The sequence below is a fragment of the Erysipelothrix tonsillarum DSM 14972 genome, from assembly GCF_000373785.1.
Taxonomy (GTDB): domain Bacteria; phylum Bacillota_I; class Bacilli_A; order Erysipelotrichales; family Erysipelotrichaceae; genus Erysipelothrix; species Erysipelothrix tonsillarum.
This window is the reverse complement of sequence record NZ_KB892377.1, coordinates 461,374-692,059: the sequence shown is the minus strand read 5'-3', so window position 1 is coordinate 692,059 and position 230,686 is coordinate 461,374. Positions and strand designations below refer to the sequence as shown.

The window sequence follows — 230,686 nt, the reverse complement described above, 5'->3', positions numbered from 1 at the left end:
TTTGTAAGCAGTCTGCACTTTCTCGGACTAATGCTGTTGACGCAAAATGATTCTCCGACAGAATCAATTGTGAAGGCAGTTTTGCTTGGTGTTTGGATGGACTTGTGTCATATCGGTTCCTTTCCTCTGTTTTTTGTAAGCTATTCTGTGACGATTGCAATTTTAAGGGTGTGGGATCGTTATATTGGAACATCAACATTAGAATTCTTAGTGTTAGCTGTAATCGGCCTTTTTATTAAAGAAATGTTAATTTTTGGAATGCTACCTTTAGTTAAAGGTGTGTCATATAGTTTAATTACTTTTATTAGTACCCGGACATTATGGGTCATTATTGGTAATTTGATTCTGCTACCAATCGCAATGACGCTTTATAAATGGATGCATCGCTTGATAATGCAACGCGTTCAGAATTTATATATGCGTTAATAAAGTAGAGGGAGATATTTAAATGAATATATTTCAACGCATTCAAAAATTTTTTGATGATCATTTTAGTTGGAAACAATTAGTACCTTTTCTATTGTTTTTATTAAGTGTGTTTTTATTGATGAAAACATGGACGGTTTGGCAACATGCGTTTGATCTGTTGAAACGGATACTCTTGCCATTCATTATTGGGTTTGCTCTGGCATATATTGTAAGACCCATCGCAGTTTTCTTTGAAAAATATAATATTAAGCGTGCAATAAGTGTACCGATTACGTTAGTCTTATTTGTAGTACTAATTGTATTGTTGTTTTCTTCGATAATTCCATCACTTTATACAGATATTTCACAATTGATTGGAAACAGTATGGATGGAATCCAACAGCTATATAATTACTATAAGGAAATCAATCATAATAATCCTGCACCATGGGCCGATGATATTTTCAAACAAATTATGGGGATGCTTAATGGTTTAGTTGGACAGATTCCAACCCTACCTGCAGCTGCATCTCAATTCGTGTCAAAGATTTTATCAACTGTAACTACGGGTATTTTCTCGTTTATTATTGGTATGTATTTTGTGTTTGATTACGAAAATTTCACAGGAAGTGTACTTCGAATTGCGAATAAAGTCTCACCTAAATTAGGAAATTCGTTAATTGTTATTGATAAGGCAGTGAGTCGTTACCTTGGAACACTTGTCGTTATTATGACCATTACATGTATTGAATACAGTTTGCTCTATTTAGCTGTTGGACATAATTATGCTTTTGTTCTTGGTGTGCTAACTGCACTCGGGTTGCTCATTCCTTACATTGGGCCGACTGTTGTCCACGTTTTAGGTATCTTAACGGCACTAACATTACCTTTACCACGTGTTATTATCTTAACTGTAGGATTGGTTATTCTTTCCAATGTGGATGGTTATGTTGTTTCACCGATGGTTTATTCAAAGCGTGATAAAATAGAGCCATTATGGTCTCTGTTTGCATTCTTTGCTTCAAGTGTTTTATTCGGTTTTGTAGGAATATTAATTTCGATGCCTTTATATTTCTCAATGCGAGCGTTATTTAATTTAAGAAAGAATAATTGGGTAATACCTGAAGAAAATTAGTGTATAATAATATGTGAAAAGAGGTTATGTATGAAACGATGGATGAGTAGAGTATTAGTTTTAGTTATCATACTGGGTACTTTGTCAGGCTGTGTTCCTAGAAGTAGGAATGTAATTGTGACGAACTATCCAATTCAATTTTTAGTTGAACGTCTTGCGGGTGAACGTGTAAATGTTCAACGCATTGATACAGGTGTGATTCCTCAACAAGCAACAGTGAAAGAAGACTTTCAAGAAATCATTAAAAAAGCTGATACAATTTTTTATATTAATGAATTGCAACCATACTGGCAGCTCTATCTTGATGACCTTCAAAATTCAAAATTACAGATGATTGATTTATCAGAGCGATCGATGCTTTATCCATTTAAACGATATACCAATGTCGTGGTAGACGGACAATCTCATGCGATTGAGTCTGAGTATTATGAATCGGATGCGTTTGCAGCTGTGGATCAATATGACAAGGATCCTTTCTTGTGGATGGATCCATTGGCTATGACATCAATGGCACGTACAATCAAAGATTGGTTGGTTCAAACTTATCCTGATGAAGAAGCATATTTTGATGAACAATTTGAGACGTTAGAGGTTGAGTTGACGGGACTCCAAGCACAATATCAACTTTTAAGAGATTCTGAAAAAGGGATTAAATTTGTTTCAATGACACCATCATTTGGTAACTGGCAAAAAAGTTATAATATTGGGGTTTATCCAGCAACTTTATCCAAGTATGGCGTGTTACCGGATGAAGAAATGCTGAACGCAATTCGCGCTCGAATTGCCAAAGATGGGGTTCAATACATCGTATATGAAGAGAATATGCCCGAAGAATACATAAAACTTTTTACCCAATTAAAAACAGAGTTTAATTTAACGCAAATTGAATTAAGCAATCTTTATAATCTAACGGATAAAGATATCGAAGCGAATTATGATTACATCGCGAAAATGAGACTTAATCTAGAAACCCTTGAGACGATTGCTAAGTAATCCCAAGGGTTTTACTTATTTAGAAAGTAGGAAGACATGAATAAATTATTATTAATAGATGGAAACTCAATGCTATTTAGAGCATATTACGGAACACTTTCCAGGGGTTATATGAAGTCCAATTCGGGCGTAGTGACGAATGCGGTCTATGGATTTTCAACAATGCTCAACAAAGCGATTGAAATTATTAATCCAACGCATATCTTGGTTGCGTTTGATACAAAAGATAAAACATTTAGACACAAAATGTTTGACGATTATAAGGGGACGCGAAAAGAGGTAGACGAGGAACTCATTTCTCAGTTTTCATTAGTTCGAGAGTTTCTTGACGCTTATCCAATTAAACGCTTTGAATTAAGTGGTTTTGAGGCTGATGATATAATTGGAACCATGTCACGAATGTATCCTGACTCCAAAATTGAAATTCTTACCAGCGATCGTGATATGTTACAACTAATTGATGACAATGTTGATGTTCTTCTCATGAAGAAAGGGCTGACGGATTTACGGCTCATGAATAAGGCGGGGCTTATGGAAGAAATGGGAATTGTTCCGAGTCAAATCGTTGATATGAAAGCTCTAATGGGTGATTCGAGTGATAATATACCGGGTGTCCCATCAATTGGCGAAAAAACGGCGCTTAAACTTCTAGGCCAATACAATACTTTTGATAATCTTTACGCACACAAAGATGAGATAAAAGGAAAGATGGGGGAGAAAATTCGTGAATTTGAAGATCAAGCACGAATGTCCTATCAACTTGCTGAGATTTACACCTCAGTTCCTTTAGATATCGAATTAGACTCAATAAAATATGAAATTCCAAATGATACACTTAATGCTTTTTATCGAAAATATGATATGAATTCTTTAATTACTGAGGATTATGATGTCGAATTTGTAGAGAAAAAAAATATTGTTTTTGTTGAACTAGATCGTTCATGGGTAGATCAAGAAGTTGCTTTTTCGCTTGATATTGATAAAAAGGGTACTCTTGTGGGATGTTATATTTCAAATGGAGTGGAAAACGTTTATTTAAGTTACGCTGAAATGCTAGTCAATCCGATCTTTAAGGATATGATGGCATCACCACAAGAAAAAGTAATTGATTCTTCAAAATCTTTATATCGTTTTTGTCTCGAAAATAATTTTAAAATCAATAAACCGTTTGATGATTTATTATTATTGGCTTTTATTGTTAATTCTTCGACTACGACAATGGAACGATTTAAAGATGAATTTGCACTGTGGTTTCACGAATATGAGGGACTAGAAAAAGGTGCAGCATTCGCTCAAAATATACTAACTCAATTCCGTTTGCTTAAAGAACAAGCACTAGCGTTGGATGTCGTATCTGTGTATGAGGATATTGAAAAACCTTTAGTTCCCATCCTTGCTAAGTGTGAATTTAAAGGGATTAACGTCGATCGTAGCGTGCTTGATGATATTGCTGAGTCAACACATCAAAAAATCGAGGTCTTGAGTAATCAAGTATATGAACTTGCAGGTATGTCCTTTAATCTAAATTCACCGAAGCAACTCGCTGAAGTCTTGTTTGACCATTTAAAATTACCCACGAAAAAGAAACGGTCGACAGCTGTAGATGTACTTGAGGGTTTAGTTGATGAGCATGAAATTATTGCTCCGATTTTAGAATATCGAAAATATCAAAAACTCTATAGTACCTATGCAGTTGGATTGACGAAACATATCCATGCAGATGGAAAGATTCATACTACCTTTAATCAACATGCAACTCAAACGGGACGTTTATCATCGAGCGATCCAAACTTACAAAATATATCAGTTCGTGATGAAGAAACGCGAATGATCCGTAAAGCTTTTGTAGCATCTGAAGGTTGTACCTTAATGTCAATTGATTATTCTCAAATTGAACTTCGAGTACTTTCTTATCTTGCAGATGAACAACGAATGATGGAAGCATTTAATGGTGGACATGATATTCACGCCGAAACGGCCAAAGCTATATTTGGGGTGGATGAAATTACCAGCACTATGCGACGTCAAGCCAAGAGTGTAAATTTTGGTATCGTTTATGGAATGTCAGAATATGGACTTTCTAAACAATTGGATATTACGATTCCTGAAGCACGTCATTTTATTAATCGATATAATGAAATTTATCCCAATATTACGAAATATATGGACTCTGTTGTTGAAGATTGTATACGAGATGGTTATGTTAAAACACTTTTTAATCGTCGCCGATATATTCCTGAAATTTATGATAAAAATAGAGCGGTTAAAGATTTTGGAAAACGTGCTGCTATGAATGCACCAATCCAGGGTACTGCAGCCGATATCATAAAAATTGCGATGCTTAAAGCAGATGAACTTCTAGAAGCAAATAATTTTAAATCTTCGATGATTTTACAAGTACATGATGAACTTGTGTTTGATGTTTATGATGATGAACTTGAAAAACTTCAAGAATTAATGGTTTCAGTTATGGAACATATTGTTTCGTGGCCTATAGATTTGAAGGTATCAGTAGATACAGGTAAGGATTGGTATTAAAGCATGCCGGAATTACCAGAAGTAGAAACGATTATACGCACTTTAGAAAAATCACTCATGGGTAAGATAATTACAAACATTAATTTTATTTATCCCATGTTGCTTGAAACACAGTCTGAATTTCCTTTAGAATCACTAGTTGGCCACCGATTCATAGGTTTTCACCGCCGTGGGAAGTATTTGTGGTTTGAAATGAGTGGTGGTTTGCATTGGATTATGCATTTACGCATGGAGGGGAAATTCTATCTCTATGATCATGAAGTTGAACCGACAAAACATACACATTGCGTGATCACCTATGATGGCGGCTGCATTCATTACTTGGATACACGAAAGTTTTCAAGAATGGCGATTGTTTCAAGTCCACTCGATTACCTTGAGACAAAAAAATTAGGACTCGAACCCTTTGATTCAAATTTGAATGGTGCGTACCTTTATTCGAAAATTCATCATTCCAAACGCGCGATAAAGAATATTTTGTTGGATCAGTCTCTGATAGCCGGTATTGGAAATATTTATGCTGATGAAATTTTATATGAAGCCCAGATTCATCCGTTAACAATAGGTTCCAAAATCACCAAGTTGCAAGCACAGAGTCTCGTTGATATTACTCGTTCTATTCTAAAGCATGCTATTGAGGCAGGGGGTACGACCATTCGTTCATACACCTCGTCATTAAATGTTACGGGACGTTTTCAAATCAATCTAAAAGCATACGGACAAGCAGGCAAGCCCTGTGAACGCTGCGGTACAGCAATGACGCGAATTAATGTTGGTGGACGTGGTACGGTTTTTTGTGAACAATGTCAGAAGGTGAAGCGATGAAAATAGGAATTACAGGAACCATAGGTGCAGGAAAATCGAGTTTCAGTAACTATCTTCGCAAATGTGGATATCAAGTTTACGATATGGATAAGGTGACACATTCTTTTTATGAACCTCAAGGCGTCCTTTATTCTTTTGTAATTGATTTATTGGGAGATGAAGTGCTGAATGCAGATACTACCCTAAATCGTCAAGTAATGTCTGATATTCTTTTTAGGAATCAAGAATTGCTTACTCATTTGGAAAAACGAGTATTCCCTGAAGTAGCCACTTATATTGAAAAAGTAGATACACGTCCAGATGAATTAGTTTTTTTTGAAGTTCCGCTTCTTTTTGAAGCAAAAATGGAATCACTTTTTGATGTAATTGTTATGGTAAGTGCAAATCTTGATATTCGTTTAAAACGCCTTCAGAATCGTGGCATGAACCCTGATGATGTAAAACGTCGAATCAAACGACAATATTCGGAACAGGTAAAAGAAGAAAAATCGGATTTTATCATATATAATAATGATACGTTAGATGCGTTATATAATAAGATGGATGGATTATTGATCCAAATTCAAAAAGGAGGATGTAGCCAATGCAAGAAGTAATATTGAAAACTGATGTGAATTTTCAAATGGCTCCAGATCAAATGGAGTCTTTGGTGCTTTTATATCAGCCACTCTTTTCATATCCTGCATTAAGTTTATATTTGACACTTTATGAATATGGTCGATATGAGACTGAAATTCAAGTAAGGGATTTGACCCATATGCTTCAAATTAACACAACCGATTTGAAACATTATCGTATTGAATTAGAACGATTTGCGCTTGTGCGCACATTTGACACGGGTGCATTGACACTTGTTTTGGTTCCGCCGCTTTGTCCGCATGATTTTTTACAACATCCAACATTTGGCCGTTTATTTGCAATTGTTAAAGGAAATGAGCAGTTTATTGGGCATTGTACACGTTATCGGAAAAATACTGTTACAACACCGGATAATGAAATCTCTGCAAGTTTTGATTTAAGTCGTTTATCGACATGGGATGAATCGCTTGAAGCAACCTATAATACCGAACGTGATGAGAGCACAAGTATAGACCGCAAACACAAATTTGATGTTGAGGCGTTCTTTAAGTCCATTAGTTATGTAATGTATCCTCATGAGTTTCGCACCGCAGATGTAAAAGAAAAAGTTGGTGTTTTTGGTTCGTTTTATAATTTGAACTACTCGGATATGAAATCAGTTTTGATGGCATCGACGAATTTTGATACAGGAGACTTTGATGCGAAAAAATTTCAATATTTAATTGAAAAAAATCATGGAACACAAACCGTTGAGAGTGTATCGGACCCTTATGAATTAGATCCAGTTAGCTTTTTGGCTTACAAACAAGAACATACTTATATCATTGACGCAGATCGTAAGCTTTTGAAATCATTGGAGCATAATTTTGGTTTCGATAATAAAGTGATAAACGTTCTTGTTGAATATATCCTGGAAACAAATGATAAGAATCTTAATCGGGGTTTTGTTGAAAAAATTGCATCATCTTGGAAACGCCGTGGTGTAAAATCGTTGGAAGATGCTCTTAAAGAACGTGATACTCCAATTAAGACTGCAAGCAAAAATTCGCCTAAACCGAGGGTTGAGGTTGCTGCTCCAACTTATTCGACAGATACTGCAATTGATAAAGATGTTGATGCTTTGAAATCTCGATTAAAAGGGATGCTAAGTAAAGGAGAGATTTAGATGAGTTTACGTAATCTTAAATTCGAACTAACGGAAGAACAAATTCAAAAGCGCTTAGAAACTTATGAACGCTTACGGACACTTCCAGAAATTATTGATTTTATTGAACGCTATCATTGTCCAGAATCAATCATAGAAGAGAATGCATTTCAGTTTAAAAATTGGGTAATTAATAAACGTAAGGCTGAATCGTACAGTGCTAAAGAGCTTGAACAAGATCCAACCTTGGGACAATATGTTGATTTGATGTACGATGACGCAACAGGAATATTATCAGAACAATTTTTTGAATTACCTATCGTTCGCGAAATTGCAGAAGAAAATGCATATTTAAATCAATATGTGATCTTTGATTTACCGTTGAGTCTACACAACGCTCTATTTTCAAAAATCTCAATTGAAAATGAGAACCCTAATTATTTAGGTGTGTTAGAAGATATGATTAATTTCGTAGAAAATGATAAACCTGGATACTATCTCTATGGTAATTTAGGGATCGGGAAGAGTTATTTGAGTGCCTGTGTTGCTAATGATTTTGCAAAAAGTGGAAGAAATGTCGCGTTCATTCATGTTCCTAAATTAATGAGTCATTTAAAGCAATTATTTACACATCCGTCAGAGATGGAATATACGTTAAGAAGGCTAAGAAATGTACCTTTGCTTGTTCTTGATGATCTTGGGGCAGAACCCATTACTTCATGGAGTCGGGATGAAATTTTGCTGTCAATTCTAAATGAGCGGTTAGAAAATAAGAAAAAGACAATTATTACAAGTAATTACAGTCCGGATATGCTCGTTGATCTCTATAAATTGGATAATAAAGGGACTTCAGATGAGATTCGGGCAAAAAGATTGGTAGATCGTATACACGCTTTAACAATCCCTTACGAAATGGTAGGACAAAATCGACGAAACAAGTAATTTAACAACATTTTGTAGAGAAATAGCAATAAAATAGTGGTATGATTACAAGAGAGGTGAATTATGAAGAAGATTGGCATATTAACTTCAGGAGGCGATGCTCCAGGCATGAACGCAGCAATTCGTGCAGTTGTACGTTCCGGTATTTCAGCCGGACTTGAAGTGTTTGGTGTTTTTGATGGATACGAGGGATTGGTTAACGATAATATTCGTAAATTAAGCCGTGGTGACGTTAGTGACATTATTATTCAGGGGGGTACAATTTTAGGGAGTGCACGTCTTGAAGACTTTAAACTTCTAGAAGTTCGTGAAAAAGCAGTTGCGAATTTAGAGAAGCATGGTATTGAAGGTTTGGTTGTCATAGGTGGAGATGGAAGTTACCGAGGTGCAATGGCACTTACAGAGATGGGGATTAACTGTATTGGTATTCCAGGAACCATTGACAATGATATTGCGTCAACTGATTACACGATTGGTTTTGACACTGCTTTGAATACAGTTATTCTAAACGTTGATAAACTTCGTGATACTTCGAGTTCACACCATCGATGTTCCGTCGTGGAAGTAATGGGTAATCGATGTGGTGATCTAGCGCTTTATGCAGGTTTAACTACAGGTGCAGAAGTAATTATTACAAAAGAGACTGGTTATGATGAATCTGAGGTTTTGGAACGCTTAAGAAAATTTGAAGAAGTTAAGAAAAAACGTCATGCTATTGTAATTATCAGTGAAAAAATCACTGATGTAGAACTTTTAGCTCAGAAGATTTCAAGACATACTGGTTTTTCCGGTCGTTCAACCGTATTGGGACATATTCAACGCGGAGGATCACCGACAGCTCGAGATCGTATTTTAGCAACACAGTTTGGCGATAAGGCAGTAAGACTGCTTATTGCAGGTGATGGCGGTAAATGCGTCAGCATCTTAAATGAGGAAATAGTAGCAATCGATATTGATGACGCATTAAAAATGCCGAAAAAATCAAGTAGAGCGCTGTTTGAATTACATGACAGATTGGTATAGGAGGATAAACAATATGCATGAAATGAAAAAAACAAAGATTATTTGTACTATCGGACCCGCTTCCGAATCACCTGAGATGATTGAAAAGCTCGCAAATGAGGGAATGAATATCGTTCGATTTAACTTCTCACATGATGTTCAAGAAAACCACTTACGTCGTATGAACGTTGTGCGCGAAGTAAGTGACCGTATCGGAATCAACCTTGGAATCTTATTAGATACAAAAGGTCCAGAAATTCGTTGTGGTGATATGGAAAATGGTGCTTTAGAATTTGCTGAAGGTGATATTGTTCGCGTTGGTTTTGACGCTGATTACTTAGGTAATAACGAACGCTTCACATTATTAGTTCCTGAAGTCTATGAAGATGTTAAAGTGAATGATTACCTACTTATTGATGATGGTAAAATGAAATTAACTGTTATTGATAAAAAAGACGGCGATTTAGTATGCCGTATTGAAAATCCAGGTCTTATCAAAACACGTAAAGGGGTTAACGTACCAAATGTTGTATTGAGTATGCCATTCCTTTCAGAAAAAGATGCAGCTGACATTACGTTTGGTGCAAATAACGGTATTGACTACATTGCTGCATCATTTGTAAGACGTCCACAAGATGTTTTAGATATTCGTAAAGTGATTGAAGCAGCCGGAAAACCAGATATTCAAATTATCGTTAAAATTGAAAATCAAGAAGGATTCGATAATATCGAAAGCATTCTTGAAGTTGCAGATGGTGTTATGGTCGCTCGTGGTGATTTAGGTGTTGAAGTAAGTACACACTTAGTACCAATTTATCAAAAGCAAATTATTAAAACTGCAAACAGAATGGGTAAACCAGTCGTTACAGCAACACATATGCTTGAATCAATGCAACAAAATCCACGTCCTACACGTGCAGAAGCAAGTGATGTTGCAAATGCAATTCTTGATGGAACAGACGCAATCATGCTTTCTGGAGAATCTGCTGTTGGAGCTTATCCAGTTGAAGCAGTTCGAACAATGGCTGAAATCGCAATCGCAATGGAAGAAATCATTCCTTACCGTGATCGTTTACGTCATTCAATTAAATCTTCAAAACGTACCATCCAAGATTCAATCGGGATTTCAATTGCTGAAACAGCATTGAACCTTGATGATGTTGCTGCTGTTATTGCATTTACACAAAGTGGTTCAACTGCAAAACGTATTTCAAAATATCGTCCTAATGTTCCAGTTATCGCAGTTACATTTACAAAAGAAGTACAAAACCGTCTTGAAATCGTTTGGGGTGTAAAACCAGTTGTTTCAGATATTCGAAATGAAATGACAAACGATGATGAAATTGCAAATACTATTGCCAAAAACTTTGGAATTGAAACAGGTAAAAAGGTAATTATTGCAGCTGGATACCCTACGGGTACAGGTAATACAAACACAATGAAAATTATTGAAATTAAATAAGGAGATTGTTATGAATAAATATATCGGAGTTGATTTAGGCGGTACAAATGTACGAGTAGCTGTTATTGATGAAGATGGAAAAATTCATGAGCAAGTAAAGAGTGAATCATACGCACTTGAGGGACCGGAAATTGTTTTAGATAATATTATCGAAATGATAAAAAGCTTAAAACAATATGACGAATGTGTTGGGATTGGACTGGGTTTACCCGGTCCTGTCAACACGGAACTTGGGTGCGTAACCTTATCTACAAATATGAAAGGGTTTACGAAGTATCCAGTTATTGATTATCTTAAAAAATCAATAGACTTACCAATATATATGGATAATGATGCTAATGTTGCAGGACTTGCTGAAGCCCTCGTCGGAGCGGGAAAAGGCAATAATGTTGTGTATTACCTTACTCACTCAACGGGAATAGGGGGAGCACTTGTTTTTAATGGACAAGTAGTTTCAGGTCATAAAGGATATGCTGGTGAAGTTGGAAATATTGTAATTGATCGTGAACGCGTCCGTCGTTCAGATATTAACACTCTAAATGCTGGAGCAGTTGAAAATGAAGCAAGTGGTTCAGCGATGATACGTAAAGCTCAAGAATTAATCGATCCGAAAATTGAATCGGCTGAAGAAATATTCTCACTCATGGCGGCAGGAAATGAACAAGCGATCCAACTCATTGATGAGATGTCTTATGATTTTGCAATGATGTTGTCTTCGATTGCACATGTCTGTGATCCTCATATTTTTGTTATTGGCGGCGGTGTTACGAAGTCAAAAGATTTGTATTGGGATCGTATGATTGGTTATTATCAAGATTTAGTGCACGAACAGATGAGAGATACTCAATTTGTTGAAGCACAACTTGATGAACCCGGTGTAATTGGTGCTGCTATGTTGTGTTACTCGAAAGAAGGTCACAAATAATGAATGATTTACTTAAAAAATATGCGAAATTAGCTGTTTGTTCGGGTGTCAATGTACAAAAAGGACAGACGGTTTTAGTGAATGTAAAGGCAGAACATTATGAGTTTGCACGCCTTATTGTTGAAGAAGCGTATGCCGCGGGTGCGAAAAAAGTTGTCGTTAAATTTGGCGACGACCATATTGCTAAAATGCACGTCGTAAACCAAGATATTGAAACACTAACCGATATCCCTCAATGGCTTGTCGATGAATATGACAGTTATTTAGATGAAGACTTATGTCGTTTATCTATTTACGCACCATCACCAGGACTAATGGCGGATGTTGACGGCGAAAAATTAGCTGCTCAAGCTAAAGCACAAGGACAAGCACTAAAACGCATGAGAGAATATACAATGGCAAATCGTGGTCAATGGTCTCTTGTTTCATTACCCACAAAAGAATGGGCACATGTAGTATTTCCAGATTTAGATGTTAATGAAGCATACGATAAATTACTCGAATCGATTCTATATGCCGTGCGTATTAATGAAAATGATGATCCTGTACTTGCATGGGAGCAACATAACGCTAAGTTGTCTCACCAAAACAAAGTTCTCAATGACTATAACTTCAAATCATTACACTTTAAAAACAATAAAGGTACTGATATCGTTGTTGGACTCGTTGACGATCATATTTGGGCAGGTGGCGAAGAAATCTCTGAACGTGGTTACACATTTAATCCAAATATGCCAACCGAAGAATCTTTTACAATGCCAGATCGTCTAAACGTTAATGGAATCGTCTATAGCACAAAACCTTTGAATTATAATGGTAAATTAATTGATGAATTTTGGTTGAAGTTTGTAGATGGAAAAGTTGTTGATTTTGATGCAAAACAGGAACGTGAAACATTAGAACAACTCTTAAATACAGATGAAGGAAGTCGTCATATCGGTGAAATTGCACTTATTTCACACGAGTCTCCTATATCTGATTTAAATATTCTATTTTACAATACATTATTCGATGAAAATGCTTCATGCCATATGGCATTAGGCCGTGCATATCCAATGAATGTTAAAGGTGGAACAGAAATGACCGAAGAAGAATTGCTTGCCCATAATGCAAACGACTCTCTCAATCATGAAGACTTTATGTTCGGAAGTGAAGATATGAGTGTTATCGGTTTGACACATGACAATGAATCAATTGTTGTATTTAAAGACGGTAATTTTGCAATTTAGTTGAAATTTCTGTTGTATTGATGTATAAATATAATATAAACAGTGAAGAGGACAAAAATACGTTGTTTTGAATAGAGAGTGAAGTGGTTGGTGAAAACTTCTCGTAGAATATGCGTATTTACCACCTCAGAGTTGGATTTTAGAAAAAATCCCGTATTCTGGCGTTAACAGTTTAAGAGCACAATTTTTTAATTGTGAATTAAAGGTGGTACCGCGTAAATTCGTCCTTTTGGATGGATTTACGTTTTTCTTTTATAGAGGAGGTTATTATGGTAAATATTAGAGAAGATGAAAAACTGAATGTATTAAATCACTCATCCGCCCATTTGTTGGCTCATGCAGTCAAAAGACTTTATCCTGAAGCAAAATTCTGGGTAGGACCGGTCATTGAGGATGGATTTTACTACGACATTGATTTGGGAGATCAAGTACTCACAGAAGAGGATCTACCTAAAATCGAATCGATGATGCGTAAGATTGCAAAAGAAGATAAGCGCATCACTCGAGAAGAGCTTACAAAAGCGGAAGCTTTAGAAATTTTTAAGGATGATCCTTACAAAATTGACATTATTAATAACCTAGAAGCGGATGCAACGATTTCTGCATATCGTCAAGCTGAATTTATTGATCTATGTCGTGGTCCGCACGTTGAAACAACTAAAAAAATGAAGTATTTCAAACTTTTAAAAGTTTCAGGAGCATATTGGAAAGGTGATTCCAAGAATAAAATGCTTCAACGCGTATACGGAATCACATTTGAAACTGAAGCAGATTTAAATCAATATCTTGAATGGCTTGAGGCAGCTAAAGCGCGGGATCATAAGAAACTTGGAAAAGAACTTGAACTCTTTATGATGAGTGAATATGGACCCGGATTTCCATTCTGGCTTCCAAATGGTATGACATTGCGTCACGCACTGGATGAATATTATTATAATGCTCATATTAAGCGTGGTTATGTCTTTACTCAAACTCCGACAATGTTAAATAAAGAACTTTGGGAAGTATCGGGTCACTGGGAAAATTATCGTGAAAATATGTATACATCTACAATTGATGATCGCGAATTTGCAATTAAACCGATGAACTGCCCAGGTGGGATGTTGGTTTATAAAAATGGACTCCATTCATACCGCGACCTTCCAATTCGCTTAGCCGAAATGGGACACGTTCATCGTCATGAAGCAAGTGGTGCCCTTAATGGACTCTTCCGTGTAAGATCATTTACACAAGATGATGCGCACTTGTTTATGCGAGAAGATCAGTTGCAGGCTGAAATTGTTGAAATTTTAGATTTTATTGATGAAATTTATTCTACTTTTGGACTTTCATATTCTATCGAATTATCGACACGACCAGAGGAAAAATATATTGGAGATATCGAAGTGTGGGACCGCTCTGAACAAGCGCTTAAAGAGGCTTGTGTGGCTGCTGGCGTTGATTTTAAGATTAATGAAGGTGACGGAGCATTCTATGGTCCTAAGCTAGACTTTAAAGTGCGTGATTCGCTGAATCGTGTATGGCAATGCGGTACAGTTCAATTAGATATGAACCTACCAGAACGCTTTGATCTTACCTATGTTGCGGAAGATGGTAAGAAAAAACGACCAATCATGCTTCATCGAGCAATTTTCGGTTCAATCGAACGTTTTATTGGAATATTAATTGAGCACTTTGCGGGTGGTTTCCCTATTTGGATGGCACCGAAGCAAGTTGAAATTATTCCTGTAAATACAGAATTCCATATGGATTATGCGAACGAAGTATGTGAGTTACTCTTGGATATGGGTGTACGTGCTCACGTTGATGGTCGTAATGAAAAACTCGGTTATCGTTTACGCGAAGCACAAAAAAACAAGATTCCACTTCAAATTATTATTGGAGACAAGGAAATTGAAGATCGTAGTGTGAACGTACGTCGATATGGCGAACGTGCTCAAAATCCTTTTGAATTGAATGCTTTCTTAGATTTAGTACAACATGAAATCAAATCTCGTTATATCCACAAAATTGAAAAATAAAGTTGGTTTTATAGCCGTTAAAAAGATGTAAATATTTTTATATTTAAGAAAAACTCTAGTATGAGCGATTTATACTAGAGTTTTTTTGTAGATAGACCCTTAAATATGTATAACTCATCGGGTAAATGAGGTGTCAATGATAACGGTTACATATATTTGTGACATTACTATTGATTATCAATATAAAATTAGATACGATATAGACACAAGGAAACTTGTATGGAGGAAACAGATGAAAAAACTATTTTCTAGTGTTTTAGTTGTCTTGTTAGCTCTTACTCTTACCGCTTGTTCAGGTGGAGAAAAAGCTCAAGATGGAAAAGGCGCAGAAATCGCTTTGATTACTGACGTTGGTACAATTGATGACCGCTCATTTAACCAAGGTTCTTATGAAGGCGTTAAACAGTATGGTGAGGAAAACAATATTACTCATACATACTATCGTCCAGTCGCAAAAGATGACGAGGCGTATTTTAACGAAATCGAAAAAGCGATCACTGAGGGGGGCGCAAAAGTTGTCGTTATGCCAGGATTTTTATTCGCTAACGCTGCTTTTAGAGCACAACAAGAATTTCCAGATGTAAACTTTATTTTTGTGGATGGAGCTCCTTCGGAGACACCTCAATCAGAACCTGTAATTGGTCCTAATATGTATTCAGTGGTTTGGGAAGAACAACAAGCTGGATTCTTAGCAGGATATGCTGCAGTTAAAGATGGATTTACAAAACTAGGTTATATCGGTGGTATGAAAGTTCCGGCAGTTGAGAAATTTGGACTAGGTTATGTATACGGTGCAAACCACGCAGCTGAAGAACTTGGTATTACAATCGACATGATGTACAAATACTCAGGTACATTTGAAGCTTCTCAAGAGGTTCAAATGTTGGCATCAGGCTGGTATGCTGGAGGAACAGAAGTAATCTTCGTTTCAGCAGGTGGTGCAGGACCTTCAGTATTTAAAGCCGCTGAAGATAAAGAAGCCAAGGTTATTGGTGTTGATGTTGACCAATCGGCTGAAAGTGAAACAATCATTACTTCAGCTTTAAAAGAACTACAATTAGCTGTTTATGAGGGACTTAAAGCGCATTATGATGGCAAATTCCCAGGTGGAACACAACATGCCTATAACATTAATGATAATGGGGTAGGACTTCCTAAAAACTTTGACCGTTTTAAAACTTTCAAACAAGAAGACTTGGATAAAGTTATTGAAGACATGAAAGCGGATAAAGATGGGGTTACATCAAGCATTAAGAAACAACATGCAGATGATTTTTCAGATGTAATTAGTGATCCAACACTTAAAAATATCAATATTACATTTGTTAAATAATTGATTAAATTATATACTTAAAAAACATGGCCAATAAAAGCCATGTTTTTTTTGTGTAAGTGGAAATATAAGTGTTTGAATTATGGTCATTCAATTGATAAAGTTAGAGTGTAAAGGGGGGAATTTATGAAATTCAAAAAATATGTTTTTGTTTTGATTTTATTTTTACTATTCGGTTGTTCCACTTCGACATCGAATAGCCAAGATAAAGCGGAAATCGCGCTTATAACGGATATTGGGACGATTGATGATCATTCGTTTAATCAAGAATCATGGGAAGGAATTGTTGATTTTGCGTCGCGTAACAATGTTACTTATAAGTATTACAGACCAGAGAATAAAGATGATAATGCATTCTATAACGAAATAGAGAAAGCAATCACAGAAGGTGGTGCACGCGTTGTCGTTTTACCTGGATTTTATTTCGAAGCTACGGCTGCGAAGGTGCAAGATGATTTTCCAGATGTCAATTTTATTCTCATAGATGCGATGCCAAAAAGGGCCGATACTGGAGATCAAACAATCAAAAAAAATCTTGTTCCCGTTCTCTTTAAAGAAGAACAGGCCTCTTATTTAGCTGGATACGTAGCTGCGTTAGAAGGATATACAAAAGTAGGATTTGTAGGTGGTGCCAAAATTCCTTCAGTTGAGCGATATGGAATGGGTTTTCTAAAAGGCTTGCAAGATGGTGCTGCAATGAAAAATCAAACCATTCATATTAAATATAAGTACACTGGAAGTTTTGAACCATCTACAGAAATACAAATGCTGGGTGCAAGTTGGTATAATGAGGGAACTGAAATTATTTTCGCATCAGCCGGTGGTGCAGGACAATCAATCATTAAAGCTGCAGAAGATACTCAAAAACAATTTATAGGGGTAGATGTCGATCAATCTTATATCAGCGAAACGGTTGTCTTTTCCGCTACTAAAGGGATTCGTAAAACCGTTACTGACCTACTTGAAGCTATTCAGAATAAAAGTTTTCCAGGTGGGGAGGTACTTACCGTTGATTTAAATCGCGATGGCGTTGGGGTTGAACTTAGTTACGAGCGCTTGAAGCATGTCACAAAAGAAGAATTTAATGAACTTGTAGAGACGACGCAAGAGCGATTGAACAAACAAACTTTAGAAATCGAAACTGAACATGACGAATTTGGCTTGGAATTTAAAGAATCAACCACATATCCGAACCTGAAAATTGATTTTTATCGCTGAGTACATATACTCAGCGATTTATGTCTAAACACACACTGAAAGCGCTTGCTAATATACTGTAAAAATGCTAATATTTATGTGAACATAAATCATATTCTAATTTAACAAATTGAAGTTAGAACCCATCACAAAGGGTTATTCTATCATTAACCGCACTTTAATTTAATAGAATATGAGGGTTTAAAGTATAAAAAAATATGGGGATGGTGCTTATCAAAGATAAACAATTCGATATCAAGAGTGCTTGATATTTTTATTATTCGATTTTTTACTGTTTTAAGAATACATTTTTGTGTATGATATGTTTAAGGAGTGTAAGGGCATATGAAAAATATTGTTGAAATGAATCATATCACCAAGACGTTTCCAGGTATAAAAGCCAATGATGACGTCACAATTTCACTTCGTGAAGGGGAAATTTTGGCACTGTTGGGTGAGAATGGTGCTGGAAAATCAACGTTGATGTCAGTGTTGTTTGGGATGTATCAACCAGATTCTGGAGAGATTGTCATTCGTGACAAAGTTACTAAAATTAATAACCCTCATGAAGCTACCTATCATAAAATAGGTATGGTACACCAGCATTTTAAATTAGTAGATAATTTTACAGTTACAGAAAATATTATTTTAGGTGTTGAAACGGTTGAACGCGGCATGGTTCGTCTTGGCGATGCACGTAAGGCAATCATTGAATTAAGCAATCGATACAATCTCAACGTTGATCCTGATGCTAGAATTTCTGATATTTCAGTAGGGATGCAACAGCGCGTTGAGATTTTAAAATTACTCTATCGTGAAAGCGATGTTATGATTTTTGATGAACCTACAGCTGTTTTAACACCGCAAGAGATTCATGAGTTAATGGCAATTATGAAACAGTTGCGTTCTGAAGGGAAATCGATTATTTTTATTACACATAAGTTAAATGAGATTAAAGAAGTTGCAGATCGGGTATCGGTCCTTCGAAAAGGAAAGTTTATTGCCACAGTTAACGTTAAAGATGTTTCAGTTGATGAAATGTCCGAAATGATGGTTGGTCGTAAAATTGATTTAAATATTGATATGAAACCGATTGAACGCGGCGAGGTTGTTCTAGAAGTTACGAATATTAACGTCGCTTCATCACATGGGAATCATGATGCGGTTAAAGCAGCCTCTTTTGCATTACATGAAGGGGAAATTGTAAGTATCGCTGGAATCGAAGGTAATGGGCAACACGAACTTGTTTATGCCATTGCGGGAATGCTTCCTATAACTCAGGGAGAAATCGTTCTTAAGGGTGAGAGTATTGAAGATAAGTCAATTCGATATCGCAATACGCACGGGATTTCGCATATCCCCGAAGATCGACATAAAGATGGACTCGTACTTGATTACAAATTAGATTACAATCTCGTTCTTAAGCAATACTTTACAGACCGCTTCCAAAAGCACGGAATGCTTCGCTTTGATAAGATTGAAACTTATGCAAGAAAAATGATTGAAAAATTCGATATTCGAAGCTCAAAAGGACCAAATTCAACTGTACGTAGTATGTCCGGAGGGAATCAACAAAAAGCGATTCTAGCTCGTGAAATTGACATGGGTTCAGAGGTGCTGATGGCTGTACAACCTACGCGTGGTTTGGACGTTGGTGCTATCGAATACATACACAATCAACTTGTAGCGCAGCGTGATGCCGGAAAATCTGTTCTTCTTGTCTCTTATGAATTATCAGAGATTATGAACATCAGTGATCGGATCCTTGTTATGTATAACGGTGAGTTTGTAGGTGAGTTCAAGCCTGAAAATATCACGCAACAAGAACTTGGGTTATATATGGCTGGAGCGAAGCGAGGTACTCAAAATGGCAAAAACTAATATAATTAGTAAAAAAATTAAAGACTTTTTTTCAAATGAGAGTAATCATGCCGTTATCGCATCATTCTTGGCGATAATTATTGGTTTACTCGTTGGATTTGTTGTTATTTTACTTACAACACCTCAGTATGCTCTTAGTGCATTCTGGATTATTTTAAAAGGTGGCTTCCATCATAATCTTCGTGGAATGGGAAATGTTTTATTTAGAGCAGCTCCAATCATTCTAACTGGATTATCTGTAGGTTTTGCTTTTAAAACAGGTTTATTCAATATTGGTGCTTCGGGACAATTTACTGTAGGTGCATTTACCGCTGTATACATCGGTGTAAACTGGACATGGATGCCCGCAGGGACCGGGTGGATTGTTGGTTTAATTGGTGGTGCACTTGCAGGTGCATTGTGGGGAGCCATTGTTGGGATTCTTAAGGCGTATCGAAATGTTAATGAGGTAATTGCTTCTATTATGTTAAATTATATCGGTATGTATGCAGTGAATTATCTTATTACAAATACCGCATTTGATTCAGTTCATTCACGTACCTTACCACCGGTAAATGCCTATTTACCAGTACTGGGTCTGAATAAATTATTTCCGAGATCTTCAGTCAATATTGGTATCGTTATTGCGATTCTTATGGCAGTTCTAATATATGTTATTTTAGAAAAAACAAAGTTTGGTTTTGAACTCAAAGCCGTTGGGTACAATCGTCATGCAAGTCGTTATGCTGGAATTAATGAAAAAAAATCGATTATTCTTTCCATGACAATAGCAGGTGCCCTTGCCGGATTAGGTGGTGCTGTGATGTACCTTGCGAATGTCGGAAAATATATGGACGTATTAAATGTACTCTTAACTGAAGGTTTTGACGGGATATCTGTTGCGCTCTTGGCTCAGAGTAATCCAATTGGTATTATTCTATCAGGACTCTTTATTGCTCATATTACGTATGGTGGAAACAACTTGCAATTATTTGGACTTGAGCCGGAAATTATTTCAGTTATAACTGCAACAATTATTTATGTAAGTGCACTTACGATACTTCTTAAAGGATTTATCGCAAAGGTCACTAAAAATTCCGGAGGTGATGCCTGATGAATACATTTGCATTTATTGTTCAACAGATGCTTTATGTAGCGATTCCGTTACTTGTTGTTTCGCTTGGTGGTCTATTCTCTGAACGCGGTGGTATCGTAAATATTGCTTTAGAGGGTATTATGGTTTTTGGTACATTTTTTGGAGTAATTACTTTATTTTTCCTTCAAAATTATATGTCGGGACAGTTACTATATATTGTTGCAATGCTTGCAGCAATTATTGCGGGAATCGTTATGGGTGCTGTCCATGCCTTTGCTGCCATAAATATGAATGCGGACCAAACAATTAGTGGGACAGCAATCAATATGTTTGCTCCTGCATTTACAGTTTATATTGCTCGTTTACTTTATTCTGTAAAAGAAATTCCATTTAGAAATGAATTCTTAATTCGAAAAGTTCCGTTTCTATCAGAAATTCCTATTATTGGACCGTTATTCTTTACCAATGCTTATATCTCAACTTATATCGGTCTTGCAATTTTATTTATTGCGACTTTTGTAATTTACAAAACACGTTTTGGATTGCGACTGCGTTCTGCAGGGGAAAATCCACACGCATTAGATGCCGCAGGAGGGAATGTAAAACGAATTCGCTGGGCAGGTGTACTAATTTCCGGGGCTCTAGCGGGTCTTGGTGGTTTAATTATTACAGTTCCAATTAGTACTTCATTTACTGGAACGGCAAATGGTTATGGTTTCCTTGCACTTGCGATTCTGATTTTTGGACAATGGAGACCAAAAACTATTTTCTTCTCTTCCTTGTTCTTTGCACTTGCATTGACCTTATCGAATGTATATTCTGGAATCCCATTCTTAAACGGCCTTGGCATTCCGGATCAAGTATTTAAGATGTTGCCATACATAGCTACATTAGTGGTATTAGTATTTACATCAAAAAAATCAGCTGCACCGAAAGCTGCGGGTCAGCCTTATGATGCAGGAAAACGTTAAAAAATTCAATATAAAATAGTCCCATTAAAACGGGATAGTAAAAAAACCTCTTGAATATATATCGTCGTAAAATGATATAAACAGGAGGTTTTTATTATGTTTTTTTGTAAGGTATTTCTAGAATCTATAATGAATGATGTGTTACTTTATCTTAATTTTTTAAAGAAACACGAACATAAGAAAAGTTAGCCTCTAGCTCACCCATGAAAAACGGGGGATATATATTGGCTAACTCATCTTTTTTATTATTTATTGTTGCTTATATTATGAAGTAATTCAAGTTTAAGATCGTATAATTTTTGGGAAAGGTCAACGTAATAACGGTGTGGATAATGCAACCGTTTCACTTCATCCCAAATTGTTTCAAGCTCTTTTTGAGAATATAAAGCAATTTCTTCAAGATTAGGCAGTTCGTAGACACAGTTTCCATTTTGATATATTGGAACTTGTAGTTCACGCACTTGGTATTCTTTGAGCGTTTTCTTTTTCCAAGGAGCAGATGGATCAAAAATCGTTATTTCATCTGTCGGAATTACTTCGTCAGCTAGTGCAATATAGTCAGCAAGTGCTTTATTTGTATGATTGTCATAAAAACGATAGAGTCGTTTATAGCTAGGGTTTGTAATTTTTTCGATATTTTCACTAACTTTGATTTTAGGCGTGAGTGAACCATCAGGGTGTTCTTGAGCAACAAGTTTATACACACCACCGAGAACGGGTTCAGATTTTGATGTGATTAAGTTTTCACCAACACCAAATGAATCAATCTGGGCCCCTTGATAAATTAAGTCGTCAATGAGATACTCATCCAATGAATTCGATGCCATAATCTTACAATCATGCAGGTTAGCTTCATCAAGCATCTTTCGTGCTTCTTTTGAGAGATAGGCAAGGTCACCCGAATCCAAACGAATTGCTTTTAGACGGTATCCTTTAGGAATTAGGTATTCCTTTGCGACACGGATCGCGTTTGGAATTCCAGAACCTAAAGTATCATAAGTATCAACTAAGAAAATAGCATTATCAGGATTAATTTCTGCAAACGCCATAAAAGCTTCAAATTCTGAATCGTGAAGTTGAATGTATGAATGTGCCATTGTTCCAGAAACGTTGGCTCCATATTGATAACCTGCGAGGGTATGTGATGTTCCAACGCAGCCAGCAATAATTGCGGCACGAGCACCGTCAACGGATGAATCATAACCGTGAGCGCGACGCGCTCCAAATTCCAACACTGCGCGTCCGCGAGCTGCATTAACGATGCGGCTTGCTTTCGTCGTTACGAGTGTTGAATAATTGATGGATAGTAAAAGAAGTGTTTCAATCAGTTGAGCTTCAATAACTGTTCCGCGTACCGTTACAAGGGGTTCATTTTGGAATACCACCGTGCCATCTTCCACAGCCCATATATCCAGATTAAGTTCTAAATTCAATAAATAATCTAAGAATGCTTGATCCGTAAAGCCTTGTTCATAAAGGTAATCGATATGGGATTGATTAAATTTAAAATTGTTTATAGTTTCAATAAGTTTGCTCAAACCATTAAAGATGAGATACCCACCTTGGTTCGGTATTTTTCGGGTAAACATATCGAAATAAACAATTTCTTCATGTCGATTTTGTTTGAAATATGTATACGCCATTGTGAATTCATAGAGATCAGTCAAGAAGACTGCATCATTAGGTTTAATCATTCTGCCACCGTTCTTTCTATTTACATCATATTGATGTACAATGCTATTATATTGTATCATTTTTTGGAGGATGTATCATGAATGAAGAATTAAAATTACAAAACGGCATACAGATTCATTTAATTAATGAAGAAAAATTTCATGAGGTGTATCTTTCGCTTAAAATTGTATTAAAACTTGAAAGAAAAACAAATACGATGGCGAATTTACTCACTCGCATGATGGGGGATCGCCTTATCGATAATCCCACGAAAACGTCACTAGCAAAACGACATGATATGCTTTATGGCGCGAAAACCAGTGCTTTAACTTATACACTTGGGACCTATCAAGTTATTGATTTAGGTATTAAAATGATTCATGAGCGCTTTACAAATGAACCGCTTCTCGACGAACAAATCAAACTTCTTGAAGATATGTACTTATACCCACTTCTAAACGAACAGACGCTCGAAGAAGCAAAGAAAAATTTAAGAATGAGCCATTTGCATGTGAAAGAAAATGCTTCTCAAAATGCATTAATCAAAGGTTTTAAAAATGCGGGAGCAGGTCAATTATTTGAACTCAATGCTTTAGGGGATTTGGATGATCTCGAATCAATCACCCTTGAAGATATCAAAGGACTACATCAAGCATGTATTCATGAATTCAATAAGCAAATCTATCTCGTAGGGGGAATTAATCGAACCTGTGATTTTAAAGCGTTTAATGTAGGAATGTCGAAACCAATTGCGGATGCACTTTTTAAAACGTCCATTGAGAACACATACAAAGAAGAACGTTATAGGGGAAGTCAAAGTGAACTTGTCTGTATATATCAAACAAGTATCACACCATATGATGATTTGTATTATGCTTATTTGGTATTTATCGCTTATTTAGGTCAGTTACCAACATCACTACTTTTCCAAAATATCCGTGAAAAACATAGTTTGTGTTATTCAATTTATGCTTCAAGACAAGTTTTTGATGGGATTTTTTATATCGCAACTGGGGTCAATGATAATAATGTAGATAAAACGTTGGCATTAATTGAAGAACAGTTTGAAATCATTCGCAATGAATCCTTGGATATTCAAGCTGCAATCAATTATCTTGATCTTTCGTTGGAAGGGAATTCAGAACGAATTAAAAGTATTGCGGACCATACTTTTAGAAATAATATGTTAGAGGTTGATGAGTCCATCGAATCCATGCAGGCGAAGATTCGTGATGTCACTGAAGCTGATGTGAAAGCAGTTTTAAACACGATTCGAAAACCGTATATATTCGCATATAGAGGTGAAAAAAATGATTAAAGTTAAGAATGATTTTAATGAAGAGGTTTATACGTTTACAACTCCCAGTGGGTTAGCGGTGACCATAGTTCATCGACCAGGTTTTAAACGTTCGAGCGCAGTTTACGGAACACCTTTTGGTGCCTTGAATCTCAAACAAAGTTTAGATGGTGTGCTCATCAATCATAAATCTGGCGTTGCCCATTTCCTTGAACATAAACTTTTCGAAGACGAAAGTAAAGATATTCTGAGTCAATTTGCTGAACTCGGAGCAAGTGGAAATGCCTTTACATCTTATGAGCAGACGATGTATTACTTCGGACATAATGGCGACCTCGAAGCACCACTTCGACTTTTGATTCAGTTTGTAAGCAAATTCAGTGTTACAGAAGAAAGCGTTGAAAAAGAAAAAGGCATCATTATCGAAGAAATAAAAATGTATGAACAAATGCCGGATATGCGTTTATTAAATGAAACATACATTAATTTATTCCACCATTATCCATTTATTTATGATATTGCGGGGACAGAAGCAAGTGTTACAGAAACGACATTAGCAGATTTACGTAGAGCTTATGAGATGAATTATGCAGATCATCGGATGTCATTGACCATAGTAACACCGAAAGACCCAAATGAAGTAGAACGCATTGTGCTTGAAGAGACGCTGAATCATCGCAAACAAGTGGAAACAGTTAAAGATGTTTTTGATGAAGAGCCGATGCATGTCGCAATCAAAGAACGGGAAATTTTGGGGGATGTAGAAGAACCTAAGATGACGTATTCATTCAAATTCCCCTATACCAACAACGATAAATTGAAAGATGAATTCTTGATTCGTATGCTTTTAGAAATGAATTTTTCAGAAATGTTACCCGAGTACCAAGATTGGTTGGATTCAGGGATTGTTTCCGACTCTTACGGTTACGACATTGATATTCGGGAATCGTTTGGAGTAGTTTATTTTGTAAATGAAGGGTCTAAACATGAAGCCTTTAAGACATTGATTAATTCAAAAATGCGTCATTTACAGTACGATGAATCTTCTTTCAATCAACTTACCAAGCGTTATTATGGTGAAATGATTATGTCTTTGAGCAAGACGGATGAACTTGCCATTACCTTGGGCCGGGCTCATTTTGATGGCGTGTCTTATTTTGAATATTTGGAAATGATTCGTGACCTACCTTTCGAAGCTCTAGAAAAGGTTGCTGCAATGATTGAGAACAGTGATGATTCATTCTTAATAATGAAAAAGGATTAGATTTTAATAAATCTAATCTTTTTTATTGTATTTATTAAAAAATATTGTAGGGATAATAAGATTTAAAGTACATTTAGAAATGTGGGTAACCACGAAAGATTTTTTATACAGGAGGAATTTATGAATTTTGTTCAACTTGTTGGGCATGTTGAAACGATGCCCGTACCAATCGAAAATCACACCAATGCGAGTTATGCTTTGATGCACGTTAGTGTTACATCGAATTTTCGTGATGCATGCGGAACCTTCCGTAAGGATACATTCCCGATTTTATTGTGGCGTGGAGCAAGCGAAACCACAACTGAGTCTTGCAAACCGGGGAGTTTAATCTCAGTTAAGGGACGATTAGAAATTAAAGGTGATAAATATATCTTAATTGCGGAACATCTTGAGTTCTTATACCCGAAATAGTACCAAAGACAACGAATTTTTTGTATAATAGTACATAGGTGATAAAATGAAAAATTATTTGGAAATGTGTCAGTTCGTATTAGATAACGGTACTTCAAGGGAGGACCGCACAGGAACAGGGACTAAAGGTGTTTTTGGATATCAAATGCGTTTTGATTTGAGTGAGGGTTTTCCTCTACTAACAACTAAAAAAGTTCATTTTCCTTCCCTTGCTAAAGAATTATTATGGTTTGTTAGCGGGGATACGAATATTAAGTGGCTTGTAGAAAACAAGGTTCGTATTTGGAATGAATGGCCTTATCAACTGTTTCAAGAATCGAAAGATTTCGCGGGGGAATCCATGGATGAATTTGTGGAACGCATTATCAATGACGATGCGTTTGCTCAAAAGTACGGAGAATTGGGACCAGTTTATGGAAAACAATGGCGCGACTTTGGAGGTGTCGATCAATTACAAAATGTAATCGATACAATCAAAACGAATCCGTTCTCAAGACGTATTATAATGAGCGCATGGAATCCTGCAGAAGTTGATCAAATGGCACTGCCACCTTGTCATGCATTCATGCAATTTTATGTAAGCAATGATAATAAGTTATCATTGCAATTATATCAACGCAGCGCGGATGTTTTTCTAGGTGTTCCATTTAATATTGCTTCATATGCACTGTTACTTCATATGGTTGCAAAGGTCTGTGATTTGGAGGTGGGTGAATTTATTCATACTTTTGGAGATTTACACATTTACAATGATCATTTTGATGCAATTCAAACCCAGTTGAGCAGAGAAGTACGCCCGCTACCACGCTTGGTAATTCATGGAGATCAAAAAGAAATAACGGACTTTAAGTTTGACGATTTTGAAGTCGTTGACTATAATCCTCATCCAAGAATCAAGGCTAAGGTAAGTGTTTAATGATTAAAATTATTGTAGCGATGAATCAACATCGAACGATTGGTCTTAATGGATCAATGCCATGGCATAATAAGGAAGATTTACAACACTTTAGGGCGACGACTTTGAACCAAAAAGTAGTGATGGGACGCAAAACGTTTGAAGGATTGCCAACCAAATTGGATCAAAGAGAAATATATGTTGTAACGCGCAGTAAATCATTTGAGAATGCAATTCCAGATCTTATGGCATTTTTAAAAGAAAACGAACATTCAAATGAAGATATTTTTATCGCAGGGGGTGGAGAAATCTACGCTCAAAGTTTGCCTTTTGCTCACGAACTAATCATTTCATACATACCGAATGATGTTGTTGGTGATACATTTTTTCCGGATTTTTCTGATTTAGAATTCAAGATCAAGAATCAGGTTGAATACAGTACTTTTAAACAAGTAACTTACGAAAGGATATAATTATGACAATTGTAGAGATTATTGAAAAGAAACGCGATGGTATTGAATTAACGAATGAAGAAATTAATTTTTGGATCAGTGGGGTTACAGATGGTTCTGTAAAAGATTATCAGACAAGTGCACTTTTAATGGCAATTGTATTAAAAGGTATGAGTTTAGATGAAACAACAGCACTTACTGATGCAATGATGCGTAGTGGGGATGTCATTGATTTATCCTCAATTGTTGGGAAGAAAGTTGATAAACACTCAACCGGAGGTGTTGGCGATAAAACGACCATCATCTTAAGTCCAATTGTTGCTGCCGCGGGTGCAAAAGTAGCCAAGATGAGCGGAAGAGGTTTGGGTCATACGGGAGGAACACTGGATAAGTTAGAATCGATTCCAGGTTTTAATATTGAAGTGTCGAGTCAAGATTTTATCGACCAAGTTAATAAAATCAATCTTGCGGTAATCGGTCAGACAGGAAACTTAGTCTATGCTGATAAGGTGTTATACGCACTTCGCGATGTTACGGGGACTGTCAATGCTATTCCATTGATTGCGTCTTCCATTATGTCAAAAAAACTTGCAGGCGGGGCTGATTGTATTCTGCTCGATGTGAAGTATGGCGAAGGTGCATTTATGAAAACAGTTGATGATGCACGCGAATTGGCTAATACAATGATTACAATTGGTCGAAATTTAGGTCGCGAAGTTAACGCAATGCTATCAAATATGAATCAACCATTAGGTCACTCGATAGGGAATGCATTAGAAGTTGAAGAAGCGATTATGACACTCAAAAATGAAGGTCCTAAAGATCTCGAAGAATTATGTCTTGTCGCATCGGGATATATGCTTTTCCAAGCTGATCTTGCTGAAACTCCTGAAAAAGGGTATGAATTAGCACTTGAAACACTTCGCAGTGGTGCTGCATACGAAACATTCTTGAAATGGATTGAAGCACAAGGTGGAGATATCTCACAATTTAATGATTTGGAAGCTTTTACCAAAGCACAATATCATGCAGAAGTTTATGCCGAGAATGAAGGCTTCCTTCATGACCTCAAAGCAATGGAACTTGGAATTGTCTCAATGCATCTTGGTGCTGGTCGCCAAACTAAAGAAGATATCATTGATTACAAAGCCGGGATTGTCCTACGCAAGGACATAGGTGAAGATATCCATACAGGTGATTTACTTGCAACCTTATACAGTGACACGCCAATTACGGATAAACACATCGAAGATACGGTGAAATGTTTTATTATTGATGATGAAACAATTGAAAAACCAAGTTTAATTGCAGCCGTGCTATAATAGTTTAGATTGGAGAACACATATGAATTTTGAAGTATCTATTGATCAATTTAGTGGTCCCTTGGATCTAATGCTTTTTCTAATTAAAGATAAAAAACTTGATCTTTTTGACTTGAATATTGTTGAATTGGCGGATCAATACATTGCATTTATAGATAGTGTTCGAGATCAAAAGCTTGAAGTAGCTGCTGAATACTTAAGTGAACTCGCAGGTCTTATTGAATATAAAAGTAAACGCCTGTTACCGCGAGATAAAAGCGAATTGGATGCAAAAGATGTTGAAGATGATGAAAATGACCTTGTAAGACGTTTAATTGAATATCAGCGATACAAAGAGGTAAGTATTGAACTTGCACAACGATATGAAGAACGGTCAAAGCAATTTGCAAAGCCTATTTCATCGGGCTTATTTAAAGAAATAAAAACTGAATTACAAGAATCGATTACATATGAACAAACACCTTATGATTTAATGAACGCGATGATGAAAGTGATGAGCCGATTTAAATTGGCTCATCCTCAAGATGTTTCAATCGAACGTGCAGAATTATCTGTAGACGAGGTTGTTGAAGATTTAAGAAAGGTTTTTGAAGGTGGTGTTGTCCTGACACTGGACCATGTTTTAGCACAGGCACCAACACTGCAATACCTTTTAGTTTCGTTTTTGGCAGTTTTAGATATGTTGAGAATGGGTGATTTAAAAGTAAGTTACCAAGGAGAAGAAGTCTATTTGAAGGGGGCAATTTAATGACGAATTTTGGAATTATAGAAGGCGTATTATTTGCCTTTGGAGAAGAAGGCGTTGAAAAAGAACAACTGATGCTTGCACTGGGGTTGGAATCTGTAGAATTCGATGCGTTGATTGAGAATTACAAGCGAAGTTTAACAGCTGCAGATAGAGGTTTGGAATTAGTTGAATTTGGATCAATTTATAAATTAATAACAAAATCTGAGTTACATGAAACGATTTCAGATATGCTTGAATTCAATAAAAACAGACAATTATCCCAAGCTGCTTTAGAAACGCTAGCGATTATTGCGTATAAGCAGCCAATCACACGCTTAGAAATCGAAGAAATTCGCGGTGTTAATAGTGATATGATGTGCCGTCGGTTAGAAGCACTGGATTTAATTAAAGAATGCGGCCGTGCTGATTCAGTGGGTCGTCCCATATTATATGAAGTTACAAATTCGTTTATGGATGTATTTAAACTAACGACTTTGAAGGAATTACCGGAAATTAAGATAGAAATGTTGGAAGAAAATAATGAGCTCTTTAAATAATATAAGATTACAAAAATTTATTGCGATGAGTGGTTACTGCTCTCGTCGTAAGGCTGAAGCATTGATTGCGGAAGGCAAAGTAAAAGTTAATGGTATTAAAGTTACTGAACAAGGAATCAAAGTTTCATCAGAAGATCGTGTCATGGTAAATGGCGTGATGATCAACGTCGAAGAAAAAAAAGTATATTATATTTTGAATAAGCCTAGAGGTGTTGTATCAAGTGTAAGTGATGATAAAGACCGTGAAAGCGTTGTAGATCTCGTTCCAAATGATATACGTGTATTTCCTGTAGGACGATTAGATCGAGAAACTACAGGCGCACTAATCCTGACAAATGATGGTGATTTTGCATACTATATGACACATCCGAAATTTGATATGTCAAAAGTTTATCGCGTGAGCGTGCAAGGAAGACTTTCTTATGAAGTAACGAATTCATTAAAAGAAGGTATTACCATTGAGGGTGTTGAGTATAAAGGTGTTGAGATCAGTCGTGTGAAATATGATGCAACAAAAGATCGAACTCAGTTTTCAATTACGCTTCATGAAGGGAAAAACCGTCAAATTCGTAAAATCTTTGCACACTTTGGACTTCCAGTCTTAAAACTGCATCGTTACCAAATTGGATATTTAGATATCAATGATTTAAAAATTGGTCAATTTAGAGAATTGAAACCATTTGAAGTCAAAAAACTATTACTAACCGCTAAGGGTGGTATCTAATGCAACAATTCTTCATTGAATCGATTGAAAATTTGCTGTTAAGTGATGAACAATTGCACCAGTGTCGAAAAGTTCTTCGGATGCAAGTGGGTGATAAGATTCGCCTTGTAGACCAATCGGGCAGAGGGGTAATCGCAAATTTTGTTGATGAATCATTAACAAAACTTGAAGCTGAAGAATCGATTGTGTGGCAACCGAAAAAATTTAAACTGCGAATTATCGCTTCGTTGATTCGTTCTGAGCGGTTAGAATGGATGATTCAAAAAGCATGTGAATGTGGTGTTGATGAAATTGTTTTATATCAAAGTCAACACGGCGTAGTTCGCGATTTTGGGAAGCGCTCCGAGCGAAAAATGGAACGTTTTAATTTGATTGCCAAAGAAGCATCAGAACAGTCTTATCGTCAATATGAGGTGCCGGTTTTAGGCATTGCGACGATGAACGACTTAGAACAGTTCAAATCAGAATTAAATCTTTATGCAGATATCGGTGACGAAGAACACCTTATTAATACTGTTACCAAAGAGGTATCTTCAATTAGTGTCTTGGTGGGTCCTGAAGGAGGCTTCAGTCCACTTGAACGTGAACAGTTTGAGGCTATGGGCTATCAACAAGTAAGCCTGGGTAATAACGTTCTTAGAGCTGAAACAGCAAGTATTTATATTTGTAATATGCTTTCAGCGTGTGAGGTGATTAAGTGAAAATACTAAATAAGTACCATAAGCAAGCACGATCTAAGAAGGAAATCTCGGAGCTAACGACTTTAAATAAGAACTATAATCTCGGTTTGAATCCTAAGAGCGACCAAGATTTATTTAAATTGGATGTCTTTAAGCACGGTTTAAATACAAAACAAATTTTTGAATCTGAATTTGAGAGAATACGCAATGAACATTATGATATGTGGGATAATCTATTATTTAATGAGCGTAACTTTATCATTCAATGTGATATAGCACCTATGAAAGCTAAACTAAAGGTTTTTGATGTTACTGAAGAGGACCGAGTATATATACCATTTTTTGATGTGCTCTTAAATACGTTGTATGACCGTGAAACAGCAATCCTTGAATTACCGCAGTATTTTAAACTATATCAAGAATTTCAAGATCGACTCATACCAGTAGATTTTTATGGATTAAAGCCTTTCATTGCGAATATGAGTAGTGGGCGTTATATTAACCAACGCGGTGATGTTATCATATTATATCGAAAAGATTTAAATATTTTATATCGCTATAGTTTGGCGATGTGTGAAGCTTATCCGCTAGAGGAAAAAATAGTACTTCAAGAAAATCAAATTCAACACCTAGCAAATTTGATTTTAGATATGGATGATGAAAAAATCTTGGATTATTGTATTGAAAATGAACTTATCAAACCGCGCTGCATTAAAAAAATTAATAAACAACGCGTTAAAGCAGAAAAGAAGAGTAGGAGATAAGTATGAAATTGAATAGACTTGTAAAAACAGATTCTGAATATATCATTGATCACTTAATGTTAGACTCGCGTGATCGCGTAAAAAATGGGATGTTTTTTTGTTTAAAAGGTTTAACGGTCGATGGACACCGTTTTGTTCACCAAGCAATTGAAAATGGTGCTATTGCGATTGTTCATTCGGACGATTTAGAACCGATTGATGGCATTGAGTTTATTCGGGTTGATGATGTTATGACTGAGTTGCATCGAATCACGGATCGATTCTATAACAGTCCATCAAAAGATATGTATGTTTACGGTATTACGGGAACAAATGGTAAAAGTACTACCATGATAACAGTGCGAAATATACTCAAACGATTTGGAGTCAATGCGGGTTATATTGGGACTATTTCGGTTGAATATAATGATCATAAGTTTGCCCCGTCACTAACAACGCCAGATATTGTAGAACTGCAAGAATATTTGCATGACATGCGATCAGAAGGGGTCGAGGAAGTATGTCTTGAAGTATCAAGCCAAGGGCTTGCCTTAAGACGTGTTGAATCTATCGATTTCGATAATGCATCCTTTACAAACCTTACACATGACCACCTTGATTATCATAAGACTATGGCGAACTACTTTGAGGCTAAAAAAATGCTTTTCGATGGTTTAAAGCCGACAGGATATATGGTAATCAACATCGATAATGAGTATGGTGAAATTTTAACAAAACAAGGCTATTCAAATGTTGTAACCTATGGTATTGAAAATGAACGTGCCGATTATCGTGCAAAAAATATTGTTTTAAATGAAGATTCAACAGAATTCACACTGGTATACCAAGAGAAATCGTATCCTGTTGTCACAAATTTTGTTGCGATTTTCAATGTATACAACACCTTAAATGTTATTGCAATTCTTCACGAGCGTGGCTATGCACTCGAACGTATTATCCCTGAATTAAAGGATATTGAGCACGTCGATGGTCGCCAGACAATGGTTAAACAAGGACAACCTTTTAGAGTTGTTGTGGATTTCGGACATGCACCAGATAGTATGAAAAACGTTTATGAGTTTGTACGTGAAACACAGTCAGATTCGGGGCGTATTATTACTGTATTTGGAGCGGCAGGTGGTCGCGATACTGCAAAACGTCCGATTATGGGGCATATTGCATCGACGTATTGTGATCATGTAATAATTACAGAACATGATAACCGCGATGAGCGCGTCGAAGATATCACGGAGGATATTATTTCAGGTATTGAGAAGGATAATTATGAATTTGTACCCAAGCGGGTTGATGCTATTGAAAAAGCATTGAAAATGGCTCAGCCGGATGATACAGTTGTATTAATTGGAAAAGGTGAAGAAAAATTCATTTATCGTGAACATGGTTCGAAAGAACCGTGGATGGGTGATGAAGTTTGCGCATCACAAATTTTAGAAAGACTATATGGAGGACAATAAAATGAAATTAAATAAATATATTGATCATACTTTATTAAAACAAGATGCTACAGAAGCACAAATTCGTGTTTTATGTGAGGAAGCAAAAGAATATGATTTTATGAGTGTTTGTATTAATCCTGGGTTTGTTTCACTCTGTAATGAATTACTTAAAGATTGTGACGTTAAAGTTTGTACGGTTATTGGTTTTCCATTAGGTGCTAATACAACTCAAACTAAAGTATGGGAAACAAAAGATGCACTCGAAAATGGGGCGGACGAAATCGATATGGTTATTAATGTGAGTGCATTAAAGGACAAAAAATATGATTTCATCGAAAAAGAAATCCGTGCGATTAAAGAAGTATGTGGCGATAAGGTCCTTAAGGTTATTATTGAAACATGTTTACTAACAGAGGATGAAATTATAAAAGTATGTGAACTTGCAGTTTCTGCAGGGGCTGATTTTGTTAAGACATCAACTGGATTCAGTACCGGTGGAGCAACACCAGCAGCCGTAAAACTGATGAAAGACACCGTGAAGGATGCAGCTAGCGTCAAAGCATCAGGTGGTGTTCGCAGTCAAGAAGATATGGAAGCGATGATACAAGCAGGTGCAACACGTATAGGAACTTCTTCAGGGGTTGCGTTAGTAAAAAACGAAGTAAGTCAATCCGACTATTAAAATAAAAAAAGGTATTTGAGCCGTATGCAAAGACAGCAGATGCTGTCTTTATAAATGCTCATAAATACCTTTTTTTATTGATACCAATTAATTTGTTGATGTTTATTAATTAAGGTTTTATACCCAAAATTTAACGTGGTGAATGTGGTAAGTGCGACGCCGGTTGTTATCGCAATCATAATTGCTGTCTGATACATAATTGCAGTCAGTGGTGCTGTACCTGAGAGAATCTGTCCAGTCATCATTCCAGGTAAAGATATAATTCCCATGTTTAGCATATTATTCAAGGTTGGTAATAGTGCCATCTCTAATGACTTATTAACAAAAGGAAGCAAGACATCTTTTGGAGAAACACCAAGATTGAGAAGTGTTTCAACTTTATTGCGTTCCAGATCGAGAGTGTCTGTAAGTGTCTTAATTCCAAGACTCAAACCATTCATTGCATTTCCGATAATCATACCACCAACAGGGATGGCATATTGCGGATTAAAAATACTTGTACGTACAATAACTCCTACAAAAAATGCTACAACGAACAATCCAGATCCGGTTAAACAAAAGAAGATAATTCGTTTAAATTGGTCATTCAAACGAGGGTTTTTCTTCAAAATTCGGTATGTAGAGAAAAGTACCATTGCCAGAAGATATAAAACAACAAAGAGGGGATGGGGATTCCCAAATATATAGGTCAGAATAAGACCTGATAAATAAAGCTGAACGGACATTTTAATACTTGCTGTAAGCAAAAGTCGTGTCTGCTCTATTTTGGCACGCTTCATAATCAATAAAACGACAACCAAGAGTAAATAAATCATACTAAATTGTATGATGCTAAGTTGAATGATACCGTTATCCATTGTGTGTCACCTCCTTAATATTTTCGATTTCTATTTGGTCGGAGCCATATTTTTTGCTGAGCGTTTCGTTGTGACTTACTATAATTAATGTGAAGTTATGTTTGACACAATATTGTGTAAGATTGTTTATGAGTTGATCAGCGGTCGTGTCATCAAGTGCAGAGGTTGGTTCATCCAACATTATTCCATGACGCACAAGAGCGAGGCAAAGAGCGATATAGATACGTTGACGTTCACCACCGGACATCGAAGTAACCAAGTCATCCAGTTTAGCATCAGAACAAGCGATAGTGAGAAACTCTTGCATTTGAATAGCGGTTAAAGGTTTATGTCCTCTTAATTTCGCAAATGATTGAAAGTTTTCACGAACGCTTTCCTCAAAAAGGAATACAGATTGTCCGCATAAGATATAGTCTTTGCGCAGTTCAAGGCGATCGTAATCATGAATTGACCGTCCATTAAATGTGATTGCGCCCTCCAGTGGATCAACTGTACCATTGATGATTTTAAGCAGTGTCGATTTACCAGATCCCGATGGTCCGGTAATAAATGTTGTTTTTCCCTCATGAATAAAAATGGGGGGATAGAATAGAATATTCTTATAGTTTATATTTTCAAGTTGAATCATAAAAGCCTCCATATGATTATCATAACTTAAACCTAAAAAATTTGAAGTAAAACTGCACTTTAATTTATTTTTGTTTACTTTGGTCCTGTAAAACTATAAGATTAAACGGTTGGAGTTCTTGCAAAAGACATAAAATGTATAAAAACAGATGAATTTAAGGAGTAAATATATGGAATTTAAAGATTTAGGTATTAATAATAAAATACTACAAGCACTTACAGAACAAGGTTATGAAAACCCTACACCCATTCAAGAACAGGCAATCCCGTCATTATTACAACATAATGATTTGATCGGCTTGGCACAAACGGGTACGGGAAAAACTGCGGCATTCGCAGTTCCTACGCTTCAAAATCTTGGTCAAAAACAATTTGACCGCAATGGAAAGCGTAAAATTAGAGCGTTAGTACTCACCCCAACACGTGAGCTTGCCATTCAAATACAAGAAAGTTTTGAAATGTATGGAAAATACATGGACTTGCGTTCTACCGTTGTTTTTGGTGGCGTTGCGCAACGTTATCAAGTTAAAGCATTACGGAATGGTATAGATACATTAATCGCGACACCAGGTCGTTTAGAAGATTTAATGAGTCAAGGATACATCGATTTGTCTCATATCGAAGTTTTTGTATTAGATGAAGCTGATCGTATGTTAGACATGGGATTTATTAATGATGTAAAACGGATAATTAAAAAACTACCTAAAAAGAAACAAACGCTCCTTTTCTCCGCGACGATGCCGGCAGAAATTTCAAATATTGCCGAGATGTTGTTAAATAACCCAACTACAGTTGCAGTTACACCAGTATCTTCGACAGTTGAGACGGTTGAACAAAGTGTATATTACGTTGACCAAAGAAATAAAACACAATTACTAATAGAAATCTTAGAGAATAAATCATTTGATTCTGTACTTGTCTTTACGAGAACGAAACGTGGTGCAGACCGTGTTGCCCGTGATTTAACACGAAGCAATATTAATGCTGTTGCGATTCATGGTGATAAGTCTCAAGGGGCAAGACAACGTGCATTGAGCGGTTTTAAAGATGGAACCATCAATGTGTTAGTTGCAACGGATATCGCTGCTCGAGGCATTGATATTAATGAACTAAAATATGTTGTGAATTATGAACTTCCTGAAGTTCCTGAAACGTATGTGCATCGTATTGGTCGTACCGGACGGGCTGGTTTCAGTGGTGCAGCGATATCATTTTGTAATTTTGAAGAAATTCCTTTGCTTAAAGATATTGAACATGTAATCCAAATGAAAGTACCAGTTGTGAAGAAACATAATTATCCATTACTTGATAAGACAATCAAAGATGGTAAAATCAGCAAAAAGAAGAAAGCCAAATTACAACGTATTAAAGCAGAAGAAAATAGTGATCGAAAACGTCCAGTAAAAAATAAAGATTCTAAATCAAAGGGTAAACCTAAGAAAAAAGAAAAAGAATTAAATGGACCTTATGATTGGAGTAATCATCCATCTAAGAAAAATAAAAAGCAGTCGAAAAAAACTAAAAATACAAGTGCTACCAAAAATAACGCGATTAAGGGCACAACCAAAACAACTAATCGTCGTAAAAAAACAGCGTAATTCCGTAGCAAAAAAAGCACGTTAGAACGAGATTAAGCCTGTTAGGACTCAGAAACGTGAGTGTGAGGGTGCTTATTGAGTAGGTTTTAAAAGTTTTAGCAATATATTAGCAATATATCGAAAAAATCCTAATTATATACTTGATTTTGATTGATGAAGTGTTATAATTAATTTGCTTGCATCAGAAGGGAGGTTAGTCATGTCGAGAATTGTAGTAAAAGAGAACGAAGGTTTGGATGACGCATTACGCAGATTCAAACGTCAAGTATCTCGTAATGGTACCCTTGCTGAGGCTCGCAAAAGAGAGTTTTATGTAAAACCTGGCGTACGACGTAAATTAAAGTCGGAAGCTGCTCAAAAAGCACGCCGTAAAAAACGTAGATAAAAAATGAGGAGCGCATTGCGCTTCTTTTTTATTGCATGTTTTTTATTTTGCGATATGATTAATATATAAGGAGGACTGCTCTTGATAACTCAATCGATCAATTTAAATGAACTTGAAATTTCGCTCCAACAGCTTGTTGGGGTTGAAAATAAAAATATAGCCTTAATTGAAGCAAAGTATGATGTACGCATTAAAGCGAACGATCAGCATGTTCTAATCTCAGGAATGGAACCCAATGTTTCTCTTGCACTTTCGTTTGTCCGCCTTGCTGCTTCGGTGGTTCAACAATACGACCGTTTAGATGCTCAAGAATTTGATTATTTGTTTGATGTCGTGGCGAAGGGAAAAACCGAACGATTTATAGAAATGATGGATGATGTTTTGACGCGATCTTTCACGGGGAAACCAATTCGTCCGAAAACACTTGGGCAAAAAGTGTTTATCGATGCTTTCAAACAACATGATCTTACATTTGCAATTGGTCCTGCGGGAACGGGTAAAACATTTTTAGCCGTTTGTTACGCTGTGGAACTTCTAAAAAAAGGTGAGATACAAAAAATTATTCTGACACGTCCTGCGGTAGAAGCGGGTGAAAATCTCGGTTTTCTTCCGGGAGATTTAAAAGAAAAGGTCGATCCCTATTTGCGTCCACTCTATGATGCATTGGATGATATGTTGTCACCTGAACGCGTTCAACGGTATATGGATAAAGGTGTTATTGAAATTGCACCGCTTGCTTATATGCGTGGACGGACTTTGGATGATGCAATGATTATCTTGGATGAGGCACAAAATACGACGAAGGCTCAAATGATGATGTTTTTATCGCGCTTGGGTCGGAATTCAAAAATGATTGTGACCGGTGATATTGATCAAATTGATTTACCACGTCATCAACAGTCAGGCTTACGCGTCGCACGTGATTATCTATCAGATATTTCGGAAATAAGTTTCGTCAACTTATCCCATAGTGATGTTGTACGACATCCGCTGGTTATTAAGATTCTCAAGAAGTTTGCGGAAGGAGAACGTCGTGAACAAGAAGATTCTAATTATCGAAGATGAGGAGGGCATACGCCGCCTTTTACGCTATGATTTAAAACAAATGGGTTTTGATGTTCAATCTGCAAAAGATGGCCGTGAAGGCCTTCAAATGGCTCAATCATCGCAATACGATGTTATTATTATTGATTGGATGCTTCCGTATTATGATGGGATTGAACTCGTTTCTCAATTTAGGGCATCCGGCATGGATTCGATTCTCATTATGTTAACTGCAAAAGATGAAGAAGCAGATATTCTTGAAGCGTTTGAGGCGGGTGTAGATGATTATCTTTCGAAGCCGTTTTCGCCTCGAGAGTTATCAGCGCGTATTACGGCACATCTTCGAAGAGTCGATTTGAATCATGAATTAAGACGGATTCAAGTCGGAGATATTGTGGTCAATTTAGATCAACATACGGTTGTCGTTAATGGGAATCTTGTGGAACTTACAAAAAAAGAATTTGATTTATTAATTTATTTATTGCAAAATGAGAACATCGTATTAACACGCGATCAAATATTGACTGAAATATGGCATTTTGATTATGATGGTGATACACGTATTGTGGATGTTCATGTGTTTAAATTACGAGCAAAATTAGAAGGCTCGAATGTTAAGATTAATTCGTTGAGAGGAGTGGGTTACGTTGCGAAAAGAGAATAAAATACAATTATTCGTGTTAATCATTCTTTCTGCGATTGCATTATGGAGTAAATCAACAATTTCAATTTTGTTGTTGAGTCTCGGAATGGGTGTCTTATTTATTTTGGACACTTTAAAAACAAAAAACAAAGTAGATACGATCAAAGAAGATGTAGAACTTGTTAAAAAGGAAGCGACAGACCAAGCAGACTATGCTTATGATCGGACAGTGCAATTGATTAATGCGATTCCATCGCCTTTAGTTTATATTAACCAAAGAGGCGATTTCGAGGTGAGTAATCAATATTTTGATCAACTCATTCATGTTGAGGCAAAGAGTGTCTATGATGTAAAGATTGACTCTCCTATTCGCCAGACATTATTGGATGCGTTTCTTAATGAAAAACAATTTGTACGTCAGGTAAATTACCGCGATGTCGATTTCCAGGTGTTATCGATTCCATTTTTAACCGAGAAACGAAGATACAATGGGTGCATGTTGATTTTTCAAGATGTGACACGGGTGTTAGAAGGCGAAAAAATGCAGAAACGCTTTATTGCCGATGCATCTCATGAGCTTCGAACGCCGATTGCATCAATTAAAGGGATGGTAGAAATCCTAAATCGGCCTGGATTTGAAGATCAAGAGACCTTACACGAGTTTTTAGAACAAATTGAGAAGGAAAATAATCGCCTTGATCATATCGTTGAAGACTTATTGCTTCAATCCCGTCTCAAATCGAATACGGTTTATTTAGAAAAGACAGTCTTCAACCTAAAACAATTCTTTGATGGTCTGATTTATGAACGACGGCAAGAATTGCACCAGGCAAATATCAAGGTGGTTTTAAATTGTCCCTCTAATATAACTGTGCACGCAGATCAATTCCGACTTTCTCAAGTATTCTTGAATTTATTTAATAATGCAATTAATTATGCCGAGAACGGACTTATAAATATTAGTTGTGACACGGATGATGAATTTGTAACGATTAAATTTTCAGATAATGGAAAAGGAATGGAACCGGAATTGATTCCACATATCTTTGAACGCTTCTATCGGGGTGAAAAAGATCGCAGTCGCGAACATGGTGGAAGCGGTTTGGGTCTTGCAATCTCTAAGTCAATCGTTGAAGCTCATGGTGGAACGATTGGCGTTACAAGTAAAATCGAAAAGGGTACTACCTTTACGGTTAAATTAACACAGAATTAACAATTAATTGATTTTCTTTTAATGTAACACATCTATACTTTCAGTAAAGCAAGTAGAAGAGGGGTTTACATTATGAGGAAATCTTTTATTTTGGTTTGGCTTTTTGCTTTATTATTAGCTGGTTGCTCGACGTCCACTGATGACAATCGCATCAAAGTATATACACGTGATGGCTCTTCCGGAACACGTGAAGCCTTTGAAACCATTGCGGGAATCTCGTCAATCACACATAACAGTGCGGAAACAACGGGCAATGGTGATATGGCAACCCAGGTTGGTCAAGCTAAGAATGCAATAGGATATGTTTCGCTTGCGACGGATTTTGAAGGTAGCGGGATTAAGCCTTTAAAATATTTAGGGGTAATGCCTTCAATTGACTCAGTTAATGATGATTCGTATCAATTAGCGCGGCCATTCAGTTTTGTGACGCGAGCAGAAGATGATTACGAGCATGATTTAAAACGTCAATTGGTTGAAGCGTTTTTAGATTATTTAACGAACTCAATTGAAGGAAAAGAAGTGTTGCTTGCTTCGGGAGGAATCGTTGATCCATCTCAAGGGGTATTATGGGACGAATTAAAAAAAGAACATCCAATTGTGTTGAGGGATAATTCGGATTTGGTGCTTAAAACGGGTGGTTCGACATCTGTTGAACCAACACTTAAAGCAGCGGTTGAGTCTTTTATTCCATTGGCTGGAAGTTTTGGATATGAACCCAACCATACTGGTTCAAGTGATGGATATAAACGAACATTAGGCGATGAAAAAGATGGACCGAATCGTATCGATATCGGATTTGCCTCTCGGTCATTTAAAAAAGAAGAATCAGTCAGTGCGAGCATGCATTCAGGGGTTTATTGCCTGGATGCGGTCATTGTGGTTGTGCATAAAGCCAATCCAGTTGATGATGTAAATCCGGAGTTACTACAAAAAATATTTGGTGGTGAAATCGCACAATGGAAGGATCTGTTATGAGATTAAAATCAAACCGTTTTAACTCTAATTCTTTGGCCAAGTACCAAAGGCGAAAGAAAATACTTGATCTTTTTGTACAACAATTATTGCGTTTTATGGGGATTCTCGCAGCATCAATGGTAATTATTATTTTTGTTTTTATTTTCAAACGAGGTATTTCTGTTTTTCTTCCCGACTACGGAACAAATCAAGTATCGATTGCACAGTTTTTAACCGGATTTGTATGGGATGCAAATAAACAGATATATGGGGTATTGTTTATCGTTATTAATACAATTATCACCGCTTTTTTTGCAATGATTCTTGCATTTCCTGTTTCGGTTCTAACAGCGCTTTTCATTGCTAAGATTGCACCCAAAAAGTTAGCGCAATTTCTTACAACTGTAATTGAACTGCTTGCGGCGATACCTTCCATTGTATATGGGGTATTTGCCTCGGGAGTGATTGTTCCTTTTATTGATCAATTTGCAGCCTCACTTGGATACGCCACTTTTGGGGGACGTTCGATGTTGGCAGTTGTTGTGTTGCTTGCGATGATGGTTCTTCCTACAATGACATCGCTTTCGATAGTAGCAATCAAGGCTGTTGACCAAAATCTTGAATTGGGGTCGTTAGCCTTAGGTGCGTCTCAAACACAGACGAATTTCAAAGTAGTTTTAACCTCCGCTAAATCGGGAATTACGACAGGGTTGATCTTAGGTCTTGCTCGAGCATTTGGCGAAGCAACAGCAGTATCGATGGTAGCGGGAAACAAGCCGATAGGCCCCACATGGAATCCATTTGATATTACACGTACATTAACATCAACCATGCTGTCAGGTATGAAAGAGACCTCAGGTGTGGATTACGATATTCGATTTAGTGTTGGGATTGTTTTGATGATTATCATCTTTGGGTCAAATTTACTGATTCATTATTTCAAGCGGAAAGTGGGGACTGATGCTCAATGACACGTTCTCGTAAAATAAAAGATTTTTTTCTTGACGGAGCAACCTATATTTCGGCCATGTTATCCGTTTTAGTGTTGATCAGTGTATTTGGATTTGTCATATTCCGGGGTAAAGACACGCTCAATTGGGATATGTTGCGGTCGAACTATTGGTCTGAAAATTATGTGCTGGGGTTTCGACGGGATGAGCCGAGTCATTATTCCAAACCTGACAACTTGGATAATCAAGATATTTTTAATCATACTTTCGGTATAGCATTTCGAGACGAAACCAATCATGAAGGCAAGAAAATGGTTGTTGTGACCTATGTGGACACAGATGGGCCATTTGGATCTACAGTTAACTTAACCGCAGGACCTCTTTTTGAAAAGGACCATATTATTAAAGAAGGAGACATAGTTGAAAAAATAACACTTACCGATATCAATGGGAAACGCGTTGTAGCGGGGCACATCGGTGGTGATGATGCCCTGTCGGTTCATAATAAACTTACGAAAGCTTCAAAACTAGACTCTATATATTATAAGACGCGAAGTGGTGGGATTTGGGGCTCTGTTATTGCAACGTTGCTGTTGATTGTGATTTCACTAGTATTTGCATTACCCTTAGGAATTGGCGCGGCACTCTATTTAACAGAAATTGCCGCAGATAATCGCGGCACCCACATGCTCGAAAGTAGTATAGAGATGCTTGCAGGTGTACCGAGTATTGTTTTTGGGTTGTTGGGAATCGCCGTTTTGTTTCCGATTACTGCGTTGTTTAATGTATCGGGGATGAGCATTATGCTCGGCGGAATGACAATGTCTATTATCTTATTGCCGGTCATTATTCGTTCGGTGAAAGAATCGTTGCTAGTGGTGCCTGATAGTTTGCGTTCTGCATCCTTATCCCTTGGGGCTACACAAACACAAACGATATTCAAAGTAGTCTTGCCTAGCGCATTACCAGGTATTTTATCAGCGGTGCTGCTATCGGTAAGCCGTATTATTGGAGAATCGGCAGCACTCATTTATACAATGGGAACTTTCGTGAATGACGTCCCAGCGTTAAATCAAGGTGCTACATCGCTCGCCGTACATATTTGGTCTGTGATGAGTCAAGAACAACCAAACTTTGAGTTGGCGAGTGCGATTTCACTTGTGATTCTCTTGTTAGTTTTAATCTTGAATTTATCGGTCAAACAAATTTCTAAGCAACTTAGAAAAAGGATGGGATACTAATTATGAATTGTTTTGAAGTAAAAAATTTAAGCTTGTTCTATGGTGATCATCAAGCCTTAAACAATTTATCCATTGATATAAAAAAACAAAAAGTGACTGCTTTTATCGGACCTTCTGGTTGTGGTAAATCAACGTTTTTACGGTGTTTCAATCGGATGAATGATCTTGTAGAAAATTGTGAAATTGAAGGAAGCATTGTGTTTGATGATGCGAATATATATGATCGTGAGGTGGATGTAGTTGATTTGCGAACGCGAGTTGGCATGGTCTTTCAAAATCCCAATCCTTTCCCCATGAGCATTTATGACAATGTTGCCTATGGTTTACGTTGCCAAGGAATCAAAGATAAGACGATACTTGATGATGCAGTAAAAAATGCTTTAATAAAAGCTGCTCTTTATGAGGAAGTTTCAGATCGGCTAGGGTCATCAGCACTCCGGTTGTCAGGTGGGCAACAACAACGCTTGTGTATCGCTCGGGCGATTGCTTTAAAGCCGGATGTGATCTTAATGGATGAGCCTACATCAGCGTTGGATCCGATAGCAACTGCAAAGATCGAGGAATTAATTCTAGAACTCAAAAAAGATTACACAATTATCATTGTGACTCACTCCATGCAGCAGGCGGGACGGATCAGTGATATGACTGCTTTCTTCTTGATGGGGGACATTGTGGAATACGAAGCAACCCGAGATTTATTTCATACCCCGAAGGATAAACGCACCGAAGATTATATTACAGGCCGATTTGGCTAGGAGGACGTATGCGATTAGAAGATAAAATGATAATGTTTGAAGCTGATTTATTAGTGATGGCAGATCGTGTTCGCAAACAAATGGCGATGGCGATTCAAGCGATTGTAACGGAGGATAAATCACTTGCTTTAGCGGTGATTGAGAAAGATGATTACATAAATGATGCAGATGAAAGTATTAATGATCAAGCAATCGAAATTTTATCCCTAATGCAGCCGGTAGCAAAAGATCTACGTATGGTCGTAGGGGGCATCAAAGTGTCTTCTGATTTAGAGCGCATTGGTGATTACGCTAAAAACATGGGACGTTATGTAATTAAAAGTAAAGAATCTCAACCCGAGTACCAAAATGATGTGGAAGTGTTGGGCGCAAAATTTCTTGAAATTTTTGATGAAGTAGTGACGTTACTGAAAAATCCGGATGTTAAAGGTGCATATTGTGTTGCTGAGATGGATGAATCATTGGATGAACTGTTTCAATCGATGATGGCACGGTATGCATCGAGCCCTTTGGAGACTGATCGGATACCAACGCAAACGATTGGTATTTTAAGAAATATTGAACGAGCAGGTGACCATGCGACGAATATTTGTGAGCATGTAATTTATATTGTTAGAGGACGGCATATTGATTTTGGTTAATATGTGATAAAAGGCTTAGATGTAAGCCTTTTTTTTATGATATAATTAATGAGGAAGTGATAAAATGGAAATAAATTATATTAATCAAACAAACGATGATTATTGGAATGACTTCGAGGTGTTTTTAAACCCGATTTTAAAAGAAACATTACTAAAGACTTCTTTTGATAAAGATGTTGAAGTTAATGTTGTCTTAGTTGATGATGAGAGTATTCATCGTTTCAATAAAGAGTTTCGTAATATTGATCGACCTACAGATGTTTTAAGTTTTGAAGATGGGTCAGTTGAAGCGGATATCTTTATGATGGGAGATATTATTATTAGTGTTGACGCGATTCGCCGACAAGCAGAAGAATACGGACACTCAATTAAACGAGAATTTTGTTTTCTTGTAGCTCACGGATACCTTCATCTTCTCGGTTATGATCATCATACCCCGGAGGAAGAAGTTGTCATGTTTGGATTGCAGAAAGAGATTCTTCATGATATCGCTCGAAAAGATTCTTAAACGCACCCGGAAGAAATTCAAGTCGGCATTTCAGGGTGTTAAAACCGGTGTCCTCTATGATCACAGTATACTTATCCAACTTGTTTTTGGAGGAGTAGCAATTGCTTTTTTTGCTGTGATTGGGATTAGTTCAACAGATTGGATGTTCGTTCTAAGTGCTGTGTTTATTGTCCTTATTACTGAATTTCTAAATTCGGCAGTTGAAGACATATGTGACTTGCTTATTAAGAATTATAATTTGCATGTTAAAGAAATTAAAGATATTGCGGCGGGGGCTGTTTTACTTGCTGCAATATATGCGATAATTATAGGGATTATTGTTATCATAAGGAGATTCATATGAAAGATGAATTAGTTTCAAAAGCTTTTGAAGCAATGCGAAATGCTTATGCACCTTACTCCAATTACCATGTTGGTGCATGTCTCATGACACGAGATGGTAAGACATTTGTAGGGGCGAATGTAGAAAATGCATCTTATGGAGCCACCAATTGTGGCGAGCGCAGTGCGGTATTTGCTGCGTATTCTCATGGCTATCGTCAAGAGGATATTGTTGGATTGGCTATTGTCACTGACGGGTATCTCCTGGCTGGTCCATGCGGGATTTGTCGACAAGTACTTTCAGAACTGCTTGAACCGACAACACCCATTTATTTATCGAACGGTAAAGAATCAATGACAACAAATATTGAAGAACTGATGCCGTTAATGTTTGGAAAGAAGGACTTAAATGACATTTAAATCAGGATTTATTTCAATCGTAGGTCGACCTAATGCTGGAAAATCAACATTGATTAATCAAATAGTGAAACAAAAAATTGCAATCGTAACCGAAAAAGCACAAACTACACGGGATGCGATTATTGGTGTCAAAACCGAAGAAGATTATCAATTAATATTTATCGATACACCGGGAATTCATAAGCCGAAACACCAATTGGGAGAACGCATGAACCGCACGGCGTATGCTCATTTTAAAGGGGTAGATTTGGTTTATTACATTATCGATGGTGCTGAACCATTTGGTAAAGGTGATGAATTTGTGATTGAGCGCTTGAGTAAGCTGAAAATACCTGTTTTTTTAATTATTAATAAAGTTGATAAAATGAGTGAACAAGCGCTACTTGAACGTATCGCAGCATCTACAGATTTTAAATTTGCTGAAATTATTCCGATTTCGGCGTTAGAAAACAATAATGTAGATCGTTTGCTGGATGTGACCTTAAGTTATATGGAAGAAGGGGTTATGTACTATCCAAAAGATCAGGTCAGTGCATATCCTGAACAATTTATTATGGCGGAAATTGTTCGTGAAAAAATATTAGAACTTACTGAAGAAGAGATTCCACATAGTGTTGCGGTCGCAATTGAACGAATTGTTAAAAAGAAAAGTGCAACGGTAATTAGTGCAGTGATTTTCGTTGACCGTCCTTCACAAAAAGGAATCATTATTGGAAAACAAGGAAGCATGATTAAACAAATTGGCGAACGCGCTCGTGGGGAACTCGAAACAGTCCTCGGGGAAAAAGTATATTTAGAAACGTATGTTCGCGTTGAGAAGAATTGGCGTAATCGAGCACGAATGTTGAATCAGTTGGGTTATATCGAAACAGAATATGAACAATAAGGATGTTGGATTCATTGTATCAATTGTTCCATATCGAGAACATGATGCAATGGTCCATTTTCTTGGTAAAGAATATGGTCTTTTACGATTGATATTACCTGGTTATTACCGTGCAAAGTCAAAGCAAGCTCGATTGGGATTGGAATTTTCCAAAGTTCAGTATCGATTTAATTATCAAGATCAAAAATTGAACCGAATTATAGGTGGAGAGTCCATCAATGCATATTTACAAGTGCGTCAGAATTTAAACTGGCTCATGTATATGTCGCTGGTGTCTGAATTGACGGTCCGTTGTTATGACCCTGAGGATAATTTTGCATTCTTTCAGTGGTTTGAAAAATGCATCGATTCTCGAGATATCGAACGGGCATGCATACAATTTATTGTGTATCTCATTCAATCACAAGGTTTTACTCCTGATGTGACTGGATGTGTGATTTGTGGAAAAACACAAGTAAATGCTTTTGATGTTGAAAAGGGTGGTTATGTTTGTGCAACGCATGCACCATACCACGTAAAAACATCGAAAGAAGTTATGGTCGCGTTGCTTGGATTATTCACAGGACGGCTTGTAGAGGATTATTTGAACACAATAAATAAACAAGAATTATTAAAAATTTTAGTGGAATATTTAGAATTTCATGGTGATTATAAATTTAATAGTTGGAAACTCATTTCTGATGTATAATAGAGGGAAAGCAATTGGAAGGTGAAAGAATGAAAAAATATGAATTTGAGACGATTGTTAACCATGTAAGAACAAGTGGTTTCGTCTTTCAAGGTAGTGAAATTTACGGTGGCTTAGCAAACACGTGGGATTTTGGACCTTTAGGAATTGAATTAAAGCAAAATGTTAAGAAACTTTGGTGGGAATCTTTTGTTTCTCGTAATCCTTATAACGTAGGGATACAATCCGCTATATTGATGAATCCATCCGTATGGCAAGCAAGTGGTCATTTAGATACATTTAACGATCCACTTATGGATTGTCGAAAATGTAATACACGACACCGAGCTGATAAATTGATTGAAGAGTTTTCAGAAACTGAGATTAATGCAGGTGTAATGAGCAATGAAGATATGGAGTTGTATATTCAAGAACATAACATTCCATGTCCAAACTGCGGAGGTCATGATTTTACAAATATCCGTCAGTTTAATCTAATGTTTAAAACATTCCAAGGGGTTACTGAGGACAGTTCAAATGCAATTTATTTACGTCCTGAAACTGCTCAAGGTATGTTTGTTAATTATCGAAATGTGCAACGATCAATGCGTAAGAAATTACCATTTGGTATTGCTCAAATTGGTAAATCATTTAGAAATGAAATTACACCGGGACAGTTTATTTTTAGAACGCGAGAATTTGAACAAATGGAACTCGAATTCTTTGTCAAACCAGGAGAAGATCTCGAATGGTATGAGTACTGGAAAAAATTTGCTATGGATTGGCTCATTGGTTTAGGCATCAAACCGGAAAATTTACGACTCCGTGAGCATGATGCAGATGAACTATCACACTACTCTAAAGGTACAAGTGATATTGAATATCGTTTCCCATGGGGTTTTGATGAGCTTTGGGGTATTGCTGATCGAACAGACTATGACTTGAAACAACATCAAGAACACTCAAAAGTAAGTATGGAATATTTAGATCCTGAAACAAATGAGAAATTTATTCCTTACTGTGTTGAACCATCACTTGGCGTCGAACGTTTAATGCTTGCATTAATCTGTGAAGCTTATGACGAAGAAGAACTTGAAAATGACTCGCGTATTGTGATGCATTTTGCTCCGAAATTGGCACCGACTCAAGTATGCGTGTTGCCATTATCGAAGAAATTAAGTGAACCAGCACGTGAAGTGATGCATAAACTAATGGGATCTTTCGCTTGTGATTTTGATGAAACTGCAAGTATTGGAAAACGATACCGCCGTCAAGACGCAATTGGAACTCCATTCTGTATAACTTTTGACTTTGATTCATTAGAAGATGAAAAAGTAACGTTACGCTATCGTGATTCAATGGAGCAAGTTCGTGTTACTATTGATGAAGCCATCACATTGATGCAATCAGAAATTAATAAATAAGAATAACGGGTGAGTGATATGAAGCGAATGCCAGAAGAACTAATCAATGACATTCGTTCAAAAACGGATATTGTTGATACCATCTCTCGATACATGACACTAACAAAAAAGGGCAAAAATTACTGGGGGGTTTGCCCTTTTCATGATGATAATAATCCTTCAATGTCAGTTTCGCCAGATCGTCAAATCTACAAGTGTTTTGTTTGTGGTGCGGGAGGAAATGTTTTTTCATTTGTCAAAGATTTTGAAAAAATTGGATTTATTGACGCCGTGGTTAAGACGGCATCATATATTGATGTTGATGTAACCGAGTATGAGCATCAAGAAAGAAAACCTGTTGATGAAGCGGTGCTACGTCTTTATCAAGTTTTAGATGAGACACAAAAATTCACCGAATTTCAACTCTATACGAAAACCGGAAAAGAAGCATTAAGTCAACTTGAAGCACGTGGATATAGTATGGATTTAATTAAAAAGTTTGGAATTGGTGTGGCATATGGCGATAATCAGCTTTCTAATTATCTCCTTGCTAAAGGGTTTACGGAGAAAGAACTTGTCGATGCGGATTTGGCCCGTGTGAGTGAACGCGGAGTTGAGGATGTTTTTTATCAACGCATCATGTTCCCAATTTTTGACCGTTCAGGCCGTCCCATCGCATTCAGCGCGCGTGCACTCAGTAATGATAATAAAGTTAAATATATCAATACTTCTGAAACGCGACTTTATACAAAAGGGTTAACCGTTTATAATTTTCACAATGCTAGAGAAACATCCCGTAAACAAGATTTCGTACTTGTTGCAGAAGGGGTAACAGATACAATTGCCTTTACTAAGGCAGGATTTGATAACGTGGTATCGTTACTGGGTGTTGCTTGTACTACCGAGCAAATTCAAATTTTGAAACAATGCAGCTCAAATATAGTTTTAGCATTTGATGGAGATCGTGCGGGTCTAGAAGCAACCTATCAAGTTGGAATGCGATTACGTAAGGCGCATTGCGCGGTGTCTGTATGGTATAATGATACTGGATTGGATCCGGATGAATGCATTCGTGAACACGGAATAGAGCGTGTACAGAAAGGCGTTGAGGACCGGATTCATTGGCTCGATTTTTTGATGAGTTATGGAATTGGAAATTATGGCCTCGATTCTTTTGATAATCGTAAGCGCGTCGTACAGTTTATGATTGATCATTTAAAGGATGAAGATGAGCTTGAACAAAGCTACTATCTCAAGAAGCTTTCAGATAAAACAAATTTTGAATATAGTGTATTATCACAACAATTGAATTCACGTAGTGTTTCAATGGAACGAGAACCACAAGTTGTGCCAAACGTTGTTTCAAATTCTATGGAATTTAATGTTAAAATTCCTGAGCGAGCTATTTTGAAGCAAATGCTGATTTCAAAAGAAGCAGCTTACTTATATCGTGATCAGTTAGGATTTTTGGTATCTGATCTTGCAACCGATTTTGCTTTGACAATTTTAGATTGCTATCGTAATCAAGAGGTCATTGAAATCGCAGATATTTTATCTTTGGATATACCTGATAAAATGAAAAAGTTTGCAATCGAAATTGAATCAAGCGATCTGCTCGATGGTTATGATCGTAAAAGCATGGAGCAAAATCTTGAATTAATTCGAAATCATCTAGTCGTCATGGGGATTCATGATATGAAGGGTCGGGTACTTCAACATGATAAGATTGATGAACAAGCAGCATTACTCGAAGAAGCAATTAAGCAATTAAGAAGTAAAAATAAGAGAGAAGGAGAACATTAATGGCAGCTAAAAAACTAAAAACGTTAGAAGAAGTTAAAGAAAGTTTTCTAAAGCAATATGAGAAGAAACGTGTTCTGTTAAATGATGATGTTGAGAAGGCAATTGATCACCTAAACTTAAGTGATGATGACTCTGATGAATTATTCGAATGGTTTGCAGAAAAAGGCATTATTTTAAGCGATGACGAGGATGATATTGACGAAGGTGTTATGCTCGAAGCCGAAGAGCCTGATGTGGATGATGATTTCATCAATGATGCAACGGAAGAAGATGAAATTTTCGATGATTCTTTAAATAAAGTTGATTTGAGTTCATATGAAAATGAATTAACGAGTGCAAATATGGTTCGAATTAACGATCCTGTTAAGATGTACTTGAAAGAGATTGGTCGCGTTAATTTACTTGATGCAAAAGATGAGCCAGAAATTGCACGTCGTCTTCAAGAGGGTGAGCAAGCCAAAGAGTTTATTATCAATAAGTATAAAGAAATTGTTGATCCTGCAATTACGGATGAAGAACTCGCTGAACGTCTAACTGAGAGTCAAATTGGTTACTTCTTCGATGATTTCGAAGCGATTCTCTCTGACAATGGTGATGAAGAAAACTTAGCATTTCTAACAAACTGGGTTGCAACATACTATGATGGTTTGGAAGCACGCCGAATTCTTATCTCTGCGAACCTACGTCTTGTTGTCTCAATAGCTAAAAAATATGTAGGGCGAGGTATGCTCTTCTTGGACCTTATTCAAGAAGGAAATATGGGACTTGTTAAAGCGGTTGAAAAGTTTGACTATACAAAAGGATTTAAATTTTCAACTTATGCAACTTGGTGGATTCGTCAAGCAATTACACGTGCTATTGCGGATCAAGCACGTACCATTCGTATTCCGGTTCATATGGTTGAAACAATCAATAAATTGACACGTATTCAACGTTCACTCGTTCAAACTCTTGGACGTGAGCCAACTGCTGAAGAAATTGCTGCAGAGATGGAGAATATTACGCCAGAAAAAGTACGTGAAATTCAAAAGATTGCACTTGATCCGGTTTCTTTGGAAACACCAATTGGAGAAGAGGATGATTCGCATCTTGGTGATTTTATCGAAGATAAAGATGCCCTTTCTCCCGATGAATATGCAAACAATCAATTATTAAAAGAAGAAATTAAGATGGTCCTTGAAGGATTAACAGAACGTGAAGAAAAAGTATTGCGTTTAAGATTCGGTCTTGAAGATGGGCGTACACGCACATTGGAAGAGGTTGGGAAAGAATTTAATGTTACACGTGAACGTATTCGACAAATTGAAGCAAAAGCATTGCGTAAATTAAAACATCCTACGCGCTCAAAACGTTTAAGAGACTTTGTAGACAAGAGATAATATGAAGCTTTCGAATCGACTTACAGAAATTTTTAATCTAATTCCGGAACAAGCGTATGTCGCGGATATTGGTACAGATCATGGACTCCTTTTAATTAAAGCAATTCAAGAAAACAAAGCAGTAAAAGGCTATGGTTTAGATATTGCAGAGAAGCCGCTGCAACAAGCTCGTGAAAATGTTGAGCGTTTTGGATATCAGGACTCCATCGATTTGCATTTGGGAAATGGACTTGAAGGGTTCAAGGGATTTGCCAATTGTTTTGTGATTGCAGGTATGGGGGCAGAAACCATTTGGTCCATCATTTCTAATTATAAATTTAAAGAAAACGATACAATAATTATTCAATCCAATACCAAAAATGCGTGGCTTCGCAAGACGGTTACTGAACAAGGCTTTGCGATTACGGATGAACGTTTTTTGATGGAACGACAAATACCCGTTTTTATTATGGTTTTGAAAATTTCAAAGAAAAAAATTCACGCCTTAACACAGGAAGATGTGTTGATTGGTCCTGTGTTAAAACAAAATATAACGGGTGAATATCTCGACTATTTAACCAATCGCGCAAATCATCTATATTCAATCAAGAGTCACAATATAGACCTTGAAACCGAATATAACACCATTAGAAATATTTTAGAAAAGGAGTGTTAATATGATGAATAATATTAATAAAAAGTTTTTTGAACTGAATAAATTTAAAGAGCTAACATCAGTTCAAGAAAAAGTTCTTAATGAAATTAAGAGCAAGCGTGATTTGATTGTTAAATCGGATACGGGGACTGGGAAGACACATGCGTTTCTCTTTGCAATCCTCGAACTCATTGATCCATCTGTTGAACAAACACAAGCATTAATTCTTGCACCGACACGTGAACTCGCTATGCAAATACAAAATTTCGCCAGCGAAATTACAACACTTGATGAACGCATTACAACAGAACTTGCAATTGGAGGAATGGATAACAGTCGTCTTAAGAAAAAAATTGAAAAACAACCGATGATTCTTATTACGACACCAGGAAAATTAATTGATATTCTGAGTTGGAATGTGTTACGTTTGGACTTTATCAAAGCGTTTGTAGTTGATGAAACAGATATGATGCTCGATTATGGATTTATTAATGAAGTGGATACAATTTCATCGAGATTGTCTAATGATACAATTTTTATGCTATATAGTGCTACAATTCCAACGGGATTACGTGCATTCATTAAAAAGTATCTTAAACATCCCGTTGAAATTGTTTCAACGGAAGAAAAATTAAAACCTCGTATCGATCACATTTTGATTAACCAACGACACCGTGATATGAATGAAGCGGTGTTGGATGTGCTTTCAGCAATTAATCCATTGCTAGCGGTTGTTTTCACAAATACGAAAGTACAAGCCGGAGAGGTAGCTAGCTATCTGCGTGATTATGGCATCGAATGTGTTGAACTTCATGGTGATGTGAGTGATCGTGGTCGTAAACAAGTCTTGAAACAAATCAATAGCAAACGTGTGCAATATATAATTGCGACAGACTTGGCTGCTCGTGGTATTGATTTACCTGAAATCAGCCATGTAATTAATGCTGGTTTGCCTAATCATGATTTGGATTTTTATACTCACCGTTCAGGTCGTACGGGACGAAGTGGTCGTCAAGGTTACTGTATCAGTGTCGTAACTCAAAAAGATCAAGGTGCTGTGACACGTTTGATGAAAAAGGGTGTGCGGTTTGAATATAAACGCGTAAAAGACGGAGCTCTCGAGGATGTTCGTCCTTGGTTTAATCTCGAAAAACGCACAAAACAGCTTGATCCTGAGATTGTACAAGTTTTACACCGTAAAAATGTTAAGGTTAAGCCGGGATATAAAGTTAAGCGAAAACGCGAAATTGAGCGATTAACAAATAAGAAAAAACGTAATATGATTCAACAAGAAATTAGAAATCAGAAAAAAGAACGTGCAAAAGCAAAACAACGCGAACGCGCACTCGACACTGAAAATTAGTGTATTAACGGGAGGTTTTGATGGGTATTTTTAAACGACGGAAAAAAACCGATAATTATACAGGGAGCAGTGAACACCTCAAACAGGGATTAGATCTTGATAAGATGATCAACGGACGTCTTAAAATATTTGTTCTGATTCTTGTGGTGATTGCTGGTGGACTTATTTTTAGGCTGTATAAGATTCAGATTGTAGGTCAAAGTCACTACGAAGACTTATTAGCAAAATACTCTTCACCACCCGTTCGAATGCCGACCATGCGAGGCGAATTTCTTGATGCTAAAGGCAGAATTATTGTGTCAAATAAAGCTGTAAATTCAATTACTTATTATCCTTCAAAAATGCCAGAAGGTATGAAAGAGGATCAAGTTGCTTTGAAATTTGCGAAACAATTCGGTGTTAAAGATGAGCTAAATGAAGATGATCTTAAAGTGCTCTGGTTGCGTAAAAACAACCTTGGCGAAGATTTACTCACGCAAGACGATTTAAAAACAATTAAAGATACTGAAATGGATCAAAATGCGATTGAAGCTTTGAAAAAAAGTAAAATCACTAAAGAGATGACAGATTCCCTTTCAAAAGATGACCGATTGGCTTTCCAAGTCCAAGTTAAGATGGGAAATATTCAAATGGGTCAACCTTCAATTATTTTGGAAGAAGCGACAAATGAGCAAATTGCATATTTAGCTGAACATGCTGCTGAGTTTCCAGGGTTCTCTCGTACAACTTCTTGGAAGCGAGAGCCTAATAAAGAAGTTGATCTTATGTCTTTGATTGGTGATTTAGGCGATGTTCCATATGAAAAACGCGACTATTATGTTGCGGAGGGATATGAACTCAGTGAACAAGTCGGCGCATATGGTCTTGAGTACCAGTATGAAAAATTCTTATCGGGATACAATAGTGAGTACGAACGGACTTCGGGAAGTAAATTTAAACTTAAAAAAGAGGGACGTAAAGGAAATGATATACGCCTAACAATTGATATGGATTTACAAAAAGAAATGGAAAAAATTGTTAAAGAACGTCTCGATTATCAAAAAAGTATTGGTGAGCGGACCAAAATCAATAACCAAATGCATGTTGTCGCAACAGATCCCCAATCGGGCGATATTCTCGGAATTGTCGCAATGGTTCGGGGGAAGGATGGGAAGTACTATAACGACCCTCAATTGACCATGCTTCAGGGTTATCCGGTGGGTTCAACCATTAAAGGTGCGACGGTATATATGGGATTGGACCAAGGGGTCATGAAGCCCGGGGAATCCGTTAATGATACTCCTATGTATATTGAAGGAACTCCACCACGACATTCTTGGCGAAATTTAGGTGTTGTGGATGATCAAACAGCTTTGCAACATTCATCAAATATCTATATGTTTAATGTTGCTATTCGGTTAGGTGGTTCGTCCTATATTCCAAATGGACCATTAGTATTTAATGATGCAGAAAGTACTTTTGCACTAATGCGCAATTATTACAGTCAATTCGGTTTGGGTGTCCGTACACAAGTGGACTACCCTCGTGAGGAAATTGGTTATAAAGGGGGTACATCAAACTCTGGATCCCTTCTTGAATTTGCAATTGGACAATTTGATAACTATAATGCGATGCAATTAAGTCAATACATTACTACGGTTGCGAATGGTGGTTATCGTTTACAGCCACACTTTGTTAAAGAAGCTGTGAATCACGATACGCATCGTCCTGTTTATCAAAACAACATTAATATTCTAAACTCACTCGAAAACAAAGAAATGCTCGAACGGGTTCGCTCAGGGATGCGCTTATGTGCTTCCACAAATATGTGTGGAGACTTAATTGCAACCGTTCCTTATAGTGCAGGAGCCAAGACCGGAACAGCGCAAGCGTACGATCCAGAGATCGGTTCTTACATCAATAATACCTATGTTGCATTTGCACCTTATGAGCAACCCAAAATAGCAGTAGCTTGCATTGCGCCGCTTGCTTACACAGAAGATTTATCAAATCCGGTAACAAATATCTGTACTTCTACGGGAGATCAGATTGTAGATGCATATATGAATTTAAAATAATATATGCAATTAAAATAATATATGATATAATGAGTTGGCTAATAAATATTGGAGGTAACTATGAGAACTCAAGCGATTTTAGTTTGCACAGAATGTGGCGAAGAAAACTATCACACAAGTAGAAACAAAAAAGTTCAATTAGAACGTATGGAAGTTACAAAATACTGCCCACGTGAGCGCAAACATACATTACATAAGGAAAAAAAATAAGCCTCTTTTGGCTTTTTTTTCTAGGTGAAAACAATGAAAGTAACATATCAAACTTTAGGCTATGCAGCCACAAATACATATTATTTAAGTGAAGGGACTCAAATGCTGATTATTGATCCGTGTTTGGATCCGAATCAAGATGCCACTACCTTGCTTAAACCTACAGAAGGGTTTGAGGTAATTGGAGTTTTATTGACACATGGGCATTTTGATCATATTTCGGGCGTGGATGTAATAATCGATGCTTTCCATTGTCCTTTATACATGTATCATGAAGAAATACACTATTTGAAAGACATGTCTTATAATTTATCGAATCAGACACCAGAACCATTCATCATCAATGCTATTCCAACTGCAATTGATTGTGAGCCTTTACAGGTAGGACCTTTCGAGTGTGATGTTATTAAAACTGCAGGTCATACCAGTGGATCAATTTCGTATGTATTTGATGATTTTATTTTTGATGGTGATTTTATTTTTGAACGGTCTATTGGTAGAACGGACTTACCAACAGGGAATATGAATGTGATGAATGCGTCACTTCGTAGCTTTATTCAAGATTTTGGATCTGTAGATTACATACTCTATCCTGGACATGGCAACCCTACAACACTGTATCAAGAAATGAAAACAAATCCATATTTGAAACCTAACATGTAGTTAGGTTTTTTTTATTTATATCGTACTTAATAGTATGGAATATATAGATAAAAAAACTCATGACTTACTTGAATATGCAATTTCATTATCAATTACTGATATTCACTTTGATATTTCAAATACCTTTCAAGTGATTCGATTTCGAAGACATAAAAAAACGATAGAAACCATTCACAATGTAATGGCAACCAATATGTATGAACATTTAAAATTCATTGCTAATTTTGACTTAAGTCAAAAGGATGTTCCACAAACAGGCCGATTTATGATGGTCTTTGAGCGTAATTACTATTTTCGCTTTGCTGCGATTGAATCCTTTGGTCGCAAAAATGGAGTTGTTCGCATTTTAAATATTGTGTTAGTTCATACGATTTTTGAGTGTATCCGAAATAAACGGACTATAAAGTCACTTTTGAGTGTTTTTCAATGCAGTTCTGGACTGGTTCTGTATTCAGGAGGTACAGGATCGGGAAAATCAACCACGTTATTTAATACATTGAAGGAATTAAAGCAGGAGTCAATTTATAGTATTGAGAATCCAATTGAACGTTATTATGAGCATGTTGTTCAACTTGAGCCCATAAGAAAGCGATTAAGTAATGAAGACATTATGAACCAGCTACTTCGTATGGATGCTGATGTTCTCGTTTATGGTGAGGTACGCACTAAGATGGACCTGCAGTTATGTCTCAAAGCGGTTAATATGGGTCATCTTGTATGTGCAACCATCCATTCACGAGGCTTAGTGTCAACACTTGATCGCCTCTATGATTTAGGAGCGACACACTATGCTATCGAATCAAGTCTTGTCGGTATTCTTTATCATAAACTCAATAGTTCAAAGGGAGGGGTTCTATTTCAACATGAATTTATGGGGCAAAATCAAATCATTCAATTACTTGCTCAACAACAAAAAACATGCAAAGAGGATATTTGATGATGGTGCAATTTTGAACCTGTTAGGGTATGGATTATCCTTTCAGGAAATTAATCACTATCTTAATCTACAAGATTTTTCCTTTGATACGTATTTAAAGGTAACGCTACCGAAAACACTCTACACGTTGTATCCAAAAATTTCAGGTCAAACATTATTGACCGTATATCAACAAGTGAGGTCAAACAATCTAAGACGGTTTATGACCTTGCGTCAAGAGATAGGTTATTGGTTTCTACTTCATCTAATGGTTATTGGGATGATGATTTTCTACAAGTGGCTTATTTTTCCTGCGATAACGGATCAAGTAATCATTCTAAACGGGCGTTTAAATGTTTCATGGTATTCGAAACTATGCATTCAATTTATCGTGATCACCCATGTTTGTTGTTTGATAGCGTTAGTTTGTTTTTCGTTTATAATTCTAAACAAAAAAACAAGAATGGTTACTGCAGCTTACTTGTATACGCATAAATATTGTGAATTTTTGAATCTTTGCATTTCTGAGCAATTTGCGCTTTATTATCGTTATTTTTATCCGGAAACCAAAACCACGCTGATGACGATTAAAACTTTGAGAAAGGCTCATACAGGGACCTTGGCAGGCTCAATCGCTTTTGAGATAGAACGAAGGCTTGAATATGGAGAAGACATCTTAGAGGTACTACAGCAGTCGTCTATGCACCAAACATTCCAGAATTATCTCCGTGAGGGTTTTTATATGAATTCTTTAGAACAATCACTGGATAAAGGACTTACTATTGCGAATGTTCTTATTCAAGCAGAGCTAAAAAAATGGTTTTGCCGTTATAGGGTTTTTGTTACCATGAACATACTTATGATTGTGGTGTCTTATTATGAATTGATCATGATTCCACTAAAACTAATGGAGGGCTTATGAAACGAGGATTTACACTAATCGAGATGGTGATAGTAATGACAATAATTGCCATCATATTTATGCTGACGCTGCCAAACATTCAAAAAACAATAACAATGGTAAACAATAAAGGATGTGAGGCTCAAAAGAAAATTGTGGATGCCGCAATAATGCAATATAAAATTAATTATGATAATTTACCCACGAGCATTGATCAACTCATAGCGAATGGATATTTACGAGAGAACCAAGGGAAATGTTTTAATGGAGAGGTGATTCAAATCGTCGATGGTCAAGCAGTATAGTCAAGCATTTACGCTCTGTGAGTTTTTAATAATCATCTTGATTATTGGGGTTTCTGCTAAAGTAACATTATCGTATAGTGTAGAAATGAAAGAAGAACCTAATTTATTGGAGTATCAGCTCAGTGCAATGGAATCGATGACTTCTGTCATGATCAAACCCAACATGTGGTTTAATGCTAATGGTAATATCAATAAAGGTGGGACGATTCAAATTGATCATTATCTCTGTGTAGTACAGTTAGGTTTTGGGAGGTATCGATGTGAGTAACCACTTCACACTTATAACATATTTGTACAGTCTTTGTATTATTACAATGATGGTTTACTTATTATGTGTATTTAATGCATAAAGCTTACTCGTTGCTTGAATTTTTGATATGCCTAGCTTTGACGCCGTTACTTATTATTCTTTTAAGCGGCATCTTAGAACATTGTTATCACATGATGGTAACCACACCAGTATTACGACAAAATAATATTTTTGAGTTACAGTTGAAGCAACTTTTAATACGGAGTAGACGGGTCTATTGTGAACAAAACTGTATTTATTTTGAAAAGAATAATCATAATAATGAAATTAGTTTTAATGGCCGATTTATTGTTAAACGTCCTGGATATGAAATTTTACTGCATAATGTAACGGACTTTAGTTGTGATGGAAATTGGGTGAAGTACGATTTTGAAGGAAAAAGCTATGAGTTTTCGGCGTGGTAATATTGTTGGATGTACGCATTTAGTTTTTTTTATCGTGCTTCTGGTCATGGCGCGTGTTGCCCTAATGCGTGTTCGGTATCAACGTCAACTTCAAACACTCGCTTATATTAACGAACGAATAGAATTAGAACGCCTTGTTATTGACCATTTTTGTTTTGAGGAAGAAGATTTTACCTATGAAGATGATAAATATGAGGTGTTTGCACAAAAAAATGATGAAAAAATTAATGTTTTGGTAAATGGTGTTAGGTCATATCGGTTCTCCTATGATATAATTGATGATGGAAGTTTTAACTTAACTAAAATGGAGGAATAAATATGATTCAATCAAATGATTTGCGAGCAGGAATGTCGATTATCTACGAAGATAACTTATATCAAGTGCTAGATACATCCCATAATAAGACAGCTCAACGACAAATGATTATTAAAGCAAAAGTACGCAACATGCGTAGTGGTTCTGTTACGGAGCTGACAATGATTGGTGGCGACAAAGTTGAACAAGCACATATTGATAAACGTGTAATGCAATATCTATATGATGCGGGAGAAGAACTTGTGTTTATGGATGGGGAAACTTTTGAACAGCTTGAAATTCCTAAATCTCGTCTTGAATGGGAAATGAATTTTATGAAAGAAAATCAAGATATTACTGTGGTTTTCTATGAATCAGAAGTATTGGGTGTAAACTTACCTGAAAAGATTGCATTGACAATCACTCAGGCAGAACCTGCAGTTAAAGGTGACACCGCAACAAATGCACAAAAAAACGCAATCGTGGAAACAGGTTTAGAGATTCGTGTTCCTCTATTCATCAGCGAAGGGGAAGTCGTACTTGTTAATACTACTGACGGAAAATATTCCGGACGTGCATAAAAATTGAAATTGTAAAAATTAAACAGATTCATTGTTATGCAGTGAGTCTGTTTTTTCATTTATAAGTGTAAATATTGGACTTTATCCTAGGGTTTACTTATAATATTCATGTATACTTCAGGGCAGGGTGTAATTCCCGATCGGCGGTAAACCCCGCGAGCCAATAGGCTGAACTCGTTAAATTCGAGTGGCGACAGTTAAAGTCTGGATGGAAGAAGTTTTTTTCATGTTTGCCTTGAGTATTATTATTTTTATACAGGAGGAAAATATGAAAAAATATAATACTCGCACCATGGTTAAAATTGCAATGTTAACAACAGTATCTGTAATACTCTATATGTTTGAGTTTTTTGTGATACCAGGGTCTCCATTGCAAGCTGATTTAAGTGATTTACCAGTTATTGTCGGAGGCTACCTCTTGGGGACTGGCCCCGGATTGATGATTGCATTTTTAAAGAACCTTCTACATATGTTCTTTTTATCAAAAAATGCAGGACCCGTTGGTGAATTTGCAAACTTTAGTTATGCGATTCTAATCATGTTACCGATTGCACTCTATAGACCAAAAACGTCGTATAAACGAGGTGGGCTCTATATATTTGCAGTCATAGCGAGTGCTTTATTAATGAATGTTATCAATTACTACGTCACATTCCCATTGTATGGAATGGGACGCGAGGGCGCTTGGAAATTGCTGTTTACGGTCTTTTTCCCATTTAATCTCGCCAAAGGGATGCTGTTAATCCTTTTGTTTAGTATTTTACGACCCCATTTACATAGAATCATAGGACATTAATGTGATATAATTATCTCAAGGAGTGATTGGATATTATGAAATCTCGAGTGAATAAATATCAAGACTTGCATGACCAAATTGCTTTAGATTCTGAAAGTAATATTGAAAATTCAGACCTATCGCATTTTGCGAATCGATTGAATCAAATTGATGACCAATTTGATAAAATGGATGTCGTTGCAAAAGAAGATCGTGAGCCAACACATGCACGCCAAATTGAAGAAGTCTCTGAGGTTCAAGAAATTGAAGCATCAATCAATGAACCAAAACCAGAAACTCAATTTGATACGTTTGAGAGTGCTTATCTCAAAGATTTTCTAGATGAAGTAAAAGAATATAATGTACGCAAAGGTTACCGTGACCTCGAAAATACCGATGCAAACATTTTGAGTGAATTAAATAAATCATCAGAAATTGCTAAACCATTTAATGATGATGAGATGACGACCGTTTTACATGCGATCGATCCAGAACTCTCTACAATGGATGTAGATGTTTTTAATGAGGGTGAATCAACAGAAGATGTAAATCTTGATGAACTACCAAATCTTGATGAGACAATAGTATTCAAATCAGTTGAACACAATACAATTGAATCGTTTGATGATGGTGATGATGAACTTGAAAAAACGATTGCGATGGCGGTTCAAGAAATGGTCGACGAAGAAGCGATGACCGATCTTTCTTTAACACAAGAAGATGAAGCGTTTGAAATTGAACTTGATGCAGATGAATTCGACAATATATTGTCAGAAGAGGATGACTCAATTTCTGAAATGCAAGCACAACTTGAATCGATGGAAGATTATTCCGATAGTGATTTTGATTCTGATAAATTTAGAAGTGAATTGCTTGCACAAACACAAACTTTACAACATAAAATCATTGATCAAGAACAAAACATCGATCATATGAATGAAACCATGGTTCGTACGAACCGTATGCTCAATGTGGTTCTGTCTTTATTGATTCTCGCAATCATCGTAGTACTACTATTAATAGTGGCACAATTTAGGAAGTAGGAATAGTTAAGTGTTTAATATAGCAATTGATGGGCCTAGTGCATCAGGGAAAAGCACCATCGCTAAGCAATTAGCAAAAAAACTAGGGTTTGTACACATTGACACAGGAGCGATGTATCGTGCAGTCGCGTTAATGTGTTTGAAGAATAATGTAGATTTGGAAGATGAGGCCGCGTGTTTTAATATTGTGAAGGACTTAAAAATTGATTTACCTTCAGAGGACAAAATTCTCGTGAATGGTGAAGACGTTTCCCTTTTAATTCGTAATGATGAAGTATCTAAAGCAGCATCCAAAGTCTCGAAACATCGTACGGTTCGCAATGTGCTTGTATCAGTTCAACGAGATATTGCTTCCAAAAAAGGCTTTGTAATGGATGGTCGTGATATTACTTCGGTGGTTCTTACGGATGCGGAAATTAAAATTTTTCAAACTGCAGATGCAGGTGTTCGTGCCCGCAGACGTTTTAATGAATTGGTAAAAAATGGAATTAATACGAGTTATGAAGCTGTTTATGCTGATTTGGTCGAACGTGATGAGCGTGACACCAATCGAGCGGAATCACCATTAGTAAAAGTTGATGATGCCATTGAAATAAATACAACATCGTTGTCAATCGAAGATGTTGTATCACAAATAATTAATATTATAGAGAGTAGGAATTTAAATGATTGATGGAGTAGTAGCAATCGTTGGTCGTCCTAATGTAGGAAAATCGTCTCTGTTTAATCGAATTATGGGCGAAAGAATTTCTATTGTTCATGATGAAGCAGGGGTCACACGTGATCGTCTTTATGGAAAGACAACATGGCTAACAAAAGATTTAAGATTTATTGATACAGGTGGAATTCAAGTAGAAGGTCAACCGTTTCAAGAAGAAATAAAAATGCAAGTTGATATTGCCATTGATGAAGCAGATATGATTATATTTGTTGTGAGTGCCAAAGATGGCTTAACAACAGACGATGAATATATTGCGCGTCTTTTACGACAAACCAATAAACCAGTTATTATCGCAGCAAATAAAGTTGATGATATTCAATTTAAAGCGGATATCTATGAATTTTATGCATTAGGATATGACGAACCCTTTGCAGTTTCTTGCGAACATGGAATCGGACTGGGAGATCTTCTTGATGAGGTTATTAAAAAGTTGCCACAAGATGGTATTACAATGTATGAAGATGAACTGAGTTTTTGTGCAATTGGACGTCCTAATGTTGGAAAAAGTTCACTTGTTAATGCAATATTAAATCAAGACCGAGTTATTGTTTCGAATATTGAAGGAACAACTCGTGACGCAATTGATACGCCGTTTAGAATGAACGATCGTGACTATGTTATTATCGATACTGCAGGTATTCGAAAACGCGGTAAAGTGTACGAAGACGTTGAGAAATATTCTGTTTTACGTGCTATGAGTGCAATTGATCGAAGTGATGTTGTTTTATTCTTACTTGATGCTGAAGCGGGCATTCGTGCTCAAGATAAACACGTCGTTGGATTTGCGCATGAAGCAGGTAAACCAATTATCATCGTTTATAACAAATGGGATGTAGTTGATAAAGAAGAAACAGAGATGGAAGATGTTAAAAAGATTATTCGTAGTGAATTTATGTACCTAGCATACGCTCCTATTGTCTTTGTTTCAGCGCTCACACGAAAACGTGTACACACATTAATTCCACTCATTGAAGATGTTCATGCAAATAGTATTAAACGTATAAGCACGAGTGTTATTAATGAGGTCATTCATGATGCAGTGATGCTTACACCACCACCGTCCCACAATGGTAAACGTTTAAAAGTGTTCTATGCTTCTCAAGTAAGTACAGCACCACCAACATTTGTTATCTTCGTTAATGACCCTGAATTATGTCACTTTTCGTATAAGCGATATTTGGAAAATGCCTTACGAAATGCATTTGATTTCACAGGAACACCAATCCGGATCCTGATTAGAAAGAGGGGAGCTTAATGAAAATCGGAATTGTAGGTTCTGGTAGTTGGGGAACCGCTTTAGGTCAGGTTTTAGCAGATAATGACCACGAAGTGATGATCTGGGGGCGTAAGCTTGATCAAGTTGTAGATATTCATTTATATCATTTAAATGAAGAATTCTTTCCTGGGGTGAAGCTTAACGAACAATTAGATGCTACACAAAATTTCGAGGACATTTTAGACTCTGAGATTATTTTACTTGCTGTACCAACCGCGGCTGTCGAAGAAGTATGTGTTGAGCTTAATCAAAATTTGACACATCCAGTCGTGATTATCAATGTAGCAAAAGGACTCCATCCAACAACACATGAGTTATTGGATCATGTAATTAAACGGGTTCTTGATGCTGATAAATTACAAGGGGTCGTAAGTCTCATTGGCCCATCCCATGCAGAAGAAGTCGTTTTGAGAAAAATTACGACTATAAATGCTGTCTCAGATAATCAAGAACTCGCTGAGAATATTCAACAATTATTTTCAAATGAATATTTTAGAGTCTATACAAATGATGATGTAGTGGGATCGCAATATGGGGTTGCCATTAAAAATATTATCGCGCTCGCCAGTGGAATTGCCGCTGGACTTGACTCAGGTGATAATGCGCGAGCAGCTTTGATTACACGGGGATTGACAGAAATGCAGCGATTTGGTGTCCACATGGGTGGACATCCGGATACGTACTTAGGTCTGTGTGGTGTTGGTGATCTTGTTGTTACGGCCACATCAATTCATTCCCGAAATTTTCAAGCGGGTATGGAAATTGGCCGTAAAGATTCGGCTCTAGGCTTTCTTGATCACAACACCAAAACGGTAGAAGGCGTGTTTGCTGCCAAAGTTGTTTATGAAATTGCGGTGGAAGAAGGCATTGATATGCCCATAACCGAGCAAATATACAAAATAATATATGAAGAAAAACGCCCTTCTGAAGCCATAAGTGAATTAATGGTGAGAGATTTGAAACCTGAGCGTATTTAACTTGTCAGATAGCGGTTATAATGATATTATTTGATTATGAAATGGAGGTTTCAATATGAGTGAAACATACAACAAGAAATTATTAAGCGAGTCAATCGCAAGTAAATTAGATATTAGTAAAAAACAAGCAAATGAATTTATCGAAACATTCCTAGACGAGGTAAAAGAAATTCTCGAAAATAAGGGAACAGTCGATTTAGCTGGTTTTGGAAAATTTGAAGTTCGCCACCGTGCAGAACGTGATGGATTTAATCCACAAACAAAAGAAAAGATTCGCATTGCTGCATCACACAGTGTAGGATTCAAACCTGCAAAAGCTCTTAAAGACGCAGTAAAATAATTAATATTGAAAAAAAGGAGCTTGTCTCCTTTTTCTATAGTGGAGGTTAGTATGGGTTTAATGGGTGTCGGTTATGGATTTGTAATTCTAGCCGCGATAATATCTTTTGCAGCACAGATGTATGTCCAATCTGCGTACAGCAAATACAGTCAAGTAGACACACTCGAACATTTGACAGGGGCACAAGTTGCTCGACGTATTTTAGAATTAAAGAATATTGATGATGTTCAAGTCGTTCAATCAAATGGTGGGGAGTTAAGTGATCATTATGATCCAAATAAAAAGATCGTAGCACTTTCGCCCAAAGTTTATAACGAAACAAGTATTGCATCTGTATCGGTTGCTGCTCATGAATGTGGTCACGCGGTTCAGCATGCTGAAAATTACGGTTTTATTGGACTTCGTAATACCGTATTACCTTTTGCAATTGTTGCTAGTAAGTTTAGTATGATTCCAATTATGATTGGTTTATTTGGAAATCCACAATTTTTAAAAATTGGTATCGTACTTTTAGGCGTGATTGCTGTATTTCAACTTGTAACGCTTCCTGTTGAATTTGATGCTTCAATGCGAGCAATCAAAATTCTTGATCAAGAACAAATTCTTGATGCAGGCGAATTACAAGGCTCAAAAAAAATGCTTACTGCTGCCGCATTAACGTATGTTGCGGCACTACTGGGAACATTATTGAGTATTCTTCGTTATATAGCAATTTTCAATCGTAGAAATGATTAAGACACATTTAGTGTCTTTTTTTTATGAACTTCTATTTTTACAATGTATTTAGTATAGGGGATGTTTATATACTACTATTTATTTTGTTTTTTATTTTTTATGACTTGTTCTTATATGAATGTTTCGGCCGAGTTTATAAATGATCGGCAACGGGTACCAAATGAGTTACTTCAAGTGTCGTTTCTAGAAGGTAATTTACATTTGCGAGGCTGGGCCTTTGTGCGTGATTATCAAAATTACTATGGTGAAGATACGCATCAGTTTCGATTACATTTGCGTGGTCCGGTTGATAAAACTTATGAGCTATCATTGGATTCGATAAATCTATCACGTTTTATGTCTTATCGTGGAAATCGATGGTGTAGTAACCATGAGCGGTCCAAAAGGATGTGTAACCATCGCTATGAAAACATAGGGTTTAATGGTGTCGTTCCGATTGGTATGCTTCCTGAAGGGGAATACGCAACTTATTTAGAGATATATCATCCTCAAACCAATCGAACTGTAGAAATACCACTATATCTTGCAAGTATGCAGTCCGTTGAGCATCGTTATCTAGGTAAACATATAACGATTGATTCCTTGTTTCAACAAGGTGGACTCACTGTTTATTATCATACTCTCATCGCAACCTCAACGCCTTCACCATCTTACGAAGGAGAAGTTGTAGAGCATGGTAATTCGTGTTCGAGTGCACACGGAAATACAGCGTTTTATCGAGAGGGTGCTATATTTAATAAAATACTCGATGTGAAGCGGTATCGGGGAATTGTTTCCTATTTTAAAACAAAAGCAAAAGCCTCTGGATGTGTAGATGGTCGTCAACGTTTGGTTGAAGGGGATGAAATCACGGTTCATATTCCAAGTACATTTGTGAATTATACCGGGGGTTCAATGAAAATCCGTATACATAGTTTATTGCCCACACTTACTGCGAGTCCCTTAACAATTAACCAATATCAAAAATATAACGAATATGAGAAAGTAAGCGCAAAAGACAGTGATAATAAGGATATATCGAACCGAATTAGGGTTATTTCGAATACGGTAAATGTGCGCATACCTGGAGTTTATCAAACTTGTTATCGTGTTCAAGACCAATGGAATCAAGTAGACGAACGATGCCGTCGTGTCTATGTTCACAAGATTCCAACATACTATCGATATATCAGCGCTCAATCTTATGAAACTGCTCAGCTTAATCTGTGGCGTCAAAAGGACTTAAATGACATATTGATGGAAGAATTCACGAAAAGAAAAAATCAAAAATGAAATCCGCATTGGCTCAATGCAATGTTTAGATTGCTTACTAAGAAGCTCACACAGGGTAACTAACACCATTCTTATAGAGGCGGTTGTTATATAAATCAAAGAGATTATTTAGATTAAAAGAAATAATCTCAATATTTTTCTATCTTGAATCAACAAGTAAGAAAATAGTGATGTACTTAAGCTTAGATATGAAAAAAACCTCTTAATTGAGAGGTTTTTAATTGATTATTATTTTTTTGATTCTTGTTCCACAGCAGCTTGTGCGAGGATGTTTAAATAGTTCCAAGGGCGATCAAAATGAGGTTGGAAGAAAAAGTCAACATAAGCTAAATCTTCAATCGTCATTTTGTTTTGTACTGCTAACGAAAGTGTGTTTGCAGATTGAGTAATATCATATTTAGAAATAACTTGGCCACCCACGATGCGATGTGTTTCTTTTTCATAGACAAGTTTCATCATCACTTCTTCTGTTGTTGGCATAAACTCAGGACGGTAGTTATCCTTAACAAGAACGGAATCTACTTCGAGGCCAAAGAAAGGGGCAGAATTTACTGTTACACCCGTTGACCCAATATTATAGCCAAAGAGGTAGAGCCCTGAAGTTCCTTGGGTACCGCGATATTTAACTTTATTTTCAACAATATTTTTTCCAACGAGCGTTCCCATACGAACCGCGTTTGTAGCAAGAGGGATATAAGCATGGTCACCTGTTGGGTTATAGTGAACTGCAACATTATCACCTGCTGCGTAGATTTCGGGACGGCTGGTTTGCATGTAATCATTTACTTTTATGGCACCGTTTGGTAATGTATCAACTTTACCTTTGATGAGCTCAGTGCTTGGTCGGAAACCGACACACATAATCACGAGGTCAGCGTCATAACTTCCACCGGATGTAATAACTTGGCTTACATTCCCATTCGAATCAGTTTTAAATTCTTGAACTGTTTGATTTAATGCAAGTTTTATACCACGGTTTTTTAAATCAGCTTCCAATACATCCGTAAATTCAGGGTCTAAGTATTTATTAAGGATACGATCAAGACCATCAATGAGTGTTACATCTTTCCCTGATTCTCCAAAAGCTTCTACAAGCTCGATTCCAATGTATCCACCACCAACAATAACAACTTTTTCAGCTTTATCTTTACGAGCGATAATTTCTTGCGCTTGATTATAGTTTTTACATAACATAATGTTTTCTGACTCAATTCCAGGAATCGGTGGAACAATTGGCCAGGACCCAGTTGTAAGAACTAATTTATCATAAGTTTCTTCAAATGTTTCGTTTGTGAGTAAATTAGTAACAGCAACGCGTTTTGCATCGACATCAATATCGGTTACATTGTGTTCCATATGGACATGAGCACCTAATTCTGCAAGTTCCTTAGGGCTTGAATAGAATAAACTTTGAGCATCTTTTACGACGCCACCGATATATAAAGCAATACCACATGATAGGAATGAAACATTATCATTTCGTTCGAAAACCTTAACCTCAGCAGTAGGGTCTTCATTTAAAATTGATTTAACTGCGGATGTCCCTGCATGTGTACATCCAATAACTACAACTTTCATACATAATCCTCCTAATTGTATAGCCATATTATACCAATCTTTAAAGTCAAAATTTAGTGATATGACCGTAAACGAATAACTGTTGTTGACACAGCAATAAATCACACATATAATAGTTGTTGCGAACCGTTTGCATATAGAAATATATCAAATTCTTTTAGGCAATGAATTCGATCAATGCAAATGGATTAATAAACTGTAATTAGAGAAAAAGGAGGTTGTATCATGGAACCGGTGCTCACTATAGAAAATATGGATTTTTCATATTCAAAAAACAAGATTCTTGAATCAGTATCTTTCTCAATTGAGAAAGGTGATTTTGTTGCGTTAACAGGGGCAAATGGATCTGGGAAATCAACTCTGTTAAAAGTGATTTTAGGATTTCAAAAACCACAAAAAGGAGTGGTAGATTTGCTCGGAGAACCGATTAGTGAATTCACCCAATTTAATGAAATTGGTTATGTACCTCAGGGGGGGTTACTCAGTGTGGCTGATTTTCCAGCAACTGCCCTCGAAATTGTAATGTTAAGACTTCCTAAAGGAAACTTTTTTAGCTTTTATCGGAAACAACGTGCACAAAAAGCAATGGAAGTTCTAAAAATAGTCGGTATGGAATCTCATGCCAATGAAATGATTGGAAATCTTTCAGGTGGACAGTTGCAACGCGTTCTAATCGCACGCGAATTAATTGTGAAACCTCATGTATTATTTTTAGATGAACCGACAAATGGTTTAGACCAGCCCTCAATTGAGAATCTCTACAAACTTTTAACCGTTCTTAATAAAGAACGTGAAATGACGATCATTATGGTTACTCATAATATCGATCATGAGATTCAGAATATTAGTAGGATTTTAGAGGTTAAAGATCGACATGTGAGCGAGGTGACGATGCATGTTTAAATATGAATTTATGCGGACAGCTTTTTTAGTAGGGGGACTTTTAGCGGTTATTATTCCACTTATTGGTGTTGTCGTAGTTTTTAAAAGAATGTCAATGATAGGCGATGCCTTATCCCATGTATCCTTAAGTGGAATCACGATTGGTCTTATTATGGGATTTAACCCAATCGTTGGAGCAATCGCTTTAAGTTTAATTGCTGCGTTGAGTATCGAATTTATACAAAAGCGCTTTGGAAAATACCAAGAATTAGCTATTGCAATCATCATGTCTTTCGGAATCGGTTTATCAGGTGTATTATTGGGGTTCGTGAAAAATCCCGCGAATTTTAATAGTTTCTTATTTGGAAGTATTGTCGCAATCGGTGGAAGCGATAATTATCTTGCAATATTGTTGAGTCTTGTTGTCATTATCATATCAATTAAATACTATCGTGAATTTTTCTATATTGCTTTTGATGAAAAATCTGCTTCTTTATCCGGTGTTGATACAAATCGTATGTCTCTCATATTCACCATTTTGACCGCGATTACGGTTTCCATTGCATCTCGGATTGTAGGGGCTTTAATTGTATCTTCACTGATGGTGATTCCTACGGCATGTGCGATGCAAATATCCAAAAGTTATCGATCTACGATGATCTATGCAATAGGCTTCTCACTTGCCTTTGTATGGGCTGGCCTTGCCTTATCTTATAATCTAAATTTAGCTCCAGGAGGCACAATCGTCTTATTAGGTGTTGCTGTGCTTATTGGTCTAATTTCTATAAAAGCTGTATTTAAGCGAGTGTAATCTTGAATTTATGCTCGCTTTTAGGTATAATAAAGAGGATAAAAAATCATTGAAGAGAAGCAGTAGTAGGGATAATCATTTATAGAAACAATAGGGTTGATGGAACTATTGATTGATTACCTACGAATTCATCTTGGAGAGAAGCTAATCACTTCCGTGTCGTTTGCGTTAAAAACGAAGAGATGTATACATTTATTGTATAAATCAGGATGGTACCGCGCTTGACGTTCCTGGACGTGCGGTTTTTTTTATGTTTAAGGAGGATTTATATGGACTTGAAAGATATTATGACTCAAGGGATTGAGGCGATAAAAGAAGCGAAAACTCTTGAGCACTTGAATGATGTTCGTATTGAATATCTAAGTAAAAAAGGTCATTTAACAAAAGTTATGGGCCAAATGAAAGACTTATCGAATGAAGAAAAACCTTTGTTTGGTAAGCGCGTAAATGAAGCGAAACAAAGCATCGAAACTGCACTTAAAGAAAAACAAGCAGATCTAGAAGCAATCAAGCTAGAACGAGATATGGCGAAAGATGCAATCGATGTTACATTGCCAGGAACTCAATTTAAGCAAGGAAGTCAAAATCCGTTGATTTTAATGCGTCGCGAAATGGAAGACTTTTTCAGAGAAATGGGTTATCAGGTCGTTGAAGGCGATGAAGTTGAACTTGATTTATACAACTTCGAACGTGCTAATATTCCCCAAGATCACCCAGCGCGCGAAATGCAAGATACGTTCTTTATCGATGAACACACCCTTTTAAGAACGCATACAACTGCAATTCAAATGCGAGCATTAGAAGAATACGCACCTTCTGTACCAGTTAAAGTTATCTGTCCCGGTAAAGTTTATCGCCGTGATGATGATGACGCAACGCATTCACACCAATTTGTTCAAATGGAGGGATTGGTTTTAGGTCATGGCATTACCTTGTCGGATCTTAAAGGTACACTGAATCTTTTTGCGAAACGTATGTTTGGCGAAAGTCGCGAAATTCGTTTCAGACCAAGCTATTTCCAATTTACAGAGCCAAGTGTCGAAATTGATGTTACATGCCATATCTGTGGCGGTAAAGGATGTAATATTTGTAAGGATACAGGATGGATTGAAATATTAGGTGGTGGAATGGTTCATCCAAACGTTTTACGTGCAGCCGGTTACGAGGACGAGCGATTGTCGGGATTTGCTTTTGGAATCGGTGTTGAACGTATCGCAATGCTTAAATATGGAATTGATGATATTCGATCATTTTATACAAATGATAAGCGATTCATTGATCAATTTAAGCGATTTGAGTAGGAGGCTCGTATGTTAGTTAGTAGAAAATTATTAAATAGATATGTTGATATCGCTGATATTGATACACTTAAACTTGCAGATACGTTAACTAATGCAGGATTAGAAGTTGAGGGTATTGAACCGCTCGTACACGGAACACATTTAACTGTAGGACACGTTCTAGAATGTGAACCCCATCAGGATAGTGACCACCTTAACGTCTGCCAAGTTGATCTCGGTGACCGTGTTGAACAAATCGTTTGTGGTGCTTCAAACATTGAAGCGGGATTATATGTATGTGTTGCGCAAGTTGGTGCCGTATTACCGGGTGACTTCAATATTAAAGCTTCGAAAGTTAGAGGTGTTGAGTCTAATGGTATGATTTGCTCTTTGAATGAGTTGGGTGTCGCGGAAAAATATCAGACTGAAGATCAAAAAACAGGGATTGTAATTTTACCTAAAGCTGAACCAGGAAGTGATCCTGCGGTTGCGTTAGGGTTAGATGATGAAATATTAGATATTTCGCAAACACCGAATCGTTCTGATTTTATGTCGATTATATCCATCGCTCATGAAGTAAGTGCACTTTTCGGCCGGAAATTAACCTTGCCTGAATTTAAAGATGCATCGGATTTAGGATCTGAAACAAATTTAAAAATTACGTCTTACACAGAAAAATCTCCTTTATTTATGGGAAAAGTTATAGGACATGTGACAATAGGAACATCGCCTGAATGGATTCGCGAAGCACTTATTGGATCAGGAATTAAACCTATAAATAATGTTGTTGATATTTCTAATCTTGTTATGCTTGAAACAGGTCATCCGATGCATTTCTATGATATTGATTTCTTAAGCAATCAAGATTTATCGGTTCATGATGATTTTGAAGGAACTGTTGAGGCCTTGGATGGTCAAACTTATGATCTTAAAAAGAATGATCTCGTAATTATGAATGGGAATATCCCCGTAGGTATTGCAGGCATTATGGGATTGGGAAATTCAATGATTAAACCGACATCAAAAGGACTTGTTATTGAAGTTGCGCGATTTAATCATGTTTCTGTTCGAAAAACAGCCACACGTCTTGGTTTAAGCAGTGAATCATCAACACGTTATACAAAGCCTATGGATAATAACGCTTCGAAACAAGCAATGGATCGTGCCGTACAGTTATTGATTGAATACGCCGATGCTTCTGAAATCGAAGAAACAGTTCAGTGGGGTTCATTAGACAGTAGTCCTGAAATCGTATCAATTACTGCGGACCGAGTTAATGAATATCTTGGGACTTCTTTAGAAGAAATGGTAATTGTTGATGTTTTTGAACGTCTTAACTTTAAGCCAATCGTGGAACAAGGATTAATAACGTGTACAATACCTTCTTATCGTAAAGATATCTCGATCGAAGAAGATTTAATTGAAGAAGTAATTCGTATTGTCGGGTACGATGTTATGGATGAAACATTACCATTAATGGATTTAACAGTAGGGAACTTAAACACGAAACAATTAAAAACACGGATGATCGAAGATGTTTTACTTGGTTTTGGTGCCGATCAAATTTTGTCCTATACACTTGTAGATGAAGCGAAAACACGCGGTTCAGAAAGTTTAGGAACACCAATTCGCTTGGCCAATCCAATTAGTGATAAACGAGCATTTTTACGTACACATTTATTACCATCGATGGTCGAAGTCCTCGCTTATAATAATGCACACAAAATCTCTGATGCACTCTTTTTTGAACACTCCGCTGTATATGCACAAGACGCAAAAACGAGTCGATTAGGTATTATTGGTCAAGGCCAATTATTCAATCAAAACTGGACTAAGACAGCGATTGAACTTGATTTCTTTACACTTAAAGGAATGCTTATGGAACTTTTAGCCAAATTGGGCTTCAATGAAAAACGATTCCAATTTAAGGCAACAGGTTGCGATACCGATATGTTCCACCCATTTAAGAGTGCTGAGATTATGTTTGATCGTAAACATTTAGGCGTTATCGGACAATTACATCCGACTTATGCTAAAGAATTTGACTTAAAAGATCCTGTTTATCTTGAAATTGACTTGGATTTCTTATTAGGTCAAAAAGCGGGTGCGATTAAAGCAACGCCTGTTGCAAAGTATCCGATTATGACTCGTGACCTAGCGATACTTTGTGACAATGAAGTATTAGTAAGTGATATTGTACAAGCAATCGAAAAGGTATCGCGAAAATACCTTGTAGATTTAAATGTCTTTGATGTGTTTACATCAGAAAAATTAGGAAATAAAAAATCTATTGCATTCCAACTATCGTTTGGGCAAGACCGTACCTTAGAAGTCGAAGAAATTAATGATATAATGAATGCAGTGATTAATGAATTAATCAAACGTTTCAACGTTGAAGTGCGATAACATTAGGAGGTAAATATTATGGGTAGAGCATTTGAAGTTCGTAAGGCATCGATGCAAAAAACAGCAGCAGCCAAAACGAAAGTATATTCACGCTATGGAAAAGAAATTTATATGGCGGCAAAAGCAGGGATTCCAGATCCAGAGATGAATGTAGGGCTAAAACGTATTATTGATGAGGCAAGAACAAAACAAGTTCCGGCCGACGTTATTAAACGTGCAATTGAAAAAGCAAAAGGGGGATCCGAAGAAAACTATCACGCCGTGCGATATGAAGGATTCGGTCCTGGAGCGTCTTCATTTATCGTGGAATGTTTAACGGATAATGATAATAGAACTTATAGTGAAGTTCGAAATTGTTTCACTAAATCTAAAGGTAAAATCGGAGTTAATGGTTCGGTTGTTCATGGTTATGAACATGTAGGGCTCCTTTCTTTTGAACATAATGATGAAGAAGCGATTATGGAGATTTTGCTTGAAAATGAAGTTGACCTGATTGATATTGAACAAGAAGATGGTCATATTTCAGTTACCGTTGAGACAACAAGTTTACATAAAGCAAAAGAAGCATTAGAAAGCAAGCTTGGTGAAATTAAATTTGATGTTCTTGAAATAACCTACTTACCCAATGAGTATGTTACGGTTGAAGGTGATGATGCGGAAAACTTCAAAAAAATTCAGGCAATGTTTGATGAAGTTGAAGATATCCAAGAAGTTTATCACAACGTTAAATTTGAAGATTAAAATTACGACCTCTAGAATTAATTCTAGAGGTTTTATTATGTGATTATTTAATGAAGATTGTAAACGTTTAGTCAAATGCTTTGCTTGATTTGAACCATAACGCTATAATTTAATTAAGCATAAAGGAGGCTTTATATTATGGGAAATTTATTAGACAAAGCAAAAGAACTTGCAGAAAAAGCTAAGAGCTCAGCTGATGATTTGGGTGTTAAAGCCAAAGAGGCAGCAGAAGATCTCGGTGAAAAAACTGAGTCAGTTTCAAAAGACGCTACCGAAAAAGTAAACGAATTTGGTGAAAAAGCAAAAGAAACTGCCGAGGATGTGCTCGAAAAAGGACGCGATATGACTGCAGATGCTGTTACCAAAAGCAAACAAGTAGCAGAAGACCTTTCAGAAAAAGCGAAAGAGACTGCAGAAGATTTATCCGATAAAGCGAAAGAAATCTTTAAAAAATAATTAATACAAAAATGGATAAAAAAACTCGAAGTTTAAATTCGAGTTTTTTTTTATTAAATTTGTTCGATAACTTTTGGTAGTCGGTTTTTCACAAAAAGTTTAATTAATTGATATGTAATCAAAGTATATATTATCAGTCCGATACCAAAAGAATAAATAACAGTAATAGGATTAAAATTAAACAGTGCAACTATGAAGAGACCAATGATCACAAAAGAAGTAAAAAGCGGTACCATCGTTAAAAAGTTTTGCTTTATCGCTTGTGTTTCATTATCCCAGATTAGTTTTGGTGCGAAGACATCGAGCACGACGGCACTGGTGTTGGATATCATTGAGCCTATCACAGCACTTATCATAAAGATTATGATGTATCCAATATTTAAGCGAATCAGAAGGCTTATAATGATACCTACGACCCATGTAGGAATCACTGTGATACATGCACCGATTAAAATTTTTGCTTGAACGACAGTCATTAAATTGATTGGCATTGATTGAAATTGTTGGAGTGTACGCCCTTCACGAGAAATCGAAGTTGCAGAGATTAATCCGATATTTGCCATGAAATAGGCAATCATGAGACCGATAATCGCAACAATGGTAATTCTAGTGAGTCCAGATTGCGAATAAAACGTAATATTCATAACCTCATTTATTGCAAGTGTTATTTCAGAGAGTGACACCGGTGCTTTTGAGATACCAATCAATAGTGGCATGAAAATCATGACCGGAAGAATAATTAAACCTGAAAAATAATTGGTTGTGAAGACTGGGGTACGAAGAATATTGCGTATATCGTAACGCATGACTGCACGGAGTGGACTGGACCGCTTCGACTTGTTTTTCAATTCTTGTTGCGATAAGGCGACCTTATTAGAACTTGATTCGTCTATTCCAATAACACCGTTAAAGTATAATTTTTGCACCATGGTCACCAAAATGAAAGGGATAATTATTGAAAAAACAATTCCTAAACCTAATTGTGCATAGTCGGCATAGACGACGCCACTGGCTAACATCGTGATTGTTGGTAAGGCGGTGTTCATAACTTTAAGTAAAGCATTATCTCCTGAGGTAATGCTGGCCATTAAGTTGGCAATATAATCTGTATTACCACTTCCAGAGGATTGTCCAAAATAAGCGATTCCAAGTCCTAAAATAACAGCAATTCCAGTTGAACAGTAAGTATAGACATCTTTATTTTTGAAAAAAGGGATGAAGGTTAGAATGATAATCATAAAGATTAATGCAAGGGTAAAAGGAATAATTGGAATCATGATAGAACCTAAGATGAAGCGCAATATGAATAAAATATCGGGTTTTACGTTGACAATATAGGCGATTGCAAATGGAATAAAGATGATTGAAGCGGTGATATACATTGTAATCAAACTTGTGATAAATTTTGAAAACAGGATATCAGAGGGTTTCACAGGTAAAACCAGATAACGCTCAATGTCTTTAGAAAAATAAAAAATACCTGGTACAATCATAATTCCCATAATAAGGATGTATAGGGTAGCTGTTGTGAAGAGCGTATATATTGTAATCCCGGATTGCCCGAGTTGAATTGACTTTTCAATGAGGCTATTCCATAGAAAGTAAACGATAACCCCAAGATAAACAAAAATAAAGCCAAACAATACCATCATCATTTTTGATGCTTTTTTCTTTTTAGTAGTAAGTTGTTGTGTGAAATCATAGCTCGATGACTTCATCATGATTTGAGTGAGTGTTAAAATCCGATTCATTTTGTAAGCTCCAAAAAGATTTCTTCTAATGAAAGTTGGCCATAATTTGCTTTTAACGCTTCAAGTGTACCCGTGTAAACGATATGCCCCTGATTAATAATAACGACCTTGTCACAGAGTTTTTCAGCAACTTCAAGAACGTGTGTTGAGAAGAAAACGGCACCACCTTGCTTTGCGTGATCTTTCATTGTTTCTTTGAGTACGTAGGAAGACTGTGGATCCAAACCAGTTAATGGCTCATCAAGGATTAGGAGGTATGGGTTATGAATTAGGACACCAATTACCATAATTTTTTGTCTCATACCATGGGAATAAGATAAGAGTTTATCATTTAAAGCTGCTTCCATGCCGAGAAGGCGTGTATAGGTTTCCATACGTTCGTGTCGATCTTCTTCACTAACATTATAGATATCGGCGATAAAATTTAAATACTCAATGCCTTTTAATTTTAAAAAGGCATTGGGATCGTCAGAAACATAGCCAAATTGTTTTTTTGCTTCAATGGGTTGATCGATGATATTAAAATCATTCAAGGTAATGGAGCCTGCATCGGGCTTAAGGATTCCTGTGAGCATTTTTATTGTTGTTGTTTTCCCGGCTCCATTAGGTCCGATAAAACCTACAATTTCTCCTGAATTTATTTGAATGGAAACATCGTCCACTGCTTTGTGGCTTCCATTATATGTTTTTGTAACCTGTTTTATATCAATCATTTGCTTCTCCTTTAGTTATAATATAGGTAGATTATATCACTATTTTCACTATTTTCAATATTTGCACCGAGTGTGTTTTAAAAAAGAGGGCAAGCCCTCTACATCCACGTTATTTTACGTTCTGTCTTTTCTTTAATGCGCTGAATGTTGGTTCGATGACGGTAGACAACGATTGCAGCAATAATCGCGAAAGCAAGTGTAACATGAAGATTATCTTGTGAAACTGCGAGAATCACGACGGATGCTATGATGGACACAATTGCAGATAGGGAAACCATTTTTGATAGATAGAGTACACCAAAAAAGATAAGTACGGGAACGATAAAATGTAGGATAGGTCGTTTTGTTACCAAAATCGAAATACCTAACAAGAACCCCATAGCAGTTGATACGGCTTTACCACCTTTGAACTTTGCAAAGATAGGAAAGCAATGTCCCAATGTCGCAAAGAATCCGGCATAGATTGTTGCTTGTGGAAAAATAAAGTATGTTATCACCATTGCGATAGTCGCTTTTAAAACATCTAAGATGGCAACAGCAACACCAGCTTTAGCACCTAAGGTACGGCCTGCATTCGTCCCTCCAAGATTTCCTGAACCATGTTCTCGAATATCTGTGTTAAAAAAAACTTTCCCAATTACAAGGGCATTAGGAATTGATCCTAAGAGATATCCAAGAACGCTTGCTAATAATATTTCCATAAATTCACCTCAAAACCATTTTACCATGTTCAAAGGTAAAGTTAAAAGAAGTTTTCTTCAGGGTTAAACTTTTAATGCTCAATTAAGCATAGTGTCATGATATAATACACGTTGAGAGGAGTTGGAGAGCTTGAGTACACAAAATTATTCAGCATCAAGTATTGAGATTTTAGAAGGTCTTGAAGCTGTAAGAAAACGCCCTGGGATGTACATTGGATCTACCGATTCACGTGGTTTGCATCATTTAGTTTGGGAAATTATGGATAATGCCATTGACGAAGCACTTAATGGTTTCGGGACAACAATCCGATTAAATATTGAAGATGACATGACTGTATCGATTCGTGATGAGGGTCGAGGAATGCCTATTGAAACGCATAAAAGCGGCGTGAGTGCATTGCAGGTCATTTTTACTGTGCTTCATGCTGGGGGAAAATTCTCAGAAGCAGGGGGATACAAAACCAGTGGAGGTCTTCACGGAGTCGGAGCTTCTGTAGTGAATGCTTTAAGTGAAGAAGTCAATGTAAGTGTGTTCCGTAAAGATGGAACTTATAATATGACATTTAAAAATGGTGGTAAGGAAATTGGGCCGCTGGAAAAAACAACAGATCGTGGACCGATTGGAAGTCGTGTTCGCTTTAAAGCCGATCCTACGATTTTTAAGAATTCAAAATTTAGTTTTGATACGATTTGCGAACGTGTTCAGGAAAGTGCATTTTTATTACAAGGGATTCAATTCATTGTAACGGATGAACGTGTAAACATTACACGTGAATATTGTTATGAAAAAGGGCTTGAAGCCTTTATGGAATACATACATGAAGATCAAGAAGTACTGAATGATGTGATTCTTTTAAATGGAACTGAACAAGGAATTTCAGTGCAAATTGCATTGCAGTATAATGAAGGATATAACGAGGACACCTATTCCTATGTTAACTTAGTGCGGACACATGACGGTGGAACTCATGTTGCGGGTTTCCGTTCAGGCTTCACAAAAGTAATTAACGAGTGGGCCCGTAAGCATAACCTCCTTAAAGACAAAGAGAAAAACTTTGAGGGTAATGATGTGCGCGAAGGGTTATCGGCTATTTTGTCTGTGAGCATTCCTGAAAACTTATTGCAATTTGAAGGACAGACAAAAGGTAAACTTGGAACTCCTGCTGCTAAAGGGGTGGTGGATGCAGTCATTACGGAACAATTGCCGTACTATCTTGATGTTCACCATGAAGAAGCGACTAAAATTATTACTAAAATTCAAAAAGCATCTCATGCTCGTTTAGCTGCACGTAAAGCTCGAGAACAAGCACGAAGTGGAAAACGGAATAAAATCGAACGTATTCTGTCGGGTAAACTTGCTAATGCACAGACACGCAACAAGAATAAAAATGAACTTTATTTGGTTGAGGGTGACTCTGCGGGGGGAAGTGCAAAACAAGGTCGAGATAGCAAGTTTCAAGCTATTTTACCGCTGCGTGGTAAGGTGTTAAATACTCAAAAAGCAAAATTTGAAGATATATTAAAAAATGAAGAGCTCAATACTATTATTCATTGTGTTGGTGCTGGCGTTGGCAAGGATTTTGAATTGAAAGACTGTAACTACAATAAAATTATCATTATGACCGATGCGGATACTGATGGTGCACACATTCAAGTCTTGTTGTTAACCTTTTTCTTCAGACATATGCGTCCATTGGTCGAAGCAGGTTATGTTTATATTGCGCAACCGCCCCTTTATCGAGTTAAGTCTGGAAAACATGTTCAATATGCCTATACTGATGAAGAACTCGATGCTTTCCGTAAAGAACACGGTAAAATCGAAATTCAACGCTACAAGGGGTTGGGTGAAATGAATGCAGATCAACTTTGGGAAACGACAATGGATCCGGAAAGCCGTTCCTTAATCCAAGTTCAAATTGATGATTTCCTTGTTGCAGACAAACGTGTATCTGTTCTTATGGGCGATAAAGTCGATGTTCGCCGTGAATGGATTGAGCAAAATGTTGCATTTACGCTAGAGGAGGATCCACATGTCTCATGATTCAATGATTAAAATGCCGATTGAAGACATCGTTGGGGAACGATTTGGTCGGTATTCAAAATATATTATTCAAGAACGTGCATTGCCGGATGTGCGAGATGGTTTAAAACCAGTTCAACGTCGTATTCTATATGCGATGTACCACGATAAGAACTTATTTGATAAACCATATCGAAAATCTGCGAAAACAGTCGGACTTGTTATCGGTAATTATCATCCACATGGGGATAGTTCCGTTTATGAGGCGATGGTTCGGATGTCGCAATCATGGAAAATGAATATGCCTTTAATTGATATGCAAGGAAACAATGGGAGCATCGATGATGATCCTGCTGCGGCGATGCGATATACGGAGGCACGTATTTCCAAATTATCACAAAAACTTTTAGAAAATATTGATGAAGAAGTTGTTCCATTTGTCTTAAACTTCGATGATATGACGACCGAGCCATCTGTATTACCGGCGCGTTACCCGAACCTTCTAGTGAACGGATCTACCGGAATTGCAGCGGGTTATGCGACAAATATTCCGCCGTTTAATCTTAATGAAATTATGGATGCAGCCATTTTCAGGTTGCAAAATCCAAATTGCACGGTCGAGGAAATTATGACGATGGTTCAAGGTCCTGACTTTCCTACGGGAGCAATCATTCAGGGACGCGAAGGCATTGAAGATATTATTCGCAAGGGTAAAGGACGCATTGTTGTACGCGCAAAAGCCGATATTGTTGAAAATAAAAGTATGAAACAAATTGTGATTACCGAGCTCCCTTATGAAGTGATTAAATCAAATGTTGTTCGTAAGATTGATGAATTACGATTTACGAAAGCAAGTGAGGGATTTGGCGATGTTATGGACGTACGCGATGAATCTGACCGTACAGGACTTCGTATTGTTATTGACTGCAAGCGGGATGCAAATGTTGAGAGCATTCTCAATTTATTCTATAAATATACTGAGTTACAGGTTTATTACAATGCCAACATGGTTGCAATTGTGGACCAACGACCTAAAGTTTGTGGGCTCTTACAAGTTTTAGATGCCTATCTCGCATTTAGACAAGAAGTTGTATTAAATCGAAGTAAGTATCGTTATGAACAAAAAGAGAAACGTATTCATATCCTTGAAGGACTTATGAAGGCAACCTCAATTTTAGATGAAATCATTGCTGTGATTCGTGGTTCAAACAATCGTTCCGACTCACGAAATAATATTATGGAATCATTTGGTTTCACAGAGGCTCAAGCAACTGCAATTGTTGATTTACAACTGTATCGTTTGTCATCAACTGATATCAATGCATTACGCGATGAATTCGCTAAACTTGCAAATGAATTGGAGTATCTTGATCTTGTTATCAGTAACGTCGATATGCTCAATAATTTAATTGTTAAAGAGTTTATGGAAATAAAAGAAACCTTCGATACTCCAAGACGATCAACCATTGAAGCAGAAATCTCAGAATTAGAAGTAGATCATCTCAGTCTCATTACAAATGAAGCTGTTATGGTTACCGTATCGCGAGATGGATATCTTAAAAAAGTATCGATGCGTTCTTATGGTTCCAGTCAAAAAGATGTCATAGCCTTAATGGATGAAGACCAACCCGTTTTCAGTGCTGAAGTCGAAACGACGGATTACCTGGTTTTCGTAACTTCAAAAGGCCGTTATGGTACTATTTTAGTTCATGAAATTGAAGAAGCGCGTTGGCGCGATACCGGATCGCATATCAATCAATATATGAAATTTGATCCTGATGAAAAAATTATCAGTGCCTTTACACTCAAATCTTTCAATACCTATCGATTTATTGTAACGGCAACCGCATCAGGAATGGTTAAGAAAACAGCGATTTCCGAACTCGAAGTAAAACGAACAAACCGTCTTTATGACGTCATGAAGTTAGGTAAGTTTGATGAGTTAGTCGGAGCTGTGGTTACTGCAGATGATGACCACTTAATCTTAGTAAGTAAAGAAGGTCAATGCATGCGCTTAGACCTCACAGAAATAAATCCAATAGGATTGCGTGCAAAAGGGGTTATTGGTATGAAACTCAAGCTTAATGATCGAATCATGTCAACCATTCGTTTACGCGATGAGACTGAGGTGGTTTTTGTTTCAGATCGATATCAAATGAAACGAATTAAAGAGCATGACATTGCTGTTAATAACCGAGCAACTCAAGGTACTTCAATTGTTAAGACGGTAAAGAGTAATCCTCACTGTTTGAGTGAAGTATTTGTAGGGAATATCCACGATGACATCATGATTTATAATGATCATGCATCTGTAGTAGCGATTAAAGATATACCACTGATGGCTGCTGAAGCAACCTTCTCAACAGTAACCAGCGAGAAGAACTTCTGTATCTTGAGACCTCGTGTTCATGTCATGAATGTTGAGATACCCAAAATCGAAGGTAAAAGCATAGAGGAACCTTTGAAACTTGATTTATAATTATGTATAATTGTAAGGTAGAGTTATTACGTTCAACCTTACAAAACCAAGTCTGGCGGTTGTATACTTCCAGACTTTATTATTTCAATCAGGAGGTTTTATGATTAATCGTTATTCACGAGATGTAATGAAAACAATTTTTAATGATCAATTTCGTTTTGAGGCTTGGCTTAAAGTAGAAATTTATGCAGCTGAAGCATTCAATCATTTGGGTGTGGTACCAGATTGCGACTTAGAAGCACTACAAACCAATGCATCCTTTGATATTAATCGTATTTATGAAATTGAAGCTGAAACACGTCATGATGTAGTCGCATTTACCCGAGCAGTAAGTGAAACCTTAGGTGACGAAAAAAGATGGATTCATTATGGATTAACGAGTACAGATGTCGTAGATACGGCATATGGATATATCTATAAACAAGCGAATGATGTGTTAGAAACTGGACTTCTTGAACTGATGGATGTGTTAAAAAAGCAAGCCATTCGGTATAAAGATACACCTTGCATTGGGCGTACGCATGGTGTTCATGCAGATGTAACCAGTTTTGGATTGAAATTTGCACTTTGGTATGATGAGATGAATCGTCAGCTAAATCGGTTTAAATCGGCACGAAAAGATCTTGAAGCCGGAAAGATTAGCGGTGCAGTTGGAAATTTCGCAAATACAGATCCATTTGTTCAAGATTATGTATGTGATCAGTTAGGTATCGCATCTTCAAACATATCGACTCAAGTATTACAACGCGATCGTCATGCGTTCTATATGTCTACATTGGCACTCATTGCGACTAGCATCGAGAAAATGGCTACAGAAATCCGTCATTTACAACGTACTGAAGTAGGCGAAGCTGAAGAATTTTTTAATAAAGGACAAAAAGGTTCTTCGGCGATGCCTCATAAACGCAATCCAATCGGAAGTGAAAATATGGCGGGATGTGCTCGTGTTATTCGTGGGTACATGATGTCATCGTTTGAAAATGTTGCGTTATGGCATGAGCGAGATATATCTCATTCAAGTGCTGAAAGGATCATATTTCCGGATGCAATTACTTTATTAGACTATATGATTCACCGATTTACACAAATTGTTGCGAATTTAGTTGTGTATGAGGACAAAATGGTGGATAATATCAACTTGACACACGGTGTTATTTTTGCGCAACGTGTAATGACAACGTTGATTGACCAAGGCAACCTCAGTCGTGAGGGGGCTTATGATTTGATTCAACCATTGGCGATGATGGCTTACAATCAAAATACATCATTTTTTGATGTCATTATTGAGGACGGAAACGTGTTACAATATATTTCACGAGAACAATTAGAACAATGTTTTGATTTAAACTACTTCTTACGGAGAGTTGATACCATTTTTGAAAGGGTAAATATATATGGAAAATAAAAAATGCGTTGGTTGTGGATCTGTTTTACAAACAGAAGATGCAGCTGGACGCGGATATGCAAAATCAATTGAAAATGATTACTGTCAATCGTGTTTTCGTCTAAAACACTATCGCGATTTTAAACGTGTTAAGGCAGATGTTAATGACGGAAATACGCTTGAATTTATTGAAGGATTCGAAGGTCACATCTTATGGGTGCTAGACATTATGCATCTTAATCAAAGTATGCATACAGGGCTTTTACGTGCATTACGACATAAAAGTGTCGTATTGGTCGTAAATAAACGTGATTTACTACCTAAATCAGTATCAAACAATAAACTTACGAATGCAATTATGCGATCTCTTAAAGATGAAGATGTAGCATTAATGGATATTGTTTATGTGTCAGCATTGAAGAAGAACACACTAGCGGACTTAAAACCTTACCTTGAGGATGCGCCGTGTGCCTTCGTAGGCTGTGTTAATGCCGGAAAATCTTCATTACTGAATGCTTTATTGGGTAAAAACGATTTATCCGTATCGCCTGTAGCTTCAACGACCGCGGATGTTTTGCACATTGAAACAGAAAGTTATGATGTATACGATACACCGGGGCTAAGCAATGAGACTAAATTATTGAATAAGTTCACGGATGAAAATCTTGTAATGTTAGCACCACAAAAAACGCTTAAGCCAGTTGTTTATCAGTTGTATGAAAAACAAACGATAATGATTGGGAATCTTGGTGCAATCACCATTACTCCGAAAAATCAAGTGCATGTCGTTTCTTACTTGCCGTTTGCACTTAAACGCATTAAACCGGAGCGTATGGATGCGAATTTTGAACTTGAACATGAATTTATGATTCAAAACCCGGAATATCGAAAACGAAAATGGCCGGTTAGTGATAAACATGTTGATATCGAAATTTTCGATGTGGGATTTATCAGTATTCAAGGTGATTTGAAAGAATTAGAAACAAGCTTCGATAAGGAAGCAGAAGTTATTATCAGAAAGGCGATCATTTAATGTTAAATAAAGATCAAAAAAAAGAATTGAAACGAATCTCTCATGAGGAAAAAACAACTGTATTTATTGGTAAAAATGGATTAACGGAAACCGTATATGAAACATTTGAAACGTCAATGCTTGCACACAATCTTGTGAAAGTGAGTATCCAAAAAAACTCAGATGTTTCCATTACTGAAGCAATTGAAGCGTTTGAAGATCGTTTCAGTTGTGACCTCGTGAGCAAAATAGGGCGCGTTGCAGTTTTCTATCGTTACAATAAAAACGGACGCATTAAAGTTTGAGTCGTGTCATTCTGTTTGGGGGGAGTTTTGACCCCATTCATGAAGGTCATCTAACGATGGCAAAACACGCCCTAAAACAACGCAATGCTGACGAATTGTGGTTTATTGTCAGCGCACAAAATCCATTTAAACAAGGCAGTTCAGATTTTAAACACCGTATAAATATGGTTCAATTAATGATCAATCCGTATCGTAAAATGAAAGTTCTTGATATTGAATCGAAAATGCCGATACCTTCCTATTCCATTGATACCGTTAAGGTGCTTCAAACTGAATATCCGGATATAACCTTTGAATGGTTAATCGGGTCGGATCAGTTAGAATCCTTACATCGTTGGAAAGACTTTGAATGCTTAAACCAAAAAATACAATTTATTGTTTATGCACGCGAAGCGGAAGATACGATGGAATATCCGCGAATAATGGGACCTGTGATGAAGATTAGTTCGACACAAATTCGTAAGGGTGAAAAGACGCAAACCGCACCCGCTGTTTTGAGATATATGAGTGAAAATGGATTGTATTTGGAATCAATCCTTTCAAACCGTGTTTCTTTGCAACGCTTTGAACATGTTAAACGCGTATGTGAAGTTGCATTAGAATTGGCCGCTGTGCATAGCGTTGATTTACAACGAATGTACTTAGCAGCTATGATGCATGATTTATGTAAAGAAGACTCGAAAGAAGCGCTAACGGCAATTATGGAGGCGACATATCCGCATAAACGTAGTCTCCATCCAGCGTTTTATCATGGTTTTGCAGCAGCGTCAGAGTTAGCCAAAAGATTTTATATTCGCGATAAGCAGGTACTAAATGCCATTAGAGGTCATGTTAATGGAGACTCAACTAATAAAATTGGTATGATTTTATACATTGCCGATAAATGTGAACGTGGCCGTGGTTATGATAGCGAGCCCTATATTCACCTTGCAAAGCAGGATTTGAATAAAGGATTTAAAGCAGTAAAACAGGCACAAGATGCCTACCTAAGGAGACCCAATGAATAAATTATTAGATGTAATTGTAAAAACAATCGACGAAAAAAAAGCAAATGATATTGTTACTGTTGATTTTAAACGTGAAAATCCATTATGCGACTATTTTGTGATTGCTGACGCACCCAGTGTTCGTCAAATTAATGCTATTGCTGAGTTTGTTGAGGAAGCAATTGAAAAAGAAGGGTATAAAATTCGTAGCATTGAACGCCAACATGGTTCAACATGGATTTTAATTGATGCCTTTGATGTTGTTGTGCATTTGTTCTTAACAGAAGAACGTGCTCACTATAATTTAGAAAAACTTTACCAGGACTATATCGATGAAAACGTATTACGATAAACTATTTGCTTCGCAAGAAGGGACACAATTATATAAAACGTTTATTCGAAATCATGCTCAAGGGCATACGCTTCTTGAACTTGCTTGCGGTACTGGCGATCTTCTGAATGAACTAAAAGAATCGTTTTCGGTCAAAGGCGTGGATCTTGATGAATCCATGCTTGCTTTGGGGTACGAAAAGTATCCGGAACTTGCTGATAAAATGGTTCAGGGTGATTTTTTAACTTATGAAGATGACACAGTTTACGATACGTTAGTCTGTGTTGGGGATAGTCTTAATTATATTTTGACAGAAGAAGATTTGTTGAAATTTGTAAATCAGAGTGTCAAATTATCGAATTGTATCCTTCTCGACTGTCATCATCCATTTCGTTTGACTGAATTTGCGGATGATTACTATGAAGAAGGTTCTACAGATGATTTTGATTATGCATATCAAATTGAAGTTGATGGCGAACATCTCGTTCATGTTATTAATTTTTTAGATGGTACCTTTGATAGTGTTTATCAATGGGTATTCAATCCTCAAATTCTAATTGATGCCTATGAAAAGCAGGGATACCACGTTACAGTTTTAACTGATTTTGAGCAACCGGGCATTACTCAAGAAGGTGAAAAATTAATGTTTGTCATTAGAAAGGAATTAATATGATTTTAATTATAGGAGCTATGCAAGAAGAAGTTCATGCACTGACAATGCTTATGAGTGATGTGAGTGCTGAAACACTTGATGATATTGCTGTTTATAAAGGGATGCTTTCAGGTCAAAGTGTTATAGTAGCGCAAAGTGGTGTTGGTAAGGTTAATGCTGCTTATACAGCAACACGTTTGATTGGTTCTTTCCAACCTGAAATGGTCCTCAATATAGGAAGCGCTGGCGGTTTGAAGATAGATCAAAAGCAAGGGGATATGGTTGTTGCATCAATGCTTCAGTACCACGATCTCGATATTGGTCCAAACACTCAAACTGATCCTCGTTTTATATTTGAAGTAGATGCACAATTATTAGAAATTGCGAAAAACACACTTGATGCGATGAAAAAACGTTATCATGTCGGATTGATTGTTTCAGGAGATCAATTTGTAACTAAGGAGTCCCAAGCTTTCACAAACATTCAGAAGCATTTTCCAGATGCGATTTGTGTTGAAATGGAAGCGACGGCAATTGCCCATGTATGTAAGCGAAATAATATTCCGTTTATCGTTTTACGCGGATTATCGGATGTTACTCATGATCCAGAAAATGAAGTTAATTTTGAGGCCTATTTACCTCTTGCAAGTAAAGTAAGTGCAGAACTCTGCCAATCATTCATTAATAATATAAAATAAAAACGTACAATGAATTCATTGTACGTTTTTTTAGACGTATCAATCGAAAAAACGATTGATACTTTTTTATGATTTTTTATTCTCAATTCCATAAGGACCGGTCCAAAGACCGTTTTCAAAAAACCAAGTTTTGAGATCGTCGCTAGTAAAAGGATTGTCTTGTTTAAATACGAGGGTTGATTTAACTTCGACACTATCTTTTTTTGCTTCGATTACGACAAATGCAGGGTACTTTTCAACACCCAATAATTGTTTTAAGCGTGTTACAGAAATGTTCTGAGCTTCAGACATATCGACCGAAATGATATCTGGTGTGGGACGTACGACTTGTTCTGTAGTAAGTGGAGCAAGTAATGCTTCTTCAACATAATCAGAATCGGCATCGCCATCTTTAAGTAAGAAGACATGTTGCCCTGGATTATCATTTAAAAATGTCTGAATTTCGTTAAGTTTAACGGTTTCGCTCTTAGGCATATCAGCACGCAGCGTTAGAGCACTGGTCTTCGGTTTAAATTGATCGTATAATACGACAAATAAGGACACGAGTGCAACAGCTGTAAACGCAATTAAAATAATTCGTTTTCGCATATTTCCTCCTAACGTAGCCAATAAAAGAATATCACTTTGTAATGAGAAAATCAAATTGTAGGATACATCTTTCATGTTTGGCGATATTACGGTATAATGAACAAGATAAGAATGGGGGTTTATATGTTCCTCAAAAAGATAGAAATGCAAGGATTTAAATCATTTGCGGATAAAGTCGTCATTAACTTTGATGACGCAGTTACAGGTATTGTAGGTCCGAACGGGTGTGGTAAAAGTAACATTAGTGATGCGATACGTTGGGTTTTAGGAGAGCAATCTGTAAAATCAATGCGTGGCTCAAGTATGACTGATGTTATTTTTAATGGGTCTGAATCCCGTCGTAAAGTGAATCTCGCGGAGGTAACCTTAGTATTTAATAACGAAGAACGGGCGTTAAACAGTGATTATGAAGAGCTGGAAATAACCCGTCGCTTGTATCGCGATACGCGTGAATCAGAATATCTCATAAACAAGGTGCCATGTCGCCTCCGTGATGTTCATGACCTAGTTATGGATACGGGTCTGGGGCGTGATTCGTTATCAATTATTTCGCAAGGGACAATCAGTTATTTTGCTGAAGCAAAACCAATTGAACGCCGTGTTATTTTTGAAGAGGCTGCTGGTGTCTCGAAATACAAAAAACGTAAAATCGAATCGATTAATAAGCTTGAACGAACAAAGGAAAATGTTGATCGTATGCAAGATATCGTCGATGAAATTACCCGTCAGGTTAGCTCTTTAAAGCGCGCAGCTAAAAAAGCAGAACAATATAAAGATAAAAAAGCGTTGCTTGAGTCGATAGAAGTTTCTGTGATTTGTCGCGAAATAAAAGAGTTAGAACAACTAATTGAATCAAATAAAAACGATACTTATCGTCTTGAATCAGAAATTGCAACGTTAGAAACTAATATTGGCGTTTATGATCACGAACTTCAGGAAAAACGCCAAGAAATATTTAAAATGGATCAAGACATTGTTAAAGGACAAGAAAAGGTCATGCAATTTGTTCGTGAAATCGGAATTTTAGAAACACGAAAAGTTGAGATTGATGAACGACGCAAATATACGCTTGAAGTTGGAGATAAGCAAGCGAAGGCACAGGAGTTATTTGCGGCGATGAATGATGCTAAACTGGAATACGAAGAGCGTAAAGAACGTCATCAAAAGCTTACAGCTGAGGTTGATTTATTAACGGAATCGACGTATGAAAAAAATAGAGCGCTTGCCGATAAGCAACAAGGGCTAAACGGGTTAATGGCATCATTGAATCAATTAAAAAACAGACATGAATTTATCATTCACCGACTCGAACGTCCATTTGAATCTCAAGCAGGCGTCCAAGCGGTAATGAAGAATAAGGGTTCTCTTTTTGGGGTGCTTGATGCCGTCGGAAATGTTTTTACTGCAGAAGATGGTTTGGAAGTTGCAATTACAACTGCTCTAGCTGGATCAATGATGCATGTTGTTACTGAGACTGACAAATCCGCGGTGAATGCAATTAATTTTTTGAAGAAAAATATGTCAGGTCGTGCTACTTTTATTCCATTAACATCGTGTAAATCACGTTCAGTTTCTGATGACGCATTAACAGTGTGTGAGCATGCACCAGGATTTATGGGTGTTGCATCGGATTTTGTGACTAATGATGCAATCTATGATGTTTTAAAAGAAAGTCTTTTAGGCAATGTTCTAGTGGTTTCGACGATTGAAGATGCCAACCGACTTGCGAAGCAATTACATCATTCCTATAAGATTGTAACGCTTGATGGCGATGTTATGCATCGTGGCGGTACAATGTCTGGTGGTAAGTCTAAAAACAACCAACAATCGATGTTGACTCTGAAACGCGATAAAGAAGCTTTAGAAACTGATATTTCTAAATTAAATGATCGCATTGTGTTTTCTGAAAATGAAGTGCGATCCCTTCAAACAACGCTTAAAGATACAAATGAAATCTTGATGCAACGACGAATTGCCTTAGCGCAACTGGAACCGTTGTTAGATGTTAAGCGATCCAAATATGAGCGTCTTCAACAAGAATATGAAGAAATCAATCCGAATGACGAGTTTGTAACGGAAGATATTGCTGATGAAGTGATAGGAAAACTTAACCGTGCCTATATGGAACGTGATGAATTGAGTTCAAATTTATCACTGATTCGGGAACGTCGTTTAGCGCTTGGGAATGATGTACAACGAAAAGAAGTACTCATTCGTCAGTATCGCAGTGAACTGAATAAATTAACGCAAGAGAAACACCAAGTTAATTTAAATGATACTAAAAATGCAACACGCTTAGAATCAAATTTAGAACGTTTATCGAGCGAGTATCAAATGACGTTCGAATATGCATTAGAACATGTTTATGATGAAGCGGCTGCAACGAGTCGGGAAGAAGTACTGAAGCTTCGAGGGGAAATTGCCGCATTAGGGAATGTGAACCTGGAGGCTCCCGAAGAATTCAAAGAGGCAAGCGAGCGTCATGAATTCTTGACCAAACAGTTGGATGATTTAGTATCTTCACGGGACAAGCTCCTGAGCGTCATCGAAGAAATGGATCAAATTATGGTCAAACAATTCAAGGAAATGTTTGATAAAATTAATGGTGAATTAGGTGCTGTCTTCAGTGCACTATTTGGTGGTGGTAAAGCCAAACTTGTTTTAGAAGATGAAAATGACCTTCTAAATACCGGGATTGATATTGATGTTCAACCACCTGGAAAGTCAGTCCAAAACATTCGCTTGTTCTCAGGTGGTGAGAAGAGTTTGATTGCAATCTCTGTTTTATTTGCAATTCTTAAAGCCCGCCATGTTCCACTTTGTATTTTTGATGAAGTTGAAGCTGCTTTAGACCAAGCAAACGTAGAGCGATTAGCAAACTATATAAAAGACTTTAGTGATGATACTCAATTCTTGGTGATTACTCACCGTTCTGGTACGATGGCGCAATGTGATGTCTTATATGGCGTTACCATGCCAACCCGCGGTGTATCATCGATGTTACGAGTTCGTCTTGATGAAGCGATTGAATTAAAGGAGGACGCATAATGGGATTTTTTGATATGTTTAAGAAATCAAATAAAAAAGATCAAAAAGAACAGGCATTGTATTCCACAGGCTTAGATTCAACGAAAGCATCATTTGGAAATAAATTAAAACAAATGTTTACTGGAAAACCTAAGTTTGATGATGCGTGGTATGATCATTTATTAGCAGTATTAATTCAAAGTGATGTTTCTTTAAAAAGTGCGCAAAAAATTATTAAAACCTTCCGAAAAAATGTTAAGACATCCATGAGTGAAGAAGAAGCGTTAGAAACATTGGTTGAAGTTATCTTACGTCAGTATGGTGAAAACTTATTGCCGTATACCATTGAACCCGGACGTTTGAATGCGATTCTTGTGGTAGGGGTTAATGGATCAGGGAAAACAACAACTTGCGCAAAACTTGCGTATAATTACCAACAAGAAGGATTTAAAGTTCTCCTTGTTGGTGGGGATACCTTTAGAGCGGCAGGAAGTAATCAACTCAAAGTATGGGCTGATGAGATTAGCGTGGATTTTGTAGGTGGTAACGATAACCAGGATCCCGCATCTGTATATGTTGACGCAGCACGTTATGCTAAAGAGCATGATTTTGATGTTATGATTTGTGACAGTGCAGGGCGACTTCAAAACAAAGTGAATTTAATGAAAGAACTTGAAAAAATGAAGCGTGTTTTAGAACGTGAAGTGGGAAGCATTGATCACACTTACCTGGTTATCGATGGTAATACAGGGCAAAACGGTCTATCACAAGCCAAGACATTTACTGAAGTGACACCGGTAGATTCATTAATCGTTACAAAATTAGATGGATCACCAAAAGGTGGCGTTCTACTCAGCATTAAAGATGAGTTAGATTTAAAAGTAAGTCATATCGGTTTAGGAGAGTCGGTAGGTGATCTAAGAGCTTTTGATATTGAAAGTTATTTGTATCATCTTGTAAATGATAATCATGAGCGTTGAGAAGGCGGTCAAGCTGAATCGACTCTTTGATTATTACGAAACTTTGTTAACAGAAAAACAAATACAAGTTTTTCAATATTATTACCAAGATGACTTGTCTTATCAAGAAATTGCGGATATCCTTAATATTAGTCGTTCGGCTGTTTATGATAATTTAAATCGAACAACCAAATTACTCGAAGAGTATGAGCAAAAGTTGGGAGTTGCGACATCCTATCAAAAATTATTTGATAAACTTTATGCCCTAGGGGATGGGGAAGTCAATAAAATCTTAGATGATTTCAATAGAGGAGGAAATTATGAGTAAAGTTTTAGCGGTTAATGCCGGAAGTAGTTCATTGAAATTTCAATTATTAGAAATGCCAGAAGCAGAGGTGCTTACAAGTGGTATTGTTGAACGTATTGGTTTAAATGATGGAATTATCACATTTAAATATAATGATCAAAAAGATACAGATACTTTAGATATTCCAGATCACCACGTAGCGGTTGATTTAGTATTGAAAGGTCTCGTAGAAAAAAATATTGTTTCAGATTTATCTGAAATCATTGCTGCAGGACATCGTGTGGTTCACGGTGGTGAATATTTCCAAGGCAGTGCATTGTGTAATGAAGATTCTGTTTCAAAAGTTGAAGAACTTGCAGACTTAGCACCACTTCATAATCCAGCTAACCTTATTGGTTACCGCGCATTTAAAGAAGCACTACCAAACGCAACACATATCTTTGCATTTGATACTGCATTCCACCAAACAATGCCTGAAGAGGTATTTATGTATGCATTACCATATGAATACTATACTGATTTAGCTGTTCGTCGTTACGGTGCACACGGGATTTCTCACGAATATGTTGCACAACGTACTGCCGAATTAATGGGTAAAAAGGTTGAAGATGTAAATTTAATCACATTACATTTAGGTAATGGTGCATCAATTTCTGCTGTAGAAGGCGGAAAATGTGTGAACACATCAATGGGCTTTACACCGCTTGCAGGTGTAATGATGGGAACACGTACTGGTGATTTAGATCCAGCAATCGTTACGTATCTTATGCGAAAATTAGATATTACTGCTGAAGAAGTTCTTGATATTTTCAACAAAAAATCAGGAATGGCTGGCATTAGTGGCATCTCAAGTGATGCACGTGATATTGAAAATGGTATCGAAGCAGGGAATGAACGCGCAATTCTTACACGTAAAATGTATGCACAACGCGTATTACAATATGTAGGTGCTTACGCACTTCAATTAGGTCATGTCGATGGACTCGTATTTACAGCTGGTTTAGGTGAAAACGATACCGGTACTCGTGAAGCAATCTTAGATGTATTACAACCAGGATTGAAACTTGACTTTGATCGCGCATTAAATGCAAAAACACGTGGAAAAGAAGTTAAATTGAGCACTGATAAATCAGCAATGGATATTTGGGTGTGTCCAACAAATGAAGAATTAGTGATTGCAACTGACGCTTATCGTATTCATAATGAACAAAACTAGTTTTATTCAATACGTTGAATCATTTGATCGTATTTGTTTATTTCGTCATGTACAACCCGATGGTGATGCACTTGGATCGCAAGTTGGGTTGGCGAAATGGTTGAAATTAAACTATCCTGAAAAAGAGATTGTAATGTTGGGTAGTGATCTGCACAACTTTACAATTTATGAACCAATGGATCAAATTGATGACCTAGGGGAATTTTTGGCAATTGTGCTTGATAGCGCAAATCAAGAACGAATCGATGATCAACGATATCAAGAAGGAAAAGCACTTATTAAAATTGACCACCACCCAGTGGTTGATGAATATGGTGATTTACAAATTGTTGACTCGAAACGAGGTAGTGTTTGTGAAATTGTAGCTGACCTACTTCAAGATTTGGGTATGCTTATGAATGAGGATGTAGCGAATACACTTTTATCCGGAATTCTAACAGATACGCAAAAATTTTCGATTGAAACGACATCTTCTAAAACCTTAAGAGCAGCAGCATGGCTTATGGATGAAGGTGCAAACATTACGAAATTAAATCATGCTATATTTTTGCGTACTCGACGTAATTTTGAAATTAATCGTGAAATTCAAAATCACATTGAAGTTAAAGACTTTTTCGCATATGTAATCATCGACCAAGCATTGCTTGATCAACTTGAAATTACAGAATCAGATGCCAAAATGTTTACCGGTTCAATGGCGGGAGTTCGCGAATTTAAGATTTGGGGATTGTTTGTACAAGCCGAAGACGGATCGTTTAAGGCTTCTCTACGATCACAAAACAATACGATTAATACAATAGCGCAACGTTATAATGGCGGCGGTCATCGTCTTGCTTGCGGTATTAAAGGTCTCACCAAGGAGACATTAGAAACTCTTATTACAGAATTGGCCGAAACATCGCTATTATAGCGATGTTTTTTCATGTATAATAAATGTAGAGGTGACATGATGGCAACACATTTAGCGGTTCGAAGTTATTATTCTTTGCTTAAAGGAATGATGTCTGTCGAATCAATTATTGAAAAGGCGAAAGTACAAAATATGAAGAGCATTGCATTAACCGACCGACATGTTCTTTTTGGTGCATTGGATTTTCAGTACGCTGCCAATAAGCATCAAATTAAACCAATATTTGGTATGGAAATCACCCTTGAATTTGAGGGCCTCCGCTATGATTCGCTTGTTCTCGCGCGTTCGAATCACGGTTATCAAGCACTAATCACTCTATCTTTTTCTTTATCGCAACATGGGTATGTATTAGAATCTGACGTGATTCCCTTTCAAGATGATTTAATTTTTATTGCCTATTCTGAACAAGGTCCATTTGAGAAGGGGATGCTTAATAAAGATTTACAAAGTGTTAGTGAAACGATGGATCGCCTTAATCATCAATTTGATTCGTTCTACATTGGATTGTCCCATCAAGAATCAAGTTTTTTTGTAAGTGTTAACGACCAGTTGCGCCAGATGGCTGGTTTGAAGTCCATTCAATGTCTTGCGGTACCCAAGGTATACTATGAAAACAAAGAAGATGAAGAAGCATTTCGGGCTCTTCAAGCTATTGATAAAAGCACCTACTTAGAGGATAAGACGCTTGTATCGTCTCCTAATCGTAATTTTATTGATTCGGAAACATTTAAGAGTCTCTATACTGAAGAAGAAGTCCAATTAACGGACACGATTGCGCAAATGTGTAATGTAAATCTTATGGAGCTCACTACCCAGTTGCCGGTTTTTGAAACGAATCAAGAGGTTTCCAACAAAGTATATCTTGACCAACTCAGTCGGTTCGGCTTAAAACGACGTTTAAAAAATAACGTATCACAAGTATATAGGGAACGTTTAAACTACGAGCTCGACATCATTAACAAAATGAATTTTACAGATTATTTTCTAATTGTGTATGATGTAATTCGATTCGCAAAAAAAGAAGGGATCTATGTTGGTCCGGGGCGTGGAAGTTCGGCAGGGTCACTAGTTGCTTACTGTCTTGGTATCGTAGAAATTGATCCGATTGAGTATAATCTTTTGTTTGAACGTTTTTTAAATCCGGAACGAATTTCGATGCCAGATATTGATATCGATTTTCCTGATGACAAGCGTCAATTCGTAATTGATTATGTACGCAATAAATACGGTGATGATCATGTAGCCCATATTGTAACTTTCGGGACTCTTAAAGCACGTCAAGCTTTTCGAGATACAGCACGAGTACTTCAGGTACCCATTCGTAAAGTTGATCAAGTCTCGAAGTTGATTAATCCAGTGATGCCTTTAAACCAAAACTATGCCTCAAATAGTAAATTGAGGTCTTTAATTGATTCGGAATCCATTTTAATGAAGACCTTTGAACTTGCAGGGAAGATTGAAGGCATACCCCGTCATACATCAACTCATGCCGCGGGGATTGTACTTAGTAAGAAGTGTTTAGAATCTGTAGTACCCGTCATACAACTTGATACTGAAACAATTGCAGTTCAATATGATATGAATCATTTGGAAGCAATCGGACTTGTGAAAATCGATTTCCTCGGATTAAGAAATTTGACAATTATCGATAATATTAGTCGTCAAATTAATGAACACGAGCCTTTTGATATCATGACGATACCTCTGGATGATACAAAAACATTTAATTTAATCGCTCAAGCTGAAACAGTAGGCATTTTTCAATTGGAATCCGATGGTATGAAAGCTTTACTTAAAAAAGTAAAGCCACGTCAATTCAGTGATATTGTGGATACAATTGCTTTATTTCGTCCAGGTCCAATGGAAAACATCCCGCTTTATCTTGAATATCGTGAGCATCCTGAAAAGGTTCAATATATCCATGAAGATTTAAAAAAAATAACGGAGAGCACCAATGGTATTTTAATTTACCAAGAACAAATCATGCAGGTTGCGCAGATAATGGCTGGATTCAGTCTTGCGAAGGCCGATATTTTGCGTAAAGCAATGGGTAAAAAAAATGCTAAAGAATTGGATGCTTTGAAGACGGACTTTATTGAGGGATGTATCCAACAAGGACATGATGCTCCATTTGCTGAAGAACTTTTTGCTTTAATTTACAAATTTGCAAATTATGGTTTCAATAAATCTCATTCTGTTGCTTATGGATTAATTGCCTACCAACTTGCGTATCTTAAAGCAAATTATTCACACCTGTTCTATACGTATCTGTTAACAAGTGTTATTGGTAGCGAAGTCAAAACCCGTCAGTACATCGATGAGTGTAGACGTAGAAATATTGAACTTCGTTGTGTGAATCTTGAGCAGAGCACGAATGCTTATACATTAGAAGGGTATGCAATTCGCTTGCCATTTACCGTAATAAAGGGTATTAGTAAGAGTGTGGGTACTAAAATCCGTGAGGATGTAGAGATGCATGGGCCCTATCTCAATTATTACAACGCAATCAGTCGCTTGAATTTAGTGGGGATTAAGCGTAACCAATTTGAGATGCTGATCCACGCAGGTGCTTTTGATTATCTTAATTCTGATCGTTTAAGTATGATTGCTTCACTGGAGGAAGCGATTCGTTATGCAAACATAATCCGCGTGGAAAAAGATGGCCAATCATCACTTAATATGGATTTGATCAGTGAGCCAATTTTTACGGTCGTTGATGAAAATAGACGTCAAGTTCTAAATGATGAATTATTGGTACTTGGATTTTATTTTAGTGAGCATCCAACTTTGCGTTTAAAGCAAAAACACGAAGCGGATTCGCTAGTGGATGTTAAAGTTCGTGATAAATACTTCAGAATTATCGCAATGGTTGATCGTATTAAACTGCATCGAACGAAAAAAGGTGATCAAATGGCCTTTATTCAACTCAGTGATGATACAGGTTTGATTGATGGAGTGGTATTTCCGTCAGTATATGATAAAATAAAAGTGAGCCTAGAAATAGGGGCACTTGTCTTAGTGAAGGGGCAGATGCGTGAGCCGGGATCTTTAATCATAATGGATATGTATCGATTTGATTCTAAACCCGAATTTCACGAATCATAAAATGAAAGAGGTGAATTCACATGGTTAGATTTTTGATTGTAGATGATGAAGAAAAAATTAGAGAAGTTGCTAAGGAATATGCAAAAGCAACAGGTTTATTATGTGATGAGGCGTCCGATGGAGCTGAAGCGATAGAAATGGTTAAAAACAATGACTATGATGTTGTGGTTTTGGATATCATGATGCCAAATCTTGTTGGTTTTACTGCATGTCGTGAAATTAAAAAAATTAAGGATGTTCCGATAATTATGTTATCGGCACGACAAGAAGAATTTGATAAATTACTCGGGTTTGAATTAGGGATTGATGACTATGTCACAAAACCTTTCTCACCGAAAGAATTAATGGCGCGTATCAAAGCGGTAAGCGAGCGTGCTAAAGGAATGAAACACAGTGTCTATACCTTTGGCGGACTTGAAGTGGATATAACAGGCCGCAATTTAATTATTGATGGCGAACGTATCAATGTTACACCGAAGGAGTTTGATTTGTTGGTGTTCTTAATCCAACATAAAGATCAAGCGTTGTCACGTGATGTTTTATTAGATAAAGTATGGAATTATAATTATTATGGTGATTATCGTACCGTTGATACGCATATCAAAATGTTAAGACAAAACTTAGGTCCATACCGCGATTATATTGTGACGGTTCGTGGAACAGGTTACAAGTTTGAAATCAACAACTAAAAATATGGCGTTTCGGATCTGGTTCTACTTTCTACTTTTAACGGGAATTATGCTGTTATTCTTATGGATGCTGCAAATTTCGTTTATAGGACCTTATTACGAACGCAATCGATCTCAAACAATTCAAATGAAAGTTACGGAGATCGAACGACTTTTGGAACGATCTGATATTTCAATTGTGGAAGAAGCGACAGGGAAGATTCTCGCTACGGAAAATATGTGTATTAGTATTTATAACGATCTTGGGGTTCGAACCTATATTGGGGAGAATCCCAATATTCCATGTCAGCTGAATAATTTAAAAAATTCTACCATGAAAGAGTACATGATTATGGCGGATAATGCGCCAACGCGTGATTTTTCAATTAATTTTAATAATGGTATTCATGAGCAAGGAATGTATTTTTACGGTCGCAGTACTATGATTAATGGCAGAACCAACTATATCTTTGTGATTTCTCCAATTAAGTTGTTAGATTCGACTGTCTTTGTTTTAAAACGCCAGTTTGGTTTATTAGCATTGGTAGTTTTTAGTGTGGCGACAATCGTAGCGTTTATTCTATCAAAACGACTTTCGAGTCCAATTACCAAAATCACGAATAGTGCTAAAAAGTTAGCGGAAGGTGATTTAACAGTAGATTTTCAAGGTGATGATTACTCTGAAGTTGAAACCCTTGCAGACACATTGAATTATGCTACAGAAGAGTTTCGTAAAACCGATGAGTTGCGCAGGGATTTAGTGGCGAATGTATCGCATGATATCAAAACACCGTTGACCATGATAAAAGCTTATGCTGAAATGATTCAGGATATTTCAGGAGATAATCCTAAAATGCGTGAACAGCATTTAAATGTAATTGTGGATGAGGTTAATCATCTTGAGCGACTTGTTAATGATATGTTGACGCTTTCAAAGTATGAGGCAAATGTATTTGATATTAAAGAAACAGAGTATTTTATGCTTCAACAAATTCGTAGCACGACGCATTTATTTTTAGCTTTGGATATACAATTTGAAATTCATTGTGATCCGAACTTAATGGTGCTCGCGGACGAAATCAAAATGGGGCAAGTTCTTTATAACTATATAAACAATGCAACTAAATATGTAGGGGAAGATAATCTAATCATTATCAGTGCAGTTTCTGAAGGTGATCAGGTGATTGTTTCTGTGACCGATCATGGTATTGGTATTGGTCCTGAAATCGTTGACCATATTTGGGATCGATATTATAAAATCGATAAAAACTATCAACGCAGTGGTACAAGCAGTGGACTTGGGTTATCGATTGTTAAAGCAATCTGTGATGCGAGTGGTTCTAAATACTGGGTTGAGTCTGAACTTGGTTTAGGAACTTCGTTCTTCTATACAATGAAAAAAGCAAAATAAACAAGGTTCTAGTACCTCCGAAGTTCGTACTTAATAAAAGCGCAATTGCTATTATTTAGTTCAAGACTTTGGAGGTTTTTTTGGATAAACACACCAAAAGACTGTATGAATTTAACGTAGATTGTTGAATAAGTTCTGTTAGGAAAGTGTGATACCTTCGTTAATAAGTATTAAATAGATGAAAAAGAGACCGTGTATTGTACTTTATATAAATGTGTATGTTTTTTTTGAGAAGTATTTTTAAAATTGCATTTGATACGGATCAAGAAACCATGGAATATCTTTCGTATAAAGGCATTAGGCAAAATTGATTCCACCACAAGTCAAAGAGAGCATATACATTATCAATTAAAAGTTGATGACCAAAAAAAGATATCGTAGTTCAAGATGTAAGGTTAAGCATTAAAAAACGTTCGGTAGAATAACACCGAACGTAATCAAAAATTTAGGATACTAAAACTTATTACTTTTAAATAATATTTTGTTTATTAAGTTCTAACTTAATAGATTATAGTATCATCCTGATTTTTTTATTTTTTTTAATTGCTTGGATTGGCTTCAAAGTAAATTGCGCTAGTTTTTACAATGTCATTGCGTGCTTCAAGGAGTTCTTCAACCGTTACAAATTTATAGCCTTGATCATGGAGCTTTTTAGCTGCACATTTGAACCCTTCGTAGCTTGTGTCATAAATATCATGAAGTAATATAATAGCACCATCATGTTTATATTTATCAATTGTATTGCAAATTTGTTGTGGATCACGTGTGAGCCAATCTTCGCTATCGACCGACCAATTGACAAAAGTAACGTTCGTGCCTTTTCGCACATCTGCATTTGCATTGCCATAGGGAGGTCGTACCATGAAGGGGCCTGGAAGCCCAGAAGCCTTATAAAGGGCTTTTTCGGTTTTTTCAATTTCTTTGTTGACTGCCTTGATATCCATAGAATTAAAGTCTGGATGACTGAATGAATGACTTGCGATTTGATGACCACGTTCTACAACTTCCTTAACAATCGATTCATTACCTTCTATGCGTTCACCAACCATAAAAAATGTAACTTGTCCGTCATATTGCTCGATTTCATCCATAATCATTTGTGTGTTTTTGTGATGAGGTCCATCATCAAACGTAAATGCAACCATCTTTTCTTTTGGATCGATTCCTCGATCCAAATATACAGGAGGGATTTCTCCATCCGTTTTTTCAAATTTTCCAATTGATTGAGAGAGGTAATCAGTAATTTTTTCAAGTTCAAAAGAAATAGGCGTTGTAAAACGATCGAAATTAAAAATCATTTCGGTATCGGTTAATGATAACGCGACATCATCATTAAGAGATGTTTCCTTCAGGTATTGAAGGCGGTCCATTTCTTTTGGCTTTGAAACTTCTTGTCGTATATCACTTATAATTTTCTTTAGCCCAGGCTCATTGAGTAAATCTTGAGCTTTTAAAAATTCGCCACGTTCCGTGTCATAAGTTCGCGATGTAGACGTTGAAATTTCATGATTCAAAAACGTTTTGAGAACAACTGTTACATATTTATCGTGGACTTGATAAACATCGTAGTCTTGAAAAATTTCGGTTCTCTTTCCATTCGCATTGGATAATCCTTTTGTGAGTTCTTTGCTTTGATCCGTAAACGTTTTAATCCATGAATTTACTCCGTCATTTTCAAGACGCGGATAATGCAGAACGATGACACTGTCATCTGAGGTTTCTTTAATAACTTCATGATGACCTATTTTTTTATACTCGTTTGAGACACGTGTCATGTATTTCGGATACTTTGAGAAAGGATTAAATATCAAAGTAACGATGATTGCCACAACGACGAGTAAAGCAGCTCCAATTGATGCGACTGCTTTCATATTGAGTTTGCGTAACTTATTGCTTCTTTTAGCTTTCATTAGCGCACCCAATATTAGTTATAAATGCTTTCATCCCAAATCCACCTTTCGTAAAGATTTTAACATAGAAAGCCGATGATATAACGATAAATTCGTAATCTTAAGAAGAATTTAAGGAATATAGATTTTAAGAGTAAAAATCATTGAAATAAAGTGGTTGAATTTTGATATTCCATAATTCATTTCAAACTGAAAATTACGAGTATAGCTTTATAATATATTAGAAAAAGAGTATAATAGAAGAATAATTATTGGACTAATGGAAGTGGAAAATCGTCATTAAACAATAATTTAAATAATTTACATATATACTAGACATTAGTAGTGGTCTGTTATATAATGTTAAGGCATTTAAAGGCGTAGTTGCATGTCTCTGGACGTACAACCGCACACTGTAAGGTTTAAGTGATTCGTCCACCTTACTTGGCGAGTCTTATGGCAAAAATTGAAGGAGGTGTACTATGTACGCAATTATTGAAACAGGTGGAAAACAAGTTTTAGTTGAAAAGGATCAAACAATTTTCGTAGAAAAATTGGATGTTCAAGAAGGTGAAGAAATTGTTTTTGAAACCGTTGTAGCTGTTAAGAACCGCACTCTTAAAGTTGGTACTCCATACGTTAAAGGTGCTACTGTAACTGCAAAAGTTGAAAAACATGGAAAAGGTAAGAAAATTACTATCTTCAAGTATAAAGCTAAAAAAGGTTCAACACGTAAAAAACAAGGTCATCGTCAACCGTATACTAAGTTAGTTGTAACTGACATTAACGCAGGATAGTTCGATGATACATGTATCTGTTTTGATTAGTGATGGCACTTATAAAAAAATGACTGTAACAGGTCATGCTGGTTCTGGTGAACATGGATTTGATCTTGTGTGTGCCGGTGTTAGTTCCATTATGGTTGGTGCTCTTAATGGTTTCGATGCGTTAGATAATTCTGTTGAATTAGTCATGACACGCGAACCACTAATTGAAATTGAAATTAAACATAGTAATGAACTTAATCAAAAATTATTTGAGTTTGTATTGTTACAACTTAAAACAATGGAACAAACTCAATCACAATATATCGAAATTAGTGAAAAGGAGGTAACTTCATGAAATTCGTATTAGATATCCAATTATTTGCTTCTAAAAAAGGTGTTGGTTCGACAAAAAATGGTCGTGACTCACACTCGAAACGTTTAGGCTCGAAACGCGCTGATGGTGAATTCTGTACAGCAGGTTCAATCTTATACCGCCAACGTGGTACAAAGATTCATCCAGGTGTTAACGTAGGCCGTGGTGGCGACGACACTTTATTCGCTAAAGTGGATGGTGTTGTTAAATTCGAACGCATTAGCAAAACTCGCAAATGTGTTTCAGTTTATCCAGTAGCTTAATCTGAAGCCCCCTTAAATAGGGGGTTTTTAATTGAAATGGAAAGGGTGATTTAATGTTTGTAGATCGCGTAAATATAAAAGTAATAGCCGGTAACGGTGGTGATGGAATGACTTCTTTCCGTCGTGAGGCCTTTGTTCCACTTGGTGGACCTTATGGTGGCGATGGTGGAAAAGGTGGCGACATTGTTTTTGTTGCTGATTCAAATAAGTCTACATTGCTTGATTTAAGATATAACCGTGTTATTAAAGCTTCACATGGTACGCCTGGGAAGAACAAAAAAATGCATGGTGCAGGAGCACAAGATGTCATTTTAAAAGTTCCTGTAGGTACAATGGTTATCGACAATGAAAAAGGAATTGTTATTGCTGACTTAACAGAAGTTGGACAACGCGAGGTTGTCGCTCACGGTGGACGCGGCGGAAGAGGAAATGCACGTTTTGCAACAGCAAATAACCCTGCTCCTACTTTTTCGGAAAAAGGCGAATTGGGTCAACAACTTGATATTACAATCGAGTTAAAACTGCTTGCTGATGTTGGAATTATTGGTTACCCATCTGTTGGGAAATCAACGTTATTATCTGTAATATCTCGTGCTAAACCTGAGGTTGCGGATTACCATTTTACGACAATAGCTCCAAATTTGGGAATATCAAGTAGCCCGGATGGCAGATCTTTTGCAGTTGCCGATTTACCTGGGTTAATTGAAGATGCCCATCTAGGTAAAGGACTTGGACATGTTTTCTTAAAACATATCGAACGTTGTCGCGTTTTAGTACATGTTGTCGATATGGGTTCGGAAGATGGTCGTGATCCTATTGAAGATTATCGGATCATTAATATGGAACTTGAAAAATATAATGAAGATTTACTAAAAAAACCGATGGTAGTGGTTGCGAATAAGATGGATCTTGAAGTAGCACCTGCAAACTTAGAAAAATTCAAAGCGGCTTATCCGGAACTTGAAGTCTTTGAGCTTGTAACCATGGTTGGTGAAGGGATTGATTCATTATTGTACCGTCTTGCTGATATTCTTGATGCTCATGTTGAAGAACGTATCGAAGAACAAAGTGAATCGGTAGTTTATAAATATGAAGCTCCAAAACGAAACTTTGATATAGAACAAATTAATCAAACAAAATGGCGTGTTACAGGCGATATTATTGACCGTCAATTACGTCAATATGAGTTTGATACTGAAGAATCTGCCATTCAATTTGGTCTCGCTATGAAACGTCTAGGTGTTGATCAAGCACTCCGTGATGCGGGTGTTAAAGATGATGATGTTGTAATTGTTGCAGATATTCAATTTGTTTTTGAAGAAGGTATGGTAGAATAATAATAGGTGATAATATGATTGCATTTATTTCAGGTGTTGCAGTGGATCGAGGAATCGATTATGTTGTGGTCGATAACCATGGTATTGGTTATCAAGTATTTTGTGGGAATCCAGAGATGGTGACATTAAATGAGAGCATAATATTTCACACTTATCAACATGTGAGAGAAGATGCAATCATTTTATTTGGTTTCGTTGAAAAACGAGAACTAGATATATTTCGTCAACTAATAACGGTAAAAGGGGTTGGGCCTAAAACGGGCATAACCATTTTAAGCCGTTTTAGCGGCGATGACATCGTAAGGGCGATTGACCAAGAAGATATGGCCTTTTTAAAGAAACTGCCGGGAGTAGGCCCTAAAATGGCTTCTCAAATGATGTTAGACCTTAAAGGGAAATTTGTAGCAACGCAAACAGGGGTTTCAAAGAGTGCGGCAATCCCGCAGTTGGAAGAAGCTTTGGATGCATTGGGTGATTTAGGGTTTAAGAAAGCAGAATTGAATAATATTAAAAATGAACTGGCGATGCTAAATTTGGATTCTGTAGATGAATTTATTAAAGCAGGATTGAAACTGTTGCATTCAAGAAAGCGAGGGGTGTAGATGGAAGAACGTCTGATGTCAGGTGAGCAAATTGCTTCGGGACAAGATTACGAAGAAAATCTACGTCCTCAAACGCTACGCGAATATGTAGGTCAAGAAGGATTAAAAGAAAATTTAAAAATCTTTATTGAAGCGGCGAAATCGCGCAATGAAGCACTCGATCATTTACTGTTTTACGGTCCTCCAGGACTTGGTAAAACGACCATAGCGCACGTTATTGCAAATGAAATGCAAACTGGTATTAAGGTGACAAGTGGTCCGAGTATCGAACGCAGTGGTGATTTAGCTGCGATTCTTTCGAGTCTTGAACCGGGTGATGTTCTTTTTATTGATGAAATTCATCGGATGCCTAAAGCGGTTGAAGAAGTTTTATATCCCGCGATGGAAGATTTCACATTGGATCTTGTTGTTGGTAAAGACTCATCAACAAGAAGCATCCAAATTGATTTACCACCGTTTACATTAATTGGTGCAACAACACGGGCAGGGGACTTATCGTCACCGTTAAGAGACCGTTTCGGTATTATTTCAAAACTAGAATATTACAGTCATGATGAATTAGAAACCATCGTAACCCGTACCAGTCGTGTTTTAAATACAAGCATTGACCATGATGCAGTAAGTGAAATTGCAAAGCGCTCTCGTGGAACACCGCGAATTGCTAACCGTTTATTCAGACGGGTGCGTGATTTTGCACAAGTTCTCAATGATAACGTGATTGATTTTCCAATTACTCAATTAGCTTTAAATAAATTAAAAGTTGATGATTTAGGACTTGATGATGTTGATTTACGATATTTAAGAGGGATTATCGAACGTTTTGACGGAGGTCCGGTGGGCATTGAAGCTATAGCCGCTTCAATATCTGAAGAAACGATGACTTTAGAAGATGTGTATGAACCATACTTATTACAACTTGGTTTCATTAATCGTACGCCCCGAGGTCGTGTTGTGACAACGAAGGCTTATGAACATCTTAAAATTGATGTTAATCAAAGGCTATTTGAATAGAGGTAGAATATGAAAGTATGTATTGTTACCGGTGGTAGTGGGGGACATATTTACCCTGCAATTACCTATGCTGATTTTATTAAAAACAAACGCAATTCTGAGGTTGTATTTATTGGAAATGACCATAAGATGGAATCTTGGATTGTTCCGGAAGCGGGCTATCCATTTTTCCCTATCCACAATCAAGGCCTTCAAGGAAGTGCTTTGGATAAAATCAAAGCTGTATTCTCTCAATTTGGTGCTTATCGTACTGCTAAAAAACATTTAAAAACTATCAAACCGGATGTGGTATTTGCTTTTGGTGGTTATGTTTGTGGTCCCGTTACTTTTGCGGCAAAATCACTTAAAATACCAATCATTCTTCATGAGCAAAATGCATATCCTGGTAAAGCAAATAAAATGGTTGCGGATTCAGCGAAAGCGATTATTACATGTTATGAAGAAGCGTTTGAGGGTCGCGATCATGTCTATTATTTAGGGAATCCACGTGCTTCATTGATTAATGAAACAATTGATAGCACAGCAGAAGTGAAACGGTTGAATTTAAATCCTAATCTAAAAACGGTGCTCATGGTCATGGGATCTCAAGGATCAACGGCAATGAATAAAAAGTTTGAATCGTATGTTCGTCATTATAATGATTCGGAAACCCAAGTCATCATTGTTACAGGACCTTTGCATATCGAAAAGTTCAAACAAACTGTAGGTGAGGTTCACCCAAATATTCATTTGGAAGGTTTTGTCGATCAAAAAGCATTGCTTCCGGTTGTAGACTTAATTGTATGTCGCTCAGGCGCTTCGACGGTCGCAGAGATTGAATCATTTGGTTTACCCTCATTATTGATACCAAGTCCTTATGTTGCGAATAATCATCAATACTACAATGCGAAATCGTTATTTGATAAAAATGCATGTGATATGCTCTTAGAAGAAGATATCAATGAGAACGTATTAAATGATCGCGTGTTTAAATTAATTCGAAATGAAGAACGTTTACTACAACTTGGTGAAAATGCACGAAAACGTGCGACACCCAATGCTGTTTCAGATATTGCTGATTTAGTTGAAAAGGTGGTGGGACTTCATGACGCGGCGCACTAATCCAGAATTAAATGATGAACGTGAGCCTATCGATAAAATAAAGGCTACTATTGATCAAAAGAAAAAAACGATACGTCGCAAAAAAAGACGTCGTATCGCATTTCGAGTTGTTCAATTGATGGTTGTGGTTGGGATTGTTATCGGCATCTATTTCTTTGATAAAAGTGACGCATCTCGTATCCAACAAGTACGGGTGAATGGTAATGTTGTTCTCACTGATGATGAAATCAAAGAATCGTTAAAAGTTCATGAAAATCAACGTATTTATTTAACGTATAAGGGTATCTTAAATCAAAAAGGAAAGTCCGTTAAAGGACTGGATACGGTCGATACACATGTTTATTATCGACAAGGTATTGTCAATCTCAACGTTACTGAAAAAAAAGCAGTCGGGTATACTTTAGAACCTTCGATTCGAGTTTATTTTGAAGATGGATACTATAAAGAATTTGAAACAGTTGACCCAACTGTTATTGAGCGGTTACCCTTACTAGTTGGGTTTAATGATGATTCGATTACAGAAGCATTGTTAACCGCACTTTCAACGATTGATGATGGTTCTATGGCGTCGGTTTCGGAGATTCATTTCGAACCAACAAAAGTTGAACCGGATTACATGCGTATTGTGATGAATAATGACTACTTTGTATTTACAAATGTAGAAACTTTACCACAACTCAATAAATATGCTACTATTATAAGTGGGGCTGATCCAAGCGCTCGATGTATCGAGTTTATTGAGTATGGCCCAACAGAAGAAACACAGTCTGCTGTAGTGAAAGCGTGTGGATCATAAAAATATTATTAAATATAAGAAAGAGGAGGAGAAATGATGGCGATTGAAAAAACCAATGAATTTGGAAAAATCAATGTTTCAAACGAAGCAATCGCAATGCTAGCTGGCGGTGTCGTGACAGAATGTTATGGTGTTGTTGGAATGGCCTCTCAGCAAGTTTTTAAAGATGGTCTTGCAGAATTGTTAAAAGGTGAAAATTATTCAAAAGGTGTTATTGTACGAAAAGGCGATAACGGTTTTGATTTGGATTTATATATAATTGTAAGTTATAACGTTAAGATTTCAGAAGTAGTACTCGAAGTTCAAAAGAAAGCGAAATACATGTTAGAAAAAACACTTCAACAAAACTTTAATACGATTAATGTTTATGTTCAAGGTATTAAGGTTGTTCAATAATGAATACTATTAATGGCGATATCTTTTTGAAGATGCTTCAAAGTGGTGCCAACAATCTAACAAATAAGCATCATGAAATCAATGCTCTTAACGTTTTTCCTGTGCCCGATGGTGATACAGGAACCAATATGAATCTTACATTTACAAGTGGTTTAACCGATTCTAAGAAAGCTGTGACATCACATTTAGGTCAATTAGCTAAAACATTATCTCGAGGTCTTCTAATGGGTGCTCGCGGTAACTCAGGCGTTATCCTTTCTCAAATATTCCGTGGATTTGCACAATCGGTTGAGAATTTACAAGAAGCAAGTGTAATGGATCTAGCTGAAGCTTTCCAAATGGGAAAAGAAGTTGCATATAAAGCTGTTATGCGACCTGTTGAGGGTACGATTCTAACAGTCTTACGTGAAAGTTCACAAGCTACTTATGAATATGTTCTTAAAAATCCTGAAATTTCAATTATTGAATTTTTTGAATGTCTTGTTGTAGAAGCAAACAAATCTCTCGATGGAACCCCTGAATTGTTACCTGTTCTTAAAGAAGTCGGTGTTGTTGACAGTGGTGGTAAGGGTTATGTAACTGTATTGGAAGGTTTTTTAGCTGAACTTAAAGGTTCACCAATTGAACTTGAAGACAGTGATGAATCAAATCACGCTGCTGCGTCAGATTTTGAACACGATGAATTTGGTTACTGTACAGAATTTATAGTTCGTCTTGATGAAGAATCAACAAATCGCTATAACGAAGATAAATTTAGAGCTCAACTTGAAGCATTAGGAAATTCACTTGTTGTGGTAACTGATGAAGACCTTGTAAAAGTGCACGTTCATACACTTAAACCTGGGAACGCATTAAACCTAGCCCAACGCTATGGTGAGTTTGTTAAATTAAAAATTGAAAATATGTCAGAACAACATAATACAATCCTAGATGCTGAAGAAAAAGCAACTCAAAATAAGCATAGTAAATATGCAATTGTTGCAGTAGCTGCCGGATCAGGTGTTGTTGATATGTTTAAAGAACTACGTGCAGAATATATTATTAGTGGTGGGCAAACAATGAATCCTTCAACTGAAGATTTTGTAGCTCTTATCAATAGTATCGATGCAGACCATATCTTTATCCTACCTAACAACTCAAATATTATTATGGCCGCTAAACAGGCACAAGATATTTGCGATGATAAAGATATTCACGTTATTGAAACTAAGACAATTCCTCAAGGATTATCAGCATGTGTGATGTTTAATCCTGATGTTGATGTTGAGGATAATTTAGGTGAAATGCTTGATGCAGTTGCTAATACGAAAACTGGTCAAGTAACTTACGCTATTAAAGATACAATGTTTGAGTCCATTGAAATCAAACAAAATGATTTCATGGGTATTCTTGAAAAAGACATCGTTGTAACAAACCCAAATCGTTTCGAAACTACAAAAGCACTTTGTGCACAATTAATTGATGACGAGAGTGAACTTGTGACCTTGATTGCAGGTGAAGATGTATCCGTTGAAGAAGCAGCTGCAGTTGTAGACTATATTGAATCTACATATGATGTGGAAGTTGAGTCTCACCGCGGTGAACAACCTGTTTATTCGTACATCATTGGAGTAGAATAAAAGGGCTTAGCCCTTTTATTTTTTATATGAAACTAACGGATAAACAAACAAAAATCATGCAAGCCTATGGTGCTGAGACACCAGAAGCTTTTTTGATGGTTTTTCCTTATCGTTATGAGCGTCTTGAATCAAAACCCCATGGGGAATGGAAGCCTGGCGATACGGTTGTTTTTTCGGGTCGATTATTGGGTGGTTTTAAACATTTTACTTTTCGTAAAAATCAATCGGTCACAAATTTTAAAGTCGTGGTTGATGATGAAATCGTTGGTGTAGCGATTTTTAATCGACGTTTTCTGAATGCACGTCATTACGATCATGGTATTGTTGTCGTCGGTGTCGTTGGTACAGATGGTAGGGTTACCGCTAAAACGGTAAGTAATAAAAACATTGAAGAAATCGTAGGAATTAAACCAATCTATAGCCAAAAATCGGGTATTAAACAATATGAGATTGAGCGATTAATTCATAAAATTATAGCGGACGTAACCATACCTAATATAATTCCCAACGAGTTCCAATTACAGTATCATCTTTTAGATCGTTTCGATGCTATTAAATCAATGCATCAACCTCAAAGTGAACGTGAGCTTCAATTTGGTTTAAGAACGCTTAAATATGAGGAGTTTTTGGCGTATCATCTCTCGATCGCTATGAATAATGGAACACGTGATTTTGGAGTTCCCAAACCTTTTATGATTGCGGATGCACTTTCGATATTAGACACCCTTCCTTTTAAACTTACTGAAGATCAAATGACATCACTTCATGATATTTTAAGTGATCTGTCAAGTAGCAAACAAATGAATCGTTTGCTTCAGGGTGATGTAGGGAGTGGTAAAACGGTTGTTGCCCTATTAGCGGCATATGCTGTGTATCGATCGGGTTATCAAGTTGCGATGATGGTTCCTACTGAATTGTTGTTGATGCAACATGTTCAGACCTTCAAGCGTTTGTTTCCAGAAGTTGATTGTGTTGTTATATCGCAAGGTATCGAAGATCGTGATGAAGGCTTATCGGCAATTCGTGAGGGCTCAGTGCAATTTATTTTTGGAACGCACGCGCTCTTTCAAAAAGATGTGCAGTTTCGCAATCTGGGGCTGGTGGTTATTGATGAACAACATCGTTTTGGTGTTGACCAACGCAGGGCGTTAATTACAAAAGGGGAAAAAGTTGATGCCTTGATGCTTTCCGCAACTCCGATTCCAAGAACCTTAGCCTCAAGTTTATTTTTTGATTTAGATGTTTCTACGATTGCGACATATCCAAGTCATCGAAAAACAATTAAAACAGAATGGATTCGCGAAAATTCACTGCGATCCATTATGACTACGATTTATGAGCGACTTGAACGAAAAGAGCAAATCTATATTGTGTGTGCTGCAATTGATGAGGGCGAGCGACCTGGTGTAAAGAATGTACTAACGATATGTAAAAACTTAAAACCTGTTTTCGCATCCTACAATGTTGATTATGTTCACGGGAAAATGCCGAGCGAAATTAAAAACGAAAAAATGAAACGGTTTGCCGACGGGACGATTGATATACTGATTAGTACAAGTGTTATTGAAGTCGGGTTGGATGTGCATAATGCAAACACGATGATTATCTATAATGCTGAACAATTTGGCCTAGCAACGCTGCACCAACTCCGTGGTCGCGTTGGCCGGGGAAGTGTTCAAGGAATCTGTTATTTACTGAGTAGTAATGAGAGTGAAGAAACTGAGGCGCGATTGAGTGCTCTGGTTTCGTCACATGATGGTTTCGAATTGTCCATGACGGATATGCGACTCCGTGGTTTTGGAGATGTTTTAGGGCAACGTCAATCAGGGTTGCCGAACTTTATCCTGGGTGATATTGTAAAAGATGAAAAAATCCTTAAACAGGCTAAGATTGATGCGGAAAAAATTGCAGAAAATCTAAATCATGAGGATTACCAAGAAATAATTGCGGATGTCGACCGCCGACAGTATTTTAAAACGACATAATGGTGTATAATATTATAAGGTGATAACATGACAAAATGGGATTTATTGGATTCTTTACAGATTCCATATATTAATAAAGATTTAATTGATAATGCGTTTATTCATTCTTCATATGTAAATGAAGTAGAAGAACGTTTAGAAGACAACGAGCGCCTTGAATTCATGGGTGATGCAGTCTTACAAATTTGTGTTTCAGAACGTTTATTTAAACATAAGGATCATTTTAATGAGGGAGATATGACATTATATCGCGCTAAGTTAGTTTGTGAAGAAGCTTTGGCGCAATATAGTTTAAAGCTAAAACTCAATGATTACCTCATGTTAGGTATGGGTGAAGAAAAAAATGGTGGTCGTGTACGAGCATCCATTATAGCTGACTTATTTGAGAGTTTTATTGGTGCTCTTTACCTTGATAGTGGTATTGATAGTGTAAATATTATTCTTGATCAAGTGATGAGTGAAGCCTTCAACGAATTAGAATCGTTAAGCATCACGGATTATAAAACAAAATTACAAGAATATATACAAGCCGATTCGCGAAAATCTGTAAGTTATGAAGTAATCAACGTCGTTGGACCGTCGAATGCGCCAGAATTTGAAGTAGTTGTAAAACTGGATGAGTTAATTTTCGGACAAGGAAAAGGCTTGTCTAAAAAGAAGGCAGAACAAATGGCGGCAAAGGATGCTTTTGAAAAATTAGTAAAATAAAGGAGATGATAACGTGACCGAAATATTTGATAAACTTGGAATTAATAAAAACTATTCATTTCATTTTGAGGATGCGGACATTATCTCATGTAAGTATAATCCAGAACATAAGAAATTAGTTGTTAACTTAAAGGTAATGAAATCATTACCTTTTTCAGTCTATCGAGAGGTTGTAAAAAAATTAAAAATCTACACGAAAACAAATGTTGAGTTATTGGTAGAGGCATCGCAATCAGATCTTGATTTTTTAAATATCAGTCAATATTCAGACATGGTTGTTCGAATGCATAATTTATCAGCGATTAAAGAAGCTTCCCTCCAACTTGTGGACGAAGGATTAAAATTACTGTGTATAGATGAACGTCATCGTGAAGCGACGCATCGAGAATGTGATGCATATTGTAAAGCTTTAAATGCATTAGGGATTGTTTTAGATGTCTGTGCAGAAATATCTGTTGAAAATCTGGCTGACGAGATATCAGAAGTACCAAAACCGGAACGTGTGGAAATGATGGAACGTAAAGTTGTTTCGAGAGTTCCGAAACGACGTAATGGTAAAGGAAATTATAATCCCGTGAAAATGAGTATGCTCACCGATGAAGCTCGGGATGTTTCAGTGGCCGGAAAAGTATTCGATGTTGAAGTGCGTGAAACACGAACAGGAAAATTTATTGCCAAGTATTACTTGAGTGATGGGGAATCGGCGATATGCGTGGTTGATTTTGCAGATACAGAAGAAGAAATTATCTCGAAAGGGATTTGTATTCGGGTATTTGGTACCTATGTATTTGATGCGAAATATGAACGAGACTTTATCTTCAAAATGGACCGTTATGAAGAAATCGATGATATCTTCCGTCGCTTTGATACTGCGGATGAGAAACGTGTTGAGTTTCATTTACATACTAAATTTTCAGAAATGGATGGTATTAATGATGCGTCAGAATATATGGCTCAAGCTTTTGAATGGGGCCACCCAGGGATGATCATTACAGATCATGTAGGGGTTCAAGGATTTCCAAAGGCATATGGAAACCTTAAGAAACTTCGTGCCAAGTATCCTGATCATCAATTTAAACTCGGTTATGGTGTTGAAATGAACATGGTCGATGCTGAACTTAAAATTGTTTCCAATGCTCACGGAGAACCTTTACAAACGGGATCTTACGTATCATTTGACTTGGAAACTACAGGATTATCTAATTATTATGACCACATTATTGAATTTGGTGGCGTGCTCATTGAAAATGGTCGCGTTGTTAAAAAAATGCAAACATTTATTAAAGCACCCGTTCCAGTACGTCCATTTATTCAAGAGTTAACCAATATTACGGATAATGATCTTAAAAATGCACCGACTATTGAAGAAGCGATGGATCAAATTTTAGAATTCTTAGGAGATCATGTCCTTGTTGCCCACAATGCACAATTTGATATTGATTTTATTCAAGAAACATTACGTCGAATGGGTCGAGAGCCCATCAAAAATGCTGTTATTGATACCTTAGATTTATCTCGAGCTCTTTTTGATAACCGTCGTTCATATCGTCTTGGTAGTATTGCGCGATTCCTGCGTATTGGTTATGACGAAGGTGTCGCTCACCGTGCTGATTATGATGCGGAAGTATTATCTTTAGTCTTTTTGGAAATACTACGCCGTGACGAATTAAGCCAAATGACGTGTATTGATGACTTACAGTCATTGAATAATGAGGAGAGTTTTAAAAAATTGCGTAAAAGTCATTGTACCGTGATTGCGAAAACACAATCAAGTATCAAAGACCTATATCAATTGATCTCACTCTCGCATACAAAATATCTCGCTTTTTTTGGTAAAACTTCAAAAGGAGATGCTGTCATGGCAGAACCTCGAATTCTTCGTACTGAATTAGAGCGTTTCCGTGAGAATTTACTGATTGGCGCTGGCTGTACCAATTCTGAATTGTTTGAGATTGCAATGAATAAGAGTCAAGCAGACTTGGAACGATGTATTGCATTTTATGATTATGTAGAAATTATGCCGCTTGATTTATATGGACCTTTATTAGAAAGTCAAGCGATTGAAAGTGAAGCAAGACTTTTGGATATAATCAATCGCATTATTACGACGGCAACTCAACTTAATAAACCTATTCTTGCTGTAGGGAATGTCCACTATAACCATCCAAGTGAAAAAGTCATTCGGGATGTTTATATTCATTCTCAAGGAATTGGGGGTGCTCGACACCCACTTTATATCTTTAATGAGCAACGTCGTATGGCTTTTGAAGCACCTAATCAGCATTTTAGAAGTACTGATGAAATGCTTGATGCATTTGCGTTTTTAGGTGCAGATAAAGCTTATGAATATGTTGTAAAGAATCCTGTAAAACTGCTTAATGAGATTGAAGATGTTTCGCCAAAGAAGAAAGAACTCTTTACACCACATCTGGACAACAGTGATGAATTATTGAAAGAAATTGTTTATCGCAACGCGCATAATCTTTATGGAACGCCGTTACCGGATCTTGTTGAAGCACGACTTGAACGAGAATTGAAATCGATTTTCGGTAACGGTTATGGGGTTATTTATTATATTTCACATCTGCTTGTTAAAAAATCACTGGATGATGGTTACTTAGTTGGATCACGGGGTTCGGTAGGGTCATCACTTGTGGCAACGATGGCTGAGATTACTGAAGTGAATCCGCTGGCGCCACACTATGTTTGTGATCAATGTCATTACAATGAGTTTTTCCTTGGTGGAGAATATTCTTCGGGGTTTGATTTAGAGCCTAAGAAATGTCCGAACTGTGGTAAAGATTTACATTGCGAAGGTCAAGATATCCCATTTGAAACATTCTTAGGGTTTGAGGGTGATAAAGTCCCTGATATTGATTTAAACTTTTCAGGTGATTATCAAGAATTTGCTCATGCCTACACCAAAGAGATTTTTGGTGAGGAGTATGTCTATCGGGCAGGAACAATCTCAACGGTCGCTCAAAAAACAGCTTTTGGGTATGTGTTGGGTTATCATGAAAGCATGAATATAACAAATAGTAATAATGCATGGAATACATATCTAGCAGTGGGTGCTGAAGGGGTAAAACGAACTACCGGACAGCACCCCGGCGGGATTATCGTTGTTCCTGACTATATGGATGTTCATGATTTTACACCAATCCAATATCCTGCTAATAACCCAGATTCATCCTGGTATACAACGCACTTTGAATTTCACGATATTGATGACAATGTCTTAAAACTTGATATTCTAGGTCATGTCGATCCAACAGCGATGAAAATGTTAGAACGTTTAACCGGTGTTGATATCCATGATGTGCCTATGAATGATGCGCGGACCTTGTCCTTATTTGGCTCTACTGAAGCACTTGAGGTTGATGAACGTAAATATCATGAAGTTACTGGTGGTTTGGGATTGCCAGAATTTGGAACACCATTTGTTCGGGGTATGCTCGAAGCCACGCGCCCAAGTAAATTTTCGGACTTAGTTCGGATTTCTGGACTTTCACACGGAACGGATGTTTGGCGAAACAACGCGGAGGAACTTATTAAACAAGGGCTCGCTTTTGATAAAGTAATCGGTTGTCGTGATGATATTATGGTTGATTTGATGCAATATGGACTTGAAGCCAAAGAGTCTTTTACAATTATGGAAAGTGTCCGTAAAGGACGCGGACTTAAAGATGAATGGATTGCTTCAATGAAGAAAAACAATGTGCCAGAATGGTATATTGATTCATGTCTTAAAATTAAATACATGTTCCCGAAAGCCCATGCGGTGGCATATGTTATGATGGCAATCCGAGTGGCGTGGTTCAAAGTATATTATCCACGTGCTTATTACGCTGTGTATTTTACCCTTAGAGTAAATGCTTATGAAATTGAAACGATGTGTGCAACCCAAGAAATTGTTGCGAGTCGATTAAATTCAATCAATATGCGTCTTAAAAGTTATGAAACCAAAAAAGACGTATCAATTAAAGAAAAGAATCTAATTGATACGCTTGAAGTTACATTGGAACTTCAAAGCCGTGGTTATCATGTAAGTCCAATTGACTTGGAACTCTCGAAAGCCACTGAATTTTGTTTGGATCCGCGTGATGATAAGGCAATTCTGCCTCCGTTCAATGTGGTTGATGGTCTCGGTGATAACGTTGCCCGTCAACTGGTTAAAGCGCGAGAAGAGCAGCCCTTTATTTCCAAAAAGGATCTAATGACACGGGGAGGCATCAGTTCTACCTCCGTGAAAAAACTTGATGAACTTGGTGTTACAAGCCATCTTCAAGATAGTAATCAGATGAGCTTATTTTGAATCTAGAGAAGGAAAATAATCTATTTTTTAACCGCTGAAACTCAGTGCATAAATTTGCTTTTACGTAGGTTTAAGTGTATAATATGCATATACTTTGAAACAGAGGAGTGGTTAAGCCACTCCTTATATATTGTCTAAGGAGCGATTATGGAAAAGTATTTAGAGAAAATTAAACCAACTGCTGAGGCATTGGGACTTGATATTATTGACGCAGAACTCATAAATAAAGATTTGCTTGAGTTGAGTATTGCTCGTAAAGACTTCAACCCTGTAGACTTAGAGCTATGTGCAAAAGCTGGTGAGGCATTTGGTGAAGCATTGGATTATGAAATTGGTCTGGATGTTGGATCAGCTGGCGCAGAACGTGTCATGCTTGAAGAAGATTATGGCAATGTTGTTGATCAATATGTTTTAATCAAATTTAAAAATCCAATACAAGGTGCTGACTATGTAGAAGGAACAGTAATATCCGTAGACGAAAACGAGGTTGTTGTATCTTATAGACAAAAAACAGCATTAAAGAAAATTGCAATTGAACGTTTAAATATTAAAATGCTACGTTTAGCAGTTAAAGTTTAAGGAGATAGTGAAATGAACGTTAAAAATGTTATATTAGCGATGCAAGAAATTGAAGATAATCGCAATATTTCAAAAGAGATTATTATTGATGCATTGCAGGATTCATTGGTTAAAGCGTATCGCAAACAAATCGGTGTTCCGGATGCTCTTGTTGATGTAATCATTGATGAAAGAACCCAAGAAATGAAATTATTTCATAAATTCCTTGTCGTAGAAGAAGTTATGGATGATGAATTAGAAGTAGGAATAACAGAACTTCCTGAAGGTGCTGAAGGACTTCAAGTAGGGGATTACTACATGATTGAAGAGCCTATTGTTGAATTGGGTCGTGCTGCAGCAACACTTGCGAAAAACGTTATTAAACAAAAAATTCGTGAAGCAGAAAAACAAGCGGTTTACGATGAATACATTGATCAACTTGGCGAAATGATTATGGCCATGGTTGAAAGTGTTGAAGAAAAGTTTGTAGTTCTTAATTTAGGGAAATCTTTAGCGGTAATGCCTCGAGCTGCGCAAATCGAAGGGGAAACATACCGTGAAGGGCAAACTTTAAAAGTTGTTATTACTGATGTAAATCGTGATACGAAGGGCGCTCAAATTTTAGTGTCTCGTGCAGATGCAATGCTTGTACGTCGATTATTCGAAAACGAAGTACCGGAAATTTTCGAAGGACAAGTAGAAATTAAAGCGATTGCTCGTGAAGCGGGCGAACGTACCAAAATTGCCGTTTATTCTCACGATTCTGATATTGATCCGATTGGGGCATGTATTGGACCTCGCGGAAGTCGTGTTCAAGCAATTATTGAAGAACTTAAAGGCGAAAAAATTGATATCTTTGAGTGGAGCGATAATATGATTGAGTTAATCAATAATGCACTCGCACCGGCTGAAGTTATTGCAGTTTATCCAAATGCTGATAACAAGGGTCTTGTGGTTATTGTTGATGACAATCAATTATCACTTGCAATTGGTAAACGTGGTAAGAATGCGCGTCTAGCTGTTCGTTTAACAAAACAACGCATTGATATTAAGTCAGTATCAGAAGCGCAAGCAGATGGCATTGACTATGTTGCATTGATGGCAGCTTATGAAGCTGAAATCCGTTCTAAACAAGTTCAAGAAGAAGTGATTGAACCTGTGGAGCTTGTTGAAGAAACAATTGAGGCAGTTGAAGAATCAACAGCTGAAGAAATAATTGAACAAACTCAAGAAGAAGTTGTAGAAGTAAAAGCTGAAAACATCGAAGTATCAGAGAACGTTGAAGTGGATGAACCTGAAGAAGCTGAAGAAACCATCAAACTTGATCGTAAAGAAGTATTCAAACCCCGTACAGATTATGTATCAAAATTTGAACAACTTGCGGATGCGTCACGTAAAGAAGAACAAGACTTACGTCGTCGTAGACGCAAACCTGAACGTGAGGAAGATAAACCTGTTAATACAAGTGAACTTCTGAAAGAAAAAGAATATGAAATTCTTCCTGAGTATTCACCGGAGGAGCTTAAACAAATTGAGCAACAACAGGCAGCTGAATCAAATTCATGGTTAGAAGAAGAAATCGACTTTGATGAATTTGATGAATACTACGACGCCGAATAGTCTTTGGAGGTGTGTGATGAAAAAAATTCCATTACGCAAATGTGTAGTTACTGGTGAACAACATCCGAAAGTAGAATTACTTCGGGTAGTTTTAACACCAGAGGGCAATGTTGAAATTGACCCAAGTGGCCGAAAGAATGGTCGTGGAGCATATTTATATGTTACGGAAGAGACCATTGAGAAGGCACAAAAATCACGTGCGCTTGAACGTGCACTTAAATCAAAGGTTCCTATCGAAATTTATGAGGAGCTCAAAAATTATGTTCGATAAACAAAAAATGTTAAATACACTGGGTTTATGTCAACGCGGTCGTAAATTAGTCTATGGTGATGAATTACTTCCAGCGATTACAAAAAACAAAGTTTATGCTGTAGTTTTAGCGGATAATGCGTCCGATCGAACTCAAAAACAGATTCAAGATAAATGCAATACTGCAGGAATACCCGTTATTGGTGGTGTGACTCGCGAAGAATTATCTTGGTCTATAGGAATGACCAATCGTGTTGCCGTAGGGGTAAACGATCGAGGATTTAGTAAAGTATTTAAATCTTACTTAGTAGAAAGAGGTGACGTAATAAGTGAGTAATAAAAGAAGACAAAGAAATAATAAAAACAGACAAAACCGTAATAAGCGTCCCGCTCAGGACAACTTTAAACCGAAAGATAACGTCGTGATTTCGGAGATTGAGTATACTGATGGTATTTCGGTTAAGGATCTATCAGAAAAAATAAACAAGAGTCCTGCCGAAGTTATCAAGCTTCTCTTTATGATGGGAACAATGGTGACAATCAATACATCACTTGACGAAGAAACGGTTCAATTGATTTGTATGGAGTATGATGTTGAAGCAACACGCGTCGAGCCTGTTGATGAATTAACGTTAGAGGATGAAGAAAAAGATGATCCGAAAACGCTTGAGCAACGTCCTCCAATTGTAACAATCATGGGACACGTTGACCACGGTAAAACAACAACACTTGATACGATTCGTAATACAGATGTTGTTGCAGATGAATTTGGTGGTATTACACAACATATTGGTGCTTATCAAATTACCCATAAAGGTAAAAAAATTACATTTTTAGATACACCAGGTCATGAGGCCTTTACAGCCATGCGTGCACGTGGTGCAAGTGTAACGGATATTGTAATTGTTGTTGTTGCGGCAGATGATGGTGTTATGCCTCAAACACGTGAAGCGGTAGATCATGCTCGCGCAGCAAATGTTCCGTTAATTGTTGCAATCAACAAGATTGATAAACCAAATATTAATATTGATCGTGTCTATTCTGAATTTAGCGACCTTGGTGTCGTTGCTGAAGAATGGGGAGGCGATACAGTATTTGTTAAGATTTCTGCTAAATCGGGTGAAGGTATTGAAGAATTACTTGAAACAGTGCTTGTTGCCGCAGAACTTGAAGAATTGACAGCTAATCCAAATCGTCTTGCATTCGGAACTGTAATAGAAGCTAAACTTGACAAGAGTCGTGGTCCTGTAGCAACCTTGCTGGTACAAAAAGGTACCTTACGTCATGGAGATCCAGTTGTAGTTGGAACTACATTTGGACGTGTTCGTAAAATGGTTGATAACCGTGGACGTGAGTTACAAGAAGCGTTACCATCAATGCCAGTTGAAATCATTGGTTTAAGTGATGTTCCTATCGCTGGTGATTCATTCCGAGCATTTGATGATGAAAAGAGTTCTCGAGCTGTTGCTGATAAGCGTAATCAAGCGCGTATTTTAGCGGATCGAAACCAAACGAGTGCATTAAGTCTTGATGATTTATCACAACAAATCGCTGATGGTGAAATCCAAGATATTAATGTTATCTTAAAAGCGGATGTTCAAGGATCTGCAGAAGCAGTAAAAGCTGCTCTTGAACGTATTGAAGTGGGAGATGGTCATGATGTTCGTGTTAATGTAATCCGCGCAACAGTTGGTGGTATTACAGAAAACGATATTATGTTAGCATCCGCATCCAATGCAATTATTATTGGGTTTAATATTCGTCCTACAGCTGCAATTCGTAAAAAAGCTGAAGAAGAGGGTATTGAAATTAGACTTTATAACATTATCTATAAAGCAATCGAAGCAATGGAAGCAGCGATGAAGGGTATGTTAGCACCTGTCTTTGAAGAAAAAATCTTCGGACAAGCTGAAGTACGTGAAATCTATAAAGTTTCTAAAGTGGGAACAATTGCCGGCTGTATGGTTACAGATGGTAAGATGTTAAAAGAATCCGGTGTTCGTTTAATGCGTGATGGTGTCGTGATCTATGAAGGACAAATGGCTTCATTGAAACGATTCCAAAATGATGCAAAAGAAGTTTCACAAGGATTTGAATGTGGTATTACAATTGAAAACTTTAATGATATTAAAGATGGCGATGTTATTGAGTCATTCGGTGAAATTGAAGTAGAACAGAGGTAATCAAAAATGACAGTAAAAAAAGAACGCATTGAATCTATTATTAAGCGAGATCTTGCTCCAGTTATTCAAAACAGATTAAATGATCCAAGTTTAAAATTCGTAACTATAACGGATGTTGACGTAACAAATGATTTCTCATTTGCTACAATTTATGTGAGTTTTTTAGAAGAAGCTAAAAAGCAACCAGGAATGGATGCTTTAAATAAAGCAAAAGGCATGCTTCGTACTGAAGTAAGTAAGGCATTAAGTATTCGTCGTACACCTGAACTAATCTTCAAACTTGACGAATCCGCAGAATATGGTGCTAAAATCGATGGTATTTTAGAATCAATTAAAGATAAAGATTAAAAAAAGACCAGTGATAATTCACTGGTCTTTTTTCTAAGGGTGCTGATTTATATATCGACACCTTTTTTTTAGTATTAAACTTTCATAAAACGAGTTAAGAACTGTTTTGTTCGCTCTTCTTTAGGGTGGAGGAAGAGTTCTTCTGGTGATCCTTCCTCAAGAATAATGCCACTATCCATAAATAGAATTCGGTCACTTACTTCACGTGCAAAATCCATTTCATGTGTAACAATAAACATGGTGTAGCCTTCTTTGGCTAAGTCTTTTATAACTTCTAAAACATCACCGACCATTTCAGGATCAAGTGCCGATGTCGGCTCATCTAGTAGTAAAAATTCAGGTTTCATGCAGAGAGCACGTGCGATTGCAATTCTTTGTTTTTGTCCCCCTGAAAGTTGTTTAACATTTTGATCTTTAAATTCTGACATGCCAACACGTTCTAGATTTTTTAAAGCTTCAATTTCAGCCTCTTTAGGGTCTATATTAAGAACTTTTATCGGTGCAAGTGTGCAATTTTCTAAAACAGATTTATTTGAGAATAAATTGAAGGATTGAAAGATCATTCCGACCTTTGAACGGTATTTATTGATATCCATTTTTTGATCTGTTACATCCTCGTTATTAAAAGTTATTACGCCATTATCAAAGGTTTCAAGGAGGTTAATGCAACGTAAGAGCGTCGATTTACCACTTCCACTTGAACCAATGCAGGAAACAACTTCACCTTTTTTGATTTCAAGATTAATATCTTTAAGAACTTGAAGTTCTCCGAATGACTTATTTAAGTGTGATATTGATAAAAAACTCATGATTAGTTACCTCCTTCTTTATTCTCAAAGTGAATTTTGTGAGTTACCGATGCAGGATAACTTCCTTTGGGTGCATCCATACGTTTTTCAATAAGATTTAATATTTGCGTTGAACAAATTGTTAGAACAAGATAAATCAGCGATACAATAAAGAACGGTTCCATCTGACGATAGTATATTCCAGTAAGGCGATTACCTTGGAAGAAAAGTTCAGATACAGTAATTACATTCAGTACGGATGAATCTTTAATATTAACTACGAATTCATTCCCGATAGCAGGGATTGCGTTTCGAATCGCTTGAGGTAAAATTACGTATCTCAATGTCTGAGACTCAGTCATACCTAATGATCGTGCTGCTTCATTTTGTCCTTTATCGATTGCTTGAATTCCGGCACGAATAATTTCGGACATATAGGCAGATGTATTAATTGATATAATAATAATCCCGGCGGTTAAAGGTGAAATTGCTACCTCTAATCCACGTAAACCGTAGTAGATTAAAATACCTTGAACCATCATTGGTGTACCACGTAGATATTGTACATAGGCGGAAACGATGAAATTCATTGTGCGTTTCAGGATGCGAGTGATGCCATTATCGCGTGGTGTTATTTTAACTTGGCGTAAGCCGGCGATAAATAGTCCGATAATTAAACCGAATGTCGTACCGGTTAGTGCAATGAGCAGGGTAACTCCCAAACCATTTAGGAATAACTTCCAATTATTTTTAATTAAAAAACCAACACCAGCAAAGAACCCGCTGGGCATTAACTTACTTGAATCCTCACTTGAGCTTGGTTGACGTTGAATTGCTTCAGCCATCATGATGTCACGTTGTTCTGGAGTGATTTTGCTAAGAGCATCATTCACTTGATTTAACAATTCATCATTCCCTTTGGCAAGTCCTATAGAAACAGTAACTTCTTCTTCATCTACGATAAAACCATAATTTTCCTCAAATTCAATAATAGATAAATTGGGATTGCTGCTTGTGATCGCAAGCGCCACTGGTTTTTCAGATACAAACGCGTCAATAGCATTATTATTTACTGCTGTTGTTAAAAATGGGAATGATTCAAGCGGCACACCATGTTTAACAGATGGAATTTGATCGACGAGTTGGTCATGCATGGTTCCGATTTGAGCGGAAACATGGGCACCCTCTAAATCATTAAGTGATGTAGCATTGGCATAAGGACTATCTTTTTTAGTTACAAGAACCATTTGACTTGTATAGTAAACATCCGTAAAATCGACTTCCTGACGACGTTCTTCAGTATTTGTCATTCCGGCGATGATCAAGTCAATATCCCCAACTTTTGCAGATTCTAATAAGCCTTTAAAAACTGCATGATCTTTGATGACTAAATTTCGATCAAGTTCTTTAGCAATATGACGTGCCATTTGTACATCATATCCATCACAGTAACTATTCCCATCGGGAAGGGGTTCTGTAAATTCTGTCTGGCTTGATTGTGTCCAGTTAAAAGGTGCGTAATTACATTCCATTCCTACTACTAAATCATCCTGTCGATGACCGGTGCTGCTACAACCTGTTAAGGCTAAAAGTGCTAAGAAAAAAATCAATGTCTTTTTCATGTTTTTGCTTTTCATAACATGTCTCCTCCTAATATAAAATAAAAAGACCCACGCTAGAGGTCCCAAATTGAAATAAGGATAGTCTAGCTCCACTTCACGAAGGAAGGAGTGTCATAGGTGTTCCCTATAACCCCACAGCAAAAACTTGCGGTTTGTGCCGTTCGGCGATGGTTGCCTTTTTGTACCTTCAAAGCTTGCAAGCTCCAATACATACTAATCTGCATCGCTACCTCTAATATTGTCTTTTAATAGATTAATCATATCACTCAGTGAAATTAAGTCAAGTTTGGTTTTGACTAATTGTGAAAAACCTATATAATTTATAGGTAGAAATGAGGTTCTTATGAACGGTATCTTATGTATCAATAAACCACAGGAAATGACATCCTTTGATGTGGTAGCGAAAGTGCGAAAATTATTAAAAGTAAAAGTAGGGCATAGTGGCACCTTGGACCCAATGGCAACGGGCGTACTAGTGTTGGCTATTAATCAGGCAACCAAGGCACTTCCTTACTTAGGACTCGATGACAAAACGTATCGGGGTAAATGTAAACTTGGAATCAAAACGTCAACCGGCGATATATGGGGTTTGGTTGAGCAAGAGGCGGCGGTACCCGATTTTACGGAGAAAGATGTGCTGGAATGTTTTGAACGCTTGATGGGTCCGCAAACGCAGCGTGTACCGAAAGTATCTGCCAAAAAAATCGATGGTAAAAAATCGTATGAATATGTATTCAATCAAGAAGAAGTGAAACAACTTTATACAGAGATAACGATTTATAAACTTGAATTGCTTAGTATTGTTGGTGATGAAATTGAGTTTCGAGCATTTGTCTCGAATGGGACCTATATCCGAACCCTCTGTGAAGATATTGGTGAACAATTGGGAACTATCGGCACGATGTCCTCGTTAGAGCGTGAGCAAGTAGGTCCGTATCGGATTGAAGATGCGTATACGTTAGAAAGTTTAACTCCAGATATCCCATTGATATCTGTGAAGGATACCATTGCGTTACCTAAAATTGTGAACCCTCGTATGGAAGATTATGTTAAAAATGGTAAAAGGTTGAAATTGAGTATAGATGAAGATCGCGTACTGATTGATACTGGAACGTACTATGCTGTATACGAACGTGAAAAAGAAACTACATTTAAATCAATTAGAGGACTTTGGTAATGAAACAAATAACAATAAGAGATTATTTACAACTGTATCGCAATGAACATCAATTAGCAGCATGTATTGGTTATTTTGATGGGTTACATCGTGGTCACCAAATTTTGATCGAAGAGGCAAGAAAGATTGCGGCTGAAAAAGAACTTGAGACCGCTTTGATTACGTTTGATCCCGATCCGTGGACGGTAATTCATAACAAAACACACGTGAAGCATCTTACACCCATCAAAGAAAAAGTTCGTCTTGCTGAGTCACTTGGAATAGATTATTTAATTACGATTGAATTCACCAAAGACTTATCAAAACTTTCACCCGTTGATTTTATTGAAAAAATTCTAGTCCCTTTGAATGTTAAAACGCTCATTTGTGGCGCAGATTATAAATTTGGTTATCGAGGTAAGGGAACTATTGAGGATTTGAAAAAATATGGACATTATTATTTTGATACTCACGTGGTAGCTTTAGACCGTGTGAATGAACAAAAAATCGGAACTACTGCCATTACACAGGCCATTTTGAATGGGAATATCGAACAAGCAAACCATTTGTTAGGCCGCCCCTATACTATTAGCGGCTTTGTCATTGGCGGACAACATCGTGGGCGAGAGATTGGATTTCCCACTGCAAATATGGATGTTGTCGATGAGTATGTTATTCCAAAACAAGGTGTGTATGCAGGCTATGTTGAAGTGAAAGGGAAGATTTACCAATCTGTCATGAATATTGGTCACAATCCAACATTTAACACAACTGAACATTTATCGATTGAGACATATATTCTTGATTTTGATGAAGTGATCTATGGTGAAATCATCAAGCAATCTTTTATTAAGCGTTTACGTGATGAATTAAAATTTGATTCAATTGATGAACTTGTTGAACAAATGCACCAAGATGTAAGAGAAGCGAGAAAAATATTAGATGAAATTAACCGATGATTACAAAAAAATGCTCATTGAATCTTTCGGTGAAGATTTATATCAAAAAATTGTTGAGGCTTATACCATGGAATCGGTTCACGGGCTGCGATTAAACCCGCTCAAGCCATGTGTGCTTCCATTTTCGGGTGTACCTTCTCGAATTGATCCAACACTACTGATACCGGATGACTATGCAAAAACGGTTACACATCCTTTGAGTCATGCGGGATGCTATTATATTCAAGATCCAACTGCTACAACACCCGTTACAGCTTTGAGTGTTTCCCCAAGTGACATTGTTTTAGATTTGTGTGCTGCACCGGGGGGGAAAACAACCCAAATATTGAGTAATTTGGAATCCGGTTTTCTTATTAGTAATGAGATTGACGGTAAGCGTAACATTAAATTACAACATAACTATGATCGGTGGGGTTCCGAACGCGGTGCTGTTACACAAATGGATACTGATGACCTGGTTCAAATTCTTGAAAATACTTTTGATAAAGTTCTTTTGGATGCACCTTGTAGTGGTGAAGGACTCTATCGTCGCACGCCAGATTTTGCCTTGGAGTATAAATCTACTGAAGCAATTCGATTAAGTACGCTTCAGAAACAGTTACTTGAAAATGCTTTTAAAGCATGTGTCGATGGTGGCGTTGTTGTTTATTCTACCTGTACCTTGAATTTCCATGAAAATGAAGCGGTGATTCTTGATTTTTTAGAAAATCACCCTCAGTGTAGTTTGGAACCGGTTGATTTGCTACAAAAAAATGATGGTTATCAAGGCCTGACAAACAAGGTTGCTCGTTATTTTCCTTCCGCCGATGGTGAAGGCCACTTTATTGCTCGAATACGAATTCACAAAGCAGATAGCACGCGTAATCACTTGAAATTTACACCGCATCAACCTCGAAAATACGATTGCTTTGATCGTAAGATAATGTGTAATATTGTCGAGAGAGGCGATAAGCTCTATGGATTAAAAAATCGTGGCTTTTTAGATCTTCCGCTTCGCATCACACGCGATGGTGTCTTTATGGGAGAACTCAAGAAAAACCGTATTGAATATAGTCATACATTGGCACAATCGGTAAGTTTTTATCATGATTTCGAGCATATTGAAGTTGACTTAGAAACAGCATATCGTTACCTATATGGTCATCCTATTGAAACACCAATTCGAGGCATTCATTGTGTGACATTTGAGGGTCATGCACTGGGCTTTGTTAAGGGAGACGGAAAAAAAGGCAATAACCGTTATCCAAAAGGTTTACGAAATAAATTTGATCGTTATTAAGTAAAGAGGAGGGGTTGTATGGTTGTAAGTAAACGGACTGCAATTGCAAATTTAAAAAAAGAAACAGTATTATTTTTAGAAAATAATCTCGATCATTTTTTAGAAGACAATCCTGGCATGGAATTTTATGCTCTAGCCATCGATGTGAATCCGTTATCAGGAATGTTGAGTCTTTCTTTGAATACTTATTTTGATTTTAAGAAAAAGTTATTACAATACCGCAATCAAGCTGATGATAATCGTTTTGATGAACCTGAAGCTGTAGAAGCTTTGCGATTTACCACAAGCGAATGGCATTATCAGGCTTTTGCCTCAATGTGTCCGTTAGATGAAACACTCTATAATCATTATTTCGTTAATAACTATGAATTATATCTTGAAACAATCGCAATGATTTTGTTAGATTTTAAAACAACACAACAATTTAGAAAAATCCCTAAATGTTCTATGTTTACTGTTCTATGTAAATCTGAAGACGATACTTATCTTACCTCGCTTCAAAGAATGCAAAAAATTGAACGAAAGAAATTAAACGTTAAGGCGAGTTCGTAAAGATATCTTGAGTCTGTAGTAAAGCTTGTGTCATTTTATCGATTTCATCATGCAATCGTGATTGCATCACCGGAATGTGTATCAATATGTTAAAATAGGATTGGAATTGAATTTTAGGTACTAAAGCTTTCACTGAAATATCTAAATTAGTTCTTTCAAATTGATTTTAGACAATCCTTTCAGTGTTCATGCTTTTGTTTAGATTTTTTTTCTGTTATAATTAGTTTAGTAGGTGATAAATATGTCAAATGAATATGTCTTAATTCAAAACGAGGCAACGGGTCTCGGTCAAATTGCAATTTCGAACAATGTTATTAATCATATTGTTCAGATTACAGTGAATGAAAATGATGCTATCTTCTTTGAAGATGGATCAGGGAAAAAATCATTGATCGTTTCAAATGAAAATGGTCATGTAAATGTAGATCTTAAAGTACGCGTAAAATATGGTAAAGATGTGGAACGAGTATGTCGAGCACTACAAACCGATTTACAACGTAACATTGAACTTATGGTTGATTTTAGTAATACTTCAATCAATATCAATGTTGTTGGATTTAAGTTTAATTAGAAGCAGGACTCTGCTTCTTTTACTGTGGAGGGTTTTTTATGGTAATGTCGCGATATAACGAACGACAAAATGCAATGTCAGCAATTTATATTCATCTTTTGAGAGAGCAACCGATGCAAGAAGTTCTTGAAGATAACCGATTTGTTTCAGAAGTGGGAACATTTATCCCGCATTTCAATCTGAAAGACGAAATGTTAGAAGTCGTCATGAGTGTTGAAACCCGAAAGGATATATACTCACGAGCAATCGACCACTATTTAACAAAATGGCGTTTCGATCGTTTAGGGTACATTGAACAAGCGATTCTTCTAATGGCTTGTGCAGAGTTAGAACTCGGCTATCAAGAAAAAGTTATTATTGTTAACGAGGCGGTTAATCTCGCTAAGGATTTTTCAGATGAAGAATCATATAAATTGATAAATGGGGTCATTGATGCATTATGATAACTCAGGATGTAATTACGGTTACAGAATTTGTTAATGAATTAAAAGGTGTTATTGATCAACATCCTTCTTTTAAGAATGTCGCATTAGTCGGTGAGCTTTCGAATTTTAAAGCACATCATAGTGGGCATTTTTATTTTTCTCTAAAGGATGACAAAAGTAGAATAAATTGTGCGATGTTTCGAAGAAGTGCAAGTAAGGTCTTGTTTAAACCAAAAGATGGCGATAAAGTCGTCATTTTTGGACGTTGTGAAGTTTATACTGATACAGGAACTGTACAAATATATGCAGATAAGATGAATCTAGATGGCTTAGGAGATCTTTATATTCAATTTGAGGCACTCAAAAAAGATTATGAGAATCGTGGATATTTTGATGTAAAACATAAAAAAACACTTCCCAAATATCCGAATCGTATTGCGGTAATAGTGGGCGCTAATAGTGCTGCTTATGCGGATATATCACGGACTTTACATGAACGTTGGCCACTTGCTCAACAAGTTGATCTCTTAGCTTATGTGCAAGGTGAATTTGCGACACAAAGTTTAGTTCAACAACTTCATAGAGCGCAAGCAGAAAGCGTCGATACGATCATAATTGGACGTGGGGGCGGATCGATTGAAGATTTGTGGGCTTTTAATACGCCCGAGGTTGTTGAAGCTATTTTCGCAAGTAACATTCCTGTTATCTCAGGGGTCGGACATGAAAGTGACGTTACGCTTTCTGACTTTGTTGCAGACTATCGTGCAGCTACACCGACTGCTGCGGCAGTAGCTGCAACACCAAACTGGATTGAATTGAGTGGTGTGATTCGCGATTATAAAAATCAATACTATCTAGCAGTCCGTAATAAATATATTCGTCGTCTCGGTGATTTAACGAATTTAATTCAAAGCAGTTCCCTCAAAGATCCATTACTATTAATCGAACGTAAACAACAAAAACTCGATACATTAACAATGCGGGTAACACATCAGCAAGTTCTTTTTGATGAATCAAAAAGAACATTATACCTTGTCAATAAACAGATGGAAAATTCCCTAATTTTGAGAATAACCAACGCAAAGAATTTAATCGATCAAAATCTAAGGGAATCTGCGTTACAGGTTCAACAAAGCGTCGTGAAATCACAACACCAAATGGATGCTATTGATTCGCGATTTGATTTGATTTCTCAGTTTATTCAACGAAATATTGATCAAGTGGAAAGCTCGATTGTAATGTTTGATGAACGTTTTCTAGCACAGGCAACCCGTGTTATTAACTTGAAAAAAGAGCGTTTAAACGATATACTTAAGTCATTAAAGTATCGCTCACCCCTCGATGTAATCCAAAGGAATTTAAATCAAGGTTATGTGATTCCGCGTATTGGAAATGAACATATACTTCGAGCTGAATCTATTGAAATTAATGATGAGATGTTACTTGAATTTAAAGACGGTATTGTGACAACACAGGTCATTAGTAAGGAGTCCAAAGATGAATAAGGATTTTAATTTCGAAACTGCAATGGCACGTCTTGCTGAAATTGCAAATGAATTAGAAAAAGATAGTTTACCCCTCGATAAGGCAATATCCCTTTTTGAAGAGGGCTTAAATTTATCGAAACAATGTCAAGAACGCTTAAGCGGGTATGAAAACCAGGTAAAAGAATTAGTTCAGAAACACCAAGGGGAAAACAATGATTAGAGAATTAGATGCTGTATTAGCGACAATTATGGATTACTACCCAATAAATTCGATTGTACGTGAGGCGATGACTTATTCACTTATGAGTGGCGGGAAACGATTGCGTCCTCAGCTTCTTTTAGCAATGTTAAATGATTTTGAAATGGATTATAAAAAGGGGTTGTATCCTGCTTGCGCATTGGAAATGATTCATACATATTCACTGGTTCATGATGATTTACCGGCCATGGATGATGATGATGTGAGACGTTTTAAACCAACGAACCATAAAGTTTTTGGTGAAGGGGTTGCGATTCTCGCGGGCGATGGACTCTTAACGGGTGCCTTTACGGCCTTGTCTCAGTCGCAACTCGATTCGGACACCAAAGCTATGTGTCTTGAAATCTTGGCGCGAAATGCTGGCGCAATTGGTATGATTCTAGGCCAAGAACTGGATATTCATGATCGAATTGATCATATTGATGATTTAATCGCTTGTTATCAACTTAAGACAGGATGTTTATTTGCTGCTGCATTTGAAATGGCAGCAGTAATTGCGGGCAAAGCTACTTATCAGCATTTAGCCCATGACCTCGGATATACTCTAGGTGTTGCTTTTCAATTCCAAGACGACTTATTAGAGGTGACAAAATCTTCGGAAGAAATTGGTAAAAGTAATTTGAGTGATGCTGATCGAAATAAAACTACAGTTGTGAGTTTATTGGGAATTGAAGGTGCCCAAGACCTCACCGAAACATACTTTGTACGAATTAAAGATTTACTAGCTGAAATGAAAATTGAAAATGGAAATCTGAAAATAATTATTGATGAAATGATGAGTCGCGAATTATAGGAGGCACGTCTCTTGTTTGAACAATTTAACGAATCGTATGATTTTAATACTCTAACAATTGATGAATTAGAAAAACTGGGTGATGAAATCGCTGTTTTTCTTGCGTCAGAGACACGTTATGAGGTTGATACAATTATCGAAAATATCAATGTACTTGAAACAACGCTCGCTTTGCACCATGTATTTGACTGGCATCGTGATAATATTATTTTTGACGGTGGTAAACAAGTTATGGTTCATAAAATCTTAACAGGTCGTTCTGATGAACTTTTATTAAGGAACTCGGGGTCGATGTACCTTGATGACCATAAAGAATGTGATCGATATAGTGGTGGGAAGCCTGGAGAAGGGTTGGGAGTCGCTTTAAGTTATGCGATTGAACATCCTAATGTGAATAACGTCATTATTATGAATGATTATGTTTTAAATTATGGTGTTACGTATGAATCTTTGGTTCAAATAAGTCGTTTTAAACCCAATTTAACGATTATTCTAATAGATGAACAACAATCGCTCCTGCGTCACTATAGCTCTATGGATGCACTGATTAAATCCATTCGGATAAGCAAGACATATACTGGTTTAAAAAAAGATATGAAATCTCTTTTAGATTCAAATCCAATAAGTCGTCCAATCTTAACAACACTGACAAAAATCCGCGATGCGGTGAAAGAAACTGTGTTGGAACCAACCATATTTAAACAATTTGGTGTAGACTATCAAGGACCCATTGATGGACAAAATTTAAAAGAGTTAATCCGTGTTTTTGAATTATCAAAAAAATATAAAGGACCTCACGTAATTCATGTACAAACGCGACTTAAAAATAAGAAGCAAAGAAAACTTGAGTTTCCTACGTTTAAAACAGATCATGATCGTGCAGAGAATTATCATTCTTATTTGGAGGCGATTGATTATCAACTCACCGATATTGCACAAGATGATCCCGATTTATACGTTCTTGCAGATGCATTTAAACTGAAGGATTATCTACCAACTTTTGCCTTAACCTGTCCAGAACGATTCATTGCCACTTCTGGCTCAACTCAAGCACTGGTTACCATGGCACATGGGCTGATTCATGATGGAAAACGTGTCGTTCTTTCAATTCATGCATCGCAGTTTGATGGGGTTGTTATGCAATTACGAAATCAATTTGCACTGAAGCAATGTCCCATTACAATAATTATTAATGAAGCAGGGTTAAATCCTGAAGGGGATCTCTATAAACAAGGTGTCTTTGACTTAGGATTATGCAGCAATCTTGCACACTTTAAAGTGTATATGGGAAAATCAATTGTTGATACAATTTCAATTTTGGAGCATGCGGTACTGGCTCATGAAATGAGTATTCTCCGAATTCCGTCTGGACTTGAGTATGTTGAACCCGATACAATTCTTGAACCGGTTGAATCATGGCATGTAGAGCATGCTTTTAGCGAATCCAGTAAAGGTGTTATTTTATCATTTGGTCCTTCCGTCAAGATTCTCAGACAAAGGATTCTTACGAATCAGTTGGATGTAGGTTTAATTAATTGTTCTGAAATTACATCTGTGAGTGCCGATATATTTAAACAAATCATTGATTTAAATCTCAAAATGGTTATTTATGATGTCGAAAGTACAAATGGGATTCTCTATCAAAACATTGTTCGCAAACTTAGAGATCATAATGCGAAAAATGAGTGTATTGATATGCATATTGAATGGCTTCACCTCGATAAAACATCTAAGGATGTAAAATCAGCGCAAAACATGCACATAAACGACGTATTTGATCATTTTTCATAGAATAGGAGGCTTACCATGCTAACTCACTTAACAATCAATAACTTTGTTTTGATACAACATATTTCGGTTGATTTTTCGGATAAGTTTAACGTGTTTACGGGTGAAACAGGTGCTGGTAAGTCACTACTAGTTGATGCAATGAATTTTGTATCAGGTCAACGTAGTGGTGCGAGTATTGTTGGTAAGCATGGAAAGAGTGCGCGTGTCGAAGTTGCTTTTGATCTTTCTAAAGCAACGAACTTAAGACATAAACTTGCAGCGCTTGATATGTATGATCCTGAGGAAGAGTATGCGGTCTTTTCACGTGAGATGAATGAAGAGGGAAGAAGTGTATGTAAAATTAACCAACGTGTTGTTAATCTTTCGACGGTTAAACACGTTCTTGATGGTGTGTTGGATATTCATTCACAACATGAAACACAATATCTCTTAAATCCCAAAAACCATTTACATCTACTTGATGCGTATGCGCAAAATGATAAAGAACGCACAATTTATCGAGAGATTCTTAAGGAATATCATCAAACCTTAAAACGTATTGAAGATCTTAATCATAGCAGTATCAATCCTGACGAAATCGAGTTTGCACGCTTTCAACTTCAAGAAATCCAAGAATTAGATCCAAGTTTTGAGGATTATGAACAAATAAACAATCAATTGGAAACGTTATCACATTTTGAAAAAACAAAATCATTTGTGACTGAATTAGAGGATATATTAGATGGTAATCAGGGTGTTGTAGGTACGTTGTACCAATATCTCGATACGATACAATCGATTCGAAATGAGGAACTTGAGAATCGTTATAAAAATGTATATTACGAAGTGGAAGATATTCGTGATGAACTTGTAAAGTATAACAGTACTCTTATTTTTGATGAATTTGAATTCAATAATTTGCAAAACCGTGGATATCAATATGATCAATTAATCCGTAAATATGGATCACTTGAGGGCATTTTTAATAAAAAAGAACTTTTAATAACGCAGATAAATCAAGCAGAACATTTTGATGATATCAAAATTGATTTAGAAAATGAGCTAAAAGAGATTGATGATCGTCTTAAAATCGCGGCATCAGCATTGACCCAAACACGTTTCGATGCTAAGAATAAGTTGGAAAAAGCTGTGATTGAACAGCTTCGTGATTTATTATTAGAACAAGCTCAATTTGAAGTTGAAATCAAAGAATCGGTGTTCAATCAGGATGGTGCAGAAACTGTACATTTCAACGTTTCAATGAATAAAGGTGTTCCTCCAGCACCCTTGGAACGTGTTGCAAGTGGAGGGGAACTTTCGCGTTTGATGTTAGGTTTAAAAGTTATATTTAGTTCTATTTACGGTGTCTCGACAATTGTTTTTGATGAAATTGATACTGGAGTAAGTGGACGAGTAGCTTTAAAAATCGGTGCTAAAATGAGTCAATTATCCCAAAGTTCTCAAGTTTTAACGATTTCGCATTTAGCTGCAGTTGCCGCGTGTGCTGATCATCATTTCTTAATTTCTAAAAAAGAGATGCATGATGATATCATTACAGACATTAATGAGATTGTTGAAACGGAACGTGTTCGCCAAATGGCTTTAATCATGTCGGGTAATGACACACAAGCTTCTTTGAATTCCGCTAATGAACTCTTAAAAGAAGGGCAATTATTAAAATGGCACAAGTGATTTTTCATATTGATATTAATGCTTTTTATGCAAGCGCACATCTAATCACAGATCCTACTTTATATGGAAAGCCTGTTGCTGTCTGCAGTAATCAACGCGGTTCTGTAGTTACAACGGCCTCTTATGAAGCAAGAGCTTACGGGGTTAACTCTGCAATGCCCTTGGCCCATGCAAAGCGCTTATGTCCGCAATTAGAAGTCATAGAAGTTGATTTCGCGTTATATCAAGATCTTTCTGTCAAATTTATGAACATCATTCGGTCCTATTCAGTTATGATGCAACCGGCAAGTATTGATGAATGTTATGTTGATATGACCGAAGTGATTCAACGATATGAAAAACCACTTGATTTAGCCGTTGAAATTCAAAAAAAAGTTTGGGAAGCATTACGTCTTCCCATTTCTATCGGAGTTGCACCGAATAAGTTTTTAGCGAAAATGGCGAGTGATATGCAGAAACCACGTGGTATCACAGTTTTACGTATTCGAGAAGTGCCGCAAAAGCTATGGCCGATGCCCATTGAAGCGATGCACGGTATCGGTAAAAAAACTGTTCCACGATTAAAAACGCTTGGAATTAATACCATTGGGGATTTAGCAAGTCAAAATCCGGATCACTTAAAATCTATTTTGGGTATTAATGCTGTGAGTTTTGTAGAGAAAGCAAAAGGTTATGACTACTCTGTAATTGATACGGATATAATGATGAAGTCAATTGGCCAATCTAAAACATTTAAAGATCCGATGACTGATCTTGATGAAATTCGAACTGCGATTTTAAATGAACTCGATGAGGTAGTTAGGCGGATGGAAAAGCGGGGTATGCTTGGAAAGACAATCTCTTTATCAATTCGTTTAGATGACTATAAAACAGCTGCTCGATCCTATACGTTTGAAAACTATATATCTGACAAAAATATGATGTTTGAACGAATTATGAGTCTCTATGATGAGTTTGAAGGCGCCGGTGGTGTTACATTCATTGCAGTTACAATGGCAAATTTAATGCCGCAAGATGAAGTTATTGAGCAACTCAATATTTTTGACGATTTGGAAGAAATTACTGTCAATGATATCATTCAACGTCTTAATAAGGAGCTTAAACAAGATTTATTTAAAACAACACGTTCCGTTTTAAAGGAGCAAATTCATGAAGAATAAAGTAGATGGTTTTATTCATTATATTCAATTTATCGATCCCAAATCAACGCTTACGGTTGCTTCTTATCGTAATGATTTAAATCATTACATCAACTACTTGAACAAAAATGAAGTTGAAACCCTTAACGACGTTGAAGCACAAACCATTAGAAAATACATTCATGAGCTTAAAGAAGACTATGCAATGTCTACGATTCAACATAAAATTGTTGTAGTAAGACAATTTCATCAATATCTATTAAACAGTGGTCAGCTTAATCATGATCCAACGACTTTTATTTCGCTGAAAAATAAAGGTACGAGGCTTCCAAATACCGTATCTGAGGAAACAATCAATATTCTGTTTTCTTTTGAACGTCGCGAGGGAAAAGACTATCTTGATTATGCAATTCTAATGTTATTATACCGATGTGGACTTCGTGTTTCTGAATGTGTAAATTTAGAATTTTCGCAATTATACCGAGATCAACAATGGTTGCGTATTCTGGGCAAAGGAAATAAGGAACGTATGATTCCGCTTGCATCCGATGCACTTTGTGCAATTAATGAATATATCGATGTGATTCGCCCACAGTGGTCCATTCAACAAACAGAACACATTTTTATTAACGCAAAAGGCAAGGTAATTTCAAGACAATACATTGATTCTATGATAAAATCTAGATGTAAAGAGATGGGGATTATGACACCTATTTCAGCACATACTTTGCGACACAGTTTCGCAACAGCTATCTTAGACACAGGCGTAGACTTGCGTATTATTCAAGAACTCCTCGGTCATCAAGATATCTCAACAACCCAGATTTATACCCATGTTAATAAAACGACATTAAAACGTGAGTATGATCAATTTTTAAAAGGTGGTTTTTCGAATCAAGGAGGGAATAGAGATGAAGAAATTTGATCGAATTATTACAGTAGTTATGGACTCAGTTGGAGCCGGTGCAGCACATGATGCTGATAAATTTGGTGATGTGGGAACCGATACATTAGGCCACATTGCCGATGCAATGAATGGATTGAATATGCCGAATATGCAAAAACTCGGTTTAGGAAATTTACATAATATTAAAGGTGTTGATAAGGTCGATGCTCCTGCCGCATATTACACAAAAATGATTGAAGCATCTAATGGAAAAGATACAATGACCGGTCACTGGGAAATGATGGGTCTCTATATCGAAAATCCATTTATTACTTTTACAGAATCAGGTTTTCCAAAAGAACTTTTGGATGAACTTGAAGCACGCACAGGCTACGGTATCATTGGTAATAAAGCCGCAAGTGGTACTGAGATTTTAGATGAACTTGGTGAAGAACACATGGCAACAAAAAAAATGATTGTCTACACTTCTGCGGATTCTGTATTACAAATTGCTGCTCATGAAGATGTTTTTGGTCTTGATGAACTCTACCGTTGCTGTGAAATTGCACGTGAATTGACTATGAAAGATGAATGGAAAGTTGGTCGTGTTATTGCGCGTCCGTTTATTGGAACTGGCAAGGGTGCTTTCCAACGCACATCAAATCGTCATGATTATGCTCTTAAACCATTTGGAAAAACTGCACTTGATTCACTAAAAGAAAATGGTAATGATGTAATCAGCGTGGGTAAGATTGTTGATATTTTTGATGGGGAAGGGATTACAGAAGCATTCCGTACAAAGAGCAACCAACATGGTATGGAAGAAACAATCCGCATCACAAAGGATCATAATTTTAATGGCTTTATGTTTGTTAACCTTGTTGATTTTGATGCCATGTATGGTCATCGTCGCAATCCAATCGGTTATGGGGAGGCATTGGAAGCCTTTGATGTTCAATTAGGTACATTACTACAATACATCGGTGATCGTGATCTATTAATCATCACTGCTGATCATGGAAATGATCCAACTCATACTGGTTCAGACCATACCCGTGAGGAAGTTCCGGTGCTTTACTATTCACCTTCTCTCGAAGGAAGTGGACTCTTAGAAAAGAACAAAACATTCTCAGATTTGGGTGCAACAATAGTTGATAATTTCGGAGCAAAACCAACTGCTTATGGAAAATCAGTCCTAGATCAACTTAAATAATTAAGCGCCAGGTAACTGGCGTTTTTTAAAAAAAGAGGTGGGTTTATGAATATTTTAGAGTTTTGCGATGCTGTAAATGTAATTAAAGGTTATGTCCTCTATGATCCTATTCAAAATCTGCGTGAACAGGCTTATAATCCTGAATCATTAGCGAATCTAATTCGAGAGGGTGAGCGTATTTTTGTTGCGGATTTGAATGTAGAAGAGCGATATCAACTTAATTACAATCTCGCATACCTTTATCGCATTGATCACAAATATCAAGACGCTCTTTATTACACAGAAAAATGTATTGATTATGCTCATGGTACAACCGAGAGTGCGCTGTTAATTTCAAATCTAATTGATAAAGCGATTCTCTTAAAGTGTTTAAAACATTACGAAAAATCAATCGAGCTTTTTAATGTTATTGAAACAAAAATTAACGATACGAATCAAGATAGACTCCTTAGCAATGTTTATCATGAGCGCGCGAAATGTTTGCTTGAAATTAATGAGTTTACACAGGCACAGGTATATTTCGAGAAAGCGCTGGACTTACGTATGTCGAACAATCAGTTGGATTTAATTGATGAAACAGAAGAAGCTTTGGACTACGTGCGTTCTATAGAATTCAAACTCATCAATGGTAATGAGTTTCCCATATATATGGATGACATGGTTCTTGTAGATGCCTATTATGTCCCTGTGGATACTGTAGAGTCGTATAAGCGTGACCGAGAGTTTTTTGCAATGAAAGCTCAGGATGTTTTTAGCCAATTTTGTAGCCATGTCGAACGGAAATGGGCTAATACTGAGGAAGGTGAGGCTATTGTAGGGTATGACAGTGAGAATCGAGTTGTTGCATTAGTTTATCTAAATCCGAAAGGGATTGAACAGATGCTATATGCGTACAATAATCATGAGTTAGAATCATACCTTTTAAATCTTAATCAACTCAGTAATAACATTCATTAACAAGACCTTCGTGTCTTGTTTTTTTTTATTTTCTTAATAACACTTGATTAAACAGTAATGCATGCTATAATATCCTTGTTTTTACGAATCGTATATCATCACTAATATGGAGTGATAGTTTCTAGCCGATACCATTGAAAATTTCGGACTACGATAGGAAAGTTTTTTTCCTATTGGTAAAAACTTTTTTTATATTAAAATAGAATCTTTTTTATCATATATGTGTCTAATAAGGAGACACGTTTCTACCTGATACCGTAAATGTCAGACTATGATAGAGAGTGTTTTTTAGCTTTCTATCATGTTGATAGAAAGCTTTTATTTTGCTAGGAGGCGTTCATGAAACGTTTTAAACAACCGATGTATGTGTTGCCGGGACTGATTCTTGTTTTACTTTGCATGGTGGTCCCACTTGTAATGATTATTGTTCCCACATTTTTCAATAATGGAATTACACTTCAAAACTATACATCAATTCTTTCGGATCCGTTCTATCAGAGTATTTTGATACGAACAATTCGAATCGGTCTCATTACCACAGGAATCTGTTTGGTACTGGGATTTCCAACTGCCTATTTTATTATATCTGGATCAGAGTTACGTCGTAAAATCACCATGGCGTTAGTCTTATTCCCTTTATTTACAAATGCAGTGATTAGAGGTTTTGCTTGGATTACCATCTTAGGGAAGAATGGTTTTTTTAATCAAATATTGATAGGACTTCGAATAATCCAGGAACCAATTGGATTTATGTATACAGAATTTTCTATCATTGTTGGATCCGTATATTTGTTTTTACCAGTGATGGTAAATACTTTAGTTTCTGTACTTTCACAAATTGACGGGAAACTGATTGAAGCTGCACAAACATTGGGAGCGAGTAGTCGATCAATATTTAAAGAAATTATCTTGCCCCTCGCATTTCCAGGAATCGTTCTTGGAGCGGTGTTAGTCTTTACAGGTACAATTAGTGCCTATGTCACTCCCTCATTACTTGGAGGCAATAAAAACATGATGCTTTCGACACTATTGTATCAACAAGCAAATGAACTTATGAATTGGAATGCTGCAAGCGTATTTGCTTTAATTATGATTGTCTTATCTGCGGGTATTATGAAAATCATGACTTCTTTAAGTCATCTTATAGATAAGAGAGGGTTGAGCAATGAAGAATAATAAGACGCTAAATGTGTTTGCTTATCTTGGGCTTACATTTATTGCTTTACCACTTATTGTAATTACTGTTACAGCATTTGGTAGTGCACCAATCATCGAGTTTCCAATACAAGGATTTACCTTTAAATGGTTTATCGAAGTATTTCAATCAAGCGTGTTTATGGATAGTTTTGGTTTGAGTTTAAAAATATCAGTATGTGCCACAGTTTTATGTTTAATCATCGCTATTCCAGCATCATATGCACTTGTTGTGAACCATGGAAAGGTCTGTGAACGGATTAAAGAAATATTCTTATCACCATCCTTAATACCTTCAATTGTACTGGCATATGCACTATTCCAATTTCTCATAATTAGAATGAAATTGCCGCTCAATGTCGCACTAATTATAGGACATATGCTTATCGTATTTCCCTACACAATTCGTATCATATGTGCATCACTCAATGACTTTGATATGTGTATTCATGAAGCTTCAGTAATACTTGGTTGTGGGCCATTAGAAGGATTTATGAAAGTTGTACTACCAAATATCAAAGACGCAATTCTATCTGCAAGCATTATGGGTTTTATCAATTCATTTAATAATTTGCCGATTTCTATGTTTCTTAAAGGACCAGGTATGAATACGTTACCGGGAGCACTGATGAACCATATCGAGTATAATTTTGACCCTATAGTGAGTGCATTGTCTGTGATATTAATGATATTTACAGTCGTCTTAATGGTAGTTATGGACAAAGGTTTTAGCAGAAGAGGAGCAAAATCATGATAAGTTTTGCAGTTTTAGATCAAATCAGTGTTTCATATGATGGTAAGAATGACATCTTACATAATTTAGATTTAGCCATCCATGAAGGGGAGTTGTTGTCGCTTTTAGGTCCTTCAGGATGTGGTAAATCGACAACCCTAAGAACAATTGCTGGATTTAATCCAATTAAATCGGGTGTATTCAAGGTTGCGGATACAATCATGAATGATGTTAAGGTGAATGAACGTGATTTTGGAATGGTATTTCAAAGCTATGCGCTATTTCCACACTTAAATATTCGCGAAAATATAGCATTTGGCTTAAAACAGCGAAAAATGGATACTGAGCTCATTCAAAAAGAAGTTGATGCAATGGCCCTAACTTGTGGTCTAGAAGCTTTATTAGACCGCTTTCCAAATCAACTCTCCGGTGGACAACAACAACGTGTTGCTTTGGCCCGTGCATTAGTCATTAAACCAAAGTTACTTCTATTAGATGAACCTTTAAGCAATCTTGATGCACAACTTAGAGTACAGATGCGTGAAGAAATTCGCCGAATCCAACAAGAACTTAAAATAACGACAATTTTTGTAACACATGATCAAGATGAATGCTTTGCAATCAGTGATCGTGTCGCAATCATGAATCATGGAAAAATAGAGCAATTGGATACCCCAGAAGTTATTTATTCAAAACCTAAAACCCAGTACGTTGCGGAATTTGTTGGTTTTGAGAACATTAAGTCTATTTCATCAATGGCTACACTGAATAACGGAAGGGGATTGATTACCGAATGTGATCAAAGTGATTTTGAAACCTTCTGTATTCGTCCGACGGATATTAAAATCGGTCGCGGAATAAATGAAGTTGAGGGGATAGTCGAAACAATCTCATATTTAGGAAGTTGTTATCAATATCGAATCAGCTCATCTTACGGTGAGTTTAAGATATGTGTTAAAGATAAGTTCGAACTTAAATCTTCAGTTCCATTTCGATTGGATCCTGAAGCCATTATTGTTATCTAGGAGGAAAAGATGAAAAAAACAATATATTTATTAGTTTTACTTTTAGTTTTAGGAGGGTGTTCAAGCAATAACGAAACAAAAGAACTCGTTGTTTCATCATGGGGATTAAGTGAAGACATCTTACGTACGGAAGTTTATAAACCGTTTGAAGAGGCAAATAATTTGAAAATCGTATTGGATAGCGGTAGTACATCTGAACGCTACTCAAAATTCAGCAGTGGTGATAACAGTAATATCGATGTTATTGAACTATCACAAAAAGCAGCGGATGATGGTTATCAAGCAGATCTTTTTGAAAAATTAGACCCATCAAAACTTTCAAATTTCGATGCCCTCATTGATGCAGCACAAGAAGTAACGCGTCGAGGTTATGGCGTTCCCTACACAATTAACAGTATTGGTATTGTGTACAATGAAGAGACTGTTAGTGAACCAATCAATAATTGGGCTGATTTATGGCGATCTGATCTACAAGATAAAGTTGCAATTCCAGAAATATCATCGACCTTTGGACCATCAATGGTTCAAATGGCTAATGATTATGTAGGTGGAGATTTAGTAAATGACCAAGGGGAAGCAGCGTTTAAAGGTCTTGAAACACTAAAACCAAATATTAAGAAAACCTATAAAAAATCATCTGACTTATCGGTAATGATGAGTACGGGGGAAATTGATGTCGCAGTAGTTGGGGATTTCGGATTTGATGTCATCAAGAAATCAGTTCCGAGTGCAAAACTTGTTTTTCCAACAACCGGAACTTATGCAAATTTTAATACCATTGAAATCAATAAAAATTCCAAAAATAAAGATTTAGCATACAAATTTGTCGATTGGCGTTTAAGTCAAGAATTACAAGAAAAAACTGCGGGTGCACTAAATGAAGCTCCAGTGAATAAAAATGTAGTATTAACCGATGATGTTGCGCAAAATAAAACATATGGAATTATTGCGGAACATGCTAAAACGCTTAATTACGAAATCATCAACCCATTAATGCCTCAATGGATTGACCGCTATAATCGATTGATGAATCAATAATGATTACAAAATTTACAGGTGCAAACCTATATAACACATCGCAGCGTCGATTTGAGAAAGGTGATCTCTACATTAAAGATGCAATAATTTACCACATTGGTGAGGCTGATATTATTGCGGATTATGAGGTCAATGCAGAGGGGAAGTGGATTTTGCCGGGCTTAATTGATATTCATATGCATATTGAAAGTTCGATGACAAATCCAGTTGAGTTTTCCAAAACTGTGCTTCCAATGGGAACAACAACCGTTGTTGCAGATGCCCATGAAGTCGGTAATGTATTTGGTTATGAAGGACTCGTTGATTTTATGGATTTTAAAACAAACCTCGATATATTTTATGCAATACCATCTTCTGTTCCGTCAACCAACCCAAATCTTGAAACAACTGGTGGTCTTGTGAATGAAGAAACAGTTATTAAGCTTTCAAAACATCCAAAAGTGATTGCCTTAGGAGAAATCATGAACTTTAAGGATGTTATTGCAGAAGAATCAACATTAACTCGTCGTATTATTGAAACTTTTAAAAAGTGCAATCCAGGGGCTCCGATTGAAGGTCATATACCACGGATTTCGGGGTTAGAACTTTCACGTTTCATTCAAGAAGGAATCGGCTCTGATCATACACTTCAAACAAAAGAATCAATTTTAGAACGAACCCGCTTGGGTATTTTAGTTCAAATGCAAGAGAAATCAATTAATCGAGAAACGATAGCTACACTTTGTAATTATAATTTACACGGTAGTTTCTGTCTTGTTACCGATGATGTGATGCCGGATGATCTCTTGAATAAGGGACATTTAAATCATGTTATTAAACGATCAATTGCCTGTGGTATGCCTTGTGAAGATGCAATTTATGCGGCTACTTATGTTGCTGCACAACGCATGAACTTGTTTGATCGAGGTGTTTTATCACCTGGAAAGATAGCTGATATTATCATTCTTGATGAATTGGATACTTTTAAGATTAGTTCGGTCTACAAAAAGGGAAGAAATGTGAGTTCTTTACCTGAAGAAAAGTTTAACTTCAATAAATCTTATATTTACAACACAATTTGTCGAAACTATGTAAAAGAATCTGATTTCACTTCTCAAATTTCTGGTTTAACCAGTGAACGCCAACGAGTACGTGTCATGCATCGTGAAATCAGCAATACTTTTACAGATGAAAAAATAATTGATGTACCAGTAAGGGAAGGGGTCTTACAATGGGAAGAAGTAGGATTATCAATGATAGCTGTTATTGAGCGATATGGCCATAATGATCCGATCACCGTTGGCTTTGTAGATAATGGATTTACGAAATGTGGCGCAGTAGCAACGTCATGGACACACGATCATCATAATATTCTCGTAATGGGAACTTCAATTGATGAAATTGTAACTGCTGTAAATCAAGTCATTGAGATGCAAGGCGGTATCGTTTCAAGTATAAGTCATACAGTAAATCGGGTACCATTGACCTATGGTGGAATTATATCAGTTGATAGCATGGAAACACTTGCTGAAGAAGTTAGTCAAATTCGCACGGATTTAAGTGATTTAGGTTATGTGGCGGAAAATGAATTGATGAGTTTCTCGGTATTAGGACTGCTTGTATCACCAAGTCTTAAAATATCAGATAAAGGTTATGTTGATGTACGAACGCAACAAATTAAACCTATATTTGAATAAGTTGAATTTTACATAATATACATTATGCGAAGTAACGGAGATTATTATAAAAAACTCAGAATATATAGCTTCTGAGTTTTTTATGTTTTAACTGTAATGTTCTAGGTTATTCTATATTTTCGTTAAAAAATTAAGGTTTAATGTAAGAAAATCCTTCATTCTGTTTTTTAATAAGTTCAAAAACACCAGTTGGGACAACCACAACGCCTTGCGGTAAAATGCTGCTGTCAATACCATGTGCACGTAATGAGTTCGCACATGCACTTATTTTTGTACCGTGATTCAACAAGTCGGTTATTTTAGATACATCATCACGTATGAGTAATTGAATTGCATCACCATTGATTAATAATTCCACAATACCAATAAATTCAGTTCTCAAATTTTTGATATTTGCATAACAGTGATCAAAACGTTCTAACTGATTCAAATGAAAGATAACATTCATCATAGACTCCTTAATTAACGCGATACATGGTAAATGTGCCACTATCACATAGTCGTTCTGCATCATCGTATATTTTAATATCTACAACACAGGTTTTACGAGTTCGACTTAGGACAGTTCCTATGCATGTAAGCGTTCCAGATTGAATACCAGACATATAGTTTATATTAGCGTTTAATGTAACATAGTTATCGCCACGACTACTTGCAGTATAACCAGCAGTAGAATCCGCTAGGCTAAAGTATAAACCACCATGCACATAACCATAGTAATTCATCGACGCATCCGTAATATTAACGATACACTTCGCATAATCTTCTTTAACTTCAATACATTCAATATTATTAACAGACATAAAATCTAATTTTTGATTCATTATAAACTCCTACTAATTTTTAAAACTGTGTATTGGTGCTGGAATACGGCCACCACGATCTATAAAGCGTTCACAGCTAAAAGGATTAACCTTCATTATAGGAGCATAACCTAATAGACCTCCAAATTCAACTGTTTCGCCTACCCCTTTACCATAAACTGGAATAATACGAACAGCCGTTGTTTTGTTATTAACCATACCAATAGCTGCTTCATCACCGATGATACCTGAAATGGTCGATGCAGGTGTATCACCTGGGATTGCCACCATATCGAGTCCTACAGAGCACACACAGGTCATTGCTTCCAGTTTTTCAAGGGTTAAAGCTCCCTTTTCGACTGCAGCTATCATTGCGTGGTCTTCACTTACAGGAATAAATGCACCGCTCAGTCCTCCAACGTAGGATGATGCCATTACGCCACCTTTTTTAACATTATCATTCAATAAGGCAAGTGCAAGTGTTGTTCCGGGTGCACCAGGTTCTTCAAGACCCATTTCTTGGAATATTTCCCCAATACTATCACCGATTGCAGGTGTTGGTGCAAGAGATAAATCAATGATCCCAAAAGGATATCCGAGTCTTTTTGAAGCTTCTTGAGCGATTAACTGCCCAACTCGAGTAATCTTAAATGCTGTTTTCTTAATTTCTTCACACAATGTCTCAAAATCACGACCACGAACGGACTCGAGTGCACATTTTACGACACCAGGACCACTTACACCAACATTGATAACCGTATCTGCTTCACCAACCCCATGATATGCGCCTGCCATAAAAGGATTATCTTCCACAGAGTTACAAAAAATAACGAGTTTCGCACAACCAATTGACTCTCGGTCTCCCGTTAAACGCGCACAATCAAGAACTGTTTGCCCCAACTGTTTGACAACATCCATATTTATACCATTTCGACTCGTTCCGATATTGACACTTGCGCAAACGCGATCTGTAACAGCAAGTGCTTCAGGAATACTATCGATAAGTACTTGGTCAGAATATGTACAACCTTTTTGAACGATAGCACTAAAACCACCAATAAAGTCAACTCCAACTTCTTTAGCTGCTTTATCAAGTATTTTTGCGGTTGATACGTATGAAGTCGCTTTGCATCCTGATGCAGCAATGGCGATCGGTGTGATCGAAATGCGTTTATTTACGACTGGGATTCCAAATTCATGTGCTATCTCATCGCCCACTTTTACTAAATCTTTTGCATGTGTAACAATTTTTTGATAGATTTTTTCATTAAAACGGTCTAGGTCGGAATCAGCACAGTCTAGTAGACTAATTCCCATTGTAATTGTTCTTACATCCAAGTTTTGATTTGAAATCATTTCTTGAGTTTCTTGAATTTCTAAATGATTAAGCATAAATCCTCCTAAATTCGATGCATCGAGGTAAAGATATCCTCGCGTTGCATCGTAATATTTACACCTAATTCTTGCGCAAGGTTATCAAGACCGTGCGTTAATGCGTCAAAGGGTAAATCACATTGTGATAAGTCCACGATCATTAGCATATTAAAATAGGCATCGACGATTGTTTGACTGATGTCGAGCACATTTATAGTTGCATTTGATAAATAATTGCATACACCGGAAATAATTCCGACCTTATCTTTTCCTACTACAGTTATAATTGCTTTCATATGTCACCTCTCGTTAATATTCTATCATATTCATTTTAAAATATGATAGAATATTGCGAATACAGGTCATTTATAGTTCAATATTAAAAGGTTATTATGTTATTTAAATATTAATATAGAAAAAATTGGTCCCTTTCTGGTGAAAGAAACCAATCGATAGTATTTATTTACTTTTTTTGCGGGGGTTAAAGAGTTCTAAAAGTTCTTTTGGGTTATCTGAAGATAACATTGACCCTATTATGACAAAAATTACGAGAATAAAGTTTTTCAAATCAAAGGTTTGGTCAATTAAAAACTGAAAAAAGAATGCCCATGCAGGATAACTAATATTTAATCCCATTGCTTTACTTGGACCAATTAATGAAATGGATCGGTAATAGAAAGAATACGAGATGGATCCAACAATTCCGCTAATAATAATGAGCCAAAATATAGGTTGCCCCATTGGTATTCCATTCAATTGGTGATAACCACCAATTATAGGCATCACAACGAATCCATAAGTTAAAAAGGATACGAGTTGACGAATCGTTAACGCAATATGTGAAGGCACATCTTGTTTGAGTGCAGCACTAATAATGACCGCTTCACTCCCCCATCCAACGATACATACTGCGATAAAGATGAGACCATATTTTAAATTTGATACACCCGATGTACCGGTAAGACCCATCAAGATAATTGCAGTAATGGCAACAAAAAGTCCGAAAATTGTTCGTTTATTTGGTTTATCTTTAAGAACAAGAAAACCTAAAACAGCACCAAAAACAGGATATACAGCTGATATACTTGCTGAAATTGAAGGACCAAGATGATTAATAGAAAGAATATAAGCACCCATTCCTATTGGTCCACCAAGTAAGGCTGCTAAAGCGATTACCAACCCTGATTTTGAAAAAAGAATTTTACCTAATTGTTTAAACTGTCCTTGTAATTGAACAAGAATAAAAAGGAAAATAAATGAAGCACCATCATGAATAAATGTGGAAATAAGCGGTGCTTTAGTCCCAAAAGTTAGAAATAAGCTTGAGCCAAGCACAACACCAATAAGAACCGTATCAAGCCCCCAGAAAAGGCCCGAGAAAAGACCTGTTAAGGTACCCTTATTTTTCATTATTTGTCACAACCTTTAATACAATTTCATGATTCGAAACTTGTTCAGATTCTTGAGGTAGCTTCATGTAATCACCATAATTCGATTCTAAAATTTCATCGAACGCTTTTGGAATTAAGAACTCATGTCCTTCGAAAGAACCTGTTGTGACATCATCCAAAATTGCATTACGAATTAGTGTTTGTTTATATACATCATCATTGAAGTTAAATACCAACATATTGGCGTATTCAGTATTCTGATCATTATATTTTTCAATCCACTTTTGACGCTTCTTGTACAAAGATGGCAATAAAAAATTAATACGGTAAAAAATACGATTCAATTGATAAAAGATTGATTTGATGACACGTTTTTTTCCAGTATCTGCATCGGTCACAAAAGTATAAACAAAGAGTGAGATAAGTTTATTGTAATGTTCCACTTTTTTCTTTTGTTGGTTACGTAGTGTTAAATCATCTGGGATATTATCATAAGGAAAAATATCAATCCAAACACCATGATTAATGTTCAGATAATCTGTAGACTTTTCAACTAGTTCAATTTTATTACTTCGAATTTTAGGAAATGCGTGATAGTGATCTTTTTCAGTTTCAAACGATTGATAAAAAAAATCTGAATTCAGTTCATCTTTTACAACAGCCTCAAACCGTTTGAACTCACTGCGTGACATATTAACATCAATATCATCGTCCCAAGGAATAAAACCTTGGTGACGAATTGCCCCTAAGAGTGTACCAGAAGAGAGTGTGTATATGATATCGTGTTTTTTACAAATACGATCGAATTCAATAAGAATATTTAATTCTTCTTGTTGTAACTGGTTCATCTAGTCCTCCATTGATAATGCTAAATATGCGTATTTTTGTGCATATTGATATTGTTCTAAGGCATAAGCTCCGAAAGACTCCCCGCTCGCTTGTTTAAACTGGGACCAGAGTGCCCATAAGAAACCGGATAGACTCACATACATAAAGAGCACCTTACATTCTTGTTCTGTTGGTTTTCGTTGTAAATATAATTCCAATAATTCTAGAATGCGTGTTTCTTGGTGACCTGAATAGATTGAATGCATAGCGATATCTAAAATAGGATCAGCCATCCCTGCGTATTCCCAATCCAGAAGGCGTAAAGAACCATCATATAATTTTACAAAATTAACTTCTACTGGATCAATATGACAAAGGACTTTAGGGCGCGATAGTGACTTGAGATAAGATAATTCTTGATCAATCAGTGCTCGAACCTCAACAATATCATCAAAAAATATTGCGTTTGAATCTTTACACAGCTGCATGTAATGGTTAATCCGTTCCTCTAAATCAAATGAATGATCAACTTTAATATTGCTATTGTGGAGTTTTCTTAGAATTTCGAATGCTTTTGGAATATCATGTTCATCGATAGATTCACAATTATCATAGTATCGTGATATTTTGTATCCATTGTCAGGATTGATATAGTAAATTTTGTCTGACAATTTTAGAGGCGCAATTGCTTTATATACCTCTGCTTCTTGACGTCGGTTAATGAGTTTGTCAGTACCCTTACCTGGAGCTCTAAAAACGTAGGTTTTTTTATCTACTGTGAAGATGAATGAATCATTCGTCATTCCTTTTTTCATAGATTTTATATCGGTGATTTCATTAGATGATATATTAAATACTTCACAGATAATCTTAATCATTTCATTATTCGTTTCGGTGATGTATGATGTATCAAATACGCGTAACTCTTCAATGCACTCAAATTCATAAATCGTATCCGGTCCGAATTCATTAGAGTGAATATGGATTTTATTCAAACGATCTAACCAAGAATTTTCCCAATAATATTGTTCTTTTCCAGCAATTTTAATATCTTGATTTACAGCTTCGATAAGTTGTTCAGAAGTTTTGGCATCAAAAAATGTTGGTCCATAAAGGCCCAAAGCATCGGTACCACCAATTTCAATTTCCGTAATCAACTGATTTTGACCTGTAGAAACAGTCCATTCATCGGTGTAACCTTCAAATCGAGTGGTTGCATACCATGATCTAAATTCGTACTTATGAAAGATATTTTGAGTAATATAAATATCTGAGGGCATAATAACCGTATTCCGCATTACATCTTGTGCATGATATATGGTTGAAATATTATTATATCGGTTGAAATCCGGATTTCTAATAAGTTCCACACCAAATTTATCAACGAGATACTCGAATTTTTCTTCAAGATACCCTACCGCAACATAAATTGTTTGAATTCCCGCTTCTTGAAGCTGTTTGATAAGGCGCTCGACCATGCGCTCACCATGAACTTCCATTAGCCCTTTTGGAGTATCGTATGTATAAGGAACAAATCGTGAACCAAATCCCGCGGCCATAATAATGGCATTATCAACTTTGTAATCTTCTAAAAAATCGATTCCTTTTTGTGTTATTGTAAATTCATTTACATAACCAAGATTGATACAATCATTCAATAACGTGTTAACTTTACCTAATGAAAAATTTGTAACTTTACTTAATTCCCGTTGTGATGAAATTTTTTGTTCTAATAAAGACCTAAGAATATAAAATTTTGAAAACATAAAAAAACCTCCTGTTCAGTTTTATATACTAATTCTAACATTTGAACAGAGGTTTTTCAATTACTTTTGATATAACTTAAGTGTTTTTTCTACAAACAAGCTGGAATCATACTTTAAATGGTCAAAATCATCAAAGCATACTTCTGAGTCGGATTTAATTGCTTGATAGAGTGCGTTCACATCGCCTTTAGGAACAATTGTCATATAGGGTTCTGTGGCAACTTCTTTGTTTCCTCCGGTATCATAAGCGATGATGGGAGTGTGGCAACACAATGCTTCGACATTTGTCGTTGGATAATTATCTTCATACGTTGGGTTTAAAAAGCGATGTGCTAAGGTATAATAAGCAGCAAGTTGTTCGGCACTGTCAGTTCTTAAAACACCATCCATTGATGCGGGAAGTGTTTTAAGCTGTTCTTCACTCAAACCAATAAGTACAATCTTTTCTTCGTCAATGATCATCGCGTTCAATTTAATAAAGTCTTCCAAACCTTTTCGTTGCTCCCAAATACTTGCAACACCAAGTAAAACTCGTTTATTTTGATATTTTTCAGTAAGCTTTGCATCTTCTGTTGGCTTAAATAATTGCGTATTAATTCCGTTATGAATCACTTCACATGGATATCCCGCTAGAAAACTTAGGGCCAATAAATCCTTTAGCCATGCAGAAGGTGTGATTAAAGTTAGGTTAGTAAAACCACTGAACGATTGTTTTTTCCAATTGAAATTTTGTTTTTGACGCTTTATAAATAATGCCTCGGGGTAATCTCGCGTTGAATTACATTCAACACACCCATCATCCCATTTTTTGCATCCATTATAATCAAAATAGGCACTGCTTCCACTAATTGGCCAGCAATCATGGAATGTCCAGTATATTTTTCCCTCATAGTTTTTTAAAGCATCAAATAGCATTTTGACATTTAAATAGTATCCATGGATATTATGCAAATGGATAATATCGGGTTGATATGTTTCGATTTTTTGAATTAGCTTTCGAGTGGCACGATTTGAATGCAAGCCATGACGGTTGAAAAGCCGTGTCATCAATACATGATTATACGTTGCGACTTTATCGCCGATATAAAAAGTATCGATATCATCTTTTGCCTGATGACGACCATAACATATCAAAACATCGTGACCTTGCTTTTTGAGACCATTCGCTAAATCACGTACAATTTTACCAGTACTTCCGTAATCACATACTGAGTTAACAAATAGTACTTTCATTATTTACTCCAAACAGTACGGTTTATATAATCAACATAAGAGATAATAATCCGTAGAACTTTCTCAGATACATTAGGCATGCTGTAATCAGCAACGTGTCGCAATGTTGAAGGTTCTTGTGTTTCGAGAACTTCAAGTCCTTGTAGTATACGTTCTTTTTCAAGACCAACCATCATAACTGAGGCTTCTTCCATGGCTTCAGGACGTTCGTGTGCTTCACGAAGATTCAAGGCTTTGAATTCAAGAATTGATGATTCTTCACTGATCGTTCCACTATCACTGAGTGTCGCTTTTGAATCTACCTGTAGCTTAACATAGTCATTAAAACCCATCGGTTTCATAATCTTAACCAGAGGATTGAAAGAAACACCTTTAGCATCAATCATATTTTTAGTACGTGGATGCGTGCTTACAATAACAGGCATTTGATATTTTTCTGCCACAGCATTAAGACTTTCAACAAGATTTAAAAAGTTTTTGTCAGAATTAATGTTTTCATCACGATGCGCAGAAACGACAAAGTATTGCCCTTTGGTTAAATCCAAAGATTCAAGAATTGTGCTTGCGGCGATATCCTCACGACGTGTATTAATGACTTCGTACATTGGGCTCCCTGTTTTGATGATACGGTCAGCAGATAAGCCTTCACGAAGGAGGTATTCACGTGCTATATCACTGTACGTTAAATTAATATCTGAAATGTGATCGACAATTTTTCGGTTCGTTTCTTCTGGAACGCGTTGATCAAAGCAACGATTACCGGCTTCCATATGAAAAATCGGAATATGTTTACGTTTCGCAGCAATTGCACATAGACAACTATTCGTATCACCTAATACTAGAAAAGCATCTGGATTTACTTCTTCGAGAACTGGTTCGATATTAATCAGGATATTACCGATTGTTCCAATTGGTTTTCCTGTCGCAGTGTTCAAGAAATAGTCTGGCTTTTTAAGTTTGAAATCATTAAAAAATACTTCATTTAATTCATAGTCATAATTTTGACCTGTATGAACAAGAATGTGTTCAATTGCTTCGCTTGATTCAAGTCGATTAATAACAGCGGATAAGCGTATAATTTCGGGTCGCGTACCCACTACAGTCATAACTTTTAGTTTTTTCATCTAAACCTCCAAATAGTGCGTATCTGGTTCATCGGGATTAAACGGTTCGTTAACCCACATTACAGTAATAAGATCTGTTTCACCAGTATTAATAATATTGTGCGTATATCCTGTTGGGATATCAATGACTTCAAGTTTATCCCCGGATACATGATATTCAATAATTTCTGAATCGAAAATATTTCTAAACTGGATGCAGCCACTTCCGGATACTACTAGAAATTTCTCATTTTTACTATGGTGCCAGTGATTCCCTTTAGTAATACCTGGCTTGGAAATATTGACACTTACCTGCCCTCGCTCGGGTGATTTCAGAAATTCTGTAAATGATCCTCGATCATCACATTTCATATCAAGAAAATAATTAAAATTATCTTTGGGTAAGTAGGATAAATAAGTACTATACAATTTTTTTTCGAAGCCATCACTTAGATTAGGTACATATAAGGTACTGCGTGAAGTTTTGAAAGATTCAAGTAAATCTGCAATCTCCCCTAAAGTAACATTGTAAGATGTAGGAACCGTACAGTAGATACCATTTTCAATGGATGGTGTGCCATTAATTGCACGAACAAGTTCAAGCACAACATCATCAATGTACATAAGATTAAGAGTTATCGCACGATCATTGATCTGAATCGGTTCATTACGTGCTATAGCATGACACCATGTTGCAATGACTGAATTGTAGTTTGGACGGGACCATTTTCCAAATAAGTTTGAAAAGCGGTAAATCCAAACTTTAGCACCAGTAGCTTCCATATGTTTGATTAAAACCGTTTCACCCTCACGTTTGCTTTTACCATATTCATTGTCAAGAGTAGCTTGGATACTTGATGATACGAAGATGGGGGCATCATTTTGGTGCATTGCTAAAGCATTGCACAAGGTTTCTGTAAACCCAACATTCCCCTTTGTAAATTCTTCGGGATTTTTGGGACGATTAATTCCAGCTAAATGAATCACGACTTCAGCTTGACGTGAGTACTCATGTAAATCTTCGATTGTGTTGTCGCGATCAAACGATAGTATCGTATGACCTAAGTACTTTAATGTTGCACTTAAATTTTTCCCAACAAAACCTGAAGCACCTGTAATTAAAATTTTCATTTACATCATATCCTTCAATTCATCTTTAATCTCATAAAGATTAACTAACTTAGCCTTGATTTCTTCTACATTGAGTCTATAAGTATTGTGTGAGTTATATTCTCGTTCTTCATGGATTTCTTCACCTTCCATAAAGTATTTATCATAATTAAGATCACGTTGATCCATAGGAACACGATAGTAATCCGTTAAATCTTCAGCTTTTTCAAATTCTTCTTTTGTAAGAAGTGTTTCGTAAAGTTTTTCACCATGACGTGTTCCAATAATGCGGGTGCCTTTTTCATAACCTGTTAATTCTACAATTGCTTGAGTTAAATCTTCAATGGTGCTCGCAGGTGATTTTTGAACAAATAAATCTCCTGGTTCACCGTTTTCGAAAGCAAACAGTACTAATTCGACAGCCTCATCTAGACTCATTAAGAATCGTGTCATATGTGGATTTGTGATGGTTAGTTCTTTACCATTACGAATTTGCTCTAAGAACAATGGAATTACTGATCCACGTGATGCCATAACATTTCCATAACGAGTACCACAAATTACCGTATTCGTTTCTTTGGCAATACGTGCTTTAGCTACAAAGGTCTTTTCCATCATTGCTTTTGAAATCCCCATCGCGTTGATTGGGTATGCGGCTTTATCAGTTGAAAGACAGACAACACGTTCAACCCCACAATCAATTGCAGTTTCTAAGACGTTATCCGTTCCAATCACGTTAGTTTTTACCGCTTCGATTGGGAAGAACTCGCAAGAAGGAACTTGTTTTAATGCAGCAGCATGGAAAATATAATCAACACCACGAACTGCATGTATTAAGGATTCTTTTTGGCGGACATCACCAATATAAAATTTTAAGCGATCATCATTGAAAAATTTTCGCATATCATCTTGTTTCTTTTCATCTCGTGAAAAAATTCGAATTTCTTTTATTTCTTCTTTTAGAAGACGACGCACAACAGCATTTCCAAATGAACCTGTTCCGCCTGTAATGAGTAATACTTTATCTTTAAACATATTTTACGCTCCCATGTGTTTTATAATTATGTTATATGCATGTGCAACAGTATAATGATTCATTAAATAATGATGACCATTTGCACCCATTTTTTTCCGTAAATCACTATCTGATACTAAGGTATCAACTGCTTGGTACCATGCTTCGACATCATTGCTTTCAACACGCATACCATAGTTATTCGCCTCAGCAATCTTTCCAATGTCTGTAACAACATCCGTCGCACAAACAATTGGCTTTGCGGCTTCCAAGTATGTTAAGAGTCGCTGCGGATAATTGGGTATGGTAAAACGATAATCTAAGTAAATTAGACCGATATCGCACTGACTTGCAAGACTATTATATACCTTACTTTCAAGTTGCCCTAGAAAAAGTGTATTCGAAATATTGTTTTCTTGAATAAATGAAGTAATCATGTCTGCTTTCGCACCAGATCCAGCGATTAGAAAGATAATTCGCGAATCATTTTTAATTCGATCGATGCATTCAATTACAAATGGAATCGCTTGTGGTGCTCCTAAGTTACCGCCATATAGCAAAATTGTTTGGTCATCTCGAATTGAATAAGTCTCACGAATCGAAACCGGCTCTTCTAGGGTATTATCGGGATTGATAGCAAGCGCGTTAGGAAGAATTTCAAGTTTATTCGTTGTCGAAGGATGTTGTTTCTTCATATATTCTAAATTTGCCGGTGACATAGTTCCAATTACATCAAACATCGTATACAATTTACGCTCTTTAAATGAGAAAAAACGATGAATCGGTCCATTTTGTTTCATGAACCCCAAATCAACTGCATTTTGAGGGAAAATGTCCTTCAACATTAAATAAAGAACAGAATCAGGGTTCTTAGTCTTTAAATATTTCACTGTTTTTAAGAGCGTTATTGGTGGTGTAGAATAAAGCACTAAATCAAAAGTTTCGTGTGATAAATGTTTCTTTATAGCACGCTTGAATTGAGAATCAATGCGTAAAGTAGCAATTCCTTTATCGATCAGATTACTGTTTTTTGTTAAATTACCGGTTTTAACTCCTAAATAATGCATTCTAAATTGATCATAATATTCAGTGGCTTGGTTTAGGCGCTTTTCGCGTGCATAGACTATCGTGACATCATGCCCATTATTTTTAAACTCTGTCAATAAATCAAAGTAAATACTGTGTCGATGCATACCAGAATTAGTTGAACTCAAATATAGTATTTTCATAGAGCCTCCTTAATATTGCCACAATAAAGAACCATCTTTATTGTATAAACGTTGATTACAGTATGTCGTTACAGTGATGACACCTTCGGGACTAATACGATAGAATTCATTACTTACAACGGGTACGATTGGTTCAAATGACTCGTTTACATAGACAAAATAGTGATAATTTATGTATTCTATATCGAAAATTTTATAAGCATAAGGTTTTTCAAATTCGATGTAATCCACCTTAACAATTTCTTCTTTAAATGGGAATAAAGTAGTAATGTTTTCTGATAAATTTTCAATAGCATAAGATTTCACTTCAAATGGTTGTAATGCAATTTCTTGCCGATTTTCAGCTTCGAGTCTTATTGCGTCTTGAATTCGTGTATCCGTTAGTGGTTCGCCAGATAAATCAAGGTAATGTGTCTGCTTAAAAACATCCTTTATTTCATCATTTTTATTATATGCAACTAATGAACCATATACAGTTGGTTTCCGTTTAAAATAAGGTTCAATGATCCATGAGTGGTCGGATCCTAAAATTCCATATGCTTTTTGACCTTCATCCCACATTGGATAATACGTTAAATCAGGATTATAAGTATCAGTTGTGGGATATGTTTCTTGTATTTCAAGGAATGCATCACGTTCTACTTTACAGTCTTTATGACGAGTTGTAAGGTATGTGAATCGATTATTGTAAAGATTGTAATCAGGTCGATTAAAAATTGAATTAAATTTCAAAAACGAGTCATTACCAGCATAACCAGATTGATGCATATATCCATTAATATCTTTATATAAAAACATTCCTGTAAAACATATTAGTCCTGTATAAATAAATCCGTTTAAAACTTTTGATTCTTTTAAAAAGTAGAAATCAAGGATGTACTTAAATACAATAACACATAAAATAAATGTGTAAATTGTGGTACGACCAGCAATTATTTCAGAGAATTTAAGACAAAAATATAATGCAAACCCTAAAAGCGTTGCATCAACAATATACTTTTTAAACACAGAATCTGTAATTTCTTCATAGTGATATATAATAACGGTGGTAAAAAGTATGCGGACAATTCCCGCAAAGTTTAAAACGTGGGTTTGAGGATCAATATAACTTGTTATTTTATTATACCCAGGAATGAAAGTTAAGTTTGCTAAGATACGTTGCCAAGGTATAAATGCAAACAAGAATGAAATTCCCAAAATGATGAATAGTGATTTCTTTGTCCACTTAATATTTTTCGAAACGAAAACAATAGGAAGATAGAAAATTGCCGAAATGTGGAATAGGCATAAAACGAATACTAATAGTAGTGATTGTTTTCGAGATAGATTTTTTTGTGGATTAAAGAAATAATAAGATGCAACGGCCATTACTAAACCTTGACGAATTGCACTTAAATTCCATACAAAGAAAAACATTCCAATAAATAGAATTAATGAGATAAGTGATGAATCTGAGGTTTCATCAATCCATTTTATAAAAAACCCAAGAGTTATTACACCAAAGAAACTAATGAAAAATTGGAATGGTAACCCAATAGATTTAAAAATAAAAATAAAAAATCTAAAACCTAATTCAATATTGGTTTGATGATCTAACATTTTACCAAATGTTGTTACATTTTGTAAATTATAAAGATATTCGTAAGAAAAATAATCAGTACCTACTCCTACTCTAAAAATAACAATAATAAAGAGTGGTAATGTTGCCAAGTAGAACTTTTGTTTTTTAGTCAATTTCGGAATGAAATTAACGATAAACGGGAAAAGCAGTGCGAAATAGTACATAATGACCTCCAATAAAATGATATAAAATAATAAGCCTTAAAGATTCCCTCCTTAAGACTTATGATGCTTTAAAATCCTTCAGTGCTATCTTTTTTAAATATAACTACAACTGTACGAAGAATTAATTTAAAATCTGTCCAGATAGAATAGTTTTCAATATACATGAGATCCATCAGAAGTTTGTCTTTTGGAGATGTATTATATTTCCCTTCAATCTGAGCAAGACCTGTTAACCCTGCTTTTACTTTTAACCGATAGGCAAATTCAGGTAATGCTTTTTGATACGAATCGACATTTTCGAGCATTTCAGGTCGTGGACCTACAATACTCATTTCACCTTTTAAGATATTGATCAATTGTGGCAACTCATCCATTCTAATTTTACGAAGAACCTTACCTACTTTGGTAATGCGGTCATCATCTTCTGTAGCGGAATAATTATCAACATTTTCCTTCATCGTTCTAAATTTATAAACATCAAAAATTTTACCATCAATGGTTGCGCGCTTTTGTTTGAAAAGGATACTTCCTCCATCGTTTAGCTTAATTGCAATAGCCGAAACAATCCAAATAGGCGAGGAAATAATAGCTCCGACAAGAGCTACAAAAATATCAAGCAATCGTTTTAAAACACGTTGCTCAAATGATAATCCCTGAACATTAACTTCGACCATTGTCTTATCATCAACCATTGTCGAAAATCCTGATAATTCAACAATATCAGAAATCGCAGGTGCAAACATAAAGTTAAGACGATGTTTATAACACTGATCAACGAGCCATTTACGCTGATGTACAGGTGTTTCTAGAATCACAACATAGTCTACATTATAAAGCATTGCTTCTAAATTGGAATCATCAATCGCGATACATCCCAAAATATCATACTGAAGCTTAAAACGTTTCAAATAGTGATTTACTTTTTCTAGACTTTCTTTATTGTTTTCATCATAGACTATTATCGTACGTGAAGGTTTATACATTTTAAAATAAATATAATTACCTAAGTAAGCAAAGACGATAATAATGATAATCTGGATTACGATTGTAAAGAATAGAAGATCCACTTGTTCAATTTTAAACTGATGGTTATTATTGGGATTGGTATTCATAACCATTAATTGAAAAAAAGTTGCAATATCAGTAAGGATAATTGCGATGGTTGAATTATAGATAATTGGCTTGCTTTTTTTTACACCAATTTCAAACGGACCATAAACTTTTAACATTAAAATCCCAATCAAGACAAACGTGGAACCTGTAATTACCGCAGTTCTTGACCAATTCTGTAGCGCGATATTTTCTTTACCAAAGAGGTGGAAAAATACCATTGCTAAAAACACAAAGATAAATCCCTTTAGAGCCACAATTAATAATGACTTTAGATTTTTACTCATATTTTCTCCTAATTATTAACTACTACAAGCAAAACACAAATTCGTTTTCATACAGAAACTTTTTATATTTTTAGTAATCAAATACGTTATAGATAAAGTGTTTTCGTAAGAAATTCCATTGAGTTCTTTAAATAATCATTCAATGGAATTATTTTATATAAAAACACAGTAGATAACCTATTTATCCTTGTCAATTATATCATTTTGCACTGTTAGATTCAATATTGAGGTGTATCTCTTCAGTAATTGTTAAGAAAGAAAAAAACAGAATCAATGTGATTCTGTTTTTGATGGCCAGGGATTGGGACATATCTGTCCGAGAATCATCTGGTGGCGTGAACCAGTTGATGAAGGAACATTACTTGGATTACTTTCGAGGGTTTCGTTGCCAAGAATGGCAAATGCAATCGCCTCTTTTGCGTCACTGGAAAATCCGAGATCTTCTTGGGTAACGACCGTAATCGTTTTGGGAAGGATCTGGCGAATTTCATGGATTAAAACGGGATTATAGGCGCCACCACCGCCCAGAATTACTTTATGTATCGTATGCTTGTTCATTATAAACTCTTTATAAGCTTGAGTAATGGAATAAGCAGTAAATTTAGTGAGTGTATAAATCACATCATCAGCACATGGATACTGGTTACATATATCTTGAACGACATCTTCACCAAACATTTCTCTGCCTGTAGATTTGGGTGGAAGTATTTTAAGGTAAGGATGCTCAATTAAGGATTGATATAATGGATCGATTAAACACCCTTTTGATGCATGCTTACCATCTTTATCATAGAGCTCGTTGTAAAAATATTTAGTGGCAGCATTCATCATCATGTTGCCAGGTCCTGTATCAAATGCAAAAACATCATCCAAATTAGCATGTTGTGGTATGACTGTAACGTTACCAATACCACCGATATTTTGAAGCAGAACCGTTTCAAATTCTTCGCGATAAAGTATAAATTCAGGATAAGGAACTAGTGGTGCACCGTCTCCGCCATCAAGGATATCCATATTTCTGAAATTAAATATTACGGGTACACGATGTTCATATGCTATCGCAGACGGATCGCCAATTTGGAGCGTCGATTTTACATGGTTTTGACCTGGATTGGGCAAATGATAAATCGTTTGTCCGTGTGAAGCTACAAAATCTAAAGCACCTTTAAATTGAGCTTCTTTGAGAACGTACGTAACAGCTTCACTGAATTTTTTTCCAAGTTCAAAGTTTAGTGAACAAATTTCATCGATACGGGAAGTTTGCGGATTGCATGCCTCAATAATGCGGTGACGCATTGCTACAGGGATATCAATCGAACTGAAATGGAGTAAACGACATTTCGTCTTCACTCCCGAACCTTCGATTTCTACCAAAGCTGCATCGATCCCATCCAAAGATGTACCAGACATCAGTCCGACTGCATATTTTTTGACCATAACGACCTCTATTTATTTTCTAATGCGAGCGCAATACGACCTTGATTTTCTTCTAAAAGTGTTTGAGCCGCATTGTAATCTCTATTACACATTTCCATAACAATCGCAACTTTGACGTTTTGATCGCTCAGTTCAAGCAAATCAGCGGCGCGATTATAGTCGCAACCGGTAGCATTCATAATAATATTACGAGCACGTTCGACTAACTTGGCATTTGTGGCTTTGACATCAACCATGAGATTTCCATAAACTTTCCCTAACTTAATCATTGCGCCCGTTGAAATCATATTAAGAACCATTTTCGTTGCAGATCCAGATTTCATGCGAGTAGATCCAGTAATAACTTCTTGGCCAACAACGGTTTCAATTGGATGATCGGCATATTTCGCCATTTCGCTGTTTGCAACACAAGCTACGGAAATGGTTTGTGCACCAATTTCTTTAGCATACTTGAGACCACCAATACAGTACGGTGTACGTCCCGAAGCACCAATTGCACATAGGATATCTTTCTCGCAAAATTGAATGTCTTGCAAGTCCTTAATAACCATTTCATCATTATCTTCTGCTGCTTCGACTGGGTGTCGTAGCGCCGTATCACCTCCGGCAATAATACCTACAACTGCTTCTTCCCCTACACCAAAAGTAGGTAAACATTCTGAAGCATCCAAGACTCCGAGGCGTCCAGATGTCCCCGCACCAATGTAAACAAGTCGACCTCCGTGCGTAATAACATCATATGTTGCATCAATTGCTGCAGCGATTTCATGTGTTTGCTCGCCAACAGCATCAATGACGCGTTGATCTTCAGCATTGATTAATGCCACCATCTCAACAGTATCAAGTCGGTCGATATTCGTTGTATTGGAATTTTGACGTTCAGTTCCAATTTTTGATAAATCGATTTTCATATCTATATCCTCATTTCACTATAGTTCTATTATACCTTCTTTGAAATGATATTTCAAACTAATTAAGTTTATCTTGAAATATTTTTATAGACTACGAATTGACTTGATTGTTTCTCGTGTATTTACAATCTTACGTCTTGTTTCTTCAATGTTATTTTTAGCAACACCGAGATATAATAAATCCGAAATTGCAAACATTGAAAAACGAGAGGCAATAGAACCCAAACGCACTTCTGATTCTTCTTTAGGAATGTTTATTACAAAGTCCGAACACTTTACAAGTTCATTGCGACCCACTTGTGTAATGGCAATTGTTGTTGCTCCTTTTTCTTGAGCAAGTTTCTGAGCCATGATTACTTCACGGGTATGCCCTGAATAAGACAATGCAATGGTCACATCGTTCTCTGTGATGTGTGTTAATGAAGACATCTCTAAATGAAAATCATCAAAATAAACAACGTCTGCATCAATACGAACAAACTTATGATACAAATCTTGACATACAATGCCTGAACCACCAATACCTAATAAATAGATTCGACGGGCGGAACTAATTGCTTCAATTGCAGCATCTAATGTTTCAAGATTTAACAGTTTATAAGTGTTATCAAAAGTTCGGTGATTGCTGTAATGAGATTTACGAACCATTGTTTCGATCGTATCTTCTTCTTTGATTAGTTTATCAAAGGATTGTTCTTCCTCACTATGATCGCGAGCAAGTTCAACTTTTAGGTGCGTAAAACCGTTATATCCAATTTTTTTGGAAAAACGCACAATCGCAGCAGCTGAAGAATTAATCTCCTTCGCAAAATGTTGAGAAGAAAAATTAACGACATCATCCTTATTTTCAAGAATATACTCTGCAATACGTTTTTCAGTATCTGTATATGTGTGCATGTTTTCTTTAATCCTATAAATACAACTCATTACATTTCCTCCTATTATATTATTCTAATGTTCAAATTCTTCTTTAACCAATGACCGATCATACATCTTAAAGAATGGGTAATAAATAAGTGTTGTTATTGCAATTAGAACAAACGCTAAAATCAGTGAACGGAAATCACCGAGTGTTGAGATAAAAAGTCCTAATGGCATTGGAATTACCCAAGGTGCGACAATACTAGGAACTGAAACATATCCTAATTTCATTGAACTATAAGCAACAATTCCTGTTAAAATTGGAGCTAAAAAGAATGGAATGGTAAAATACTTATTATTAACAATTGGTGTTCCAAAAATAATATTTTCGTTAATATTGAAAATGTTTGATGGAGCGCAATCCTTACCTAATTGTTTTAAGTGGTTACTCTTCGCCATCAACATGTTGATTGTAAGACCAAGGGTACACCCTGAACCGCCAATCCAGACACACCAACCAAAGAACGTTTCAGTTCCAAGATAAACAGGTAACGCTCCGCCAAGTATCATATACCCATTAACAATCATCATATGAAACCAAAAAGGACGCATTAGAGTTCCAATGACACCGACACCATGAATCCCTAAAACCCAGAACATACAAATGATTACAATGAGTATCAGTATGGCAACAATACCACTGAGTGCATTGGTTACTATAATAATACCATTTGCTAGGTAAATAAACGATCGATTAAAGATAAAAATAAAAACAAACATAAACGCCATCATAACAAAAACTGGCCATAAACGATTATAATAATCAACGACAGCTTGTGGCAACCTTTTTCTTTGAATTTTAAATGCGTCAAGTTTATTAAAAAAAATTGCTAAGATTACGGCAACAGGCATAGTTATAATGGGAAATGTAGTAGCGAAACCATTCGGTATCAAAATAATTCCCGGTAACAATGCTAAGAAAACGGTACTCATTCTAAAACTCTCGTCGACTGTCTCATTAAGCACCGCTTTCGCGATCAGGTACGATAAAGATACGGCTAACATAATACAGTACAATTGATACATCATTAATGCTTGAGTACGCATCGCCTCCTGAATCTTGCCTGCTTGATCAAACTGATAAAAAACAAAAATAAAAAGTGCCAATGCAATGTTGACATAAGCCATTTTATTAATTGCATCTTTAATCGAATTTAATGAACGACTTTCTTGTATTTTTGTAACGTATTTCTCTAAAAACATAATGTACTTCCTTTTCTCTGAATTTAATGCACATGTGGTGCATCATTTTAAAAAAGAAGGAGTATCTCCTTCTTAGTCTATTCTAACAAATTTTATTTTCGTGTAACGATCAATCGCATATACTAAATCAACGTAATCAGGATGAATAAATCCAAGTACATTAGTTCTTGCATCCATCGGAAATGCTTTCTTACAAATTTGCATTTCACCACTATATCGACCGGATAATGCATTTTCCATTGTGATAGCACCACGAACACGAGCTCCATTATTAGAAACTGGAATTTCCGGAATACGAGGTGTTAACATACGAATTACGTTTTCTGATAAGTCTTTTCTCACTTCAAACGTACGATCATACATATCACTTGCTTGTTTATTAAAGAATGCTGGAATATGCATCACTGAATCTTTCATATACGCTTCAATATAATGTAGCGTCTCTAAATATGCTTTACTGTCACCAATCAGAATATCTGTGATACCACAATCATGGATCAATTCTACTGCGGCAACATAAGGATTACATTGACGGTGTTTTTCAACAGTTGGTAAACCTTCATAAAGTGGGAATCGCTTCAGTTCATCGCCTGGAATAAATGCCATAATACGAATATCATGACGAATAAAGACTTCATTGATTGATTTAAAATATTCTAATGATAATCCAGTTTCAGTTTTAGGATAAAAATTGTGTAAAACAGAAATATTAGCAAAATCCACCCCTGCAGCTTTTGCATCAAGAATATATTGTTCGTTTACAACACTCGCGTTTAACATCAAATCAAAATCTTTCAGTAGTGTTTTAACAATTTCAAAATCATCAAAACCATAATCAAGTCGTAAGGATGTAAATCCAAGTTCTTTGAGTGACTGATAATCATTTGCTTCAACACCTAATTTTTCGAATGTTGCGGGTGAAATATCGGGTACTAATTCCAATCCTAGACGTTTGACTTCTTTTAGAAATTTTGGCATCTCTTGATCTAGCTTCGATAAGTCTTCTTCAGGGATATGAAGCGAAGTAAACAAATACTTCGCTCCAATCTTAGAAGCTGCCTCTAAATAAGCATAATCTAGGTCTTTAAAATAACTTGAAATGCCTAACATAAACTAGGCTTGATCAGCTTTTTCAGCTGCAGCCATTTCTGCTAGATCATTTTTCTCCATTGCTTTAACAAATGGGTAGAAGCAAAGGAACATAAATACCCAACCTAATAATACAAAGATTGTAGCGGGAATACTTCCGGCTGTTGCTAAGTATGTTTTAATTGGTGCGGGTGTAATCCATGAAATCATCAATGCAGGTACAGGAATTACACCTAATGAAGTAAGAATAATTGCTGCAAGCGCAAGTACAAGGTAACTCAAGATAAATGGAATCATCATGAGTGGGTTTAACATTATTGGAAGACCAAAGATTAAAGGTTCACCAATATTAAAGAGTGAAGCAGCGAGTGCTAATTTACCTAGTCCACTTAAACGTGGTGATTTGGACATAATTAAGCATAATGCTAATGGGAATAATCCCGTCCAAATATAGTTATCCATAAATACAGATGTATATGTATGAGGTAAGTTTACAAGGCTTCCTGTAGCTTCAAAAGCTGCTAAGTTTAATTGAGACATTTGACCCCAGAAGGTACCACCTACTGAGTTTACAATGTTTGACCCGTGAATACCAACAGCCCATAAAATACGGTTAAGCAATGTTGCGATCATCACAACAACAGGTGAATCACCAACAGCAACTAAAGGTTTGAAGACGCCTGCAATCAATTCCGGAATGTTTAATTGGAATACATGTCCAAGTAACCACCAGAATAAGATTACAAAGAAACTTGGTACTAAAGCAATAAATGATTGTGATACCATTGGTGGAACACCTTCTGGCATTTTAATAACAAGTTTTTTATTAACGACGAAACGGTAAATTTCAACTGTAATAATTGCTACAATCAGTGCTGCAAAGACACCAAGTGCTCCCATATAGGTTGATGGAACACCGGTAAACTTACCTTCAACACCATCGACCATTGTCGTCACAGTTTGTGCTGGATTTAAAAGTAAGAATGATGCAACAGCAAGAATCATCGGTTGAACAATATCGTGATTTTCGCCTCGTTGTTTGTTATAGAATTCTACTAATCCATATGATGTAGTAATTACTGTGTAGAGTGCGATAAAGCCGGTTCCAACTCCCGATGCGGCTGCAATGACCCAGCGTTTATCCCCTAAGAAATCAGTCCATGCTTTAACAGGGAATGACGCAACAAGTAAAAATACAGAANCAATTACCAATAATGACATGATTCCGAGTCCAGTACGTTGCATTACTTGGACATATTTTAGTTGAGAAAATTTAATCAGTGGTGGGGCAATTTTCTCTTCAATAAATTGTGTTAACTTCTCCATATTAACTCCTTTTCTCGCACTTGTTAGTGCTTACATATGAATAGTAACCGATTTCAAAATAAATTTCAACCTTTTGGGACAATTATTGTAATAATATTTCAATAATTGTATAATCCGTTGAAATCGGTTGCATAATTTGATAAAATTATTTTGTAGAAAGAGGTATGAAGATGAATACAATAATTATTAATAGCCCTATTATGCAAAAACAAATCCAGAAAATTGTTGAGGAACTTGAAGATCCAAAATGCACATTTGTAAAGAAAGATGGCATTAAACTTTACTTTGAGACCAATATGGAAGATAAAGATGAAGCATGCAAGCTCATCAAAGCAGCAATTAAAAAAGATCCAATGGCTGGTGCAATTATGTTCACCGTCAAAGCGGATGAATACATTTAATTGATATATAGTGTAAAAGACACATTCTGAGAGTTTACTCTTAGCGTGTGTCTTTTTTTTACAAAAAACCTCTAAAGAATCTTTAGAGGTAAAATTAAATTATTCATTCAAGTTTTCAAATTGATAGGTATTTTCTATATATGTTTTAGAAATACGTTCATAAAACAACCGATAGTCCCTATGAATTAAGGTTGACAGAATATGGAACAATAGAAATACCCAGTAGCTAAATACAATTAGTAAATATACAATAGTCCCCACCAAATACGCTGATGAGCTGTAATGGGTTAATGTCTCAAGTAAACTTGATGTTATATCTCCAAATCGAACGATAAAGAAATACATAAAGATCATGCGGATTAAAAGTTGCTTAAATCGAAGTGCATCCCCTTCTGCTTGGATACGAATGCGAACAACAGACATCCCAAGTGTTGATCCCTGGTGAAACCAAGGCCATATAGCAAAGAAAAAAGCAAATCCTATCACATTTGTCACCATTACAAAGGTTGTGTGATTCGACCATGTAGGTAATATCGCTTGTGCCCCCATCATAAAGATAGACAGTGCGAAATTATAAATGGTGATATCAATCATATAGGCAACAAATCGACGTAAATAAGTGACGGTTGTAGACTTTTTCGCCGATTGCAAGTCGAGAACCTCTCGTGTTGGGAAAAAGTAAGTCATTGCCGGTGCAACACCATAACCAACAAGTCCACCCAAGGTATTTAGTATTAAGTCATCAACGTCAAACAATCGATAAGGGCCGGAATAATAGCCATAAAGACCACTCAATTGGGTGAATTCGAAAAAGAGTGATAATAAAAAACTCAAAATCAACGTCTGCTTGAAACTCTTATTAAAATAATAACGCAAGTAAATTCCAAAGGGTATCGTCATCACAATGTTGAAAAGCGGCTGTGTTACGACCCCTTCGCGCAATCCGCGAAGCATGGACCGTGGATTATGAAGATTCATCGACGTTTCTCGCAAGAAATCACCAACAAATGCAAAGGGCTTGAGTTGCATCATCTCCCGCCAAGAAGTGTGAATGCTCTCACGTTCTGGTAAGGGTAAAATAACTAAATAATAAGCACATATAAGATAAAAGATAAAACTATAGATTATAAAAGCTCGCCATTTTGAAATTGATCCATGTTTATGATAATCATAAATCAAATAGGGCATCAATAAAGCCAATGCAATAAATGGAAAACTAATTAATGCACTGCGAATTGGATACAGGTAAACGCGCATCAAAACCTCCCCTTCTTATTTACGATCTAAGTATTCTTGATACGTCCCTAGGTAATCGATTAACGTACCATCTTCTTTAAATTCCATAATTCGTGTGGCGGTTGTATCAATAATTTGATGATCATGTGATGCAATGAGAATTGTACCTGGGAATTTAATTAACGCATTATTAAGTGCTGTTATGGATTCCATATCTAAATGGTTCGTTGGTTCATCAAGAATTAGAACATTTTTACCCATAATCATCATTTTGGACATCATACAACGGACTTTTTCGCCACCTGATAAGACATTTAATTTTTTCAAAGCATCATCACCAGCAAAAATCATACGGCCAAGGAATCCCCGAACATAGGTTTCATCTTTTTCATCTGAAAATTCCATCAACCAATCAACAATACGTTCATCTGTTTCAAAATCTTCATCAAAATTCTTATTAAAATACCCATAATCAACACTTGAACCCCAATGAATAAATCCTGCATCAGGTTGTAGACGTTCTGTAATGACATCGAAAAAAGCTGATTTCGCAATTTCTTGGTCACCTACAAAGGCTACTTTTTCTCCGTTTCCAATCGTAAAACTTAAATTGGAGAATAAATTCTTTCCATCAAGCGATTTTGATAAGTCACCTACTTCAAGAACTGAACTTCCAAGATTACGCTTTGGTTTAAATTCAATAAATGGATAGCGGCGTTTAGAAGGAACCATTTCATCAAGTTTGATTTTAGATAGTGCTTGTTTTCGAGAAGTCGCTTGCTTTGATTTGGAAGCATTAGCGCTAAATCGATCAATAAAGTCTTGTAATTCTTTAATTTTTTCTTCTTTTTTCTTATTAGCATCCTTCATTTGGCGAAGAATTAATTGACTGGATTCATACCAAAAATCATAGTTTCCAACAAATAGCTGAATCTTTCCAAAATCAATGTCCGCAATATGAGTACATGTTTTATTTAAAAAGTGACGGTCATGGGAAACAAGAATGACGGTACTTTCAAAATTGATGAGAAATTCTTCAAGCCATTGGATGGCCTCGAGATCTAAGTGGTTGGTCGGCTCATCCAAGAGAAGAATATCAGGATTACCAAAAATTGCTTGTGCGAGTAAGACTTTCACTTTATCAGAACCCGTTAATTGGGCCATTTTCGACTCATGGTATTGACGATCAACACCTAACCCATTAAGTAATGTAAAGACTTCCGCTTCAGCATTCCAGCCATCCATGTCTGCAAATTGTTCTTCCAACTCACCAGCACGAATTCCATCAGCCTCTGAAAAATCTTCTTTAGCGTAGATTACTTCTTTTTCTTTCATAATTTCATAGAGCTTTTCATTTCCCATAATTACAGTTTCCAGCACTGTATAATCGTCAAAAGCAAAGTGATCTTGTTTTAAAAATGACAATCTTTTTCCGGATGGAATTGAAATATGACCGCTTGTGGGTTCAAGTTCTCCTGATAACAGTTTGAGAAAGGTTGATTTACCAGCCCCGTTCGCACCAATCACACCATAACAATTTCCTTCTGTAAACGTTATTGACACCTCTTCAAATAAGGCTTTGCCATCAAACATTAATGATAAATTATTTGTACTAATCACAGATATTCTCCTTTAAATTCATTCAAACTCCTATTATAGAGTAATTTTGTAAATAAACAATAAAAACAAGACGCTGCGTCTTGGTTTTGTCATTACTTATCGCTTCTCTAGTATACCAAATTTTTGATAACATAGTAGCTTTATGATATAAATAAGACCCCTCATCAGCATTGAAGGGTCTTATTTAATATTATAGCCAGGTTACACTTCCAGATGTGATATCGTAAAAAGCACTGATTACTTTAACATCATGCGCTTGAATTGAAGGATTTCCTTCAATAAGTTGAGCAGTACACTGCGCATGTTTTGCAGCGGATGCATCAACACCTTCTGGTATGACATGTGCTTCAATACGATTAATGATAGTCTTTAAATTACCTTCTAGTTCTGCGTGCTCATAGGCAGCAGTAACCGCACCACACTGACTGTGTCCTAGAATAACCACCAAAGGTGTCTTTAGATTTTCAACCGCATATTCAATGCTTCCCAAAACTGAAGCATCGGAAACATTACCGGCATTTTGAATTAGAAATAAATCACCTAATTTACAATCAAATATAATATCGGGTGAGACTCGGGAATCGGAACAGCTTAAAATAATTGCGTATGGATTCTGACCCGCACCCATATCTTCAAGTTCATTTTCAGAATGATGTGCATTCTTTACCTTTTGTTCAAGAAAGCGACGATTTCCCGCTTTTAACCACTCTAATGAATCTTTCCAGTGATGGATCATAGATTACTCCTTTCGTTCTTCACGAACGTTCTTATTGAACTATAAAGTAAAAAGCAGTAAACAAAACAGCATCTCTATGATTACTGTCGCAAACTGTAAAAAGTGCAAAACCACAAGGAATGAGGTTTAACATACTTTCGCAGAATGTCTGATGGCTTTTACTTACTTAAATATTATAAAGTTATCACCGTTTGATTGCGGTCAACGTAATCAATCATTTACCCAATGTCATCAATAAATATTCTGTGAAATGACCTAAAAAGTGTTATTATTATTGAAGAATGGAGACAAACTATGAAAGCAGAAATTATTTGTGTCGGAACAGAATTATTATTAGGTGATGTCGTAAATACGAATGCGGCATACATCGCTCAGCAATTAGCGCATAACGGAATCTTTTGTTATCATCAAAGTGTTATTGGAGATAATCCAGAGCGCCTTAAAGCATCTTTTAACAGTGCATTAACTCGAAGTGATTTAATTATTTTAACGGGTGGATTGGGTCCAACGTATGATGACTTAACTAAAGAAATAATTGCCGATTCTCTTGGATTATCGCTTGAGCTACATCAACCGTCTATGGACCGTATTGAGGCATATTTTAAAACAACCGGTAAACCGATGACGGAAAACAATATTAAACAAGCAATGGTACCCAACAATGCCATCGTTTTTGACAATCATTGCGGTACAGCACCCGGGATTGGTATTGAAATGGATGATAAAACCATAATTCTTCTGCCAGGTCCTCCACGTGAGATGCGTATGATGTTTGAAACCTCTATCAATGATTATTTGTTAAATAAAACAGATATTGCACTCATTTCTCATAAACTCTATTTGTTTGGGATTGGTGAATCTGCAGTCGAAGCTTTACTTAAAGATAAGATGATTGATTATCAAAATCCAACTATAGCTCCTTACGCTATGCAAGGAAGTGTTATGCTTCGCATTACCGCTACTGCAGAGACGTCAGAAAAAGCAGAGGCTCTCATTAAGCCCGTTATCAAAGATATTGAACAATTATTTGAACCCTACCTCTACGGAGTTGATATAGAAAATCTTGAACAGGTTGTGGTTGATGCCCTCAAGCGAAAAAAATGTACTGTTGCGACAGCTGAAAGTTGTACCGGTGGTATGGTCAGCTCACGCATTACGGGTGTTTCTGGAAGTTCAAAGGTATTTGAGCTTGGAGTAACAACTTATTCAAACGAACAGAAAATAAAAATTCTAGACGTTCCCTCTCATCTCTTTACGACGGTGGGTGCAGTATCAGAAGAAGTTGCTGCAGCGATGGCAATCGGTGTTCGCACCTTGGCACAAGCCGATATTGGTATTGGTATTACAGGCATTGCAGGCCCTACAGGAGGAACGGATATGAAACCGGTTGGACTTGTTTATATCGGTATTGCGACCTCAAGCGGTGTCGATGTAAGAGAACTTAAACTTGGTCGCGGTCTTGCCAATGAACGATCACAAATTCAACAAAATGCTACCAATCATGCCCTTAAAATGATTTTAGATGAACTTAAATAAAAAAACTGTGTTGCAACGGTAATTCAAGCAACACAGTTTTTTTTAGGTCCGAACATATTCAAGGAGAAGTATGAATATGCAATCAGTAAACCATGTATCGGGTATACATGCCCCCCAATTTACTGATTAACCACATTAATCGTAACCAACAATTCTTAACATATTCTTAACAAAAACTTAAATCCACTTAATTTTTATACGAGTGGTTGAAAGCTACGAGAAAATAACGAGATGATCCACATCAAACATTTTTTATACAAGGGCACCTTCAAAGTTTGATGAACTAAAGGATCTGTTGGAGTTCCCTTTTCATCAACTGTTTTTAAAAAATCCTCTTTTCCTTCGATTGAAGTTTGCACCACTTGATTAAATGCTTCACTTCGAATGTAGACAACAGATTCTGTATTTTGGTAAAGGCTACGGTCATCTAGATTAAACGATCCAAGAACAACAGTATTTGAATCAAATAAATAGGCTTTACCATGGAGTGAAGCACGATTTGGGTTGAAATACTCATAAATATGGACATTTATCTCAAGTAATTGTTTTCGATGCGCGTGATAATTGGAATATGCTGGATAGTTTGGGGAACTGTAAAGGGAGTTGGAAACATAGCTTACTTCAACGTTGCGTTCTTGTGCATTTTGGAAAGCATCTAAAAAATGTTGATTTCCTGTTGCATACGGAGTTTGAATAACAATTCGATTTTGAGCATTGAGCGCTAATTGTTGTAAAAGTGTACCGATAATAGGTTCTTTTACTGTATTTACAAATGGTTGGTTTACAAGTTGAAGATGGTCTACTTCAGTATAGGTTCCGGGTAATTCCTGTTCGACATCATAGACATGAGGATTTAAATCTAAATAAGCTTGTCTTATATTTTTGAGACGTTTACGTGCAGTATCGGTTGGTTTTCCCATTGTTTTTTGATTAACGTAGGGAGCTGTAATTAGTTCATCCATAACATTCTGTGTCGATTCACTTAAGCTATTCACGTATGTGTCATTTTTAACCATAACATCCAAATCATGGGTTATTGAACCTGTATATCCTTGTGGATTATAATAATTATCGCCGATATTTCGTCCACCAAGAATTGTCATTGTATGATCGACATTTATAAATTTATTATGAAAAACGGAGTTCCAAGAAGATGGTTTTAAGAAGTTAATTGGATTATAACCATAGAGGTTAACAGTGTCATAACTTGCAAGCAGCTCAAAGTTAGCTTGGTTTGACCCATTGTACCCACCAACCTTATCGTCAAGAATCATATTAATGGTAACACCACGTTCAGCAGCTTCTACAAGTTCAGCAAAAATCAAATCAGCGGCATCCCCACCTGTTACTTTATAGTAAACCATGTTGACAGAAGATTTTGACTGAGCAATCAGATGAATGCGTTCTTGAAGCGCGGCTTCAGGATCATCGATAAGTTTCACACTATGCGGATAGTGATTGTTTCCATCGACAATCTCTTGGATTCCCTTTAGGTTTTCAGAACTTATAGTTGGCATTCGGAAACTTGTCGTAACCATGCCGATAATGATATAGAATACCAGAATACCGAAAATGCTCAAAATAGCTTTAATGATAACTTTTACTCGTTTCAAACAATCGCCTCTTTCTAAGATTACTTTATCATGTTGTTGAGCAGAAAAAATGAAAGATTTGTGTAGATACAATCCCCTCTAAATATCAAAAAAAACAATAATGTTTAAATTGTGATAAATAGTGTTCCAAAAGCATCTAAACAGTGTATAATCCTAATTATAGTATTCTTTTGGGGGATGTATATGAATAGAAAAAATATTATAAGTTACTTCATTTTAATTTCGGTTTGCATCGGATTATTTATGTATTCTTCGATGAATCCTTTTATGATGAAAACCCGCTTTTATCAATGTGATAATGAATTAGAATCCCAACTGATTTTTACGCAAACAGGAACCTATGTCATCTTAAATAAAGATGGGACATTTTATAAAGATAATTATTTTCGAACATTCTTAAGATCCTTTCGTTTAGCCGATCATGATGATGTCCGCTTTACAACTTTAAATGAGTCCGTACGCTTTCACTCTCGCACACATGGTAATCTTATTTGTATGCAAAATTATAAAAAAGATCACCTAATCCCACAAGATCGAATGGCTGCATTGATCTCAGACCATCATGATCAATTAATTCAACTCAGTAATTTAATAAAACAAAAATTCAATAAAACGAATCCGGTGATTAATTACAATACAATTGATTATCAAATTACTTTGTTTGAAAAGAATTTTGATCATATTCTTGATAATTAGCTTCTTCTCACTTAATATCCATAATTACGTTATACACTATAAGTCCTAGAAATTGGAGTTCATTATGCATAAATTATCCCGTCTTGAGATTTTTTCTCTTGGCATTACTGTCTTTTCCATGTTTTTTGGGGCTGGAAATCTAATTTTCCCCTCAATGATTGGTTATCAATCTGGATTCAATTTACCAATATCAATATTCTTTTTCTCTTTATCAGCTGTTTTTCTTACTGTTTTAGGTATTAGTGCAGTAGCGAAAGAGGATGGTTTTTATAATATTGGTTCTAAAGTACACCCTTATTTTGCTACAGCATTTACCATTGTTATTTATGTTTCGATTGGTCCGGGTCTCGCAATTCCACGGGCAGGAACAATGCCTTTTGAGATCGCCATTAAACCATCTTTAAGTGCAAGTCATCTTGGTATTGGCATGTTTATCTATACTTTAATCTTCTTCGGTGTTGCATGTTGGCTGTCGTTTAAACCAAACAAATTGGTTGACCGCATGGGTAAAATACTCTCACCAATATTATTGAGTTTATTAGTTATTACCGCGATCATTGTATTTATCCAACAACCCTCGCATATCGTTCCACCGGTTGAACCGTATCAAACACGTCCAGCATCAGCGGCTTTTGTAGAGGGTTACATGACCATGGATGCTATCGGTTCTTTAACGGTAGGACTTGTTATCAGTATGATTATTAAAGGGTTCGGTATTGCCGATAAAAAAGTTATTCAAAAAACAACCTTACATGTAGGTGCAATTGCAGGTATGCTTTTATTTTCTGTCTATATTCTCTTAGCGATGGTGGGAGCACGTGTTGCACCAGTAATTCCAGAGGCAACAAATGGCGCTGAAGTGTTATCAGGTGTTGCACAACTTGCTTATGGGCGTTTTGGCGTTGTTGTACTTGGAATCATATTTACCCTTGCTTGTCTTACAACATGTGTTGGTTTGATTACATCCTGCAGTAAGTATTTTTCAGAGCTCTTAGGTTTTTTAAGTTATGAAGGCTTTGTAATGGTACTCTCGTTAATCAGTCTTATCATTGGGAACTTCGGATTGAATCAAATCTTATCCATCAGTTCTCCAATACTCAGTGCGATTTACCCTATTGCGATTACGCTAATTCTACTCACACTCGTAGGAAATATTCCGCAGTTAACATTTAAAACAACAACATTAGTAGTTTCAGTTATTAGTATTATGACAAGTATTAACCGCTTTAATCCAATGATTTTCCGGTTTGTGAATGTCTTACCTTTAAATCATTTACAATTTTCATGGATCCTGCCTGGATTTATTGTCGCAATCATAACAACAATTTATGCAAAATTGGTAGAGATTGAGGACTAAATAAAAAAACGACCGAAGTCGTTTTTTTATTTAGAAATTTTTTCTTTAATCCATGCAAAGAAACCTTTATGTTCTTTAACTGTTTCTTCAATTGCTTTGGATTCTTTTTCTTTTTTAATTGCTTCTGTTCGCATAACCATCTTGGATGAACCTTCCATTCCCTTACTCAAACCTGAGATTGTTGTATTTGATTCAGCAATTTCAACCAAACTATCTTTAACCTCTAAAATTTGTGTAAATTCATTAAAATCAATGTCATCACGACTGGATACTTTAGCAACACCTTCCGTTACTTTTTGATTAAGTTCGGAAGTTCCTTCAACGAGTTTTTTGGAGCCAGACTCAAGTTGTGTCCCTGCTTGATGAACCTGTTGTGAACCCTCTGCTAATCCATAAATACCGTCTTGAAGTGTACTTGAACCCTCATACAAGGCATTAAGTCCACCAGACAATTGGCCTGCTCCAGCAGATAATTTATTAGAACCCTCAACTAAAAGTTCACTACCGTGAGATGCTTCTTTGGACTTCGTATCAAGTAATACGGCACCTTCTTGTAGTTTTTGTGAATTTTCACTTAGTAGTAGGGTAACATTTTCAAACTGTTCCAATCCATTATCAAGTTGACCAAGTCCAGTTAATACTGCTTTTTGATTTGTATTCACAGTGTTAAGACCTGCATCAACGGCTTGTGATCCTGCCATCAGTTCTGGCAGTTTTCCGTCAACTTGTGTATAAATGGCATTTACTGAAGCGTTTGATTGTTCTAATGCTTCGACTGTTTTTTCAAGTTCAGCATACTCTTGTTCAAGGGGAATACGATCTGCTTCATCTGGAATAAGTGCAATGGCTTTTTCTAAAACTTTAATTTGTGTTTTAAGTGATGCGATTGTCTCTGTTGCTTGAGTAGTTTGCGTGAGACCCATCTTATTGGCATCATTTACACTGGAAACACCCGCTGCCACTTGAGCACTGCCGGCAGTCAATTGTTGTGTTCCCACATCAATTTGGGACATACCTTCCTTAAGTTGTGCTACGGAACCTTTAACGGGTTTAAGACCATTGGATGCCTGTATGAATCCCTCACTCAATTGAACTGATTTGTCAGCAAATTGAGAAACACCTTGGCTCAGTGCCATATATCCATTTCCAAGTTGAGAAGCTTTATCACTAAACATTCCTGTATTTTCAGCAAGGGATTGTGCACCGACTGAACTGCGATATAAGCCATCAAAAAACGCACCTGAACCATTTGCCAATTGGCTCGATCCATCATGAATCATTCCGACTGCATTAACATAGTCGCTGATTCCACTATTTAATTGTTCTGATCCATCAGATAATTGTTTTGTACCATCTGCAAGTTGGTTGGCAGCATCTTTAAGTTTATCGATGCTACTTGCAAGATCTTCAACACTATCTACATTTTCTAATGTATCAAGATTAGGAATGTTGGATGTTGCGGTAAACATGATGGGACCCATTTCAAAATCTCGCACGTCAGCGGTCACTTCAAGGTGATCATTGAGTCCGAAGAGATCTTTTGTAATCCCAAGATTTTCTTTCATTCCTGGTAAAACGGCAAAGGTTGCAATTTGATTGCTACCATCTTGAATTAATTTACCTGTATTCACAGTAACGTTTTCAAAGATATCTGTTGGTAAATTCATTACAGTAGCAACCATATAAGGTGCATAACCTTTTTTGCTTCCGCCATTTTTCAATTTAATAGTGCGTGGATCGTTATTTTTGATGTCGATTGATATTTTCAAGCGACCACTTTTCCCGACAATATCTGCAGGGTTAACGGTTTTACCGTCCAAGGTGTAAACAATATTTGTTGCAATGGGAAGTGTTTGTTCCACATCACCTTGATAATAAACATCATTTTGATCTGTATTCCAAATTAAAGTATTACCAGCAATGGAAGGTTGTTCATCAGTTTTCACATTCACAACATTCTTTAAATTGCTTTGATCTTGGATGGATTTCAATCCTTTATCAGAATGGAGGTGGACACTTGTAACTTTATGAACCACATTCCCATTACTGTCAAGATTTACGTAGATTGTTTCGTCTTTTTTGATTACTTCATTTGCGCTTACGGGCATCACCGCAAACATACTTAATGCAACTGCGCCACTTAAAGCGCGAACTGAGTTCTTAGTTTTCATGCTTTATAACATCTCCTTTATTACTTTTATTCCATCCGCGTGTCGTTTTACTAATGATTCCTTCACAAGCCAAGAGAATACCTGGCAAAATAAAGAGTATGACAAGCGTTGAAATTAATGCTCCACGGGCAATCATGCCACTGAGACTTGATACTAATTCCATTTCTGAAATTACGGCAACACCGATGGTTGAACCAAAGAATGCAAGACCACTTGTTGTAATTGATTTCGCTGATTCCTTGACTGCAATTTGCATTGCCTCATGTTTTTCAATACCATTTGCACATTCTTCTTTAAAACGTGTTGTTAGAAGAATCGCATAATCAACGGTAGCACCTAATTGAATGGATCCAATTACGATTCCTGCAATAAAAGGAATGGGTGTGCCAGTAAAGAACGGAACACTCATGTTAATAAATATAGCAAGCATGATTGCTGCAATGAGAAGTACCGGTATGGATATGGACATAAATACAATGGCTATAATGACAAAGACCGCTGCAAAGCTTAGCGTATTAACTCGAGCAAAATCCTCATCCGCAATATCGATTAAATCTTTGGTAAGGACCCCTTCTCCGGTTAATAACGCACCTTCATCATATTGTTTCATAATTGAAGAAATTGCTTCAATTTGATGATTCTCTTCGTCCGTTGCGGATTTGTAAGAAGAGTTGATAATTAAACGCTTGTAGTCCCCTTTTTCAAAAATATCAACGACTTTTTCAGGAAGGAATGCTTCAGGAATTGTAGGTCCAACATATTTTTGATAAGAAATAACATTTTCAATACCATCTAACTGCTCTATTTCTGAAATCATTCGGGTGATTTCAAAGTCTGGAACTGTTTTTGGAACGACTGCAAAGTGTGTCGTTTGCATGTTGTAATCATCTTTTAACTTTGTGAGGGCAACCATTGATGTCATATCTTTAGGTAACGATTCATCAAGGTTGTAATATACATCGTTGTTATTTTGACCATAATAGGCTGGTACAAAGAGAAGAACTCCAAGGACTACAAACACTTTTGCATGTTTCGTAACCAATTTCGATAAATGGTCAAATTCAGGTAAAATTGTACGATGACGCCATTTGTGAATGGGACCATCAAAAACAAGAATAAGTGATGGTAAGACAGTCAGAACGGATAGAACACCCAAGATGACACCTTTTGCCATTACAAAGCCAATATCTTTACCTATTGTTAAATTCATGGCTCCAATGGCTAAAAATCCAGCAACAGTAGTTAATGAACTTCCGACAATTGAAGAAGCGGTTGAAGCAATCGCAGATCCCATTGCTTGCTCCTTATCGGAATTCTTTCTCAGCTCTTCTTCATAGCGGTGTAATAAGAAAATTGAATAGTCTAATGTTACACCTAACTGAAGTACAGCAGCCAAGGATTTTGTTATATAAGAAATTTGGCCAAAAATTAAATTCGTACCAAAGTTATAAGCAATTGCATAACCGATACTTAAGAGGATAATAAACGGAATCACTGTCGATTCCAATGTCATTGCTAATACGAGGGTTGCAAGCAATACAGCAAGTCCCACATAAATTGGGGTTTGTGAATCAGCAAGCTCTTTAGTATCCTTTAATAATGCGGACATTCCACTTAAGAATGAATGATCATCAAGCATTGTACGAATTTCACCAATTGCTTCATGGGTAAGGGGTGAAGAGTTTCCTTCATCAAATTTCACAATAAGCAATGTTGAGTTTTCGCGAAAAAGTAATGATTGTACATCTTCGGGTAGCATGGTTGAAGGTACTGAGGTATCGACAAGGTCATCCACCCAGATTACATCTTCAACTCCTTTAACTGTTTTAATCTTTTCCTTTGTGTTTACTACATCTTTGTTAGTCATATTTTCAATAACCAACATGCCTGTAGAAGCACCACCAAATTCTCGGTCTAATATTTCTTGACCTTGAACGGATTCTGAGTCTTTTGGAAGATAAGTAAGAATATCATAATTTATCTTCGTTGAAACAGCACCGTAAAGCGATGGAATCAAAAGCAATGTCGCTACAATTAAAATTGTTTTGCGGTGTTTTGCGATAGCATCTCCAAACGCTTGTGTAAAACCTTTCTTCACTAAATCATCTCCTAATAATACGTTTTATGGTATCAAAGAGAAAGGGTTTCATTGTTTCGATACTTGAAGGTTCTTCGAGAATAATTGTGTTATAAGCAACAGAACCTGTGAGCTCAATAATAATGTAAATGGTATGATCAATCTCAGCATTCGATATCCCAAGATCTTTCAATCCCTTTGTAAACATATGATAAATGAGATTGATTTCTTCATAATCTTCCTTTGCTCGTTTTAGAACACCCCATGATAAATTCTTATGGATAAGTTTTAAAAGCAAACGATCCCGTTCTAAAAAATCAAGGATTACATTGATGAAAAAAATCACTTCATCTTCAAAATGGTCGAAAGTTTTTACATGTGTTTCATTGACAGCATAAACGAGAACATCGGAACTTTTTTTGAAAATAATGCGATCTAAGATGTCGTACTTATCTTTGAAGTAAAGGTAAAAGGTCCCCTTACCAACCCCTGCATGTTTCGCAATATCACTAATAGATGTTTCGTTAATACCATGACTTGTAAAAAGCTCATAAGCTGCATTGTACAATTTATTCTCTTTCAGTAACTTGTTTTTTTCAAGTTTCGATACCATATTTCCCTCCTCCGATACAAAACTGACCAACGGTCATTGTGCCAGCCGTTGTTTACTTTACCACCAAACTGACCAACGGTCAACTTATTTGATAAATTTGTATCTTTTCTTTCTATCATTATCGCATGGATAAGCAAACAAAAACACGGTTTCCCGTGTTAAATTGAAGCATAGGGCAAGAGTTGTTCAAGAATTACAAGATGATCTTGAGTAACCATGATTTCACACTTCTTATTTGCATGATTGATTTGATAAAGCAATTCACGTGCTTGTGCCGAAGGGGCAATTACGTTTCCTTCATGATTAACTGTTACCATTTTTGTAAAATGACTCTCGCCTGATTTTAGGGCTTCTGCAATGGCACTCATGCCAGCACAACATCCATTATTGGTTGTTGTTTGAATAGAAACTCCTGTAAAGATAGTCCCAGATGCTGAGACTAAGGCTGTGCACTCACCTTTGAGGCTTGCCTCAGAAGATAGCTCCATACGACTTGAATTTCGCATCGCTACTTCGATTAATTCGATATAATTCATACTTATCTCTCCTATTTCTCCGTAATTCTATCACATGAATTACACAATGAGAAGCATTTTGTATGAATAAATTGACATTTACGCTTTGGTTGTCTGAACACTCATAATAGAGTTACATTGAGAGAGCGACTCTACTACAAGATCGAAGGTCTCCTTATGGGTTCCTTTGATTTCAAAAGTCGTGACGTGGATACGCTCTTGGCCATATACATCTGTATGAAACTCAAGCCGTTCATAACTAAGCCCAAGTGCGTCAAACCGATCCGTAATCTCTTTTGCAATGGCATGTCCCCCTATATACTTAACAACGACATGCAAAGGAACCATCACATTAATAAAACGTTTTAGCAAATATAAGATAATGATTACAAATAAGAATCCGACAATTGCAATTTCGTAATAACCCATTCCGCAGGCTATTCCGATTGCGGCTACTGTCCAAATTGAAGCTGCAGTTGTCAAGCCAGTAACATTGCGTTTGGTTACGATGATGGTACCTGCACCTAAAAAACCAATACCACTTACAACTTGACTAATGAGCCGCGCTGGATCAGTTCGAACGGTACCTGCGATTTCTGGATGAAATAACCCCATTTGATACACGTCATTAACAATAACGCTTTGAATTAAGGCAATCAGTGCAGCCCCGATTCCCACCAACGTATGGGTGCGTAGTCCCGCCGTGCTGTTATTCCATTCACGTTCTAAACCAATAATGGCTGAAAACAGTGCAGCAAAAAACAGACGCATAATGATTTGATCAAGTCCCATAAGACACCTCTTTCTTTATATATATTTTAACATAAAAACCGATCTTAAATTTTAGTTTGTTTTTCTTCTAAATTTTAATAATCACCGATGAATTCGAAATTATTTAAGATATTTCAATTTATTTCTTGAATTTGATGAGGAATATCATATTTTTCTTTACTTTTAGCTAATTTTATTCTATATTTTACAAGAAAAAGGAGATTATGTATGAATAAACCTTATGATGATTTTGGGTGTAAACTTTTTACAAAAGATGTAATGAGTGAATATTTACCACGTCCTGTATTTGAGCGTTGGCTCAATGCAATTCAATATAAAGAAAAAATGGATATTACAAACGCAGAGGCTATTGCACATGCTATGAAAGTTTGGGCATTGGAACATGGTGCAACGCACTACTCTCATTGGTTTCATCCGATGACTGGATCCAGTGCTGAAAAGCACGATGCATTTATTGAACCGGACCGTGATGGAAAGCCAATTACACGATTTTCCGGAAAAACACTGATAAAAGGAGAAACGGATGGCTCCTCTTTTCCCAATGGCGGTCTCAGACAAACCTTTGAAGCGCGTGGCTATACTTACTGGGATGTAAGTTCTCCCGCTTTTATTCGCGGTCATGTTTTATTTATACCATCAATTTTTATCTCTTACCACGGTGAATCTCTTGATGAAAAAGCACCACTTTTAAAATCGATGGAAGCATTGAGCAAACAAGCAACGCGAATTGTAAACCTTCTTGGTGATAAGAGCGTAACCAGTGTTGATGCGATGATCGGCCTTGAACAAGAATATTTTCTTGTAAATGAGAAATATTATAAAGAACGCGAAGATTTAATTTTCACCGGGCGTACGCTATTGGGTGAAAATGCTCCTAAAGGACAAGACCTGGTGGGACACTACTATGGTAATATTCCTTCAAATGTCGTTCATTACATGGAAGATGTTAACGAAGAACTCTGGAAGCTAGGAGTTTATAGTAAAGTCGAACATAATGAAGTAGCACCTGCTCAATTCGAAATTGTAACGCATTTTGATAAAGCGAATATTGCACTTGATCAAAATATGATCGTAATGGAGACTTTGCAACGGGTTGCCAAGAAACACAATCTAGCAGCATTACTTCACGAAAAACCATTTAAAAATATTAATGGGTCTGGAAAACATAATAATTGGTCTTTAGTCACCAACACAGGTCATAATTTGTTTGAGCCTGGAGAACGTCCACATGAAAATATTCGTTTTCTCGTATTTGTCTGTGCGCTCGTAGAAGCGGTAGATACTCATGCGGAATTATTACGCTTTGCGGCATCCTCAGCAGGCAACGATCATCGCTTAGGTGCCTCAGAAGCACCTCCTGCGATCATTTCCCTCTTTGTAGGAACGGTGTTAGAAGAAATTTTTAAACAACTTGCAACTTCTAAGAAAATAAATATTGAAAAAGAAGTTCAATACTTTACGCCGCTTACAACTTTAAGTGCAGTAACAAAGGATTATTCAGATCGTAATCGTACTTCACCCTTTGCATTTACCGGTAATAAATTTGAATTTAGAATGTCTGGGTCATCGATCTGCAGCGCTTTTGTGAACACAGTTCTCTGTTCCATTATGGCTGAGTCTTTAGAAAAAATCGCAGATGACTTAGAACAGTTTAAATACATCCAAGATATTCGTGAGCATGCTCTTGGACATTGTCAACGGATTATCCGTGCTCACCATCGAATTATTTTTGACGGTGACTCGTATCACGACAATTGGAAAGATGAGGCTCTACGACGTGGACTTCCCAATATAGAGCATTTTGTAGACTCAATCCCCTCTATGTTGTATCCCAAAAGCGTTGCACTATTTAAAACAACCGATGTTTTGAGTGAACGAGAGTTACAAGCCCGTACCGTGATTATTCAAACTCGATTTATCAAAACAATCAATACTGAAGCAAACACCTTACTTAAAATGATTAAACGCAGCATCATGCCTTCTGTCGTAACTGCAATCAATCACCTAGCCTTATCGCAAAGCGAAAGTAAATACATCAAACAGCAACAATCAATGCTTGAGCAAGGATTGGATACCTTGGACGATGCAATTCGTACGCTTGAAGCAAAAATAGAAGCAGTGACACACATTACATCATTATCCGATAAAGCACAGGCAATGCATTACCAAATCCGACCAGAATTTGACCATATTCGCTTGATTACTGATCAACTTGAACGAATTATGTCAACGGAACATTATCCTCTCCCAACCTATACTGAGTTGTTATTTGAACTTTAAAAAGTCTCCACTATGGAGACTTTTTATTATATATTCATGATTTCAAACATTATTCATCCCATAAAGATACTAATATAGCACCCGCCCATGTGGCCAAGATGATTAAGAGTGTTATTTCTAAATTAATATTGTTGTTGCCAAACACTATATCACCTCGTTTCTACTTACTTGATTTAATATAACTTTTAGGTACACTATTGGTTCTCTTTGTTTTTATTATTGAATTTTGAAATTATGAAGACCAAGCCACCGGTTATAAGAATAAATAATCCTAATTCTTCATTACCAACACCCGCAGACGGTAATACACCATTATCATTTTCGTTATCAATTATTGGATTAACAATTTCTTCGTTCTCATTATTTTGAGTGAGTGGGGTGTTCATGTATTTATAAATTACAACTTCGACATCTTCTTTAAAAACACCTTGACTATTAATAGGCGTCTCTATAATTTCATATAATTCATCGTTTAAGGATTCTGTCTGATATGCTTGACCAACTTCACCAGTCAATTGTATCGGTTCAACGATATCTTCATTAAATTCGTCAACATGACGGATGAGTACTTTTCCGTATTTAATATCAGGCTGGATAGACTCTTCATTAACATAAATTCCTGATTTAAGATTTTCAGTTGGAATGTAATCGTTAGCTGTTAATGCAACATTCATCCATCCAGAACGATTATTTGCAGGACTATTTGCATTTCTTAAATTATGATTAAGCGTTTGTTCGAGTATAATGGGAACTCTAAAATTAACATATTCTCGGTTTACAGTCGTATTAGGACGTTGAATAATTTTGAATGAACGAACTTTATCCCACGATTCAATTTCCGATTCAGATTTCCATTGTGGATCTTGGGCATTCTCATGATTAGCTAAAGTTTTAAAATCAGCAGGATAATTTGTTTCTTTATCAAGTTCATCTTGAATTTCTATAAATTGTTCTTCACTGTAATATACATCAAATAATTCAGATAATGATTCATCAAGTTTTATTGATTCCTGAATTCCCAATTGAATTTTAGAGTTTCGCTCATTAAGTGTAACCAAACCATAGTCATTAACAACTGGCAAAATCCCCATAATCTTTACATTGTCTAATCGAGAATCAGAAGACTCATCCAATGCGATTTGATACTCTACGGTATCGCCCGGTTTTGCTTCTACTAGATTCATCCCATTCGTGCTTAAAAATCCGGAATCTGTAGAGATAGCTATGCCATAATTACCGATTGATTGAAAATTTTTGACTGAAAGGTAAACAATTTCATCGAATACATCATTTTGATTTAGATCGTTTATATCATCCGTTTCGATTGTAGGATATAGATTCGTTTCTGTGTTGTAATCTGGTAAATTTATGAGTCCCGCTTCGCCCAGATAAGTATTAATTTCAAAACGATTATTTTTTTTCAATGTTTTAAGTGCTTCTATTTTAAATTTAATCGTTATATTTTTTCCAACTGATAGAGTTTGATTCCCTAACATAATTTTGACTAATTGCCGATCCGTATTTTGATAATTTTCATCTACAATCTCAAACTTATAGTCGTTTTGTAAAGATTCAAGATACTTTGTTTGACTGGGTAAAACTACATATGTTTCTACCTCACCAGTTATTGGAGCTATTGCTTTTTGAGAATTTATTAGATTGATTTCAACTGTATTATCACCTACAACCATCATATTATCATCATTAACTTTGATATCTTGTGAGAAAATTCTAAGTTCATTAACTTCATGTTCTACAATATTTGCTGACCGTTTACCCATAATACGTACGTATGATTCATCTTGAGTATACCAATCATTTTTATCGTTATCCCAAACTCCATTCTCATCGTATGTAAAGTTTACATTTCCTAATCCTACTCCATTACCATTTCCATTAATAGAGAAAGAAGGTTTTAATGCCACTTCTCCTATATAGCCTGGGTTTGGTTTGGTCCAAATATATACACCTGGGTTATAATTTGCACTTGGAATATATGAATAGTCAAAAATAGCTCTTTTAATTTCTTTTTTTAAGTTTATTGCATTGGTTCCAAATTTATAATGTGTATCCGGTTGAACATCATCTACAATTGTTTCTACTTCACCATCGGTATACTCTACTTTAAATGCATATTTTGGTTGTTCTCTTAATTCTGTTGGTAACTCTTTTCCGGGTCTAAATGATGCTTTGGAAGAATAAAATTGGTATAAAGATTGATTACCATCAAATTCAATTGATAACTGCATCTTATTTGGATTGTTTTGAGGCCAGGGATTCATCGCGTGACCTACTCCATGCAGAATTCTCCATCCAATAATTGAGTCGTTGTATAGTGTTGGATTAACATCTTTTAGTTCCGTACTAATACCTCCAACGTCATCCTTGGGTCCATAAAAATATGCTGGCCAGACCTGCCCGTTTAACAGTGGGGGCTCTGTGCCAAGTCGTTGTGTAATCATTACACTTGCTTCATGCGCTTTATGCATATTCACGTCCCCAATAAACTTAGCATCCAATGTCGCTATAGTTTTTAAAGTTTTGAAAGGTTCAGCATCATTATTTATTTTAATTTTAATGATAAAACTTTCATTAAATAAGCTGTCGATATAATGCTCTTGTTCCTCTATTGTAGGAACTTCAAACTCCCAAGTTAAACTCTTTTTGTCTTCCGAAATTTTAGATGGTGCAACGGTATCATCTAAAACACCATCGTAGGTTCCCTCACCTTCAATATGATAATTTACAATAATTTTTGAATTTTCTTCAAAGTATTTAATTCCACTACTAATTTTCGGAGCATTTATATTAAACTCCCATAAACTCGTCTCACCGACACCAGGTGCGGCTACTTGTGTAGGAGATTCTTCAACGTTGATATAGGTTGTACTAATTTCGATGACACCGGTGCTATTTACTTTAATTGGAGTGGCACTTGTTTTAATAGAATCTGCTAAATTAGTCGCTGTAAAAGTTGCATTAATGGAGTAACTCGTCTCGTCATTGCTCACTCCATTCCGAGTTGGAATTTTGATTGTGATTACTTCATCGAAGGCTTTATCAATTTTACCAAGTCTATATACAATTTTATTGTTCACTAGAGTTGGTACGCTATTTAGTATTTTAATCTCATTTAAATCAATTTGTTCGAGCTCTTGAATATCTACCCCCTGAGGATCAAGAGTTAAAACCGCATTTTCTAGAATATCTTCTTTATTTGTAATTGCATGCGTTAGTGTTAATGTAAATACTGCATTATCACCAGCTTCGACTAATTCACTATTTGAATTAACAGCTAGTTGTAATGCATCACTGCTGGCACTTACAGATAAGGAACGTACACTTGTTGTCACTAAGAGCATAAAAACAAGAAATACCTTTATCAATTTCTTTACCATATAATAATACCCTTTCTAAAAATACACATGTTTAAGTATATTTTTATTCCTCAATGTAAATATTTATGAGGAATGATAGTATTATACTTAGAATAAAATATCCCGGTTATAACATTTTTTGTATTATTTAAAAAAAATTATAAATGTGATAATATCAAAAAAAACTCAACAAAGTTGGTTGTTGAGTTTAAAAATAATCGGTTGAAGCGTATCAATCAGTATTTATTAGAATCATAATTCGAAATGGTAGGATATCGATAATATTGAATCGAGATAAATCAAGTACATTACGTGTTGATTGATCTAAATCAATTCGATCCGTAACAATTAAATTTGCTTGTTTAAGGTCATTAGAGATGGTAACTTTAAACCCCTCTAGTATCTTGAGGATATATTCTTTTGCAGCCTTATTAAATATCTTACCTTTAGAGATATCAAAATATATTACTATAGGGTTTTGTTGCTTTTCTGTTAGATAAATTCCATAAATTAAATCTAGTAAAATTATAAAAGTATCATTGGATTGGAATGTTAATCGATTCGACTTACTGGACGGATAGGCCTGCACAAAAAGTGCTAATTTTTTATTTATAATCACTTCTTCTATATAACTATTAAAATTTAAGTAATAAATATTTAAACTAAATAAATATAGGATATATAAATCAAAGAGAATCCAACCTTGACTGTCAGTATCAGGATCATGAAGGTTTGTTACGAGATAGATTAGAAACAGATGTAAATCTTCATTTTTGTCGCTGTATTCATTGTTTAAATGATTCCAAAATTGAGACTTTATATCTGATTTTATCCCGATTTCGGCCACGAAAGTCATAAATGTAAGATTCTCGTTATTAAAAGGAAGTGGGAAATGATTCAATAAAGATTTCATCCCGGGTAAATAAGGGACTTGCTTATCGGTAGCAATAAAATTTGAACTATCCAGTAATATATATTTTTGAAACAGAGTATAATCGAATTCACAGTTTACATACCGATAATATAAAATATAGTAACGATACAGTTGTGCGGTTATGTTTATAGGATTTCCCTCAATATATATTCTCGAATTTCGAGTAAATAATTTTATATCAACTTTAGTAAGCGTCTTATTTATTTTTGCAACTAATTTGTAAACATTTTGTCGGGTCATCATTAAGTTTTCGATAAGGACATCAATAGCGAGTTCTTGATGTTCCATATAAGTAGTTATCATAGTGTTTATAAATTGAATCGTAGTAGCATTTTCAGAGTACAGTATAAACAGTTGTTCTGAAATTGAACTTATTGGTATCGAGGATATATTAGATAGGATAAATGATTCATCAGATTTTAGTATTATTAAATCCGAAGACAATTTATTTAGGTCTTGATTAAGATCTCGAATAAGAACGTTAATATATCCCAAATTATCAATACTTGTAAACTTTATTTCTTCCTCAAACAATTGAATAAGGATATTTATCTTATTCTGATCTTTTATCGCTAAATATTTTAACATGCCAATCCTCTCCCCAAAATATTAAACAGTGTAGTTTACACGTTTTTCATTTATAAATTTCCCCAATTATCCCTTGAATTCCATCCAAAGCAATTTCTTTAGGTAAGATAAACCAAAGCGCATTTTTTCCAAATACTGGGAAACCTAGGGGTTTGTTTTCTTTTCCATTCCATCTAACAGCATAGTTATCTTTTCCTTTCCAGTTCACAATTGCGACTGAATAACTCTCAGCACCTCCGTCAAATATGACACGAATATTATTAGCAGAACCTTGGACTTCCTCAGGTAATAAATATGTCATCTTAAACCCTCCTTATATCTAGATGTTAACACGTATAAATTACAGGTACGACAATTGTGCACCCCTCCTGGAGCTATAGATTTTAATTTATAGGTATAAATTAAAGGCAGATACAAGCATAATTCTATCAAATTATAATCATAATTTATACTATTTGTATATAAGGAGGCATTTTAATGACATATTCTAAAATTAAACTATTTTTTAAAATAGTTAGTATGATTCCAATATTCATTATGATAATCTATATTATCCACCTGTTAAGAGTAGAAAATTCAGATGATACTACACTTTTATCAATAATTAGATTGCCGTTTGTGTTTTTATTATTACTATCTACTTTATCATTTGGTATTAATTCAAGAAAATTAGTCTTTAATTTTATTTCTGCTATTATTCTCTTATTTATTCTTCTCGTCATCATTATTGATGGAAACAATCAACTTCCGAGCATATTATCTTCAACTATTATTCTACTTATATACATTCCGATATTAATTATTAATTCTTATATGAATTATTTGCTCAATGATATTCCTAAGTAGACATTATAATTTATATTTATAAAGAAATGGAGTATAGTTTTAAGATTTGAATGAGATAATGAGCGCCTTAGTTAATAATAAAAAAATATACATCATTAAACATTCAAAGGTTCTTTCGCTTTCTTGAATAAATAACACACCCAAAAACCAATCTATAAAATAAAACCCCTTATCCATTTCATTTCGGATAAGGGGTTTTACACATTAATATAAGTTTTTTTATGAATTGTATTTATAATGATCCATAAAAGCATCTAAAGTTTCTCTTTGAGCTTCGATTTGCTTGTATATACGAGCAATTTCTTCTTCAAAATCATTTTTAGGTGCTGTAGGTTCAGCCATTTGTGGCGTTGGTACATAGTTTGAAACTGTTTCAACTACTGGTTCTTGAATGTGCATGTGTTGTACACGTGTTCGTTCTTGAACTTGCTCAGATGTCGGCATATGAACAGGATTTGTAAAGTTTACACGTCCCATTAGTGCTTCCATTTCTTTTTGCATATTTTGTAGTTTCTGAAAGAGTTGATTGATTTGTGTGTCTTTTTCGTCGATAATGCGTTCAAAGTCTTGTCTGGGTTGCCCTTGAAACGTTTGTGTATCTAATCGTTCTTTAAGACGACGCACCTCATCGTTCAATCCTTTACGAACCTGATATTTATCGATCATTTCTTGCTTCAATTCTTCTTGTAATTGGGCAATTTCTTGCTTTAGAATTGCGCGTTCTTGATCAAATGTAAAAGATGGTGCACTGTTTACTTCAGCTTCCAAACGATTAATGATCATATCTTTCTTTTGGATTAATTGATCATATTGCGTACGGATATCTTCAACACGTTGCATAATATTGGGTTGTAATTGAACTTGTTCAAGTTGTTGTGACAGATTTTGAATCTTTTCTTGCAACAACATTACAGTTTCATCTTTTTCAGATGTCATGAGTTCAAGTTTCTTAGTTAAGAATTCAACTTCATTTGTTAATGTTTCTACGGCTAAGTCATCTTGTGAGTTCATGGCTTCAACTGCATCAGTTAGTTCTTGAATTTTAGCTTCGAGTGTTTTAATCTCTTCTTCTTTTTCATCCAGAACATATTGTGTATGCTCAATTGATTCTTGTTGTTCATCGATTGTACCTTGTTGATCCATGAGGCGTGATTCAAATGCTTCACGTTGTGCTTCGAGTGATTCAACCATACGCGCAGCTTCTTGAAGTGCTGTATTTCGTTCAAGAATCATATCTTCTTTTTGGTCAATTAAGGCCATAAAGTTTTCTTCTTGAGCTTGATACTCTTCTAAAATCTTCATTGTACGTTCGATTTCTGAATCTTTCTCTGCAAGTTTAGTTTCCATAACGAGCATTTGTTCGCGTAATGCGAATACTTCTGCATTGGATGTTTCAAGTTCGATTTCTTTTTCTTTTAAGAGGCGAACACTTTCTTCCAGTGCGCGATTCTTTTCTTGAAGGCTTGCTTCAAGCTGATCAAGATATTGTTCAACTTTAACATTCTCTTCTTCATTTTCTTTCACTTGTTGCGTTAAAACGGATACTTCACCATGAGCACGCTCTAACTGTTCTTGGAGTGATTGATAATGAGAAGAAATTTTATCTAATTCTTCTTGTAACTCTCCACTAACGGTTTTATATTGATTCAATTCTGTTGAAAATTGTTGCTCTTGAAGCTTAATATTTTCAGCCAATTCTTCATTTAAACCTTTAATGCGCTTGTACTCTTCTTCGATTTCAATCATTTTTGATTCTGCATCTGTAAATTGAGATTTTAAGAGTGCATTCTCTTGTGAAAGTGATGCTTTTTCAAGCAACATTTCTTTGATTTGAAATTCGAGGTTCCCTTGCATTTGTGAAACGTTTTGTTCTATTTGTTCTACATATGCTTCAACACTACCACGTGTATAGCCCCCGAAGAGAGTCTTTTTGAATTTATTGGATGATCCATCAATTTCATCGTCATCGTCATCATCAATATCATTTGACACATCAAATGTTGGCATGGCGAAGTCGTTTGATTTTGAATCATCACCGAAACTCATATCAAAAAAATCGTTCATCTTATCCCTCCTTCATAATTAATTCATTAAATGTTATGTCACTTAGTGACCTAACAATTGCAGGTGATGCCTCTATTAAGTGGCGCGCACCTTTTACTTTGCTACCTAGACGCCAAGGTTTTATAATCTCATGGTCAATTATATTAAAGTCTTTATCAAGGTAGATTACACAAATATCAAACTTCATAAAACAAGTATGAACACGTGCACAATGAAGAAATAACATTCCTTGATCTTCATTGATTTCTTTTCTAAGCATCAAACCTTTAAAACGAGTTCCAAAATTTGACGCAATTTCGAGGTTCTTAATCATTAACGGCCTCCTAATGCTTCGATGATTGTCGGCACGGCAGGACCGAGCAGAATAATAAAAATAACAGGGAAAATAAAGAGTACCATCGGAATCAGAATTTTAACTGGAATTTTAGCTGCACGTTCTTCAACATCTTGACGATGATACGTACGAATCATTTGAGATTGGCTCATTAAAACATTTTGCAATGAAATACCGAGTTCATCTGCTTGAATGATCGCATTGGTAAACGATTTAACTTCTTCAATTTCAGTACGTTCCGATAGTCTGTTTAGAGCCTCTTTACGAGGTTTTCCCAACATAATTTCTCGTTGACAGATTCGGAATTCTTCAATCAATGGGCCCTCTGCTTTGGTTGTAACATGCCCTAGCGCTTGGTCAAAACTCAGACCCGCTACGACCGAAACACTTAAGATATCCATAACTTCGGGTAATTGTCCTTTGATAACTTTTTTTCGTTTTGTTATCTTTCCCTCTAGTGAATAACGACGATATACGTATCCACCAGCCATCCCCATCATCATGTACATGGCACGCGTAAAACCGCGTTGATGGGATGAAATTGCAAAGTACAGCCCAACCAATCCAAACCCCACAATGATAATAACATTCATCGCACGATAATCTTTCGGGTTGGTTGTAATCCCTGCTTTAAGCAAACGGTCCGCAAGCTTAAGCTGTGACTCAGGCTTCACAGGAAGCATTGTTGAAACGGCGTGAACCAACTTATCAACAATTGGTTGTAAAAAACGTTCTTGGAACGTTTTATCGAGAATGTCATCCGAACCATGTTTTTGTGTGCTTGAATTCTTTGTTTCATCCAATCGTTTTTTAATAACTAATGTTTTACCTGTTAAAACACTCATTACAAAATCGACGAATACATAGGCAAAGATTGCACCTGTAATTGCTTTAATCATAGTTCCTCCTACATCTCTATATTTGTTAGTTTTTTGATCATTGCGTAGCCCATAATTTCAAGGGTAGCACTAACCCCTAACAATGCATAACCGAATGGAGTTGTAAATACAGGCTCCATATACTCTTTATTAACCATAGAAATTAAAACAAGAACAACAATAGGTAGTCCGGCAATAACTTTAGCGGATACATCCCCTTGGGCCGTTAATGCTTTAATATTTTTTTGAATTGTAATCCGTTCACGGATTGCCTCACCGATATTATCAAGAACATCAGCGAGGTTCCCCCCTACTTGTCTTTGAATACTTACAGCAGTATTCATTAATTTCATTTCTTCAGATTCCATGCGTGTGGATACAGCAGCAAGTGATTTTTCAATGTTTTCACCTAACTCAACTTCTCGACACACTTTAAGAAACTCAGGTCCAATTGGATCAGGCAAATCTTTAGCAATACTTGCTAGCGCTTGTTCAAATGTAAATCCAGCACGTAAACTATTCGATAAGATTAATAATGCATCCCCTAATTGTTGGCTGAACTTACCGATACGCTGTTTGCGTTTAATTTTAATATACATGGGTGGACCAATCAGCGCAGCAGCAAAGGCAAAGAGTGTAACAATAAGTCCTTTATCCAATGCAACACAAATTACGACGGCAAATGCCGACAAACCCAACCACATTTTTAGAAATTCATCCGGTCTTAAGTTGATTCCAGCCATTAAAAGGTTTTCTTTTAGTTTTTCTGGAACTTCAATACTGATGGATTGTTTTTCTTTCTTTTGATCTTTTTTTGATTTTTTTGAATAACCGTATAAACTTTGTTTCTCAATTAAATCTAAACGGTCTTTCAACATAATGAAGCGATGGTAAATCAAATTCAAGACAAATTGCAAAACAACGAGTGTGATGTAACTGAGGCACGCAGCCATGATTACCCACATTATTTTTGGAACCACTCATCTTTCACAAGGATACCATTCGCTTCTAATGTATCAATGATATATGGACGGATTCCGGTTGCCATAAACTTCCCTTTAACTTTTCCAGCTGCATCGTAGCCTTCTTGTTTAAAGACAAAGATATCTTGAAGGGTTACAATTTCCCCTTCCATTCCCGTTACTTCTGTAATCGCAACAACCTTACGTGAACCATCACGGAGTCGTGTTTGTTGAACAATAATATTAATAGCAGATGCGATTTGTTCACGAATCGCTTTAATCGGTAAATCCATTCCTGACATCATAACCATCGTTTCAAGACGAGAAACCATATCACGTGGTGTATTCGCGTGACCTGTAGCTAAGGAGCCATCATGACCAGTATTCATCGCTTGTAACATGTCTAATGCCTCTCCCGAACGAACCTCACCGATAATAATACGGTCTGGACGCATACGAAGGGAGTTCTTTACCATATCCCGAATGGTTACGGCACCTTTACCTTCAACGTTTGCTGGACGGGCTTCAAGTGTAATAACATGATTTTGCATCAGCTGAATTTCAGCCGCATCTTCAATGGTTACAATACGTTCAGTTTCAGGAATAAAACTTGAGAGTACGTTAAGCAATGTTGTTTTCCCTGAACCAGTACCCCCAGAAACCACAACATTACATCGGCCTTTAACACAAGCTTCTAAGAATGCAGCCATTCCAAACGAAATGGAGTTAAAGCCAATTAAATCACTAATTTGAAGTGGTGTAGAATTAAACTTACGAATCGTAATGGTCGGACCACTTAACGCTACCGGCGGCACAATCGCATTTACACGTGAACCATCTGGTAGACGCGCATCAACCATAGGGTTTGCTTCGTCGCATCGACGACCTAAAGGCGAAACAATACGGTTAATGATTTGCGCAACGTGAGCATCATCTCTAAAAAATACATTTGACAATTCGAGACGACCTTTACGTTCGATATAAATGGTATTGGGACCGTTAACCATAATTTCTGAAATGTCTTCATCGCGGATTAAAACTTCAAGAGGTCCTAATCCCGTAACATCATCAAAAATTTCTTGAATTAATTGTTCGCGTTTTGCTTTGGTCATTGCCTCTGCACGTTGTGTCAAGCACTCCGTAATAATTTCGCGAACATCAATGCCTTCTTTATCTCCGTGATTATCTTGAATACGTGTATTATACGCATCAATAGTTTCACGGTGGATTACGGCTTTTAAATCTTTAAACTGGTCTATTTGAGGTTCTGCATCAACCTCAAAGACCCCAGGCATAAACGCTAGTCCATCACCGGAAGCGCCACCTTCAGTTGCTTTAGCACGTTCTAAGCGTTCTGATAATTTCATTATTTACCACCTTTTTTTCGTTTACCTTTTTTTGATTTGGCAGGTTTTTCTTTAGGTTTTGGTAAGAATTTCGCAAGCAGTCCAGCTGGCCCTGCTTCTTGTTCATCAGGAGAATCCGATTGATCAATTTCATCAGCCATAATTTGGTAAGCTTTTGCGACTCCAGATAATGGTGAATCAATTGCAATTGGTTTCCCTTGATTTAAAGCATCTATCGATGATTTTAAATCATACGGTACCGTATGCCATAATGGAAATTCAAGTACGCGGGAAACATCTTTCGGTTTAACGCGACCCGGTTCTTCTTTTGCGACGACCAATTTAATTTTTTCATTACCTGCAAGTGAAGTAACAATTGATAATCCTTTTTTAGTTCGACGTAAAGTTGGAATATCCATACCTGTTACATAAATAATTGACGAAGATAAATCAAAACATGACAAGTTAATATTATTAAATCCCATGCTTGTATCAATAATTAAGTAGTCATAGTATGACCGCAATGACGATACAATTTTTTCGATTTGCGAAACTGAAATGTTATCCGCAAATTCTGGACTATTTGGTGCTGCGAGCACGTTAACCCCTGATGGGTGAACAGCCATATATTTACGTATTGTATCGACGTTAGGACTGGCTTGTTCTTGTAATAACTCTGCCAAGGTATCTTTCGTTTCAATGCGCATGGCGGTAGCCACTTCACCAAACTCAAGATCAAAATCAAGAATCGCAACTTTAAGCTTTTTCTGAGCCAGCTTAACCGCTAAGTTCATGGCTACGGTTGTTCGACCAACACCACCTTTTGAACTAAAAACAGTAATAACTTTAGATTTCCAGTTATTTGTAGAACTGTTTTCTAAAGCGATTAATCGAGAAGATTCATTACTGTGAATCCCCTTTAATTGTTGTACTAAAGTCGAACGATCAATTTGCATCGGTAAAATATAATGCACACCAGTCTGCATAACTTTTTGCATCGTTTCACTTGTGTATTCTTGCGTCAAGACTACAGGTACTGACTTAGGACGTAATAAATATATTTGTTGACAAACGCGTTGTAAAATACTTTCGTGAGAAGAATAAATTAGGACAATATCAGGTTTTGTTTTTGAAATATCGTCTAAGACTTTGTTCTCATCGTTTGATTTACCAACGACGCGGATTTCATCATCTTGTAGCATTGGAAAGAGTCGTTGTGCGACACTATCTTCAGCAAATACTAAAACTTTTAACTCCATCTAATTCTCCTTCTCTATTTTAATAAATCGCCAGTAATAACACCGGGTACTTTATCAACCTTATCGTGATCGTGACTTCGTAAAATTGCACGGTTTGTCCCTACCGATTCAGAAACAGCCAGTTTTAATGCATCTTCTGCTGAAACCGCAAGGGTTACCGTCGTATACATTTTATCTGCTACTTTTTTATCATCGGGAAGTGTTTCTTGATCGATTGCAAGGACTTCTTTATTTTGTAAAAGGAGAACTGCTTTCTTTTCTTTAAGTCCCAATACTGGAATACGTTCTTTACCATCAACAGCAGTTTCCACCGAACCTGCATAAAGTTGAGGATAGTTTTTCTTCAAATAATCATATTTTTGAAGTGTATCTTCAGGCAAATCACTGTCCAGCACTGTAATAATATCAATTTTGTTTCCAACACGAATAAGTCCTTGCATCCCGTATTGTCCTTCAAGTTTAACGGTATAAGCACGCATATTATCCGTTAATACTGTGCTAAGACCTGTTGCCCCTTGGCCAACTACTTCAACTTTTTCTCCTGTGAACATATCACCAACAGACATTTTTGTAGTTGTAACTTTCCCTACAACTCGTTCGGCATCAGCAAAAGCACCTTCAGGTGCAGCATCTTTATGAACGCTTTTCACTTCTACCATATCTTGAGTAATACGTGTTTGTGCTGTAAGGGGTTTAATCGCTACAACAACTTGCGTTAAATCTTTTTTAGGTATTTCTTTTTTTAAACCTTGGATTGGGTTCATTAACGCTAAAAGAAACACACCTGCAGCGACAACTACAGAAATTAATTTATTCTTATCCAAAGTAATTCCTCTTTCTTAATCTTAATAGACACCATTAATGGTGGGGGTACGTCCATCCCAAATCGGTTGTTGATCCGTAAAGTTTTGCCATACCGGTAATTCAACTTTAATTGGGAATTCATCAATACCAAGTGCTTTTAATGTGGTTGTTTTATAAACATCTCGGAGAATGATGGTCCCTGTAAGACTAATCATATAGTTACCATTCGGCGACATTCCGCGCTGTTCATTCCAAACCAATTCAAGTTGACTTGGATCGATTCCATTTCTTTTTAAAATTTCATGTGCATTATCCAATGCAATTTGCTGTCCTTGTTGTGAGTGAATCATCTCTTCAGTAATATCCAAACGTGCTTCACGCACTAAATAAGCAACTTCAGTGAGTTTATCTTTCTTATTCATTGCTAAAACAACATCAGTTGATAAAGCAACAAAACCTAGTAGAAACATAAGAATAAACGCAAACATAATCAAAATATTTCCGTCTTCTTCATTTTTAAAATTTACCATTGTTGATTCTTGCCCCCTACTAACTCAATTCTTCTAATTTTATAAAGATTGTTTTTTAATTCCACACCATCCTTAAGGAATGGTTTCGAGAAAGGGGTAATCGGGTAGACTTTGTAGGTTACATCCGAAGCAATTTCCATTGTTGTTGTTTTAAACTTACTGTTAGCACGATCTTTATCCGTTCCATCAGGTACGCCATAGTTAAACTCTCGCTTACCTGCTAGTACAGCGATTCGGCTATTTGTAATCGATACACGACTTACATCAATCGGTGCACCGGTTTCTTCTACATTTTTTTCATACATATCGCGAATATGGGTATTAGCCCATCCGCCATCTACAATGTAGCTTTGATTGGTGTGTAGGGCATGTTTTTGTTGTGGCCCTAGATCAAGTTGGATTGCCATTTTACGTAAAGAATAGTCAAACTGAACTTTATTATAGACCACCCAACTCACATCAATGAGAAAACATACAATCAATAGAAAAAGGGGTAGCACAATCGCAAATTCTACCATTGCCTGACCTTTTTCTTTTTTTGATTTATTGACCAACTTTGACATTCGCATCACCATCGCCTCCTAAGTACATTAAACCATTGTACGTTTCTGTTAGACGAAGTGTCTCACCCATTACTTGTTTTGTGATATACATGGAGAACGGAACATCATAAGTTGTTGTTACGGTTACATAACGTATATCAGTTCTATTTTTATGTCCAATAAAGCCACCATCATTTGCACTCCAAATTTTACGTGTAAAATCCCGGTGTTCGATATCTGACAAATCAATTTCATATTTAAGGCGTTTTGGGTCAAGTGTTCCGTTATTGTTAATCAATGCCTCAATCGTTTTTTCTTTACTGCTAAAACGCGATTGATCTTTAACTCCGCCGCTTGCACCACCTTCGTCATACAATACCGCAACCTTTTGGATTTCACTGGTTAGATACTGTAGATTGACCTTTGCATGCACTGCTTTACCAACGTCCATGATCAAAGCAAGCATAATTATAAGAATAGGAAGGATTAAAGCAAATTCCGTAACACTTTGACCACTTTCACCTTTAAGTTTTTTTATCATATTCACTCCTTAAAGCGACAAATAAAGGGGATGAAAAATCATCCCCTCGGAACTATCCAAGCCGGATAGAGATTATAAAATATTTAAAGATAAAGTATCACTTGCGCGATACTTTATCATTATATAGAAGCTAAGAGCAGACTAAGCGCCTTTACCTGCTTGTAATTCTTTACCTACGTTTTCGAAGATTCCTTTTAGGTTTGTACCTAAAGTTTTCATAACAACGATAACTACTACTGAAACAAGAACTAAGATAAGTCCGTATTCAACCATACCTTGTCCTGATTCTTCATTTAATAACCAGTTTTTCATAATTTTCTCCTTATTTTCTTCCCTAATTTATTTTAGGGACTAGATCAGCGACTGTTTCAAACATCGTCTTAACATATCCATTCCCAATTGATCGTAGCACCACTACAGTAACCACAGATACCAATACAAGAATTAGACCGTATTCAACCATGCCCTGTCCAGACTCCTCGTCCATAAATTCATTTACGGTTATCATAACTATCTCCTAACATACTAATAGAACACTGCAAATCAACATACTGATGACTGGGTAATACAGTGCAAATAATGCACCGCCCATTAATTGTGTACACATGGGGAATGTACTACCGATGTACATCGTTTTAGTGTAGAAACCAATAACAATGTAAATTAACAAGCAAAGTACGATACCTATTAGAAATGTTAGAATATTAGGTAATCCCAACATAAATGATAATGCAATTGCAAGCTTTATATCGCCTGCTCCCACACCGAGACTTCCAGAGAATGCTTTTGTCAAGAAGGCTGTAGCAAAGAACAGAATACCTGTTAATAGCATTGCTATGAGTCCAGTTGACAATCCATGAAATCCATTTGCAACAAACTGATAGATGACTCCAATAACTAATACACTGAGTACCAATTCGTTTGGAATAATTCGAATGCGTTGATCGATTCGAATACCGTAAATTGCTAAGAAAGCAATTACGGACATTACAGTTGCTTCAAACAAAGCGAATGATGTGTATGCAACTAAAGTAGCTACACCGACATAAATGCCATTCATCAATGCGTCATGCGCATCTTCTGGACGAAAGACCTGATAGATCTTATTGTTTCTTCGTTGTTTCCAAGCTACTGTATCTTCCACAAATCTTGAAATGTTGTATCCTAGTGTAAAAAATATGGTAGTTAAAACAATATAAACAATAATATTCACTATAGAATCTCCTCATCACCGACATAGATAGTATATGATTATCTCATGCACCTATCTACCACTAATTTGACGTGAATTTCACAAAATTTTAACCTTATCACTTTGTTTGTTCTTGACTACGCATTATTTGTCACTGTACTTGTGCATAATTGTATTAAATGTGAAAAAATATAAAAAGATACCTGAATTTGGTATCTTTTTATATTTTATTTAACTTAATAAGACTAATATTCAAAAGGCTCTGATTAAATGTATAATCTAATTCACCGTCTAATTCCAAATATTTAACCTTCATACTTGGATTCGTCTGTTGGCGAATGTATTCACGCTCTTCAGGTGTAATGTTCGCAATCCCAGTATCTTCAACCCATTTTTGGCAGAAATACGCATTTTTATAATCTAGATATCGCTCCGTCATTTTATAACGACCGTGTAAGCTTTCAATTTTAAAATTTACTTTGCGTTCATATTCTGCACCCATGTTACGATCATGAGCATCAATACGACGATATGATTCATAATAGTTCGAATAAACAATAATCGCATAATCATGATGGTTACGTGTCACTATATAACCTTCTCCATAATCAACAATGGTACTAAAGAGATCTTGAAGAAATTTTAGAACGTAAAACGGCATTCGTTCGACACCTAAACAGTTATAGAAGCTTGAATAAGGCAATGGTATGAAGTCTTGATGTGGCTTAGTGATAATATTCCATGAAGAGAAATAGAAATCACCAAGACTCAATTGCAATAAAATCGGAAGGAACAATAAATTATAGAATGGATTTTCAAATGCATCATTCCAACGATAATCATCATCAACAGCATAGTTGAAGGATGCAGCGACGATATGTCGACCTAATCGATCTGCAGGTAAATTTGATCGTATTGCAAGATTGATTTCGCGTATATCATTTAAGATTTTAGGTAGTAGCAATTCACTCCCTAGATCGTTATCGATAAAATTAAGGTCACACGTATAAAACGCGGGTTCAATATTCATTTGCGCAATCATTTCAAGATATTCCTTATTAATTTCTCGAGTATTTGAATCAAATGCCCCTAAATACAATCCCCAACGTACCTTATCTTGATCAAACTTCGATTGTAGAACATTCACGAAGGTATGGATGCATTCCTTAAATAAAGGTCTACGCACCTGATCACTTACTGCAGCATTGATTGTTGGAAAGTACAATTCGTAGCCCCATTCCTGGAGTTTTGAATTACTGATAATTAAAGAAGCATCATCTAAAGCTCGTTGCATCCCTAAAACTGCTTGATTCACCTCGTGGAGGCTTGCTCCCTCTTGAAGAAGAGTATTAAACGTAACAAAATCAAGACGGAGTACCGGAATTATATCGAATTCGGTAAAGACTGTGAAAATATTATAAATTTCAAAAGGAGAAAAATCACGCAGTGTCCCCGCTTTTGTCTGAAGTTTAAACACTCCATCAATAAAGGCAAGTTTAATTTTAACAGTCTTAAATTTAAAGTGCATTAGAGTCTCTCGAAGCTCAGCGATACTTAAGAAATCTCGATCAACAATACAATCTAAATCAATAACAACACCCCAAGCATTACGAAAGTGTCCTTTAATAAAATTGGGATTTATGGTAGCTTCCAAGGCTTTAATCGGTTCATTTTCAGTTTGACTTGGTTTTTTTGTACCAACTTCTAGAAAATAACGCACCTTACTATCGGAAGCTAACTGATGTTCTAATGTCGTTATGTATTCCGTTGTATATTGTTTGCGAAATTGTGTTGGTGATAAACCAAATACCTTTTGAAAGTCTCTTCCTAACGCTTTAATATCCAAAAACCCACAATGGTTTGATATTTCAGTCATTGATAAATCCGTATTAACAAGGCAATCTACAGCGTAATTAATACGGCTTACGCGAAAATATTCACTGACGTTGACACCCGTTATTTTTTTAAACATTCTTGAAAGATAGGCCCCACTGACATTATATTCTTCGGCAAGTCCTTCCAACGTAATTTTTTCGTTTTTTGCATCGGCATACTTTTCAGTAATATCGATGACGATCGATTCAATCGAATCGGTGCTAACCACAGTTCGTTTCTGACTCATTACAAAGAGTTTGATCGCATCCACCACTTCTTTTGAAGCATGATAACTTTGTTCAAACGTAACCTCACCTGCTTCTTTTTGAGCGTACAGATGACGGACCGATTCAATCAAACGAATTTTGTTGCGTTGATCCTTTAATGTACTATCTAAACTTACTTGTGCAGATAAATTAAAATGTTCTTCCGCGAAGGCGGCATCAATTTGGGCTACAAGAATTATATTATCGCGGCTGTTTGCATAAAAACAATGTGCACGATTCGGTTCTAAAATATAGACATCACCCTCATTTAAGTTTAAGTAAGATCCATTAACACGTAATCCGATCATCCCTTTTACCACATAGATCACTTGAAATGCTTTATTAGCTTCAAATTCTTTTTCTTCAATGCGCTTTAAAAACGTTCGATATGGCAAATTTCTTCTAACAACAACAATTCCATTATTCATAGCAATGCCTGCGAGCGAGCAGGATTCTGATTTTTTGATATGTATAGTATTCATGGTATGGTTCTCCCTTGCAAATTGTCATCAAAAAGAATCACAAATGACAAATCATTGGTCTTGTGATAACTCATTCTTTGATAAGCATTACCCATACTTATTAAATTCAAAGATTTTATAATTGATATCTTTTTATCGATCGAATACAACATGAAGAATTTTAACACATTTCAACAAAATTTCACATACCTTTTGCATATTTGGTGTATTTATACGCAAATTATGTCATTTTTATCCATTTTTTCGTACATTTACGCAAAAAAAAGAAGGTTTCCCTTCTTTATGGATTGATAATCTGACCTTGGCCAATCTTTCGCGCGGTGGCTATTTTCGACTCCGTAATAAAGTAAAACTTAGATCCAGAATATGGAATATCCCATTCTAACTCAAAAGGATGCGTGTCCCCTTCATCTTCGAAACTTTGAAGAAAGAGTGGTCCCACCTCATATTTACCAAATGAATAATCTAAAAACAACACTTTCTGTTTAAGTTCAATTGTAGGGATATCCTTGTGATACCCCTCGAATTGCTCCCTTTTAAGATTCATTTCGCCCGACATCACTACCCGATTGGGTTCGAAATTATAATACCGATTGTTTGATTTACCGTTGGAAATCATGTTTCTCATATTTAGATTGTATTGAATCACCTCATCAGCAGAAACATCCAAATATACACTCGTAATCATAAATACAAACAATAAGACGACCGAAAGAATACCTAATCCTTGTCCATGCATCCAATGGCTTGTTTGTTGATCGTAGTAGGCCAGGATATGACGCATTCCAAAATAATATAAGAGATAGCCGATGAATCCACCCAAGGTATTGGTAATTAGATCGGATACATCAAAATGCCATAGGATCACTCCAAATCCCAAGGTTAGCCCTAATTCTAAGAGTTCAATCGTTAAAGATAATAAAAACGTTGTTAAAACTGTGTGATGCCAGCGTCTCATTGATTTAAAGACAACGGGTAAAAAAATACCCATTGGAACCATCATTAAGATATTAAGCAACGGCTCCTTTAATTGTTTTAAACCGGTAATGTTTTGAAAAGGTATCAAATTATAATATTCAATTGAGGCTTGTTCCAAACTAAAATTCATCATCGCATTTTGAACTTCACGATGGTTGAGAGGTATCGGAAATAAGGTTAAATCAAGTACTTTACCGATATAAAGAATAAATAACAAGCCGATTATTTTGTTTTTTATCGATGCAGATCGCTGCTTCACAAGAAAAATGATAGCAACCAAACAGTAGATCATAATCCCTGAATTAATTGATACGCCTTGTGTATTTTGTATAATGGGTGTGATAAATCGTTCAAACATGTAAAACTCCATTCGTGTATATATCTAAATCTTACATGATTCGATTACTCTTGTCGAGAATCACGTGGTTTTAAACCGCGAATTTCATCAACAGGAGCCAGTTTAACATACTTACTTGGACGCTCTTTTTTATAAACAACATCATCATGATAGATTATACGAGTTCTAATTTCCATAATACCATTTTGACCCTCAACCAGTACATTTTGTTGTTGTGCTTTCGGTATCTTTGAATCTTCATAGATTGTCTTAAAGGGAATCATTTCATACGTTAATGCTTCAACTGATTCAACCTCCTTAAATACAGCTTCCACTACACAGCTGCGACTAACCACGAACTCCGACATAAGGTTCACTTCGCCTTCAACTTTCCAACCTTTAAACAATATTTCATCATCATTTTCAAACAAGTTTTTTGTTGGTAGGATATAGTGGTCACCCTTGCGCACAACATAAGCAGTCCGTGTATATTTTTTAAACGGAATGTTCTGAGTTTGTAAGGTTATTACTGCATAATTCATTTTAAAAATTAAAAGTGTTACAACAATAAGTAAAACAGGTACTACGTAAGCCATTATAAGTTTATATTTTTTATTCATGTAATCTCCCCTCTATAATCTAACATATCTGTAGAGCGATTTGTGTAATTCGCTATATTATACAAGAGTATTCTCAATTAATACAAATAGGTTACAAAGCGCACTTATATGTTATAATAAGCAAAGATATTTTAATGAAGGACTACTCATTTAAACCTTCATTGTGAAAGAAGGTTTATTATGCCCTATTTAGAAATAAAAAATTTAACGCACACGTTTGTTGAGCGAGAACTCTATTCCAATGCAGAATTTGTTTTGCACAAAGGTGATCATATTGGATTAGTTGGTTTAAACGGTGCAGGGAAAAGTACGCTCATTCGTTTTATGACTGGAGATCTTTCCCCTGATTCCGGTACTGTACTTTGGCAAGATAAGATACATGTTGCATTTATGGATCAATATGTAAGTGTCGACCCAGAATTAACAATTCATGGTTATCTCTCAACAACCTATCAGGAGTTATTTGAATTGGAAGCACGAATGAATACCTATTATCTCGAGGCTTTGGATGATGAAGATGCACTCCGAAAAGCTGCCAATATTCAAGAACGACTGTTACAAGCTGATTTCTATACCATTGAAACCGAAATTCAAAAAGTCATTCAAGGCCTCGGTCTAAACCTCCTTGGCACCGATACTAAAATTGAACATCTATCGGGAGGTCAACGAGCTAAAGTTATTCTTGCAAAGTTATTGCTGTCTGAAGCCGATGTCCTCCTCCTTGATGAACCAACAAACTTTTTAGATGTAGATCACATTGAATGGTTAGCGAATTATTTAAATAGTTATGCAAAAAGTTTTATCGTTGTTTCTCATGATGATTCATTCATCAACCGCGTTGCGAATGTCATTGTTGATATCGATTTTCAAAAAATTACGCGCTATAACGGAAATTATGATGCCTTTTTAAAACAAAAAGAGCATAATCGACAAGAACAACTGAGTCTTTACTCTAAGCAACGTAATTATATTGAAAAAACAGAGGCCTTTATTCGCAAAAATAAAGCTGGTGGTAATGCAAAGATGGCTCGAGGTCGACAAAAGCAATTAAATCGCCTCGATCGGGTCCATGCACCACTCGCGCATGCAAAACAAAACTATACTTTCAAAACCTTGTCACAGGCAAATGTACGAGTGTTAGAAACTATTGATTTGGCAATCGGTTATGACACTATCTTAATTGATGGATTCCATATGAAAATATATGGTGGTGAGCGTTTTGCAATCACAGGATTTAATGGAATTGGAAAATCGACACTTATTAAAACAATTATGGGTGAACTGCAACCCTTAGGTGGATCCATTTATTTAAATGATGATCTAAAAATCGGTTACTTTGAACAAAGTTTAAACTGGTCTGATGATACCTTAACCCCATTACAAATTGTTAGTCAGACTTATCCTCGTTTTACCCAAGGCGAAGTCCGTAAAACACTTGCTTCTGTTGGAATGAAAGAAGAGCATTGGAGTCGTGGCATTAAAACGCTCAGTGGTGGCGAACAGACAAAAGTTAAATTATGTCTATTAATGAATCGTTACACCAACATGCTTGTTCTTGATGAGCCAACAAACCATCTAGATATTGAAAGTAAAGATGCTTTAAAATACGCGCTTCAAGAATATACAGGAACAATCATTCTTGTTTCACACGAAGCCAGTTTTTATGAAGACTGGGTGGATCAAATCATCAGCATTGAACAGTAAACAAAAGGATGCGACCTTAATCCATAAATTGTGTTGAGGTTATGAAAAAAACTTAATACATCTAAAAAAAAACAACAAATCTTAATCGTAAGATTTGTTGTTTTTTAGATACTGTGACTAATCTGTAATTTCTATCAAACGGTGTTCAGGATGATTAAAACTTTTAATGTATACCAAAGGGTTGCCATCAATTTTAGATATAATTGAATCAACGACTAAAATTGGACTACCAATTTTAATTCCTAAAATATTCGCGTATTTTATTGGTACTATTTGCGGAAGGATTGTAAAAGATGCACTCCCACGATTTAAGAAAGGATTAAAATCTCGTAATCGCGGTAATTCATTAAATGCTTCATCCGATAATTGATTGCGGGCAATATAGATTTCTTCGATTGCTATATTCACATCGTGATAGGATAAAACTCGAATAAAACGTACTACAGATGTATCCAAAGGAATATGAAGACTTTCACTTACCTCTTTACCGCAAGACGCTTTCACATCAAAATAAAGAATTTTATAGTGATCAAACTCGGGAGTTAACAGTGAATTTTTTTTAATTAAACGTTTATCCGAAACAAAAGTCCCACGGTTCGCATCACGATACAAATAGCCTTCATCAACTAATTCATTGATTGCTTTCCGGATCGTCATCCGACTTGCTTGGAAATGTTCTGTAAAATCACGCTCACTCGAAATTGCTGCATTTGGTTCCATTGAATCAATTGTTTCGATAATTTCATTTTTAATCTGTTGATAGAGTGGAATTTTCATGCGCAAACCTCCAAGATATATTTATTATAAGTTATATTACGAAACAAGCAACGCTTATTTTAAAAATGCGAAAGGTCGCCATGGCTGAATATAATTCAACAGCATCATTTCATTTTCTGGCAGATGACCGATGATATTCTTATTACCATCATTAGGCATGGCTTCAAGTACGATATGCAATTCCCCTTTGTATCGGCCATAATTATCATTCAAAATCACAACGTCACCGCGTTCCAAATCTCGAATGTGTTTTGGAGGAATAGACTCCGATGCATAAGTAACCCGTGGCATCGTTGAACGCGCCATATAAGCACTCATATCCCCTCGTACAAAGTGATAATGATCATAAAGAATCTTTGATTCAATGGGTGTAATCGTCGATTCCAACTCAATCTTAAATTGGAGTTTACCCAGTTCAATAGAAGCACACATTGCTAATTCTTCATCTGAAGCATAAGCATTTCCAATGATGATGTCATCAATCATTTCAGTCGCAATCAACTCACGAATCTGAACATCAATAGGTAAATCACGATGATGTTCGAGGGTACAAAGGCCCTCATAAACAGGCCAAGGGCCAAACGTATCGTGATTTTGGCTTGAAACAAAAGCAGCACTTTGCAGACCCAGTTTACGAATCTTTGCATTGCATGCATCGAAATGTTTTTGACTTAGACCTGTATAGCGTTGAGGATAAAAATTATGACACGTAATCAGTGCATTTTTATTCGGATAATATGTCATCACATTTTCAATATAATCATTCCCTTGACTGGAATTTAATTCAATTTTCAAACCATAAGGATTAAAGGTCATCTGACTTTCAACCGCTCCATTATAACCCTCGTCAAGGCGTATGCCATCAACACCAATCTCATTAAAGAAGGATAAATCATCTTTAGAAAGATTAAACGTTTCAAAAACAGATGGTGCCACATCGATAATGACCTCCATGCCGCATTGATGTGCCACATCGGTAAGTATTCGATACGCTTTTATAAGTTCCGCTTTTTCTTTAGCATCTGCTTGTAATAAACTCATAAAAATACGCTTAAAACCGCATTTTGATGCTTTTTTAAGATACTCAATATCACGTTCAAGTGTTGAGTTCTCAGGATAAATTGAAATACCTAATCGTGCCATAAAGCCTCCTCATTTTTTTGTAATTATATCTGCTCTTTCAGTAACCCCTCAATTTGATCAAATAATAAGTTAATTCTCTTTCGACTCCCTTTACGATAAAAACGTTCCATAAGTTTGAAATTAAGCATTTTACTTTTCTTATGTGAATGATAGGATTCTTCATATTTTAACGTAAATGATGTCTTGTCAACTGGGATTAATTCATAACTCAATTCGTTCGTCCCTTGTGCACTCTCAAAACGTACACGATAACGGGCTGATTGCTTTAGCTCTAAGACCGTTACAGTAACAACACCTGAATTGCCCATGCGACTGCGTAATGTTTTTTGATATGTAAACCCTTCGTTAATTTCGTCTTGGTCCAAAGCTTCCCCAGTGGATGCTTTGATATCCATACACAATGACTCCATCAATAAATTATAACATTGTTCTGTTGAGCCATTAATCGTTCTTGAAACTTCCATCTATTTTTCTCCCTTACTCTTTCGAAATAGTAACCATAGAGAAACAATGATTAGCACAAGACCCGTTATCATCAATCCCAACCCTTGTTCCTTTGTACTCGAAAGTACGATAAGCAACAATCCAATTGAAAGCATAAAAACGATCCATTGTTTCATTATAACCTCCTATAAACGAATATTAGGAGCAGTCGCTCCTAATATGATTATATATTATTTAGGATTTGTTCGCTTCATTATAATCAATTTTATTTGCGACAAGGACAAATACTGCCCATATTGCCGTTCCGATTATAAGATTAATTAATGAAAGCAATGCTGCTGAGAACGAGAATCCCGTTGACATCCAAGCATAGAGGATTGGAGGCATTACCCATGGAACTTCTAAGAATACAGGTGGTACTAGACCTGCTGAAGTAGCGAGATAAGCAATCGTTACCAAGACTGTTGGCACAAGAATCCAAGGAATTAGATATATAGGATTGAGCACAATTGGTAAACCAAAGATAACGGGTTCATTAATATTAAATAATCCCATCGGTGCGCTTAATTTAGCAACAGCTCGATTTTCCTCACGTTTGGAGAAAAGAAGTAGCGCGATAATTAAACCAAGCGTACATCCAGCTCCACCCATCCAAGCAAAAGCATCGAAAGAACCGCGAGTCCAAAGATATGGTAAATTTTCGGCTGATAGAGATGCATTGTAGGCGTTTGTATTAGCCGTTAACGCAACCTTGTATACACCATCTAATGCTGGTGCGAGTACATTGGTACCATGAAGTCCAAAGAACCAAAATACAGATACTGAAATAGTAACAAAAATTACTGAACCGAGACCTTGTGAAACATTTAAGAATGGCATTTGTAAATATTTTAGAATCAAATCACCAATCGATGCATCAAAGAACGTTGTAGTTAAATATGCAAGCGTTCCTACGACATAGAGCGCAACACACCCTGGAATAATCGAAGCAAATGCTCGAGAAACTGCAGGAGGTACTTGATCCGGTAATTTAATCGTAATGTTTTTATTCATCAATTTAGCATAAATAATTGTTGAGACAAAACCTACAATTAACGCGGTAAATAATCCCTTGGCATCCATATAGCCAATACCGATGTATCCCCAACCTACTACAGGTTCAGCCATACCGGCAACATCAATTGACGCAATTTGTGGTGTAACCACAATAAATGCTGCTAATGAGATTAATCCACCAGCAAGTGGATCAACATCATACGCTTTTGAAAGTTGATATCCAATTGCAAATGCAAAAACGAGTGCAAGAATTGCAAGAGTACCAAACCAAATATTTCCATTAATACCAATTAACCAGCTGAACGCATCGGTAATACCCTCTGCTCCGAATTTAGCAGGTAAATCTCTTACAAGTGCATTGAGAAGTACCGCAACTGAACCTGCCATTGTTATTGGCATGATACTGATAAAAGCATCACGAATTGCAACTAAATGCTTTTGCGATCCAATTTTAATAGCAATAGGGACGAAATGTTCTTCCATCCATGATGTTAATTTCTCCATAATCTTTTCTTCTCCTTTACTACGTACATCCCTGATAAATTCAGTGGTATATACCATGTAGCTAATCTAAATATATCACACTCATTTGAAGATGCAAGCGTTATCATGATATTTTCACATAATAATTTGTTTTATCATAAAAGAGTAAAAAAAAGGCATCCCCGCATATTGGCGTGAGATACCTGTTTTCCTTGAAGTTAAATTATACTACAAGTCCTAATGTTCGTGTTGTTTCGATTACGAAAATGACACCGTGTCCAGGCTTATCAATTTCAAAAGCCTTATTGATTGCCTCAATAATCCCCGTCGTATTTTCGGTTTTCGTTAAAATGAGAATGATCTCTTTTTCGGGTTCAATATCCATATTAAAAAGCTTTTCATGTTCATGTGTTCCAGAACCCCTTGCATGAATCACAGTACCACCAGTTGCTCCATTTTCTTTCGCAACATGCATGACATCCTGTGCCAACCCATCATCTACAATTATAAAGATTGCATCCGTACTCATTTTTTTATCACCTTCCTTATATGTTTGACTTTTCTTTGGTAATTGATTAATTCCCAAGACATCTTTCAACGGTATTGAAAAGACGATACCCGTACCCGGTTTTTTAAAATTCGTATGCGTTTGAAGTGTTTCATAAAACGATGATTCCATCGATTCAGGCATGATAGTCATGCAAATTTCTTTACGTCGTTCATCAAGACCTAACAAATTCAAAAAACGATCTTTTACGGAACCTCTTCCTTGGAAAATAGTTCCACCCGTTGCTCCGACTTCTCGAGAAATCGCAAGAATATGGCTCCCTTGTTCACGTTCAACGATTGAACACACCATCATTAAATTTGATATTTCAAAAGGCATAGTCTAACCTCCTCGTTTCGTTTTCAGACCATACATAACACCTAAAATTTGAATTGCGATGATAGGCATCATTGCAATCATTGCAATCACCCCAAATCCATCCGTCATGACGTTGGCGGTTGGAATTGCTGAAGCAGCACCTTGGGCAAACGCTAAGACAAAGGTTGCTGTCATCGGACCTGAAGCGACACCCCCAGAATCATATGCAATACCTACAAAGACACTGGGAACCTTAAAGGATAAAAATGAAGCCAGTAAGAATCCCGGTAAGAGAAAGTGCCAGAGTTTAAGATTAACAGACATAATACGCAGCATCGACAACATAACTGCGAATGCAATTCCAATAGAAAGTGTAATTAGAATTGATTTTTTCTTAATATGACCCGATGTTACCTCTTCAACCTGTTCCGTTAAGACATACACTGCTGGCTCTGCCAATACAACAACCATCCCTAATAAGAAACCAATAACAAGCAAGAGGTAGCGATTGGGCATTAAAGCGACCCCTTCACCTAAAATACGACCTGCATCCATAAAACCAGCTTGCACACCTGTCATAAAAATAGAAAGACCAACAAAGGTATACAGTAATCCTTTGAAAATCTTATGACGTCGAATTTTAGTTAATTTAAATTTCCACACATTAAATCCCACAAAAAGTATTGTTAACGGTAAAAGAGATATGAATGACTCTTTGAACATTGTAGGCAATATTTGTAGAAAAGGCAAGAGAATTCCTTGGGCTTCAGGAGCGACAACAACATCGCCTTCAATTCCACCGAGCCCCTTTAACAAACTGATAATCATTACCATGAAAATGGGTCCTGCTGAGGCAAGTCCTACCATACCAAAACTATCCTCCTCTGCATGTTTACCACCTTTAAGTTGAGAAACACCATAGCCAAGCGCAAGAATAAAGGGTGTTGTCATTGCACCGGTTGTTGCTCCAGATGCATCCACTGCAATCGCTAAAAATTCTTCAGATACAAACACACCTAAAACTAAAATCCCAAGGTATGTAATTGCAAACGTTTTATTGAGCGGTTTGCTAAACAAAATACGCAATAATCCAATGGCTACCATAATTCCAACACCCATTGATACAACCGTAACAATCAGTGTTGCAGATAAAGCACCACCAGAAGCAGCATTTACTTCATTCGCAAGAATTTGCAAGTCCGGCTCTGCAAATGTAATTAAAAATCCCAATATAACGCCTAAAACAGCAACAACACTAACTTTATTAGTCCGTGCTACTGACTTTCCCATTAAGGTTCCAATTGGTACAATTCCCAATTCTGCACCGAATAGAAAGATTCCTAAACCTAAAATAACCAAAACAGCGCCAATAAGAAAACGCGCTAAAACATCCGAATCTAACGGCACTAAAAACCAATGCATGATTAGCACCAATAGGGTGATCGGTAAAACTGAAAATGAAACTTCTTTGAATTTATTTAGTAAGATTTTCACAATACCCCTCCTCTACTCATTTAAATATATCATGAATGCTGGTTCATATACCATTTATGTGGAACATCACATAAAAAAAGTCTCAACCGAAGTTAAGACTGAATTAAAACTGTTCCACATGATGTTTTGCTTCCACCAATGACATGCCTGTTTTATCAACAAGCATTTTAACGGCAAGAAGTTTCTTGCCACTCAAAACAAGTTGACGTACTTCTTCGTCCGTTTGCTCGCTAACCCTTGCCCCTTTTTGTTTGTGAGGTTGTTGAAGGAACATCTTATCATGATGATGAACTTCGGCCTCTGTATAGGGTTTTGATTTACGTTCCGCTTCAAAAACATCATATTCTGTGGTTCGCTCTTGAATCCGAGCAATGCTTAATCCGATAATGAGAATAACCAATATTATGATCAAAGCAATTAGAACTTGTTCCATATAAATCACCTTCTTTTCCTTATCATATCTTAAATTGACACTTTTTAAAACAAATAGTAGTAAATCCAGGTTATTTTAAGTCTTTATCTTACATTTCCATTACTTTTTGCTATACTATAACCAACTAATCATAGGTTAAGGGGATACTAAGATTAACTCATCATATCGGAAAGGTACGATGAAATGAAAAATAGAATTAAAGAAAAACGTAAAGCATTGAAATTAACACAACAAGAACTTGCAGATCAAACTGGCGTAACCCGTCAAACGATATTAGCCGTTGAGCACAATAAGTATGTGCCTTCTCTACAACTTGCTTTCAATATTGCGAAAGCACTCAAGACTGACTTACAAGATGTTTTTATTGATGAGTAGTCCCCAAAACAGAAATTAGTTACAGGCCACGGCCTGTTTTTTATTTTGTTTAATCATCATCTACGGAGTCAATGTAACTCCCAATGCAAACACCAACACTACACCCAAGACCCAACCCCAGCATCAGTTTGTCTAAAACAAGTCCAACAATTAAGCCGACACCAACACCAATTGGTATCCATGTTGCAAGTCCATTTTTTTCATGATTCAAAATTACTACCCCCCTTTTAAAATTCTGTACCTTTAAGCATTGGTGCCACCCAAATAAAACCAGCACTTGCGATTCCATAAGCTACCAAACTCATCGTAATCATTAATGGTAAGATTTGTGCTTCAACATCGATCCCCATAATGCCTGCCGCAGCAAATACGAGGATCAGAGGCATAATACATAAGCCCATTCGAATTAGCATCTCCACAACTTGATTATTTCGCGATTTCATAATCCGTACCGCCAAGATTGAAGATACATTTATGAGAGCTACGTAACTTGATACAAAGAGTGCATAGAAGATTCCCTCAATTCCCGGTGTATGCGTAATTAAACATGCGCATAGGGTAAAGAATAAAGCAATTAATAAAGATTTCAGATATGGAAGCTTCACCGTGTTATACAGTTTTCGTATTGGTGAATCAGGAATAAGATACAGATGGTACTGGTTTAAATCATCCGTCAACGTGTCGACATTTGCTTGATTAAAGAGTCCAATGATTATAAACATTACTTGTCCCTGAATTGGCAGTTCCATCATCACACCCATGATCAAGTAGAAGATATAGAGCAGTATATCTTTAAATGAAATTATGGTGCGTTGTTTTTTAAGCAGTAAAACATTTTTGGAATGAATTGCACGTGCACCTGTTTGATATTTGGCGTCAACCTGCTTAATTTTTTTTGTATTGACTTCTTGTTTACCCGCTTTCGCTCGCGCATAATAGTCAGTAAAATCTTGGGCATCAAGCATTGCCTGTTCAAAGAAATCACCTTTAGTATTTGCAAATATATAAATGCCAACTGCATGAAACAGTATCATTAAACCGAATCCAATTGAAATTTGAAGTACATTTTGTTCTGCTACCCCAACAAGACCCAGCTTAGCCCACCCAAAGAGTGGAATCCAAAAGAATCGATCATTCGTAACAAAAGCCATCAGGGATTCCATTAGATTAAAATTTTGATTCAAAACTTGAGTGCCAAAAAGCAATAAGGCACTCAGTATTAAAACTGCAAGCACCACACGAGGCCCTTTAGTCTTGGTTTTATTAATAATGGATTTGAGATAAAACCATTCCATCACAAGTGAGAAAGCACTGATCAAAAGAGTATTCATCACAAAAGCAGCTATAATTAATGACAAAGGAACTACAAAGTGTAAACTAAATTGGAAGGCGCTTAAAAACGAACCCAAGAGGCCTAAAAGCATACTGCCCCAAATATTTTCAAAAGGAAGCAAACTTAAAATTTGTTTATGATTAAACGGACCAATAAACATAAAATAAGAGTCTTCAAGGAAAAATAAACTTTGATGTTTTGATGCAACCATACTCAGCATAAAAAAGACAGAAATGCCTAAAACAATCATAATATAGACTTGCATCAGCTCAGGACTCATCATCGGCTTGCCACTATGTTTAAATATTGGGATCAACATCGAGCCATACAAAAGAATTGCCCCGATTGTAAATAATGCCGAAGTGGGTTTACGAAAAACATTTCTTATCTTCGCAAACCGTTTAAGTAATGAAAGTTTAAGCAACAGTCTCATGTCTATGACCACCCTTACCTACTTCAAAATAAATTTCTTTAAGACTCTTGTCTTGAATATCTTTTCGCGAAATATCGCAGATTACTTTACCTTTTTTCATAATATACGCACGATCCCACACATCACTCACCATATCGATAACATGCGTACTCAATAGGACACTGGTTCCTTGCGCTTTTAATTCTGTTAATAATGAGAGGGTATCCTCTATACTTTGCGGATCTAAACCCATCATCGGTTCATCAACTAAAATGGCTTTGGGTTCAGTAATAAGCGCTAAAATCATCGATAATTTTTGGCGCATCCCTTTAGAGAGCTCTTTAGCAATCGTATTGCGTTGTTCATCCAAGCGGAAAAGGTTAAGATATTTCGTTGCGCAGGCTTCATAGCCAGTCACATCGTAAGCATTTCCAATAAAATCAATATGCTCTTGGACCGTTAAAAGATCGTAGAGTACAGGAACTTCAGGAATATACCCAAAACGTTTTTTGGCTTCAACACTGTGGTTATCATAGCCACAAATCGAGATTTCCCCTTCATACTCCAATAAGCCAATAATTGATTTAATGGTTGTGGATTTGCCCGCACCATTTTCACCTAATAGCACTGTGATTTCTCCTGGGTTCGCAGTCAGCGACACATTGTGGGCAGCCACTTTTGACCCATATTTTTTGGTCATATTCTTTACATTTATCATTGTATTTAACTCCTTTTACTAAATTCATAATACCATTTCCAAGTTGAAATCCACTTAAACCAACCCAAACGACCTAAATACAAGGTTTATTGACATAAAAAAAGAAGGGTTTACCCTTCAAGTGTCTTTCGACCTTTTCGAGACATCGGTATCATTTCACCGTTATCCAATTCAATTTCTGATTTTCCATAATCAATCCGTTTGATCCGCTGACGGTTTACAACGTATGATCTGTGAATCCGAACAAATGTTTTACCTAAATCTAAGTCAATTTTAGATAAGTTCCCTACAAAGTCCAATAAATCACGATTAGCATGCATAATGATACGATGCTTTTCTTGTGATGTCTCAAAATACAAAATTTCACTGACCGGAATATGATAGACGTCATCAAAGATTTTTATCGTATAGTATTCTCCAATTTCCATTTGTTCTTTTAAGACACGATCAATCGTTACGTCAATGCAGTTACGAATTCTCCCATCAACCTGCTCCAAATCATCTTTTAGAATATAATCCATTGCTTCCAATCGCATTTTAAAGGTTTCCATTAATAACTCATCGTGGGTGGTAATAAATACCAAATAACCTCGTGGATCACGTTCTCGAATAATTTTTGCTAATTCGAAACCGGTCATCGTATCCGGTCCTAAGTCAACGTCCAAAAAATAGAGCCCACGCACATTTTCTTGAGCTTCAATCTCTAAAATTGATTCTGGTAGTGCCGTAGCACAAATCACGTCCATATCGTAGTTTTCAATCATAATATGTTTTTCAATCACCTCTTGGATGTGCTCACGAATAATCGCTTCATCCTCAAGAATATAAATCGGTATCATGTTACGCCTCCACTCTGAGTTCTTGCTTAAATTTATGATCAATATAGGATGTATGACCTACTGCATTCCGGTATTTATTTAAAATATTACGATAACTTTGTAAACCTAATCCGCGCCCTTCACCTTTTGAGGTGTAATCCGGATGATAGATACGATTCACTTCGACCGGTTCATGAACTGTATTTTCGACGATTACTTTTAAATAATTTGTTTCTTGATACAATAGGACGTTAATATAACCCATTGAATGCCCCTCAACAGCTTCGATAGCATTATCGATTAAGATTCCTAGTGCTCGAATAAAATCACTGGATTGCATCGGAATTGAACTGATGGTATTCATACATTCAAAAACGTAGTCAATATTTTTTCCTTGCATCTCAATAAATTTTCCAAGAAGTAGACTCTTTATTTCCATGACTTGGATATTTGCAAGTTGTGCTGTTTGTTTAACTTCTTTCTCTAATTGATGATCAATTGCTAAGGTATGGGTGCGAAGATACTCCTTACCCCCTTCTAAACCACTTGATTCAATTTTTTGCGCAAGATGGTTAAAGGTATCACGATAAATCTTTTGGCTTTGCTTGACCCCTTCTTGCAGTTTAGAGAGCGATTGCAAGTAGTATGTTTGTTCAGCAATATACGAGGTTGTTGCATCAATTCGTTTAGTGACTGATTCAAACGACAGGAAAATAACACTCGCTACCGCTAAAAATGACAAGATTAAAATAATGTGAAGGCGATTCGCCTCAAGATAACTGTAAAGACTTAAATTTTTGCCGTTCATTTCTAAAATTAGCGAGCCCATTACCAAAACACAAATCAACAAACCAAACTTAAGACGTACTTCATATAGGGTGTTTAAAATAACTTCTACAAAACCCGTATCTTTCGGGGTTTCAGAGATGTGGATCGGGTCAGGATGATCGATATGGTCCATATAGTTTTCAGTTTGTTCCAGAATTCGCTGAACCGTTTCATCCCCCTCATCAAATGCAAGATAAATACTTGAAAATAGATTTTTAAAATCATGGCGTAACATCCGCACTTCTTGAGTCAGACGTTCCAAAGACTGTGCTTGTTGCACTTGTTGAAGATAGTGTACCCGCTGTGTATGGAGTATTAATCGTTTATGTTCTAGAACAGAAATAACAAGAATAATGAGAATCACCTCAAATACAACAATAATCCCTAAAATAAAAGCGGTATTGCTATAATTACGCGATCCATATACATAAATGATGCGAAAAACATCTTTTATACACCAAAAGCTTAGGGTAACTAAAATGGATTTACGCGTTGAGGTAAATAATTTAGAGAAATAATTACTAAAATTTGAAATTCGAAACAGTAAGGATGCTAGATATGCAACGATTGCTGTAACGACATAGGAAATTAATGTTGTATAGGGCTGAACCTGCGGATAAAAAGCAAGCCACTGGAAGAGGAAAATTGTGATGACCGTAAAAAGCGTCCCCGTAATAAAATAACTGAATAAACTTGCTGACAAAGCATGCAAATATCGAATATGTGCATCCCGGGCCAAGATAACAGATAAGACAACAGCTTGCAATGCAAAAACAGGGCCTTCTATGAGATAAAGGAGATTTCGGTTAATCAGTCCTTCTACCAAACCCGGTGTATATTCTATAATATAGTTATTTAGGAGCTGTATGACCATAAAAACACCCATAAACCAAAACATTGTGCGCTTGCGGTGGTCAAGATCAATGAGTTCGCGGTTTAAAAAGAACCAGGCAAGCCCATAAAAAAACGATATTAACATCGCAATCGCTGTAATTAATACAAATTGTTGCATGATTCCTCCTTTTTGAATTGATTATAGCATACAAAAATACGTAAACATGGTATAAGGAAAAATCACTCTTCCTTATACTATTCACGTTAACGTTTGAATTTAAAACCTCGTTTTATTGAACAACTACGTTCATTTTGCGAACGCAAAATCTTCCTTTCATGAAGAAAAGGCGTTACGAGTCGATGAAAACTCTTAGAACGCACTTGAATGTCGTCCCAGTCAAATTCATCATACAATTGTTGGGCTAAATTCATTGCTTCTTTAGGTTTTAAAATTGACTGAACTTCGATTGCTTCCGCAAGTCTATCCAAACGAAATTGTTCCAGTTGGCTAGTCATTTACAATCACTCCTTTATAATCCATCAACGTTAAAATTTCTTTATGATTTGTTGCTTTAAAGCGATTCATATCGCCAGCAAACTCCCCATCAATATTCATAGAAATAATCGTATCAGATTCGATTTCAATTTCCTTACATTGACGCATTACAAACATCTCGTTATCATACTCACAACTCATCATCCCTTTAAGAATTTGACGGATTTGGGAAACACTACGTGGTTTACGAATCAACATGACTTCAAACAAACCATCCGATAATTCAATCGCATGCTCATCGTAATGAAAAATGCCCCCAACTGACTTCGAATTGGTTATCCCCCCGAAAACAAAACTTCCTGAGAACGACTCATCATCAATACGAACTTTTAAGCCATAGGCATGAATCCGTCTAAAGGTGAGAAAACCATAGATAAGATAAGCACGATATCCCAACCAGTTTTTAAGGTTCTGCGGGGTTTTGTATGTTACTTCTGTAAAGTTACCAAAAGTAAGTGCAAAAGTAAAACAATCGGTGTTATTTAAAACGCCCAAATCAACTTTACGCTCTGTAAGATTTTCCAAATTGCTTAATATATCCGTAATATGGGCAACATTTCCTAAATTCTTCGCAATTTCATTTGCAGTACCAATTGGTAAGATTATTAAAGGCTTACGAACCTCATGCTCATAGAGTCCTTGTACCATTTGACTAACCGTTCCATCACCACCAGCAATAATATATCCTTCATAATCGTGTTCTACCTGATTCATAATCTCAATGGGACCATAATTCAAATCCGTCAAAAACAGATCAAAACGGATATTACTTTGGTTTAAACAATGGATAAACTCATTCAGCTCGTCACGTTTTGAAACACCCGCTTTAGGATTATAAATAAACAGATACATACGACCACCTCTTTTTATTTTATTATATCATAATCATGATCGTGATTTATCAATTCATATAATGAAAAAAACACTCGAAGGAGTGTTTAAATTTTATAGCACCATTGTAAAGCGAGTGTACCGATGCCTGCATGTGTTGCAACTGCTGCAGGAAGATGGACTACTTTAATAGTAAAAGGACCAATCGCCTCAATGAGAAATGCTTGGAAACGTTTTAGAGTATCCAAACCTTCACTATGAAGTAGATAAATATCATGTGTTTCAGGCATAACATTATGGCGCACTAAGTCATTGACTAAGAGCATAAAGATGCGGCGTTCAGATCGAGCAACTCCCAATTTTTCAATGGATTCCCCTTTGTTTTCAAGATAGAGTATTGGTTTAATCTTTAAAAGACTTGCAACCTTTGCGGCTGTTTTAGAAACACGACCGCTTGCAATCACTTGATCAAGTGTTTGTGGATAGATATAAGATACTTGATGTGAGAAAAAATGATCCAAATAGACTTCAATTTGTTCGATGGTATATCCATCTTGATTCATTTTACGGATTGCATGAACAGCTTGTTGAACGGGTCCGGTGATGGAGTGTGTGTTAATCACCGTCATGTTCGAAATATTCAAATCTTGCTTCACCATCTCCATGGAACCGTAAGTCCCGGATAAAGCTGTACCGATACTGAGTGCGAAGATATGATCATAATCTTTTTTGACAACTGATTCAAATAATTCGTAAATCGTTCCAAGGTTGGGTTGAGACGTCTTTACAATTTCATGATTCCTCAGCAAGTCATTTACTTCGTTTTCAGTTATTGTAACTTGATCAATATAAACTGTATTATTGTGGATTATGGTTAATGGTGCAATATAGACTTCGAACGCTTCAATTTCAGCTTGCGTAAATGACACCGATGAATCACATATAATGGCTATTTTTTTCATAATACCCCTCCGTTATAGATAGAGTATATCGAAGTGAATGGACTGTGTCAAAGCAATTTTTGATTAAAAGCATTTTATAAGTTATTTATCATGAATTACCGGTTTTCAACAGGAAAAAAAGGACACAAATCACAAACGTGATCTATGTCCCTTTTTATAATATTTTCCCAATATCTTTCAATTCAATCGATACTTGGCCATTAATATCTGTTGTAATATTGACAATATCACTGATGTCGAGGATATCAAGAGGTAAGATAATTTCAATACCCGATTCGGTAACAATGCGATGTTTTTTTGCCGCTTGAGTACGATTAACGGTTTTTAAATTAATCATATCTTGAACGTGTTCTTGTTCAAATGTGGTATCAATGAGTCGTTCCTCATCATCACTAAATGTATCAAATACTTCTTTTAAAATTTGTTTAGGTTCAATTTCATCAAAAAAATCAACATTATCGGTAATCACTTGTTTTGCCTTGATGATATTATCAAAACGTGGTTCATCGCGTACTTCTGATAACGTATTAACTAAAGTATCTACAACTTGAAAACTTGTCTTCGAGTTTGCAATAATCTCACATTCTAACAATTCTTCCAGAAGTTCACGATAATTGAGATCTTGATACTTAACTAACGTTTCTCCAGTTGTAAGATTTACCATGAAGGCATTTTTAACACTTGCAAACGTTTCGGGTAAAATTGCTTGATTATGAACGAGCGCATTTTCCAAGCCCTGCTCGTTTTGTGTTATTTTGATATAGCCGTTTTTACTTAAAACTTCAAACATCGCTAAGGATAGATAATCCCCCATATCAATCATCGCAAACAATAAGTTTGAACTCTCAATTGTCATCGCTGCAATATGGTGATCAAACCAGCGCTTTGCAATCGCTTGCGTCTCCTCGATAAAATTAATGGGAGTTCCGATGAGACTTAAGAATTTGCTGTCAGAATGAAGCTTACCTTTTGATGCTGTTGGGCTAGATTGAAAGGCCTTCGCCAATTTAGCGATATAAGGTTCCACATCTTTAGAAGTGTTAAAATTTAATTGTTTTTCGGATAAAATCATTGATTGCAAATCGCGATCTAATGAATGAATCACACCTTTATTTATATTCATCGTAACCTCCGTCATGTCACCCTATTAATATAACAAAAAACAACATGAAAATCATGTTGTTTTTCGGAATTATCTTAAACAGGAACCCATTACTAACTTTCTTGTTTTTGTTTGATATAACAAATAGAACCAATCGCTACCACTACCAAGACACTGGTGTAGAGAACAATATAAGTCCAGGGTTCAACTCGTGCCTGAATAAACTCTTCACTCAGAATTGGTGCCTTATGTTCTGAACTTTGAAGCAATTCTACATACTTATCCTGATGCGATCCGTCCGTCGGTAACGACGGCTTCTCGATCGACTTCACTTGAACTTGCGGCTTTTTAAGTTCTTCTTTCGCAGGTATCGAACCAAAAGCAAGTATTGATACGGTAAGCGATACTGCAATTATCATTTGTTTAGACATCAAACCCCTCATTTCTTCCCCTATAATTTATCACAATAAGTTCACATTATACAGTGAAACTTGAAAAGAAAAGAAAAGACCGCGATATGGCGGTCTTTTTATGAAATTGTTGTACGAATTAATTCCATAGGATCTTCAATATTACCAGTCGGCATAGTTACCGATTTACGGAAAATACCTGGTGTCATGTTCTTTTGTTTCACAAAATTACGATGAAAGGTCTTGCTGTTATTATACCCTACTGCAATACCGATATCGACGATTGCCAAATCTGTTGATAATAAGAGTTCACAGGATTTGTTGATCCTAAGATAATTCAAGAAGTCTTCAAAGTTCATTTCAACTTGGAAGAGAAGAATAAGATTTAACTCCACAAGGGGAATGCTAAATTTATCCGCTACTTCTTGTATTTTTAAATTTTCTTTATAGTTATTATACATATAATTTAAAACTTGATACGAAAGGTTTAATTCTTTATCATTTATCACTTGATGAATATTACGATAAATCTTTCGATATTCATTGGGTGTTGTACCAATGCGTTCATTATAAACTTTTGACAAGTGTGACGCATCCGCAAAACCTGTTAAATCGGCAATTTCACTGAGTGACATGCCGGTATAAATCAGTAAATCTAATGATTTAACGATTCGCATTTCATTCAATAATGCTGTAAAAGATAACCCTGTCACATCATAGATATACTTACTGATGGCAGATTCACTCATATAGAAAAAACCCGATAATTTTGAAAGTGTTAGTTTTTCACTTAAATGTGAATATAGATATTTGAAAATCTTATAACGATGATCGAGTTCAATTTCCTCATTCGATTTCATCTTACATTCCTTTTTGTTCGCAAACCGTTGGAAATGAATCACAAGTTCAATTAATTTATTCGTAACATAAAGTTTGGATAAACTTTGTTCTTCAGGAATATCTAAGTTCGATTCAACGCCTACTTCATCACGAATTTCATCCAGTACTTTTTGAATTACATCCGCTTCTTTCGCAGTACATTGAATCACATGATTCTTCTCTAAAGGCCCTGTTACTTCAATCATATCATTGCTTGGATTCGCTCCGCACTTCATTGCTTGAGAAATGTAATCGATATTATAGATTATACGTACGAATTGGAGGGGCCTGGCCACGCTCTCAATTTCGGTAATTTCCCAAGGGAGGATTGCGATAAGAGAATTCTCTTTAATAGGATAACTTATCCCATCAATCAAGATCGTTCCTTCACCCTTTTTGATAAAGAGAAAGCGTGATGCCTGATGAATGATCGGATAGGTTGGTAAATCAATAAATTCCATGTCAAAACTGCATAGTTTTCGTTTATCATAACGAGAGCAGTTTTTACCTTGTATTTCAGTTACAAAGTCCATGAAATATACCCCCTTTCACACTTCTTGATTACACCTTAATTGTACACTAAAAACGCTTTAATTTATAGAGTCAAGATTGCCCTCTTGCAACATAAAATCTTTAATCTTAATCGTCGGCAGTTCTCGTTATAAAACGTGTAAGGATTGGCGACTTACACGTTTTATAAGGTTAAAACTTCGTGGTGCTCCTGATAGGTTTGAATCTATATCTTCTTGACATCATCAAGTGCGCTCTACATTTGAGCTACAGAAGCATGTCATGTTGTACTATCTTGCTAATAAAAAAAGGAATGGAAGGCAACATCCATTCCTTTATTAAATTTTTATATTATGTTTAAATTATGAGCATAGCTCCGGTAAGGATAATAACACTAACAAGTGCAATTATGAGAATAATTTTCTTCGAGAATTTAATCCATGTAGAGTATTCAACTTTGGCGATTGCAAGACCACCCATAATCGCTCCACATGTTGGCGTAAAGAGGTTGACAAGACCACTACCCGCAACGAAGATCATGACCATTACTTCAGGGCTGAAGCCTAATTCTGATGCAAGTGGTGCCATGATTGGCATCGACACTGTTGCAAGTCCTGAAGAAGATGGAATAAGGAAGGTTAATACAAGATAGAGTAAGTATGCAAGTGGTGCGAAGATAATTCCTGACACCCCTTTAAGTGCATTAGCTGCGTTGGTCAAAATGTAAACATCAAGTCCTGTTTCAGTCATTAGAACTGAAGCTCCACGAGCTAAAGCAATAACAAGAACTACACTCATCATATCGGCAGCACCGTCCATGAATGTATCGACGATTTCTTTCTCACTAAGTTTACCAACAATACCAATAATGATACCCATTAATAAGAACCATGTTGTAGCTTCTTGGAAGTACCATTCTCCAAATGGAATTCCTGTTAACCAGGCAGTCCAACTATCAAAGAATGTAATTCCAAATGAACCCCAAGGAATAAATGAGAGAATCATTACAAGGAAGGTAATACCAAACAATACAAGAACGACTTTATGCGTACCTGTTAATTCAACAGCAACAGCATTTTTAGTATGTCCATATTGTTTGTCAATTTCTTGTTGTTCTTGAAGTGAAAGGATGGTTGATCCTTTATCTTTTTTAACTTTCTTTGCATAGCTCATTACAAAGTAGATTGAAATGAGTAATGCAGCAATCCAAAGAATAAGTCCAATAAGCATTACAAGTCCATTATTCACAGGGATATCTTTTGGAATAGCATCCAAAGCAGCACCTACTGCAAATGGGTTAATTGTAGATCCTAAAACCCCAGCTCCTGCTCCCAATAAGACAACTGCTGAACCAACAACAGCGTCAAATCCAGCAGCAACCATGGTTGCTGTTAAGAGTGCATAGAATGGGACCGTTTCTTCAAGCATTCCGTAGGTTGAACCACAGATTGAGAAGAGCGTCATTAATACAGGAATAATAATCAGTTCATTACCTTTTAGTTTTTTTACTAAAGCAGCAATACCTGCATCCAAAGCGCCAGTTTTTGTTACTAGTCCCAAAAATCCCCCTAGGATCATAACGAATACACAGACATCAATCGCATCTGCGAAACCTTTAACTGGAGCCATCATAACTGTTGACAAAGTAGCGCTTGTTACATCAGGAATAACAACTGTTACAAGAGCTAAAACGAACAGAATGATAAAAAGAATTGAAAAGGATGAAAGCATTTTTCTAGATTTCTTTTCATTTGCCATATATTTCTCCTCCGTATGTCATCTTTATAGATTGACTATTTTTCGATGATCGTTCCGGTAATCCCTGCAAGTGCATCTTTAGCCCTTACAAGTGATGTAACAAGAGCTTGACCTTCTGATGCTTGTTCGACAAAGTCTAAGCAAGCTTCAATCTTAGGTAACATACTACCAGGAGCAAAATGGCCTTCCTCGATGTATTGTTTTGCCTTTGCAACATTCATCGTTGCAAGTTCTTCTTGTTGTGGTGTGTTGTAATGAATGCAAACACGGTCCACAGCCGTTAAAATAATAAGCATATCGGCATTTAAGTCAAGTGCAAGCTTTGAGCAAGAACGATCTTTATCAATTACAGCTGCAACCCCTTTATAACCTTCAGCTGTATCTATTACGGGAATACCCCCACCACCAACTGTGATAACAATATCGCCTTGACCGGTCAATTGTTTGATTAAGTCAATTTCAACGATTTCTTTTGGAAGTGGTGAAGGAACGACACGACGATACCCACGTCCTGCATCCTCCATAAAACTGTATCCCTTTTCTGCCGCAAGTTTAACTGATTCTTCTTCTGTATAGAAAAGTCCTACAGGTTTTGTTGGTTTCGCAAATGCAGTATCATTTTCGTCTACTACCATTTGTGTTACAACACTTGCACAGTGTTTGTCTATTTTACGTCTTCGCAATTCGTTTTGAATGGCTTGTTGTAGATGATAACCAATGTAGCCTTGGCTCATTGCCCCACATTCAGGGAAAGGCATGGGAGGAGTTCCACCGCCATTATTTGCAGCGAACTCCATTGCCAAATTAATCATACCTACTTGAGGTCCGTTTCCGTGACCAACGATCACTTCGTAACCTTCTTCAGCCATATCAACGATTGTTTGTGCTGTTTGTTTAACGAGCTCGATTTGCTCTTCAGCGTTATTACCGAGTGCGTTACCACCAAGCGCGATTACAATACGTTTTCCCATATGAATCGCCTACTTAAGTGTTGCATACATCACAGCTTTAATTGTATGCATTCTATTTTCTGCTTCATTGAATACTTTTGATTGTTTTGATTCAAATACTTCGTTTGTAACTTCCATTTCTTTTAAACCATATTTTTCATAAATATCTTGTCCAATAACGGTCTTAAGATCATGGAATGAAGGTAAGCAGTGTAAGAAGATTGCATCTTCTGCTGCGTTTGCCATTACATCACTATTTACTTGGTATGGACTTAAGAGTTTAATACGTTCTTCCCATACACTATCTGGTTCACCCATTGATACCCAAATATCAGTATAAATAACATGTGCACCAGTTGTTGCTGCTTTTACATCTTCTGTTAAAGTTACAGTACATCCGTTTTCTTTTGCGATTGCACGGCATTCTTCAACAAGTTCTTCATGTGGCATTTGTGCCTTTGGTCCGCAAGCTGTAAAGTTGAGTCCCATTTTTGCACAAGCTACCATAAGTGAGTTCGCAACGTTATTTTGTGCATCACCCATAAATACAAAGTTTAAGCCTTTGAGGTATCCAAAGTTTTCTTCAATTGTAAGTAAGTCAGCAATCATTTGTGTTGGATGGAATTCTGTTGTTAAGCCATTCCATACCGGTACGCCTGCGTCATCAGCTAATGCTTGAACGATTTCTTGTGCATATCCACGGTATTCAATTCCGTCATACATGCGACCAAGTACACGTGCTGTATCTGGAATGCTTTCTTTTTTACCCATTTGTGAACTACCTGGATCTAAGTATGTAACACCCATACCTAGGTCCATACCTGCTACTTCAAATGAGCAGCGTGTACGTGTTGATGTTTTTTCAAAGAGTAAAACAATGTTTTTCCCTTCAAGATAACGGTGTGGTGTTCCTGTGAGTTTTAAATTTTTAAACTCTTTTGATAAGTCTACTAAATATCTAATTTCCTCTGATGTGAAATCCAAAAGCTTTAAGAAGCTTCTTCCGCTTAAATTTACTCCCATGTGATCTTAATCTCCTTTTATTGTTTTCTATCTAAATATCATCACGAATTAATGGCATACTCATGCAACGAGGGCCACCACGACCACGAACAAGTTCAGCACCACGTAACTCAATTAATTTGAGTCCATGTGATTTCAATAACTCGTTACTAATTTCGTTTCGGTCGTATACTACAACAACACCTGGTGCAATTGTAAGTGTATTTGAACCATCATTCCATTGTTCACGTTCTGAAGCCATCATGTCTTCGCCACCACATTTAATTAATGTAACTGGACGTCCTACGTGTTTGGATAAGATTGATTCTAAATCCGTATCAATTTTCACGATATTCACAT

At 36.3% G+C, this 230,686-nt stretch carries 220 protein-coding genes, 4 riboswitches and 3 other annotated features (2 of these 227 running past the window's edge); of the genes, 138 read left to right on the top strand and 82 right to left on the bottom strand.

What is annotated here, in order from left to right; translation table 11 throughout:
• The 18 genes from B096_RS0103210 to B096_RS0103125 all read left to right on the top strand — a co-directional run.
• On the top strand, positions 1 to 426 hold the 3' portion of the coding sequence (locus tag B096_RS0103210) for a hypothetical protein (RefSeq protein ID WP_244264562.1). It extends 99 nt beyond the left edge of the window; the window shows 426 of its 525 coding nt (coding positions 100–525); its start codon lies off the left edge, out of view; the stop codon is at positions 424 to 426.
• Positions 427 to 448: 22 nt separating this feature from the next.
• Positions 449 to 1,543: an AI-2E family transporter gene (locus tag B096_RS0103205; protein ID WP_018579350.1), complete on the top strand. Its 1,095-nt coding sequence runs from the start codon at positions 449 to 451 to the stop codon at positions 1,541 to 1,543.
• A gap of 30 nt (positions 1,544 to 1,573) precedes the next feature.
• Positions 1,574 to 2,536 carry a metal ABC transporter substrate-binding protein gene (locus B096_RS0103200; protein WP_018579349.1) on the top strand — a complete coding sequence of 321 codons (963 nt, stop codon included), beginning with the start codon at positions 1,574 to 1,576 and terminating at the stop codon, positions 2,534 to 2,536.
• A 36-nt stretch (positions 2,537 to 2,572) separates the two neighbouring features.
• Positions 2,573 to 5,074 (top strand): DNA polymerase I, encoded by a 2,502-nt coding sequence (gene polA, locus B096_RS0103195; RefSeq protein WP_026254097.1) that lies wholly within the window; start codon positions 2,573 to 2,575, stop codon positions 5,072 to 5,074.
• A 3-nt stretch (positions 5,075 to 5,077) separates the two neighbouring features.
• Positions 5,078 to 5,899, top strand: a complete 822-nt coding sequence (mutM, locus tag B096_RS0103190; RefSeq protein ID WP_018579347.1) for a bifunctional DNA-formamidopyrimidine glycosylase/DNA-(apurinic or apyrimidinic site) lyase — start codon at positions 5,078 to 5,080, stop codon at positions 5,897 to 5,899.
• Positions 5,896 to 6,495: a dephospho-CoA kinase gene (coaE, locus tag B096_RS0103185; protein WP_018579346.1), complete on the top strand. Its 600-nt coding sequence runs from the start codon at positions 5,896 to 5,898 to the stop codon at positions 6,493 to 6,495. Before mutM ends, coaE begins: the two co-directional genes overlap by 4 nt.
• Entirely contained in the window at positions 6,483 to 7,643 is a 1,161-nt protein-coding gene (locus B096_RS0103180) for a DnaD domain protein (protein ID WP_018579345.1), read from the top strand. The genes coaE and B096_RS0103180 overlap by 13 nt, the downstream gene beginning before the upstream one ends.
• On the top strand, positions 7,644 to 8,564 hold the full coding sequence (locus B096_RS0103175) for an ATP-binding protein (RefSeq protein WP_018579344.1): 921 nt from the start codon (positions 7,644 to 7,646) through the stop codon (positions 8,562 to 8,564).
• Between the two features lie 63 nt (positions 8,565 to 8,627).
• On the top strand, positions 8,628 to 9,587 hold the full coding sequence (gene pfkA / locus B096_RS0103170) for a 6-phosphofructokinase (protein ID WP_018579343.1): 960 nt from the start codon (positions 8,628 to 8,630) through the stop codon (positions 9,585 to 9,587).
• Between the two features lie 13 nt (positions 9,588 to 9,600).
• Positions 9,601 to 11,028 carry a pyruvate kinase gene (pyk, locus tag B096_RS0103165; RefSeq protein WP_018579342.1) on the top strand — a complete coding sequence of 476 codons (1,428 nt, stop codon included), beginning with the start codon at positions 9,601 to 9,603 and terminating at the stop codon, positions 11,026 to 11,028.
• 10 nt (positions 11,029 to 11,038) lie between these two features.
• Positions 11,039 to 11,953 (top strand): ROK family protein, encoded by a 915-nt coding sequence (locus tag B096_RS0103160; protein WP_018579341.1) that lies wholly within the window; start codon positions 11,039 to 11,041, stop codon positions 11,951 to 11,953.
• The gene (locus B096_RS0103155) at positions 11,953 to 13,182 is read left to right on the top strand and encodes an aminopeptidase (RefSeq protein WP_018579340.1); all 1,230 of its coding nucleotides are present in this window, start codon (positions 11,953 to 11,955) and stop codon (positions 13,180 to 13,182) included. The genes B096_RS0103160 and B096_RS0103155 overlap by 1 nt, the downstream gene beginning before the upstream one ends.
• A 33-nt stretch (positions 13,183 to 13,215) precedes the next feature.
• Positions 13,216 to 13,414: a binding site (T-box leader), on the top strand.
• Positions 13,415 to 13,451: 37 nt separating this feature from the next.
• The gene (gene thrS / locus B096_RS0103150) at positions 13,452 to 15,203 is read left to right on the top strand and encodes a threonine--tRNA ligase (protein WP_018579339.1); all 1,752 of its coding nucleotides are present in this window, start codon (positions 13,452 to 13,454) and stop codon (positions 15,201 to 15,203) included.
• Positions 15,204 to 15,435: 232 nt separating this feature from the next.
• Positions 15,436 to 16,536, top strand: coding sequence for a BMP family lipoprotein (locus B096_RS0103145; protein ID WP_018579338.1), 1,101 nt, complete (start codon positions 15,436 to 15,438; stop codon positions 16,534 to 16,536).
• Positions 16,537 to 16,662: 126 nt separating this feature from the next.
• Positions 16,663 to 17,754, top strand: coding sequence for a BMP family lipoprotein (locus B096_RS0103140; RefSeq protein WP_018579337.1), 1,092 nt, complete (start codon positions 16,663 to 16,665; stop codon positions 17,752 to 17,754).
• A gap of 324 nt (positions 17,755 to 18,078) precedes the next feature.
• Positions 18,079 to 19,614 (top strand): ABC transporter ATP-binding protein, encoded by a 1,536-nt coding sequence (locus B096_RS0103135; protein WP_018579336.1) that lies wholly within the window; start codon positions 18,079 to 18,081, stop codon positions 19,612 to 19,614.
• On the top strand, positions 19,601 to 20,707 hold the full coding sequence (locus B096_RS0103130) for an ABC transporter permease (protein WP_018579335.1): 1,107 nt from the start codon (positions 19,601 to 19,603) through the stop codon (positions 20,705 to 20,707). Before B096_RS0103135 ends, B096_RS0103130 begins: the two co-directional genes overlap by 14 nt.
• Positions 20,707 to 21,660, top strand: a complete 954-nt coding sequence (locus tag B096_RS0103125) for an ABC transporter permease (protein ID WP_018579334.1) — start codon at positions 20,707 to 20,709, stop codon at positions 21,658 to 21,660. Before B096_RS0103130 ends, B096_RS0103125 begins: the two co-directional genes overlap by 1 nt.
• 245 nt (positions 21,661 to 21,905) lie before the next feature.
• On the opposite strand, the gene B096_RS0103115 is transcribed toward B096_RS0103125, so the two are convergent.
• Complete coding sequence (locus B096_RS0103115; RefSeq protein ID WP_018579332.1) at positions 21,906 to 23,354, bottom strand: nicotinate phosphoribosyltransferase; 1,449 nt, start codon at positions 23,352 to 23,354, stop codon at positions 21,906 to 21,908.
• 77 nt (positions 23,355 to 23,431) lie between these two features.
• Here B096_RS0103115 and B096_RS0103110 point away from each other — a divergent pair, with 77 nt between their 5' ends.
• The 13 genes from B096_RS0103110 to deoC all read left to right on the top strand — a co-directional run bounded on the left by B096_RS0103110 (position 23,432) and on the right by deoC (position 34,545).
• Positions 23,432 to 24,652, top strand: a complete 1,221-nt coding sequence (locus tag B096_RS0103110; RefSeq protein WP_018579331.1) for a M16 family metallopeptidase — start codon at positions 23,432 to 23,434, stop codon at positions 24,650 to 24,652.
• A complete protein-coding gene (gene yfmH / locus B096_RS0103105) occupies positions 24,645 to 25,895 on the top strand; it encodes an EF-P 5-aminopentanol modification-associated protein YfmH (RefSeq protein ID WP_018579330.1) in 1,251 nt (416 codons plus the stop codon). The genes B096_RS0103110 and yfmH overlap by 8 nt, the downstream gene beginning before the upstream one ends.
• Before the next feature lie 120 nt (positions 25,896 to 26,015).
• On the top strand, positions 26,016 to 26,306 hold the full coding sequence (locus B096_RS0103100) for a single-stranded DNA-binding protein (protein ID WP_018579329.1): 291 nt from the start codon (positions 26,016 to 26,018) through the stop codon (positions 26,304 to 26,306).
• A 46-nt stretch (positions 26,307 to 26,352) separates the two neighbouring features.
• Positions 26,353 to 27,222 carry a thymidylate synthase gene (thyA, locus tag B096_RS0103095; RefSeq protein WP_018579328.1) on the top strand — a complete coding sequence of 290 codons (870 nt, stop codon included), beginning with the start codon at positions 26,353 to 26,355 and terminating at the stop codon, positions 27,220 to 27,222.
• Positions 27,222 to 27,674 (top strand): dihydrofolate reductase, encoded by a 453-nt coding sequence (locus tag B096_RS0103090; RefSeq protein WP_018579327.1) that lies wholly within the window; start codon positions 27,222 to 27,224, stop codon positions 27,672 to 27,674. The genes thyA and B096_RS0103090 overlap by 1 nt, the downstream gene beginning before the upstream one ends.
• A 2-nt stretch (positions 27,675 to 27,676) precedes the next feature.
• On the top strand, positions 27,677 to 28,975 hold the full coding sequence (locus B096_RS0103085; protein ID WP_018579326.1) for a pyrimidine-nucleoside phosphorylase: 1,299 nt from the start codon (positions 27,677 to 27,679) through the stop codon (positions 28,973 to 28,975).
• A 22-nt stretch (positions 28,976 to 28,997) separates the two neighbouring features.
• Complete coding sequence (locus tag B096_RS0103080; RefSeq protein ID WP_018579325.1) at positions 28,998 to 29,723, top strand: segregation and condensation protein A; 726 nt, start codon at positions 28,998 to 29,000, stop codon at positions 29,721 to 29,723.
• Positions 29,723 to 30,259, top strand: a complete 537-nt coding sequence (gene scpB, locus B096_RS0103075) for an SMC-Scp complex subunit ScpB (RefSeq protein WP_018579324.1) — start codon at positions 29,723 to 29,725, stop codon at positions 30,257 to 30,259. Before B096_RS0103080 ends, scpB begins: the two co-directional genes overlap by 1 nt.
• Complete coding sequence (locus B096_RS0103070) at positions 30,243 to 30,983, top strand: pseudouridine synthase (RefSeq protein ID WP_018579323.1); 741 nt, start codon at positions 30,243 to 30,245, stop codon at positions 30,981 to 30,983. The genes scpB and B096_RS0103070 overlap by 17 nt, the downstream gene beginning before the upstream one ends.
• Positions 30,983 to 31,684, top strand: coding sequence for an RsmE family RNA methyltransferase (locus B096_RS0103065; RefSeq protein ID WP_018579322.1), 702 nt, complete (start codon positions 30,983 to 30,985; stop codon positions 31,682 to 31,684). Before B096_RS0103070 ends, B096_RS0103065 begins: the two co-directional genes overlap by 1 nt.
• On the top strand, positions 31,681 to 32,427 hold the full coding sequence (locus tag B096_RS0103060; protein ID WP_018579321.1) for a hypothetical protein: 747 nt from the start codon (positions 31,681 to 31,683) through the stop codon (positions 32,425 to 32,427). The genes B096_RS0103065 and B096_RS0103060 overlap by 4 nt, the downstream gene beginning before the upstream one ends.
• A 2-nt stretch (positions 32,428 to 32,429) precedes the next feature.
• Positions 32,430 to 33,881, top strand: a complete 1,452-nt coding sequence (locus tag B096_RS0103055; protein WP_018579320.1) for a UDP-N-acetylmuramoyl-L-alanyl-D-glutamate--2,6-diaminopimelate ligase — start codon at positions 32,430 to 32,432, stop codon at positions 33,879 to 33,881.
• 1 nt (position 33,882) lies between these two features.
• On the top strand, positions 33,883 to 34,545 hold the full coding sequence (deoC, locus tag B096_RS0103050) for a deoxyribose-phosphate aldolase (protein ID WP_018579319.1): 663 nt from the start codon (positions 33,883 to 33,885) through the stop codon (positions 34,543 to 34,545).
• Positions 34,546 to 34,619: 74 nt separating this feature from the next.
• Here the strand turns inward: deoC and B096_RS0103045 are convergent, their stop codons facing one another.
• Both B096_RS0103045 and B096_RS0103040 read right to left on the bottom strand, forming a co-directional pair.
• Positions 34,620 to 35,402, bottom strand: a complete 783-nt coding sequence (locus tag B096_RS0103045; RefSeq protein ID WP_018579318.1) for an ABC transporter permease — start codon at positions 35,400 to 35,402, stop codon at positions 34,620 to 34,622.
• Positions 35,395 to 36,030 carry an ABC transporter ATP-binding protein gene (locus B096_RS0103040; protein ID WP_018579317.1) on the bottom strand — a complete coding sequence of 212 codons (636 nt, stop codon included), beginning with the start codon at positions 36,028 to 36,030 and terminating at the stop codon, positions 35,395 to 35,397. The genes B096_RS0103045 and B096_RS0103040 overlap by 8 nt, the downstream gene beginning before the upstream one ends.
• Positions 36,031 to 36,199: 169 nt before the next feature.
• Here B096_RS0103040 and B096_RS0103035 point away from each other — a divergent pair, with 169 nt between their 5' ends.
• The 38 genes from B096_RS0103035 (at position 36,200) to B096_RS0102850 (ending at position 68,618) form a co-directional block, all read left to right on the top strand.
• Positions 36,200 to 37,627, top strand: a complete 1,428-nt coding sequence (locus tag B096_RS0103035; RefSeq protein ID WP_018579316.1) for a DEAD/DEAH box helicase — start codon at positions 36,200 to 36,202, stop codon at positions 37,625 to 37,627.
• A gap of 199 nt (positions 37,628 to 37,826) precedes the next feature.
• Entirely contained in the window at positions 37,827 to 38,012 is a 186-nt protein-coding gene (rpsU, locus tag B096_RS0103030; RefSeq protein WP_003773874.1) for a 30S ribosomal protein S21, read from the top strand.
• 81 nt (positions 38,013 to 38,093) lie between these two features.
• The gene (locus B096_RS0103025) at positions 38,094 to 39,077 is read left to right on the top strand and encodes a PhoH family protein (protein WP_018579315.1); all 984 of its coding nucleotides are present in this window, start codon (positions 38,094 to 38,096) and stop codon (positions 39,075 to 39,077) included.
• A complete protein-coding gene (locus tag B096_RS0103020) occupies positions 39,046 to 39,720 on the top strand; it encodes a response regulator transcription factor (protein WP_018579314.1) in 675 nt (224 codons plus the stop codon). Before B096_RS0103025 ends, B096_RS0103020 begins: the two co-directional genes overlap by 32 nt.
• Complete coding sequence (locus B096_RS0103015) at positions 39,704 to 40,912, top strand: sensor histidine kinase (RefSeq protein ID WP_018579313.1); 1,209 nt, start codon at positions 39,704 to 39,706, stop codon at positions 40,910 to 40,912. Before B096_RS0103020 ends, B096_RS0103015 begins: the two co-directional genes overlap by 17 nt.
• Positions 40,913 to 40,984: 72 nt before the next feature.
• A complete protein-coding gene (locus B096_RS0103010; RefSeq protein ID WP_018579312.1) occupies positions 40,985 to 41,887 on the top strand; it encodes a substrate-binding domain-containing protein in 903 nt (300 codons plus the stop codon).
• Positions 41,884 to 42,837, top strand: a complete 954-nt coding sequence (pstC, locus tag B096_RS0103005; protein ID WP_039736857.1) for a phosphate ABC transporter permease subunit PstC — start codon at positions 41,884 to 41,886, stop codon at positions 42,835 to 42,837. The genes B096_RS0103010 and pstC overlap by 4 nt, the downstream gene beginning before the upstream one ends.
• Complete coding sequence (gene pstA / locus B096_RS0103000; protein ID WP_018579310.1) at positions 42,834 to 44,057, top strand: phosphate ABC transporter permease PstA; 1,224 nt, start codon at positions 42,834 to 42,836, stop codon at positions 44,055 to 44,057. The genes pstC and pstA overlap by 4 nt, the downstream gene beginning before the upstream one ends.
• Before the next feature lie 2 nt (positions 44,058 to 44,059).
• Positions 44,060 to 44,812: a phosphate ABC transporter ATP-binding protein PstB gene (gene pstB / locus B096_RS0102995; protein WP_018579309.1), complete on the top strand. Its 753-nt coding sequence runs from the start codon at positions 44,060 to 44,062 to the stop codon at positions 44,810 to 44,812.
• Positions 44,813 to 44,820: 8 nt separating this feature from the next.
• Positions 44,821 to 45,453 carry a phosphate signaling complex protein PhoU gene (phoU, locus tag B096_RS0102990; protein WP_018579308.1) on the top strand — a complete coding sequence of 211 codons (633 nt, stop codon included), beginning with the start codon at positions 44,821 to 44,823 and terminating at the stop codon, positions 45,451 to 45,453.
• Positions 45,454 to 45,517: 64 nt separating this feature from the next.
• Complete coding sequence (gene ybeY, locus B096_RS0102985) at positions 45,518 to 45,961, top strand: rRNA maturation RNase YbeY (protein WP_018579307.1); 444 nt, start codon at positions 45,518 to 45,520, stop codon at positions 45,959 to 45,961.
• Positions 45,936 to 46,304 carry a diacylglycerol kinase family protein gene (locus B096_RS0102980; protein WP_018579306.1) on the top strand — a complete coding sequence of 123 codons (369 nt, stop codon included), beginning with the start codon at positions 45,936 to 45,938 and terminating at the stop codon, positions 46,302 to 46,304. The genes ybeY and B096_RS0102980 overlap by 26 nt, the downstream gene beginning before the upstream one ends.
• A complete protein-coding gene (gene cdd / locus B096_RS0102975; RefSeq protein WP_018579305.1) occupies positions 46,301 to 46,702 on the top strand; it encodes a cytidine deaminase in 402 nt (133 codons plus the stop codon). The genes B096_RS0102980 and cdd overlap by 4 nt, the downstream gene beginning before the upstream one ends.
• Positions 46,692 to 47,588: a GTPase Era gene (era, locus tag B096_RS0102970; protein WP_018579304.1), complete on the top strand. Its 897-nt coding sequence runs from the start codon at positions 46,692 to 46,694 to the stop codon at positions 47,586 to 47,588. Before cdd ends, era begins: the two co-directional genes overlap by 11 nt.
• Positions 47,578 to 48,276, top strand: coding sequence for a DNA repair protein RecO (gene recO, locus B096_RS0102965; RefSeq protein WP_018579303.1), 699 nt, complete (start codon positions 47,578 to 47,580; stop codon positions 48,274 to 48,276). The genes era and recO overlap by 11 nt, the downstream gene beginning before the upstream one ends.
• A gap of 29 nt (positions 48,277 to 48,305) precedes the next feature.
• Positions 48,306 to 49,679 (top strand): glycine--tRNA ligase, encoded by a 1,374-nt coding sequence (locus B096_RS0102960; RefSeq protein WP_018579302.1) that lies wholly within the window; start codon positions 48,306 to 48,308, stop codon positions 49,677 to 49,679.
• Positions 49,680 to 49,697: 18 nt separating this feature from the next.
• Positions 49,698 to 51,461 carry a DNA primase gene (dnaG, locus tag B096_RS0102955; RefSeq protein ID WP_018579301.1) on the top strand — a complete coding sequence of 588 codons (1,764 nt, stop codon included), beginning with the start codon at positions 49,698 to 49,700 and terminating at the stop codon, positions 51,459 to 51,461.
• Complete coding sequence (rpoD, locus tag B096_RS0102950; RefSeq protein ID WP_018579300.1) at positions 51,461 to 52,840, top strand: RNA polymerase sigma factor RpoD; 1,380 nt, start codon at positions 51,461 to 51,463, stop codon at positions 52,838 to 52,840. Before dnaG ends, rpoD begins: the two co-directional genes overlap by 1 nt.
• Before the next feature lies 1 nt (position 52,841).
• Entirely contained in the window at positions 52,842 to 53,495 is a 654-nt protein-coding gene (locus tag B096_RS0102945) for a class I SAM-dependent methyltransferase (protein WP_018579299.1), read from the top strand.
• A gap of 1 nt (position 53,496) precedes the next feature.
• The gene (locus tag B096_RS0102940; protein WP_018579298.1) at positions 53,497 to 54,837 is read left to right on the top strand and encodes a DEAD/DEAH box helicase; all 1,341 of its coding nucleotides are present in this window, start codon (positions 53,497 to 53,499) and stop codon (positions 54,835 to 54,837) included.
• 20 nt (positions 54,838 to 54,857) lie between these two features.
• Positions 54,858 to 56,894, top strand: coding sequence for a peptidoglycan D,D-transpeptidase FtsI family protein (locus B096_RS0102935; protein WP_018579297.1), 2,037 nt, complete (start codon positions 54,858 to 54,860; stop codon positions 56,892 to 56,894).
• A gap of 60 nt (positions 56,895 to 56,954) precedes the next feature.
• A complete protein-coding gene (gene rpmG / locus B096_RS0102930) occupies positions 56,955 to 57,104 on the top strand; it encodes a 50S ribosomal protein L33 (RefSeq protein ID WP_003773835.1) in 150 nt (49 codons plus the stop codon).
• Positions 57,105 to 57,137: 33 nt separating this feature from the next.
• Complete coding sequence (locus B096_RS0102925) at positions 57,138 to 57,767, top strand: MBL fold metallo-hydrolase (protein WP_018579296.1); 630 nt, start codon at positions 57,138 to 57,140, stop codon at positions 57,765 to 57,767.
• Positions 57,768 to 57,801: 34 nt separating this feature from the next.
• Complete coding sequence (locus tag B096_RS0102920; protein ID WP_018579295.1) at positions 57,802 to 58,704, top strand: ATPase, T2SS/T4P/T4SS family; 903 nt, start codon at positions 57,802 to 57,804, stop codon at positions 58,702 to 58,704.
• Complete coding sequence (locus B096_RS0102915) at positions 58,631 to 59,605, top strand: hypothetical protein (RefSeq protein ID WP_018579294.1); 975 nt, start codon at positions 58,631 to 58,633, stop codon at positions 59,603 to 59,605. Before B096_RS0102920 ends, B096_RS0102915 begins: the two co-directional genes overlap by 74 nt.
• Positions 59,602 to 59,889: a competence type IV pilus major pilin ComGC gene (gene comGC / locus B096_RS0102910; protein ID WP_018579293.1), complete on the top strand. Its 288-nt coding sequence runs from the start codon at positions 59,602 to 59,604 to the stop codon at positions 59,887 to 59,889. The genes B096_RS0102915 and comGC overlap by 4 nt, the downstream gene beginning before the upstream one ends.
• Positions 59,873 to 60,157 carry a hypothetical protein gene (locus B096_RS10160; RefSeq protein WP_018579292.1) on the top strand — a complete coding sequence of 95 codons (285 nt, stop codon included), beginning with the start codon at positions 59,873 to 59,875 and terminating at the stop codon, positions 60,155 to 60,157. The genes comGC and B096_RS10160 overlap by 17 nt, the downstream gene beginning before the upstream one ends.
• A gap of 173 nt (positions 60,158 to 60,330) precedes the next feature.
• Entirely contained in the window at positions 60,331 to 60,603 is a 273-nt protein-coding gene (locus B096_RS0102900) for a hypothetical protein (RefSeq protein WP_244264561.1), read from the top strand.
• A complete protein-coding gene (locus tag B096_RS0102895; protein ID WP_018579290.1) occupies positions 60,584 to 60,919 on the top strand; it encodes a hypothetical protein in 336 nt (111 codons plus the stop codon). Before B096_RS0102900 ends, B096_RS0102895 begins: the two co-directional genes overlap by 20 nt.
• Before the next feature lie 2 nt (positions 60,920 to 60,921).
• Positions 60,922 to 61,479, top strand: coding sequence for an elongation factor P (gene efp, locus B096_RS0102890; RefSeq protein WP_018579289.1), 558 nt, complete (start codon positions 60,922 to 60,924; stop codon positions 61,477 to 61,479).
• A 109-nt stretch (positions 61,480 to 61,588) separates the two neighbouring features.
• Positions 61,589 to 61,703: riboswitch (FMN riboswitch) on the top strand.
• A gap of 44 nt (positions 61,704 to 61,747) precedes the next feature.
• Complete coding sequence (locus B096_RS0102885; protein ID WP_018579288.1) at positions 61,748 to 62,275, top strand: ECF transporter S component; 528 nt, start codon at positions 61,748 to 61,750, stop codon at positions 62,273 to 62,275.
• A 35-nt stretch (positions 62,276 to 62,310) separates the two neighbouring features.
• A complete protein-coding gene (locus B096_RS0102880) occupies positions 62,311 to 63,297 on the top strand; it encodes a hypothetical protein (RefSeq protein ID WP_018579287.1) in 987 nt (328 codons plus the stop codon).
• Between the two features lie 10 nt (positions 63,298 to 63,307).
• Positions 63,308 to 63,970, top strand: coding sequence for a (d)CMP kinase (gene cmk / locus B096_RS0102875; RefSeq protein ID WP_018579286.1), 663 nt, complete (start codon positions 63,308 to 63,310; stop codon positions 63,968 to 63,970).
• Positions 63,963 to 65,273, top strand: coding sequence for a ribosome biogenesis GTPase Der (gene der, locus B096_RS0102870; protein ID WP_018579285.1), 1,311 nt, complete (start codon positions 63,963 to 63,965; stop codon positions 65,271 to 65,273). Before cmk ends, der begins: the two co-directional genes overlap by 8 nt.
• Complete coding sequence (locus B096_RS0102865; RefSeq protein WP_018579284.1) at positions 65,273 to 66,271, top strand: NAD(P)H-dependent glycerol-3-phosphate dehydrogenase; 999 nt, start codon at positions 65,273 to 65,275, stop codon at positions 66,269 to 66,271. The genes der and B096_RS0102865 overlap by 1 nt, the downstream gene beginning before the upstream one ends.
• A gap of 55 nt (positions 66,272 to 66,326) precedes the next feature.
• The gene (locus B096_RS0102860; protein ID WP_018579283.1) at positions 66,327 to 66,611 is read left to right on the top strand and encodes an HU family DNA-binding protein; all 285 of its coding nucleotides are present in this window, start codon (positions 66,327 to 66,329) and stop codon (positions 66,609 to 66,611) included.
• A 51-nt stretch (positions 66,612 to 66,662) separates the two neighbouring features.
• On the top strand, positions 66,663 to 67,346 hold the full coding sequence (locus tag B096_RS0102855; protein WP_018579282.1) for a zinc metallopeptidase: 684 nt from the start codon (positions 66,663 to 66,665) through the stop codon (positions 67,344 to 67,346).
• 99 nt (positions 67,347 to 67,445) lie between these two features.
• Entirely contained in the window at positions 67,446 to 68,618 is a 1,173-nt protein-coding gene (locus tag B096_RS0102850; protein WP_083912996.1) for an immunoglobulin-like domain-containing protein, read from the top strand.
• Positions 68,619 to 68,846: 228 nt separating this feature from the next.
• On the opposite strand, the gene B096_RS0102845 is transcribed toward B096_RS0102850, so the two are convergent.
• Positions 68,847 to 70,196: an FAD-dependent oxidoreductase gene (locus B096_RS0102845; protein ID WP_018579280.1), complete on the bottom strand. Its 1,350-nt coding sequence runs from the start codon at positions 70,194 to 70,196 to the stop codon at positions 68,847 to 68,849.
• 225 nt (positions 70,197 to 70,421) lie between these two features.
• Between B096_RS0102845 and B096_RS0102840 the strand changes: the two genes are divergently transcribed.
• From B096_RS0102840 to B096_RS0102815, 6 genes are all read left to right on the top strand, one after another.
• Positions 70,422 to 71,099: a metal ABC transporter ATP-binding protein gene (locus tag B096_RS0102840; RefSeq protein ID WP_018579279.1), complete on the top strand. Its 678-nt coding sequence runs from the start codon at positions 70,422 to 70,424 to the stop codon at positions 71,097 to 71,099.
• Positions 71,092 to 71,889: a metal ABC transporter permease gene (locus B096_RS0102835; protein WP_018579278.1), complete on the top strand. Its 798-nt coding sequence runs from the start codon at positions 71,092 to 71,094 to the stop codon at positions 71,887 to 71,889. Before B096_RS0102840 ends, B096_RS0102835 begins: the two co-directional genes overlap by 8 nt.
• Before the next feature lie 40 nt (positions 71,890 to 71,929).
• Positions 71,930 to 72,124 (top strand) — a binding site (T-box leader).
• 34 nt (positions 72,125 to 72,158) lie between these two features.
• A complete protein-coding gene (gene pheS, locus B096_RS0102830) occupies positions 72,159 to 73,190 on the top strand; it encodes a phenylalanine--tRNA ligase subunit alpha (RefSeq protein ID WP_018579277.1) in 1,032 nt (343 codons plus the stop codon).
• A gap of 9 nt (positions 73,191 to 73,199) precedes the next feature.
• Positions 73,200 to 75,575, top strand: coding sequence for a phenylalanine--tRNA ligase subunit beta (gene pheT, locus B096_RS0102825; protein ID WP_018579276.1), 2,376 nt, complete (start codon positions 73,200 to 73,202; stop codon positions 75,573 to 75,575).
• An 18-nt stretch (positions 75,576 to 75,593) separates the two neighbouring features.
• Positions 75,594 to 76,316 (top strand): YebC/PmpR family DNA-binding transcriptional regulator, encoded by a 723-nt coding sequence (locus B096_RS0102820; protein WP_018579275.1) that lies wholly within the window; start codon positions 75,594 to 75,596, stop codon positions 76,314 to 76,316.
• 138 nt (positions 76,317 to 76,454) lie between these two features.
• Positions 76,455 to 76,772 (top strand): hypothetical protein, encoded by a 318-nt coding sequence (locus B096_RS0102815; protein WP_018579274.1) that lies wholly within the window; start codon positions 76,455 to 76,457, stop codon positions 76,770 to 76,772.
• A 53-nt stretch (positions 76,773 to 76,825) separates the two neighbouring features.
• Here the strand turns inward: B096_RS0102815 and B096_RS0102810 are convergent, their stop codons facing one another.
• The 3 genes from B096_RS0102810 to plsY all read right to left on the bottom strand — a co-directional run bounded on the left by B096_RS0102810 (position 76,826) and on the right by plsY (position 79,937).
• Positions 76,826 to 78,493 (bottom strand): putative ABC transporter permease subunit, encoded by a 1,668-nt coding sequence (locus B096_RS0102810; protein ID WP_244264560.1) that lies wholly within the window; start codon positions 78,491 to 78,493, stop codon positions 76,826 to 76,828.
• 26 nt (positions 78,494 to 78,519) lie between these two features.
• Positions 78,520 to 79,236, bottom strand: a complete 717-nt coding sequence (locus tag B096_RS0102805; protein ID WP_018579272.1) for an ABC transporter ATP-binding protein — start codon at positions 79,234 to 79,236, stop codon at positions 78,520 to 78,522.
• A gap of 98 nt (positions 79,237 to 79,334) precedes the next feature.
• Positions 79,335 to 79,937 (bottom strand): glycerol-3-phosphate 1-O-acyltransferase PlsY, encoded by a 603-nt coding sequence (gene plsY / locus B096_RS0102800; protein WP_018579271.1) that lies wholly within the window; start codon positions 79,935 to 79,937, stop codon positions 79,335 to 79,337.
• Between the two features lie 130 nt (positions 79,938 to 80,067).
• On the opposite strand from plsY, the gene parE reads away from it, so the two are divergent.
• The 9 genes from parE to B096_RS0102755 all read left to right on the top strand — a co-directional run bounded on the left by parE (position 80,068) and on the right by B096_RS0102755 (position 89,804).
• Positions 80,068 to 81,978, top strand: coding sequence for a DNA topoisomerase IV subunit B (gene parE / locus B096_RS0102795; protein WP_018579270.1), 1,911 nt, complete (start codon positions 80,068 to 80,070; stop codon positions 81,976 to 81,978).
• Positions 81,968 to 84,436, top strand: a complete 2,469-nt coding sequence (parC, locus tag B096_RS0102790; protein ID WP_018579269.1) for a DNA topoisomerase IV subunit A — start codon at positions 81,968 to 81,970, stop codon at positions 84,434 to 84,436. The genes parE and parC overlap by 11 nt, the downstream gene beginning before the upstream one ends.
• A 100-nt stretch (positions 84,437 to 84,536) precedes the next feature.
• Positions 84,537 to 85,841 carry an adenylosuccinate lyase gene (gene purB / locus B096_RS0102785; RefSeq protein WP_018579268.1) on the top strand — a complete coding sequence of 435 codons (1,305 nt, stop codon included), beginning with the start codon at positions 84,537 to 84,539 and terminating at the stop codon, positions 85,839 to 85,841.
• Positions 85,831 to 86,853 carry a GTPase gene (locus B096_RS0102780; protein ID WP_018579267.1) on the top strand — a complete coding sequence of 341 codons (1,023 nt, stop codon included), beginning with the start codon at positions 85,831 to 85,833 and terminating at the stop codon, positions 86,851 to 86,853. The genes purB and B096_RS0102780 overlap by 11 nt, the downstream gene beginning before the upstream one ends.
• On the top strand, positions 86,853 to 87,137 hold the full coding sequence (locus tag B096_RS0102775; protein ID WP_018579266.1) for a YhbY family RNA-binding protein: 285 nt from the start codon (positions 86,853 to 86,855) through the stop codon (positions 87,135 to 87,137). The genes B096_RS0102780 and B096_RS0102775 overlap by 1 nt, the downstream gene beginning before the upstream one ends.
• Positions 87,134 to 88,144 (top strand): nicotinate (nicotinamide) nucleotide adenylyltransferase, encoded by a 1,011-nt coding sequence (gene nadD, locus B096_RS0102770; RefSeq protein WP_026254095.1) that lies wholly within the window; start codon positions 87,134 to 87,136, stop codon positions 88,142 to 88,144. Before B096_RS0102775 ends, nadD begins: the two co-directional genes overlap by 4 nt.
• Positions 88,137 to 88,475 carry a ribosome silencing factor gene (gene rsfS / locus B096_RS0102765; protein WP_018579264.1) on the top strand — a complete coding sequence of 113 codons (339 nt, stop codon included), beginning with the start codon at positions 88,137 to 88,139 and terminating at the stop codon, positions 88,473 to 88,475. Before nadD ends, rsfS begins: the two co-directional genes overlap by 8 nt.
• On the top strand, positions 88,456 to 89,127 hold the full coding sequence (locus tag B096_RS0102760) for a class I SAM-dependent methyltransferase (RefSeq protein ID WP_018579263.1): 672 nt from the start codon (positions 88,456 to 88,458) through the stop codon (positions 89,125 to 89,127). Before rsfS ends, B096_RS0102760 begins: the two co-directional genes overlap by 20 nt.
• Positions 89,124 to 89,804 (top strand): 5'-methylthioadenosine/adenosylhomocysteine nucleosidase, encoded by a 681-nt coding sequence (locus tag B096_RS0102755; RefSeq protein WP_018579262.1) that lies wholly within the window; start codon positions 89,124 to 89,126, stop codon positions 89,802 to 89,804. The genes B096_RS0102760 and B096_RS0102755 overlap by 4 nt, the downstream gene beginning before the upstream one ends.
• Before the next feature lie 66 nt (positions 89,805 to 89,870).
• Here B096_RS0102755 and B096_RS0102750 read toward each other — a convergent pair whose 3' ends face one another.
• Complete coding sequence (locus B096_RS0102750) at positions 89,871 to 90,392, bottom strand: hypothetical protein (protein ID WP_018579261.1); 522 nt, start codon at positions 90,390 to 90,392, stop codon at positions 89,871 to 89,873.
• Between the two features lie 123 nt (positions 90,393 to 90,515).
• Between B096_RS0102750 and B096_RS0102745 the strand changes: the two genes are divergently transcribed.
• The 8 genes from B096_RS0102745 to B096_RS0102710 are packed head-to-tail and all read left to right on the top strand — an operon-like array spanning position 90,516 to position 101,995.
• Positions 90,516 to 93,440 (top strand): AAA family ATPase, encoded by a 2,925-nt coding sequence (locus tag B096_RS0102745; protein WP_018579260.1) that lies wholly within the window; start codon positions 90,516 to 90,518, stop codon positions 93,438 to 93,440.
• Entirely contained in the window at positions 93,440 to 94,399 is a 960-nt protein-coding gene (gene ftsY / locus B096_RS0102740) for a signal recognition particle-docking protein FtsY (RefSeq protein WP_018579259.1), read from the top strand. Before B096_RS0102745 ends, ftsY begins: the two co-directional genes overlap by 1 nt.
• Positions 94,389 to 94,706, top strand: coding sequence for a YlxM family DNA-binding protein (gene ylxM / locus B096_RS0102735; protein ID WP_018579258.1), 318 nt, complete (start codon positions 94,389 to 94,391; stop codon positions 94,704 to 94,706). The genes ftsY and ylxM overlap by 11 nt, the downstream gene beginning before the upstream one ends.
• Positions 94,699 to 95,901, top strand: a complete 1,203-nt coding sequence (locus B096_RS0102730; protein ID WP_018579257.1) for an acetate/propionate family kinase — start codon at positions 94,699 to 94,701, stop codon at positions 95,899 to 95,901. The genes ylxM and B096_RS0102730 overlap by 8 nt, the downstream gene beginning before the upstream one ends.
• Complete coding sequence (locus tag B096_RS0102725) at positions 95,888 to 96,811, top strand: DHH family phosphoesterase (protein ID WP_018579256.1); 924 nt, start codon at positions 95,888 to 95,890, stop codon at positions 96,809 to 96,811. The genes B096_RS0102730 and B096_RS0102725 overlap by 14 nt, the downstream gene beginning before the upstream one ends.
• Positions 96,812 to 96,847: 36 nt before the next feature.
• Positions 96,848 to 99,916 carry a DNA polymerase III subunit alpha gene (locus tag B096_RS0102720; RefSeq protein ID WP_244264559.1) on the top strand — a complete coding sequence of 1,023 codons (3,069 nt, stop codon included), beginning with the start codon at positions 96,848 to 96,850 and terminating at the stop codon, positions 99,914 to 99,916.
• A 20-nt stretch (positions 99,917 to 99,936) separates the two neighbouring features.
• Positions 99,937 to 100,605, top strand: a complete 669-nt coding sequence (locus B096_RS0102715; protein ID WP_018579254.1) for a response regulator transcription factor — start codon at positions 99,937 to 99,939, stop codon at positions 100,603 to 100,605.
• A complete protein-coding gene (locus B096_RS0102710) occupies positions 100,589 to 101,995 on the top strand; it encodes a sensor histidine kinase (RefSeq protein ID WP_018579253.1) in 1,407 nt (468 codons plus the stop codon). Before B096_RS0102715 ends, B096_RS0102710 begins: the two co-directional genes overlap by 17 nt.
• A gap of 539 nt (positions 101,996 to 102,534) precedes the next feature.
• Here B096_RS0102710 and B096_RS0102705 read toward each other — a convergent pair.
• On the bottom strand, positions 102,535 to 103,905 hold the full coding sequence (locus B096_RS0102705) for a polysaccharide deacetylase family protein (RefSeq protein ID WP_039736853.1): 1,371 nt from the start codon (positions 103,903 to 103,905) through the stop codon (positions 102,535 to 102,537).
• A gap of 373 nt (positions 103,906 to 104,278) precedes the next feature.
• Positions 104,279 to 104,349 (top strand) — a sequence feature (ribosomal protein L21 leader region).
• Between the two features lie 17 nt (positions 104,350 to 104,366).
• Between B096_RS0102705 and rplU the strand changes: the two genes are divergently transcribed.
• The 19 genes from rplU (at position 104,367) to rbfA (ending at position 124,116) form a co-directional block, all read left to right on the top strand.
• Positions 104,367 to 104,681: a 50S ribosomal protein L21 gene (rplU, locus tag B096_RS0102700; RefSeq protein ID WP_018579251.1), complete on the top strand. Its 315-nt coding sequence runs from the start codon at positions 104,367 to 104,369 to the stop codon at positions 104,679 to 104,681.
• Between the two features lie 4 nt (positions 104,682 to 104,685).
• Complete coding sequence (locus B096_RS0102695; RefSeq protein ID WP_018579250.1) at positions 104,686 to 105,006, top strand: ribosomal-processing cysteine protease Prp; 321 nt, start codon at positions 104,686 to 104,688, stop codon at positions 105,004 to 105,006.
• The gene (gene rpmA / locus B096_RS0102690; protein ID WP_003773744.1) at positions 105,003 to 105,287 is read left to right on the top strand and encodes a 50S ribosomal protein L27; all 285 of its coding nucleotides are present in this window, start codon (positions 105,003 to 105,005) and stop codon (positions 105,285 to 105,287) included. The genes B096_RS0102695 and rpmA overlap by 4 nt, the downstream gene beginning before the upstream one ends.
• Before the next feature lie 53 nt (positions 105,288 to 105,340).
• A complete protein-coding gene (gene obgE, locus B096_RS0102685; RefSeq protein ID WP_018579249.1) occupies positions 105,341 to 106,624 on the top strand; it encodes a GTPase ObgE in 1,284 nt (427 codons plus the stop codon).
• A 14-nt stretch (positions 106,625 to 106,638) separates the two neighbouring features.
• Positions 106,639 to 107,226 carry a Holliday junction branch migration protein RuvA gene (ruvA, locus tag B096_RS0102680; protein ID WP_018579248.1) on the top strand — a complete coding sequence of 196 codons (588 nt, stop codon included), beginning with the start codon at positions 106,639 to 106,641 and terminating at the stop codon, positions 107,224 to 107,226.
• Positions 107,227 to 108,237, top strand: a complete 1,011-nt coding sequence (gene ruvB / locus B096_RS0102675; protein WP_018579247.1) for a Holliday junction branch migration DNA helicase RuvB — start codon at positions 107,227 to 107,229, stop codon at positions 108,235 to 108,237.
• 9 nt (positions 108,238 to 108,246) lie between these two features.
• On the top strand, positions 108,247 to 109,338 hold the full coding sequence (gene murG, locus B096_RS0102670; protein WP_018579246.1) for an undecaprenyldiphospho-muramoylpentapeptide beta-N-acetylglucosaminyltransferase: 1,092 nt from the start codon (positions 108,247 to 108,249) through the stop codon (positions 109,336 to 109,338).
• Positions 109,322 to 110,134, top strand: a complete 813-nt coding sequence (locus tag B096_RS0102665; RefSeq protein WP_018579245.1) for a cell division protein FtsQ/DivIB — start codon at positions 109,322 to 109,324, stop codon at positions 110,132 to 110,134. Before murG ends, B096_RS0102665 begins: the two co-directional genes overlap by 17 nt.
• A 36-nt stretch (positions 110,135 to 110,170) precedes the next feature.
• Entirely contained in the window at positions 110,171 to 110,530 is a 360-nt protein-coding gene (locus tag B096_RS0102660; RefSeq protein ID WP_016357183.1) for an Asp23/Gls24 family envelope stress response protein, read from the top strand.
• Complete coding sequence (locus tag B096_RS0102655; RefSeq protein ID WP_018579244.1) at positions 110,530 to 112,149, top strand: DAK2 domain-containing protein; 1,620 nt, start codon at positions 110,530 to 110,532, stop codon at positions 112,147 to 112,149. The genes B096_RS0102660 and B096_RS0102655 overlap by 1 nt, the downstream gene beginning before the upstream one ends.
• Positions 112,150 to 112,175: 26 nt before the next feature.
• Entirely contained in the window at positions 112,176 to 114,134 is a 1,959-nt protein-coding gene (locus tag B096_RS0102650; protein ID WP_018579243.1) for an ATP-dependent DNA helicase RecG, read from the top strand.
• 27 nt (positions 114,135 to 114,161) lie between these two features.
• Complete coding sequence (gene rnc / locus B096_RS0102645; protein ID WP_018579242.1) at positions 114,162 to 114,842, top strand: ribonuclease III; 681 nt, start codon at positions 114,162 to 114,164, stop codon at positions 114,840 to 114,842.
• Between the two features lie 13 nt (positions 114,843 to 114,855).
• On the top strand, positions 114,856 to 119,157 hold the full coding sequence (locus B096_RS0102640; RefSeq protein WP_018579241.1) for a PolC-type DNA polymerase III: 4,302 nt from the start codon (positions 114,856 to 114,858) through the stop codon (positions 119,155 to 119,157).
• Positions 119,158 to 119,304: 147 nt separating this feature from the next.
• A complete protein-coding gene (locus tag B096_RS0102635; RefSeq protein ID WP_018579240.1) occupies positions 119,305 to 119,736 on the top strand; it encodes a ribosome maturation factor RimP in 432 nt (143 codons plus the stop codon).
• A gap of 12 nt (positions 119,737 to 119,748) precedes the next feature.
• On the top strand, positions 119,749 to 121,335 hold the full coding sequence (gene nusA / locus B096_RS0102630; RefSeq protein WP_018579239.1) for a transcription termination factor NusA: 1,587 nt from the start codon (positions 119,749 to 119,751) through the stop codon (positions 121,333 to 121,335).
• Between the two features lie 16 nt (positions 121,336 to 121,351).
• The gene (rnpM, locus tag B096_RS0102625) at positions 121,352 to 121,606 is read left to right on the top strand and encodes an RNase P modulator RnpM (RefSeq protein ID WP_018579238.1); all 255 of its coding nucleotides are present in this window, start codon (positions 121,352 to 121,354) and stop codon (positions 121,604 to 121,606) included.
• Positions 121,596 to 121,922, top strand: a complete 327-nt coding sequence (locus B096_RS0102620) for a L7Ae/L30e/S12e/Gadd45 family ribosomal protein (protein WP_018579237.1) — start codon at positions 121,596 to 121,598, stop codon at positions 121,920 to 121,922. The genes rnpM and B096_RS0102620 overlap by 11 nt, the downstream gene beginning before the upstream one ends.
• A complete protein-coding gene (gene infB, locus B096_RS0102615; RefSeq protein WP_018579236.1) occupies positions 121,915 to 123,768 on the top strand; it encodes a translation initiation factor IF-2 in 1,854 nt (617 codons plus the stop codon). The genes B096_RS0102620 and infB overlap by 8 nt, the downstream gene beginning before the upstream one ends.
• 6 nt (positions 123,769 to 123,774) lie before the next feature.
• Positions 123,775 to 124,116, top strand: a complete 342-nt coding sequence (rbfA, locus tag B096_RS0102610; protein WP_018579235.1) for a 30S ribosome-binding factor RbfA — start codon at positions 123,775 to 123,777, stop codon at positions 124,114 to 124,116.
• Between the two features lie 74 nt (positions 124,117 to 124,190).
• Here rbfA and B096_RS0102605 read toward each other — a convergent pair whose 3' ends face one another.
• Together B096_RS0102605 and B096_RS10230 are read right to left on the bottom strand one after the other, a co-directional pair.
• Positions 124,191 to 124,925, bottom strand: coding sequence for an amino acid ABC transporter ATP-binding protein (locus B096_RS0102605; protein WP_018579234.1), 735 nt, complete (start codon positions 124,923 to 124,925; stop codon positions 124,191 to 124,193).
• Between the two features lie 2 nt (positions 124,926 to 124,927).
• Positions 124,928 to 126,541 carry an ABC transporter permease subunit gene (locus B096_RS10230; protein ID WP_018579233.1) on the bottom strand — a complete coding sequence of 538 codons (1,614 nt, stop codon included), beginning with the start codon at positions 126,539 to 126,541 and terminating at the stop codon, positions 124,928 to 124,930.
• 61 nt (positions 126,542 to 126,602) lie between these two features.
• Positions 126,603 to 126,769, bottom strand: a riboswitch (Lysine riboswitch).
• A 100-nt stretch (positions 126,770 to 126,869) separates the two neighbouring features.
• Here B096_RS10230 and truB point away from each other — a divergent pair.
• The 20 genes from truB (at position 126,870) to B096_RS0102500 (ending at position 147,330) form a co-directional block, all read left to right on the top strand.
• Positions 126,870 to 127,703: a tRNA pseudouridine(55) synthase TruB gene (truB, locus tag B096_RS0102595; protein WP_018579232.1), complete on the top strand. Its 834-nt coding sequence runs from the start codon at positions 126,870 to 126,872 to the stop codon at positions 127,701 to 127,703.
• Positions 127,703 to 128,641, top strand: a complete 939-nt coding sequence (locus tag B096_RS0102590; RefSeq protein ID WP_018579231.1) for a bifunctional riboflavin kinase/FAD synthetase — start codon at positions 127,703 to 127,705, stop codon at positions 128,639 to 128,641. The genes truB and B096_RS0102590 overlap by 1 nt, the downstream gene beginning before the upstream one ends.
• The gene (locus B096_RS0102585) at positions 128,625 to 129,920 is read left to right on the top strand and encodes a methyltransferase RsmF C-terminal domain-like protein (RefSeq protein ID WP_018579230.1); all 1,296 of its coding nucleotides are present in this window, start codon (positions 128,625 to 128,627) and stop codon (positions 129,918 to 129,920) included. The genes B096_RS0102590 and B096_RS0102585 overlap by 17 nt, the downstream gene beginning before the upstream one ends.
• Before the next feature lie 18 nt (positions 129,921 to 129,938).
• A complete protein-coding gene (locus B096_RS0102580; protein ID WP_018579229.1) occupies positions 129,939 to 130,472 on the top strand; it encodes a DUF4303 domain-containing protein in 534 nt (177 codons plus the stop codon).
• A gap of 241 nt (positions 130,473 to 130,713) precedes the next feature.
• A complete protein-coding gene (locus tag B096_RS0102575) occupies positions 130,714 to 131,043 on the top strand; it encodes an Asp23/Gls24 family envelope stress response protein (protein WP_018579228.1) in 330 nt (109 codons plus the stop codon).
• A gap of 38 nt (positions 131,044 to 131,081) precedes the next feature.
• Complete coding sequence (locus B096_RS0102570; protein WP_018579227.1) at positions 131,082 to 131,486, top strand: transcription antitermination protein NusB; 405 nt, start codon at positions 131,082 to 131,084, stop codon at positions 131,484 to 131,486.
• Positions 131,483 to 132,973, top strand: coding sequence for an exodeoxyribonuclease VII large subunit (gene xseA / locus B096_RS0102565; protein ID WP_018579226.1), 1,491 nt, complete (start codon positions 131,483 to 131,485; stop codon positions 132,971 to 132,973). Before B096_RS0102570 ends, xseA begins: the two co-directional genes overlap by 4 nt.
• Positions 132,966 to 133,175, top strand: a complete 210-nt coding sequence (xseB, locus tag B096_RS0102560; RefSeq protein ID WP_018579225.1) for an exodeoxyribonuclease VII small subunit — start codon at positions 132,966 to 132,968, stop codon at positions 133,173 to 133,175. The genes xseA and xseB overlap by 8 nt, the downstream gene beginning before the upstream one ends.
• Positions 133,168 to 134,007: a polyprenyl synthetase family protein gene (locus tag B096_RS0102555; protein ID WP_018579224.1), complete on the top strand. Its 840-nt coding sequence runs from the start codon at positions 133,168 to 133,170 to the stop codon at positions 134,005 to 134,007. Before xseB ends, B096_RS0102555 begins: the two co-directional genes overlap by 8 nt.
• A gap of 12 nt (positions 134,008 to 134,019) precedes the next feature.
• Positions 134,020 to 135,798, top strand: a complete 1,779-nt coding sequence (locus B096_RS0102550; RefSeq protein ID WP_018579223.1) for a 1-deoxy-D-xylulose-5-phosphate synthase N-terminal domain-containing protein — start codon at positions 134,020 to 134,022, stop codon at positions 135,796 to 135,798.
• Positions 135,799 to 135,813: 15 nt separating this feature from the next.
• Positions 135,814 to 137,469 (top strand): DNA repair protein RecN, encoded by a 1,656-nt coding sequence (gene recN / locus B096_RS0102545; RefSeq protein ID WP_018579222.1) that lies wholly within the window; start codon positions 135,814 to 135,816, stop codon positions 137,467 to 137,469.
• Positions 137,457 to 138,629, top strand: coding sequence for a DNA polymerase IV (dinB, locus tag B096_RS0102540; protein WP_018579221.1), 1,173 nt, complete (start codon positions 137,457 to 137,459; stop codon positions 138,627 to 138,629). Before recN ends, dinB begins: the two co-directional genes overlap by 13 nt.
• Entirely contained in the window at positions 138,619 to 139,533 is a 915-nt protein-coding gene (locus B096_RS0102535) for a tyrosine-type recombinase/integrase (RefSeq protein ID WP_018579220.1), read from the top strand. Before dinB ends, B096_RS0102535 begins: the two co-directional genes overlap by 11 nt.
• The gene (locus tag B096_RS0102530) at positions 139,520 to 140,707 is read left to right on the top strand and encodes a phosphopentomutase (protein ID WP_018579219.1); all 1,188 of its coding nucleotides are present in this window, start codon (positions 139,520 to 139,522) and stop codon (positions 140,705 to 140,707) included. The genes B096_RS0102535 and B096_RS0102530 overlap by 14 nt, the downstream gene beginning before the upstream one ends.
• A 45-nt stretch (positions 140,708 to 140,752) precedes the next feature.
• Positions 140,753 to 141,664, top strand: coding sequence for a hypothetical protein (locus B096_RS0102525; RefSeq protein WP_018579218.1), 912 nt, complete (start codon positions 140,753 to 140,755; stop codon positions 141,662 to 141,664).
• 68 nt (positions 141,665 to 141,732) lie between these two features.
• Positions 141,733 to 141,835, top strand: a riboswitch (purine riboswitch).
• 23 nt (positions 141,836 to 141,858) lie between these two features.
• A riboswitch (purine riboswitch) is annotated at positions 141,859 to 141,956 on the top strand.
• Positions 141,957 to 142,003: 47 nt separating this feature from the next.
• Positions 142,004 to 142,840, top strand: a complete 837-nt coding sequence (locus tag B096_RS0102520) for an ABC transporter permease (RefSeq protein WP_018579217.1) — start codon at positions 142,004 to 142,006, stop codon at positions 142,838 to 142,840.
• The gene (locus tag B096_RS0102515; RefSeq protein ID WP_018579216.1) at positions 142,830 to 143,612 is read left to right on the top strand and encodes an ABC transporter permease; all 783 of its coding nucleotides are present in this window, start codon (positions 142,830 to 142,832) and stop codon (positions 143,610 to 143,612) included. Before B096_RS0102520 ends, B096_RS0102515 begins: the two co-directional genes overlap by 11 nt.
• Complete coding sequence (locus B096_RS0102510) at positions 143,609 to 144,616, top strand: ABC transporter ATP-binding protein (RefSeq protein ID WP_018579215.1); 1,008 nt, start codon at positions 143,609 to 143,611, stop codon at positions 144,614 to 144,616. The genes B096_RS0102515 and B096_RS0102510 overlap by 4 nt, the downstream gene beginning before the upstream one ends.
• A gap of 9 nt (positions 144,617 to 144,625) precedes the next feature.
• The gene (locus B096_RS0102505; RefSeq protein WP_018579214.1) at positions 144,626 to 145,654 is read left to right on the top strand and encodes an ABC transporter substrate-binding protein; all 1,029 of its coding nucleotides are present in this window, start codon (positions 144,626 to 144,628) and stop codon (positions 145,652 to 145,654) included.
• On the top strand, positions 145,654 to 147,330 hold the full coding sequence (locus tag B096_RS0102500) for an adenine deaminase C-terminal domain-containing protein (protein WP_018579213.1): 1,677 nt from the start codon (positions 145,654 to 145,656) through the stop codon (positions 147,328 to 147,330). The genes B096_RS0102505 and B096_RS0102500 overlap by 1 nt, the downstream gene beginning before the upstream one ends.
• A 130-nt stretch (positions 147,331 to 147,460) precedes the next feature.
• On the opposite strand, the gene B096_RS0102495 is transcribed toward B096_RS0102500, so the two are convergent.
• The 20 genes from B096_RS0102495 to B096_RS0102400 all read right to left on the bottom strand — a co-directional run bounded on the left by B096_RS0102495 (position 147,461) and on the right by B096_RS0102400 (position 169,251).
• The gene (locus B096_RS0102495) at positions 147,461 to 147,778 is read right to left on the bottom strand and encodes a DsrE family protein (protein WP_018579212.1); all 318 of its coding nucleotides are present in this window, start codon (positions 147,776 to 147,778) and stop codon (positions 147,461 to 147,463) included.
• 10 nt (positions 147,779 to 147,788) lie between these two features.
• Positions 147,789 to 148,154, bottom strand: coding sequence for a PaaI family thioesterase (locus B096_RS0102490; RefSeq protein WP_018579211.1), 366 nt, complete (start codon positions 148,152 to 148,154; stop codon positions 147,789 to 147,791).
• Positions 148,155 to 148,166: 12 nt separating this feature from the next.
• Positions 148,167 to 149,525 (bottom strand): PFL family protein, encoded by a 1,359-nt coding sequence (locus B096_RS0102485; RefSeq protein ID WP_018579210.1) that lies wholly within the window; start codon positions 149,523 to 149,525, stop codon positions 148,167 to 148,169.
• An 8-nt stretch (positions 149,526 to 149,533) separates the two neighbouring features.
• Positions 149,534 to 149,803, bottom strand: a complete 270-nt coding sequence (locus B096_RS0102480; RefSeq protein WP_018579209.1) for an ACT domain-containing protein — start codon at positions 149,801 to 149,803, stop codon at positions 149,534 to 149,536.
• 163 nt (positions 149,804 to 149,966) lie between these two features.
• Complete coding sequence (locus B096_RS0102475) at positions 149,967 to 150,917, bottom strand: DMT family transporter (RefSeq protein ID WP_018579208.1); 951 nt, start codon at positions 150,915 to 150,917, stop codon at positions 149,967 to 149,969.
• The gene (locus B096_RS0102470; RefSeq protein ID WP_018579207.1) at positions 150,907 to 151,746 is read right to left on the bottom strand and encodes a LicD family protein; all 840 of its coding nucleotides are present in this window, start codon (positions 151,744 to 151,746) and stop codon (positions 150,907 to 150,909) included. The genes B096_RS0102475 and B096_RS0102470 overlap by 11 nt, the downstream gene beginning before the upstream one ends.
• Positions 151,747 to 153,492 carry an NTP transferase domain-containing protein gene (locus tag B096_RS0102465; RefSeq protein ID WP_018579206.1) on the bottom strand — a complete coding sequence of 582 codons (1,746 nt, stop codon included), beginning with the start codon at positions 153,490 to 153,492 and terminating at the stop codon, positions 151,747 to 151,749.
• 60 nt (positions 153,493 to 153,552) lie between these two features.
• Positions 153,553 to 154,725, bottom strand: coding sequence for a glycosyltransferase (locus B096_RS0102460; protein ID WP_018579205.1), 1,173 nt, complete (start codon positions 154,723 to 154,725; stop codon positions 153,553 to 153,555).
• Positions 154,725 to 155,849 carry a non-hydrolyzing UDP-N-acetylglucosamine 2-epimerase gene (gene wecB, locus B096_RS0102455; protein ID WP_018579204.1) on the bottom strand — a complete coding sequence of 375 codons (1,125 nt, stop codon included), beginning with the start codon at positions 155,847 to 155,849 and terminating at the stop codon, positions 154,725 to 154,727. Before wecB ends, B096_RS0102460 begins: the two co-directional genes overlap by 1 nt.
• Positions 155,850 to 156,959 carry a polysaccharide biosynthesis C-terminal domain-containing protein gene (locus tag B096_RS0102450; protein ID WP_018579203.1) on the bottom strand — a complete coding sequence of 370 codons (1,110 nt, stop codon included), beginning with the start codon at positions 156,957 to 156,959 and terminating at the stop codon, positions 155,850 to 155,852.
• Entirely contained in the window at positions 156,960 to 157,973 is a 1,014-nt protein-coding gene (locus B096_RS0102445) for a polysaccharide biosynthesis protein (RefSeq protein ID WP_018579202.1), read from the bottom strand.
• Positions 157,974 to 157,976: 3 nt separating this feature from the next.
• The gene (locus B096_RS0102440) at positions 157,977 to 159,182 is read right to left on the bottom strand and encodes a glycosyltransferase family 4 protein (RefSeq protein WP_018579201.1); all 1,206 of its coding nucleotides are present in this window, start codon (positions 159,180 to 159,182) and stop codon (positions 157,977 to 157,979) included.
• A 9-nt stretch (positions 159,183 to 159,191) separates the two neighbouring features.
• Positions 159,192 to 160,967 (bottom strand): EpsG family protein, encoded by a 1,776-nt coding sequence (locus tag B096_RS0102435; protein WP_018579200.1) that lies wholly within the window; start codon positions 160,965 to 160,967, stop codon positions 159,192 to 159,194.
• A 68-nt stretch (positions 160,968 to 161,035) separates the two neighbouring features.
• Positions 161,036 to 162,364: a sugar transferase gene (locus B096_RS0102430; protein ID WP_018579199.1), complete on the bottom strand. Its 1,329-nt coding sequence runs from the start codon at positions 162,362 to 162,364 to the stop codon at positions 161,036 to 161,038.
• Between the two features lie 270 nt (positions 162,365 to 162,634).
• Complete coding sequence (gene anmK / locus B096_RS0102425; protein ID WP_018579198.1) at positions 162,635 to 163,801, bottom strand: anhydro-N-acetylmuramic acid kinase AnmK; 1,167 nt, start codon at positions 163,799 to 163,801, stop codon at positions 162,635 to 162,637.
• Between the two features lie 8 nt (positions 163,802 to 163,809).
• On the bottom strand, positions 163,810 to 164,712 hold the full coding sequence (murQ, locus tag B096_RS0102420) for an N-acetylmuramic acid 6-phosphate etherase (RefSeq protein ID WP_018579197.1): 903 nt from the start codon (positions 164,710 to 164,712) through the stop codon (positions 163,810 to 163,812).
• 84 nt (positions 164,713 to 164,796) lie between these two features.
• A complete protein-coding gene (locus tag B096_RS0102415; RefSeq protein ID WP_018579196.1) occupies positions 164,797 to 165,639 on the bottom strand; it encodes a MurR/RpiR family transcriptional regulator in 843 nt (280 codons plus the stop codon).
• Between the two features lie 24 nt (positions 165,640 to 165,663).
• Positions 165,664 to 166,836 (bottom strand): PTS transporter subunit EIIC, encoded by a 1,173-nt coding sequence (locus B096_RS0102410; protein WP_018579195.1) that lies wholly within the window; start codon positions 166,834 to 166,836, stop codon positions 165,664 to 165,666.
• Positions 166,837 to 166,908: 72 nt separating this feature from the next.
• Positions 166,909 to 167,946: a MupG family TIM beta-alpha barrel fold protein gene (locus tag B096_RS0102405; protein WP_018579194.1), complete on the bottom strand. Its 1,038-nt coding sequence runs from the start codon at positions 167,944 to 167,946 to the stop codon at positions 166,909 to 166,911.
• Positions 167,947 to 167,949: 3 nt separating this feature from the next.
• Entirely contained in the window at positions 167,950 to 169,251 is a 1,302-nt protein-coding gene (locus B096_RS0102400; RefSeq protein WP_018579193.1) for a PTS sugar transporter subunit IIC, read from the bottom strand.
• A gap of 170 nt (positions 169,252 to 169,421) precedes the next feature.
• Here B096_RS0102400 and B096_RS0102395 point away from each other — a divergent pair, with 170 nt between their 5' ends.
• Positions 169,422 to 169,652: a hypothetical protein gene (locus tag B096_RS0102395; protein WP_018579192.1), complete on the top strand. Its 231-nt coding sequence runs from the start codon at positions 169,422 to 169,424 to the stop codon at positions 169,650 to 169,652.
• Positions 169,653 to 169,751: 99 nt separating this feature from the next.
• Here the strand turns inward: B096_RS0102395 and B096_RS0102390 are convergent, their stop codons facing one another.
• The 3 genes from B096_RS0102390 to B096_RS0102380 form a co-directional block, all read right to left on the bottom strand.
• Positions 169,752 to 170,909, bottom strand: a complete 1,158-nt coding sequence (locus tag B096_RS0102390) for a VanZ family protein (protein ID WP_018579191.1) — start codon at positions 170,907 to 170,909, stop codon at positions 169,752 to 169,754.
• Positions 170,910 to 170,924: 15 nt separating this feature from the next.
• Positions 170,925 to 172,508, bottom strand: coding sequence for an ABC-F family ATP-binding cassette domain-containing protein (locus tag B096_RS0102385; protein ID WP_018579190.1), 1,584 nt, complete (start codon positions 172,506 to 172,508; stop codon positions 170,925 to 170,927).
• A 190-nt stretch (positions 172,509 to 172,698) separates the two neighbouring features.
• On the bottom strand, positions 172,699 to 173,244 hold the full coding sequence (locus tag B096_RS0102380) for a carbonic anhydrase (RefSeq protein ID WP_018579189.1): 546 nt from the start codon (positions 173,242 to 173,244) through the stop codon (positions 172,699 to 172,701).
• Between the two features lie 294 nt (positions 173,245 to 173,538).
• Here B096_RS0102380 and B096_RS0102375 point away from each other — a divergent pair, with 294 nt between their 5' ends.
• Positions 173,539 to 174,780 carry a competence/damage-inducible protein A gene (locus tag B096_RS0102375; RefSeq protein ID WP_018579188.1) on the top strand — a complete coding sequence of 414 codons (1,242 nt, stop codon included), beginning with the start codon at positions 173,539 to 173,541 and terminating at the stop codon, positions 174,778 to 174,780.
• 194 nt (positions 174,781 to 174,974) lie between these two features.
• Here B096_RS0102375 and B096_RS0102370 read toward each other — a convergent pair whose 3' ends face one another.
• Complete coding sequence (locus B096_RS0102370; protein ID WP_018579187.1) at positions 174,975 to 176,393, bottom strand: phospholipase D-like domain-containing protein; 1,419 nt, start codon at positions 176,391 to 176,393, stop codon at positions 174,975 to 174,977.
• A 183-nt stretch (positions 176,394 to 176,576) separates the two neighbouring features.
• Here B096_RS0102370 and B096_RS0102365 point away from each other — a divergent pair, with 183 nt between their 5' ends.
• Both B096_RS0102365 and brnQ read left to right on the top strand, forming a co-directional pair.
• Positions 176,577 to 177,089, top strand: a complete 513-nt coding sequence (locus B096_RS0102365; protein ID WP_018579186.1) for a hypothetical protein — start codon at positions 176,577 to 176,579, stop codon at positions 177,087 to 177,089.
• Positions 177,090 to 177,153: 64 nt separating this feature from the next.
• Entirely contained in the window at positions 177,154 to 178,446 is a 1,293-nt protein-coding gene (gene brnQ, locus B096_RS0102360; protein ID WP_018579185.1) for a branched-chain amino acid transport system II carrier protein, read from the top strand.
• A 26-nt stretch (positions 178,447 to 178,472) separates the two neighbouring features.
• On the opposite strand, the gene B096_RS0102355 is transcribed toward brnQ, so the two are convergent.
• From B096_RS0102355 to B096_RS0102335, 5 genes are all read right to left on the bottom strand, one after another.
• Positions 178,473 to 180,617 carry a YhgE/Pip domain-containing protein gene (locus B096_RS0102355; protein ID WP_018579184.1) on the bottom strand — a complete coding sequence of 715 codons (2,145 nt, stop codon included), beginning with the start codon at positions 180,615 to 180,617 and terminating at the stop codon, positions 178,473 to 178,475.
• On the bottom strand, positions 180,607 to 182,715 hold the full coding sequence (locus B096_RS0102350; RefSeq protein ID WP_018579183.1) for an efflux RND transporter permease subunit: 2,109 nt from the start codon (positions 182,713 to 182,715) through the stop codon (positions 180,607 to 180,609). The genes B096_RS0102355 and B096_RS0102350 overlap by 11 nt, the downstream gene beginning before the upstream one ends.
• Positions 182,716 to 182,719: 4 nt before the next feature.
• Positions 182,720 to 183,307, bottom strand: a complete 588-nt coding sequence (locus B096_RS0102345) for a TetR/AcrR family transcriptional regulator (protein ID WP_018579182.1) — start codon at positions 183,305 to 183,307, stop codon at positions 182,720 to 182,722.
• 158 nt (positions 183,308 to 183,465) lie between these two features.
• Positions 183,466 to 183,843 carry a cytidine deaminase gene (locus tag B096_RS0102340; protein WP_018579181.1) on the bottom strand — a complete coding sequence of 126 codons (378 nt, stop codon included), beginning with the start codon at positions 183,841 to 183,843 and terminating at the stop codon, positions 183,466 to 183,468.
• A gap of 78 nt (positions 183,844 to 183,921) precedes the next feature.
• Positions 183,922 to 184,614 carry an MgtC/SapB family protein gene (locus tag B096_RS0102335; protein WP_018579180.1) on the bottom strand — a complete coding sequence of 231 codons (693 nt, stop codon included), beginning with the start codon at positions 184,612 to 184,614 and terminating at the stop codon, positions 183,922 to 183,924.
• Positions 184,615 to 184,821: 207 nt separating this feature from the next.
• On the opposite strand from B096_RS0102335, the gene B096_RS0102330 reads away from it, so the two are divergent.
• The gene (locus B096_RS0102330; RefSeq protein WP_018579179.1) at positions 184,822 to 186,894 is read left to right on the top strand and encodes a glutamine synthetase III domain-containing protein; all 2,073 of its coding nucleotides are present in this window, start codon (positions 184,822 to 184,824) and stop codon (positions 186,892 to 186,894) included.
• Positions 186,895 to 187,088: 194 nt separating this feature from the next.
• Here the strand turns inward: B096_RS0102330 and B096_RS0102325 are convergent, their stop codons facing one another.
• The 19 genes from B096_RS0102325 to B096_RS0102230 form a co-directional block, all read right to left on the bottom strand.
• Positions 187,089 to 190,292 (bottom strand): MucBP domain-containing protein, encoded by a 3,204-nt coding sequence (locus tag B096_RS0102325; protein ID WP_018579178.1) that lies wholly within the window; start codon positions 190,290 to 190,292, stop codon positions 187,089 to 187,091.
• A gap of 211 nt (positions 190,293 to 190,503) precedes the next feature.
• A complete protein-coding gene (locus B096_RS0102320) occupies positions 190,504 to 191,793 on the bottom strand; it encodes a helix-turn-helix domain-containing protein (RefSeq protein ID WP_018579177.1) in 1,290 nt (429 codons plus the stop codon).
• A 46-nt stretch (positions 191,794 to 191,839) separates the two neighbouring features.
• On the bottom strand, positions 191,840 to 192,094 hold the full coding sequence (locus tag B096_RS09510) for a hypothetical protein (RefSeq protein ID WP_018579176.1): 255 nt from the start codon (positions 192,092 to 192,094) through the stop codon (positions 191,840 to 191,842).
• Between the two features lie 764 nt (positions 192,095 to 192,858).
• Positions 192,859 to 194,703, bottom strand: a complete 1,845-nt coding sequence (locus B096_RS0102305; protein ID WP_018579174.1) for a coiled-coil domain-containing protein — start codon at positions 194,701 to 194,703, stop codon at positions 192,859 to 192,861.
• A 1-nt stretch (position 194,704) separates the two neighbouring features.
• Positions 194,705 to 195,016 carry a DUF192 domain-containing protein gene (locus B096_RS0102300; protein WP_018579173.1) on the bottom strand — a complete coding sequence of 104 codons (312 nt, stop codon included), beginning with the start codon at positions 195,014 to 195,016 and terminating at the stop codon, positions 194,705 to 194,707.
• On the bottom strand, positions 195,016 to 195,936 hold the full coding sequence (locus B096_RS0102295; protein ID WP_018579172.1) for a type II secretion system F family protein: 921 nt from the start codon (positions 195,934 to 195,936) through the stop codon (positions 195,016 to 195,018). The genes B096_RS0102300 and B096_RS0102295 overlap by 1 nt, the downstream gene beginning before the upstream one ends.
• An 8-nt stretch (positions 195,937 to 195,944) precedes the next feature.
• Positions 195,945 to 196,868 carry a type II secretion system F family protein gene (locus B096_RS0102290; protein WP_018579171.1) on the bottom strand — a complete coding sequence of 308 codons (924 nt, stop codon included), beginning with the start codon at positions 196,866 to 196,868 and terminating at the stop codon, positions 195,945 to 195,947.
• An 11-nt stretch (positions 196,869 to 196,879) separates the two neighbouring features.
• Entirely contained in the window at positions 196,880 to 198,244 is a 1,365-nt protein-coding gene (locus B096_RS0102285; protein ID WP_018579170.1) for a TadA family conjugal transfer-associated ATPase, read from the bottom strand.
• The gene (locus B096_RS0102280) at positions 198,244 to 199,482 is read right to left on the bottom strand and encodes a CpaE/TadZ family protein (RefSeq protein ID WP_018579169.1); all 1,239 of its coding nucleotides are present in this window, start codon (positions 199,480 to 199,482) and stop codon (positions 198,244 to 198,246) included. Before B096_RS0102280 ends, B096_RS0102285 begins: the two co-directional genes overlap by 1 nt.
• A 14-nt stretch (positions 199,483 to 199,496) precedes the next feature.
• On the bottom strand, positions 199,497 to 200,306 hold the full coding sequence (gene cpaB / locus B096_RS0102275; protein WP_018579168.1) for a Flp pilus assembly protein CpaB: 810 nt from the start codon (positions 200,304 to 200,306) through the stop codon (positions 199,497 to 199,499).
• Positions 200,307 to 200,327: 21 nt separating this feature from the next.
• Positions 200,328 to 200,816, bottom strand: coding sequence for a TadE/TadG family type IV pilus assembly protein (locus B096_RS0102270; protein WP_018579167.1), 489 nt, complete (start codon positions 200,814 to 200,816; stop codon positions 200,328 to 200,330).
• Positions 200,810 to 201,385 carry a TadE family protein gene (locus B096_RS0102265; RefSeq protein WP_018579166.1) on the bottom strand — a complete coding sequence of 192 codons (576 nt, stop codon included), beginning with the start codon at positions 201,383 to 201,385 and terminating at the stop codon, positions 200,810 to 200,812. Before B096_RS0102265 ends, B096_RS0102270 begins: the two co-directional genes overlap by 7 nt.
• Entirely contained in the window at positions 201,360 to 201,899 is a 540-nt protein-coding gene (locus B096_RS0102260) for a TadE/TadG family type IV pilus assembly protein (RefSeq protein ID WP_018579165.1), read from the bottom strand. The genes B096_RS0102265 and B096_RS0102260 overlap by 26 nt, the downstream gene beginning before the upstream one ends.
• 141 nt (positions 201,900 to 202,040) lie before the next feature.
• On the bottom strand, positions 202,041 to 202,211 hold the full coding sequence (locus B096_RS0102255; RefSeq protein ID WP_018579164.1) for a Flp family type IVb pilin: 171 nt from the start codon (positions 202,209 to 202,211) through the stop codon (positions 202,041 to 202,043).
• 22 nt (positions 202,212 to 202,233) lie between these two features.
• Positions 202,234 to 202,407, bottom strand: coding sequence for a Flp family type IVb pilin (locus B096_RS0102250; RefSeq protein ID WP_018579163.1), 174 nt, complete (start codon positions 202,405 to 202,407; stop codon positions 202,234 to 202,236).
• Positions 202,408 to 202,416: 9 nt separating this feature from the next.
• The gene (locus tag B096_RS0102245; RefSeq protein WP_018579162.1) at positions 202,417 to 203,112 is read right to left on the bottom strand and encodes a prepilin peptidase; all 696 of its coding nucleotides are present in this window, start codon (positions 203,110 to 203,112) and stop codon (positions 202,417 to 202,419) included.
• A 199-nt stretch (positions 203,113 to 203,311) separates the two neighbouring features.
• Positions 203,312 to 205,714 (bottom strand): AraC family transcriptional regulator, encoded by a 2,403-nt coding sequence (locus B096_RS0102240; protein ID WP_018579161.1) that lies wholly within the window; start codon positions 205,712 to 205,714, stop codon positions 203,312 to 203,314.
• Between the two features lie 280 nt (positions 205,715 to 205,994).
• Positions 205,995 to 207,050 carry a VanZ family protein gene (locus tag B096_RS0102235; protein WP_018579160.1) on the bottom strand — a complete coding sequence of 352 codons (1,056 nt, stop codon included), beginning with the start codon at positions 207,048 to 207,050 and terminating at the stop codon, positions 205,995 to 205,997.
• Between the two features lie 44 nt (positions 207,051 to 207,094).
• Complete coding sequence (locus tag B096_RS0102230; protein ID WP_018579159.1) at positions 207,095 to 207,649, bottom strand: G5 domain-containing protein; 555 nt, start codon at positions 207,647 to 207,649, stop codon at positions 207,095 to 207,097.
• A 180-nt stretch (positions 207,650 to 207,829) separates the two neighbouring features.
• On the opposite strand from B096_RS0102230, the gene B096_RS0102225 reads away from it, so the two are divergent.
• Positions 207,830 to 209,353, top strand: coding sequence for an ABC-F family ATP-binding cassette domain-containing protein (locus B096_RS0102225; RefSeq protein ID WP_018579158.1), 1,524 nt, complete (start codon positions 207,830 to 207,832; stop codon positions 209,351 to 209,353).
• Positions 209,354 to 209,470: 117 nt separating this feature from the next.
• Here the strand turns inward: B096_RS0102225 and B096_RS0102220 are convergent, their stop codons facing one another.
• The 8 genes from B096_RS0102220 to B096_RS0102185 all read right to left on the bottom strand — a co-directional run bounded on the left by B096_RS0102220 (position 209,471) and on the right by B096_RS0102185 (position 216,048).
• Entirely contained in the window at positions 209,471 to 210,130 is a 660-nt protein-coding gene (locus B096_RS0102220; protein ID WP_018579157.1) for a GntR family transcriptional regulator, read from the bottom strand.
• 54 nt (positions 210,131 to 210,184) lie between these two features.
• The gene (locus B096_RS0102215; protein ID WP_018579156.1) at positions 210,185 to 211,273 is read right to left on the bottom strand and encodes a DUF871 domain-containing protein; all 1,089 of its coding nucleotides are present in this window, start codon (positions 211,271 to 211,273) and stop codon (positions 210,185 to 210,187) included.
• A 23-nt stretch (positions 211,274 to 211,296) separates the two neighbouring features.
• Positions 211,297 to 211,737 (bottom strand): DUF3284 domain-containing protein, encoded by a 441-nt coding sequence (locus B096_RS0102210; RefSeq protein WP_018579155.1) that lies wholly within the window; start codon positions 211,735 to 211,737, stop codon positions 211,297 to 211,299.
• On the bottom strand, positions 211,738 to 211,893 hold the full coding sequence (locus tag B096_RS09905) for a hypothetical protein (RefSeq protein ID WP_018579154.1): 156 nt from the start codon (positions 211,891 to 211,893) through the stop codon (positions 211,738 to 211,740).
• A 58-nt stretch (positions 211,894 to 211,951) separates the two neighbouring features.
• Entirely contained in the window at positions 211,952 to 213,277 is a 1,326-nt protein-coding gene (locus tag B096_RS0102200) for a PTS sugar transporter subunit IIC (protein ID WP_018579153.1), read from the bottom strand.
• 202 nt (positions 213,278 to 213,479) lie between these two features.
• The gene (locus B096_RS0102195; protein WP_018579152.1) at positions 213,480 to 214,142 is read right to left on the bottom strand and encodes a P-II family nitrogen regulator; all 663 of its coding nucleotides are present in this window, start codon (positions 214,140 to 214,142) and stop codon (positions 213,480 to 213,482) included.
• A gap of 3 nt (positions 214,143 to 214,145) precedes the next feature.
• Positions 214,146 to 215,615, bottom strand: a complete 1,470-nt coding sequence (locus B096_RS0102190) for a DUF1538 domain-containing protein (protein WP_018579151.1) — start codon at positions 215,613 to 215,615, stop codon at positions 214,146 to 214,148.
• Between the two features lie 103 nt (positions 215,616 to 215,718).
• Entirely contained in the window at positions 215,719 to 216,048 is a 330-nt protein-coding gene (locus tag B096_RS0102185; protein WP_018579150.1) for a hypothetical protein, read from the bottom strand.
• A gap of 183 nt (positions 216,049 to 216,231) precedes the next feature.
• On the opposite strand from B096_RS0102185, the gene B096_RS0102180 reads away from it, so the two are divergent.
• A complete protein-coding gene (locus B096_RS0102180; RefSeq protein ID WP_018579149.1) occupies positions 216,232 to 216,423 on the top strand; it encodes a helix-turn-helix transcriptional regulator in 192 nt (63 codons plus the stop codon).
• 49 nt (positions 216,424 to 216,472) lie between these two features.
• Here B096_RS0102180 and B096_RS09965 read toward each other — a convergent pair whose 3' ends face one another.
• From B096_RS09965 to arcA, 15 genes are all read right to left on the bottom strand, one after another.
• Positions 216,473 to 216,634 carry a glycine zipper domain-containing protein gene (locus tag B096_RS09965; protein WP_018579148.1) on the bottom strand — a complete coding sequence of 54 codons (162 nt, stop codon included), beginning with the start codon at positions 216,632 to 216,634 and terminating at the stop codon, positions 216,473 to 216,475.
• A gap of 16 nt (positions 216,635 to 216,650) precedes the next feature.
• Complete coding sequence (locus B096_RS0102170) at positions 216,651 to 218,189, bottom strand: putative ABC exporter domain-containing protein (RefSeq protein WP_018579147.1); 1,539 nt, start codon at positions 218,187 to 218,189, stop codon at positions 216,651 to 216,653.
• Positions 218,173 to 218,886 carry an ABC transporter ATP-binding protein gene (locus B096_RS0102165; RefSeq protein WP_018579146.1) on the bottom strand — a complete coding sequence of 238 codons (714 nt, stop codon included), beginning with the start codon at positions 218,884 to 218,886 and terminating at the stop codon, positions 218,173 to 218,175. Before B096_RS0102165 ends, B096_RS0102170 begins: the two co-directional genes overlap by 17 nt.
• Before the next feature lie 110 nt (positions 218,887 to 218,996).
• The gene (locus B096_RS0102160; RefSeq protein WP_018579145.1) at positions 218,997 to 219,725 is read right to left on the bottom strand and encodes a LytR/AlgR family response regulator transcription factor; all 729 of its coding nucleotides are present in this window, start codon (positions 219,723 to 219,725) and stop codon (positions 218,997 to 218,999) included.
• Between the two features lies 1 nt (position 219,726).
• Positions 219,727 to 221,544, bottom strand: coding sequence for a GHKL domain-containing protein (locus B096_RS0102155; protein WP_018579144.1), 1,818 nt, complete (start codon positions 221,542 to 221,544; stop codon positions 219,727 to 219,729).
• 86 nt (positions 221,545 to 221,630) lie between these two features.
• On the bottom strand, positions 221,631 to 221,882 hold the full coding sequence (locus B096_RS0102150; RefSeq protein ID WP_018579143.1) for a hypothetical protein: 252 nt from the start codon (positions 221,880 to 221,882) through the stop codon (positions 221,631 to 221,633).
• Complete coding sequence (locus B096_RS0102145) at positions 221,875 to 222,774, bottom strand: diacylglycerol/lipid kinase family protein (RefSeq protein ID WP_018579142.1); 900 nt, start codon at positions 222,772 to 222,774, stop codon at positions 221,875 to 221,877. The genes B096_RS0102150 and B096_RS0102145 overlap by 8 nt, the downstream gene beginning before the upstream one ends.
• 86 nt (positions 222,775 to 222,860) lie before the next feature.
• A complete protein-coding gene (locus B096_RS0102140) occupies positions 222,861 to 223,715 on the bottom strand; it encodes a DegV family protein (protein WP_018579141.1) in 855 nt (284 codons plus the stop codon).
• A gap of 154 nt (positions 223,716 to 223,869) precedes the next feature.
• Positions 223,870 to 224,838: a nucleoid-associated protein gene (locus tag B096_RS0102135; protein WP_018579140.1), complete on the bottom strand. Its 969-nt coding sequence runs from the start codon at positions 224,836 to 224,838 to the stop codon at positions 223,870 to 223,872.
• Between the two features lie 92 nt (positions 224,839 to 224,930).
• Positions 224,931 to 225,248 (bottom strand): hypothetical protein, encoded by a 318-nt coding sequence (locus B096_RS0102130; protein WP_018579139.1) that lies wholly within the window; start codon positions 225,246 to 225,248, stop codon positions 224,931 to 224,933.
• A 98-nt stretch (positions 225,249 to 225,346) separates the two neighbouring features.
• The gene (locus tag B096_RS0102125) at positions 225,347 to 226,639 is read right to left on the bottom strand and encodes an AraC family transcriptional regulator (protein ID WP_018579138.1); all 1,293 of its coding nucleotides are present in this window, start codon (positions 226,637 to 226,639) and stop codon (positions 225,347 to 225,349) included.
• A 334-nt stretch (positions 226,640 to 226,973) separates the two neighbouring features.
• On the bottom strand, positions 226,974 to 228,374 hold the full coding sequence (locus B096_RS0102120) for a YfcC family protein (protein ID WP_018579137.1): 1,401 nt from the start codon (positions 228,372 to 228,374) through the stop codon (positions 226,974 to 226,976).
• A gap of 35 nt (positions 228,375 to 228,409) precedes the next feature.
• Positions 228,410 to 229,345, bottom strand: a complete 936-nt coding sequence (arcC, locus tag B096_RS0102115; RefSeq protein ID WP_018579136.1) for a carbamate kinase — start codon at positions 229,343 to 229,345, stop codon at positions 228,410 to 228,412.
• A gap of 9 nt (positions 229,346 to 229,354) precedes the next feature.
• Complete coding sequence (argF, locus tag B096_RS0102110; protein ID WP_018579135.1) at positions 229,355 to 230,347, bottom strand: ornithine carbamoyltransferase; 993 nt, start codon at positions 230,345 to 230,347, stop codon at positions 229,355 to 229,357.
• Between the two features lie 31 nt (positions 230,348 to 230,378).
• Positions 230,379 to 230,686 carry the 3' portion of an arginine deiminase gene (arcA, locus tag B096_RS0102105; RefSeq protein WP_018579134.1) on the bottom strand. It continues 913 nt past the right edge of the window, so 308 of the gene's 1,221 nt are visible here — the last part of the coding sequence; its start codon lies beyond the right edge, outside the window; the stop codon is at positions 230,379 to 230,381.

Coding starts and splice junctions, on each gene's coding strand:
- B096_RS0103205 (WP_018579350.1), top strand. CDS start 449: ATGAATATATTTCAACGCATTCAAAAATTTTTTGATGATCATTTTAGT.
- B096_RS0103200 (WP_018579349.1), top strand. CDS start 1,574: ATGAAACGATGGATGAGTAGAGTATTAGTTTTAGTTATCATACTGGGT.
- polA (WP_026254097.1), top strand. CDS start 2,573: ATGAATAAATTATTATTAATAGATGGAAACTCAATGCTATTTAGAGCA.
- mutM (WP_018579347.1), top strand. CDS start 5,078: ATGCCGGAATTACCAGAAGTAGAAACGATTATACGCACTTTAGAAAAA.
- coaE (WP_018579346.1), top strand. CDS start 5,896: ATGAAAATAGGAATTACAGGAACCATAGGTGCAGGAAAATCGAGTTTC.
- B096_RS0103180 (WP_018579345.1), top strand. CDS start 6,483: ATGCAAGAAGTAATATTGAAAACTGATGTGAATTTTCAAATGGCTCCA.
- B096_RS0103175 (WP_018579344.1), top strand. CDS start 7,644: ATGAGTTTACGTAATCTTAAATTCGAACTAACGGAAGAACAAATTCAA.
- pfkA (WP_018579343.1), top strand. CDS start 8,628: ATGAAGAAGATTGGCATATTAACTTCAGGAGGCGATGCTCCAGGCATG.
- pyk (WP_018579342.1), top strand. CDS start 9,601: ATGCATGAAATGAAAAAAACAAAGATTATTTGTACTATCGGACCCGCT.
- B096_RS0103160 (WP_018579341.1), top strand. CDS start 11,039: ATGAATAAATATATCGGAGTTGATTTAGGCGGTACAAATGTACGAGTA.
- B096_RS0103155 (WP_018579340.1), top strand. CDS start 11,953: ATGAATGATTTACTTAAAAAATATGCGAAATTAGCTGTTTGTTCGGGT.
- thrS (WP_018579339.1), top strand. CDS start 13,452: ATGGTAAATATTAGAGAAGATGAAAAACTGAATGTATTAAATCACTCA.
- B096_RS0103145 (WP_018579338.1), top strand. CDS start 15,436: ATGAAAAAACTATTTTCTAGTGTTTTAGTTGTCTTGTTAGCTCTTACT.
- B096_RS0103140 (WP_018579337.1), top strand. CDS start 16,663: ATGAAATTCAAAAAATATGTTTTTGTTTTGATTTTATTTTTACTATTC.
- B096_RS0103135 (WP_018579336.1), top strand. CDS start 18,079: ATGAAAAATATTGTTGAAATGAATCATATCACCAAGACGTTTCCAGGT.
- B096_RS0103130 (WP_018579335.1), top strand. CDS start 19,601: ATGGCAAAAACTAATATAATTAGTAAAAAAATTAAAGACTTTTTTTCA.
- B096_RS0103125 (WP_018579334.1), top strand. CDS start 20,707: ATGAATACATTTGCATTTATTGTTCAACAGATGCTTTATGTAGCGATT.
- B096_RS0103115 (WP_018579332.1), bottom strand. CDS start 23,354: ATGATTAAACCTAATGATGCAGTCTTCTTGACTGATCTCTATGAATTC.
- B096_RS0103110 (WP_018579331.1), top strand. CDS start 23,432: ATGAATGAAGAATTAAAATTACAAAACGGCATACAGATTCATTTAATT.
- yfmH (WP_018579330.1), top strand. CDS start 24,645: ATGATTAAAGTTAAGAATGATTTTAATGAAGAGGTTTATACGTTTACA.
- B096_RS0103100 (WP_018579329.1), top strand. CDS start 26,016: ATGAATTTTGTTCAACTTGTTGGGCATGTTGAAACGATGCCCGTACCA.
- thyA (WP_018579328.1), top strand. CDS start 26,353: ATGAAAAATTATTTGGAAATGTGTCAGTTCGTATTAGATAACGGTACT.
- B096_RS0103090 (WP_018579327.1), top strand. CDS start 27,222: ATGATTAAAATTATTGTAGCGATGAATCAACATCGAACGATTGGTCTT.
- B096_RS0103085 (WP_018579326.1), top strand. CDS start 27,677: ATGACAATTGTAGAGATTATTGAAAAGAAACGCGATGGTATTGAATTA.
- B096_RS0103080 (WP_018579325.1), top strand. CDS start 28,998: ATGAATTTTGAAGTATCTATTGATCAATTTAGTGGTCCCTTGGATCTA.
- scpB (WP_018579324.1), top strand. CDS start 29,723: ATGACGAATTTTGGAATTATAGAAGGCGTATTATTTGCCTTTGGAGAA.
- B096_RS0103070 (WP_018579323.1), top strand. CDS start 30,243: ATGAGCTCTTTAAATAATATAAGATTACAAAAATTTATTGCGATGAGT.
- B096_RS0103065 (WP_018579322.1), top strand. CDS start 30,983: ATGCAACAATTCTTCATTGAATCGATTGAAAATTTGCTGTTAAGTGAT.
- B096_RS0103055 (WP_018579320.1), top strand. CDS start 32,430: ATGAAATTGAATAGACTTGTAAAAACAGATTCTGAATATATCATTGAT.
- deoC (WP_018579319.1), top strand. CDS start 33,883: ATGAAATTAAATAAATATATTGATCATACTTTATTAAAACAAGATGCT.
- B096_RS0103045 (WP_018579318.1), bottom strand. CDS start 35,402: ATGGATAACGGTATCATTCAACTTAGCATCATACAATTTAGTATGATT.
- B096_RS0103040 (WP_018579317.1), bottom strand. CDS start 36,030: ATGATTCAACTTGAAAATATAAACTATAAGAATATTCTATTCTATCCC.
- B096_RS0103035 (WP_018579316.1), top strand. CDS start 36,200: ATGGAATTTAAAGATTTAGGTATTAATAATAAAATACTACAAGCACTT.
- rpsU (WP_003773874.1), top strand. CDS start 37,827: ATGTCGAGAATTGTAGTAAAAGAGAACGAAGGTTTGGATGACGCATTA.
- B096_RS0103010 (WP_018579312.1), top strand. CDS start 40,985: ATGAGGAAATCTTTTATTTTGGTTTGGCTTTTTGCTTTATTATTAGCT.
- pstC (WP_039736857.1), top strand. CDS start 41,884: ATGAGATTAAAATCAAACCGTTTTAACTCTAATTCTTTGGCCAAGTAC.
- pstA (WP_018579310.1), top strand. CDS start 42,834: ATGACACGTTCTCGTAAAATAAAAGATTTTTTTCTTGACGGAGCAACC.
- pstB (WP_018579309.1), top strand. CDS start 44,060: ATGAATTGTTTTGAAGTAAAAAATTTAAGCTTGTTCTATGGTGATCAT.
- phoU (WP_018579308.1), top strand. CDS start 44,821: ATGCGATTAGAAGATAAAATGATAATGTTTGAAGCTGATTTATTAGTG.
- ybeY (WP_018579307.1), top strand. CDS start 45,518: ATGGAAATAAATTATATTAATCAAACAAACGATGATTATTGGAATGAC.
- B096_RS0102980 (WP_018579306.1), top strand. CDS start 45,936: ATGATATCGCTCGAAAAGATTCTTAAACGCACCCGGAAGAAATTCAAG.
- cdd (WP_018579305.1), top strand. CDS start 46,301: ATGAAAGATGAATTAGTTTCAAAAGCTTTTGAAGCAATGCGAAATGCT.
- era (WP_018579304.1), top strand. CDS start 46,692: ATGACATTTAAATCAGGATTTATTTCAATCGTAGGTCGACCTAATGCT.
- recO (WP_018579303.1), top strand. CDS start 47,578: ATGAACAATAAGGATGTTGGATTCATTGTATCAATTGTTCCATATCGA.
- B096_RS0102960 (WP_018579302.1), top strand. CDS start 48,306: ATGAAAAAATATGAATTTGAGACGATTGTTAACCATGTAAGAACAAGT.
- dnaG (WP_018579301.1), top strand. CDS start 49,698: ATGAAGCGAATGCCAGAAGAACTAATCAATGACATTCGTTCAAAAACG.
- rpoD (WP_018579300.1), top strand. CDS start 51,461: ATGGCAGCTAAAAAACTAAAAACGTTAGAAGAAGTTAAAGAAAGTTTT.
- B096_RS0102945 (WP_018579299.1), top strand. CDS start 52,842: ATGAAGCTTTCGAATCGACTTACAGAAATTTTTAATCTAATTCCGGAA.
- B096_RS0102940 (WP_018579298.1), top strand. CDS start 53,497: ATGATGAATAATATTAATAAAAAGTTTTTTGAACTGAATAAATTTAAA.
- B096_RS0102935 (WP_018579297.1), top strand. CDS start 54,858: ATGGGTATTTTTAAACGACGGAAAAAAACCGATAATTATACAGGGAGC.
- rpmG (WP_003773835.1), top strand. CDS start 56,955: ATGAGAACTCAAGCGATTTTAGTTTGCACAGAATGTGGCGAAGAAAAC.
- B096_RS0102925 (WP_018579296.1), top strand. CDS start 57,138: ATGAAAGTAACATATCAAACTTTAGGCTATGCAGCCACAAATACATAT.
- B096_RS0102920 (WP_018579295.1), top strand. CDS start 57,802: ATGGAATATATAGATAAAAAAACTCATGACTTACTTGAATATGCAATT.
- B096_RS0102915 (WP_018579294.1), top strand. CDS start 58,631: ATGAATTTATGGGGCAAAATCAAATCATTCAATTACTTGCTCAACAAC.
- comGC (WP_018579293.1), top strand. CDS start 59,602: ATGAAACGAGGATTTACACTAATCGAGATGGTGATAGTAATGACAATA.
- B096_RS10160 (WP_018579292.1), top strand. CDS start 59,873: ATGGTCAAGCAGTATAGTCAAGCATTTACGCTCTGTGAGTTTTTAATA.
- B096_RS0102900 (WP_244264561.1), top strand. CDS start 60,331: ATGATGGTAACCACACCAGTATTACGACAAAATAATATTTTTGAGTTA.
- B096_RS0102895 (WP_018579290.1), top strand. CDS start 60,584: ATGAGTTTTCGGCGTGGTAATATTGTTGGATGTACGCATTTAGTTTTT.
- efp (WP_018579289.1), top strand. CDS start 60,922: ATGATTCAATCAAATGATTTGCGAGCAGGAATGTCGATTATCTACGAA.
- B096_RS0102885 (WP_018579288.1), top strand. CDS start 61,748: ATGAAAAAATATAATACTCGCACCATGGTTAAAATTGCAATGTTAACA.
- B096_RS0102880 (WP_018579287.1), top strand. CDS start 62,311: ATGAAATCTCGAGTGAATAAATATCAAGACTTGCATGACCAAATTGCT.
- der (WP_018579285.1), top strand. CDS start 63,963: ATGATTGATGGAGTAGTAGCAATCGTTGGTCGTCCTAATGTAGGAAAA.
- B096_RS0102865 (WP_018579284.1), top strand. CDS start 65,273: ATGAAAATCGGAATTGTAGGTTCTGGTAGTTGGGGAACCGCTTTAGGT.
- B096_RS0102860 (WP_018579283.1), top strand. CDS start 66,327: ATGAGTGAAACATACAACAAGAAATTATTAAGCGAGTCAATCGCAAGT.
- B096_RS0102855 (WP_018579282.1), top strand. CDS start 66,663: ATGGGTTTAATGGGTGTCGGTTATGGATTTGTAATTCTAGCCGCGATA.
- B096_RS0102850 (WP_083912996.1), top strand. CDS start 67,446: ATGACTTGTTCTTATATGAATGTTTCGGCCGAGTTTATAAATGATCGG.
- B096_RS0102845 (WP_018579280.1), bottom strand. CDS start 70,196: ATGAAAGTTGTAGTTATTGGATGTACACATGCAGGGACATCCGCAGTT.
- B096_RS0102840 (WP_018579279.1), top strand. CDS start 70,422: ATGGAACCGGTGCTCACTATAGAAAATATGGATTTTTCATATTCAAAA.
- B096_RS0102835 (WP_018579278.1), top strand. CDS start 71,092: ATGTTTAAATATGAATTTATGCGGACAGCTTTTTTAGTAGGGGGACTT.
- pheS (WP_018579277.1), top strand. CDS start 72,159: ATGGACTTGAAAGATATTATGACTCAAGGGATTGAGGCGATAAAAGAA.
- pheT (WP_018579276.1), top strand. CDS start 73,200: ATGTTAGTTAGTAGAAAATTATTAAATAGATATGTTGATATCGCTGAT.
- B096_RS0102820 (WP_018579275.1), top strand. CDS start 75,594: ATGGGTAGAGCATTTGAAGTTCGTAAGGCATCGATGCAAAAAACAGCA.
- B096_RS0102815 (WP_018579274.1), top strand. CDS start 76,455: ATGGGAAATTTATTAGACAAAGCAAAAGAACTTGCAGAAAAAGCTAAG.
- B096_RS0102810 (WP_244264560.1), bottom strand. CDS start 78,493: ATGATGAAGTCATCGAGCTATGATTTCACACAACAACTTACTACTAAA.
- B096_RS0102805 (WP_018579272.1), bottom strand. CDS start 79,236: ATGATTGATATAAAACAGGTTACAAAAACATATAATGGAAGCCACAAA.
- plsY (WP_018579271.1), bottom strand. CDS start 79,937: ATGGAAATATTATTAGCAAGCGTTCTTGGATATCTCTTAGGATCAATT.
- parC (WP_018579269.1), top strand. CDS start 81,968: ATGTCTCATGATTCAATGATTAAAATGCCGATTGAAGACATCGTTGGG.
- purB (WP_018579268.1), top strand. CDS start 84,537: ATGATTAATCGTTATTCACGAGATGTAATGAAAACAATTTTTAATGAT.
- B096_RS0102780 (WP_018579267.1), top strand. CDS start 85,831: ATGGAAAATAAAAAATGCGTTGGTTGTGGATCTGTTTTACAAACAGAA.
- B096_RS0102775 (WP_018579266.1), top strand. CDS start 86,853: ATGTTAAATAAAGATCAAAAAAAAGAATTGAAACGAATCTCTCATGAG.
- rsfS (WP_018579264.1), top strand. CDS start 88,137: ATGAATAAATTATTAGATGTAATTGTAAAAACAATCGACGAAAAAAAA.
- B096_RS0102760 (WP_018579263.1), top strand. CDS start 88,456: ATGAAAACGTATTACGATAAACTATTTGCTTCGCAAGAAGGGACACAA.
- B096_RS0102755 (WP_018579262.1), top strand. CDS start 89,124: ATGATTTTAATTATAGGAGCTATGCAAGAAGAAGTTCATGCACTGACA.
- B096_RS0102750 (WP_018579261.1), bottom strand. CDS start 90,392: ATGCGAAAACGAATTATTTTAATTGCGTTTACAGCTGTTGCACTCGTG.
- B096_RS0102745 (WP_018579260.1), top strand. CDS start 90,516: ATGTTCCTCAAAAAGATAGAAATGCAAGGATTTAAATCATTTGCGGAT.
- ftsY (WP_018579259.1), top strand. CDS start 93,440: ATGGGATTTTTTGATATGTTTAAGAAATCAAATAAAAAAGATCAAAAA.
- ylxM (WP_018579258.1), top strand. CDS start 94,389: ATGAGCGTTGAGAAGGCGGTCAAGCTGAATCGACTCTTTGATTATTAC.
- B096_RS0102730 (WP_018579257.1), top strand. CDS start 94,699: ATGAGTAAAGTTTTAGCGGTTAATGCCGGAAGTAGTTCATTGAAATTT.
- B096_RS0102725 (WP_018579256.1), top strand. CDS start 95,888: ATGAACAAAACTAGTTTTATTCAATACGTTGAATCATTTGATCGTATT.
- B096_RS0102720 (WP_244264559.1), top strand. CDS start 96,848: ATGATGGCAACACATTTAGCGGTTCGAAGTTATTATTCTTTGCTTAAA.
- B096_RS0102715 (WP_018579254.1), top strand. CDS start 99,937: ATGGTTAGATTTTTGATTGTAGATGATGAAGAAAAAATTAGAGAAGTT.
- B096_RS0102705 (WP_039736853.1), bottom strand. CDS start 103,905: ATGAAAGCTAAAAGAAGCAATAAGTTACGCAAACTCAATATGAAAGCA.
- rplU (WP_018579251.1), top strand. CDS start 104,367: ATGTACGCAATTATTGAAACAGGTGGAAAACAAGTTTTAGTTGAAAAG.
- B096_RS0102695 (WP_018579250.1), top strand. CDS start 104,686: ATGATACATGTATCTGTTTTGATTAGTGATGGCACTTATAAAAAAATG.
- rpmA (WP_003773744.1), top strand. CDS start 105,003: ATGAAATTCGTATTAGATATCCAATTATTTGCTTCTAAAAAAGGTGTT.
- obgE (WP_018579249.1), top strand. CDS start 105,341: ATGTTTGTAGATCGCGTAAATATAAAAGTAATAGCCGGTAACGGTGGT.
- ruvA (WP_018579248.1), top strand. CDS start 106,639: ATGATTGCATTTATTTCAGGTGTTGCAGTGGATCGAGGAATCGATTAT.
- ruvB (WP_018579247.1), top strand. CDS start 107,227: ATGGAAGAACGTCTGATGTCAGGTGAGCAAATTGCTTCGGGACAAGAT.
- murG (WP_018579246.1), top strand. CDS start 108,247: ATGAAAGTATGTATTGTTACCGGTGGTAGTGGGGGACATATTTACCCT.
- B096_RS0102665 (WP_018579245.1), top strand. CDS start 109,322: ATGACGCGGCGCACTAATCCAGAATTAAATGATGAACGTGAGCCTATC.
- B096_RS0102660 (WP_016357183.1), top strand. CDS start 110,171: ATGGCGATTGAAAAAACCAATGAATTTGGAAAAATCAATGTTTCAAAC.
- B096_RS0102655 (WP_018579244.1), top strand. CDS start 110,530: ATGAATACTATTAATGGCGATATCTTTTTGAAGATGCTTCAAAGTGGT.
- B096_RS0102650 (WP_018579243.1), top strand. CDS start 112,176: ATGAAACTAACGGATAAACAAACAAAAATCATGCAAGCCTATGGTGCT.
- rnc (WP_018579242.1), top strand. CDS start 114,162: ATGACAAAATGGGATTTATTGGATTCTTTACAGATTCCATATATTAAT.
- B096_RS0102635 (WP_018579240.1), top strand. CDS start 119,305: ATGGAAAAGTATTTAGAGAAAATTAAACCAACTGCTGAGGCATTGGGA.
- nusA (WP_018579239.1), top strand. CDS start 119,749: ATGAACGTTAAAAATGTTATATTAGCGATGCAAGAAATTGAAGATAAT.
- rnpM (WP_018579238.1), top strand. CDS start 121,352: ATGAAAAAAATTCCATTACGCAAATGTGTAGTTACTGGTGAACAACAT.
- B096_RS0102620 (WP_018579237.1), top strand. CDS start 121,596: ATGTTCGATAAACAAAAAATGTTAAATACACTGGGTTTATGTCAACGC.
- rbfA (WP_018579235.1), top strand. CDS start 123,775: ATGACAGTAAAAAAAGAACGCATTGAATCTATTATTAAGCGAGATCTT.
- B096_RS0102605 (WP_018579234.1), bottom strand. CDS start 124,925: ATGAGTTTTTTATCAATATCACACTTAAATAAGTCATTCGGAGAACTT.
- B096_RS10230 (WP_018579233.1), bottom strand. CDS start 126,541: ATGAAAAGCAAAAACATGAAAAAGACATTGATTTTTTTCTTAGCACTT.
- truB (WP_018579232.1), top strand. CDS start 126,870: ATGAACGGTATCTTATGTATCAATAAACCACAGGAAATGACATCCTTT.
- B096_RS0102590 (WP_018579231.1), top strand. CDS start 127,703: ATGAAACAAATAACAATAAGAGATTATTTACAACTGTATCGCAATGAA.
- B096_RS0102585 (WP_018579230.1), top strand. CDS start 128,625: ATGAAATTAACCGATGATTACAAAAAAATGCTCATTGAATCTTTCGGT.
- B096_RS0102580 (WP_018579229.1), top strand. CDS start 129,939: ATGGTTGTAAGTAAACGGACTGCAATTGCAAATTTAAAAAAAGAAACA.
- B096_RS0102575 (WP_018579228.1), top strand. CDS start 130,714: ATGTCAAATGAATATGTCTTAATTCAAAACGAGGCAACGGGTCTCGGT.
- B096_RS0102570 (WP_018579227.1), top strand. CDS start 131,082: ATGGTAATGTCGCGATATAACGAACGACAAAATGCAATGTCAGCAATT.
- xseA (WP_018579226.1), top strand. CDS start 131,483: ATGATAACTCAGGATGTAATTACGGTTACAGAATTTGTTAATGAATTA.
- xseB (WP_018579225.1), top strand. CDS start 132,966: ATGAATAAGGATTTTAATTTCGAAACTGCAATGGCACGTCTTGCTGAA.
- B096_RS0102555 (WP_018579224.1), top strand. CDS start 133,168: ATGATTAGAGAATTAGATGCTGTATTAGCGACAATTATGGATTACTAC.
- recN (WP_018579222.1), top strand. CDS start 135,814: ATGCTAACTCACTTAACAATCAATAACTTTGTTTTGATACAACATATT.
- dinB (WP_018579221.1), top strand. CDS start 137,457: ATGGCACAAGTGATTTTTCATATTGATATTAATGCTTTTTATGCAAGC.
- B096_RS0102535 (WP_018579220.1), top strand. CDS start 138,619: ATGAAGAATAAAGTAGATGGTTTTATTCATTATATTCAATTTATCGAT.
- B096_RS0102530 (WP_018579219.1), top strand. CDS start 139,520: ATGAAGAAATTTGATCGAATTATTACAGTAGTTATGGACTCAGTTGGA.
- B096_RS0102525 (WP_018579218.1), top strand. CDS start 140,753: ATGAATATTTTAGAGTTTTGCGATGCTGTAAATGTAATTAAAGGTTAT.
- B096_RS0102520 (WP_018579217.1), top strand. CDS start 142,004: ATGAAACGTTTTAAACAACCGATGTATGTGTTGCCGGGACTGATTCTT.
- B096_RS0102515 (WP_018579216.1), top strand. CDS start 142,830: ATGAAGAATAATAAGACGCTAAATGTGTTTGCTTATCTTGGGCTTACA.
- B096_RS0102510 (WP_018579215.1), top strand. CDS start 143,609: ATGATAAGTTTTGCAGTTTTAGATCAAATCAGTGTTTCATATGATGGT.
- B096_RS0102505 (WP_018579214.1), top strand. CDS start 144,626: ATGAAAAAAACAATATATTTATTAGTTTTACTTTTAGTTTTAGGAGGG.
- B096_RS0102500 (WP_018579213.1), top strand. CDS start 145,654: ATGATTACAAAATTTACAGGTGCAAACCTATATAACACATCGCAGCGT.
- B096_RS0102495 (WP_018579212.1), bottom strand. CDS start 147,778: ATGAATGTTATCTTTCATTTGAATCAGTTAGAACGTTTTGATCACTGT.
- B096_RS0102490 (WP_018579211.1), bottom strand. CDS start 148,154: ATGAATCAAAAATTAGATTTTATGTCTGTTAATAATATTGAATGTATT.
- B096_RS0102485 (WP_018579210.1), bottom strand. CDS start 149,525: ATGCTTAATCATTTAGAAATTCAAGAAACTCAAGAAATGATTTCAAAT.
- B096_RS0102480 (WP_018579209.1), bottom strand. CDS start 149,803: ATGAAAGCAATTATAACTGTAGTAGGAAAAGATAAGGTCGGAATTATT.
- B096_RS0102475 (WP_018579208.1), bottom strand. CDS start 150,917: ATGAAAAATAAGGGTACCTTAACAGGTCTTTTCTCGGGCCTTTTCTGG.
- B096_RS0102470 (WP_018579207.1), bottom strand. CDS start 151,746: ATGAACCAGTTACAACAAGAAGAATTAAATATTCTTATTGAATTCGAT.
- B096_RS0102465 (WP_018579206.1), bottom strand. CDS start 153,492: ATGTTTTCAAAATTTTATATTCTTAGGTCTTTATTAGAACAAAAAATT.
- B096_RS0102460 (WP_018579205.1), bottom strand. CDS start 154,725: ATGAAAGTACTATTTGTTAACTCAGTATGTGATTACGGAAGTACTGGT.
- wecB (WP_018579204.1), bottom strand. CDS start 155,849: ATGAAAAAACTAAAAGTTATGACTGTAGTGGGTACGCGACCCGAAATT.
- B096_RS0102450 (WP_018579203.1), bottom strand. CDS start 156,959: ATGAAAATTTTAATTACAGGTGCTTCAGGTTTTGTTGGGAAAAATTTA.
- B096_RS0102445 (WP_018579202.1), bottom strand. CDS start 157,973: ATGTTTAAAGATAAAGTATTACTCATTACAGGCGGAACAGGTTCATTT.
- B096_RS0102440 (WP_018579201.1), bottom strand. CDS start 159,182: ATGAAAATACTATATTTGAGTTCAACTAATTCTGGTATGCATCGACAC.
- B096_RS0102435 (WP_018579200.1), bottom strand. CDS start 160,967: ATGTACTATTTCGCACTGCTTTTCCCGTTTATCGTTAATTTCATTCCG.
- B096_RS0102430 (WP_018579199.1), bottom strand. CDS start 162,364: ATGAGTAAAAATCTAAAGTCATTATTAATTGTGGCTCTAAAGGGATTT.
- anmK (WP_018579198.1), bottom strand. CDS start 163,801: ATGGTCAAAAAATATGCAGTCGGACTGATGTCTGGTACATCTTTGGAT.
- murQ (WP_018579197.1), bottom strand. CDS start 164,712: ATGAAAATCGATTTATCAAAAATTGGAACTGAACGTCAAAATTCCAAT.
- B096_RS0102415 (WP_018579196.1), bottom strand. CDS start 165,639: ATGAGTTGTATTTATAGGATTAAAGAAAACATGCACACATATACAGAT.
- B096_RS0102410 (WP_018579195.1), bottom strand. CDS start 166,836: ATGTTTTTAGAGAAATACGTTACAAAAATACAAGAAAGTCGTTCATTA.
- B096_RS0102405 (WP_018579194.1), bottom strand. CDS start 167,946: ATGTTAGGCATTTCAAGTTATTTTAAAGACCTAGATTATGCTTATTTA.
- B096_RS0102395 (WP_018579192.1), top strand. CDS start 169,422: ATGAATACAATAATTATTAATAGCCCTATTATGCAAAAACAAATCCAG.
- B096_RS0102390 (WP_018579191.1), bottom strand. CDS start 170,909: ATGCGCGTTTACCTGTATCCAATTCGCAGTGCATTAATTAGTTTTCCA.
- B096_RS0102380 (WP_018579189.1), bottom strand. CDS start 173,244: ATGATCCATCACTGGAAAGATTCATTAGAGTGGTTAAAAGCGGGAAAT.
- B096_RS0102375 (WP_018579188.1), top strand. CDS start 173,539: ATGAAAGCAGAAATTATTTGTGTCGGAACAGAATTATTATTAGGTGAT.
- B096_RS0102365 (WP_018579186.1), top strand. CDS start 176,577: ATGAATAGAAAAAATATTATAAGTTACTTCATTTTAATTTCGGTTTGC.
- brnQ (WP_018579185.1), top strand. CDS start 177,154: ATGCATAAATTATCCCGTCTTGAGATTTTTTCTCTTGGCATTACTGTC.
- B096_RS0102355 (WP_018579184.1), bottom strand. CDS start 180,617: ATGAAAACTAAGAACTCAGTTCGCGCTTTAAGTGGCGCAGTTGCATTA.
- B096_RS0102345 (WP_018579182.1), bottom strand. CDS start 183,307: ATGGTATCGAAACTTGAAAAAAACAAGTTACTGAAAGAGAATAAATTG.
- B096_RS0102340 (WP_018579181.1), bottom strand. CDS start 183,843: ATGAATTATATCGAATTAATCGAAGTAGCGATGCGAAATTCAAGTCGT.
- B096_RS0102335 (WP_018579180.1), bottom strand. CDS start 184,614: ATGGGACTTGATCAAATCATTATGCGTCTGTTTTTTGCTGCACTGTTT.
- B096_RS0102330 (WP_018579179.1), top strand. CDS start 184,822: ATGAATAAACCTTATGATGATTTTGGGTGTAAACTTTTTACAAAAGAT.
- B096_RS0102325 (WP_018579178.1), bottom strand. CDS start 190,292: ATGGTAAAGAAATTGATAAAGGTATTTCTTGTTTTTATGCTCTTAGTG.
- B096_RS0102320 (WP_018579177.1), bottom strand. CDS start 191,793: ATGTTAAAATATTTAGCGATAAAAGATCAGAATAAGATAAATATCCTT.
- B096_RS09510 (WP_018579176.1), bottom strand. CDS start 192,094: ATGACATATTTATTACCTGAGGAAGTCCAAGGTTCTGCTAATAATATT.
- B096_RS0102305 (WP_018579174.1), bottom strand. CDS start 194,703: ATGAACGATTTTTTTGATATGAGTTTCGGTGATGATTCAAAATCAAAC.
- B096_RS0102300 (WP_018579173.1), bottom strand. CDS start 195,016: ATGATTAAGAACCTCGAAATTGCGTCAAATTTTGGAACTCGTTTTAAA.
- B096_RS0102295 (WP_018579172.1), bottom strand. CDS start 195,936: ATGATTAAAGCAATTACAGGTGCAATCTTTGCCTATGTATTCGTCGAT.
- B096_RS0102290 (WP_018579171.1), bottom strand. CDS start 196,868: ATGGCTGCGTGCCTCAGTTACATCACACTCGTTGTTTTGCAATTTGTC.
- B096_RS0102285 (WP_018579170.1), bottom strand. CDS start 198,244: ATGAAATTATCAGAACGCTTAGAACGTGCTAAAGCAACTGAAGGTGGC.
- B096_RS0102280 (WP_018579169.1), bottom strand. CDS start 199,482: ATGGAGTTAAAAGTTTTAGTATTTGCTGAAGATAGTGTCGCACAACGA.
- B096_RS0102270 (WP_018579167.1), bottom strand. CDS start 200,816: ATGGTAAATTTTAAAAATGAAGAAGACGGAAATATTTTGATTATGTTT.
- B096_RS0102265 (WP_018579166.1), bottom strand. CDS start 201,385: ATGCGAATGTCAAAGTTGGTCAATAAATCAAAAAAAGAAAAAGGTCAG.
- B096_RS0102260 (WP_018579165.1), bottom strand. CDS start 201,899: ATGATAAAAAAACTTAAAGGTGAAAGTGGTCAAAGTGTTACGGAATTT.
- B096_RS0102255 (WP_018579164.1), bottom strand. CDS start 202,211: ATGAAAAACTGGTTATTAAATGAAGAATCAGGACAAGGTATGGTTGAA.
- B096_RS0102250 (WP_018579163.1), bottom strand. CDS start 202,407: ATGATAACCGTAAATGAATTTATGGACGAGGAGTCTGGACAGGGCATG.
- B096_RS0102240 (WP_018579161.1), bottom strand. CDS start 205,714: ATGAATACTATACATATCAAAAAATCAGAATCCTGCTCGCTCGCAGGC.
- B096_RS0102235 (WP_018579160.1), bottom strand. CDS start 207,050: ATGTTTGAACGATTTATCACACCCATTATACAAAATACACAAGGCGTA.
- B096_RS0102230 (WP_018579159.1), bottom strand. CDS start 207,649: ATGAATAAAAAATATAAACTTATAATGGCTTACGTAGTACCTGTTTTA.
- B096_RS0102225 (WP_018579158.1), top strand. CDS start 207,830: ATGCCCTATTTAGAAATAAAAAATTTAACGCACACGTTTGTTGAGCGA.
- B096_RS0102220 (WP_018579157.1), bottom strand. CDS start 210,130: ATGAAAATTCCACTCTATCAACAGATTAAAAATGAAATTATCGAAACA.
- B096_RS0102215 (WP_018579156.1), bottom strand. CDS start 211,273: ATGGCACGATTAGGTATTTCAATTTATCCTGAGAACTCAACACTTGAA.
- B096_RS0102210 (WP_018579155.1), bottom strand. CDS start 211,737: ATGGAAGTTTCAAGAACGATTAATGGCTCAACAGAACAATGTTATAAT.
- B096_RS09905 (WP_018579154.1), bottom strand. CDS start 211,893: ATGAAACAATGGATCGTTTTTATGCTTTCAATTGGATTGTTGCTTATC.
- B096_RS0102200 (WP_018579153.1), bottom strand. CDS start 213,277: ATGGAGAAATTAACATCATGGATGGAAGAACATTTCGTCCCTATTGCT.
- B096_RS0102195 (WP_018579152.1), bottom strand. CDS start 214,142: ATGCCTTTTGAAATATCAAATTTAATGATGGTGTGTTCAATCGTTGAA.
- B096_RS0102185 (WP_018579150.1), bottom strand. CDS start 216,048: ATGGAACAAGTTCTAATTGCTTTGATCATAATATTGGTTATTCTCATT.
- B096_RS0102180 (WP_018579149.1), top strand. CDS start 216,232: ATGAAAAATAGAATTAAAGAAAAACGTAAAGCATTGAAATTAACACAA.
- B096_RS0102170 (WP_018579147.1), bottom strand. CDS start 218,189: ATGAGACTGTTGCTTAAACTTTCATTACTTAAACGGTTTGCGAAGATA.
- B096_RS0102165 (WP_018579146.1), bottom strand. CDS start 218,886: ATGATAAATGTAAAGAATATGACCAAAAAATATGGGTCAAAAGTGGCT.
- B096_RS0102160 (WP_018579145.1), bottom strand. CDS start 219,725: ATGATACCGATTTATATTCTTGAGGATGAAGCGATTATTCGTGAGCAC.
- B096_RS0102155 (WP_018579144.1), bottom strand. CDS start 221,544: ATGCAACAATTTGTATTAATTACAGCGATTGCGATGTTAATATCGTTT.
- B096_RS0102150 (WP_018579143.1), bottom strand. CDS start 221,882: ATGACTAGCCAACTGGAACAATTTCGTTTGGATAGACTTGCGGAAGCA.
- B096_RS0102145 (WP_018579142.1), bottom strand. CDS start 222,774: ATGTATCTGTTTATTTATAATCCTAAAGCGGGTGTTTCAAAACGTGAC.
- B096_RS0102140 (WP_018579141.1), bottom strand. CDS start 223,715: ATGAAAAAAATAGCCATTATATGTGATTCATCGGTGTCATTTACGCAA.
- B096_RS0102135 (WP_018579140.1), bottom strand. CDS start 224,838: ATGAATATAAATAAAGGTGTGATTCATTCATTAGATCGCGATTTGCAA.
- B096_RS0102130 (WP_018579139.1), bottom strand. CDS start 225,248: ATGTCTAAACAAATGATAATTGCAGTATCGCTTACCGTATCAATACTT.
- B096_RS0102125 (WP_018579138.1), bottom strand. CDS start 226,639: ATGGACTTTGTAACTGAAATACAAGGTAAAAACTGCTCTCGTTATGAT.
- B096_RS0102120 (WP_018579137.1), bottom strand. CDS start 228,374: ATGGCAAATGAAAAGAAATCTAGAAAAATGCTTTCATCCTTTTCAATT.
- arcC (WP_018579136.1), bottom strand. CDS start 229,345: ATGGGAAAACGTATTGTAATCGCGCTTGGTGGTAACGCACTCGGTAAT.
- argF (WP_018579135.1), bottom strand. CDS start 230,347: ATGGGAGTAAATTTAAGCGGAAGAAGCTTCTTAAAGCTTTTGGATTTC.